The organism is Streptomyces sp. NPDC101227 (assembly GCF_044767545.1).
Lineage (GTDB): Bacteria > Actinomycetota > Actinomycetes > Streptomycetales > Streptomycetaceae > Streptomyces.
Map to the genome: position 1 here is coordinate 523612 of NZ_JBIWOD010000001.1, position 219870 is coordinate 743481.

At 69.0% G+C, this 219870-nt stretch carries 230 protein-coding genes and 3 pseudogenes (2 of these 233 cut by a window edge); 104 read left to right on the forward strand and 129 right to left on the reverse strand.

Annotated elements, in window-relative coordinates; translation table 11 throughout:
- Nucleotides 1-925, reverse strand: partial view of an amino acid permease gene (locus ACIRPT_RS02255; RefSeq protein ID WP_403820890.1) — the 5' portion only. The gene continues 488 nt to the left of window position 1, outside the view; only the first 925 of its 1413 coding nucleotides appear in the window; the start codon lies at nucleotides 923-925; the stop codon falls past the left edge of the window.
- A 1404-nt stretch (nucleotides 926-2329) separates the two neighbouring features.
- On the opposite strand from ACIRPT_RS02255, the gene ACIRPT_RS02260 reads away from it, so the two are divergent.
- The 5 genes from ACIRPT_RS02260 to ACIRPT_RS02280 all read left to right on the forward strand — a co-directional run bounded on the left by ACIRPT_RS02260 (nucleotide 2330) and on the right by ACIRPT_RS02280 (nucleotide 7498).
- Nucleotides 2330-3601, forward strand: coding sequence for a family 2 encapsulin nanocompartment cargo protein terpene cyclase (locus ACIRPT_RS02260; RefSeq protein ID WP_403820893.1), 1272 nt, complete (start codon nucleotides 2330-2332; stop codon nucleotides 3599-3601).
- Nucleotides 3602-3615: 14 nt separating this feature from the next.
- A complete protein-coding gene (locus ACIRPT_RS02265; protein WP_403498271.1) occupies nucleotides 3616-4500 on the forward strand; it encodes a geranyl diphosphate 2-C-methyltransferase in 885 nt (294 codons plus the stop codon).
- 182 nt (nucleotides 4501-4682) lie between these two features.
- Nucleotides 4683-4892, forward strand: a complete 210-nt coding sequence (locus ACIRPT_RS02270; RefSeq protein ID WP_403820896.1) for a ferredoxin — start codon at nucleotides 4683-4685, stop codon at nucleotides 4890-4892.
- Nucleotides 4882-6246: an NAD(P)/FAD-dependent oxidoreductase gene (locus ACIRPT_RS02275; protein WP_403820899.1), complete on the forward strand. Its 1365-nt coding sequence runs from the start codon at nucleotides 4882-4884 to the stop codon at nucleotides 6244-6246. Before ACIRPT_RS02270 ends, ACIRPT_RS02275 begins: the two co-directional genes overlap by 11 nt.
- Before the next feature lie 34 nt (nucleotides 6247-6280).
- On the forward strand, nucleotides 6281-7498 hold the full coding sequence (locus ACIRPT_RS02280) for a cytochrome P450 (protein WP_403820902.1): 1218 nt from the start codon (nucleotides 6281-6283) through the stop codon (nucleotides 7496-7498).
- A gap of 28 nt (nucleotides 7499-7526) precedes the next feature.
- Here ACIRPT_RS02280 and ACIRPT_RS02285 read toward each other — a convergent pair whose 3' ends face one another.
- On the reverse strand, nucleotides 7527-8273 hold the full coding sequence (locus ACIRPT_RS02285; protein ID WP_403820904.1) for a CAP domain-containing protein: 747 nt from the start codon (nucleotides 8271-8273) through the stop codon (nucleotides 7527-7529).
- A gap of 517 nt (nucleotides 8274-8790) precedes the next feature.
- On the opposite strand from ACIRPT_RS02285, the gene ACIRPT_RS02290 reads away from it, so the two are divergent.
- The gene (locus tag ACIRPT_RS02290) at nucleotides 8791-9672 is read left to right on the forward strand and encodes a carbon-nitrogen hydrolase family protein (RefSeq protein ID WP_403820907.1); all 882 of its coding nucleotides are present in this window, start codon (nucleotides 8791-8793) and stop codon (nucleotides 9670-9672) included.
- A 16-nt stretch (nucleotides 9673-9688) separates the two neighbouring features.
- Here ACIRPT_RS02290 and ACIRPT_RS02295 read toward each other — a convergent pair whose 3' ends face one another.
- The gene (locus ACIRPT_RS02295; RefSeq protein ID WP_403820910.1) at nucleotides 9689-10267 is read right to left on the reverse strand and encodes a TetR/AcrR family transcriptional regulator; all 579 of its coding nucleotides are present in this window, start codon (nucleotides 10265-10267) and stop codon (nucleotides 9689-9691) included.
- 376 nt (nucleotides 10268-10643) lie between these two features.
- On the opposite strand from ACIRPT_RS02295, the gene ACIRPT_RS02300 reads away from it, so the two are divergent.
- The 4 genes from ACIRPT_RS02300 to ACIRPT_RS02315 are packed head-to-tail and all read left to right on the forward strand — an operon-like array spanning nucleotide 10644 to nucleotide 15549.
- Complete coding sequence (locus tag ACIRPT_RS02300; protein ID WP_403820912.1) at nucleotides 10644-11219, forward strand: (2Fe-2S)-binding protein; 576 nt, start codon at nucleotides 10644-10646, stop codon at nucleotides 11217-11219.
- The gene (locus ACIRPT_RS02305) at nucleotides 11216-12208 is read left to right on the forward strand and encodes an FAD binding domain-containing protein (protein ID WP_403820915.1); all 993 of its coding nucleotides are present in this window, start codon (nucleotides 11216-11218) and stop codon (nucleotides 12206-12208) included. Before ACIRPT_RS02300 ends, ACIRPT_RS02305 begins: the two co-directional genes overlap by 4 nt.
- Complete coding sequence (locus ACIRPT_RS02310; protein ID WP_403820917.1) at nucleotides 12205-14331, forward strand: xanthine dehydrogenase family protein molybdopterin-binding subunit; 2127 nt, start codon at nucleotides 12205-12207, stop codon at nucleotides 14329-14331. The genes ACIRPT_RS02305 and ACIRPT_RS02310 overlap by 4 nt, the downstream gene beginning before the upstream one ends.
- A 60-nt stretch (nucleotides 14332-14391) precedes the next feature.
- The gene (locus tag ACIRPT_RS02315) at nucleotides 14392-15549 is read left to right on the forward strand and encodes an XdhC family protein (protein WP_403820919.1); all 1158 of its coding nucleotides are present in this window, start codon (nucleotides 14392-14394) and stop codon (nucleotides 15547-15549) included.
- Nucleotides 15550-15576: 27 nt separating this feature from the next.
- On the opposite strand, the gene ACIRPT_RS02320 is transcribed toward ACIRPT_RS02315, so the two are convergent.
- Complete coding sequence (locus tag ACIRPT_RS02320) at nucleotides 15577-17712, reverse strand: SpoIIE family protein phosphatase (RefSeq protein WP_403820921.1); 2136 nt, start codon at nucleotides 17710-17712, stop codon at nucleotides 15577-15579.
- Nucleotides 17713-18335: 623 nt separating this feature from the next.
- On the opposite strand from ACIRPT_RS02320, the gene ACIRPT_RS02325 reads away from it, so the two are divergent.
- The 3 genes from ACIRPT_RS02325 (at nucleotide 18336) to ACIRPT_RS02335 (ending at nucleotide 21050) form a co-directional block, all read left to right on the forward strand.
- A complete protein-coding gene (locus ACIRPT_RS02325) occupies nucleotides 18336-18683 on the forward strand; it encodes an Ig domain-containing protein (RefSeq protein WP_403820923.1) in 348 nt (115 codons plus the stop codon).
- A 109-nt stretch (nucleotides 18684-18792) separates the two neighbouring features.
- On the forward strand, nucleotides 18793-19317 hold the full coding sequence (locus ACIRPT_RS02330) for a DUF6328 family protein (protein WP_403820926.1): 525 nt from the start codon (nucleotides 18793-18795) through the stop codon (nucleotides 19315-19317).
- Nucleotides 19318-19424: 107 nt separating this feature from the next.
- A complete protein-coding gene (locus ACIRPT_RS02335; protein ID WP_403820929.1) occupies nucleotides 19425-21050 on the forward strand; it encodes a cytochrome bc complex cytochrome b subunit in 1626 nt (541 codons plus the stop codon).
- A 71-nt stretch (nucleotides 21051-21121) separates the two neighbouring features.
- Here ACIRPT_RS02335 and ACIRPT_RS02340 read toward each other — a convergent pair whose 3' ends face one another.
- From ACIRPT_RS02340 to ACIRPT_RS02350, 3 genes are all read right to left on the reverse strand, one after another.
- Nucleotides 21122-21514 carry a cytochrome c oxidase subunit 4 gene (locus tag ACIRPT_RS02340; protein WP_403498296.1) on the reverse strand — a complete coding sequence of 131 codons (393 nt, stop codon included), beginning with the start codon at nucleotides 21512-21514 and terminating at the stop codon, nucleotides 21122-21124.
- A gap of 4 nt (nucleotides 21515-21518) precedes the next feature.
- Nucleotides 21519-23261: a cytochrome c oxidase subunit I gene (gene ctaD, locus ACIRPT_RS02345; RefSeq protein ID WP_403820932.1), complete on the reverse strand. Its 1743-nt coding sequence runs from the start codon at nucleotides 23259-23261 to the stop codon at nucleotides 21519-21521.
- 168 nt (nucleotides 23262-23429) lie between these two features.
- Nucleotides 23430-23846 carry a DUF2795 domain-containing protein gene (locus ACIRPT_RS02350; protein ID WP_403498300.1) on the reverse strand — a complete coding sequence of 139 codons (417 nt, stop codon included), beginning with the start codon at nucleotides 23844-23846 and terminating at the stop codon, nucleotides 23430-23432.
- Between the two features lie 349 nt (nucleotides 23847-24195).
- Here ACIRPT_RS02350 and ACIRPT_RS02355 point away from each other — a divergent pair, with 349 nt between their 5' ends.
- The 5 genes from ACIRPT_RS02355 (at nucleotide 24196) to ACIRPT_RS02375 (ending at nucleotide 30266) form a co-directional block, all read left to right on the forward strand.
- Entirely contained in the window at nucleotides 24196-25419 is a 1224-nt protein-coding gene (locus tag ACIRPT_RS02355) for a cytochrome P450 (protein ID WP_403820936.1), read from the forward strand.
- Nucleotides 25420-25513: 94 nt separating this feature from the next.
- On the forward strand, nucleotides 25514-26773 hold the full coding sequence (locus ACIRPT_RS02360) for a cytochrome P450 (protein WP_403820939.1): 1260 nt from the start codon (nucleotides 25514-25516) through the stop codon (nucleotides 26771-26773).
- A gap of 487 nt (nucleotides 26774-27260) precedes the next feature.
- On the forward strand, nucleotides 27261-28340 hold the full coding sequence (locus tag ACIRPT_RS02365) for a sugar ABC transporter substrate-binding protein (RefSeq protein ID WP_403820941.1): 1080 nt from the start codon (nucleotides 27261-27263) through the stop codon (nucleotides 28338-28340).
- Between the two features lie 88 nt (nucleotides 28341-28428).
- Entirely contained in the window at nucleotides 28429-29214 is a 786-nt protein-coding gene (locus ACIRPT_RS02370; RefSeq protein ID WP_403820944.1) for an SDR family oxidoreductase, read from the forward strand.
- Nucleotides 29215-29363: 149 nt separating this feature from the next.
- Nucleotides 29364-30266, forward strand: a complete 903-nt coding sequence (locus tag ACIRPT_RS02375) for a DMT family transporter (RefSeq protein ID WP_403820947.1) — start codon at nucleotides 29364-29366, stop codon at nucleotides 30264-30266.
- 139 nt (nucleotides 30267-30405) lie between these two features.
- On the opposite strand, the gene ACIRPT_RS02380 is transcribed toward ACIRPT_RS02375, so the two are convergent.
- From ACIRPT_RS02380 to ACIRPT_RS02390, 3 genes are all read right to left on the reverse strand, one after another.
- Nucleotides 30406-32202 (reverse strand): M4 family metallopeptidase, encoded by a 1797-nt coding sequence (locus ACIRPT_RS02380; RefSeq protein ID WP_403820949.1) that lies wholly within the window; start codon nucleotides 32200-32202, stop codon nucleotides 30406-30408.
- A 339-nt stretch (nucleotides 32203-32541) separates the two neighbouring features.
- The gene (locus ACIRPT_RS02385; protein WP_403820952.1) at nucleotides 32542-33267 is read right to left on the reverse strand and encodes an HAD family hydrolase; all 726 of its coding nucleotides are present in this window, start codon (nucleotides 33265-33267) and stop codon (nucleotides 32542-32544) included.
- Between the two features lie 31 nt (nucleotides 33268-33298).
- A complete protein-coding gene (locus ACIRPT_RS02390; RefSeq protein WP_403820955.1) occupies nucleotides 33299-33778 on the reverse strand; it encodes an Lrp/AsnC family transcriptional regulator in 480 nt (159 codons plus the stop codon).
- 204 nt (nucleotides 33779-33982) lie between these two features.
- Between ACIRPT_RS02390 and ACIRPT_RS02395 the strand changes: the two genes are divergently transcribed.
- The 3 genes from ACIRPT_RS02395 to ACIRPT_RS02405 all read left to right on the forward strand — a co-directional run bounded on the left by ACIRPT_RS02395 (nucleotide 33983) and on the right by ACIRPT_RS02405 (nucleotide 38295).
- On the forward strand, nucleotides 33983-35311 hold the full coding sequence (locus tag ACIRPT_RS02395) for a DUF5685 family protein (protein WP_403820958.1): 1329 nt from the start codon (nucleotides 33983-33985) through the stop codon (nucleotides 35309-35311).
- A gap of 231 nt (nucleotides 35312-35542) precedes the next feature.
- The gene (locus ACIRPT_RS02400; protein WP_403821759.1) at nucleotides 35543-37045 is read left to right on the forward strand and encodes an FUSC family protein; all 1503 of its coding nucleotides are present in this window, start codon (nucleotides 35543-35545) and stop codon (nucleotides 37043-37045) included.
- A 131-nt stretch (nucleotides 37046-37176) separates the two neighbouring features.
- Complete coding sequence (locus ACIRPT_RS02405) at nucleotides 37177-38295, forward strand: lactonase family protein (protein ID WP_403820961.1); 1119 nt, start codon at nucleotides 37177-37179, stop codon at nucleotides 38293-38295.
- Here the strand turns inward: ACIRPT_RS02405 and ACIRPT_RS02410 are convergent.
- From ACIRPT_RS02410 to ACIRPT_RS02440, 7 genes are all read right to left on the reverse strand, one after another.
- Entirely contained in the window at nucleotides 38249-38590 is a 342-nt protein-coding gene (locus ACIRPT_RS02410; protein ID WP_403820963.1) for a nuclear transport factor 2 family protein, read from the reverse strand. The genes ACIRPT_RS02405 and ACIRPT_RS02410 overlap by 47 nt on opposite strands.
- Nucleotides 38591-39151: 561 nt before the next feature.
- Nucleotides 39152-40096 carry a sirohydrochlorin chelatase gene (locus ACIRPT_RS02415; RefSeq protein ID WP_403820966.1) on the reverse strand — a complete coding sequence of 315 codons (945 nt, stop codon included), beginning with the start codon at nucleotides 40094-40096 and terminating at the stop codon, nucleotides 39152-39154.
- A 98-nt stretch (nucleotides 40097-40194) separates the two neighbouring features.
- Nucleotides 40195-41199, reverse strand: a complete 1005-nt coding sequence (locus ACIRPT_RS02420; RefSeq protein ID WP_403820969.1) for an N-acetylglucosamine kinase — start codon at nucleotides 41197-41199, stop codon at nucleotides 40195-40197.
- Nucleotides 41192-42184 (reverse strand): phospholipid scramblase-related protein, encoded by a 993-nt coding sequence (locus ACIRPT_RS02425; protein WP_403820972.1) that lies wholly within the window; start codon nucleotides 42182-42184, stop codon nucleotides 41192-41194. The genes ACIRPT_RS02420 and ACIRPT_RS02425 overlap by 8 nt, the downstream gene beginning before the upstream one ends.
- A gap of 22 nt (nucleotides 42185-42206) precedes the next feature.
- Nucleotides 42207-42884 (reverse strand): uracil-DNA glycosylase, encoded by a 678-nt coding sequence (locus tag ACIRPT_RS02430; RefSeq protein WP_403820975.1) that lies wholly within the window; start codon nucleotides 42882-42884, stop codon nucleotides 42207-42209.
- A gap of 124 nt (nucleotides 42885-43008) precedes the next feature.
- Entirely contained in the window at nucleotides 43009-44094 is a 1086-nt protein-coding gene (locus ACIRPT_RS02435) for a WD40/YVTN/BNR-like repeat-containing protein (protein ID WP_403820978.1), read from the reverse strand.
- Nucleotides 44095-44185: 91 nt separating this feature from the next.
- Complete coding sequence (locus ACIRPT_RS02440; protein ID WP_403820980.1) at nucleotides 44186-45283, reverse strand: NADH:flavin oxidoreductase/NADH oxidase; 1098 nt, start codon at nucleotides 45281-45283, stop codon at nucleotides 44186-44188.
- A 136-nt stretch (nucleotides 45284-45419) separates the two neighbouring features.
- Here ACIRPT_RS02440 and ACIRPT_RS02445 point away from each other — a divergent pair, with 136 nt between their 5' ends.
- A complete protein-coding gene (locus ACIRPT_RS02445; protein ID WP_403820982.1) occupies nucleotides 45420-45791 on the forward strand; it encodes an ArsR/SmtB family transcription factor in 372 nt (123 codons plus the stop codon).
- A gap of 68 nt (nucleotides 45792-45859) precedes the next feature.
- Here ACIRPT_RS02445 and ACIRPT_RS02450 read toward each other — a convergent pair whose 3' ends face one another.
- Complete coding sequence (locus tag ACIRPT_RS02450; protein ID WP_403820984.1) at nucleotides 45860-47227, reverse strand: FAD-dependent oxidoreductase; 1368 nt, start codon at nucleotides 47225-47227, stop codon at nucleotides 45860-45862.
- A 194-nt stretch (nucleotides 47228-47421) separates the two neighbouring features.
- On the opposite strand from ACIRPT_RS02450, the gene ACIRPT_RS02455 reads away from it, so the two are divergent.
- On the forward strand, nucleotides 47422-48240 hold the full coding sequence (locus ACIRPT_RS02455; protein ID WP_403820987.1) for a DUF6214 family protein: 819 nt from the start codon (nucleotides 47422-47424) through the stop codon (nucleotides 48238-48240).
- On the opposite strand, the gene ACIRPT_RS02460 is transcribed toward ACIRPT_RS02455, so the two are convergent.
- The 3 genes from ACIRPT_RS02460 to ACIRPT_RS02470 all read right to left on the reverse strand — a co-directional run bounded on the left by ACIRPT_RS02460 (nucleotide 48225) and on the right by ACIRPT_RS02470 (nucleotide 50448).
- Complete coding sequence (locus tag ACIRPT_RS02460) at nucleotides 48225-48923, reverse strand: TetR/AcrR family transcriptional regulator (RefSeq protein WP_403820989.1); 699 nt, start codon at nucleotides 48921-48923, stop codon at nucleotides 48225-48227. The genes ACIRPT_RS02455 and ACIRPT_RS02460 overlap by 16 nt on opposite strands.
- Before the next feature lie 193 nt (nucleotides 48924-49116).
- Nucleotides 49117-50250: a tyrosine-type recombinase/integrase gene (locus tag ACIRPT_RS02465; RefSeq protein WP_403820992.1), complete on the reverse strand. Its 1134-nt coding sequence runs from the start codon at nucleotides 50248-50250 to the stop codon at nucleotides 49117-49119.
- A gap of 15 nt (nucleotides 50251-50265) precedes the next feature.
- Nucleotides 50266-50448 carry a helix-turn-helix transcriptional regulator gene (locus ACIRPT_RS02470; protein ID WP_403820995.1) on the reverse strand — a complete coding sequence of 61 codons (183 nt, stop codon included), beginning with the start codon at nucleotides 50446-50448 and terminating at the stop codon, nucleotides 50266-50268.
- An 855-nt stretch (nucleotides 50449-51303) separates the two neighbouring features.
- Here ACIRPT_RS02470 and ACIRPT_RS02475 point away from each other — a divergent pair.
- Genes ACIRPT_RS02475 through ACIRPT_RS02485 form a run of 3 tightly spaced genes read left to right on the forward strand, consistent with a single transcriptional unit; the run spans nucleotide 51304 to nucleotide 52682 of the window.
- On the forward strand, nucleotides 51304-51711 hold the full coding sequence (locus tag ACIRPT_RS02475) for a helix-turn-helix domain-containing protein (protein WP_403498344.1): 408 nt from the start codon (nucleotides 51304-51306) through the stop codon (nucleotides 51709-51711).
- 58 nt (nucleotides 51712-51769) lie between these two features.
- Nucleotides 51770-52300: a PAS domain-containing protein gene (locus ACIRPT_RS02480; protein ID WP_403820999.1), complete on the forward strand. Its 531-nt coding sequence runs from the start codon at nucleotides 51770-51772 to the stop codon at nucleotides 52298-52300.
- A gap of 22 nt (nucleotides 52301-52322) precedes the next feature.
- On the forward strand, nucleotides 52323-52682 hold the full coding sequence (locus ACIRPT_RS02485; RefSeq protein ID WP_403821002.1) for a hypothetical protein: 360 nt from the start codon (nucleotides 52323-52325) through the stop codon (nucleotides 52680-52682).
- A gap of 64 nt (nucleotides 52683-52746) precedes the next feature.
- Here the strand turns inward: ACIRPT_RS02485 and ACIRPT_RS02490 are convergent, their stop codons facing one another.
- Together ACIRPT_RS02490 and ACIRPT_RS02495 are read right to left on the reverse strand one after the other, a co-directional pair.
- Entirely contained in the window at nucleotides 52747-52941 is a 195-nt protein-coding gene (locus ACIRPT_RS02490; protein ID WP_403498349.1) for a DUF397 domain-containing protein, read from the reverse strand.
- Entirely contained in the window at nucleotides 52938-53762 is an 825-nt protein-coding gene (locus ACIRPT_RS02495; protein ID WP_403498351.1) for a Scr1 family TA system antitoxin-like transcriptional regulator, read from the reverse strand. The genes ACIRPT_RS02490 and ACIRPT_RS02495 overlap by 4 nt, the downstream gene beginning before the upstream one ends.
- 1044 nt (nucleotides 53763-54806) lie before the next feature.
- Between ACIRPT_RS02495 and ACIRPT_RS02500 the strand changes: the two genes are divergently transcribed.
- From ACIRPT_RS02500 to ACIRPT_RS02525, 6 genes are all read left to right on the forward strand, one after another.
- Nucleotides 54807-55070: a hypothetical protein gene (locus ACIRPT_RS02500; RefSeq protein WP_403821006.1), complete on the forward strand. Its 264-nt coding sequence runs from the start codon at nucleotides 54807-54809 to the stop codon at nucleotides 55068-55070.
- Between the two features lie 14 nt (nucleotides 55071-55084).
- On the forward strand, nucleotides 55085-55300 hold the full coding sequence (locus tag ACIRPT_RS02505) for a hypothetical protein (protein ID WP_403821009.1): 216 nt from the start codon (nucleotides 55085-55087) through the stop codon (nucleotides 55298-55300).
- Between the two features lie 90 nt (nucleotides 55301-55390).
- A complete protein-coding gene (locus tag ACIRPT_RS02510) occupies nucleotides 55391-55513 on the forward strand; it encodes a hypothetical protein (RefSeq protein WP_403821012.1) in 123 nt (40 codons plus the stop codon).
- An 82-nt stretch (nucleotides 55514-55595) separates the two neighbouring features.
- The gene (locus tag ACIRPT_RS02515; RefSeq protein ID WP_403821015.1) at nucleotides 55596-56429 is read left to right on the forward strand and encodes a protein kinase; all 834 of its coding nucleotides are present in this window, start codon (nucleotides 55596-55598) and stop codon (nucleotides 56427-56429) included.
- A gap of 227 nt (nucleotides 56430-56656) precedes the next feature.
- Nucleotides 56657-57184 carry a hypothetical protein gene (locus tag ACIRPT_RS02520; protein WP_403821018.1) on the forward strand — a complete coding sequence of 176 codons (528 nt, stop codon included), beginning with the start codon at nucleotides 56657-56659 and terminating at the stop codon, nucleotides 57182-57184.
- A gap of 82 nt (nucleotides 57185-57266) precedes the next feature.
- Nucleotides 57267-57716 (forward strand): SRPBCC family protein, encoded by a 450-nt coding sequence (locus ACIRPT_RS02525; protein ID WP_403821021.1) that lies wholly within the window; start codon nucleotides 57267-57269, stop codon nucleotides 57714-57716.
- Nucleotides 57717-57789: 73 nt separating this feature from the next.
- Here ACIRPT_RS02525 and ACIRPT_RS02530 read toward each other — a convergent pair whose 3' ends face one another.
- From ACIRPT_RS02530 to ACIRPT_RS02555, 6 genes are all read right to left on the reverse strand, one after another.
- Nucleotides 57790-57987 (reverse strand): hypothetical protein, encoded by a 198-nt coding sequence (locus tag ACIRPT_RS02530; RefSeq protein ID WP_403821024.1) that lies wholly within the window; start codon nucleotides 57985-57987, stop codon nucleotides 57790-57792.
- A 14-nt stretch (nucleotides 57988-58001) separates the two neighbouring features.
- Complete coding sequence (locus tag ACIRPT_RS02535; RefSeq protein WP_403821027.1) at nucleotides 58002-59078, reverse strand: peptidoglycan DD-metalloendopeptidase family protein; 1077 nt, start codon at nucleotides 59076-59078, stop codon at nucleotides 58002-58004.
- 115 nt (nucleotides 59079-59193) lie between these two features.
- Nucleotides 59194-59949 (reverse strand): peptidoglycan-binding protein, encoded by a 756-nt coding sequence (locus tag ACIRPT_RS02540; protein WP_403821030.1) that lies wholly within the window; start codon nucleotides 59947-59949, stop codon nucleotides 59194-59196.
- Nucleotides 59950-59955: 6 nt separating this feature from the next.
- Complete coding sequence (locus ACIRPT_RS02545; protein WP_403498366.1) at nucleotides 59956-60165, reverse strand: hypothetical protein; 210 nt, start codon at nucleotides 60163-60165, stop codon at nucleotides 59956-59958.
- A gap of 9 nt (nucleotides 60166-60174) precedes the next feature.
- Nucleotides 60175-60717 carry a hypothetical protein gene (locus tag ACIRPT_RS02550; RefSeq protein WP_403821034.1) on the reverse strand — a complete coding sequence of 181 codons (543 nt, stop codon included), beginning with the start codon at nucleotides 60715-60717 and terminating at the stop codon, nucleotides 60175-60177.
- Between the two features lie 12 nt (nucleotides 60718-60729).
- Nucleotides 60730-61287: a hypothetical protein gene (locus tag ACIRPT_RS02555; protein ID WP_403821037.1), complete on the reverse strand. Its 558-nt coding sequence runs from the start codon at nucleotides 61285-61287 to the stop codon at nucleotides 60730-60732.
- A gap of 264 nt (nucleotides 61288-61551) precedes the next feature.
- Here ACIRPT_RS02555 and ACIRPT_RS02560 point away from each other — a divergent pair, with 264 nt between their 5' ends.
- On the forward strand, nucleotides 61552-61875 hold the full coding sequence (locus ACIRPT_RS02560; protein WP_403821040.1) for a hypothetical protein: 324 nt from the start codon (nucleotides 61552-61554) through the stop codon (nucleotides 61873-61875).
- 62 nt (nucleotides 61876-61937) lie between these two features.
- On the opposite strand, the gene ACIRPT_RS02565 is transcribed toward ACIRPT_RS02560, so the two are convergent.
- The 19 genes from ACIRPT_RS02565 to ACIRPT_RS02655 all read right to left on the reverse strand — a co-directional run bounded on the left by ACIRPT_RS02565 (nucleotide 61938) and on the right by ACIRPT_RS02655 (nucleotide 79354).
- Nucleotides 61938-62486: a hypothetical protein gene (locus ACIRPT_RS02565; RefSeq protein ID WP_403821043.1), complete on the reverse strand. Its 549-nt coding sequence runs from the start codon at nucleotides 62484-62486 to the stop codon at nucleotides 61938-61940.
- A gap of 8 nt (nucleotides 62487-62494) precedes the next feature.
- On the reverse strand, nucleotides 62495-63076 hold the full coding sequence (locus tag ACIRPT_RS02570; protein WP_403821046.1) for a hypothetical protein: 582 nt from the start codon (nucleotides 63074-63076) through the stop codon (nucleotides 62495-62497).
- A 10-nt stretch (nucleotides 63077-63086) separates the two neighbouring features.
- Nucleotides 63087-63608 (reverse strand): hypothetical protein, encoded by a 522-nt coding sequence (locus tag ACIRPT_RS02575; protein ID WP_403821049.1) that lies wholly within the window; start codon nucleotides 63606-63608, stop codon nucleotides 63087-63089.
- Nucleotides 63609-63635: 27 nt separating this feature from the next.
- A complete protein-coding gene (locus ACIRPT_RS02580) occupies nucleotides 63636-64157 on the reverse strand; it encodes a hypothetical protein (protein WP_403821052.1) in 522 nt (173 codons plus the stop codon).
- A 21-nt stretch (nucleotides 64158-64178) separates the two neighbouring features.
- Nucleotides 64179-64304, reverse strand: coding sequence for a hypothetical protein (locus tag ACIRPT_RS02585; RefSeq protein ID WP_403821055.1), 126 nt, complete (start codon nucleotides 64302-64304; stop codon nucleotides 64179-64181).
- A 185-nt stretch (nucleotides 64305-64489) separates the two neighbouring features.
- Nucleotides 64490-66427, reverse strand: a complete 1938-nt coding sequence (locus ACIRPT_RS02590) for a carbohydrate binding domain-containing protein (protein WP_403821058.1) — start codon at nucleotides 66425-66427, stop codon at nucleotides 64490-64492.
- A gap of 1 nt (nucleotide 66428) precedes the next feature.
- Entirely contained in the window at nucleotides 66429-69371 is a 2943-nt protein-coding gene (locus ACIRPT_RS02595) for a transglycosylase SLT domain-containing protein (protein ID WP_403821061.1), read from the reverse strand.
- Between the two features lie 271 nt (nucleotides 69372-69642).
- Nucleotides 69643-70041: a hypothetical protein gene (locus ACIRPT_RS02600; RefSeq protein WP_403821064.1), complete on the reverse strand. Its 399-nt coding sequence runs from the start codon at nucleotides 70039-70041 to the stop codon at nucleotides 69643-69645.
- Between the two features lie 84 nt (nucleotides 70042-70125).
- On the reverse strand, nucleotides 70126-70617 hold the full coding sequence (locus tag ACIRPT_RS02605; protein WP_403821068.1) for a hypothetical protein: 492 nt from the start codon (nucleotides 70615-70617) through the stop codon (nucleotides 70126-70128).
- A gap of 3 nt (nucleotides 70618-70620) precedes the next feature.
- Nucleotides 70621-71037 carry a hypothetical protein gene (locus ACIRPT_RS02610; RefSeq protein ID WP_403821071.1) on the reverse strand — a complete coding sequence of 139 codons (417 nt, stop codon included), beginning with the start codon at nucleotides 71035-71037 and terminating at the stop codon, nucleotides 70621-70623.
- Nucleotides 71038-71264: 227 nt separating this feature from the next.
- Entirely contained in the window at nucleotides 71265-71603 is a 339-nt protein-coding gene (locus tag ACIRPT_RS02615) for a hypothetical protein (protein ID WP_403821074.1), read from the reverse strand.
- Between the two features lie 16 nt (nucleotides 71604-71619).
- The gene (locus tag ACIRPT_RS02620; RefSeq protein ID WP_403821077.1) at nucleotides 71620-72042 is read right to left on the reverse strand and encodes a hypothetical protein; all 423 of its coding nucleotides are present in this window, start codon (nucleotides 72040-72042) and stop codon (nucleotides 71620-71622) included.
- A complete protein-coding gene (locus ACIRPT_RS02625; RefSeq protein ID WP_403821762.1) occupies nucleotides 72042-72644 on the reverse strand; it encodes a phage head-tail connector protein in 603 nt (200 codons plus the stop codon). Before ACIRPT_RS02625 ends, ACIRPT_RS02620 begins: the two co-directional genes overlap by 1 nt.
- 361 nt (nucleotides 72645-73005) lie before the next feature.
- A complete protein-coding gene (locus ACIRPT_RS02630) occupies nucleotides 73006-73386 on the reverse strand; it encodes a hypothetical protein (protein ID WP_403821080.1) in 381 nt (126 codons plus the stop codon).
- A gap of 34 nt (nucleotides 73387-73420) precedes the next feature.
- The gene (locus tag ACIRPT_RS02635) at nucleotides 73421-74638 is read right to left on the reverse strand and encodes a phage major capsid protein (protein ID WP_403821083.1); all 1218 of its coding nucleotides are present in this window, start codon (nucleotides 74636-74638) and stop codon (nucleotides 73421-73423) included.
- Between the two features lie 4 nt (nucleotides 74639-74642).
- Nucleotides 74643-75407, reverse strand: a complete 765-nt coding sequence (locus ACIRPT_RS02640; protein ID WP_403821086.1) for an HK97 family phage prohead protease — start codon at nucleotides 75405-75407, stop codon at nucleotides 74643-74645.
- Entirely contained in the window at nucleotides 75400-76845 is a 1446-nt protein-coding gene (locus tag ACIRPT_RS02645; RefSeq protein WP_403821089.1) for a phage portal protein, read from the reverse strand. Before ACIRPT_RS02645 ends, ACIRPT_RS02640 begins: the two co-directional genes overlap by 8 nt.
- A gap of 14 nt (nucleotides 76846-76859) precedes the next feature.
- A complete protein-coding gene (locus tag ACIRPT_RS02650) occupies nucleotides 76860-78368 on the reverse strand; it encodes a terminase (protein ID WP_403821092.1) in 1509 nt (502 codons plus the stop codon).
- 215 nt (nucleotides 78369-78583) lie between these two features.
- Nucleotides 78584-79354 (reverse strand): hypothetical protein, encoded by a 771-nt coding sequence (locus ACIRPT_RS02655; RefSeq protein WP_403821095.1) that lies wholly within the window; start codon nucleotides 79352-79354, stop codon nucleotides 78584-78586.
- A 433-nt stretch (nucleotides 79355-79787) separates the two neighbouring features.
- Between ACIRPT_RS02655 and ACIRPT_RS02660 the strand changes: the two genes are divergently transcribed.
- Nucleotides 79788-80072, forward strand: a complete 285-nt coding sequence (locus tag ACIRPT_RS02660) for a hypothetical protein (protein WP_403821098.1) — start codon at nucleotides 79788-79790, stop codon at nucleotides 80070-80072.
- A gap of 168 nt (nucleotides 80073-80240) precedes the next feature.
- Here the strand turns inward: ACIRPT_RS02660 and ACIRPT_RS02665 are convergent, their stop codons facing one another.
- The 4 genes from ACIRPT_RS02665 to ACIRPT_RS02680 form a co-directional block, all read right to left on the reverse strand.
- Entirely contained in the window at nucleotides 80241-80735 is a 495-nt protein-coding gene (locus tag ACIRPT_RS02665; protein WP_403821101.1) for a hypothetical protein, read from the reverse strand.
- 9 nt (nucleotides 80736-80744) lie between these two features.
- The gene (locus tag ACIRPT_RS02670) at nucleotides 80745-81494 is read right to left on the reverse strand and encodes a hypothetical protein (protein WP_403821104.1); all 750 of its coding nucleotides are present in this window, start codon (nucleotides 81492-81494) and stop codon (nucleotides 80745-80747) included.
- Nucleotides 81495-81571: 77 nt separating this feature from the next.
- Nucleotides 81572-82114, reverse strand: coding sequence for a hypothetical protein (locus ACIRPT_RS02675; protein ID WP_403821107.1), 543 nt, complete (start codon nucleotides 82112-82114; stop codon nucleotides 81572-81574).
- Nucleotides 82115-82297: 183 nt separating this feature from the next.
- Complete coding sequence (locus ACIRPT_RS02680; protein ID WP_403821110.1) at nucleotides 82298-82786, reverse strand: hypothetical protein; 489 nt, start codon at nucleotides 82784-82786, stop codon at nucleotides 82298-82300.
- Between the two features lie 540 nt (nucleotides 82787-83326).
- Here ACIRPT_RS02680 and ACIRPT_RS02685 point away from each other — a divergent pair.
- Nucleotides 83327-83635 (forward strand): hypothetical protein, encoded by a 309-nt coding sequence (locus ACIRPT_RS02685; protein ID WP_403821113.1) that lies wholly within the window; start codon nucleotides 83327-83329, stop codon nucleotides 83633-83635.
- A 193-nt stretch (nucleotides 83636-83828) separates the two neighbouring features.
- Here ACIRPT_RS02685 and ACIRPT_RS02690 read toward each other — a convergent pair whose 3' ends face one another.
- A complete protein-coding gene (locus ACIRPT_RS02690; protein ID WP_403821116.1) occupies nucleotides 83829-84131 on the reverse strand; it encodes an HNH endonuclease in 303 nt (100 codons plus the stop codon).
- An 81-nt stretch (nucleotides 84132-84212) separates the two neighbouring features.
- On the opposite strand from ACIRPT_RS02690, the gene ACIRPT_RS02695 reads away from it, so the two are divergent.
- Nucleotides 84213-84758, forward strand: coding sequence for a GNAT family N-acetyltransferase (locus ACIRPT_RS02695; protein WP_403821119.1), 546 nt, complete (start codon nucleotides 84213-84215; stop codon nucleotides 84756-84758).
- 105 nt (nucleotides 84759-84863) lie between these two features.
- Here ACIRPT_RS02695 and ACIRPT_RS02700 read toward each other — a convergent pair whose 3' ends face one another.
- From ACIRPT_RS02700 to ACIRPT_RS02790, 19 genes are all read right to left on the reverse strand, one after another.
- Nucleotides 84864-85484, reverse strand: coding sequence for a hypothetical protein (locus tag ACIRPT_RS02700; protein WP_403821122.1), 621 nt, complete (start codon nucleotides 85482-85484; stop codon nucleotides 84864-84866).
- Nucleotides 85481-85822 carry a hypothetical protein gene (locus tag ACIRPT_RS02705; protein WP_403821125.1) on the reverse strand — a complete coding sequence of 114 codons (342 nt, stop codon included), beginning with the start codon at nucleotides 85820-85822 and terminating at the stop codon, nucleotides 85481-85483. The genes ACIRPT_RS02700 and ACIRPT_RS02705 overlap by 4 nt, the downstream gene beginning before the upstream one ends.
- Nucleotides 85823-86265: 443 nt before the next feature.
- Nucleotides 86266-86958: a hypothetical protein gene (locus ACIRPT_RS02710; protein ID WP_403821128.1), complete on the reverse strand. Its 693-nt coding sequence runs from the start codon at nucleotides 86956-86958 to the stop codon at nucleotides 86266-86268.
- Between the two features lie 177 nt (nucleotides 86959-87135).
- The gene (locus tag ACIRPT_RS02715; RefSeq protein WP_403821131.1) at nucleotides 87136-88359 is read right to left on the reverse strand and encodes an AAA family ATPase; all 1224 of its coding nucleotides are present in this window, start codon (nucleotides 88357-88359) and stop codon (nucleotides 87136-87138) included.
- A gap of 10 nt (nucleotides 88360-88369) precedes the next feature.
- On the reverse strand, nucleotides 88370-88564 hold the full coding sequence (locus ACIRPT_RS02720) for a hypothetical protein (RefSeq protein WP_403821134.1): 195 nt from the start codon (nucleotides 88562-88564) through the stop codon (nucleotides 88370-88372).
- Complete coding sequence (locus ACIRPT_RS02725; protein ID WP_403821137.1) at nucleotides 88557-88766, reverse strand: hypothetical protein; 210 nt, start codon at nucleotides 88764-88766, stop codon at nucleotides 88557-88559. Before ACIRPT_RS02725 ends, ACIRPT_RS02720 begins: the two co-directional genes overlap by 8 nt.
- Entirely contained in the window at nucleotides 88763-88996 is a 234-nt protein-coding gene (locus ACIRPT_RS02730; protein ID WP_403821140.1) for a hypothetical protein, read from the reverse strand. The genes ACIRPT_RS02725 and ACIRPT_RS02730 overlap by 4 nt, the downstream gene beginning before the upstream one ends.
- 5 nt (nucleotides 88997-89001) lie before the next feature.
- The gene (locus tag ACIRPT_RS02735; protein ID WP_403821143.1) at nucleotides 89002-89232 is read right to left on the reverse strand and encodes a hypothetical protein; all 231 of its coding nucleotides are present in this window, start codon (nucleotides 89230-89232) and stop codon (nucleotides 89002-89004) included.
- Complete coding sequence (locus tag ACIRPT_RS02740) at nucleotides 89229-89987, reverse strand: WhiB family transcriptional regulator (protein WP_403821146.1); 759 nt, start codon at nucleotides 89985-89987, stop codon at nucleotides 89229-89231. The genes ACIRPT_RS02735 and ACIRPT_RS02740 overlap by 4 nt, the downstream gene beginning before the upstream one ends.
- Nucleotides 89984-90178 (reverse strand): hypothetical protein, encoded by a 195-nt coding sequence (locus ACIRPT_RS02745; protein ID WP_403821149.1) that lies wholly within the window; start codon nucleotides 90176-90178, stop codon nucleotides 89984-89986. Before ACIRPT_RS02745 ends, ACIRPT_RS02740 begins: the two co-directional genes overlap by 4 nt.
- 208 nt (nucleotides 90179-90386) lie before the next feature.
- On the reverse strand, nucleotides 90387-90593 hold the full coding sequence (locus tag ACIRPT_RS02750) for a hypothetical protein (RefSeq protein ID WP_403821152.1): 207 nt from the start codon (nucleotides 90591-90593) through the stop codon (nucleotides 90387-90389).
- Nucleotides 90590-90826, reverse strand: a complete 237-nt coding sequence (locus ACIRPT_RS02755; RefSeq protein WP_403821155.1) for a DUF3310 domain-containing protein — start codon at nucleotides 90824-90826, stop codon at nucleotides 90590-90592. The genes ACIRPT_RS02750 and ACIRPT_RS02755 overlap by 4 nt, the downstream gene beginning before the upstream one ends.
- Nucleotides 90823-91869: a hypothetical protein gene (locus tag ACIRPT_RS02760; protein WP_403821158.1), complete on the reverse strand. Its 1047-nt coding sequence runs from the start codon at nucleotides 91867-91869 to the stop codon at nucleotides 90823-90825. The genes ACIRPT_RS02755 and ACIRPT_RS02760 overlap by 4 nt, the downstream gene beginning before the upstream one ends.
- Nucleotides 91866-92132 carry a hypothetical protein gene (locus ACIRPT_RS02765; protein WP_403821161.1) on the reverse strand — a complete coding sequence of 89 codons (267 nt, stop codon included), beginning with the start codon at nucleotides 92130-92132 and terminating at the stop codon, nucleotides 91866-91868. Before ACIRPT_RS02765 ends, ACIRPT_RS02760 begins: the two co-directional genes overlap by 4 nt.
- A 14-nt stretch (nucleotides 92133-92146) precedes the next feature.
- On the reverse strand, nucleotides 92147-92398 hold the full coding sequence (locus ACIRPT_RS02770) for a hypothetical protein (protein ID WP_403821164.1): 252 nt from the start codon (nucleotides 92396-92398) through the stop codon (nucleotides 92147-92149).
- A complete protein-coding gene (locus ACIRPT_RS02775; protein ID WP_403821167.1) occupies nucleotides 92395-93201 on the reverse strand; it encodes a bifunctional DNA primase/polymerase in 807 nt (268 codons plus the stop codon). The genes ACIRPT_RS02770 and ACIRPT_RS02775 overlap by 4 nt, the downstream gene beginning before the upstream one ends.
- Before the next feature lie 102 nt (nucleotides 93202-93303).
- The gene (locus ACIRPT_RS02780; RefSeq protein WP_403498442.1) at nucleotides 93304-93471 is read right to left on the reverse strand and encodes a hypothetical protein; all 168 of its coding nucleotides are present in this window, start codon (nucleotides 93469-93471) and stop codon (nucleotides 93304-93306) included.
- A 214-nt stretch (nucleotides 93472-93685) separates the two neighbouring features.
- Nucleotides 93686-94327, reverse strand: a complete 642-nt coding sequence (locus ACIRPT_RS02785) for a hypothetical protein (protein WP_403821171.1) — start codon at nucleotides 94325-94327, stop codon at nucleotides 93686-93688.
- On the reverse strand, nucleotides 94324-95118 hold the full coding sequence (locus tag ACIRPT_RS02790; protein ID WP_403821174.1) for a hypothetical protein: 795 nt from the start codon (nucleotides 95116-95118) through the stop codon (nucleotides 94324-94326). The genes ACIRPT_RS02785 and ACIRPT_RS02790 overlap by 4 nt, the downstream gene beginning before the upstream one ends.
- Between ACIRPT_RS02790 and ACIRPT_RS02795 the strand changes: the two genes are divergently transcribed.
- Complete coding sequence (locus ACIRPT_RS02795) at nucleotides 95117-95395, forward strand: hypothetical protein (RefSeq protein ID WP_403821177.1); 279 nt, start codon at nucleotides 95117-95119, stop codon at nucleotides 95393-95395. The genes ACIRPT_RS02790 and ACIRPT_RS02795 overlap by 2 nt on opposite strands.
- Here ACIRPT_RS02795 and ACIRPT_RS02800 read toward each other — a convergent pair whose 3' ends face one another.
- The 5 genes from ACIRPT_RS02800 to ACIRPT_RS02820 form a co-directional block, all read right to left on the reverse strand.
- Entirely contained in the window at nucleotides 95396-95836 is a 441-nt protein-coding gene (locus ACIRPT_RS02800) for an endonuclease VII domain-containing protein (RefSeq protein WP_403821180.1), read from the reverse strand.
- A complete protein-coding gene (locus ACIRPT_RS02805; protein WP_403498452.1) occupies nucleotides 95797-96027 on the reverse strand; it encodes a hypothetical protein in 231 nt (76 codons plus the stop codon). Before ACIRPT_RS02805 ends, ACIRPT_RS02800 begins: the two co-directional genes overlap by 40 nt.
- Nucleotides 96024-96176: a hypothetical protein gene (locus tag ACIRPT_RS02810; protein ID WP_403498454.1), complete on the reverse strand. Its 153-nt coding sequence runs from the start codon at nucleotides 96174-96176 to the stop codon at nucleotides 96024-96026. The genes ACIRPT_RS02805 and ACIRPT_RS02810 overlap by 4 nt, the downstream gene beginning before the upstream one ends.
- 442 nt (nucleotides 96177-96618) lie before the next feature.
- Complete coding sequence (locus tag ACIRPT_RS02815) at nucleotides 96619-97032, reverse strand: hypothetical protein (protein WP_403821765.1); 414 nt, start codon at nucleotides 97030-97032, stop codon at nucleotides 96619-96621.
- A gap of 322 nt (nucleotides 97033-97354) precedes the next feature.
- Nucleotides 97355-98929, reverse strand: a complete 1575-nt coding sequence (locus ACIRPT_RS02820) for an APC family permease (RefSeq protein ID WP_403821185.1) — start codon at nucleotides 98927-98929, stop codon at nucleotides 97355-97357.
- Nucleotides 98930-99262: 333 nt separating this feature from the next.
- Between ACIRPT_RS02820 and ACIRPT_RS02825 the strand changes: the two are divergent.
- A pseudogene (locus ACIRPT_RS02825) lies at nucleotides 99263-99780 on the forward strand (lytic polysaccharide monooxygenase auxiliary activity family 9 protein).
- A gap of 230 nt (nucleotides 99781-100010) precedes the next feature.
- A complete protein-coding gene (locus ACIRPT_RS02830; protein WP_403821768.1) occupies nucleotides 100011-100958 on the forward strand; it encodes a hypothetical protein in 948 nt (315 codons plus the stop codon).
- Nucleotides 100959-101153: 195 nt separating this feature from the next.
- Here the strand turns inward: ACIRPT_RS02830 and ACIRPT_RS02835 are convergent, their stop codons facing one another.
- On the reverse strand, nucleotides 101154-101561 hold the full coding sequence (locus ACIRPT_RS02835) for a DUF779 domain-containing protein (RefSeq protein WP_403821188.1): 408 nt from the start codon (nucleotides 101559-101561) through the stop codon (nucleotides 101154-101156).
- A 333-nt stretch (nucleotides 101562-101894) separates the two neighbouring features.
- On the opposite strand from ACIRPT_RS02835, the gene ACIRPT_RS02840 reads away from it, so the two are divergent.
- From ACIRPT_RS02840 to ACIRPT_RS02850, 3 genes are all read left to right on the forward strand, one after another.
- Nucleotides 101895-102452 carry a PadR family transcriptional regulator gene (locus ACIRPT_RS02840; protein WP_403821191.1) on the forward strand — a complete coding sequence of 186 codons (558 nt, stop codon included), beginning with the start codon at nucleotides 101895-101897 and terminating at the stop codon, nucleotides 102450-102452.
- Between the two features lie 132 nt (nucleotides 102453-102584).
- A complete protein-coding gene (locus tag ACIRPT_RS02845; protein WP_403821771.1) occupies nucleotides 102585-104306 on the forward strand; it encodes an acyl-CoA dehydrogenase family protein in 1722 nt (573 codons plus the stop codon).
- Between the two features lie 276 nt (nucleotides 104307-104582).
- A complete protein-coding gene (locus ACIRPT_RS02850; RefSeq protein WP_403821194.1) occupies nucleotides 104583-105014 on the forward strand; it encodes a TIGR03668 family PPOX class F420-dependent oxidoreductase in 432 nt (143 codons plus the stop codon).
- Between the two features lie 81 nt (nucleotides 105015-105095).
- Here ACIRPT_RS02850 and ACIRPT_RS02855 read toward each other — a convergent pair whose 3' ends face one another.
- Entirely contained in the window at nucleotides 105096-107201 is a 2106-nt protein-coding gene (locus ACIRPT_RS02855; protein WP_403821197.1) for a trehalose-6-phosphate synthase, read from the reverse strand.
- A 187-nt stretch (nucleotides 107202-107388) separates the two neighbouring features.
- Nucleotides 107389-108405 carry a carbohydrate kinase family protein gene (locus ACIRPT_RS02860; protein WP_403821200.1) on the reverse strand — a complete coding sequence of 339 codons (1017 nt, stop codon included), beginning with the start codon at nucleotides 108403-108405 and terminating at the stop codon, nucleotides 107389-107391.
- Nucleotides 108406-108687: 282 nt separating this feature from the next.
- Here ACIRPT_RS02860 and ACIRPT_RS02865 point away from each other — a divergent pair, with 282 nt between their 5' ends.
- The 3 genes from ACIRPT_RS02865 to ACIRPT_RS02875 all read left to right on the forward strand — a co-directional run bounded on the left by ACIRPT_RS02865 (nucleotide 108688) and on the right by ACIRPT_RS02875 (nucleotide 110943).
- Nucleotides 108688-109185 carry an FBP domain-containing protein gene (locus tag ACIRPT_RS02865; RefSeq protein ID WP_403821203.1) on the forward strand — a complete coding sequence of 166 codons (498 nt, stop codon included), beginning with the start codon at nucleotides 108688-108690 and terminating at the stop codon, nucleotides 109183-109185.
- Between the two features lie 170 nt (nucleotides 109186-109355).
- Nucleotides 109356-110222 (forward strand): dienelactone hydrolase family protein, encoded by an 867-nt coding sequence (locus tag ACIRPT_RS02870; RefSeq protein WP_403821206.1) that lies wholly within the window; start codon nucleotides 109356-109358, stop codon nucleotides 110220-110222.
- A gap of 157 nt (nucleotides 110223-110379) precedes the next feature.
- Nucleotides 110380-110943, forward strand: a complete 564-nt coding sequence (locus ACIRPT_RS02875) for an isochorismatase family protein (RefSeq protein ID WP_403821209.1) — start codon at nucleotides 110380-110382, stop codon at nucleotides 110941-110943.
- An 80-nt stretch (nucleotides 110944-111023) separates the two neighbouring features.
- Here ACIRPT_RS02875 and ACIRPT_RS02880 read toward each other — a convergent pair whose 3' ends face one another.
- From ACIRPT_RS02880 to ACIRPT_RS02890, 3 genes are read right to left on the reverse strand one after another with little or no spacing between them, the layout of a single operon-like run.
- On the reverse strand, nucleotides 111024-111689 hold the full coding sequence (locus ACIRPT_RS02880; protein ID WP_403821212.1) for a response regulator: 666 nt from the start codon (nucleotides 111687-111689) through the stop codon (nucleotides 111024-111026).
- Nucleotides 111686-112858 carry a sensor histidine kinase gene (locus tag ACIRPT_RS02885; protein WP_403821215.1) on the reverse strand — a complete coding sequence of 391 codons (1173 nt, stop codon included), beginning with the start codon at nucleotides 112856-112858 and terminating at the stop codon, nucleotides 111686-111688. Before ACIRPT_RS02885 ends, ACIRPT_RS02880 begins: the two co-directional genes overlap by 4 nt.
- A gap of 56 nt (nucleotides 112859-112914) precedes the next feature.
- Complete coding sequence (locus tag ACIRPT_RS02890) at nucleotides 112915-113490, reverse strand: hypothetical protein (RefSeq protein WP_403821218.1); 576 nt, start codon at nucleotides 113488-113490, stop codon at nucleotides 112915-112917.
- A gap of 116 nt (nucleotides 113491-113606) precedes the next feature.
- On the opposite strand from ACIRPT_RS02890, the gene ACIRPT_RS02895 reads away from it, so the two are divergent.
- The 9 genes from ACIRPT_RS02895 to ACIRPT_RS02935 all read left to right on the forward strand — a co-directional run bounded on the left by ACIRPT_RS02895 (nucleotide 113607) and on the right by ACIRPT_RS02935 (nucleotide 124450).
- Entirely contained in the window at nucleotides 113607-114221 is a 615-nt protein-coding gene (locus ACIRPT_RS02895) for an acyl-CoA thioesterase (RefSeq protein WP_403821221.1), read from the forward strand.
- A gap of 45 nt (nucleotides 114222-114266) precedes the next feature.
- Complete coding sequence (locus ACIRPT_RS02900; RefSeq protein ID WP_403821224.1) at nucleotides 114267-115796, forward strand: acyl-CoA dehydrogenase family protein; 1530 nt, start codon at nucleotides 114267-114269, stop codon at nucleotides 115794-115796.
- Nucleotides 115793-116737: a DMT family transporter gene (locus ACIRPT_RS02905; RefSeq protein ID WP_403821227.1), complete on the forward strand. Its 945-nt coding sequence runs from the start codon at nucleotides 115793-115795 to the stop codon at nucleotides 116735-116737. Before ACIRPT_RS02900 ends, ACIRPT_RS02905 begins: the two co-directional genes overlap by 4 nt.
- A 728-nt stretch (nucleotides 116738-117465) precedes the next feature.
- Nucleotides 117466-119271 carry a M28 family metallopeptidase gene (locus ACIRPT_RS02910; protein ID WP_403821230.1) on the forward strand — a complete coding sequence of 602 codons (1806 nt, stop codon included), beginning with the start codon at nucleotides 117466-117468 and terminating at the stop codon, nucleotides 119269-119271.
- A 34-nt stretch (nucleotides 119272-119305) separates the two neighbouring features.
- Nucleotides 119306-121348, forward strand: a complete 2043-nt coding sequence (locus tag ACIRPT_RS02915; protein ID WP_403821233.1) for a M36 family metallopeptidase — start codon at nucleotides 119306-119308, stop codon at nucleotides 121346-121348.
- A gap of 414 nt (nucleotides 121349-121762) precedes the next feature.
- Nucleotides 121763-121897 (forward strand): lasso RiPP family leader peptide-containing protein, encoded by a 135-nt coding sequence (locus tag ACIRPT_RS02920; protein WP_169314248.1) that lies wholly within the window; start codon nucleotides 121763-121765, stop codon nucleotides 121895-121897.
- A gap of 33 nt (nucleotides 121898-121930) precedes the next feature.
- Nucleotides 121931-123766, forward strand: a complete 1836-nt coding sequence (locus ACIRPT_RS02925) for a lasso peptide isopeptide bond-forming cyclase (protein WP_403821236.1) — start codon at nucleotides 121931-121933, stop codon at nucleotides 123764-123766.
- The gene (locus ACIRPT_RS02930; protein WP_403498489.1) at nucleotides 123750-124001 is read left to right on the forward strand and encodes a lasso peptide biosynthesis PqqD family chaperone; all 252 of its coding nucleotides are present in this window, start codon (nucleotides 123750-123752) and stop codon (nucleotides 123999-124001) included. Before ACIRPT_RS02925 ends, ACIRPT_RS02930 begins: the two co-directional genes overlap by 17 nt.
- Nucleotides 123998-124450, forward strand: coding sequence for a lasso peptide biosynthesis B2 protein (locus ACIRPT_RS02935; protein ID WP_403821239.1), 453 nt, complete (start codon nucleotides 123998-124000; stop codon nucleotides 124448-124450). The genes ACIRPT_RS02930 and ACIRPT_RS02935 overlap by 4 nt, the downstream gene beginning before the upstream one ends.
- A 94-nt stretch (nucleotides 124451-124544) precedes the next feature.
- Here ACIRPT_RS02935 and ACIRPT_RS02940 read toward each other — a convergent pair whose 3' ends face one another.
- Nucleotides 124545-125369 (reverse strand): SGNH/GDSL hydrolase family protein, encoded by an 825-nt coding sequence (locus ACIRPT_RS02940; protein ID WP_403821242.1) that lies wholly within the window; start codon nucleotides 125367-125369, stop codon nucleotides 124545-124547.
- Nucleotides 125356-125925: a PadR family transcriptional regulator gene (locus ACIRPT_RS02945; protein WP_403821244.1), complete on the reverse strand. Its 570-nt coding sequence runs from the start codon at nucleotides 125923-125925 to the stop codon at nucleotides 125356-125358. Before ACIRPT_RS02945 ends, ACIRPT_RS02940 begins: the two co-directional genes overlap by 14 nt.
- A 397-nt stretch (nucleotides 125926-126322) precedes the next feature.
- Between ACIRPT_RS02945 and ACIRPT_RS02950 the strand changes: the two genes are divergently transcribed.
- From ACIRPT_RS02950 to ACIRPT_RS02970, 5 genes are all read left to right on the forward strand, one after another.
- Nucleotides 126323-127408 carry a hypothetical protein gene (locus ACIRPT_RS02950; RefSeq protein WP_403821247.1) on the forward strand — a complete coding sequence of 362 codons (1086 nt, stop codon included), beginning with the start codon at nucleotides 126323-126325 and terminating at the stop codon, nucleotides 127406-127408.
- A gap of 195 nt (nucleotides 127409-127603) precedes the next feature.
- Nucleotides 127604-128692 (forward strand): hypothetical protein, encoded by a 1089-nt coding sequence (locus tag ACIRPT_RS02955; RefSeq protein WP_403821250.1) that lies wholly within the window; start codon nucleotides 127604-127606, stop codon nucleotides 128690-128692.
- 22 nt (nucleotides 128693-128714) lie between these two features.
- Nucleotides 128715-129443: a hypothetical protein gene (locus tag ACIRPT_RS02960; protein WP_403498500.1), complete on the forward strand. Its 729-nt coding sequence runs from the start codon at nucleotides 128715-128717 to the stop codon at nucleotides 129441-129443.
- A gap of 62 nt (nucleotides 129444-129505) precedes the next feature.
- On the forward strand, nucleotides 129506-130222 hold the full coding sequence (locus ACIRPT_RS02965; protein ID WP_403821253.1) for a hypothetical protein: 717 nt from the start codon (nucleotides 129506-129508) through the stop codon (nucleotides 130220-130222).
- Nucleotides 130223-130314: 92 nt separating this feature from the next.
- On the forward strand, nucleotides 130315-131418 hold the full coding sequence (locus ACIRPT_RS02970) for a M14 family metallopeptidase (protein WP_403821256.1): 1104 nt from the start codon (nucleotides 130315-130317) through the stop codon (nucleotides 131416-131418).
- Nucleotides 131419-131726: 308 nt separating this feature from the next.
- Here ACIRPT_RS02970 and ACIRPT_RS02975 read toward each other — a convergent pair whose 3' ends face one another.
- Nucleotides 131727-132971: an ATP-grasp domain-containing protein gene (locus ACIRPT_RS02975; RefSeq protein ID WP_403821258.1), complete on the reverse strand. Its 1245-nt coding sequence runs from the start codon at nucleotides 132969-132971 to the stop codon at nucleotides 131727-131729.
- A 71-nt stretch (nucleotides 132972-133042) separates the two neighbouring features.
- Nucleotides 133043-134401: an MDR family MFS transporter gene (locus ACIRPT_RS02980; RefSeq protein ID WP_403821260.1), complete on the reverse strand. Its 1359-nt coding sequence runs from the start codon at nucleotides 134399-134401 to the stop codon at nucleotides 133043-133045.
- Between the two features lie 457 nt (nucleotides 134402-134858).
- Here ACIRPT_RS02980 and ACIRPT_RS02985 point away from each other — a divergent pair, with 457 nt between their 5' ends.
- From ACIRPT_RS02985 to ACIRPT_RS03010, 6 genes are all read left to right on the forward strand, one after another.
- Complete coding sequence (locus ACIRPT_RS02985; RefSeq protein ID WP_403821262.1) at nucleotides 134859-136166, forward strand: hydroxyacid-oxoacid transhydrogenase; 1308 nt, start codon at nucleotides 134859-134861, stop codon at nucleotides 136164-136166.
- Nucleotides 136167-136215: 49 nt separating this feature from the next.
- Nucleotides 136216-137673, forward strand: coding sequence for an aldehyde dehydrogenase family protein (locus ACIRPT_RS02990; protein WP_403821265.1), 1458 nt, complete (start codon nucleotides 136216-136218; stop codon nucleotides 137671-137673).
- A 179-nt stretch (nucleotides 137674-137852) separates the two neighbouring features.
- Nucleotides 137853-138254 (forward strand): LuxR C-terminal-related transcriptional regulator, encoded by a 402-nt coding sequence (locus ACIRPT_RS02995; protein WP_403498511.1) that lies wholly within the window; start codon nucleotides 137853-137855, stop codon nucleotides 138252-138254.
- A 146-nt stretch (nucleotides 138255-138400) separates the two neighbouring features.
- On the forward strand, nucleotides 138401-139375 hold the full coding sequence (locus ACIRPT_RS03000; RefSeq protein WP_403498512.1) for a GlxA family transcriptional regulator: 975 nt from the start codon (nucleotides 138401-138403) through the stop codon (nucleotides 139373-139375).
- 31 nt (nucleotides 139376-139406) lie between these two features.
- Nucleotides 139407-140456, forward strand: coding sequence for an aspartate-semialdehyde dehydrogenase (locus ACIRPT_RS03005; protein ID WP_403821270.1), 1050 nt, complete (start codon nucleotides 139407-139409; stop codon nucleotides 140454-140456).
- Nucleotides 140453-141652 (forward strand): aspartate kinase, encoded by a 1200-nt coding sequence (locus ACIRPT_RS03010; protein WP_403821273.1) that lies wholly within the window; start codon nucleotides 140453-140455, stop codon nucleotides 141650-141652. Before ACIRPT_RS03005 ends, ACIRPT_RS03010 begins: the two co-directional genes overlap by 4 nt.
- A gap of 933 nt (nucleotides 141653-142585) precedes the next feature.
- On the opposite strand, the gene ACIRPT_RS03015 is transcribed toward ACIRPT_RS03010, so the two are convergent.
- Complete coding sequence (locus ACIRPT_RS03015; RefSeq protein ID WP_403821275.1) at nucleotides 142586-143077, reverse strand: bacterial transcriptional activator domain-containing protein; 492 nt, start codon at nucleotides 143075-143077, stop codon at nucleotides 142586-142588.
- A 489-nt stretch (nucleotides 143078-143566) separates the two neighbouring features.
- On the opposite strand from ACIRPT_RS03015, the gene ACIRPT_RS03020 reads away from it, so the two are divergent.
- The 7 genes from ACIRPT_RS03020 (at nucleotide 143567) to ACIRPT_RS03050 (ending at nucleotide 148958) form a co-directional block, all read left to right on the forward strand.
- Nucleotides 143567-146080: a S8 family serine peptidase gene (locus ACIRPT_RS03020; protein ID WP_403821278.1), complete on the forward strand. Its 2514-nt coding sequence runs from the start codon at nucleotides 143567-143569 to the stop codon at nucleotides 146078-146080.
- 42 nt (nucleotides 146081-146122) lie between these two features.
- The gene (locus ACIRPT_RS03025) at nucleotides 146123-146305 is read left to right on the forward strand and encodes a hypothetical protein (RefSeq protein WP_403821281.1); all 183 of its coding nucleotides are present in this window, start codon (nucleotides 146123-146125) and stop codon (nucleotides 146303-146305) included.
- A 159-nt stretch (nucleotides 146306-146464) separates the two neighbouring features.
- A complete protein-coding gene (locus tag ACIRPT_RS03030; protein WP_403821284.1) occupies nucleotides 146465-146647 on the forward strand; it encodes a hypothetical protein in 183 nt (60 codons plus the stop codon).
- A gap of 95 nt (nucleotides 146648-146742) precedes the next feature.
- Nucleotides 146743-146925: a hypothetical protein gene (locus ACIRPT_RS03035; RefSeq protein ID WP_403821287.1), complete on the forward strand. Its 183-nt coding sequence runs from the start codon at nucleotides 146743-146745 to the stop codon at nucleotides 146923-146925.
- 127 nt (nucleotides 146926-147052) lie between these two features.
- Complete coding sequence (locus ACIRPT_RS03040) at nucleotides 147053-147235, forward strand: hypothetical protein (protein WP_403821290.1); 183 nt, start codon at nucleotides 147053-147055, stop codon at nucleotides 147233-147235.
- Nucleotides 147236-147314: 79 nt separating this feature from the next.
- Nucleotides 147315-147545: a hypothetical protein gene (locus tag ACIRPT_RS03045; protein ID WP_403821293.1), complete on the forward strand. Its 231-nt coding sequence runs from the start codon at nucleotides 147315-147317 to the stop codon at nucleotides 147543-147545.
- An 87-nt stretch (nucleotides 147546-147632) separates the two neighbouring features.
- Nucleotides 147633-148958 carry a hemopexin repeat-containing protein gene (locus tag ACIRPT_RS03050; protein ID WP_403821296.1) on the forward strand — a complete coding sequence of 442 codons (1326 nt, stop codon included), beginning with the start codon at nucleotides 147633-147635 and terminating at the stop codon, nucleotides 148956-148958.
- 435 nt (nucleotides 148959-149393) lie between these two features.
- Here the strand turns inward: ACIRPT_RS03050 and ACIRPT_RS03055 are convergent, their stop codons facing one another.
- The 4 genes from ACIRPT_RS03055 to ACIRPT_RS03070 form a co-directional block, all read right to left on the reverse strand.
- Complete coding sequence (locus ACIRPT_RS03055) at nucleotides 149394-150917, reverse strand: aldehyde dehydrogenase family protein (protein WP_403821298.1); 1524 nt, start codon at nucleotides 150915-150917, stop codon at nucleotides 149394-149396.
- A 135-nt stretch (nucleotides 150918-151052) separates the two neighbouring features.
- Entirely contained in the window at nucleotides 151053-152321 is a 1269-nt protein-coding gene (locus ACIRPT_RS03060) for a GAF domain-containing protein (RefSeq protein ID WP_403821301.1), read from the reverse strand.
- A 75-nt stretch (nucleotides 152322-152396) separates the two neighbouring features.
- On the reverse strand, nucleotides 152397-153416 hold the full coding sequence (locus ACIRPT_RS03065) for a DUF6114 domain-containing protein (protein ID WP_403821303.1): 1020 nt from the start codon (nucleotides 153414-153416) through the stop codon (nucleotides 152397-152399).
- Nucleotides 153407-153916: a DUF6230 family protein gene (locus tag ACIRPT_RS03070; protein ID WP_403821774.1), complete on the reverse strand. Its 510-nt coding sequence runs from the start codon at nucleotides 153914-153916 to the stop codon at nucleotides 153407-153409. Before ACIRPT_RS03070 ends, ACIRPT_RS03065 begins: the two co-directional genes overlap by 10 nt.
- A 316-nt stretch (nucleotides 153917-154232) precedes the next feature.
- Here ACIRPT_RS03070 and ACIRPT_RS03075 point away from each other — a divergent pair, with 316 nt between their 5' ends.
- Nucleotides 154233-154889, forward strand: coding sequence for a TetR/AcrR family transcriptional regulator (locus ACIRPT_RS03075; protein ID WP_403821306.1), 657 nt, complete (start codon nucleotides 154233-154235; stop codon nucleotides 154887-154889).
- Nucleotides 154890-154995: 106 nt separating this feature from the next.
- Here ACIRPT_RS03075 and ACIRPT_RS03080 read toward each other — a convergent pair whose 3' ends face one another.
- Nucleotides 154996-156255: a glycoside hydrolase family 18 protein gene (locus ACIRPT_RS03080; protein ID WP_403821309.1), complete on the reverse strand. Its 1260-nt coding sequence runs from the start codon at nucleotides 156253-156255 to the stop codon at nucleotides 154996-154998.
- A 405-nt stretch (nucleotides 156256-156660) separates the two neighbouring features.
- Here ACIRPT_RS03080 and ACIRPT_RS03085 point away from each other — a divergent pair, with 405 nt between their 5' ends.
- Nucleotides 156661-157869, forward strand: coding sequence for an acyl-CoA dehydrogenase family protein (locus ACIRPT_RS03085; protein ID WP_403821777.1), 1209 nt, complete (start codon nucleotides 156661-156663; stop codon nucleotides 157867-157869).
- Between the two features lie 308 nt (nucleotides 157870-158177).
- Here the strand turns inward: ACIRPT_RS03085 and ACIRPT_RS03090 are convergent, their stop codons facing one another.
- Nucleotides 158178-158747, reverse strand: coding sequence for a leucine-rich repeat domain-containing protein (locus ACIRPT_RS03090; RefSeq protein WP_403821312.1), 570 nt, complete (start codon nucleotides 158745-158747; stop codon nucleotides 158178-158180).
- Between the two features lie 139 nt (nucleotides 158748-158886).
- Between ACIRPT_RS03090 and ACIRPT_RS03095 the strand changes: the two genes are divergently transcribed.
- Together ACIRPT_RS03095 and ACIRPT_RS03100 are read left to right on the forward strand one after the other, a co-directional pair.
- Nucleotides 158887-160020, forward strand: a complete 1134-nt coding sequence (locus ACIRPT_RS03095; RefSeq protein WP_403821315.1) for a hypothetical protein — start codon at nucleotides 158887-158889, stop codon at nucleotides 160018-160020.
- Entirely contained in the window at nucleotides 160017-161114 is a 1098-nt protein-coding gene (locus ACIRPT_RS03100) for a phosphotransferase family protein (protein ID WP_403821318.1), read from the forward strand. Before ACIRPT_RS03095 ends, ACIRPT_RS03100 begins: the two co-directional genes overlap by 4 nt.
- Before the next feature lie 7 nt (nucleotides 161115-161121).
- On the opposite strand, the gene ACIRPT_RS03105 is transcribed toward ACIRPT_RS03100, so the two are convergent.
- On the reverse strand, nucleotides 161122-161547 hold the full coding sequence (locus ACIRPT_RS03105; protein WP_403498538.1) for a hypothetical protein: 426 nt from the start codon (nucleotides 161545-161547) through the stop codon (nucleotides 161122-161124).
- A gap of 210 nt (nucleotides 161548-161757) precedes the next feature.
- On the opposite strand from ACIRPT_RS03105, the gene ACIRPT_RS03110 reads away from it, so the two are divergent.
- The 5 genes from ACIRPT_RS03110 to fxsA all read left to right on the forward strand — a co-directional run bounded on the left by ACIRPT_RS03110 (nucleotide 161758) and on the right by fxsA (nucleotide 167616).
- Complete coding sequence (locus ACIRPT_RS03110) at nucleotides 161758-162198, forward strand: Lrp/AsnC family transcriptional regulator (protein ID WP_026248099.1); 441 nt, start codon at nucleotides 161758-161760, stop codon at nucleotides 162196-162198.
- Nucleotides 162199-162259: 61 nt separating this feature from the next.
- Nucleotides 162260-163909: an amidohydrolase gene (locus tag ACIRPT_RS03115; protein ID WP_403821322.1), complete on the forward strand. Its 1650-nt coding sequence runs from the start codon at nucleotides 162260-162262 to the stop codon at nucleotides 163907-163909.
- Between the two features lie 602 nt (nucleotides 163910-164511).
- A complete protein-coding gene (gene lnt / locus ACIRPT_RS03120) occupies nucleotides 164512-166185 on the forward strand; it encodes an apolipoprotein N-acyltransferase (protein WP_403821325.1) in 1674 nt (557 codons plus the stop codon).
- Entirely contained in the window at nucleotides 166182-166940 is a 759-nt protein-coding gene (locus ACIRPT_RS03125) for a polyprenol monophosphomannose synthase (protein ID WP_403821328.1), read from the forward strand. The genes lnt and ACIRPT_RS03125 overlap by 4 nt, the downstream gene beginning before the upstream one ends.
- A gap of 76 nt (nucleotides 166941-167016) precedes the next feature.
- A complete protein-coding gene (gene fxsA, locus ACIRPT_RS03130) occupies nucleotides 167017-167616 on the forward strand; it encodes an FxsA family membrane protein (RefSeq protein ID WP_403821331.1) in 600 nt (199 codons plus the stop codon).
- Between the two features lie 94 nt (nucleotides 167617-167710).
- Here fxsA and ACIRPT_RS03135 read toward each other — a convergent pair whose 3' ends face one another.
- Both ACIRPT_RS03135 and ACIRPT_RS03140 read right to left on the reverse strand, forming a co-directional pair.
- Nucleotides 167711-168088, reverse strand: coding sequence for an RNA polymerase-binding protein RbpA (locus ACIRPT_RS03135; protein WP_026170122.1), 378 nt, complete (start codon nucleotides 168086-168088; stop codon nucleotides 167711-167713).
- Nucleotides 168089-168338: 250 nt separating this feature from the next.
- Complete coding sequence (locus tag ACIRPT_RS03140) at nucleotides 168339-169709, reverse strand: MFS transporter (protein ID WP_403821335.1); 1371 nt, start codon at nucleotides 169707-169709, stop codon at nucleotides 168339-168341.
- A gap of 668 nt (nucleotides 169710-170377) precedes the next feature.
- Here ACIRPT_RS03140 and ACIRPT_RS03145 point away from each other — a divergent pair.
- The 4 genes and pseudogenes from ACIRPT_RS03145 to ACIRPT_RS03160 all read left to right on the forward strand — a co-directional run.
- Nucleotides 170378-170557 (forward strand): annotated as a pseudogene (locus tag ACIRPT_RS03145) (DUF6919 domain-containing protein); the annotation flags it as partial.
- A 41-nt stretch (nucleotides 170558-170598) separates the two neighbouring features.
- Nucleotides 170599-170940 (forward strand): annotated as a pseudogene (locus tag ACIRPT_RS03150) (DUF6919 domain-containing protein); the annotation flags it as partial.
- 108 nt (nucleotides 170941-171048) lie between these two features.
- On the forward strand, nucleotides 171049-171627 hold the full coding sequence (locus ACIRPT_RS03155) for a hypothetical protein (protein WP_403821339.1): 579 nt from the start codon (nucleotides 171049-171051) through the stop codon (nucleotides 171625-171627).
- A 146-nt stretch (nucleotides 171628-171773) separates the two neighbouring features.
- Entirely contained in the window at nucleotides 171774-171962 is a 189-nt protein-coding gene (locus ACIRPT_RS03160; protein WP_403821342.1) for a hypothetical protein, read from the forward strand.
- 154 nt (nucleotides 171963-172116) lie between these two features.
- On the opposite strand, the gene ACIRPT_RS03165 is transcribed toward ACIRPT_RS03160, so the two are convergent.
- From ACIRPT_RS03165 to ACIRPT_RS03185, 5 genes are all read right to left on the reverse strand, one after another.
- Complete coding sequence (locus tag ACIRPT_RS03165; protein ID WP_403821345.1) at nucleotides 172117-172332, reverse strand: hypothetical protein; 216 nt, start codon at nucleotides 172330-172332, stop codon at nucleotides 172117-172119.
- A gap of 443 nt (nucleotides 172333-172775) precedes the next feature.
- On the reverse strand, nucleotides 172776-173306 hold the full coding sequence (locus tag ACIRPT_RS03170; RefSeq protein WP_403821347.1) for a hypothetical protein: 531 nt from the start codon (nucleotides 173304-173306) through the stop codon (nucleotides 172776-172778).
- 758 nt (nucleotides 173307-174064) lie between these two features.
- A complete protein-coding gene (locus ACIRPT_RS03175; protein ID WP_403821349.1) occupies nucleotides 174065-174379 on the reverse strand; it encodes a hypothetical protein in 315 nt (104 codons plus the stop codon).
- Between the two features lie 171 nt (nucleotides 174380-174550).
- Complete coding sequence (locus ACIRPT_RS03180; protein WP_403821352.1) at nucleotides 174551-175351, reverse strand: glycerophosphodiester phosphodiesterase family protein; 801 nt, start codon at nucleotides 175349-175351, stop codon at nucleotides 174551-174553.
- Entirely contained in the window at nucleotides 175348-176007 is a 660-nt protein-coding gene (locus ACIRPT_RS03185; protein ID WP_403821355.1) for a YitT family protein, read from the reverse strand. The genes ACIRPT_RS03180 and ACIRPT_RS03185 overlap by 4 nt, the downstream gene beginning before the upstream one ends.
- A 215-nt stretch (nucleotides 176008-176222) precedes the next feature.
- Here ACIRPT_RS03185 and ACIRPT_RS03190 point away from each other — a divergent pair, with 215 nt between their 5' ends.
- Nucleotides 176223-177728, forward strand: coding sequence for a PLP-dependent aminotransferase family protein (locus ACIRPT_RS03190; RefSeq protein WP_403821358.1), 1506 nt, complete (start codon nucleotides 176223-176225; stop codon nucleotides 177726-177728).
- Nucleotides 177729-177751: 23 nt separating this feature from the next.
- Here the strand turns inward: ACIRPT_RS03190 and ACIRPT_RS03195 are convergent, their stop codons facing one another.
- Both ACIRPT_RS03195 and ACIRPT_RS03200 read right to left on the reverse strand, forming a co-directional pair.
- On the reverse strand, nucleotides 177752-179443 hold the full coding sequence (locus ACIRPT_RS03195) for a hypothetical protein (protein WP_403821361.1): 1692 nt from the start codon (nucleotides 179441-179443) through the stop codon (nucleotides 177752-177754).
- A gap of 72 nt (nucleotides 179444-179515) precedes the next feature.
- Nucleotides 179516-179710: a hypothetical protein gene (locus ACIRPT_RS03200; protein ID WP_400059771.1), complete on the reverse strand. Its 195-nt coding sequence runs from the start codon at nucleotides 179708-179710 to the stop codon at nucleotides 179516-179518.
- 213 nt (nucleotides 179711-179923) lie between these two features.
- On the opposite strand from ACIRPT_RS03200, the gene ACIRPT_RS03205 reads away from it, so the two are divergent.
- Nucleotides 179924-180358 (forward strand): YchJ family protein, encoded by a 435-nt coding sequence (locus tag ACIRPT_RS03205; protein ID WP_403821364.1) that lies wholly within the window; start codon nucleotides 179924-179926, stop codon nucleotides 180356-180358.
- A gap of 36 nt (nucleotides 180359-180394) precedes the next feature.
- Here the strand turns inward: ACIRPT_RS03205 and ACIRPT_RS03210 are convergent, their stop codons facing one another.
- Nucleotides 180395-180778 (reverse strand): RNA-binding S4 domain-containing protein, encoded by a 384-nt coding sequence (locus ACIRPT_RS03210; RefSeq protein ID WP_403821367.1) that lies wholly within the window; start codon nucleotides 180776-180778, stop codon nucleotides 180395-180397.
- A 58-nt stretch (nucleotides 180779-180836) separates the two neighbouring features.
- Nucleotides 180837-181961, reverse strand: a complete 1125-nt coding sequence (locus tag ACIRPT_RS03215) for a Ku protein (protein ID WP_403821370.1) — start codon at nucleotides 181959-181961, stop codon at nucleotides 180837-180839.
- 40 nt (nucleotides 181962-182001) lie between these two features.
- On the opposite strand from ACIRPT_RS03215, the gene ligD reads away from it, so the two are divergent.
- The 3 genes from ligD (at nucleotide 182002) to ACIRPT_RS03230 (ending at nucleotide 184637) form a co-directional block, all read left to right on the forward strand.
- Entirely contained in the window at nucleotides 182002-182898 is an 897-nt protein-coding gene (ligD, locus tag ACIRPT_RS03220) for a non-homologous end-joining DNA ligase (protein WP_403821374.1), read from the forward strand.
- Between the two features lie 324 nt (nucleotides 182899-183222).
- Nucleotides 183223-184077 (forward strand): endonuclease I family protein, encoded by an 855-nt coding sequence (locus ACIRPT_RS03225; RefSeq protein WP_403821377.1) that lies wholly within the window; start codon nucleotides 183223-183225, stop codon nucleotides 184075-184077.
- A 350-nt stretch (nucleotides 184078-184427) separates the two neighbouring features.
- The gene (locus ACIRPT_RS03230) at nucleotides 184428-184637 is read left to right on the forward strand and encodes a cold-shock protein (protein WP_403821380.1); all 210 of its coding nucleotides are present in this window, start codon (nucleotides 184428-184430) and stop codon (nucleotides 184635-184637) included.
- Between the two features lie 75 nt (nucleotides 184638-184712).
- Here the strand turns inward: ACIRPT_RS03230 and ACIRPT_RS03235 are convergent, their stop codons facing one another.
- On the reverse strand, nucleotides 184713-184907 hold the full coding sequence (locus tag ACIRPT_RS03235) for an antitoxin (protein WP_403821383.1): 195 nt from the start codon (nucleotides 184905-184907) through the stop codon (nucleotides 184713-184715).
- 193 nt (nucleotides 184908-185100) lie between these two features.
- On the opposite strand from ACIRPT_RS03235, the gene ACIRPT_RS03240 reads away from it, so the two are divergent.
- Nucleotides 185101-185385 (forward strand): hypothetical protein, encoded by a 285-nt coding sequence (locus ACIRPT_RS03240; protein ID WP_403821386.1) that lies wholly within the window; start codon nucleotides 185101-185103, stop codon nucleotides 185383-185385.
- Between the two features lie 3 nt (nucleotides 185386-185388).
- Here ACIRPT_RS03240 and ACIRPT_RS03245 read toward each other — a convergent pair whose 3' ends face one another.
- From ACIRPT_RS03245 to ACIRPT_RS03265, 5 genes are all read right to left on the reverse strand, one after another.
- A complete protein-coding gene (locus ACIRPT_RS03245) occupies nucleotides 185389-188430 on the reverse strand; it encodes an alpha-mannosidase (RefSeq protein ID WP_403821389.1) in 3042 nt (1013 codons plus the stop codon).
- 209 nt (nucleotides 188431-188639) lie between these two features.
- Nucleotides 188640-189908 carry a glycosyl hydrolase gene (locus ACIRPT_RS03250; RefSeq protein ID WP_403821392.1) on the reverse strand — a complete coding sequence of 423 codons (1269 nt, stop codon included), beginning with the start codon at nucleotides 189906-189908 and terminating at the stop codon, nucleotides 188640-188642.
- A 46-nt stretch (nucleotides 189909-189954) separates the two neighbouring features.
- Nucleotides 189955-190803, reverse strand: coding sequence for a carbohydrate ABC transporter permease (locus ACIRPT_RS03255; protein WP_403821395.1), 849 nt, complete (start codon nucleotides 190801-190803; stop codon nucleotides 189955-189957).
- Entirely contained in the window at nucleotides 190800-191714 is a 915-nt protein-coding gene (locus tag ACIRPT_RS03260) for a carbohydrate ABC transporter permease (RefSeq protein ID WP_403821398.1), read from the reverse strand. The genes ACIRPT_RS03255 and ACIRPT_RS03260 overlap by 4 nt, the downstream gene beginning before the upstream one ends.
- Nucleotides 191687-192979, reverse strand: coding sequence for an extracellular solute-binding protein (locus ACIRPT_RS03265; protein ID WP_403821780.1), 1293 nt, complete (start codon nucleotides 192977-192979; stop codon nucleotides 191687-191689). Before ACIRPT_RS03265 ends, ACIRPT_RS03260 begins: the two co-directional genes overlap by 28 nt.
- 227 nt (nucleotides 192980-193206) lie before the next feature.
- Between ACIRPT_RS03265 and ACIRPT_RS03270 the strand changes: the two genes are divergently transcribed.
- On the forward strand, nucleotides 193207-194292 hold the full coding sequence (locus ACIRPT_RS03270; RefSeq protein ID WP_403821401.1) for a LacI family DNA-binding transcriptional regulator: 1086 nt from the start codon (nucleotides 193207-193209) through the stop codon (nucleotides 194290-194292).
- Nucleotides 194293-194357: 65 nt separating this feature from the next.
- Here the strand turns inward: ACIRPT_RS03270 and ACIRPT_RS03275 are convergent, their stop codons facing one another.
- The 3 genes from ACIRPT_RS03275 to ACIRPT_RS03285 form a co-directional block, all read right to left on the reverse strand.
- A complete protein-coding gene (locus ACIRPT_RS03275; RefSeq protein WP_403821404.1) occupies nucleotides 194358-194816 on the reverse strand; it encodes a spore-associated protein A in 459 nt (152 codons plus the stop codon).
- A gap of 178 nt (nucleotides 194817-194994) precedes the next feature.
- Nucleotides 194995-195852: a lysozyme gene (locus ACIRPT_RS03280; protein ID WP_403821407.1), complete on the reverse strand. Its 858-nt coding sequence runs from the start codon at nucleotides 195850-195852 to the stop codon at nucleotides 194995-194997.
- Between the two features lie 312 nt (nucleotides 195853-196164).
- Entirely contained in the window at nucleotides 196165-196836 is a 672-nt protein-coding gene (locus tag ACIRPT_RS03285) for a transglycosylase SLT domain-containing protein (RefSeq protein WP_403821409.1), read from the reverse strand.
- A 692-nt stretch (nucleotides 196837-197528) separates the two neighbouring features.
- Here ACIRPT_RS03285 and ACIRPT_RS03290 point away from each other — a divergent pair.
- Nucleotides 197529-197840: a hypothetical protein gene (locus ACIRPT_RS03290; protein ID WP_403498578.1), complete on the forward strand. Its 312-nt coding sequence runs from the start codon at nucleotides 197529-197531 to the stop codon at nucleotides 197838-197840.
- 107 nt (nucleotides 197841-197947) lie between these two features.
- Here ACIRPT_RS03290 and ACIRPT_RS03295 read toward each other — a convergent pair whose 3' ends face one another.
- The 7 genes from ACIRPT_RS03295 to ACIRPT_RS03325 all read right to left on the reverse strand — a co-directional run bounded on the left by ACIRPT_RS03295 (nucleotide 197948) and on the right by ACIRPT_RS03325 (nucleotide 203412).
- Nucleotides 197948-198499: a transglycosylase SLT domain-containing protein gene (locus ACIRPT_RS03295; RefSeq protein WP_403821412.1), complete on the reverse strand. Its 552-nt coding sequence runs from the start codon at nucleotides 198497-198499 to the stop codon at nucleotides 197948-197950.
- A 435-nt stretch (nucleotides 198500-198934) separates the two neighbouring features.
- Nucleotides 198935-199783, reverse strand: a complete 849-nt coding sequence (locus ACIRPT_RS03300; RefSeq protein WP_403821415.1) for an SRPBCC family protein — start codon at nucleotides 199781-199783, stop codon at nucleotides 198935-198937.
- Entirely contained in the window at nucleotides 199780-200094 is a 315-nt protein-coding gene (locus ACIRPT_RS03305) for an ArsR/SmtB family transcription factor (RefSeq protein WP_403821418.1), read from the reverse strand. Before ACIRPT_RS03305 ends, ACIRPT_RS03300 begins: the two co-directional genes overlap by 4 nt.
- Nucleotides 200095-200202: 108 nt before the next feature.
- Complete coding sequence (locus tag ACIRPT_RS03310; RefSeq protein ID WP_403821421.1) at nucleotides 200203-201102, reverse strand: alpha/beta fold hydrolase; 900 nt, start codon at nucleotides 201100-201102, stop codon at nucleotides 200203-200205.
- Between the two features lie 104 nt (nucleotides 201103-201206).
- Nucleotides 201207-202448, reverse strand: coding sequence for a beta-ketoacyl-[acyl-carrier-protein] synthase family protein (locus ACIRPT_RS03315; RefSeq protein WP_403821424.1), 1242 nt, complete (start codon nucleotides 202446-202448; stop codon nucleotides 201207-201209).
- The gene (locus ACIRPT_RS03320; RefSeq protein ID WP_403498586.1) at nucleotides 202445-202678 is read right to left on the reverse strand and encodes an acyl carrier protein; all 234 of its coding nucleotides are present in this window, start codon (nucleotides 202676-202678) and stop codon (nucleotides 202445-202447) included. Before ACIRPT_RS03320 ends, ACIRPT_RS03315 begins: the two co-directional genes overlap by 4 nt.
- Before the next feature lie 281 nt (nucleotides 202679-202959).
- Nucleotides 202960-203412: a MarR family winged helix-turn-helix transcriptional regulator gene (locus ACIRPT_RS03325; protein WP_403821427.1), complete on the reverse strand. Its 453-nt coding sequence runs from the start codon at nucleotides 203410-203412 to the stop codon at nucleotides 202960-202962.
- A gap of 131 nt (nucleotides 203413-203543) precedes the next feature.
- On the opposite strand from ACIRPT_RS03325, the gene ACIRPT_RS03330 reads away from it, so the two are divergent.
- Nucleotides 203544-203954, forward strand: coding sequence for an organic hydroperoxide resistance protein (locus ACIRPT_RS03330; protein ID WP_403498589.1), 411 nt, complete (start codon nucleotides 203544-203546; stop codon nucleotides 203952-203954).
- Between the two features lie 136 nt (nucleotides 203955-204090).
- Here ACIRPT_RS03330 and ACIRPT_RS03335 read toward each other — a convergent pair whose 3' ends face one another.
- Nucleotides 204091-205758, reverse strand: a complete 1668-nt coding sequence (locus tag ACIRPT_RS03335) for an amidohydrolase (RefSeq protein WP_403821783.1) — start codon at nucleotides 205756-205758, stop codon at nucleotides 204091-204093.
- A 128-nt stretch (nucleotides 205759-205886) separates the two neighbouring features.
- Nucleotides 205887-207434 carry an APC family permease gene (locus ACIRPT_RS03340; protein ID WP_403821430.1) on the reverse strand — a complete coding sequence of 516 codons (1548 nt, stop codon included), beginning with the start codon at nucleotides 207432-207434 and terminating at the stop codon, nucleotides 205887-205889.
- A 165-nt stretch (nucleotides 207435-207599) separates the two neighbouring features.
- On the opposite strand from ACIRPT_RS03340, the gene ACIRPT_RS03345 reads away from it, so the two are divergent.
- The gene (locus tag ACIRPT_RS03345) at nucleotides 207600-208322 is read left to right on the forward strand and encodes a helix-turn-helix domain-containing protein (protein ID WP_403821433.1); all 723 of its coding nucleotides are present in this window, start codon (nucleotides 207600-207602) and stop codon (nucleotides 208320-208322) included.
- A 222-nt stretch (nucleotides 208323-208544) separates the two neighbouring features.
- A complete protein-coding gene (locus tag ACIRPT_RS03350) occupies nucleotides 208545-209798 on the forward strand; it encodes a PP2C family protein-serine/threonine phosphatase (protein WP_403821436.1) in 1254 nt (417 codons plus the stop codon).
- Here ACIRPT_RS03350 and ACIRPT_RS03355 read toward each other — a convergent pair.
- A complete protein-coding gene (locus ACIRPT_RS03355; protein WP_403821439.1) occupies nucleotides 209792-210307 on the reverse strand; it encodes a hypothetical protein in 516 nt (171 codons plus the stop codon). The genes ACIRPT_RS03350 and ACIRPT_RS03355 overlap by 7 nt on opposite strands.
- 395 nt (nucleotides 210308-210702) lie before the next feature.
- Between ACIRPT_RS03355 and ACIRPT_RS03360 the strand changes: the two genes are divergently transcribed.
- The 3 genes from ACIRPT_RS03360 (at nucleotide 210703) to ACIRPT_RS03370 (ending at nucleotide 212399) form a co-directional block, all read left to right on the forward strand.
- Nucleotides 210703-210939 carry a DUF6400 family protein gene (locus ACIRPT_RS03360; RefSeq protein ID WP_403498598.1) on the forward strand — a complete coding sequence of 79 codons (237 nt, stop codon included), beginning with the start codon at nucleotides 210703-210705 and terminating at the stop codon, nucleotides 210937-210939.
- Nucleotides 210940-210941: 2 nt separating this feature from the next.
- The gene (locus ACIRPT_RS03365) at nucleotides 210942-211178 is read left to right on the forward strand and encodes a hypothetical protein (RefSeq protein WP_403821786.1); all 237 of its coding nucleotides are present in this window, start codon (nucleotides 210942-210944) and stop codon (nucleotides 211176-211178) included.
- A gap of 351 nt (nucleotides 211179-211529) precedes the next feature.
- Nucleotides 211530-212399 carry a hypothetical protein gene (locus ACIRPT_RS03370; RefSeq protein ID WP_403821443.1) on the forward strand — a complete coding sequence of 290 codons (870 nt, stop codon included), beginning with the start codon at nucleotides 211530-211532 and terminating at the stop codon, nucleotides 212397-212399.
- Between the two features lie 218 nt (nucleotides 212400-212617).
- Here ACIRPT_RS03370 and ACIRPT_RS03375 read toward each other — a convergent pair whose 3' ends face one another.
- Nucleotides 212618-213511, reverse strand: coding sequence for a hypothetical protein (locus ACIRPT_RS03375; protein ID WP_403821446.1), 894 nt, complete (start codon nucleotides 213509-213511; stop codon nucleotides 212618-212620).
- 376 nt (nucleotides 213512-213887) lie between these two features.
- Here ACIRPT_RS03375 and ACIRPT_RS03380 point away from each other — a divergent pair, with 376 nt between their 5' ends.
- The 4 genes from ACIRPT_RS03380 (at nucleotide 213888) to ACIRPT_RS03395 (ending at nucleotide 217182) form a co-directional block, all read left to right on the forward strand.
- On the forward strand, nucleotides 213888-214679 hold the full coding sequence (locus ACIRPT_RS03380; RefSeq protein WP_403821449.1) for a hypothetical protein: 792 nt from the start codon (nucleotides 213888-213890) through the stop codon (nucleotides 214677-214679).
- 154 nt (nucleotides 214680-214833) lie between these two features.
- On the forward strand, nucleotides 214834-215790 hold the full coding sequence (locus ACIRPT_RS03385; RefSeq protein ID WP_403821452.1) for an SDR family oxidoreductase: 957 nt from the start codon (nucleotides 214834-214836) through the stop codon (nucleotides 215788-215790).
- A gap of 150 nt (nucleotides 215791-215940) precedes the next feature.
- The gene (locus tag ACIRPT_RS03390) at nucleotides 215941-216633 is read left to right on the forward strand and encodes a pyridoxamine 5'-phosphate oxidase family protein (protein WP_403821455.1); all 693 of its coding nucleotides are present in this window, start codon (nucleotides 215941-215943) and stop codon (nucleotides 216631-216633) included.
- Nucleotides 216634-216720: 87 nt separating this feature from the next.
- Nucleotides 216721-217182, forward strand: coding sequence for a hypothetical protein (locus ACIRPT_RS03395; protein WP_403821458.1), 462 nt, complete (start codon nucleotides 216721-216723; stop codon nucleotides 217180-217182).
- Here the strand turns inward: ACIRPT_RS03395 and ACIRPT_RS03400 are convergent.
- Nucleotides 217127-217579, reverse strand: coding sequence for a hypothetical protein (locus tag ACIRPT_RS03400; RefSeq protein ID WP_403821461.1), 453 nt, complete (start codon nucleotides 217577-217579; stop codon nucleotides 217127-217129). The two genes, ACIRPT_RS03395 and ACIRPT_RS03400, sit on opposite strands and share 56 nt — an antisense overlap.
- Before the next feature lie 135 nt (nucleotides 217580-217714).
- Nucleotides 217715-218023, reverse strand: coding sequence for a hypothetical protein (locus ACIRPT_RS03405; RefSeq protein WP_403498612.1), 309 nt, complete (start codon nucleotides 218021-218023; stop codon nucleotides 217715-217717).
- Nucleotides 218024-218289: 266 nt separating this feature from the next.
- Here ACIRPT_RS03405 and ACIRPT_RS03410 point away from each other — a divergent pair, with 266 nt between their 5' ends.
- Nucleotides 218290-218793: a hypothetical protein gene (locus ACIRPT_RS03410; RefSeq protein WP_403821464.1), complete on the forward strand. Its 504-nt coding sequence runs from the start codon at nucleotides 218290-218292 to the stop codon at nucleotides 218791-218793.
- Between the two features lie 380 nt (nucleotides 218794-219173).
- On the opposite strand, the gene ACIRPT_RS03415 is transcribed toward ACIRPT_RS03410, so the two are convergent.
- Nucleotides 219174-219870, reverse strand: the 3' portion of a protein-coding gene (locus tag ACIRPT_RS03415) for an undecaprenyl-diphosphate phosphatase (RefSeq protein WP_403821467.1). It continues 176 nt past the right edge of the window; only the last 697 of its 873 coding nucleotides appear in the window; the start codon falls outside the window, past its right edge; it ends in the stop codon at nucleotides 219174-219176.

Below are 219870 nucleotides of genomic sequence, written 5' to 3' on the forward strand. Positions count from 1 at the left end.
GCAGCGCCACCAGCACCACTATCTGCATGATCGTGCCGGCTGCCGGGATGCCGAGGCTGTCGAGCACGGTGACGTACGGGCCATCCGTGGCGATCTTCGGGTTGTTCCACGGCACCAGGCTGACGACCACAGCCATGGAACCGATGTAGAAGACGGCGATACGCCAGACCGCGGTACGGACGGCACGGGCCACGTTCCGGCTCGGCCGGTCGGACTCCGCCGCCGCGATGGTGACCGTCTCAAGACCGGCGAACCCGGAAATGGTCGTCAGCAGCCCGGCGGCGAGCCCGGCGGCGCCGGTCGGGAAGAAGCCGCCGTGGCCGGTGAGATGCCTCGTACCGGGTGCGCTGCCGAACACCCCGAGAATGCCGAGCACGCCCAGCACCAGAAACGCGATGATCGTGGTGACCTTGATCGCCGAGAACCAGAACTCGAATTCGCCGAAGTTCTTGACCGCGGTCAGATTGCTGGCGCAGAAGAACAACGTGAAGATCGCCACCCAGCCGTAGGCGGGGATGAACGGGACCCAGTTGTGCATGATCGCCCCCGCCGCGGTGGCCTCGGCGGCCACGCCGGCGCAGAGCATCAGCCAGTACATCCAGCCCGAGGTGCTCCCTGCCCAGGAGCCGATTTCCTCCTCGGCATGGACCGAGAACGAGCCGGTGGAGGGCCGCGCCGCGGACATCTCACCGAGCATCCGCATGATCAGCATGACCAGCGCGCCGGTACCCATGAAGAGGAGGACGATGGCCGGCCCGGCCGCGGCGATGCCGACCCCGGAGCCTACGAAGAGCCCCGCGCCGATGACCCCGCCGAGCGCGATCATCGACAGATGGCGCTGCTTGAGGCCGTGCGACAACACGGACTCGTTGTTCTGCACGGCCTCCGGGGAGCCCTGGGGTGACCGGGTGGTTGTTGGACTCATGGTCGTGCCTGTTCATTTTGAGACGTTCGTAAGCCGCACGAGTCTGCGGGGACGCGTGACACGTATGAGGTGAACGCCCACTATTCGGAACGTTCGCTCACGAGTGGTGAAGGAGCTGACACGCATGGAGATGTCATCTCTTGTGGCGGTGGCTGCTCGTTGAGCACTGCATGTCGGCTCAGGCGGAGCGGCTGGTGCCGGATGAGCTGTGGGCGCTGCTTCGCCGGGTGGTGCCACCGTTCGAGATGAAGCGCCCGCAGGGCGTGGGCCGGTGACGGGCCGTGCGAGCAGTTGTGTTCCTCCGGCCAGGCGGGCAGTTCCTCGACCGATCACGTCGCCCCGAGCCTGTAAAGACGAAGTCCGGCCCCGTCAACTGCTCTGCGGAGCGTGGCCGGAGTGCCGCCTCGGATACGGCGTCCGGAGTGACAGGGGCAGGGCGGTGATGGCGGTGAGGGCGGTGTTGCCGGTGGTCGACGGCATTTCGGTCCGCCCGCGAATGGTGGTCCCGAATTTGGAGCCGGATACGGCCCGACGCTGTGCGTCGGCCTTTCCGTGTTTCTCGCTCGTGGTCCGGCCGCCCAGCCCAGGCCCCTCGCCGGTGGCCGCGCATGACCTCGTGCTTGATGGGCCATCAAATGATGGTGCAGGTGGTGAAGATGAGGTGGGGGGCGGTGTCGGAGCCGTCCGTGCCCCAAACGCACTCTCGGTCAGATAGTCCGAATGCCGTCGGTTGTTCAGATAAACCCGACGCGAAGCAAGATCACTGTATCGAAGTAACTCCAATGGGCCTACAGGGCGAGCCGGGCGTACCGGCCGTTACTGTTCCCGGTATCCGGAAGATTCCCGGAGATTCGGCCCCTTTCCCCTTTCCTCTTTCCCCTTTCATTGGTTGGCCCCGCGTACGCCGATCGTCACCCTCGCGAAGGAGAGCTCGCCCGATGACCGCTGAGACCAGCCCGGAAGCGCAGCTGGAGCCGCCTCGGCAGTCCAGTCTGAGCACTGCGGCCGGCCGCAACTTTGCGATCCCCCGCACGAGCCGAAGAACCAGACCGAGGAGCGGCTCGGACTCCTCGTCGAGGCGCCGCGCGAGCGCCGGGAACACGAGCTGAACCCCAGGACGATCGCGGCAACCGGGCGTGAGCTCAACGCCGCAGGAGCACGAGCCGGGCCTGCCGGTGCGCTTCACGGCAGCAGCGGGCAGGCGATCCATTCGTCCCCCGTCACCATCTACCACTCCGCCGCCGTCCTGGTGCCCGACGCGCTCGACGTGGTGGAGAACGTGCAGATCTCCCGCAGGCGCGACCGGAGGCCCCGTCCGAGGGCCACGACGGCCCGGACCCTCCCGAGCCGGGCGAGCACGCCCGGGATCCGGGACAGCCCACCCACCTCACCAAGGAGCCACGGATGCCCGACCCCGGGAATTCCCACGTCCGGCCCGCCTTGCCAGGCCCGCCCTCCGTCCCCGTCCCCGGCCCCGCCGCACGGGCCGTTCCCGTGGAGGCGTCCGTACCCGACGACGTGCCGGATGGCGGCCCGATCGCTGGGCATCTGGGGGAGGGCGCCGCCGCGTTGAGCCGGCAGGCCAACCCCGCTCTGGAACGGATCCTGCGTGGACCCAGTGGTCTGGGCACGGCGGGCCTGCAGCTGGCCTGGCGCGAAGAGCCTCCGGTGTCTCCCGAGCCTGCGGCGCCGGCGGAGGGCACGCCGATCCCGGGCCTCTACTACCACCCGGTGCCGGAGCCCGACCCGGTGCGGGTGGCGGAGGTCAGCCGCAGGATCAAGGCATGGGCGGTGGACGAGGCCCAGGTGTACCCCCCGGAATGGGAGGACCAGTTCGACGGCTTCTCCACCGGCCGCTACATGGTCGCCTGCCATCCGGACGCTCCCACCATCGAACACGTGATGATCGCCGCGCGGCTGATGGTCGCCGAGAACGCGGTCGACGATTGCTACTGCGAGGACCACGGCGGCTCACCCATCGGACTCGGCAGCCGCATCCTGCTGGCGCACACCGCTCTCGACCCGCTGCACACGACGAAGGAGTACGCGCCGGCGTGGGTCGAGTCGCTCGAGTCGGACGCCCCTCGGCGGGCCTACCGCTCCGCCATGGAGTACTTCCTCCAGCTGGCCACCCCCTCCCAGGCGGACCGGTTCCGGCACGACATGGCCCGGCTGCACCTGGGGTACCTCGCGGAGGCCGCCTGGGCCGAGACGGAGCACATGCCCGAGGTGTGGGAGTACCTGGCGATGCGCCAGTTCAACAACTTCCGCCCCTGCCCCACCCTCACCGACTCGGTCGGCGGCTACGAACTGCCGACGGACCTGCACGCCCGCCCCGACATGCAGCGCGTCATCGCGCTCGCGAGCAACGCCACCACCATCGTCAACGACCTCTACTCGTACACCAAGGAACTCAAGAGCCCCGGCCGGCACCTGAACCTGCCCGTGGTGATCGCCGAACGTGAGGGCATCTCCGACCAGGAGGCCTATCTGAAGGCGGTCGAGGTCCACAACGACCTCATGCACGACTTCGAAGCCGAATCCGCCGCACTGGCCGCCGACTGCCCCGTCACGAGCGTGCTGCGCTTCCTGCGGGGAGTGGCCGTGTGGCTCGACGGCAACCACTACTGGCACCAGACCAACACCTATCGGTACAGCCTGCCTGATTTCTGGTAAGGAAGGACTTAATTGTGACCAGCACCGAGCTCACCACCGTCAACGGCATTTCCGCGTTCGTCCCCGCCCCGGCGTCGCCCTACCAGGGTGACATCGCCCGCTACTGGGACCAGGAGGCCAGGCCCGTGAACCTGCGCCTCGGCGACGTCGACGGCCTTTACCACCACCACTACGGCATCGGCGACGTCGACCACGCCGCCCTCGGGGACGCCGATGACAGCGCGTACGAGAAGCGGCTGATCGCCGAGCTCCACCGCCTGGAGTCGGCGCAGGCCGAAGTCCTCCTGGACCACCTCGGCTCCATCGGGCGTGACGACACGCTCATGGACGCCGGCTGCGGCCGGGGCGGTTCGATGGTGATGGCCCACCAGCGATTCGGCTGCAAGGTCCAGGGCGTCACCCTGTCGGCCAAGCAGGCCGACTTCGCCAACCAGCGCGCCCACGAACTCGGCATCGGGGACCACGTCCACGCCCGCGTGTGCAACATGCTCGACACGCCCTTCGACACGGGGCAGGCCGCGGCCTCGTGGAACAACGAGTCGAGCATGTACGTCGACCTGCAGGACCTCTTCGCCGAGCACTCCCGCGTCCTCGAGGTCGGCGGCCGCTACGTGACCATCACCGGCTGCTGGAACCCGCGTTACGGCCAGCCCTCGAAGTGGGTCTCCCAGATCAACGCGCACTTCGAGTGCAACATCCACTCCCGCCGCGAGTACCTGCGCGCCATGGCCGACAACCGCCTCGTACCGCAGACGGTCATCGACCTGACCCCTGCGACGCTGCCCTACTGGGAGCTGCGCGCCACCTCCTCGCTGGTCACCGGCATCGAGGAGGCGTTCATCAACTCGTACAAGGACGGCTCCTTCCAGTACGTCCTGATCGCGGCCGACCGCGTCTGACCGACGCCGACCGCCGACCGGAGGGCCGGGCCCGTCAACCGACGGGCCCGGCCCTCCGTCCCGTTCGCCGTCCCGATCCCCGTGAGCACTCCGACGGACCAGCACCGCCTGCGCCGCGCCGTGATCGGTAATAGGAAGGAGGCGACGGGGCGTGGCGAGGGGAGATCGGAGGAGCGGCCGGGGTGAATGTCGTCGTCGACCTCAATCGCTGCCAGGGCTATGCGCAGTGCGCGTTCCTCGCTCCGCGGGTGTTCGCGATGCACGGCGAGGAGGCCCTGTTGTACAGCCCGGTCGTCCCGGAGAACCAGCAGGAACGTGTACGCCGGGCCGCGGCGGCATGCCCCGTGCAGGCCATCGTCGTCGGCGAGGAGGCGGGCCCCGGTGAGCGGTGAACCGCGCGACGGCCGGATCGTCATCGTGGGCGCCTCGCTTGCCGGGCTGCGGGCCGCGGAGACGCTGCGTGCGGAGGGCTTCGCCGGCTCGCTGACGCTGATCGGGGAGGAAGCCCGGCCCCCGTACGACCGGCCGCCGCTGTCCAAGCAGGTGCTGCTCGGCAAGGTGCCCGCTGACCGCACCGGGCTGCCGCAGCGCCGCGATGTGCACGCCGAATGGCGGCTCGGCGTGCGTGCCACCGGGGTCGATCCGGCCGGGAAGCGGGTCCTTCTCGCCGACGGGTCGCAGGTGCCGTACGACCGGCTGCTGATCGCCACCGGCACCCGTGCCCGGCCCTGGCCGAATCAGGACGAGGCCGCCCTGGACGGGGTGTTCACCCTGCGGACGGGCGAGGATGCGGGCCGTCTTGCCGAGCGTCTAGACGCCGGGCCGCGGCGGGTGCTGATCATCGGCGCCGGCTTCACCGGCTCGGAGATCGCCTCCGCCTGCCGCGAGCGCGGCCTTGAGGTGACGGTCGCGGAGCGCGGCCCGGCGCCGCTCGTCGGCGCCCTCGGCGGGACGCTCGGCGCGCTCGCCGCGAGGCTGCAGCGGGCGCACGGCGTCGACCTGCGCTGCGGAGTGACGGTCACCGCCCTGGAGGGCAACGGGCGACTGACCGGCGCGCGGTTCTCCGACGGCACGCGCCTCGACGCGGATGTCGCCGTGGTCGCCCTGGGCGCCGTCCGCAACACCGAGTGGCTGGCCGAATCGGAGCTCGCGGCGGGCCCGCGCGGGGTGACCTGCGACGCGGGGTGCCGCGCCTTCGACATGTACGGGATCGTCACCGACGATGTCTTCGCCGCCGGTGACGTGGCCCGCTTCCCGCATCCGCTCTTCGAGTACCAGCTGCTGTCCCTGGAGCACTGGGGCAACGCGGTCGCCCAGGCCGAGGTGGCCGCGCACAACATGGTCAGCCCCGGGCCGCGCCGCCGCCCGCATCTGTCCGTGCCGTCCTTCTGGTCCAGCCAGTTCGGCCTCAACATCAAGTCCGTGGGCGTGCCCACCTTCTCCGACGAGGTGGTCATCGCCCAGGGCTCGCTCCGGGCGGCCAGGCTGGTGGCCGTCTACGGCTACCAGGGGCGGGTCACCGCGGCGGTGAGCGTCAACATGGCCAGGTCACTGGAGTACTACCGGCGCCTGATCGAGACGGCGGCGCCCTTCCCGCCCGCGCCGGGAGCCGCCGACCAGGCCGAGTCCGCGGTCCCCGTCCCCTCCGACGTACCGGACCCGCACCTGCTTTCGCACGGCCCGACCGTCGCCCTCACCGGTCATCTGCCGGACCGGCGCCTGACGCTGGTGCGACCGGCCCGCTGAGACACCGTCACTCCAGAGCGAGGAGCGCCCGGCCATGGCTGCGGACACCCTGTTCCACCGGATCACCGACTACGCCAACCGCGCCGACCCCTATCCGCTCTACGCCGAGCTGAGAGCGGAGCGGGTGGCGCGGCAGGAGGACGGCAGCTACCTGGTCGGGACGTACCACGAGATCGAGGAGCTGCTCCACGATCCGCGGATCAGCTCGGACCGCCGTAACCGCAGCGTCCCGGACGAGACGCTCGGTGGCGAGGAAGGCCTGGCGCCGTCCTTCATCGGGCTCGACGACCCCGAGCACCACCGGCTCCGCGGCCTCGCGATGCGCTCCTTCGGCCCGCCGCACACCCCGGGCCGCATCGACGCGCTCCAGGACGAGATCGCCGGGATCGTGACGGACCTGATCGCGGGCTTCCGGGGGAGGGACCGCATCGACATCGTCGACGACTTCGCCTACCCGCTCCCCGTCACCGTGATCTGCCGGCTCCTGGGCGTACCGACCGAGGACGAACCGCAGTTCCGCGGGTGGTCCGACACGATCGTCGCCGGCTTCGACCCCACTCCCGGGGACGATCCGGTGGAGCGTCAGCGCGCGGGCGCCGAGGCCCGCAAAGCGATGGGACTGTACCTGGGAGGGCTCGCCGAGAAGCGGCGCGCCAAACCGGCCGACGACATGCTCTCCGCGTTCGTCAGCGGCGACGGCACGGACGGGCAGCTGACACCGCTGGAGATCATGACCACCTCGGTCCTGCTGCTGATCGCCGGGCACGAGACCACCGTCAACCTGATCACCAACGGCGTCCTCACCCTGCTGCGCCACCCCGACCAGCTGGACCGGCTGCGCGGCGACCCCACGCTGATGCCCGTGGCGGTGGAGGAGCTGCTGCGCTACGAGCCGCCGGTCCAGCTGCTGCCGCAGCGCACCCCGCTGGCCGACATCGAGGTCGCGGGCGTCACCGTCCCCAAGGGCGCGCCCCTCATCCTGATGCTCGCCTCCGGCAACCGTGATCCCGAGCGCTTCCGCGACCCCGACCGCTTCGACCCGGCCCGCGAGGACAACCAGCACCTGGGATTCGGCAGCGGCATCCACAGCTGCTTCGGCGCACCCCTCGCCCGTCTGGAGACCCAGATCGCGCTGACCGGGCTGCTCCGGCACCTGGGCAATCCCCGCCTGACCGAGGATCCCCCTCCGTACCGGCGCAGCCCGGTCCTGCGCGGTCCCCGTCATCTGGTCATCGAGGTCGACCAGGGGTAGCGGTTTCCGCGAGCGGTGAACCGGCCGGTCAGCGCGCCGTTCCGAAGTCCTGCGTCCAGTAGTCATTGGGCTGCGCGAGGCCGACGCCGATTTCCTTGAAGGAGCAGTCGAGGATGTTGCGCTTGTGGCCGGGGCTCTCCATCCAGCCCTTCATCACGCTCTCGGGAGTGGAATAGCCATAGGCGATGTTCTCGCCGTAGGAGCTCCAGCTGTATCCGGCCCGGGTGATCCGCTCGCCCGGATCCGAACCGTCGGAGCCGGTGTGGGACATATTGCTGTGGTCCGCCATGTCCTTGCTGTGCGCCTGCGCGGCCTTGGTCAGTTCGGCATTCAGGGTCAGCGGTGAGCATCCGGCCTTGCTGCGCTCGCTGTTGACGAGTTCCAGAATGCGGGTCGCGAACGTGGAAGCCGGTGCGGCGGTTTTCGAGGCAGAGGGCGATGCAGCTGGGGAGGGGGCGAAACTCTTCGCGGGTGCCGGGCTCTTCGAGGGGGCGGAACTCTTCACGGGGGCCGGGCTCTTCGAGGGGGCGGGGGCCTTCGGCTTCGGCTTCGGCTTCTGCTTTGCCGTCGCGGTCGGCTCCGGGCTCCAGGTGCTCTTCCCCGACCAGTGGTGGTGCCGGGCGGCCGCGCCCTGCCGCCGGGCGTGGCCCTGGCCGGCCTCGTCCCCCTGTCCGTTCCAGCACGCCATGGCGACGGAGGGCACGGCGACGGCGCCTATGGCAAGGGCGGCGACGGTTATTTTCCGGTGCTGCCGCTTTCTGCGGTGCTTCGTCATGCGTGACCTCACTGAGCTGCGGGGATGCCGTGGGGTCGTCATTCTTGGGACCGCTTCGGCACGGGGCAAGAACGATGAGTACTAAGTCGCATCGTAGATGCCAACGGCTCTTGTCAGGGGTGTACGGGCGTGCTGCCGGGAATATGGATCTTTTGTGAATCGCTGTTGCTCCGTCAGAAATCCCTCTGTGCCGGATGGGCGGGGAACGGTGCAGTGGCGGGTGAATGCGAGCCCAGCACCCGCGGGCTATTTCTCAATCAAGACGGACAAATCCCTTTTGCCGCCGGAGGTTTATCTACTATCCACCTTAGTTGTCGTCGAGTCCTCCTGTGGTGGATGTCACAGGAGTGTGCATGGCCTCCTCGGGGAAAGGCGTCGCGCCGGTATGCGCTCGCGGGTCAGGTGCACTTCTGTGACGATTGCTGCGGTGCTCCTGTTGGCCGCTGTTACCGCGATCGCTCACCGGGGGCCTGCGGCTCGCGGCCCCGGTCACCGTTACCGAGGACGGAGCCCGCCCATGCACACTCTCGCCATCGCCGCCCTCCAGACCGCACCGGTGGCGCACGACCCGGAAGCGAGCTGGCAGCGCTTCGCCGGCCAGGTCTGGGCCACCCACGCGCTGTTCCCCCACGTCCAGCTCCTCCTCGTCCCCGAGCTGCTGCTCGCCGCCGAGAGCCCGCTGCTGCAGTCGACCGCCGACTGGATGGAGCGGGCCGCCGTCCCGGTCCCGGGCCCGCTCACCGACCGGATCTGCGCCCTCGCCACGGAGACCGGCCTCTGGCTGGTCCCGGGCAGCCTCTTCGAGCGGGCCGACGACGGCAACGTCTACAACACCGCCCTCGCCGTCTCCCCGGCCGGCGAGATCGTCGCGCGCTACCGCAAGATCTTCCCCTGGCAGCCCTACGAAAAGGCCACCCCCGGCAACGAGTTCGTGGTCTTCGACATACCCGGCACCGGCCGGGTCGGCCTGGCCATCTGCTACGACGGTTCCTTCCCGGAAACGGTGCGCCAGCTCGCCTGGCTCGGAGCCGAGATCGTCATCCAGCCCACCCTGACCACGACCCGCGACCGTGAGATGGAGCTGGTGTGCGCCCGCGCCAACGCCTGGACCAACCAGCTCTACGTCGTCAACGTCAATGCCGCGGACCCGGCAGGCGTCGGCGTCAGCGTCATCGTCGACCCCGAGGGCATCGTCCGCCAGCAGGCCGGCACCGGCGAGGAGATCCTCGTCGACGTACTGGATCTGGACAGCGTGGCCCGCGTCCGCCGCTACGGCTCCGCCGGGATCAACCGGCCCTGGGATCAACTCGCCCGCTACGGAGAGGGGATAGCGCTCCCGATGTACGGCGGCACCTTCCGCACGCCGAGCTGGGCCACGGACGGGAGCGAGCGGAGCTGAGCGGCGGCCGCGGCGCTCAGGGGCCGGGGGCGCCGGCGCGCAGGCCGTCCATGACGAGGTCCAGGAGGCGTCCGGTGCGCGTCTCCCACTCCCCGTGCGGGTCGATCTGCCAGAGGCCCGCGATGGCGAGCATGAAGTCGTCGGGGGTCACTCCCGGGCGGATGGTGCCGGCCTCCTCGTTCGCCTTCAGGAGCAGCGCGACGGCCGAGGTCAGCGGGCCGCGGCCCCATTTGGCCAGGCTGCCGTGGGTGATGGTGGCCTTGCGCATCGCGTCGGCGAGGCCGGCCTTGGCCATGGCGTACCGGGCGAGGCGGTCCATCCACTCCCGCAGGGCCCGGTCGGGCGCGCGGGTCTCCAGCAGCTGGGCCGCGGCGTCGGAGACCTGCCGGACCTCGTGGCAGTAGACCTCCAGGACCAGCGACTCGCGGTTGGGGAAGTGGCGGTAGAACGTCCCCTGGCCGACGCCCGCCTTCCTCGCGATCGTGCTCAGCGGGGCATCGGCCGAGTCCGTCAGCTCCGCCAGGGCCACTTCCAGGATGCGCTCGCGATTCCGTTGCGCGTCCGAGCGCAGTGGCGCGTCTTTCCTCTGCTGCACTCGTCCTCCTTCCGGACATCGCGGCCCGCTTTCCGGGGGTCAGGGCCGGCCCGATGTTGCTAACCGGACAACTGTCCGGTAGGTTCACGCTAACGGACAGTTGTCCGCTTAGGCTCACCATAGCGGCAGATGCGGCCGGTGGGGACCGCCGGTGGCCACCGCAACCGGCATCTCACCCACCGCATACGCCGTCGGCGCCCAAGCTGACGCCCTCACGCACAGCGCCACCTCTTTCCGATCCCGCTGCCGGGATCGTCCCGCTCGGCCGCGCGCCCGCGCGTGACAGACCTCGCTCGACTTCCCGGTGCGACCACACCGGCATCCGGCTTGCGCCCCGCCGCCCGCCGCGCACCACATACGCGAAAGAAGGCTGATCATGGCCCTATCGACGTCCAGCGCCATCACCTTGCACATCAACGGCGAGAAGCACACGCTGCCCGTCGACCACCGCACCACCCTGCTCGACGCGCTCCGCGAGCGTCTCGATCTGACCGGCACCAAAAAGGGCTGCGACCAAGGCCAGTGCGGCGCCTGCACGGTGCTGCTCGACGGCCGCCGAACCGTCTCCTGCCTCCAGCTCGCGGTGGCCGCCGAGGGGCGTGAGATCACCACCATCGAGGGCGTCGCGGACGGCGACCAGCTGCACCCGGTGCAGCAGGCATTCCTCGATCTCGACGGATACCAGTGCGGTTATTGCACACCGGGGCAGATCTGTTCGGCCATTGCGGTGATCGAGGAGCACGCGGCGGGCTGGCCGAGCGCCGCCACCGCCGATGTGCGGCCCGACGCGGGAGTGCCGCCGCTGACCGCGGACGAGATCCGGGAGCGGATGAGCGGCAACCTGTGCCGCTGTGGCGCGTATGTGTCGATCGTGCAGGCCGTCGCGCGGGCGGCGCAGGCCGAGCCCGCGCAGGAGAAGGCTGGGGAGAACACCGAGGTGAACGCGGCATGAGGGAATTCGGCTATCAGCGAGTGTTCGACGTTCCCGGCGCGGTCGCCCTGCTGGGCGCCGACCCCGAGGCGCGCTTTCTCGGCGGCGGCACGAATCTCGTCGACCTGATGAAGGCCGGGGTGGAGCGGCCGGCGCTGCTCATCGACGTGCGGGAACTCCCCCTGGACCGGATCGAGACCACCGGCGACGGCGGGCTGCGCATCGGCGCCACGGTCAGCAACAGCGATCTCGCCGCCCATCCCGAAGTACGGCGCCGCTACCCGGCGTTGGCGCAGGCAGTCCTCGCCGGCGCATCGGGTCAGCTGCGCAATATGGCCACGGTCGGCGGAAATCTGCTCCAGCGCACGCGCTGTGGCTACTTCGCCGACCTGACCAAGCCGTGCAACAAGCGCGAACCCGGCAGCGGCTGCCCCGCCATCGAGGGCGAGCACCACAACCACGCGATCCTCGGCGCCTCCGAGCACTGTGTGGCCACCCACCCCTCGGACATGGGGGTGGCGCTGGCCGCCTTCGACGCCGTCGTCACGTACGAAACGGCGGACGGGGCGGGCGAGTTGCCGCTTGCGGAGTTCTATCTGCCGGTGGGCGACACCCCGCACCTGGAGACCGCGCTGCCGCCCGGCGCGCTGATCACCGGCATCACCCTGCCGCCGGCCCCGGTCGCCGCCACCTCCCGCTACCGCAAGGTGCGCGAGCGCGCCTCGTACGCCTTCGCCATCGGCTCGATCGCCGCCGCCCTCGACGTCCGGGACGGCGTCGTGCGCGAGGTACGCCTCGCCTTCGGGGCGGTCGCCTCCCGGCCGTGGCGGGCCCGGGAAGCCGAGCGGGTGCTGACCGGGGGACCGGCGAGCGCCGAGGCGTTCGCCGCCGCCGCGGACGCCGAACTGGCGGCCGCCGAGGCGCTGCCCCACAACGGATACAAGGTGGCGCTGATGCGCAACCTCGTCATAGCAATGCTGACCGAGCTCACCGAGGAGGCCGCCCGATGACCACGGCGACAACGGGAACCGCCCCCGTGACGGGGGCCGTCGGCACGGCGCACACCCGTATCGAGGGGCTGGCCAAGGTCACCGGCGCGGCCCGCTACGCCGGCGAGATCCCCTTCGCCGACCTCGCCCACGGCTGGCTGGTGCTGTCCACCATCGCCCGCGGCCGGATCCGCTCCGTGGAGTCCGCCCCCGTACTGGAGATGCCCGGCGTCCTCGCCGTACTGCACCACGGCAACGCACCGCGCGTCGACGGGGACTACCAGGGCCTGCTGGGGCGCCCCGACCCGATCGTCGAGGTCTTCCAGCACGACCGGGTGCCGTTCGTCGGCTGGCCGGTGGCGCTGATCGTCGCCGAGACGTCCGAGCAGGCCAGGGAGGCCGCCGAGGCGCTGGTGGTCCACTACGACCAGGAGCCGCACGACGTCGCGTTCGCCGCCGGACGCCCCGGAACGTACGTACCGGAGGCCGACGGCATGCGCGTGGAGAAGGGTGCCCTGGAGGCCGAACTCGCCGCGTCCGCCCATGTCGTGGACGCCGAGTACACCACGCCCGAAGAGCACCACTGCGCGATGGAACCGCACGCCGCGATGGCGCGCTGGGACAGCGGCCGCCTCGAAGTCGTCGACTCCAACCAGGGCAGCACCTGGGTCGCGGACGAACTGGCGAAGCTGTTCTCCCTCGACCCGGCCTCGGTGCGGGTGCGCTCCGAACACGTCGGCGGCGCCTTCGGGGCCAAGGGCCTGCGGGTGCACCAGATCCTCGCCGTGATGGCGGCGACCGTCCTCCACCGCCCCGTCCGGGTCGTACTGACCCGCCGTCAGACGTTCTCGCTGGTCGGCTACCGCAGCCCCACGGCGCAGCGCGTCCGGCTCGGGGCCGACGCCGACGGGCGGCTGCGCGCCCTCGACCACCAGGCGCAGAGCCTCACCTCGACCGTCCATGAATTCGTCGAGCAGAGCGCCGGGTTCGCGCGCCCCCTGTACGACGCCGACGCGCACCACACCGTCAACCGCGTCGTCCGCCTCGACGTGCCCACGCCGACCTTCGTGCGCGCGCCCGGTGAGGCGCCCGGCTCGTTCGCCCTCGAGTCCGCGCTCGACGAGCTCGCCGAGAAGTGCGGCATCGACCCGATCGCGCTGCGGGCACGCAACGAACCCGATGTGGGGCCCGTCTCCGGGCTGCCGTTCAGCAGCCGCAACCTGCCGGCCTGCTTCGAGGAGGGCGCCCGCAGGTTCGGCTGGGCGGAGCGGGACCCGCGTCCCGGCCTGCGCCGCGAAGGGCGCTGGCTGCTCGGGACCGGGGTCGCCACGGCCACCTTCCCGGTGCTCGTCGGCCCGGCCACGGCTGCCGTGACGGCGGAGGCCGACGGCACGTTCACCGTGCGGATCACCGCCGCGGACGTCGGCACGGGGGCGCGGACCGCGCTCACCCTGATCGCCGCGGACGCCCTCGAAGTGGCACCGGAACGCGTCCATGTCCGCATCGCCGACAGCGACTTCGGCCCGGCGATGATCGCCGGCGGCTCGATGGGCACCCGCTCCTGGGGCTGGGCGGTCACGGCCGCCGTGCGCGATCTGCGGGAGCAGCTGGCCCTGGGCGGCGACATTCCGCCGCAGGGAATCACCGCGCGGTCGGACACCACCCCGCTCCTCGGCACGCTGACGAAGAAGGAACGGCACTCCTACGGGGCGCAGTTCGCCGAGGTCGCCGTCGACGTCACCAGCGGCGAGGTCCGCGTGCGGCGGATGCTCGGCATCTTCGCCACGGGCCGGATCATCAACCCGCTCACCGCCCGGAGCCAGTTCATCGGCGGCATGATCTGGGGCCTTTCCATGGCGCTGCACGAGGAGGCGATCCGGGACCAGGCGTCGGGCGCCCATGTCGGCGCGGACCTCGCGGGCTATCACTTCGCCGCGAACGCCGACGTACCGCTCATCGAGGCGGACTGGGTGGACGACCCGGACGAGGACGACCCGGTCGGCATCAAGGGGATCGGCGAGATCGGGATCGTGGGAGCCGCGGCGGCGATCGCCAACGCGGTCTGGCACGCGACCGGCGTACGCCACCGGAACCTGCCGATCCGGCCCGACCGCGTCCTTCTGGCGGGCGGCGCGGCCGGCTGAGCCCGCCAGTCCGCCCTGCCGCCGCGGCACCGCCGGCCCACGAACGAGGAGGAGACCAAGATGCTGGACATCGCCGATGAACTGCACCGATGGGTCGAGCAGGGCCGGGACTTCGCCGTCGCCACCGTCGTGGCCGTCGGCGGCAGCGCCCCGCGCAGCCCCGGCGCCGCCCTCGCCGTCGACAGCGAGGGCACGGCCATCGGCTCGGTCTCCGGCGGCTGCGTGGAAGGCGCGGTGTACGAGCTGTGCGCCCAGGCGCTCCAGGACGGGACAACGGTCCTCGAACGCTTCGGCTACAGCGCCGAGGACGCCTTCGCCGTGGGTCTGACCTGCGGCGGGGTCATCGAGGTCCTGGTCACGCCGATGCGCGCGGACGCACCGGGCCGCAAGGCGTTCGCGGCGGCGCTGGCGGCCGCCGCCCGCGGCGCCGCGGCCGCCCTCGTCCGGGTGGCCCGCGGCCCGGCCGAACTGCTCGGCAGGGCGCTGCTCGTCCACCCCGACGGCACGTACGAAGGCGGACTCGGCGGGCACCGGGAGCTGGATCGCACGGCGGCGGGCGAGTCCCGCGCCATGCTGGACGCGGGGCGCACGGGCACGTTCGACATCTCCGCGGACGGCTCGCGCTGCGAGGCCGCGCTGACGCTGTTCGTCGAGTCGAGCGTGCCGCCGCCCCGCATGATCATTTTCGGGGCGGTCGACTTCACGGCGGCGCTGGCGCGTACGGGCAAGTTCCTCGGTTACCACGTGACCGTGTGCGACGCCCGCCCCGTCTTCGCCACGCGGGCCCGCTTTCCCGAGGCCGACGACATCGTCGTCGAATGGCCGCACCGCTACCTCCAGCGCACCGAGACCGACGGCCGCACGGTCCTGTGCGTGCTCACCCATGACGCCAAGTTCGACATCCCCCTGTTGGAGGCGGCGCTGCGGCTGCCGGTCGCGTTCATCGGCGCCATGGGCTCGCGCCGCACCCACGCGGACCGCAACCGCAGACTCCGCGAAGCCGGCGTCACCGAACGCGAACTGGCCCGGCTCCGCTCGCCGATCGGCCTCGACCTCGGCGCCCGTACGCCCGAAGAGACCGCCCTGTCCATCGCGGCGGAGATCGTCGCGGCGCGGCAGGGCGGTACCGGCCTGCCGCTGACCGGCTCGCGGACACCGATCCACCGCGACCCGGGCCCGCGCGGCACCGGCGTAGCCGGGCCGGATGCGGCGGCCTGACCCGCCCGCGCCGCGGCGCTGACGATGTCAGCCCGGCGCGATCGGCCCGGTGGGCCGGGTCGGCTCCGCGGCCAGGAGCATCAGCGCCACATCGTCCTGCCGGTCCGCCTCCGCGTGGCGGTTCTTCAGCAGGGCGTCGGCGAGGCGGTCCGGCCCCAGGTGCAGCGCCTCGTCAAGGCGCCTGGCGAGGTTGGCGACGGAACGGTCGAGGTCGACGCCCGGCGTTTCGACCAGGCCATCGGTGTAGAGCGCCAGCACCGAATCCGCGGGCAGCTCGATCTCCGTGGCGGAGTAGCGGGCGTCGGGATCGATGCCCAGAAGCAGACCCGGTGGGACGTTCACCACGGTGGTGGGCCGGCCCGCGCGACGCAGCAGAGGGGGCGGATGGCCGGCGCTGGCGAGGCATGCCCGTCGTGTGCGGACGTCTATATGGACGTACAGACAGCTGGTGAACAGGTCCGGGTCCAGATCGGTCAGCAGCCGGTTCGTACGGGCCAGGACCTCGCCGGGGGAGGCACCGGCGGACGCATGGGCGTGCACGGCCGTACGGGCCTGCCCCATGAGGGCGGCGGCCGCCGCGTTGTGACCCTGCACATCCCCGATGACCGCGGCGACACTGCCCTCGTCGAGGCGGATCAGGTCGTAGAAGTCGCCGCCGATGTCCATCCCGCGGGTGGACGGCAGATAGCGGGCGGCGACGGCGAGACCGGGTACGGCGGGCAGCCGGTGCGGCAGCAGACCGGCCTGTAGGTCATGGGCGAGCTGCTGCTTGGTGTCGTACAGCCGGGCACGGTCCAGCGCCTGGGCGATCAGCCCGGCCAGCGACGTCAGGACCTGCCGCTCCTCGGGGCTGAAGATGCGGGGGCGGGTGTACGCGAGGATGCAGCAGCCGACCGGGCGGCCGGAGACGATCAGCGGCAGTACGGCCCGCGCCGCCTTGCCCGTCAGGCGCGGCAGGCCGGGGTAGAGCCGTTCGATCTCCTCCGGGGTGGAGTGGAAGCGGGGCTCCCCGGTGGCGAGGGCGTGCACGGCGGGGCTGTTGGCCGCGCTGAGGGCGACCCCTTCGAACGCTGCGACGGCCTCGGCGGTGTACCCCCGGTGGCCCAGGGTCCGCAGCCGTCCGCCCTCCGCCGCGTACATGATCACGCCCTGGGCGCCGAAGGCCGGCACGATCTGGTCGGCCACGAGGTCGACGACGTCCCGCGCCCCCACGGCCTCCGTCAGCGCGGCCGCCAGATGCAGGACGTGATAGATGTGCCCGGCCCGCACGGGCATGACCTCGCCCTCCGCGGGGGTGGGCGCCATGGTGCCGGGATCCCTGTCCGAGGGACTGATCCATACGCTCAGGCCCCGGCCGTCCGGGAAGAGGCGGAAGGTGAGCCACCGGTTCGGCGGGCGGCAAGCGGTGAAGGACATCGGCCGCCGGCCGATCACCGCGGCGCGGTAGCGGTCCTCGAAAACCGGATTGCGCAGCCACGGCAGACTCTCCCAGGGGCGCGCTCCGACCAGACGGCTCTCCTCCTCGCCGAGCAGGTCCGCCGCACCCGTCGTGACCATGGTGATGCGTCCGTCGAGGTCGAGCGCGCAGCAGCCGCCGGGCAGCCGCTCCACGTAGTCGACCGCCGCCAGTGCCTCCTCGGGGCCCACGCTCCGCGCGGGTGGTGGCATCAGTACGCGCGGTCCACCGGTCGCCGGCGGGCCGCCTCCCGCCCGCGGCCTCTCGTCCAGCACCGCCGCCAGGTGCCGGCAGCCCTCCGCCACCGCCTCGCGCTCGTCCGCCGAGAGCTGCGGCGCATGACCGGCCGGCCACAGCAGCAGCAAGGCGCCCCGGCACCCGGCCCCCTCGCCGACCGGCGCCGCCGCCAGCGCGAAGTCGTAGGGCACGGCCACCGCCGTACGGGGGAAGTCACGCGCCAGCTGCTGATGGCCGGCGGTCCACACCAGGCGTTGCCGGCGCGCCGCAACGGCCACCGGGATCGGGGCCGCCAGGGCGACACGGCCCCAGGGCTCCAGGAGCGGCGCCGGCAGGCCGCTCATGGCCGTCAGCTGGAGCACGGGCTCGTCGGCCGCCAGAACATAGAGCCCGCAGGCGGAGGCCCCGGCCCCCAGCACCGCCCGGAGCAATGCCCGGTCCACGGGATCGGAGTCGGCCCCGCCGCTCATCTCGCACCTTCACACAGCTGCCGTCGGGACATCGAGACCACTGCGACCTGCCACTTCGCGACCCGCCGCGGCGCCGTACCGAGCCCCGTACCGAGACCGGCACCGAGCCCCGTACCGCGACCGGCCGGCACAGAGGAAAACGATCCGCTCCTCACGTCATGACGCTTCACCTGGGACAGTGCCGACGGTACGCCGTTGACCGGATGGCGGCACTCGATGACGAGCGCGCGCGGTGCGGGGGAGCGCGGGCATCTGAGGACGGTGGGCGTCTGTGGCCGGTGCGGCCCCGCCCGTGTCCGGCGGATCGTTACCGACCGGCCGGGACCGCGGGGTCCCCGGGTAGCGCCGGGTGCCGTATGGGGCTGAAGTGGTAGGCGCGGGGCACGGCCGGTGAGCACCGTGCGCCGTAGCCGACGGCTGTGGGACGTCGAGGCGCCTGTCGCCGCGCGCCCTGGCACCCCGCGGCTCGTCACCCCTCCGCCTGTCACCCCACCGCAGGAACTCCCCGGAAACGAGGCGGTCATACGCGGGAGCGCCGCGGCGCCGTGCTTACGATCACCGGCATCCCCGGGAAGGAATCCGGGCGCCGTGCCATCAACAAGATCTTTCAGCCAGGAGGCGGTATGCGGGCGAAAGCGGGCTCGGACCACACGCTGACCATTCAGCCGGCCGGCGGAACGGGGCAGCACGCCCGTCCCCATCAGACCTTTGCGCAGCCGCTGAAGGTCCGGCTGGTCGACAGCCGGACCGGGAACCCGGTGTCCGATGCCCCGGTGACGTTCTCCTGGGAGGCCATGACCCAGCAGGCCCTTTTCGAAGGCGACCGAACCAATGTCACCGCGCCCACCGACGCCCAGGGATACGCGCAGACGCCGCCGCTCGTGGCGGGCGACGCGGCGGGCACCGTCACCTTTCTCGTCACTGCCGAGGGCGCCGTCTCGGAGGAGTTCGAGGTGACGGTCGACGGCTGAGCCGGTTCCCGGGCCCATCCGTCCGGGTAGCCGTCGCGTGCGGGATGGCATCGCGTGACGGGCCGGGACCGCGGCGCGCGAAAGGCACGGACTGTCGCCGGGAGGTCGTATGGAGCCGGATCCGCATTCCCACCCGCATCCGGATCGTGATTCGCCGCATCGTGTACATGGCCGGCATGAGTCCGACGAAGAGCGGGCCGACCGCCGCTGGACCGACATTCTGCAGGAGGTCCGGGTCACGCAGACCGGAGTGCAAATTCTGTTCGGATTCCTCCTCACCGTCGTCTTTACGCCGAGGTTTGCCACTCTCAGCGCGACCGACAAGAGCATCTATGTGGTCACGGTCCTCCTCGGTGCCGCCACAACGGGCGCCCTGATCGGCCCGGTGACCTTCCATCGGTTCGTGACCGGCCGCCATATCAAGCCGGAAATGGTGATCTGGGCATCGCGGCTGACCATCGTGGGGATCGTTCTCCTTCTGGCCACCGTCACCTCCGCGATCCTGCTCATTCTGCGCATTGCCATGAACGACGACGTCGTGCCGTGGATCGTCGCCGGGCTCGTGGCATGGTTCGCGCTGTGCTGGTTTGTGCTCCCCGCCTGGGCCCGGCACCACTACGGGACCAGGAAATGACAACCAGACGCGTGATGCGTCCGCTTGAGCGCTCCCGATAACGGTTAGTCATCCGCAAGGCCGAGGCGGCGGCCGGCGGCTGCCGCGATGACGAGGGAGCACTGTGCATGCCTTTCCGCAAGCGTGAAGAAAGCCTTCGATCGAGGGCTGGGCGAGCGGCCGAACGCGGATTTCACCGCCTTGATGAACGGCTTCCGGCGGCCGACGCGGGGAAGCTGCTGCGCAAGGCGTTCCCGGACCACTGGGCGTTCTTCCTCGGCGAACTGGCGCTGTACAGCCTGCTGGTGCTCGTGCTCACGGGTGTGTTCCTGACGCTCTTCTTCGACCCGGTCATGGCGGAGAGCACCTATCACGGCTCGTACGGCCCGCTGCACGGCACCCGCATGACCCAGGCCTATGCCTCCACGCTGCGGCTGAGCTTCGATGTGCGGGGCGGGCTGCTGATCCGGCAGATCCACCATTGGGCGGCACTGACGTTTGTGGCGTCCGTCGGCGTGCATATGCTGCGTATCTTCTTCACCGGCGCCTTTCGCCGGCCGCGCGAAGGCAACTGGATGATCGGAGTGACGCTTTTTCTGCTCGCGCTGCTGGAGGGCTTCTGCGGCTACTCGCTCCCCGATGACCTGCTCTCCGGCACCGGCCTGCGCACCGCGGACACCATCATCGGATCCATTCCGATCGTGGGCACGTATCTGTCGTTCTTCGCCTTCGGCGGTGAATATCCCGGACAGCAGATCATTCCGCGCCTCTACACGGTCCACATTCTGCTGGTTCCCGGGATTCTGATCGCCATGGTGACGGCCCATCTCATCCTCGTGGTCTTCCTCAAACACACGCAGTGGCGCGGGCCGGGCAGAACGAACAGCAACGTCATGGGGCAGCCGATGATCCCGCAGTGGCTCGCCAAGTCGACCGGGCTGTTCCTCATCGTCTTCGGATGCACGGCAGTGCTCGGCGCGGTGGCCCAGATCAACCCCATCTGGAATTACGGCCCGTTCCGTGCGGACCAGGTGTCCACGGATGCTCAACCCGACTGGTACGTAGGGTTCCTTGAGGGGGCGATGCGCATGATGCCGCCGTGGGAAACCCATCTGTGGGGCCACACCATCATGTGGAATGTGTTCCTGCCCGCCGTGGTCCTGCCCGGGGTGCTGTTCATGGCGCTGTACGCGTACCCCTTCTTCGAACGGTGGGTGACCGGCGACCGCGGTGAACACCATCTGTGCGACCGACCGCGTGAACGCCACACCCGCACCGGGCTGGGGGTGGCCGCCATCGTCGGCTATGCGGTGCTTTTGCTGGCCGGTGGCAACGACGTCATCGCGTTCGGCTTCGAGCTGTCGGTCAACGCCCTGACCTGGATCTTCCGGGCGGCGGTCGTGGTCGGGCCGCCGCTGGCGTTCTTCCTCACCAAGTGGATCTGTCTGGCGCTGCAGCGGCGGGAGCGTGAGCGACTGATCGAGGGCGACGAAACGGGCCTGGTGAGCCAGTCGATCTACGGCGACCTGTCCGAGGGGCGTCGGGCGATGGCCTCCCGGGAGCGGCACACGCTCCTCGCACGGTCGGACCCGGACCCCCTGGAATTCGGCCCCGCCGGGGCGGCGGGACTTTCCCGGCAGGACCGGCTGCGGGCCGCGCTGAGCCGGTGGTACTACCGCGACCAGGTGGAGATGCCGGCGACGCCGGAGCAGCGCGAGAAGATCGCCGCGCTGAACGCACAGCCGCACGACTGAGTACCGATGGCGGAATTACGGTGAGTGATGTGTGATTGCCGGTTGGCGATCGACGAGTGCGTATGCATGCGTCAGCCGTCGCGCTCCCCGAACTGGAACACAAAGCCGAACACGCCGGAGCCCAGCAGCCCCACGCCGATCAGGAACAGCCATGCCCCGTAGACCACGCCGAGCGCAGCGACGGTGAAGCCCACGGCGGTGAGCAGCGGGTATCCGCTGTGCGGCGGAAAGAAGTCCAGGGGACCGGAGCGCTGTTGCACCTCGGCGTCCTTGTGGTCTTCGGGACGGGTGCCGCGTCTGCGGTGCTGCATGAAAAAGAAGAAGCAGACGAGCGACGACATGATGAAAGCGAAGATCAGCGCGGCCGTTCCCGCCGGTTCCCGGTCCGACCACCACGCATAGCCGAACGAGGTCACGGCGAAGAAGAGGGCGACGCCGCCGAACAGATAGGTCTCGATTTTCACCGGCTCACTCGCTCAGGGTGTCGGGGGTGGGCGTATCGCCCGCACCCGGGCCGCCGGTCAGGGCCGGGCCGGCGGCTCCCAACCCCACCTCGGGATGGTGCAGGTCGAATGCCGGGGAGTCGGAGCGCACCCGCGGCAGGGTGTGAAAGTTATGGCGCGGTGGCGGGCAGGAGGTCGCCCATTCGAGAGACCGGCCAAATCCCCAGGGGTCGTCCATCTCCACCTTGGGTGCATATTTGCGGGTGCGCCAGACGTTGAACAGGAACGGCAGCGTCGAGGCCCCCAGGAGGAAGGAGCTGGCCGAGGAAATGGTGTTCAACATGGTGAAACCGTCGGCGGTCAGATAGTTCGCGTATCGGCGGGGCATACCCATCTCGCCCAGCCAGTGCTGCACCAGGAACGTGCCCTGGAACCCGATGAACAGGGTCCAGAAATGAACCTTCCCCAGTCTCTCGTCGAGCATCTTCCCGGTCCACTTCGGCCACCAGAAATAAAACCCGCCGAACATCGCGAACGCCACCGTGCCGAACAGCACGTAATGCAGATGCGCCACGATGAAATAGCTGTCGGTGACGTGAAAATCCAGCGGGGGAGAGGCGATGAGCACCCCGCTCAGCCCGCCCAGCAGGAACGACACCAGAAACCCGATACTCCACAGCATGGGCGTCTCGAACGAGAGACTGCCACCCCACATGGTTCCGATCCAGTTGAAAAATTTCACTCCGGTCGGCACTGCGATGAGAAAGGACATCACGGAGAAGAAGGGCAGCAGCACGGCCCCGGTGGCGAACATGTGGTGCGCCCAGACCGAAGCGGAGAGCATCGTGATGGCGATGGTCGCGCCGACCATGCCGACGTATCCGAAGACGGGTTTCCGGCTGAATACCGGAATGATTTCGGTGATGACGCCGAAGAACGGAAGCGCCACGATATATACCTCGGGGTGCCCGAAGAACCAGAACATGTGCTGCCACAGCAGCGCACCCCCATACGCGGCGTCGAAGACATGCGCGCCGAACTTTCGGTCCGCTTCCAGGACGAGCAGCGCGGCGGTCAGCACGGGAAATGCCAGCAGGGCGAGAATGGACGTGAAGAGTACGTTCCAGGTGAAGATCGGCATGCGGAACATCGTCATGCCGGGAGCGCGTAGGCACACGATGGTGGCGATGAAGTTCACCGCACCCAAAATCGTGCTCAGTCCGGCGACCACCAGGCCCATGGTCCACAGATCCGCCCCCTTGCCGGGGGAGAACACCGGCCCGTTCAGGGGCGCATAGGCAAACCAGCCGAACGAAGCGGCCCCGCCGGGGACCAGAAACCCGGAAACCACCATGGTGCCACCGAGCAGAAAAACCCAGTAGGTAAACGCATTCAGCCGCGGGAAAGCCACGTCCGGCGAGCCGATCTGGAGGGGCATCACCGCATTGGCGAAGCCTGCGAACATCGGCGTCGCGAACAGCAGCATCATGACGGTGCCATGAACGGTGAAAAGCTGATTGTACTGTTCGTTCGATACGATCTGGAGGCCCGGACGCATCAGCTCCGCCCGCATCAACATGGCCAGCATCCCGCCCAGCAGGAAGAATGCGAAAGCGGTCACCATGTACATGTTGCCGATGACCTTGTGGTCGGTGGTGGTCATCCAGCGCAAAACCACCCGGCCGGGAATGGATCGGTCTTTGTGCTCCTCCCCGCTTGGGGAGTCCCGTGGCAGAGCCCGCCGCAAGTCCCGCTGAATCCGTGCCATCGGCGCTCCCGTTCGTCAGCAGAGAGGGCAGGTGATAATCGTACTCAAATGCCCTGCCAGGTGCGCTTACCTCATACCACGCCGACGCGCGGAAAGCTCATTCTTGACGGCATTCAGCGGACGTTCGGTAACCCGTTCAGGAAATAGGCTCGGAAAATGCATCCGCGATCAGTCGCGGCGGTCTTCCGTGCCGAGCCCCAGGGACTCCGCAATGCTCTGCACATTCCCGTACCGCTCCCCTTCCGGGAGCTTCTCGGCCAGGGAGATCAACCGGTCCGGTGCGTTGTCCCGCACGAGCTTCTCGACGATGGCGAGCCGATCGGCCGGATACATGCTCCGGCCGAGGTGCTGCGCGAGTTCGGAGCGCACGGCGACGTCCTCTTGCGACATTCCGTGCGGCGGCCCGCCCCGGAACGCGATGCCAGGCGCCTGAGCCGTCTCGGGCTGGTCCTCGCCGGCCGGCTGGAGTTCTCGCTCCTCGGCCGTGCGCAGGGAACGATCCCTGGTCAGTTCCGCGCGCAGCTCCTTCTTCATGACGTCGTCCCGCGCGGGGCCCGTCTTGTCCGTACCGTGTTGCATGGCCACGTGCCGCCTCCAGAGTTGCCGACAACACCCCCTCATCCATCGCACGCCCAGAAGGCGGAGATCGCATCTTGGTACGGGGGGTGGGGTTCCGGGGGCGTGGGGGCGGCCGAGGGGCGCCGCGGCCCGGTCTGCCCTTCGCCGAGGCCGGCCACGGACGGCGCCAGGGTGCGGCACGGGCGCGTCGTCGTGGACGCCAGGCTGGAGTTCGCCGCGCAGGCCGCCGGTAGCAATCCTTCGCAATGGACCAACTGAAGATCCACTGCACCCTATGGTGCTGTCCTATGCAAGGGGCCGGGGGCAAGGGGACGCGCAACCGGTAACGCCAGTCGCTGCTCAGGGAGTTGTTGTTTTGCCTCACAGCCTCGCACGGCCCGTCCTGTCCATTGCCCCGCGGGAGCGCGACGTCGGCAAGGCGAACGACGCCCTGCTCGCCGAGGGACCGATCGTGCCGGTCACTGTCCCCGGTGAGGTGCCGGTCTGGGTGGTGACCCGGTATGAGCCGGCCCGCAGGCTGCTGCTGGACGGCCGGCTGTCCCACTCGATCGAGCACTGGGGCGCCTGGCGGCGCGGTGAGGTCTCCGCGAGCTGGCCCGCCCTGCTGTTCCTGGCCGGGCGGAACATGCTCACGGCCGATCCGCCGGATCACTCACGACTGCGCGCCCTGCTGGGCCAGGCGTTCAAGGCCCGCCCCATCGAGGCGTTGCGTCCCCGGATAGCGGAGATAACCGCCGGTCTGCTGGACGAGCTGGCAGCGCTGCCGCCCGGGCAAACGGTCGACCTCAAGGCGCAGTTCGCCGTCCCGCTCCCGATGACGATCTTCCGGGAGATGTTCGGCATCGCCGACCCCCACACGGCCCGCCGCTTCCAGGAGCTCACGGAGGCGGGCGTCGACACCACCGCCCCGCCCGAACAACTGGCGGCGATGCACGAGGAGTTCCAGCGACTGCTCGGCGCTCTCATCGACGAGAAGCGGAGTTCACCGGGAGAAGACCTCACCAGCGCACTGGTCGCCGCCCGCAACCAGGAGCACGGCCCGCTCAGCGATGAGGAGCTGCTCAGCACGTTGCTGCTGATGGTGGCCAGTGGGCACGAGACAACGGCCACTTTGCTGGTCAACGCGGTCCGGCAGCTGTGCTCCCACCCGGATCAGCTCGCCGCGGTGCGCAGTGATCACCGGAAATGGCCGGCCGTGGTCGAGGAATCGCTGCGCCACCGTCCTCCGGTCAAGGAGCTCTTCTTCCGGTTCGCGCTGGAAGACATCGCCGTCGAAGGGGTCACCGTCCGGGCCGGAGAGCCGGTGATGATCGCGATCGGTGCGCTCGCCCGCGATCGGCAGCTGCACGATGAAGCCGAAGCGTTCGACATCGACCGCCCCCGGCAGGCCCACCTGGCGTTCGGGCACGGCATCCACCACTGCATCGGCGCCCCGCTGGCCCGAGCGGAGGGTGAGATCGCGCTCGCCGCGCTCTTCGACCGCTTTCCCTCGCTGGCCCTGGCCGAGGACATCGAGCCGGAACCCGCGTCGACGTTCTTCGTCGACACTACGCACTCCCTGATGATCTCCCTGACCTGACCTGACCTGACCTGACCTGGCTCGATCGGTCTGACTCGATCTGGCCTGGCCTGACCTGACCTGACTTGACCCGTGACACGAGGAAAAAGCTCACATGGCATACGTCCCACCCGGCGCTCCCGCACCACCGATAACGCCGCAACACGGCCTCGAGCCCGTCCCCCTCTACGGTGACGACTTCGCAGCCCACCCGCATGCGACCTACGACCGGCTGCGCACGTACGGGGCGCTGGCCCCCGTCGAGATCGCGCCGCGAGTGCACGCGATGCTGGTGACGGAATACCGGGCCGCACTCGATGTGCTCCAGAACCGGGAAGGCGTCTGGACGAAGGATTCGCGCAGCTGGGCGCAGACCATCGCCCCTGATTCCCCGGTCTTTCCGATGCTGGCCGACCGCCCGAATCCGCTGCACCGCGACGGCGAGGAGCACAACCGTTACCGTCAGGTCATAGCTGACGGATTCAACAGGATCGAGCCGCATGTGATGCGGCGTCAGGTGCACGAGCTGGCCGACAGTCTCATCCACCGATTCGGCGGGACGGGAACGGCCGACCTCATCGAAGAATATGCGGCGCAGTTACCGCTGCTGCTGTTCAACCGCCTCGTCGGGCTCCCGGACGAGTCCAGCAGCCGGCTGATCACCGCGCTGGCCGGTGTGATGGAGGCCAGCGCCGACGCCGCGGCGGCAGCGGCCGCCTACGATGCCTTCCTGGCTGAGCTGACGGAGTCCAAGAAGCGCAACCCGGGCCAGGACCTGACCTCCTGGTTCCTGGAGCACCCGAAGGGTCTGAGTGACGCGGAGGTCGCTCATCAGATCGCCCTGGCGATCGGTGCCGGATACGAGCCGACCGCCCACCTCATCGGTAACGCCCTGGCGCGGATGCTCTCCGACGACCGCTACTACAAAACCTTGACCAACGGCTCCCTCACCCCCACCGACGCCATCCGGGACGTCTTTCACCATGAGCCGCCATTGGCCAACTATGCCTGGCACTACCCCAAGCGGGACCTCCTCTTCCACGGAACGTGGCTGCGCGCCGGCCAGCTGGTGCTGATCTCCTTCGCCGCGGCCAACACCCAATTCGGCCAGGCGCAGCCAGGATCTTCGGGAGGCGGCGCCCATCTGTCCTGGAGCGCCGGGCCGCACGCCTGTCCCGTCCCCCGGCACGCGCTGTTGATCGCCACCACGGCCATCGAGAGACTCACCGCCCTGCTCTCCGACGTCCGTTTGACGGTCCCCTACGCAGACCTGGAATGGCGGCACGGGCCCTTCGTGCGTGGTCTGGCACACCTTCCCGTGGCCTTCACGCCGCTGAATGCCTCCGGTTCCACGCCTTGGCGGAACGCGGGTTGACGGTGCCGACGGCCGAGGGGCTTGGCGTGTCCTGGCCGACGGGCCGGAAGTCAGTGGGCAGGCCGTAGCGGGACGGCGTGCGCGTCGCTCGCAGCGGTCCGGCGACCGGAGGCGTCGGCGCGTACCGACTGGGGCCGGGCGTGGCCTGGGGCTTCCTGATGCGACCGAACGGGATATACCGCTCGAAGCGGACCGCCTGCGGTCGCTCATCCGTAGGCGCGTATGTCAGCATTGATCCGGAGCAATAGGGCGCAGTGCGGCATTTGCCCAAACAGGATGAATTGGTCGGCTCCGTGGAGAAGATTCGCGAAATACGGCACACTTACGGGACGGCGTAAGGGCGGCCGCGCCGCGTGTCTTCGGATTGTCAACGCACGGCTCGCTTTCGCATCGTTCCTGCTTCGATTCTTGACGATGTGGGTGGCGGTGACGTTCACTTTCAGCCGTTCCGGGCCGGTCAGGGCGGCCCCTTGCGGAGGTACCTGAAATGAATGCAGCACTGCGTCGTATAATCACCGGTGCAATGACAATGTCGCTCGCCGTGCCATTGGCGGCCTGCGGAAGCGGGGGCGACACGGGTACCCAGGAGGAGTCCATAGGGCTGCTCCTGCCGGAGAACAAAGCGGCCCGCTACGAGTCATTCGACCGCCGCATCATCTCGAGCCGGATATCCACGCTCTGCCTCGAATGCAAAGTGGACTACCGCAATGCCGGCTCCCAAGTGGGCGTCCAGAAGGCGCAGTTCGAGGCCCTCGTGAAGAAGGGCGTCAAGGTCATCATTCTGGACCCGGTCGACGCCCAGGCCGCCAAGAGCTGGGTGGATGCGGCGGCCAAGAAGGGCGTCAAGGTCATCGCGTACGACCGGCTCGCCGAGGGCGATGTCGCGGCCTATGTCTCCTACGACAACGAGAAGATCGGCCAGCTGCAGGGCAAGGCGCTCCTCGCCGCCCTCGGGTCCCAGGCGGCGAGTGCCGATGTCGTCATGCTGAACGGCTCGCCGACCGATCCGAATGCCCCGTACTTCAAGAAGGGCGCCCACGAAGTTCTCGACGGCAAGGTCCATAAGATCGTCTACGAGAAGGACATTCCCGAGTGGTCGGCGACGGAGGCCGGGAAGAAGCTGAGCGAGGTCATCAAGGACCGCGGTCCGGCCGGTTTCGACGCCGTCTACTCGGCCAATGACGGGATGGCCGGCGGAGCCGCCGAAGCGCTGAAGTCGGCCGGTCTCAAGAATGTGCCGCTCGGTGGTCAGGACGCCGAACTCCCCGCTCTGCAGCGCCTGGTGAGCGGTACGCAGTCGTTCACCATTTACAAGCAGGTCAGGCCGGAGGCCGAAACCGCCGCGGAGATCGCCTTCCGCCTGCTGCGGGGCAAGAGCATCAAGTCCTTCACCTCGACGACGGCCGACAGCAAGAGCAAGTCCGGCATCCCGGCCAAGCTCTTCAACGCGCAGGTCGTCACCCGGAAGAATCTGGAGGACACCGTGATCCGCGACGGAGCCGTCCCGACCGACTGGATTTGCACGAAGGACCTCGCCTCCGCCTGCAAGTCGCTCGGGCTGAACTGACGCGGCAGAGAGGCCGTCGGGCCGCGCAGGTGGCCCATGGGGCGAGATTCGGGGCGTACGGGCCGATCACCGGAGGTATACGTACGCCATGAATGCCACGGAGTCGAACCACACCCCGGCCGACGGCCCGGACAAGCCGCTGGCGGGCGGCGTCGCCCTGGTCACCGGCGCCTCCAGCGGGATCGGCGAGGCGGCGGCGCTGTCGCTCGCCCGGCTGGGGTGTTCCCTGGTGCTGGTCGCGCGCCGCACCGACCGGCTGACGGAGCTGGGCGACGCGATCGGCACGCAGGGCGCGTCGGCGCTGCCGCTGACCGCCGACCTGGGTGTTCCCGCGCAGGCGCGGCGGGTGGTCGAGGAAGCGGTGCGCCACTTCGGCCGGCTGGACGTGGTGGTGAACAACGCGGGATACGGAGCGCGCGCCGCCGTGGAGGAGAGCGACCTCGACGACTGGGAACGGATGGTCGATCTCAATCTCAAGGCCGTGTTGCATCTGTCGCACGCCGCGCTGCCGCATCTGCTGCGCGCGGCGGAGGACGGCCCGCGCGGCGTCGCCGACCTGGTGACCGTCAGCTCGGTCGCCGGGCGGCTGGCCCGTAAGAACAACAGCGTCTATTCGGCCACCAAGCACGCGGTGTGCTCGTTCAGCGAGTCCCTGCGCCAGGAGGTGACCGGGCGCGGCGTACGGGTCGGGCTGGTCGAGCCGGGGATGACGACGACGGAGATGACGATCGGCGGCGAGTCGGCGTTCGGGATGCCGCAGCGGAGCTGGCTGCGGGCGGAGGACGTCGCCCGCTCCATCAGCTTCATGATCACTCAGCCGCCGCATGTGGCCATCAACGAGATCATGGTGCGGCCGACCGCCCAGGAACACTGACCGACGGCCCCGCGCGCCTGAGCACCGGCCGGCCGCAGCCGCGCACCAGGAACACCGGCCGACCGCACCCGCACGCCCGCCAGGCGCCCCGTCCCCCCTCCGGTTAGCGTCGGAACGGGGGGCGCGGTGAGGAGGTGGTGGCGGGCGCCATGTGGCCGGCAGTCCTGTTCGCGCTGCTCGCGGCGGCCAGCAATGCGCTGGCCACGGTGTTGCAGCGGCGCGCGGCCCGTACGGTGCCGCTGGCGCCGGGGCTGCGGCTGGGCCTGCTGGTGGATCTGCTGCACCGCGCGGTGTGGCTCTGCGGGATGCTCGCGGTCGTCGCCGCTGCCGCTTTCCAGGCGACCGCGCTGTCGCTGGGAGCACTGTCGGTGGTGCAGCCGCTGTTCGTACTGGAGCTGCCGCTCGCGCTGCTCATCGGGCGCGTACTCCTCGGCGGGCGGGTCTCGCGCCGCGGCCGGTGGGGTGTGGCGCTGCTGGTGGTCGGGCTGGGCGCCGCGCTCGCGGCGGCCGCGCCGACCGTCGGCACCACCCATGCGCCGCTCGACCGCTGGATCGGCGCGCTGGTGGCCTGCGGCGCGGTGATCGTCGTGGCCGTCGGCGTGGCGCTGCGCCGGCCGGCGGGCGCGGTACGGGCGGCCGCCTTCGGAGCGTCGACCGCCGTCGCCTATGCGCTGACCGCCGCCCTGATGAAGGACGCGACACACGCCTGGCAGACCGGCGGCCCCGGCGAGTTCTTCCTGGCCTGGCAGACCTATGGGTTCGCCGTCGTGGGTGTGCTGGCGCTGTTCCTCATGGAGAACGCCATGCAGTCCGGCCCGCTGACCGCCTCCCAGCCGGTGCTCACCCTCGGGGACGCGCTGGTCAGCCTGTCTTTGGGCGTCACCCTCTTCGACGAGCGCGTGCGGACCGGCTGGTGGCTGCTCCCGGAGGCGCTGGGTGTCGCGCTGGTGCTGTGGGGCGCCGTGCTGCTCTCCCGCGTCGCGCTGATCCAGGACGTGGTGAGCGGGCAGGACGCCGGGGCCGCGCCCGATGTCAGCGATGCGCGCCGGTGAGCGCGACGGTCATCGTTGTTCGTCAATGAGTCCGCCGGTTTTCCGCCGGACCGTGGGTTCCCTGTCCTGGTGCCGCCGTGGCAGGTAACTCACGGTGCCCCCGCCGAGGAGGACGGGGGCACCGGTGGCCGGATCGCGGTCAGTGCTTGGCGGCAGGCGCGTTGGCGGCCGTGACGTTCACGGCGGCCCACGACTTGTTCACCGTCTTGTACTCGGTGCTGTTGGCCCCGTAGAGGTCCTTCGCGGCCTTGAGGGTCGCCGTCCGGGCGTCGTGGAAGTCGGTCGTGGAGACCATGTACCGGGTCAGCGCCCGGTAGTAGATCGCCGTCGCCTTGGTCCGGCCGATGCCGGTCACGGTGGAGCCGTCGAAGGTCGCGGAGTCGTACGCGACGCCGCCGATCACCTTCTTGCCGCTGCCCTCGGCCAGCAGGTAGTAGGCGTGGGAGGAGACGCCGGAGCCGGCGTGCACCTCGGTGTCGTAGGACTCCTTCGACCAGTAGTCGACGGTGCCCTCGAGCTTGTCGAGGGACGGCTTGTCCAGCCGGCGCAGGAACTTCTGCTGGAGGCCGAGCTTCTCGCCCATCAGGTAATTGGGCGGGTTCTTCGGGTTGTTGGCGGAGAACTCCACCGAGCTGCCGAAGATGTCCGCCAGCGACTCGTTGAGGGCGCCCGGCTCGCCGAACTGGTTGCCCTCCTCGTCGACGCGGGTGGGCTGGAGGCCCGCGGTCGCGTCCACGACGCCGTGGGTGAGCTCGTGACCGGTGACGTCCAGGACGACCAGCGGCTTGGTGAAGGTCTTGCCGTCACCGTCGCCGTAGAGCATGCAGCCGCAGTCGGAGGACCAGAAGGCGTTGCCGACGTTCTTGCCGAAGTGCACCAGGGCGTGGGCGCCGCGGCCGTCGTTCTTGATGCCCTTGCGCCCGAAGGTCTTCTTGTAGAAGTCCAGGGTGCTCGTTATGCCGTACTGGGCGTCGACGGCGGCGGTGGCGCGGTTGGTGGTCGTGCCGTTGCCCCAGCGGTTGGTGGTGCTGGTGAACGCCTTGCCGTCGGCGAACTTCTCCAGTTCCTTGCCGCCCGCGTCGCGGGTCTCGGTCTTGCCGCGGGTGGAATCCTTCAGCGTGAAGGCGTTCTTCGCGGTCTGGGTGGTGGAGAGCGGCACCTTGCCGACGAAGAGGGACGAGCCGGTACCGGCGGCCGCGCCCGGGTAGGCCTTGGCGGCCTTGCCCGTGGTGGCCGGGGCGGCGGTGCCGGTCAGCCCGGTCGTGGGGCTGAGCCTCTCGCCCCGCTTGCGCAGCTTCTTCTGGACGGCGGGCGACAGGAAGGAGTCGTTGGCCGGGATGTTGCTGAGCACGGATCCCGTGGCGGCGTCGACGACGACCGTACGGACGCCACCGGCCTCGTCGGCGCGGCTGTCGCTCACCTCCACCTGGTAGGCCAGCGCGGTGCGGTCCGCGCGGGCGTCCACGACCAGCTCGGCCGTACCGGCCCGGCCCTGCGCCGCGGCGGCGGCCTTCGTCTCGGCCTGCCCGGCCGACAGCTTCGGGCTGGTGGACGCCACCTCGACGCCCCGCCGGGACGCCCGGGTCACGTCCAGATAGGCCGACTTGGCGTCCAGGTGGACGACGAGGTCACCGCCGAGCACCGGCAGGCCGCGGTGGGTGCGCACGAAGCGGACGTGCTGTTTGCCGTCCGGGTCGACCAGCAGGTCCGTGGCCTGCAGTTGGTCCTTCTTGCCGACGCCGGTGGCGGCGGCGTGGGCGTACGCGGCGGCGCGGGCCGCGTCCACGACGGCCGCATGCGAGGGGGAAGCGGCGGGAGCTGAGCCCTTGGTGACCGAGGGGGTGGCAGCGGCGGTGCCTGCCACGCCTGCCGTGACGGTCGCGGCCGTCGTCACGGCGACGGCTATCGCCAGGCTGCGTATGTGGGGTCTACGCACTGATGTGGGTCCTTTGTGCACAGGGGGGCGGCCGGCTCACCAACCGCCCCTACGCGCGGCGCTGTTGCGCGCCGCGGGGATCGGGAGACCCCGCGCACACCCTGCGTGTTCTGGCATGGGCATGTAAAGCCCGAAGTATGCTTTTCGACCGGGTTAAATCGAAATTTGACAATTGATCAGCCTTTAGTAGCCGCAAGGTGACCAACTGTGTTCCCGGTGCTGGTGGGGGAGACCGCGTCGGAGGCCCGGGGGTTGCTCCACCTCCCTTGAGACGTACGTCTCACCGCCGGGAGTCACCGCCTGTTACCGAGTGCCGCGGCGGGCCCGCCGCCCGGACCGCTATGACCGCGCGGACCGCCCGAGCCAGTCGTACGCGGCCGCCGCCGTGAACTCCGCCTGGCCGCCCCTGAACAGCAGCGCGGCGCGCGCGAACGCCGGGTCGTCGGCGGTGTCCGCCAGGTAGGGAACTGCCATGCACCGCATCCCCGCCCGGTGTGCCGCCACCGCGCCGGGCGGCGCGTCCTCGAGCACCACACACGTTCCGGGCGGCACGCCCATCCGGCGCGCGGCCTCCAGGAACACATCGGGCTCCGGCTTGCCGCGCGCCACCTCCTCCGCCGACACCGCCGTGGTCAGCAGCGCATCCAGCCCCGTACCGGCGAGCACCGCCTCGATCGCGGCCCGCGACGAGCCGGAGGCCACCGCCATCGGATGCCCGGCCGCGTGCAGCCGCGCCACGAACTCCCGCATCTGCGGGAACACCTCGGTGTGCGTGCGCGCCAGCTCCAGATAGAGCCGGTTCTTGGCCGCCAACAGCTCCTCGACCGGGGCGTCGAGGGCGAACTCCCGGCTGAGGATCTCCAGCGTTTCGCGCGTCCCGATGCCGATGAAGCGGGCGTGGTGCTCCCAGCCGAAGTCCGTCACCCCGTAGCCGGCCAGCAGCCGCCGCCCCGCCTCGTAGTAGTTCGGTTCGCTGTCGACCAGTGTGCCGTCGAGGTCAAAGATCACCGGAGTGAGCGCGGCGGGAGCGGCGGGCGGCGGCCGGTGGCCGGGGAAGTCGCTCATGCCGTTCAGCATGCCGAGCCCGCCGTGTCGTTCACCGTGACGCCGCCGCGCCGCCCACCGACTCGACCAGCGGCAGCATGCGGTGCGGCACCCGCTCCCGCAGCGCCATCTCCGTACGGGTGCGGACCACGCCGGGGATGCTGATCAGCCGCTGGACCACATCCTCCAGATGCGCCGCGTCCCGGGCCACCACCCGGGTCAGCAGATCCCCGCCGCCGGTCGTCGAGAACGCCTCGATGATCTGCGGCACCTGCGCCAGCGCGGCGGCCACTTCCTCCAGATGCCCCTGTGTCACCTCGATGTGCACGAAGGCCAGTACGGGGTGCCCGAGCGCCGCGGGCGACAGCCGGGGACCGTACGCCGTGATCACCCCGTCCCGCTCCATCCGGTCCAGCCGCGCCTGCACGGTCCCGCGCGCCACCCCGAGCACCCGGGCGTACTCCCGCACGCTGGTGCGCGGCTGCTCCAGGAGCAGCCGGAGAATCTTGGCGTCCAGGGCGTCGACGGGCATGGTCGGACGGGATCCTCACGGTCGCGGGGCGGCGGTCCTCTGGACTGTACCAATGGCGCCGCGGCCAGCGATCTGACGACATGTCAGTCACGCGGAACCGGCGCGAGGGGTGTGTGCAGGTCAGCTGGTGCGCCCGGTAGATTTTCGTCCGGCTGCCGACCTACCTCGGCCCATGCCGACGTTGTCTTACGGGGGGTTTCCACATTGTTCGGAATTGTCAGGCCCTGTTCCCATCGCCTGTCCGAGGGGCTCAAGGCGGAGTGGATGGCGCATCTGTGTGGCCTCTGCCTCGCGCTGCGGGCCGATCACGGGCAGTTCGCCCGGGTCGTCACGAACTATGACGGGCTGATCGTGTCCGTACTGACGGACGCTCAGACCGGCACGGCGGACGCCGCTCGCCGTACCGCCGGGCCCTGCCCGCTGCGCGGCATGCGCACCGCCTCGGTGGCGAAGGGGGAGGGCGCGCGGCTGGCGGCCTCGGTCTCCCTCGTCCTCGCCTCGGCGAAGATACGCGACCACGTCGCCGACCGGAACGGACTGCTGCGCCGCCGCCCGGTGGCCGCCGCGGCGCGCAAGGTCGCCGCGGGCTGGGACCGGGCCGGGGCGCGCACCGGTGCCACGCTCGGCTTCGACACCGCCCTGCTCGTCGACGCGGTCGACCGCCAGGTGGGCATAGAGCAGCTGGCCGGACCCGGCACCCCGCTGACGGTCATCACCGAACCGACCGAGACCGCCACCGCCGCGGCCTTCGCGCACACCGCCGTCCTCGCGGGCCGGCCGGGCAACGCCGCGCCGCTGGCCGAGGCCGGCCGGCTCTTCGGGCGGCTGGCGCACCTCCTCGACGCCGTGGAGGACCGCGCCACCGACGCCGCCGAAGGCGCCTGGAACCCGCTCACCGCCACCGGCGCCACCACCGCGCAGGCCCGCCGGCTGTGCGACGACGCCGTGCACGGCATCCGCCTCGCGCTGCGCGATGTGGAGTTCGCCGACTCCGCCCTGGTGCATGTGCTGCTGGCGCACGAACTGCGGCGCTCGGTCGACCGCGCCTTCGGGACGGCCACCTGCGCCCACCAGGGGCACGGGGCGCCGGGCCAGGGGCAGCCTCCCCAGTACGGCGGGCACCCGCAGTACGGGCAGGCGCCGGCCGGCGGCCCCTACGTCCAGGGGCAGCAGCTGAACGGTCCCCAGGCCCCGTACATCGACGGCCCGGTGCCGCCGGGCGGTACCGGCGGCGGCCATGGGGGGCACGGAGGCGGCTCGGGCGGCGGGGAGGGCGGGACGCCGCAGTTCCCGCACCAGCCGAAGAAGCCCCGCGGCTTCCTCGCCGGATGCGCGGCCTTCATCGGGCTGTGCTGCACCTGCCAGATGTGCTGCGCCAACCACTACGAGGGGCCCTGGTCGCGGAAGAAGCGCGAGGGGTGCTGCTCGGACTGTGACTGCTGTGACTGCGGCGATTGCGGCGGCTGCGACTGCTGCGGCGACGGCAGTGGCTGCGATTGCTGTGACTGCTGCAGCTGCTGCGACTGCGGCTAGGGGAGCCGTCAACATCCCGCCCGGCGGCCGCGTGCCGGACGCCGGTGGTCCGTTGGCCTACAGTCGGCGCACCGTAGTGGTGCGCCGCTGTGCCAATGGCCCAGGGATTCCGACGCCTGTTGAGCCAAGTGGCGTCCGGATGGTGTGATCTTCCCGTCGATGGCGCTGCGGATTCCGCGGCGCCTTTTTCATGGAGAAGCGCCAAGGAGCGGTCACGCCGTGCTGAAGAGGATGTTCGTCGCCCCGGACCCGGGACGGCTGCGGCTGCGCAGCGCGGCCCGAGCGGTTCTCGGCATCGCACCGGCCGTGACGCTCTCGGGCCTCGCCGGGCATTCCCTCCTCGCGGCCATCGCGGGCGGCCTCGCGGCGCTGCTCGCGCTCTTCACCGTCACCGACGCCACGGTCCGCGGCCAGGCCGTCACCACCGCATGGCTGCCGGCCGTGGGCTTCCCCGTGCTGGCGCTGGCGACGCTGCTGCACGACCACCCCCTGGCGCGTGACGCCGCGTTCCTCGCCGTCGTGGGCGCCGGGGTGTACGCGCGCCGCTGGGGCCCGCGCGGCCATGCCCTGGGGATCTTCGCGTTCATGATGTTCTTCATGGCGCAGTTCCTGCGTGCGGTACCGGCCCACCTGCCCGAGCTCTGCGGTGCCGTCGCGCTCGCCCTGGTCGTCTCCTCGGCGGTCCGCTTCGGCGCCTGGTGCTACGAGCGGAGCCACCGGCTCCCGCCGGCCCCCGCGCCGCCGGCCGGCCGCGGGCTCGCCCGTACGACCACCCGCCAGGCGGTCCAGACGACGGCCGCCTGCGCCTTCGCGCTGGGCATCGGCCAGATCCTGTCCGCGGACCGCTGGTACTGGGCCGTGGTCACCGCCTGGTGGATCTTCGTCAACACCTCCTCGCGCGGCGAGACCCTCGTCCGCGGCTTCCGCCGCATCCTGGGCACCCTCGCCGGCATCGCGGCCGGACTGCTGATCGCCGTCCCGCTGCACGGCGCCCCCGTCCCCACCGCCGCCCTCGTCGCCGTCTGCGTCTTCGGCATCTTCTACACCGCGGGCCCGTCCTACAGCTGGATGATGTTCTTCGTGACCGTCATGGCGGGTCTGCTCTACGGCCTGCTCGGTGTGCTGCACCCCGGTCTGCTCGCGCTGCGCTTCGAGCAGACCGCCGTCGGCGCGATCGGGGCGGCACTGGCCGTGGCGCTCGTGCTGCCGGTCACCACGCATGCCGCCACCGACGGCTGGATCCAGCGCGCCGTGCACTGTGTGCGGGACTGCACGGCCGTCTCCGCCCGCCGACTGGCCGGCGACGACGAGGCCGACCCCTCGCCGTACGTCGCCGAACTGGAGCTGCTGCTCGCCCGGGCGCGGCTCTCGCTCGCCCCTCTGCTGCATCCGCTCAACCCGCTCCGCCACCGGAAGGCGCGCGCCCGCCAGGTCATGACGTACCTGGACGACTGCGCCGCCCAGGTCAGGGGCCTGGCCGAGGTCGCCGCCGACCCGGCCGCCTCGCACGACGCCCGGCTGACCGCCGCCTGCCAACGGGTCGAGACGGTCGTGGGCGCCCTGTTCGCGCCGGGTGCGGAGCCCGCCGTCGCGCCCGCCGCGCCGGCCCCGGCCCCGCACCACCACCCCGGCGCCGAACGCGCACTGGCCCATCTGCACGGACTGGAACACGCCCTCACCGCCCTCGCCCAGCCCGTCCGCAGCTCCCCGCGCGCCCCGTTCGCGGCCTCCTGAGGACGCGCCGGGCCACGACCGCCACGGGTGGGTATCGGCCATCCGCCCACGCGCCGCGCCCCGGCTGTTAGCGTCGCCCGGGAACCTCTCAAGGGCGGGCGCGTGGCGGCCGGCGGACGAAGGGCGGACCCATGGGGACGACGGACAACGGCCTGCGGGCATACATCGGTTCCTTCACGACCGCCGGCGGCCTCGGCATCACCACGGCGGACGTCGACCCGGCGACCGGCGCGCTCGTCCCTCGGCACTCCACCGATGCCGTCCCCAACCCCTCCTACCTGACCGCCGGCCCCGACGGGCGGCACCTCTACGCGGTCAGCGAGCTCCCCGAAGGAGCGGCGGCGGCCTTCGCCCTCACTCCACAGGGCCCCGAACCGCTCGGGCCGCCGGTCCCGGTGGGCGGCGCCGACCCCACCCACCTCACCCTGGCCGCCGGCCACCTCATCACCGCCAACTACAGCTCCGGCAGCGTCAGTTCGCTCCCCGTACGGGCCGACGGCACCCTGGGCGACCGCGCCGCGGTGCTCCCCCACCAGGGCAGCGGCCCCCGCGACGACCGCCAGGAAGGCCCGCACGCCCACGCCGTGCTGCCCGACCCCAGCGGCCGCTGGCTGCTCAGCGTCGATCTCGGTACGGACTCGGTGCGGGTATGCGCCTTCGAGGGCGCGGACGGGGCGCTGGCCGTGCGGGACGAGGTGGCGCTGCGCCCCGGCAGCGGACCGCGCCATCTCGCCTTCCACCCACGAGGCGACCGCGCCTACGTCATCAATGAACTCGACCCGACGGTCACGCTCTGCCGCTGGGACGCCGACCGGGGAAGCCTCACGCCACTGGGCGAGACCCGCCTGCTCCCGGACGGCTCTGCCGCGGAAGATTCCGTCACGGGCGCGACCTTCCCCTCCGAACTGGTCGTCTCCCCGGACGGCCGGTTCGCCTGGGCCGCCAACCGGGGCCACGACAGCATCTCCGTACTGGCCCTCGACGCGTCCGGGGACGCCGCGACGCTCCGTACGACCGTCCCCTGCGGCGGGCACTGGCCCCGCGACCTGGCACTGCACCCGAACGGGCGGCATCTCTACGCCGCCAACGAACGCTCCGGCGACGTCACATGGTTCACCCTCGACCCGAACACCGGCGTTCCCGCCAGGTCCGGATCCGTCGATGCCCCGGCTGCCTCCTGCGTGCTCTTCGTCCGGCCCGCGGTCAGCCCCGCGGGAAGCGCCCGCCGAAATACACCTGGGTCTCGGTGACCCGGCCCTCCCGCACCGTCATCACCTCGACGTTCCGATGGCGTTCGCCGGTCGTGAGCTCGTACTCGTACCGGACGAAGACCTGGTCGTCGCCGGCGGGCACGGCATCCAGGATCTCCTGGGAGCGCAGCCGGTGCGCCGTCGGGAAGCAGCGGTCGAAGAACGCGGCCTTGTCGATGTGGTCATCGAGGGGGCTGGTGAAGACGAAGTCCTCGGCGAGCAGCCGGTCCATGGCCGCGCGGTCCTGCGCGAGATAGCTCGCGAAACAGGCGCGGACGACATCGGCGTTCGACATGGCGCTTCCTTTCGGGGCGGTCTCGCGCGACAGCCCGAAGCCGGGGTTTCCGGCGCAGCCCGGTTTCGCGCTCCCCGCACCGTAGCCGCCGGACCGGCGGGAAGGCCCCTGACGGGGCCGTCAGCGGCCGCGCGCCGCCCCGGCCGCCCATACCGCACCCGGCGTCACCGCAGGGCAGCTGAGGGGCATCTGCGCCGCTCGCCGCCCTGCCCCGCACGGAGCCACGCGAAGGGCCGCCCCGCGCACTGCGCGAGGCGGCCCTCGAAGGTCTGCCCTTGGGACGGGTCCTAGGCCGTGTCCGCAAACTCCCGCCTGGCTCGCGACGCTCCCCAGCTAACGCTGGGGGCACCCCACGCGGCGTTGTCGGCACACCCGCAGAGAACCTCCCCCACGCCTTAAGGGCGCGGGGGACCCCCATTGCGGGCGCACCTGCGCCTTGCGGTGCAGCTCGGCATCCGGAGATCGCATCGAAGAGCCGAGACGGAGCGAGCGAAGCGAGTGCAGTGCACCAGACGCCGCGAGCCCGCCCTACGGGCAACAACGGGAGTTTGCGGACACGACCTAGCGGACCGGTGCGCCCTGCTGGAGCGTGATCCCCACCGTCGCGGCATAGTTCGACAGCACCAGCCGGCCCACCGCGCCGTACGCGCCGAGCGCCTCCGCCGCCGCGCACTCCGCCTCCGCCGCGGCCGCCCCCAGCAGGCCGTCGGCGAGCTCGGGGCCGATCAGGTACGGGGCCAGCGCCAGCTGCTGCGAACCGGAGTTGCGCAGTTGCTCCGCCGTACGGGCGATGGCGCCCTCCTCGTCCAGTCCGGCCGCCAGCACCGGCACGGCCAGCCGCGCCGAGAGCAGCATGCCGGTGATCCCGGCGGCCTGCACGGCCTCCTCGCCGCCCACGGTGGCCAGGATGATGCCGTCCGCGGCGGTGGCGACGGTGAACAGGCGGGCGCGGTCGGCGCGGGCCAGACCGGCCTCGGAGAGCCGGACGTGCAGCGCTTCGGCGAGCAGCGGGTGCGGGCCGAGGACATCGGTCAGATCGGCGCCGGAGCCGCTGTTCATGATGGCTTGGCGTATCCGGCGCAGCAGCGAACTGTCCGGACCCGCCAGCAGCGGCACGACGACCGCGGCGGGCTGGTCGGCCGGCCCGTCGTGGCCGATCCGCTCCTTCTGCTCGGCGCCGGCCTGGGCCAGGACGGCCTCCAGCGCCGGGAACTCCGCGTCGCCGCCGTCGACATAGCCGATCCGGGCGTCGAGGCCGGGCAGCTCCGAGCGGGCGATGCTGGAAACCTCTTCCGCCAGGCTGCGGGAGGCGGGGGTGGGGATGCCGGGCACCGCCAGCACCAGGGCGGGTGCGCCCTCGGGTGCGGCGAGCGGCTCCGGCTTGCGGTGGCGGCCGGATTGCCGTGCGCGCGGCATTCGTACGGGCAGGCCGGGTGCGGCCCCCGGGCTCGGGGATTCGGCGTCAAAATAGGGCGAGCCAGGTGCGGGCCCAGTGGGGGAACTCATGGCGCCGCATGCTAACGCCTCGGACCCCTCCCGCGCGGAGGGAGGGTTCGACGACGAGGTATCCGTCCCGATTTATCCCGCGCGTCATGGTGGCTGCATCACCCCATAGGGCGTGTGATCTGCAACAACTTCGGGTCGACGGGGAGTTTCAGGCGGTCTTCCGACAGCGCCGCGGCGATGGCCAGAGCGCCGTCCAGGGGGCTGCCGCCGGCCGTCTCGCGGCGGGCGTGCGGAAGCCGTCCGGCGAGTGCCGTACGCACCGGGGCCAGCAGTGGCTCGCCCATCCGGAACAGGCCGCCGGTCAGCGCCACCACGGGGTGGCCGCCCGGTGGGCAGACCGCGGCCGCGGCATCGGCGATATGGCGCGCGGCGTCCGCCAGGATGCCGGCGGCCACCGGGTCGGCGTCGGCGGCGCAGCGGGCCACCTCCGGCGCGAACGAGGCCAGTACGGCGGGACGGTCCGGGCGTGGATAGAGCGCACCGGGCAGCCCGGTGACCGGCCCGAACTCCGCCTCCGCGCACGCCAGAAGAGCGCGCGAGCCGCCCGGCCGGCCGTCGTGCGCGCGCATCGCCGCCTCCAGTCCGGCGCGGCCGATCCAGGCGCCACCGCCGCAGTCGCCCAGCAGATGGCCCCAGCCGTCGGCGCGGCGCCAGCCGCCCGCCGCCGTCAGGTCCGTTCCCATCGCGATCATGCCGGTGCCCGCGGCGACCACGGCGCCCGGCCGCTGGCCCAGCGCCCCGGCGTACGCGGTGACCGCGTCGGCCGCCAGCGCCAGGTGGTGCGCCCCGAACGCCTCGGTCAGCGCGGCGGGCAGCCGGGCGCGCAGATCGTCGCCCAGCGTGGCCATCCCCGCCGCGCCCACACAGATCGCGGCGAGGCCGTCCGCGCCCGCCTCGTCCAGCAACTCCTGGGCGACGGGCACCAGTTGGGAGAGCAAATGGGTCGCGTCGATGCCGACGGCGCCGGTGCGGACCGGTTCCTGCGAGGCGCGGGCGGCCGGCGGATGGAGCGGGTGTCCGACCTCGGCGAGGGCGATCCGCAGTCCCGAGCCGCCCGAGTCGACTCCGAGGACGTACGGGCCGCGCCGAGGCGGCTCAGCCAAGGCCGCGGGCGTCCTGCTTGAGTGCGGTGTCGACGGTCAGTGCCGTGGCGACGACCAGGCTCAGCAGGGGGTCGGGGAGTTGGCGGTGGATCTGCAGGACGTAGTTGTCCGCGGTGGTGAACATCGTCTTGGCCAGCCCTTCCCAGGTCTTGGTGATCCGGGCGACCTCGGTGTCGGTGTGGTCCACGATGGCGAAGTTCCAGGCGCGCCAGTTCTCGGCCTTGATGGCGCCGATCTGCTGGCCGTTGACCATGATCGAGAAGTTGATCTTCCCGATGGCGTTCTGCTGCACGATCTCGCCGACCGGCTGCCCGTCCGGCCGCTGCACCAGCACCTTGGACTTGATGATCTTCGCGGGCCGGGTCAGCATCAGCTGCGGCTGTCCGTACGCGTCGCGGATCTCCAGCTTGTGGGTCATGTACTGATCGAGGCTGGAGACGACCCGCAGCACCTTCTTGGCCGTGCTCTGGCCCACCTGGACGACCGTGCCGAGGGTGTTGCCGTGCTGGTCGAAGACGCCGTATTCGTTGGTGACCTCGATCAGCTTGGCCTTCTGGTTGACCACCAGCACCGGCTCCGTGAACAGGCCCCCGCCGCCGGGCCCGGCGGGCGCCGCGCAGGCCTGCGGTCCGCCCGGATACGGGGCCTGGCCCGGCTGCTGCTGCGACGGCGCGTACTGCTGGGGCATCGGCTGCGCGGCGGGCTGCTGGGGGGCGGCCTGCTGCGGGGTGTGCGCGGGCTGCTGGGGCGCCTGCTTCTGGAGGGTCCCCGGCGGTGCGGTCCGGGCCGTCGGCTGGGCTTGCTGCGCGGGCTGCGGTGGCGCCGGATGCGGTGTCTGAGCCTGGGCCTGGGTCTGGGCCGGTGGCTGTGGCTGGTGTCCCGGGTGGGTGTGCCCGGTCCACTGGGAGCCGTCCCACCAGCGCAGTTGCTGGGGGGCGCCCTGCGGGTCGGCATACCAACCCGCAGGGATGTTCGCGTTCGTCATGCGGGAACGATATCGCCCGGCATCACGGCAGCCTCCAGTCCACCGGCTGCGCCCCCTGCCGCGCCAGAAGATCATTCACCCGGCTGAAGGGCCGCGAGCCGAAGAAGCCCCGGTCGGCGGACATGGGGGAGGGGTGCGCCGATTCGACGGCCGGCAGATCGCCGAGCAGCGGCCGCAGATTGCGCGCATCGCGGCCCCACAGCACCGACACCAGCGGGGCGCCGCGCGCCACCAGCGCGCGGATCGCCTGCTCGGTGATCGCCTCCCAGCCCTTGCCGCGGTGCGCGGCGGGCTTGCGGGGCGCCGTCGTCAGGGCCCTGTTCAGCAGCAGTACGCCCTGTTCGGTCCAGGGCGTGAGGTCACCGTTGGACGGCCGGGGCAGGCCGAGGTCGGAGTGCAGCTCGCGGAAGATGTTCTCCAGGCTCCCCGGCAGCGGGCGCACTTCCGGCGCCACGGAGAAGCTCAGCCCGACCGCATGCCCCGGCGTGGGGTAGGGGTCCTGGCCGACGATGAGAACCCGCACCTCCTCGAAGGGCTGTTGGAAGGCGCGCAGCACATTGCTGCCGGCCGGAAGGTACGTACGTCCCGCGGCGATCTCCGCCCGCAGGAAGTCGCCCATCGCGGCGATCTGTCCGGCGACGGGCTCAAGTGCCTTGGCCCAGCCCGGTTCGACGATGTCATGAAGAGGTCGTGCAGCCACGCGATCACCCTACTGGCCGAACACCGCTCCCCTTCAATCCCTGGCCGATCCATGGCCAATGCCCGGCCGGCTCCGCGGCCGGTCCCCGGCCAAGCTGCCTACCGCGCCTCCGGGACGCCCGCGCTCATCCCACGGCGGCCGCCCGTACACACAGCACATCCGGCAGATGGGCGGCGAGCTGCCGCCAGCTGTCGCCGTCGTCCGCGCTCGCGTACACCTCGCCGTTGCGGTTGCCGAAGTAGACGCCCGCGGGATCGGCGTCGTCGACGCAGAGCGCGTCCCTGAGCACCGTGCCGTAGTGGTCCTCCTGGGGCAGTCCGGAGCTCAGCGGCTCCCAGCTGCCGCCGGCGTCGGCCGTGCGGTAGACCCGGCAGCGGTGGTCGGCCGGCACCCGGTCGATATCGGCGGTGATGGGGAAGAGATAGGCGACATCGCCCGTGCGCGGATGCGCGGCCACCGCGAAGCCGAAGTCGGAGGGCAGCCCGCCGCCGATGTCGGTCCACTTGGCCCCCGCGTCATCGCTGCGATAGACGCCCCAGTGGTTCTGCAGATAGAGCCGGTCGCGGTCCACCGGGTCCTGTGCGATTTTGTGGACGCACTGGCCGAATTCGGGGTGCTGGTCCGGCAGGAAGACCGCCTTGACGCCGTTGTTCGACGGCGCCCAGCTCGCGCCGCCGTCGAGCGTGCGGAACACCCCGGCCGTCGAGACCGCGACCGTCACCGCGGCGGCGTCCCGCGGGTCGGTGATCACCGTATGGACGGCCAGCCCGCCCCCGCCCGGCACCCAGCTCTCCCGGCTGGGGTGGTCCCACAGCGGCCGCACCAGCTCGAACGTCTCCCCGCCGTCCTCCGACCGGAACAGCCCGCCGGGCTCCGTGCCGGCGTACACCACGTCGGGGGCGGCGGGACCGGCCGGATGCAGCTGCCACACCCGCTCCAGCGAAGTCCCGGTGTACGGCGGGTACTTGACCGCCGGGCGCGGCGGCTCCCGCCAGCTCTCGCCCAGGTCGTCGGAGTGGAACACCGAGGGACCCCAGTGTGCGCTGTCGGCTCCGGCCAGCAGTCTGGGTGTTCCGCGCCGGGTGTCGATCCCGAGGGAGTACACCGCCTGCGCGGCAAAATACGGGCCGCTCAACTCCCACTCGCCGTGCCGCCGTCGGCCGAGGAAGAGGCCTTTGCGGGTGCCCACCGCGAGGAGTACGTCAGTCATGTCGAAGCACCTCCGAAACGCCGTTGTCTCAGGTAGTGGTCAGTGTGCACCCGACCACTGACAACGGCGTTCCGGAACGTATCCGTGCAGGTCAGACGGCCCGGTGGTACTGCTGCGGAGTGGCCACCTCGCCGCCCAGCTCGCGGGCCGCGTGACGCACGAAGGACGGGTTGCGCAGCAGCTCGCGGCCGAGCAGCACCACATCCGCCTGGCCGTCCGCGACGATCTTCTCGGCCTGCCGCGCCTCGGTGATCAGCCCCACGGTGCCGACCGGCAGCGCGGTCTCGCGCTTCACCCGCTCGGCGAACGGCACCTGGTACCCCGGCCCGGCGGCGATCCGGGCCCGCGGCGCATTGCCGCCCGTGGAGGTGTCCAGCAGATCCACCCCGTGCGCCAGCAGATCGGTGGCGAAGCGCACCGTCTCGTCGGCGGTCCAGCCCTCGCGCTCGTCTTCCTCGTTCTCGGTCAGCCAGTCGGTCGCCGAAATACGGAACAGCAGGGGCAGCTCCGCGGGCCACACGGCGCGCACCGCGTCCACCACCTCGAGGGCGAAGCGGGTCCGGTTCTCGTACGAGCCGCCGTATTCGTCGGTGCGGTGGTTGGTGTGCGGCGACAGGAACTGGCCGATCAGATAGCCGTGCGCGCCGTGCACCTCGACGACCTGGAAGCCGGCGTCCCGCGCCCGCCGCGCGGCGTCCGCGAACTGCCCGACGATCTCCTTTATGCGCGCGACGTCGAGCTCGTCGGGGGCCGGGTCTCCCTCGTCGAACGGCAGCGGGCTCGGCGCGAGCGTGGTCCAGCCGCCCGCCTCGGCCGTCAGCGGGCCGCCGCCGCGCCAGGTGGTGTCGGTGGACGCCTTGCGGCCGGCATGGGCGAGCTGGATTCCGGGGACGGTGCCCTGCTCCTTGAGGAAGGTGGTGATCCGGCGCAGCGCCGCCACCTGGCGGTCGTTCCAGATCCCCAGGTCGTACGGGCTGATCCGGCCCTCCGGGCTGACGGCCGTGGCCTCGGTGAGGATCAGTCCGGTGCCGCCGGCCGCCCGCGCCGCGTAGTGGGCGAAGTGCCAGTCGTTCGCGACGCCCGTGTCGGGCCCGGTGGCCGCCGCGGAGTACTGGCACATCGGCGCCATCCAGAGGCGGTTGGCAATGGTCAGGGACCGCAGGGTGATGGGCTGGAACAGCGTGCTCACGGCATTCTCCGGGGTCGGTTCGGGAGTGCTTCGGCTTGATGTTCGTACGATAGTCATCGTAGTACGGAGGATGTCAAACTACGATAGCTCTCGTACAATGGAGCCTCCGCCGACCAGCCGCACCCCAGGAGCCGTCATGACGACCGATGCGACGTCCAAGGGCGCCCCGGCCGGCTCGCGGTCGCTGGAGCACCCGGCGCGCGAGGACATCCGGCTCGCCGATGTCCTGCACGCCCTCGCCGACCCGATGCGGCTGCGGATCGTGTGCGCACTGGCCGCCGCCGAAGGTGAGCTGACCTGCGCCGACATCGAGCTGCCGGTCACCAAGTCGACCTGCACCCACCACTACCGGGTGCTGCGCGAGCACGGTGTCATCCAGCAGATCTACCGGGGCACCGCCAAGATGAACGGGCTGCGCCGGGCCGACCTGGACGCGGTCTTCCCCGGTCTGATCGACGGCGTACTGCGCGCGGCGGAACTCCAGGCCCGGCGCCTCGGCGACGGCTGACCCGCTCCCTCAAGGCATTCCCGTACGGGCTCTCGTGCGGTCCCGTACGGACTCCCTGCCGGCCGGGCTCACCCGGCCGCGCGCGCCGCGTCCAACAGTCCTTCCCAGTCCGGCAGTTTGACGGTCCCGCGACCCAGCCGGTGACCCCACTCCGCCTCCGCGGCTTCGATGGCCAGCCAGCCCTGCCAGGGGACCGGCGGCTGCCCCGCACGCGCCAGCGCCGCCGCCGGGTCGTCCGTCGTCTCGCGTTCCGCCAGCGCGGCCGCGTCCGCCAGCAACGACGCCGTGGTCTCCTTCGCGCACGGGCGGTTGGTGCCGATCACCCCGGTCGGGCCGCGTTTGATCCAGCCCGCCACATAGACACCGGGGCACGGCACGCCGTCCCGCAGCACCCGCCCCGCCAGATGCGGCACCGTCCCGCGCGTCTCGTCGAACGGCAGCCCCGCCTGCGGCGTCCCCCGGTAGCCGACCGAGCGCAGCACCAACTGCGCCTCGATGTCCTCGAATTCGCCGGTCCCGGTGACCCCGCCCCGCCCGTCCGGCGCCGTCCGCTCGAACCGGACCGCGCGCACCCCTCCGTCAGCGTCGCCGGCGATCTCGGCCGGCCGCAGGAAGAACCGCAGATGGATCCGCCGGGCGGGCACCGACCCGACCGCCCCCTTGGTGGCCGGCCGCTCCGCCCAGCCGCGCAGCACTTCGACGTTCCGCCGCCCCACGGCCGGCAGGCCGCTCGGATCGCCATACGCCGGGTCCAGCGCCAGCTCCTCGGGCCGTACGAGCACCTCCGTACCCGGCAGCGACCCCAGTTCCCGTAGCTCCTTGGTGGTGAACTTGGCCTGCGAGGGGCCGCGTCGGCCCACCATCCAGACGTCCTCGACGCGGCTGTCGGCGAGCGCGCCGAGCGCCCCCTGGGGCATGTCGGTGGTGGCCAGCTCCGCGGCGCCGCGGGCCAGGATCCGGGCCACATCGACCGCCACATTGCCCACCCCGATGACGACGGCGGAGCGGGCCGCGAGGGCGAAACGGGCGGCCGCGGCGTCCGGATGCGCGCTGTACCAGGAGACGAAATCGGTCGCGGAGTGGCTGCCGGGGAGGTCCTCGCCCGGGATGCCGAGGTGACGGTCGGTGGCGGCCCCCACGCAGAACACCACCGCGTGAAAGATCTCGTGCAGCTCCGGCAGTCCCAGCCCCGGGGTGCCCACCTCCACATTCCCCAGGAAATGCACCCGTGGGTGCTCCAGCACCGTACGCAGGTTCCCCTGCAGCGACTTGATCTTCTCGTGGTCCGGCGCGACGCCGTAGCGGACCAGGCCGTACGGGCACGGCAGCCGGTCCAGGACATAGACCTCGATGTCCGGTACGGCCTGCTGCTCGACCAGGGATTGTGCGGTGTACACGCCGCTCGGTCCTGATCCGATGACTGCGACACGAAGCACGGGTGGCCCCTTCCGCGGAGTACCCCCAGGATCGCACTGGCGTGCCCGCGACGGGAGATGAGCTATCGGGGTTGCTCCCGGTGCGATGAGCGTGCCGCGCCACTGAGGGTGATGAACAGGGAGCTACGTTTTTCCCTGTGTCGGAAAGCGACTTTTATACCGTTAATAGCCGATATAAAGCTCAGGACGTGGCCGTGGAGTGGCCCGCTTGGGAACTCCAGGGGTGCGGCTCGGCCGCGCCCGTTCCCGAGCCCACCACCCTCGGTGACCTGGGCGGACCGCTGGGGCTCGAGGACCCGCCGCCCCGGCTCGATCCGCTGGGCCCCTGGTTCAGCGCCCGGCTGACCTTCGCCAGCGGCGCCCGGATCGAGGTCCTGGTGACGGTCTCCGACGACGGCCTCACCGTCGAGGACATGCGGGCGGATCCGCCCCTGACGCTCGACGGGATGGCCACTCTGGCGCGCTGGATCGACGGCCCCCTGGACGAAGCCTGCCGGCTGGCGACGGGACGGCCGCGCAAGGGGCGGCAGGCGCTGGAGCTGTACCCGGAACCGGGGTCCGCCCCGGGAGTGGATCCCGATGCGGTGGGGGACGAGGTGATCGCGGCCCGGCGCGCGGAGGAGGCCGAGGCCGCTCCGGTGGACGCCGTCGTCCGCGGTGACGGCGTGCTCTGCGGTCCGGGGACCGGTCCCGGGGACGCCGAGCGTACGGCCGCGGCCGCGCTCGCCGCACCCGCGGCGGCCGTGTACGAGCGCACCCCCAAGCCCGCCGGTTCCACCGAGTCCGCCCGGTCCACCCGGCCCGCCGCCGCCCCGCCCGCCGTCCTCACCCGGTCGCGCACCACCGAGCGCCGCAAGCTCGCCGCGGACGCCTACCGGGCGGCGCAGCGGGACGGCCAGGACCCGGTGCTGGCCGTCATGAACGCCACCGGCCGCAACCGCCGCAGGGCGCTGCGCCTGATTGCCGGAGCCCGCGACGAAGGATTCCTGACGCCCCGTCACAACAAGCGCTGAACGGCGCCCAAGTTCACGCCCCGGCCCGCTCCGCCGCGTACGGGCCCCGCGCCGTTCCCGCCTGGCTTCCCCGGCGGCTGCTTCTGCGGCGGCGTCCCCAGCTCCCACGCCAGGCCGTACCGCTGGAACAGTTCGGCACGCATCACCGCCTGCGAAATCGGGGCCCCCGGCAGCAGCATCGGCACCACGGAACCCATCAACTGCGCCCGCAGCAGCGGATAGTCGGCGTCGGGATCCGGCGATCCGTAGGCGACGACCACCCCGCGCAGCAACTGCGCCAGCCGCTGCTGCTCGGGGCACTGGATGAATCCCTCGGCCGTCAGAATTCCGGCCATATGGGTCCGCATCAGCAGGGGATGGTCACTCGCCAGCCCGAGGATCGCGTCGATGGCGCGTGCCAGCAGCTCACCCCCGGCGTCCGGCCCGCTCGGCTGCGGCTCCCGCTCCAGCGCCGCCTGCAGCGTCAGCTGCATCAGACGGTGCACGGCCGACTGCAGCAGCTGCCGCTTGCCGGGGAAGTAGTACGAGATCAGGCCGCGGGCCGCCCCCGCGCGCTGGGCGATATCGCCGAGCGTCGTCGCCTCGAAACCGCGCTCGCCGACCAGCTCGACGGTCGCCTGGAGCAGCCGCTCCCGGGAGCGCCGCCGCAAGGCTTCATTGACCGATGCGCTCCGGGGGGACATGCTGTACTCCTGCGTTGACTGGCTGGGAGCCAGTATACTCGGCAGGCGCCGGATATCTGCCGGTCTGAGCAGGGCATCCGGGCAGGCTGCCTGATTCGGGCGACGCGGGGGATCGTCCGAATCGGGCGCTTTATGCCCTCTTACCTGGGGCTTTACCTAGGTAGCCGGGGCATCGTGCACATATCGTGCACATTCAGGGGCACTCCCCGAGGAAGTCTTCGACAGCCTCGCGAGTGCCCTGATCTTCGTCCGGGAACAGGTGCGCGTACGTGGCCATGGCGACCTCGACAGTGTCACCGAGACGCGCGGCCACGGTCTTCGGCCCGGCCTGGTGCGCGATGAGCACACTCGCGTAGGTGTGCCGCAACGTGTGCATCCCGGTCCTCTTCGGCAGCCCCGCCTTCTTCACGGCCTCCGGCCACAGAACCTTGGCGAACACGGGGCCCTTGGCGAACAACGTGTCGTCGGGATCACCGGGGTAGTCCGTCTTGTGGAGTTTCAGCGCCTTCACCACCGTCGCGCTCACAGGAACGGTCCGGTACGAGTGATCCGTCTTGGGCGGGCACACGCGCCCCTTCTGAAGCTGCTGTTCGACGACCACCTTGCCGTTGGTCAGATCGACGTGCCGCCACTCCAGCCCGAACAGCTCCCCGATCCTGAGACCAGATCCGACGGCCAGAATGATGAGCGCCCGATACTGCGCCGGAACAGCAGCGGCCAACGCCTTCACTTGCTGGGCGCTGAGAGGCTGCACCTCGGTGTGAGGTACCGGCACGAGCTTCACCCCATGGCAAGGATTGCGGGGCATGATCCCGTCTCGGACGGCGGCATTGAAGACCGCACGCACCGTCTTGAATATCGACCTGGCGGTCGACGGATGCAGACCGCGATCCTTGACGAGGCCGACACCCCACGTCTGCAACTCGGATGTCCGAATCGACCCGATGAGACGGCGCCCGAACGCCGGGTAGGCGTGCACGCGAAGCCGCGACTCGACCGTGGCAGCAGAACGGAATCGGTGAGGCTGCGCCGCACGCCACTTCTCCGCTGCCTCGCGGAACGTGATGTCGCGCTCTTCGGGGGACACCCACGTTCGCATGTCCAGCTCGACGGTTAGCGCAGCGGCGCGCTTCTCAGCTTTCGGCTTGGACGCAAAATTCTCCGCCCGCTGTTTGCCGTTGGGGTCGCGATAGCGGACCTGCCAACGGCTGCCTACCCCGTGACCGGAAGCCGCGACCAAGCGCGTGGATTTGGTGGAGTGCTGCTGGCAGGCGGGGTCGGACCCGCTGGGGTCAGTCTTGTGCCAGCGATCTATGACTTGAGCCATGGCAGGCTCGGCTTTCTACGTGGTGTCAATGGCTCTTTCTGCGAGCCATTTCTCAACTTCTGACCACTTGTAGCGGCAGTACTTGCCACCGACTTTGTGCCAGACGGGGCCCTGACCCAGATATCGCCACTGGGTCAAGGTCTTGACGGTCACGCCCAAGTACTCAGCGACTTGGCCCGGCGTGGCCAGCGGGGTCATGCAGCACTTCCCATGGCGATCACTTTGCTTCGGTCTTGGTGACACGGACACGGCGGCACACCCTTTAGGGATGCACCGCCGAGACCGGATCACCTCACTTCTTGCACCCTGTCTGCGCGGCCTCTTCAGCGGCGCATTCCTGTGCGAATTCGGGGCGGAAGCTTTCCATGCGATCACTTGCCTAGGTCGGGTGCGGTGTGGGTCCGAGGAGAGTTGCCGCTCGGGTTCCTCTCGGGTGGGCCGGCTGCCTTGGCGGCGTAGAGCAGTGGCCTCGCGGCCCGCCGTGCTCCTCACGTGCGGGTCACTCCTCGGCTTCGGGTGAGTGGTGGACCGCCGGGGATCGAACCCGGGTACCCGCGAATGGCGGTAGAGCCCCCACCAGGGGGCGGCCCTTGTATGTCTTGGTGGTGCGCGTGGACCCTCACGCGTTGCCACCAGGGGGCGCGCTACTACTCCGCACTGCCGTTTTCTTGGGGAGGGTCGGTGCCCTGTCGGTGGTGGCGACCGTCGCTGCGGCGCCGGATGAGGGGGTTCCACGTGTCCCCGGTTCGCGATTGAACTTGTCCGTTTCGCTGGACTCTGTCCTGTTCGCGCACTTCAAGATTCTGTCGAACTTGCACCTGTGTCAAGTGCTCACCGGTAGAAAGTTCAAGATTTTTTAGAAGCCTCCGTCAACTTGCACGCCGATCCACTTGAGGCTATACGCGCCTGTAAGAAATTTTCGCCATGAGGGTTGACTCAGGGCAAAGCGGACATACGGTTGTGCATACGGGGCAAGAGAGGTGAAGGGAGGAATCACTGGATAGCTACGCTCTAAGTAGCTCCACTACTACACGGAGTAAAGAAGGGGTAGCTGTGCCCAGCAAAGGCCGCCCGCGCGGCGCAAGCTTTGCCCATTGGCTGAAGGTGACCATGCTCAATGCCGACGTGAAGGCGAAAGATCTGGCCGTGCACGTCGGCGTGTCCGAAGGGGCTATGAGCAAGTGGGTGTCCGGGAAGAGCCGACCCCGTCCGGACGACGTAATAAAAATCGCCGACTACTTCGATGTCGATCGACTCAGGCTCTTGGTAACTGCCGGCCGAGTTCCCCACGAAACGGGCATCGATCCCTTGCCCATGCCGCCCGAAACCATGCGGCGGTCGCGGGCACGGGAGGACCTCCTCAAGTCGCCATGGCTTACCGAAGAAGAACGCGAGCGCATGCTCGAAGTCTTCGATCGAATGGCACCCAACGACGATCGGACGGCACCGAATGAAACTTAAGGAAGAGAGACGCAGACAGCTCACTCGGGTAACTGCCCACGCGGCGTGGGGTATCGCGGTGGTGCTGACCGTCCTCCGGACCACCGACGTGCTTCCAATGCAGGCCGGAAGTCTGATCGTCCTCGTCATCGGCGTGGCCATCGCGGCCAGCCTGGCACTGAGTCGCATGCGACTCTCAGACACCATCATCACGGTCTTCGAAGCGGGCCTCAAAGCAGCGACGGTCTTGCAGGCCAACGCGTCCGCCCCGTCCGTGGCGGTCGTGGAGGTGGACTACAACGGCAAGATCGTCCAGTGCGAGCATGCCGAGGTCATCCACTGGACCTACGGAGCCCTGCATGGGCGCCCTCTCGAAGACCTCATTCCGGACCGCTATCTACGCGGCCACCGCGAAGGATTCGAGCGGTTCAGGGAAGCCGGAGACACCCACGTAGCGGGCGCCACGCTGCATGTCCCCGTCCTCGGCCAGGACGGACAAGAACACTCGATGCGCCTGTCGGTCGCCCGCATCGGCGAGGCGTTTGTAGGGACGCTGTCGCCGAACAGCGAGGTCACCAACTACGACCCCGACGCCTGGGTGCTGAAGTAAAGAGACAGCAAGGAGCAAGACCATGAGCAAGCAATTTCCGACCTGGGGCCAGGTCCCCGTGCGTCCGCCCACTGCTGAACCGGAGCCCAAGCCGACCGCTGCGAAGCAGAAGCCGCGTCGCGTGTTCATGTGGGTCTTCCTGGCCGTGCAGGTGCTGTTTCTCATCTGGATCATCGCGGGCGCCGCCAGCGGCGGAGGCAGCGACAACAGCATCTGCCAGGGCCTCACAGGCTCCGCCTATCACGACTGCGTCGACGCCGGCACCAATGGCGCCCAGCTCGGCACCGCGATCGGCGTCGGACTCATAGTCGCGTTCTGGGCAGCGGTGGACTTCATCATGGTCACTGTCTGGGCCGTCGTCCGGCTCGCCCGACGCCGATAGCCCAAATCAACAAGCGCGCCCCCTAGCCGAGTGGCTTAGGGGGCGTCTCTCGTGCGCGCGCCTATCAGACGGCCGACTCCTTGGCGAAGTTCGTAAACGCCGACCAGGCCGCAGGGTTGACGGCGAGAACCGGGCCGCGGCCGTCGTGCTTGGTGTCCCGCACTCGGACGGTGGCAGGGTCGTTGTCGGCGACCTCGATGCAGTTGTCGGGGTTAGCCGAGCTGTAGCTGCTCTTGTGCCAGTTCGGCTGGTCGCTCATCGGTACTTCTCCTCCAGAACCCTACAGATCAGGTCTGCTGACGCGTCGTGGCTGATCGCGTTGCCGTGCAGGCGATCGTAGAGCACCGTGTATGGGATCGCGTCCTCTCCTTCATGCAGGCTACCGCCGCGCATGCCCTCCAGATAAGCGAGTTGTTCGCCACTCGGCATGCCCAGTACGGTCAGCGATCCACCCAGTGCGGCGGGCACGGTCCCCTCGTAGGGAAGCACCTGGATGTGGATGTGCTGGCTGGTGCCAGCTTCCAAGAGGAACTCAAGCTGTTCCCGCATGACCTGCTTACTGCCGATGACGTGGTGCAGCGCGGACTCGTCCAGAATCGCCCACATCCACGGTGGCTTCTCGCGGCGCAGTATCTCCTGTCGATCCAATCGGTCCTGGACGACCTCGTCCAAGTCACGAGAGTGAAAGATGCGTTGGCCCGAGGCCAGCATGGCTCGGGCATACCCCGGAGTCTGAAGCAGTCCCGGAACAACCTGCGAATACTCGTGGATCTTTGCAGCCTTGGCCTGCCGAGCCAGGAACACTTCGGCCCAGCTCGCGAACGTGGAGCGCCCGAGGAGGGGGAGCAGCTCCATGAGTGCGCCATTGGCCTCCAGGATGTCGTCCAGGCGCTGGCACAGCTCTGCGTTCGGCGGATCGGTGGCCAGCTCCACCTGGGCGATCCGGGTAGTCGAGGTGAAGACCTTGCCGCCCAGGGTCTCTTGGGACCAGCCCTTGGCTTTACGCAGCTCACGGACCTTCGAACCGAGCAATTCCGCGACGCCTGCTGTGGGGTCCAGATCCTTGGCTGGTCGTCCCATGCCTCCCCCTGGGGTTTATCAATCGTCCCGAATTGAAATTGCCACTCCTTGTGAGCGGCCGGTGACGCGGCAAGTGTAGAGGTCACCGGGGGAGTTGAACGCCCGCAGGGAGATGAAGGTGACGTACCGAGTTGGCGCGTACGTATGGGACGCGAATCGGGATCGGGTCGGTGAAGTGATGGACGAGCGATGGGGACAGGTGCAGCTGCGGCCCGTCGGCGGTGGTACGGAGTGGTCGGCTGAGCCCGGTGCTCTGCGGTTGGCCACCCGCCGGGAGAAGACCGAGGCTGGCATCAAGGTATGAGCCGCATCCTCGTCCGCTGTTCACTGTGCGCCGCGTTGAACCGGGGGCGCAGCAGAGCTTGGAACGCTGACGACCCCGAGCTGGCTGATTGCTTCACGGCGGCGTTGCAGCAGCACCATGCCGACGCCCATGGCAGGGGGAGCCCTGAACGGCCTCCGTTGGTCGCTGGTCGCAACGGCGTCATCTACGTGCCCCTCGGCGGAGACGTGCCCCCTTGCCCGGACTCGTGCCTCATCTGCCAGGGCAAGGGACGCGCTTTGGTGAAGGAGGCCGCTTATGCGTAGCCATCGCCAAGGCCGGCGTCGGCGGCGCCGCCGTTGCCCGGCGCGGGCGTCGTTGCTCGACTTGTTCGATCCCGATCGGTCGATGTTGCTCTTCTGCCTGCACCGGCGGATTCCTGTGTTGCCCATGAAGAAGGCGTGGGTGCGCTGCGATCTCCGTTACGGCCACAAGGGCCATCACGAAGCTGAAGCCGCCCAGGTGTGGTGGAGGACGAAGGGACCGCGAAACGCCCGGCCCGGTCACACGACAACCCCCGTGAATGTGATTTAGGGCCGGGGAGCCCACACCGCCGGCCGGGACCGCGGGCGTGTGTGGAAGGGGTCGCCTGGGCGTAACCCACCCGCGTCCAGGCGACCCGCAAATACCGAAGTACGAGACCCGGGCCCCCGCAAGGGGGGCCGACCCGGACCAACCAACCGAGTGGAAAGTTACCGGCCGTGGCGAAGATGCTGAAGCTGATGAGGCGCCTTCGAGCGCTTCTCGACGTGGAAATCTTGTCCTTCGAAAGCTACTCCGTACAGCAGGACGGCAAGACCGAACACGCCTACCTGAAGCTGTCGTCCATGGGCGTCCAGGCGGAGGCGTTGGGCAAGAGCGGCTGGGCTGCCCTCAAGCAGCTCCGCGGTGAACTCCCCTCTCAGCTGCGCCACGTCCTCTACACGCTGCTCGCCGTGTCGACGCTCGGGTTCGTCCTGACGGTCGGCTGTAGCGGCCCGCACTGAAAGAGGACCCAACGATGGTGCGACGCACAGCAGAAGAGGTAGCTCAGGCGAAGGCGGCGGCGCTCGCCGCCAAGGACACGATCATCAAGCTCTACGTCGAGCGTCAGCAGTCCATGCACCAGATCGCCGACGCCTACCACATCCACCACACCTGGCTGAAGAAGTGGTTCAACGCCTGGGGAGTGACCACCGGCAGCCAGAGGTCCGTACAGGCCCCCGCTCGGCAGTGACGAACTGCCGAGTCGGGTAGCAAGAAGCAGCAAGTGCACGACGGACCGGGGAACGTCCCCAGTCCTGATGACTTGAGGAGGCATAGGCCCTTGACTCTCAAGGAAGCACTGAAGCGAGCAGCGACCGTTCGTGGTGGGGAGGACGAGGACGACGGCCAGGGCGGCAATCCGCCTACCGGCGACTCCGACGACGGCCGCGACTACTACAGCTGACCGCCAGTAGTCTCGCGTGACCTGTGGGGCCGGTCCTCTGGCACAGAGGGTCGGCCCCGCCCTGTTGAAAGGACCGGAAGAGATGCCCAGCCACGGACCGTTCGCACTTCCCGACCACGTCCAAGGCAGCCTCGCGCCACTGAACAAGCGGCTGGTGGTGAACCGGCGGGGGTCCACCGTCTGGGACGTACGTACTCCCGCCGGGCGCCTCGCCGTCAAGCTGGGCTACCCCAGCCGCACACACCACTGGACGGCGCTGGCCCCAGCCCGAGAAGCCACGATCCTTCGGCAACTGATTCCCGGGGAAGACGTCCCGTTCGGAGAGTGGGAACAGGGGACATGGAGCGCCCAGCCATGGCGTGACGGCGTATCTCTTTTCGACCTCTGGGAGCCTGGCCGGCACTCAAGCCACCCCTCGGCGCCCAAACTTGAGGAAGCGCTTTCCTGCGCGGCTGCGCTGGCCAGTCTCCACGAGGCCGGGTGGGCACACGGCGACGTACAGCCCAACCACTTCATCATCGCGCCTACCGGTACCTCTCTTATCGACGTGGCGCTCGCACGTGGCGGGGAGGTCCCCGAGATTTACGACTTCCAGTACCGAGGCTGCCTGGTTCACTACGAAGCCCCGGAGATCTCGCAGAGCATCCTGCAAACCGGCACCGCCGTACCGACGCGAGAAGCCGATGTGTACGCGATGGGCGCATCGTGGTTCATCTCCGCCACCGGCTGGCGCCACGTCGACTACCCGGACGACGCAGAGCGCAAAGACCAGAGACAAGCCATCGTGGACAAGCCACACCGACCAATCAACGTACCGGGCGCGCTGGGCAAGCTCATCGAACACATGATGAGCCGCAACCCCGACGACAGGCCGACCAGTAAGGCAATCTGCCAACAGCTCCGCAACGCGCTGTAGGCCGCGTCCGACAGGCAAGAGTCCTCAACTGCCTGAGGGGGGCCGTTCCAGCGAATCTGCCGCAGACACTCACCAACCGCCATGGCTGAATGGCCGACGATGGGAGACTTAAGCGGTTCAAACCCAGAGAACGAAGGCAGCGCATCTTGGCCGTAACCGCAGAACCGCGCAAATCCTCTGCCCCTCGCCTGGCCTGGTTGGTCAATGATGTCCTTGGCTCGGGCCCTATGCTGATCATGGCCGCCTTCGCCACCGCCTTGCATGCCGCTCCCGGACTCAGGGGAATGGCTTGGGGGGCTATCGTCTCACTGTTGTGCAGCATTCTTCCTTTCGCATTCGTCTACCGGGGCGTGCGGCGGGGCCGCTATGTCAATCGCACCGTGCCCTGCCGCAAGCAGCGATTGCTGCCTATGTGCATCGGGCTCGGTGGTATGGCTGCGGCATTCGCTCTTCTGGTCGCAATTCCGAGCGCGCCGCGTGAACTGCTCGCACTTGTTCTCATTCTGCTCGTGGGGCTGGTCGCAACCCTAGGTATCACCCTGAGGTGGATGATTTCCGTCAACACAGTCATCGCAGGCGGCACGTGCACTGTCCTGTACTTCGTTTATGGCCCTGCATTGCTGCTCGTCACTCCATTGGTGGCCGTCACCGCTTGGTCCCGTCTGGCTCTGGAACACCACACGCGTTCTCAGCTAATCGCCGGAGCTACGTTGGGGACGTTCGTTGCCGTGGCCGTTTTCACTCTGCTGCACTGAACCGCTTAGGCTTAGTAGAGCGGCCTGACCCTCCTCAACCTGCTATGAATGCCTTAAGTGATCGCGAAACGAGGAGGCAGTCATGCCTGACACCGAGGAATCCATCGAGATGAATGTCCCCGCAGAGAAGGCGTACAAGCTGTTCGCCAACCCTGAGGAAATCCGTCATTTCATTCCTAAGATCAAGCGTGCGAAGAAGGTATCGGACACGCGTGCGCGCCTCTCCTACGGGTTCAGTGAGGGCGCTGGTGAACTCGACATGGATTTGGTGGAGGCTCAACCGCACGAGCGCGTTGAGTGGAAGTACGCACACAACGGCTTCACGATGAGGTCAGTGACGGAGTTTCAGTCGCTGGACAGCGATCGCTGCCGCGTGGTGCAGCGGTACACGTTCACCGCGCCTGCCCCGAGCCCCACAACGTTGATGAGTGCTCCGGCGGGTGCGATCGACCAGCTAGCACTGCATGCACTGTCGGGTCGCGCGCCGATCACGCTGCGGCGCGCGAAGGAGTATGCCGAGTCCGTCGCCTGAGAACTGACTGCGTCGACGAAAGCAAAATGCGCCCCCATCCTGTGAGCCAGGATGGGGGCGCATCTCGTTGGGTTCAGCCGGTCATCGAGGGGTATTCCTCGGAGCCGACGCGCTTGACGAACAGGGCGTACACAGCACGAGCCGCAGCCTGCCCGCCGGCCAGCGCCGCGGCGGCAGTGAAGCCCTTCTCATCCATGATGAAGAGCGAGCCGAATGCGACGACGGCCACGACGAGGGCCTCTTCGAAGAGGCGCCTGACGAATGGTGACATTGCTTTCTCCTTGCTTAGACCGTGACCCCGTGCTTGCGCAGCCAGTCGGCAGGGTCAACAAAGCTCCCAGCCGCGAACTGCGGCCGGACGCGTATCTCGAAATGGAGGTGGGGGCTGCTGGACGTCCCGGTGCTGCCCACGTAGCCGATCGTTTCGCCCGCCTTCACGGCCTGGCCGACCCGCACGCTCTTCGCTGAGAGGTGCGCGTAGAGGCTGTACGTCCCGTCGGCGTTCTTGATCTGCACGTTGATGCCGTACGCGCGGGACGGGTCAGCGTTCACCACCACGCCGTGCGTTGCCGCCCGCACCTTCGTGCCCTGCGGAGCGGTGATGTCGATGCCGGTGTGATAGCCCAGCGTGTACCCCGGCCGCCGGTTGCCGTATGGCTGGGTGATCGGGGCGTCGACGGGCATCACATAGTCCGCCGAAGCCTCGACCGGCTTGGGGGGCGCCGGTATGGTGGGCTTCTTGCTCGTCCAGGGGAGGTTGAGCACCTGCCCTGGGAAGATCAGGTCAGGGTTCTTGATGCGGTCCCTGTTTGCCTCGTACAGCGGCTTCCAGTTGTCCTTGGCTGCGTTGCCAGTGTGCAGCTTGGTGATCCCGTAGAGGGTGTCCCCGGGGCGGACTGTGTGCTTCCCGGCCTTCGGCTTACCCGCCCAGCTCGGGGGACTGTGCGGCTTCCTCGGGGCGGGAACGGGCGGAGATGATGGCTCGGGCTGCCCCAGCAGGATGGAAGGTGTCGGTCCGCCGTCGAACATGGACGCGCTGAGACCCTGCCCCTTGCACACCCATGCCGCCGGCCCCTGAATGGCGAGCAGGGCCTCGCTGGCCAAGATGGTCTGCTTCTTCGTCGGGACCTGGTCCCGGGGCATGCCCTGATAGAGGGTCTGTGCCCAGGTCGATGTGTCGTAGCTGTGCTCGTTGAGGTACTGGAGTGCGGCGCGCCAGCTGGCGTTCTGAAACTGAAGGCCACCGACGCTGAGGCCGTCGCCGGAGTAGTTGATTGACCAGTCGTTGCCGGACTCGCACTGGGCTATGGCGTCCCACTGGTCCTGTGTCGCGGCATAAGAAGTGCCGCCGACCGCCGCCACGAGCGGGAGCGTAAGGCCCGCGGTCGCGGCAGCAGCGGCGGCTGCTCTGATGCCTGGGGTTTCCTTTGGCCTACGGTGCTTGCCCCGCGCCATTGGAACCATCTCTTTTCTTATCTCATGCTGGGACCTGCAACTTGTCCCAGCTCGTCTTGCCGGGGGTGCCGTCGGCGTCGGATCCGGAGAAGCCGAGCTTCCGCTGCCAAGCCGCATAGGAAGCCTGGTCAGCGTCGGACCAAATCGGGCCGGGGCCGATCTCGTACCGGCCGCAGCGCTCGGCGACCAGACGCTTGCCCAAGGCCGTGACGACGGGACTGTTGCGGCCTTCCCTGAAGAAACTTGCACCCGGGAAAGGCACGTACTTGGGTGCAGGCGCCGGTGCCGGCGCGGGGGCAGGCTTGGGCGTCGGGTTGACGTACACCGGGCGACCGAACCCGGCAATGACCTCAGCGGTCCGGGAGAACCGGCCGCAGACGTTGCCGTAGTTGCCTTCGATGGTGTGCACCACGCTGCCGTTGACGGACTCAACGATGCCCACATGGTCAATGCCAGCGATGGACGAGCCGCCCGACCAGTCGAAGAAGATGACGTCGCCCCGGCAAATCCCGGAGTTCGCCACACCACTCGTCATCGCGTGCCACGCCCCGCGGTCCTTGAACTTCTGGGCGTGTTCCACGGTGTACGCGTGCTTCGTGCCGAAACACACCGCGTCGTAGTTACCCGAGTGCGCCGCCCAGTACGTCACGGCCTGGTCACACCACGGCTGACCGTCGAGGCCGTACCAGGCGGTTATGTAGTTCGTGTTGTCGCCGTTGTGCTCTCCAACTCCTAGAGTCTTAACGGCGGCTGCAATCATGTCTTCAACACCGCTCATTGCGGGTTACCTTCCTGCATAAAGGGTGAATATCGTGACGGCAGCCGACAGCAGGGCGCCGAATGCGGAGACAGGCAGGGCGTATTTCCAGCGCTCCAGAGCACGCAATCGGCTCTCGTGGTCTTCGCCCCGTGATTTGTTCACGTCGATGAGGCCGTCGAGTTTGACTTCCATCCGGGCAACAATGACCCGCAGGCTCTCTTCGTTCTCTTCCACGAGCCCTCCTCAGTAAGGAATCACGACCATTCGGCGTCGTGAGAATGTGCCCGTGTTGCCGCCCACGGCGTACTTGGCGGTGAACGTGTTCTCGCCCGCGTTCAGGGTGTCGACGTACCAGAACTGCGAAACCTGCACCGCATAGCCTGCGTTGTTCATCCAACGGATCGAGTTCACGTTGGTGTCGGCTGCGATGCTCGTGTTCCCGGTCACCGTGATGGACATGAACGCCGAGAAGCCTGCCGTGTCGTTCTCCAGCTGGCATCCGTAGATGACCAGGGCTTCTGTGCCGGTCTCGATCGTGATGCTCGGACCTAGGCCGTCAGGCAGGTCGGTGTATGAGGTCGACGTGGTCTGCGACGACGCCAAAGACGTCGCCTTCTTGTACTGCCGCATAGCCAACTGGTTCGGGTCAGTTGATACGAAGTAGTTGCCCAGTGGGGTGAAGTTTGCGGCGGCGCACTGCTTCAGGTTGTCCCGGATCTGCTGATTCAGATCCGATGCAGTCAACACGGTGGACGAAGTGAACGTCTTGGGCGCGGTCCAAGCCATCGCGAACTCCCCTCAGTCCAGCGGCATAACGGATATGCGACGACGCCCGAAGCTGCACCCGCCAGCGGTACTCCTGTACTTCAGCGTGAACGTGTTCTGGCCGGGGGATAGTGCGCCAAAATGCGTGACGTGGTGGGTTCCGCAGAACTCATCCGATGGGCGCCCTTGGTAAATCAGGGCGTACGAGTCGTCGGGCTCGATCGTGTTCCCGGTCGTGTTTCCGTCGGCGTCCTGCGAAGCGGGTGAAATGTGCACCGACACATACCCGGCGGCGCCGTCGGCTGTGAGGCTGGAGAATCCAGCGCCGAAGAACACCAGAACAGAAGAGCCGGTCTCCAACGTCACCTGCGGCCCGACCGTAGCGAGGTCCGACCACTGGGACTCGTTCAGGGACTCCACTGTCAGGACGGTTCCCTTGCCCGACAGGCGTGGAACGAGACTGCTGGCCCCGTTGGACATGAAGGATTGGCTCGCCTCGCTGGCCAGCGCGGGCATGGTTTGCATGAGGTTGTCGCGCAGATGCGTGTTCAGCTGTGAGGCGGTGAGCGCCGTGCCGTCCACGAATGTCATGGGTGCAGTCCACGCCATCCAGTGCTCCTTAACCTTTTCTCGTAACTCCAAATGAGCCTGCGTTTCGAGCTCGTCGTGGAGGCCGTCACCGGCAACGCCGTGAGCTTCTGCTTTCAGTGAGTTAGCCCGTTTGCCAGGCGACTGGAGCCGTGTGAGCCTGGTGGCTGTAACCCCCTACCGCAGTCCGGACCGGTTCCGACTATGCCTGGACTACACGGGCCGGCTGCGGAAGTGTGTTCACGGACCAACGGGAAGGAGTACCTCATGGCTGAGACTTCAGCCAAGGGAAACTACGAGTACCTGGAAGGCGTCTCCGACGGGGTACGGAGGGTGTCCGACACCCTCGGGAAGTACCTGAGGACCGCGCAGGTATCCGACAAGACCAAGGTCGCAAAGCTGGAGTGGGCAATTACGAAGGTGGAGAAAGCGGAGGGGACCGACGTGGCCGCGGAAACCTTCATCGAATCCATCGGAAAGGGCCTTCAGAGCCCCGGTGAGTTCGTGAAGGACAACGCGAGTGGGCCGATCTCCGATGACGCTGCCGACATCAGGCCGTCCTCTAGTGGCGGCTGGCGCCCCAAGCTGTAGTGCGCGATGCGCCGACTCCCTGCACGTCTACCGTGTAGGGGGTCGGTTCGTTGCTGAGGGAATTAGTACGGGAAGACCGCGATGCGGCGCGTGGAAAACGTTCCGGTACCGCCATTCAGGATTCGGTACTTGAGGGTGAAGGTGGTCGAGCCGGGGGTCATGCCGGTCACCCATAGGTGATGCATGAACTGGGCGGGATAGGCCGAGTAGTTCTGGAGCTTCCTGTACGCGGCGTACGAGTCGTCCGCCGAGCCGGCACTCGCTCCCGACCATGTGATGGAGCACTGAGTGATGCTCGTCGTGGTGGACGCCTGCATGTGGCAGCCCCACAGGATCAGGCACTGCGGGCCGGTCGTCACAGTCACTGAAGTGTTGATGCCGTCGGCGAGGTTGCCGTAGGTCGTGGCCGTGGTCGTTGAGGACGCCGTGGTTTCCGCGTGCGCGGCCTGCCGTTCCGCGATGGCATTTGCCCCGGTGGCGACGAAGTACCCGCCGCCGCCCGTCGCCTTGGCGGCCTCGGTTTCCAGCATGTTGTCTCGGAGGTGGGTATTGAGTTGCGCCGCTGTCAGAACCTGATTGGGCGTCCACGTCAGAGGGGCGGTCCAAGCCATGTCTCCTCCTACAGCGGCCAGACGATGATCGAACGCTGATTGAAGAAGCCCGTCCCGCCGGACGCCCGGTACTGCATGGTGAACGTGTTGGTGCCGGCCGTCAGACCTGTCAGGAACCGGTACATCGAGCGGCGCGGCATGTTGTCTGCGGCGACCCCAGAAGCGGCGATTCCGTCGTTCTCCAACGCCCACTCGTCCGAGGCCGCGATGGTCGAAGCTCCGGACACCTTGAACGAGGCAGCGGTGTAGGCGTTCGCTGTGTCGCTCCCCATCGAGGCGGAGATCATCACGATGGCTTGGGTGCCCGTCGTGAGCGTCACACCAGGGCCGTACGTCCGCAGGCTCGTGTAGCTGGACGATGTTGTGCTCTGCTCGTCCCAGTTCGCGTCATCAGACTTCATGCGGCGGGCCGCTATCGCGTTGGTGCCAGTCCCCACGAAGTACCACGTCCCGAATCCCTCGGGATCGCTCTGCGTGGAAGGCGCCAACCCTGCCTCCGTGAGAAGCAGGTTGTCCCGGACCGTGGCGTTGAAGTTCGCGGCACTCAATTGCCCATTCAGGGTCGCCGTATAAGGCGCAGTCCATGCCATTTGACACCCCTCAGAACGGTATGACCATCAAATGGCGATTCGAGAACGTAGCGGTGCCGGTCGACGTCCTGTATTTCGCGGTGAACACGTTCGATCCGGCGGTGAGGTTCGTGAACAGCTTCGCCATGCCCATATGGACGGTGTTGCTGGCCGGCACGCCATCCATCCACGTGCCCCAGTCATCGTTGGCCGCGATGGTCGTAGCGGAGGACACGTCCACCGACATGAAGCAGGCCGCATCAGTCGTGTTGCTGGACATCGCGGCCCCGAACATGACCAGCGCCGACGTGCCGGTAGTGATGGTGACGGCCGGGCCCGTGGTCGTCAGGTTGGTGTACGACGTCGAAGTGGTCGTCTGCGCGGTCGTCACGTTCGCCGCCGCGGGGATCCGACGCACGATCGTGTTCGCCGCACTGGATACGAACCAGTCCCCGGCAGCCGCGGCCGTCCCGGTCATCGTCGCGTTCAGGTTGTCCCGCACGTGCGTGTTCCACTGGGTGCTCGTGAAGACCGTGTTCGCTACCGCGGTCATAGGCGCAGTCCAAGCCATGCCGTCACCTCACAGCGGAAGAACGATCAGTTCACGGCGGGCGAATGTGCCCGTGCCGCTGACCACCCGGTACTTGAGGGTGAACGTGTGCGAGCCCGGGTTCAGATCGGCCAGCCGCCACGACATGCTGTGCCGCCAAGAATTTGCCGCAGAGACCCCGTCGTGCATGATCCGGATCGCGTCCGACGCATCCCCGGCTGTGGCGCCGGAGTACGCGAAGCTCACGCTCGCCAGCGTGTTGGCGGTGCCGTGCGACACCTCGCAGTTGATGAACACCAACGCGTTCTGCCCGCAGTTCACCGTGACCTGTGGCCCCACTGTGGCGAGGTCGGCGTAGCTCGTCGACGTGGTGGTCTGCGACGTGCTGATGAACGCGGTACCCGGAGCCCTGGCCGCGAGGCTGTTCACGTCGTCGGTGACGAAGTACTGCCCGGCCGCCGACGCCTTGGCCGGCGCGCACTCATTCAGGTTGTCGCGGATGTACCGGTTGAACTGCACATCCGAGAACGTGGCGCCATCGAGGGCGGTCATAGGGGCGTTCCACGCCATGGCCTACCCCCCGTTCTCGTGCGCCTCGTCCAGGAGCTGCTTCACCGTCTGGCCGTGTGGCAGGTTGGCGCGCATGGCGAACTCGTGCCCCTCCGGGTACCAGTTCCGGTTCTTCGGGAAGCGCCGCATCAGCAGTACCTCCCATATGTCGGAAGCGTTAGCGGGCCATTCGACATCGGAGATAGCCAGGCATTCGGCGCAGTGGAATGACGCTTCGCCCTTGCTTAGCGCCTTGGCGCAACCACAGCCGGTGGGGCAGTCTGCCACCCACCGGCCGTGATTGATGTATGCACGAGCGCGGGTCGTGATCATCTTCAGTACCCCAATAGTCCCGTATCTAGCTGACTTGTGCCCAGGATGAACAGGGCGGAATTGTCGGTGTAGCCGTCGATGGCGAAAGATCCTTGGTCGAATCCGGCTCCGGCCGTACCGAACTTGAATACTGTGCCGTTCTGCCCTTGGACCTTTTCGCAGCCGAATACTACGCGGTGGTCGTGCCCGACATCGCCGATGTTGTGCTGGATCTGTTCGATGTAGAAGTCACTGTTGAGGGCGGTCTCGTTCTCAATGATGGTGATCCGGTCCGACAGTCCCCGCCCGAGTATCTGGGCGGTGCGCGTGGCGTTTGCGTTTACCAGGCTTATCGTGACGATCGGCAGACGTTCCGACCGGAGACTGAGAATGGTTGCCGCGATCCCTTGAGCGTCGTTCAGGCCGGCCCATTGAAGGTTCAGGTCATCGAGCGAGTGAATCCCGTGCTCATTGATCGAAGTCTGATCCTGCACGTGTACTTGATACGACCGGCCTGCCGCGACTGGAACCGCTCGAAACGACAGTCCCTTGATGACGGCCGCCGCGGTGCACGTGATGAAGATGGACAACGACTGGCCGGACGAGCGGCTGATGGAGATGGACACCGTACCGGCGAGCAGGGTGTAGTCCGTGCCGGCCACCGGGGTGATGGCGCTGTAGAACGGGTTGTCCGTCTGAACCTTGATCTCGCGCGTTTCGCCGGTTGCGAGGGAAATGACGTCGTCGCTCGTCCAGACCTTGCCGAACTCGCCCGGATCCCGCTCCGTCACATCGACGGTGATGTCATTGACCAGGTCCCGCCAGCCGATGTCGTAGGTCATGGGCTCCGAGAACAGGGGCTCGGACCCCGTGCCCCGGAACGTGGCCTGCGACGTCTTGGACGGCGACCGGATGAACCGGTGATGCCGTGATCGGAAGACGAAGTTCCCTGCCTCGCTGACGTACGCGAACGCCGGCGGGCCCTCGGTCGACACGAGCTTGTTCACCGCGTCCAGGGCGTTCGAGCCCTCTTCCCACCACCACCGCACCGTGGACGCGCCCGGGTCGAGGTCCCGCTTCGTGGCGGGCCAGCCGATCGCGTCCAGAACTTTCCCGATCGCCTCGCCCGTCTGGAGCGAGTCGAACAGCTCGGTGGAGATCTGTGCGTCAGCGAGCTTCTGGAGCACGTCCAGAGCGGACACCGTCAGCGACTTCTTGTCCCGCGACGGGTCGAGGGTGAAGTCGTCCAGGTAGCCGCGGAACAGGTCGTAGGCGTGGCCATTGTGCGTTGCCCGCACCAGGACGGGACGGCCGGGGCGGACCTTGCCGTACAGCGGGGACGAGGAGTAATCCGGGCTGTAGTCCTTCGACATGTTGTTCAGCTCGAACTGGATCTCACCCGGCTTGATGGCCGACAGTGACCTGGCCTGGTCCCGGCCGTACGAGAACGACAAGGGCGTCCGCAGCCCCAGGACCCGGCCGGATACGTCCTCTCCGGCGCTGGTGACCATGGCCTGGTCCAGATAGACGAGGTCGCCGTTGGCAGGTGTGCCGTTTACGTTCACGTCCACGATGTGACTGGACCCGGTGGCCGTGAAAGCAACCGAAATCTGTTCCCATGCATTGTTGGTCGTGCTGTTCGAGGAGTTCGCGACGCCTTGAACGCTGATGCGTACCGCCGCGTCGCCAGTAGGGACGTACACCCACGCCGAATATGTGTAAGACGTTCCCGACGTCAGGCCCGTGATGGTCTTCTGCACCTTCGGGCTTGAAACGTTGTTCCACGTCACCAAGAGACACTGGTCTCCCAGGTGGGATTGAGCGGTGGAAAGCGCCGCCGTGGTGGTACCGGCCGATCCATTCACCGCCCAATCATCCGTAGAGGTTTCGAAGTTGCCGACATCCAACCCGCCGTCATTGTCCCAATCGACGTAGATCGAATAGGTTGGAATCGCAACCATGTCAAAACCTCTTTCTGCGCTTCGCTTCCGCCACAGCCTCAATGACCATTTCGCGGAACTCGCGCTCCGATTTGGCGTACACCGGGGCGTTGAACTGCACGGTGACGCCACCGCCCCCGCCCAGGTGATGGCCGACAGGTTCGGGCCGGCCTGTGCCGTTGAAGGCCAGCGAAAGCCCCTCGGGCAGGTAGCCACCGGAGTCGTAAGAGCCGAACGGGATCATCGGCGCACCTACGAGACCACCGCCCGCGTATCCGCCCGGAGCGGCCATACGAGCGGCCCAGCCAGCGCCGTAACGGTGCATGGCGTAGTTGATGGCCGCGTAGATGTTCGCCAGCGGGTTGAACATGCCCAGAGACCGGAACGGGCCGGCGTACGCGTTGAACGTCGGACCGATCGTCTGGAGCAGACCACCGGACGGCGTGCCCGCCTTGGCGTTGGAGTCCCAGTTGTTGACGATGTTCGGGTTGCCGCCGGACTCCTTCGCGATGGCCTTGAGGACCAGGGGCGCGAACGAGGCAGGCTGACCGAGCAGAGACAGGGCCTTCAGGACCACCGGCAGCCAGCGCTGGACGCCCGAGCCGCCGATGTTCGAGCCCATCCCGAACAGGCCCATCTTGTCGAACAGGAACTTGCCGACTGCCTTGGTCAGGAACTTCGGGACGGCCATCACAATGGACTTCATGGCTTCGCCGCCGGGGGCCTTCGCAGCGAGACCGCCGACGAGCCCCATGAGCTTGCCCGCGATCTTGTTGAACGCTCCCTGCGAGAAGTCGCCCAGTGCCTTGAAGAACTTGTCCGACAGACCACCCGTCAGGAAGCTAAGCCCCTTCTTAATGATCCCGCCGACCTTCGACGCCGTGCCGAACACGCCTGCAATGGCGTCCTCCGTCAGGCTGCCGACGTCGCCACCGTCCGCGAACCCGCCGAGCGTGCCCGTGTTGATGGCGTGCATGAACCCGGTGCCGTACTTCCGGACCGAGGACGCCCGCATGACGTACTCGCCATCGGACAGCATCGCGGGAATCGAGTCGGACGTCCCCGAACCCGGCCCCCGGATGTGACCACCGGAAGCGAACCCGGCTACGTGCAGGGTCGGGATCTTGCCGCCGCCCAGCTTGGACAGCACCCAGTTGATGGCCTTGATCGCACCGCCATTGATGACGGTGTTGATCAGGAAGCTGATGGGCTTCTTGAACAGCGTACGGAGACCGTCCCACGCCTTGCCGATGGCAGACACGGCAGACTTGAACGTTGCCAGCAGCGCCGAAGCGAACGTCTTGGCAGCCGACTTGAGGGCGTTCCAGATCGAGGACGCGATCCGGGAAACAGAGTTCCACGCCGCACGCCACGCCGAACCGAGGGCGTTCATACCGCCCCGGAAGGCCGCCCGCAGCGCGTTCAAAAATGCCCCTGCGGCTCGCCGGACGGCGTTCCAGACGGCTTGCACTGTCCGGCTGGTGAGGTTCCACGCGGCCCGCCACGCCGCACTGATGGCGTTCAAGGACGTGCGGAACGTCGACTTCATGGCGTTCCAGAACGCCGACGCCGCCCGTCGGATGGCATTGACGACCGCAACGAACGCGTTTTTTACCGCGTTCCACACCGTCTTCCAGTGGGTGAGCAGCAGCAGCAACCAGCCGACCGGCCCGAGGAACGCCACCAGCCACGCCCACTTGCCGTGAAGGAAGTTGACGACGGCATTGAACGCTACCTTGATCGCGTTCCATACGACATTCCACGTGTTCTGGAAGAACCTGGTCTTAGTGGCAACCCAGACAATCGCAGCCACAAGGGCACCGATAGCAACGATGATGACACCGATCGGGTTGGCCGTAAGAGCCACGTTCAGCAACCACTGAGCGGCCGTCCACACCAAGATCGCGCCCCGGACCGCGAGGATCGCGACGCGCTGAGCGACGAGCGCCACCGTCTGCGCGACCGTCCGCCCGCGGAGTATGGACAGGGTCGTAGCGAAGATCGCGGCATGTACGGCCGCAGCGGTCATCGCGACACGCCAGGCGATGAATGCGTACGTGATGGCCTGGATGGCCGGCGGCGGCAGGACTGCGACGATCCGCAGGAATCCCGTAGCGACGACTAGCGAAAGCGGCGCCATGGAACGCATGGCGTTCGCCACGTTGATCAGGGCCGCGCCCAGAGCTTTGAAGAACTGGGCAACCTGCGGGCCCATCGACCGGACGCTGCTCAGGAAGCGGGTGACGCCTCCACCCTCAGCCCACTTTCGCATCGCCACCGTGAGACGGGTGAACGATTGCGTGAGCTGGAGGCCAAGGGGCGCAAACACCCGGAAGATGATCCCGCCGACTGCGGCCAGGTTGCGGCCTGCCGTGCCGAGCTGCTTCACGGCCGGCACGCCGTACTTGACGACGGTGGCAACGAAGCGGTCCATGCCTGCGTCAGAGAGCCACTTGCGGACCGCTTGGCCGAGCTTGACGACCGAGGGGCCCAGGGCGTTCACGACAGGCTGCAACTTGCCTATGGCCACGCGGGCGCCAGCCATCATGTCGATCATCGGCTGGAGACTGAACTTCCGGTTCGTGATGACGAAGTTCAACCACACCCTTTGCAGGCCCTCCACCTGCGAGTGGAACGCCCGGCCGGCCGAACCCATCTTCTTCCACTCGCGGACGGCAGTGGTCGCCATAGCGACGAACAGGCCACCGGCAGCGCCCGCAGCCACACCCACAGCCGCGACACCGGCAGCGGCGCCCACCGAGGCCGTACCGATGGTCCCCATGGCCGGGGCGACGAGCGCCGCACCGGCCGCGAGGTTCTTCATGGCCTGACCGTTTTCCGCCACAGAACGGTTCGTGCGGCGAAGCTGGTTGTCCAGCTGGTTGATGTCACGGCGGGCGCGCATCACGCCGTCACCGTGCCACCGGGAAAAGATCGTGAAGCCGAGGGATGTGGTAGTCGCCATCTGGGGTGTCACTCCTCGTCTTCATCGGCCTTCGGTCGGAGAAGTAGGCCGGGGCGTCCAAGTGGGCGAGGTGTCGGTGCCGGGTTCTTCTCGAAATTGGCACCGGAGATGTAGGCAACGAGCTGGGTCAACTCGTGAATCTGAGCCAGAACTTCGTTGCGCCACGAGTCGTCAATGGGACCGAAGGCGTTCTCGTAGGCCGCCCACTCCGCAAGCTCCCATGAGGAATGCCGGGCCAGGACTTCCCGGACCGGCATCCCCATGGCCAGTGCTAGGCGGAAGTAGAGGGCGCGTCCCGGCCGTCGCCGAAACCCTCGGCCAGCTCCTCGATGTCCGCCTCGGTGAAGCCATTGAGTTCCTGTGCCTTCTGGAACACGCGATCCAGGGCGGTGGCGGACTTGCGGCCCAGATCCGGCACGTCGTAGGCCGAGAAAAGGCGCTCCCCGGCTTCGTTCACAGCGCACAGGGCGACCAGGCGGGCGCGCATGTTCGCGAGATTCTGCTGTGGCTGGCCCTTCTTGTTGATGGTCACCGAATCGGCCTCGAACTTGTCGCGCTCCTCGCCCATGAGCGTTCGAACGAGCACCTCGCCGCCCCACTCGGGAACCTCAACGGGTTCGGTCTTGAGGTCGTCAGCCTTGAGTATCTGGTCCTTGGACAGCAGTGCCATGCGGGTAACTCCTTAAGCGTGGCGGGTTTGCGGGTATTTCAAGGGGCGGCCGGAGGACCCGCACGCACTCCGACCGCCCCGGTCTCATGACGCGCCGCCGGCTCGGGCGACCCTGTTAGCGGCCTCATCCATGACCTGTTTCACGTCACGCTTGATGTCGTCGCCGCCCTCGCGCATGGTCTCCATGAACCAAGGCCCGTACGTGTGCTGAGAAACCCACTTGTTTCGGTTCCCGAACACCGGGTGCCTCCAGCCCCGAGGGCTGTCCAATCCGCGCGGAATGGCAGCTTCATCGGGGTTGGTCATGCTCGTCGTGATTTTCACGGCAGGATTCCGGCCGACAGCCGCGCGAATACCCACGCCCCGGGCTACGCGAGCCCGCAGGCCCGTGTGTCCTCTGCCGCGGGTTGGGATAGCGCGGACGCGGTCCTTTGCCCGCTGAGCAAGAGGGCGGGCCGCCTGGCGCAACTCCTTGCGGAGTTCTTTGGGCAGGGACGCATCCATGTCCCGCAGCGCCATGACGACCCGCCGGAACTCCTCGCCGACAACGAGCCGGATGTGCTCGCCCTCGGCCATGGGTCAGGAGGTGGCGCGGGCTATGCCGACGCGCTGGCAGTTGAAGTCGACCGAGGTGTCGGACAGGTCGCCGACCTTGCCGGCCAGCGGCTCGTAGGAGAGCAGCACGCAGGTGGCGGAGTACTCCGGGTTGGTGGCGGAGATCGCGGAAGACGTCGGGCGCACCTTCACGGTGAACTCGGTCTCGTTGTTGTAGAGCGGCCACAGCGTTGCGTCCACCGAAGCGGCCGCAAAGTCCTGCTGGAAGGAGATGGTGATCTTCTCCTTCTTCAGGCCCGCCACGACCTCACGTCCTGATCCGGAGAACGACGTGGTGTCCACGTCGTCCTTCTCCAGGTGAACGGTCGCCGAGGACACGTGGTCGGAAAAGTCGATTCCATTGACCTCGACGCGGCAGTTCTTGAGCACGAACTTAGCCATTAGCTATTCTCCCTTGCTTCCGGCCTCGCCCTTGCTGGCCGTGGACTTTTCTACGGGCCGGATGTGCCCGGCTTCGATGAGGGCCTGAGTAGACCCTTGGTCTGCGTCCAGAACAACAACGCCGTTCGTGGGGACGCCGTGCACGTCATACGGCCCTATCACCAGGTACTCGCGAGGCGACGGGCCTGGCCTCGGGGGCTGCACTCCCGGCAGCGCACGCTCGGGCATCACTGAATCTTCATGTAGGCGACAGTGACGTTGGTCTGCGCCGAAGTCGTGATGGTCACCACGCCGGTGGAGTCCTGCCAGATTGGGTGGATCGGAATCCACAGTTCACCGGTGGTCGCGGCCAGGGTGTACTGCGGGTCGGGGTTTGCCTGCCCGTAGTTGTTGTTGCCCGGAACGACAACGGTGATGGTTCGAGTGGCAGCGTTCGTGTTCCGGTAGACCACGAAGTACTGTCCCTCAGCGCCGGGCCCCTGGAACGTGTCCGAAGCGGAGGCAGCGGTGAAGGACGGCAGAGCCGCCGTGGAGTAGCTCATGACCGTAGGGGCGATAAGCGCCATGACAGTCCTTCCTTTCCTACGCCGTGCCCGGCGTGTAGACGCACACGCGCAGAATCGCGCCTATGTGATGGATTGAGGCGCTCTCGTACGAGCCGCCATAGCCGCGGACCCCCGACACAAACGCATCCACGCCCGAGAGCCCGAGATCTGAATTGCTGAACAGGGCCTGGCGGATCGAACTCGCCCCCGCCCCGGTGATGTACGAGTCCAACGCTTCCTGTGACCGGCGGGAATCAGCGGATGAGACGAGCACGTACAGATCGAACGTCCACTCGTCCATTCCGCGGGCGAATGCGCCCGTGAAATCGCCCGTCACAGGCTGAATCACGAACGCGGGAAGGTTCGTCACATCCGGCACGGTGTCGTAGCCGCGGATGCCGGAGACGTTCGCTTCGATCGTTGCCTTCAGGGCGTCCCTGATCGCGGCAAGGGACGCCATCACGCCACCCGCGTTGCCGTACGGCGGTACGGGGCGAGCATCGTCACGACCCGCCGGTTGTCCTGGATACGGACCACGCCGAACTCACCCATGCCGGCCACGCCGAAGGGAGCGTCCTTGAGCTTGAAGGTCTCTTCAGCGAGGGCGAGACAGGATTCTTTGATGGGCGCCGGAACGGCAGCCCACCCCCAACGAGCCGTGACCCGCAGCGAAGCACGGGACAGGTTCGGGAAGCGGACGGTATCTACGGCTCGGATCTTCCAGTACGGCCACCCCGACAGGCCATCGCGAACACCGTTCAATGGTTCGAGCTGGTATTCAGAGTTCACCCAGGTCGTATCGAACAGCCCGTCGTCGTCGGTGTCCGTCTCGACGATCAGCCCGGTTGTGGTGTGGAAGTCGTCCACGAGGGCAAGGTTCGATGCGGTTGGGTTGTAGACGCGGGAGGAGGCCGCGCCTGCGTCGTTGAACTGGCGCCGGCAGTACTTCTCGATACCGCGTGAGGCGGCAGCGAGTGCGTTGGTCAGTGCCGTGTCGTCGTTGGTGTCGGTGATGCCGAACCGCGCTTTCAGTTCGGCGAGGGTCGCGTACGTATCGCCCATTGCCACGGTTCAGCACCCCTGCTTTCAGGCATGAAAAAAGCCCCACGCTGGGGGCTGAAAGAGCTTCGCCTTCTACTTGTTTTCGCTCGGTCGCCGGTTCTTGCTACCGGGCGGACGACCGACGCGCTTGATGGCCCCCAGCCTGAGGGCTTCTTCTCTCGGTACCTCATCACCGGGGATCCAGTGGAGGAACGCGCCCCGAGGGTCCGCCCACCCCACCACCTGAGAACCGTCCGCGGTCAGGTACCAGTGCCGATCAATGATCACTTTGTCTTGCATGCCGTTGCTCCGTGCGGGTCGAGTGGCGGGGGCGCCCGCGGCGCTGGCGGGACTTTAAAGCGTCCAGCTACCCCCATCAGGTTCAGCCGAGCTGCACTGTCTCAAGCAGAACGGTGAACTTCCCGGCCGTCAGGTCTGCCGTGGCGATGGTCGCGACCACGCTGCGCGAAGCAGAGGTCTTGACCGGCGACAGCAGAGCCTTGACGGCCTGAGCGTTCAGGGCCGGGGCGGTGGACAGCGTTGCAGCCGCCCGCAGGTCCGCCGTGCCTTCCAGCTTCAGAGCGACAGTCGCAGCGCCGCCGCTGGTGACAGCCGTCGTCACATCCACGGTCGCACCGACGACAACAGTGCCGGACGGGATGGCCGGCCCCCGCAGGGTGATGTCACCCTGAGCGCCACCATCCACCGCGAAGTCGTACTCGAACCGCACGTACCTGCGCGACACACCTTCGAGGAATCCCATGATTTTCCCTCCTTCCTAAAGGGCAGAGGACTGATCAGAGGCCAGTCACGGTGCAGAGCGCCGCCGGACGGTAGACGACCAGGGCGGCGCGCATGTCCGCACGGATGGCCTGCTTACCCTCGATGAAGTACGTCGAGTGGCTGTTGGAGACCTGCACGTCGATACCGCGGCGAACCGCGAGCTCCGTGTAGTTCTGGAAGTCACCGACCAGTGCCGTGCCCTGGGTGATGACCTCGTTCACGACGACGGGCAGACCCCAGAGCCGCTCGATGCCGGACTCCGACGGGTTCCCCCAGATGTACACGCCGTCCGCGGTACGCAGGAGACGAATACCCTGCCAGTCGGTCGAGTGGATCATGACGGCGCCGGGGGTGGCGCGGCCGGTGACCCGAACCTTCGTCATGGCCTTGTAGATGGCGTCCGGAGTCGGGTCCGCGCCCTTCGCCTGGGTCTGGATGCCCGAGACGTTCAGGAAGCCCTTCAGGTTCGGAGCGGTGCCGTCTCCCACGAGGATCTGAGAGTCGAGACGCTGACGCAGCATGAACGGCAGACGGTTGTTGACGTAGGCGCGGGCGCCGGCCTCGTCCTCCAGCTGCTCGTCGGTGACGGGCAGGTAGACAGCGATCTTCCGGACAGAGCTGGAGCGCTCGGTCAGCGCCAGCGCGGCCTGCGGGAATGTACCGGCTTCCGCGATTTCCGTCGCGGCGTTCGTGAAGGTCGTCTCCTCCATGTACACGACGGCCTGCTGAGCGGTGGAACCCAGCGGAACGACGTCGGTGACCTGGATCGGGCGAGTCGCCAGGTCGACGACACGGCCAGTCCGGGTCGTCTCCGGGGTCCAGCCCGCACCGCCGCCGCCACCGGTCTCGAACAGCGCCTTCATCTCGATGTCGAGGTGAGCGGCGGGGCCGACCGGGCCGGAGCGGCCCTTGAACGCCAGGGACTGGGTGAACGAGTCGCCGAGGCTCTTGAACTCGCGTTCCTTGACCTCAGCCTGCGGCGCCGGCGCCTCGTACTGAGAGGCGTTGCGCGCGGCCTTCTGGACCTGCTCCAGGCCCTCGACCTCGTGGGCCAGAGCTTCGATCTCTTCGTTCTTGGTGCGAATCCAACCAACCTTGTTGGTGTTGTCGCCGTCGATGCTCTTCACCTGGGCGAGGTCCATCGTCGGACCGGCCTCCGCGAAGACATCGGCGAGGCTCTTACGGGCAGCGTTCAGCTTGCCCTGAGCTTCCTTGAGTGCCGGGAAGTCCATGGTGTTACTCCTTGGGGAGGTTTGCGGCGATGGAACGCAGCCACTCGCGCTGAAGTTCAGCGGCCGTGCCGTCGTTCTCATCTGCGTTGGTTTCTTCGGTGGAGTCGGGCGTCAGCACCTCTTCGAGCTGCTTCAGTTCCGCCCTGATGCGCTCCACCAGAGCCGAGGACTCTTCACCGAGGCCCCGCCCCTTTGCCTGCCGCATCGCCACGACTTCAGCGGCCCGGACGCCGAAGGCCACGACGGAAGCCAAGACTTCCTCGCCCTCTTCGGAGAATGTGCGCGGCTTTACGGGCGCCGCGTGGCCCTTGACGGAAAGCGTCTGAGTGCCGATCCCCGCCCCGAGAAGAACGGGTGACACCTCGTGCACCTTCACAGTCTTGATGAACCGGACGCTCTCGCCCTTGAACTCGCCGCGCTCGGAGTCCGTGATGTCGAAGCCGTACGACCACTCCTGGAGACCGGCTTCCGAGAGAGCCTTCACCGTCTCGAACGTGTCCCGGCCGTGCGTGGTGTTCAGGAAGAACTGGCCCTTCATGACGACGCGGTCACCGTCGACGCGGATGGTGCCCTTGCCGACGGGCAGGGCGCCGTCCCACGAAGCGTGATTGAAGGCACTGATGCGCACGGGTGCGCCGTCCTGGAAGGCGCCCTTGAGCGTCACGTCGCCGTCGTGGTCCTTCACGTCGAAGGTGGAGAACACGGCCTCCACTTCGCCCTTGTCGGCGTTCTTGATCTCGACGCTCGCGAGCGCCTTGGTGTTAGTCACTGCTGCCGCCCTTCGGAGCGTCTGGTGTTTGAGGCTGGTCGGTCGCAGGTGCGGCAGCGGCATGGCCGCTGTCGGCGCCAGGCTCCTGCATCTGCACCGAGACAAGGCCGGTGTGGCGACCACGGAGGCGGCTGATGTCATCGTTGAGAATGGAGTCGACCACGGCGTCTGGTTCCCAGCCGGACTTGATGCCGGAATCGATCGCGTTCATGTTCACGCGATTGATCTCCGCGCGGTCCATGGAATCCTCGCGCAAAAATGCAATGTCACGGTCGTCGTACCAAAGCGATGCGCCCGCGGGCGGGGTAACCAGGTTCTGGAAACTCGCGGCCATCATCCGCCACAGCGGGCGGAGTGTTCCGTCAGCCATTCTCCGTCGCTGCGCCGAGAAGTTACCGGAGTTAAGCGCCGAGCCCTGAAGCCCCTCGGAGAACCCGACCCATGATGCGGGTACGCCTGCCGCCGCAGCGATCCGGGCCTCGCCCTTACCGACAGTCTGGTTGAACTCCATTTGCCGAAAATCGTGCGTGAGCGGCGTGACGTCGGCCCCGCCCATCAAGAACAGAGTTTTGTACGCATTCCACGAGCCCTGGTGGTTCGACCGGAACTTGTCCACGAATTCATCGAAGGCGTCCTCGGACGTGTCCTTGTCGAACTTCATGACCATGTTCGGGACGGCCGCGTTGTCGAAGAACGACCGCTTGTGTGTGGTCGCCGAGTTGTCTGCCTCTATCTCCCGGATTACCGGGGTGATCCACGACATGCCCCGGAAACGGGCCACCGGGTCGGGGATGGGAGCGAAGTGCGCCACCTCGTCCGGCGTCAGCAGAACCGGCTCCGACGTGGGCGTACCGCTTCCGCTCTGTATCAAGCCCTGGGAACGAGGCTGGTACAGGATGCCCACCACGTAGGCGTCCAGGGCCCAGGGGTCACCGGAGTGCGAGCCGATGACGAGGTTGACCCAGTCGGGGCGCATGCGGACCAGGCGGATGCCGGGGCCGCGAGCTGCGTGACCGAACCGGCCGGCGTCGTCAGCCTTCGTCCAGAACGAGTTGCCAGCAAGGTCAGAGTCCTGAAGGACACGCGACAGCAGCTCGCCGGTGGTCCCGCCCGGCCAGGGCGTCTCCAGCAGCGTAAGTTCCTTGCTTCCGAACAGGTCCTCGGGGCGGCCGTTGACGTACTTCCGCCACTGGAAGCGGGCTTCGGAGAAGACCATCTGGCGGGCCAGGATGCACGAGAAGATCGGGCCGTTCCGTTTGTACGCTCCCTGAACGTATCCCTCGAAGTCGTTCTCGATCATTTCGCGGTCGGCCAGGGACGGCGCCCAAATGGTGGAGTTGAGGGCAGGCGCTTGCGCCCAGAAAGGGGGTTCGCTGAATGATTTCGTCTCGTCGACCTTCGACCCGAGACGCATACGTATCTTTTCCCAGAAGCCCATTCAGACCACCCCCTTCATCCCCATGCCATTCGTGGGCGCGCCTTCGGCTTCACCGTGACTTTTGCGTGGCCCCAGGTTGCCAGCGTCACCGCAACCAGCGGGGAAATGTCCACCGCAGCATTGCGTTTGTCCCATGCCCATAGGTCGGCCATTTCCCTTCGCTCAGCTCCGGCAACGGCCGTAGTCAATGGCACCTGATTTGTGTGCACGAGGCTCGGAGTGTTTCCACGGCGAGGCACGATCGCCCCGTAGAACGCGCCGCAGCCCTGCGCAAATTCACGCATCGTCGGAGTGAGGACTTTGACGCCCAGGGCCTCAAGCTCATCAACGAACATTCCCGCCTGGCTGCCCTTGTCGACAACGACAGCGGCAGGGCGCCACTTCTTCCAGAGTTCGTGCACCCGAGGGACGACCCAACGCGTGCCGGGCCGGTGGTCGAGCTTGATGCCGTCGCCGGTGATCTCGACGTGAACCATGCCCTCGCCGTTGGAGCCGGCGACCGCTATGCAGGCGTAGCGGCGGTCCGGGGTCACGTCCACGGCGAAGACCAGGGGCGTTGCCGGCTCCGAGACCTCGTCCACGCGGTCCAGCCAGGACTCCTCGTCGATGACCCGCCACGACTCGCCCTCCACGGGCCAGTCGCCGACGCCGAGGCGCTCGCACAGAAACGTTTCTGCGGCCATGGAGGCGCGTTCGCCCTCGATGTGCTCGGCAGAGATACGAATCCCGAGCCCCGGGTTCGCCTTGCCGTAGGACTCGACCGAGTCCACGGGGTCGTGCTCCTGGCAGTCCGCCGGACAGAAGTCCGTGCAGCCGTCAATGGACCACTCCAGGTAGCACAGTCGAGGGTTCGTCCCAGCCAAAGCCGCGTTCCGGATCCGGCCGAGCTGAACGGACTCCTTGGTGCCGGCCGACCCGGTCAGCCAGAGCTGCGGGTTCGGCCTGGCGGACAGTGTCGGGCGCAGCGCCGCGTCCTGCTCGGGGGAGTAGTACATCGCCTCATCGACGATCACCCGGTCCCCGCTCAGCCCTCGGCCGCCGCCCTTGGTCCGCGTCTTGAACCGCAGGCGCCGCTTCCGCTTGGGGAACCCCCGGAAGACCTCGATGCCCTCCTCGCCATGCGAGCGGACCACGCGGGTAACGAACCGCTCAAGGTCCGGGGTCTGCTCGATCAGCGTCATGATGCGGTTGAACGCCTCAAGACTGGTGTCGAACAGGTGGGCGGAGTGGATCGTCATTTCCCCATCGAGGAGAAACAGGTCAGCCAGCTCTACGGCCTCAAGGATGGATCCCTTGCCGTTCTGCCGGGACACCACCAGGCCGACTTCCGAGGCCGCCCAGGTGCCATCGGCCCGTTCGCCGAGCGCTTCGTTGAGAACCAGCTGCTGCCACGGGTCAAGCGTGAGGCCCGCCGACCGTGCCAGTTCTACGACCTCCTTGCCGGCGCTGCTTACGCGCGGGGGACTCCACAGAATCCGCGGCTCCTGATGCCCGACGGGATGCCCGCCTCGCGGTGAGTTCATCAAGGGCGGACACCTCCTCTTCCATCGGGATGGCCTCCAGGGCTTCCATGACCTTCATGAGGCGCAAGGTGAGAGCGGCAATGCCGGAGGCTTCACCTTTCGGGCCGCCGCAGTACTTGCACATTCCGCTGTCCAACTTCGCCGCGAGCTGGTCCCGAATGGCCTCCAGGGCAACCCGCTGGTCCCCGGAGGCGATGGCCTCACGCAGGCTCATGTCAGTCATGTGGCAGCTCTCCTCTCTTGAGACGGCCCGGACGCATCCTCAAACCGCCACGCGGGACCGAGACCCACCCCTCGGCCCCGTGAGCTGTCGCAGATACAAGGGCCACTCCGGCCGGGGCGTTCGTCTTCGCGCTGAAACAGTCGGCCGCCGAGGCCGCACCGGAAGCGACCCCCACGCCCACCAACGCCGAAACCCTCGGGGCCGGCACCGCAGCAGCAGCCGAGGCAGACTCGGCGGTCACGTCGATGGACACCATGGCGTTGAACGCCGCGGCACCGGCCGCGATCTGCTCGGCCTCCGCCACCACGTCGAAAGTGACCGTGGCGTCATAGGCCATCGCGGAACTAGTACCGGTCCCGGGGTGTACGCCCAGCGCGGTGGACGGGTCCTGCGCCGCTGCACTAACAGCAGCGTTACCACCACCGGCGTTAGTCGCGGTGGCCGTCGAAACGGTCGCGTTGAACGCCGTAGCCGAAGCAGCCGAGACGCCCGCATTGACCGCGACAGCCGCCGTCGCCTGGTTGGCTGCACCGGTGGCCGCCGCCGTGCCGGGAGAAGCCGTGATGGCCGTTGAGGCGCTGTAAGCGGGGCCCGAGGCCGACGCAGGACCCGGCTGTACGCCATCCGCCGCCGTGGCGTCGAACGCTGAGCTGGTGGCTGCCGCCGCGCCCGCCGTCGGCTTCACCGACACCGTGGCGTCGTACGCCGACGCACCATCCGGCGCATTCCCGGCGTCCGGGTTCACGGCCGCGGCAGTGGACACCGTCGGGTCGTACGCGGTAGCCGTGCAGGAAGCGGTACCTGCCTGTGCGCCGGCCGAGGCGCGCGGGCTCCACCCGAACGCCCCGGAGAACGCCACACCGGCAGTCGGCTTCACCGAGACCGTTGCCCCGAAGGCCAGAGCCGAGGCGCCAGCGTTCGCCGCGCTCGACGAGACCGAGGCGGTAGGCGTCGGGGCCGTAGCGGACGCTGCGGCCGCCGTTGGCCGGGCGTTCGAGGACTCCGTAAGAGTCGGCTGGAAAGCCGTCCCTGTGGCTGACGCGACCCCGGGCTGAGCCCCTACGGCGGGAGTCGGCGCGTACGACGAAGCCGTACCCGCGGCAACGCCCGCGTTCGGCTTCCCCGAGACCTGCGGCTGGTACGCCGTGCCGGTGGCCGCCGCCCCGGTCGGCTGTGCCCCGTGCGCCGTGGAAGTAGTGAACGCCGACGCGGTGCCCGAGGACACCCCGGCGTTCGGCCGGATGGACACCGAGGCGTTGAAAGCCGACGCCGATGCGGCAGCGTTCCCGGCCGGTGGGCTGGACGTTTCCGTGAGCGTCGGTGCGTACGCCGTGCCGGTGGCCGTAGCTGCTCCCGGCTGCGCACCCAATGACGCCACAGGGGCTGGTGCCGTCGCGGTACCCGAGGACACCCCGGCGTTCGGCTTGACCGAGACCGACGCGTTGAACGCGGTAGCCGTCGCCGACGAGACGCCCGGCTGAGCACCGGCCGCCGCTGTGGCGATGGTCGCCACAGCAGATGAGGGGGCGACATCAGCAGCGGCGTTCGTCGCCTGAGCGACACGTGAGACCGGGTGTATGGGGCGGTAGGCGGATGCCGGGCGCCCGCGACCAATCCTCGCCATCGGTCAGCCCCCTACACCCCCGCGCTCACTCTTCCCAGATCAGGTAGCAGGACATGTTCACCGCCGTCGAGGTGGTGACCCTGATCCGCAGCGAAGTACCCGAGCCGATCTCAGGTTCGCGCCCGAGGGGGAACTGCTGCTTGAACTGCTGGTTCCACTCGTGCTGGTACGCCAGGAGACGCGACGAGGTGACCGTGCCTTCGGCGGTCGACGTGAAACCGGACGCGGACGTGCCGGCCACCGCGAGGGACGCCGAGCCGCTGCTGTCGTTGTACGTACGGATGCCGGAACCGATGCTGGTCACCGTCGCGAACACCGTGCCCGTCTCGATCAACTCGACCTTCACCACCGCAGTAGGGACCACATCGAACGAGTAACCCCACTCGATGAGCCGCGCTTTGCTGGATCCGGTCTTGAGCTGAAGCATCGTCTTCAGCGACGTGCCGGTGGTGACTGCGGTGGGGGCCGCAGTAAGGGCCGACGTGTCGCCGTTCCACATGATGTAGCAAGGCGCAGCCATGCCGTCTCCTTACCAGTTCGCGGCCCGGCCTACGGCCTGCATGATGATCGTGCGCCCGTAGTAGGGCAGAAACTCGACGATGGCCGTTGACCCGGATCCCTTGGCCGTCCCACCGGTGGTGGGGCCGAGCGTGAGCGACGCGCCCGGACTGGCCACGTTGTTGCTCGTGTACTTGAACGACGCGTGACTGGTTCCGTCCGTCGTATTGTTGTAGGTGTCCAGGTTGGTCGTGTTGGCGTCGTGGACACCGATAGTCGGCGCAACGGACAGCCAACTCATGTTCGTGACGCCCAGTACGCAGCTTCCGACCGTGCGGGGAGTGATGGCGGTGCTGAAGTCCGAGGCGCCACTCGACGTGGACGTGTTGAACGTGGCGGTAGCCGTAGCGCCCGTGATCTGCCCAGGACGGACACCGGTCAGCTGGACAACGTCGATGTACTTGCTGCCGGTCAAGTTCGTGTAGGCGCATCGAACCGTGATGCTGCCCGGGGAGACCGCGAAGTAGCGCCATGCCACCACTGCGGTGCCCTTACCGCTGGTGGCGGTGTCCGAGATGCTGAGCTTCGTCCAGTTGGTTGCGTTGGCGTCGGATGAGTCCGTGACCGTGATCACGGGCGCTGCCGAGGTGCCGAATCCGCCGCAGCAGAGCGCGACCAACAGGACGCCATCTGGAGGGGTGAACGAGGCGGTTGCCTGTGGAGTCGTCGACCCGGTCACCTTGATGGTTGCCGGGCCGCCGCCCGCATCGACAATCGCCATGCCGACCCCTTAGAGGTCATCTCATTTGGATACGTGTTGGCCCCGCACACGCCATCGTGTGCGGGGCCAACACATGTCTAGTCGTGGGTGCAGGGGATGACGAAGTCGTCGTAGGAGCGGTTGACGTCGATCATGGAGTCATCGTCCCTGTAATAGGGGCCCCGCTGCTGATAGGTCACGTCAAGGCGGTGGGCGCCGCAGCGGTCCAAAGTGAAAGCGTCCGTGTAGTTGTGGCCGCTGCGGGACGTCTGGACCCAGTGGTTCGTGCCTTCGCCGCTGTAGCCGGACTCGTACAGGGCGGTGAACTTGGTGGTGGCTTCGATGTCGGCCTGGTACACGGGGGCGGCGCTGTACCAGGCACCGCCCCAATAGTACGTGGTCTTATCAGTCTCGACCCGTACATACTGCCTGTCGGCGCCTTCGCGAACGTCGACGCAGGTGCGGAAATCGGTGAAGGTGTACCCGCCGCGGCCGTAGACGTCCTCCCAGGGCGTGCAGTAGGTGCCGAACTGGGCGTGCCACCCGCCGACGGCCGACGCGGTCGCGGGGGCGACCAGGACGGACGCCGCCAGGGTAGCGGTTGCGGCGGTGGCGATAGCCAGCCGTTTGATCTTCTTCATGGCGACTCCTCCGTGCGGTGACTCTGCCGCCACGGATGCGCGGCGACAGCATCTTCGCGAGAAGAGGTCGTGTCAGGATATTCCCCGAAGAGGTGGTTTGGTTGCGCTTCGGCCGGTCCGTCGCGGCCTTCAGCTGCATCGCATGCACCCTTATCTGTTGCCCTCACCAATTGAGATGACCCTTTAGCCGGTGATCTGGAAGAGCCCCGAGGCGTTCCACACGATGGTGAACGTGCCCGACGTGACCGACTGCGCCCCACCGAAGTAGTTGAAGCAAACGCCCTGGTCAGCGACCGTCCCACCCGAAATGGTGTCGTCGTACACGAAGCAGCCGTACGCGTTCGTGATGGTCACGGTGCCCCCACCAGCCAAGTCGTTGGCATCGAACATCACGCCGTTCGTGATGCTGGAGAACGCCCCCGACGCGATGGCACGGCCACCCGACACCCAGTTCGTCGCGTCCGTAACCTCGTTGCCAGTCGTCCACGTGCCGGTGTTGAAGCCGGTCGATCCGACGGCCGCGTTGCGGTCCGGAGTGACGGAGTTGTTGAACAACGCCGCCTTCACCGTGTCCGTGTCGAGACCCGTGTAACCCGTGGCCGGCGTCGTCGTGCCCTGGCACAGCGGGGAGTAGAGGAACTGGCCGAAAGCCCGGCTGTCTGTCCAAGCCATTACGCTACCGATCCTTTCGAAGTTGCACAGGGCGCGAACACAGCCAAATCCGTGCCGTCGTCCCGAGTGGTTTCCACCGCCATCACAGGACGGCCATCGCCGTCCGTCGTCACGATTTCGCTGCCTACGTAGTCCTCGCGCTCGTGCGCCTCAACCTTGCAGCGCGTACCCGCCGGAACCATGGGAGCGGTGAGTCCTTTAAGTCCCCGGCAGGCATGGAAACGCGTGTGGGCGCGCGCTTCATGCGTGACTTGGGTCAGCTCGCAGTTCGGGCATTCCCAACGCTGCTCCGGCTGAAGTATGGGGATGCGAGTCATACACGGCCTCCCAAATTGCGGACAGCTGATGGGTCTGTGCTGCTGCTGTTACACGACGTAAGCTGATTTTTGTGACGTGGGTCACAAAGAGGTGGAGGTGCTGAGAGGAGCGAACACAATGCGAAAACGCCTTATCAGAGCAGGTGTCGTTTTCGGCGCCGCGCTCTCTGCCTTGGCCATCGGAGGTGCCACTGCCGCCCCACAAGCACCCGCGACGCACCAGGTGACGACCCGGGTGCACCACTGCCACAACAACCACTGCCACGACCACACCGCCGTCAACCAGCACCCGATGCGGGACGGGACCAGCGGGGGACTTATCCGCAACCCCCATCGCCCCGGAGCCGTCAACCAGCACCCGATGCGGGACGGGACCAGCGGCGGGCTCATCCGCAACCCTCATCTCCCCGCAGCCGCGCTCTACACCGGCCTGTGCCTTGCCCAGTTGAAGGCCCACAACCCCAATGCAGGTGTTACTTGCTCTAAAGCAGCCATCGCTGACAATGACCTCATCAATTACCGGAACCCGTAGGCTGCCCACACATGAGCGCCTCAGGCGTGGCCCCGTGATCGATCAGCTTTTTCTCCAGAGAGAGAAAAGGTTTCGAGGGCGGGGTCTTCCGGGGGTCCTCATATGAGCGCGACCCCCCACCCCCCTATCCGTCGACGTGAGACTCCCCAACGTGCGACGTGAAGGGATCCCTTACACCGCGCGAAGAGATTCCTTACCACCGCCGGGAGTTCCTCGGCGGAGGACCTGGAGCACGGTTGCCGCGTGCGCTGTTGCATGTGCGGTGCGCCTCGCGGATGTTGTTAAGGTCCAGCGGGTCTCCGCCCAGGCTGAGTGGTGTCACGTGGTCGATAGTCCATGCGTACGGATGGTTGATAGGCAACGACATCTCTATGCCTTGGCCACACAACCAGCACACATGAGTTCCTTCGCTGCGGACGAGTGCCTTGAGTCTGGTCAGTGGTCTGCCTGATCTACCGCGTCGGCAGTTGAGTGCAGCATCATCATCGTTGATCACGCATCACCACCTTCTACGTACTCCTGCTGCTGTGCAGTCTCTTTCGGAGCACTCTCACGGGCGTGCGATAGGTTGCCCGCCATGACTGAACTCGGACCCGTCACCTGGCCACCTGCCCCGATAAGAACCGAACGGCTCGTGCTCCGCGAATCCGAGGCCCGGGACCGTGCGGCGTTCATCGACCTGTTCGCCTCGCCGGAGGTGGGCACCTACATCGGTGGCGCTCGACCACGCGATGAACTGGAACGCGCTGTGCCTGAGTTACCCGGGCGGCGCCCTGGCCTGTTCGTGATCGACCTCGACGGAGCGATGATCGGCATGATCACGCTCGATCCGCGCGGCGCAGAGCATCCGGGGCACGTCCGCCCGGAAGCCGGCGAGGCCGCGCTCGGCTACCTGTTCCTGCCGGAGGCGTGGGGACGCGGGTACGCCGCCGAGGCGTGCGCAGCGGCACTCGGCTGGTTCGCCGACGCGCTTCCCGGCGAGCCGGTGGTGCTCTGCACCCAGACCGCCAACGACCGCGCGATGCGCCTCGCGGCGAAACTGGGTTTCACCGAGGTGGAGCGGTTCGAGGAGTACGGCGCCGAGCAGTGGTTCGGCGTGTGGTCTTCGAAAGATGCGGCCTAGCTGGCCCCAAACAAAAAGGCCCCAGTCCGTATGGACCAGGGCCTTCCGTATAGGTAGGGGATGTAGACACACTTCTCCCGCAATCAAAAGGATTGTACCCGTAAATCATGCGGCGTCAAACAGCATCGACACCCACTCTTCTTTTGGATACACCTGCCCGCAAGGTGGCGTCTCGGAAGTGCCGCTGCACCACACATCTGAGCTTGCGTCGTCCGCCACTTTGAGCACGCCGCCGCATGCACCACAAACGGTTTCGGCGAGGGTCCGGGATGGTATCTCGTAGCCCAATTGGATTCGTGCAGTCTTGGTCAGCCGCTTCAGCGTCCATGTCACATCACGAACGTCGGACTCCGGCATCGACTGGGCCAGGCCGACGAGGCTGCGCAGTTCGTAAGCGACGGGCAGGCCAGCGCCGGTAGCTGCCGCGTTCCAGTCGGCACGCGCCTTACGTGCCACCGCTCGTATCTCGCGTATGAGGTCGAGGAAGATCAGCGATCCAGGAGGGCGGGAGCCTGGTTTGCCGCCGCTGCCACCGCCGCCTTTGCCGGTGGTGAAGACATCACGAGAAGCGGCGCACCGGAGTTCTATGAGAAGGGGCGGATGCCATCGGCTCTCCGCCCTCTTCTCCGTCGCATCACCGACAACGATGCGATACTCGATCCGCTCCGCCCAACCTTTTACCAGAACGTCTATGACGCGAGCCAGCTCCGCGACGTCGTCCTTCATACCGTGAACCCGAACGGCAGACGTTGCACCGGTATCACGATGGTGTCGTCGTCGGCGAAAGATACGTGCGCCTGGCCGTTGGGCGGTGTGGGCATGTCGCGTACCACTGGGCGCTCGTGCGGCGTGTGGAAGTCCCGAGCGTGGGTGCTGGCGTCCAGGAACGCTATCTCCCAGTGGTCGCTAGCTCTTCCCGACCTCTCACTATCGGGCGCGTGGCAGGATTCCACGTTGCAAGCCCAGACCCATTTCCCGAAGGTCTTGCCTTTGAACACGGTGACCTTGGTTGTGTATCTCATGGGCGGCTGGACCTCCTCTTCATTCTCTTGCAGTTTGGGCATTTGGTGGAGTTGCCGGGCTTCACGGCTGATTCCCAGCTGTGGTCACAGTGTCGACAGGCCAGAGTGACGTAATCCGGTTCCGCGATTGTTGGGTCTTCTCCGGCGATGATGGCCCGCTGCATTTGCGCTCTGTCGATGTTGTGCAAGAGATCCATTGCGAATTGGGTGGCGTCGCGGGGCGTCATCCACTGCGTCTCTACGCTGATGTGAACATTGCCGTTGTGTGCGCCCACGCTTTTACGTCTGGTGTCCATCAGTCACCTACCACGATGGGATTGTCGCCGCAGACGAGGCACTCGTTGAAACCGATGCCTGGGCCCACGATCCAGGATCCACATCGCGCCGCTTCGTGGTCTTGGACGAGTTCGAGCATGGGGCGTACGGTCAGGTCGGTATGGGGCGGGAATATGAGCGGCCTTTGTTCGAGCCACTCGATGGCGTCTCTAGTCATCGTTCATTTCCGGCAGTTCTAGGTTTTCGATGGTGCGGTTCCAGGCGGGGATGCCTTTGCGGGAGAGCTGGACCAGCGTTTGCCATTCCGCGTTTCTGATGAGGACGCTCTCGGCGTTTCCGCATGATTCGTGGCGCGCCCAGTGGACGGTGCTGCCGTGGGTGATTGCGGTGTGGGGTTGCCCTGGGGTGATGCGCCGGCCGCAGGCGTCGCAGGTGAGGCGCTCGGGTTCAGAAGGGCGGGGGTTCGCAGTGTCGGCAGGACGTCGGTTGGTGTTCGTCTTGCGCCCCTGTGGCGGTTTGGCGAGGGCAGTTGGCTGGCGGGGTCCAGCCTTGGGCCTGCCATGCGTCACAGGGGCTTGTGGAGGGGTGACGGGGACCAGCTCGACCGTTTGTGCGTTGATGCCTGCCGCGCAGGCGTGGTCGGCGTGGATGTCGTTGCGCCCCTCCGTCCAGGGTGGTGAGGATCTGGAGCGCCTGGAAAGTCGCCAGGGGCGTCCGGAGAGCTCTTTTCGGTCGTAGACCCCGCGTCCGGTCTGTAGGGCGCTTACGTAGCCGTCCAGGGTGGTTATTGGGGCGATGTCTGCCATGACTTTGAATCCGTCGGATTGGCACGCCCAGACGTAGGTGTCGCAGCGGGGGCATTTGGCGATCTTGATGTCGGTGTTTCTGAGGTGGTCGGCCACGGCCATCACGCTCCGTATAACTTTTCCTCAGTTGGAACACAGTGGGGGCGGCAGGGGGGATGTTCCAACCAGTACCAACTAGAGAAATTAATTACTTACTGTTATTTCTCTAGGGGCCTCTCCAGTTGGAACAAGTTGGAACAGCCCTGGCCCTGCCCCGACTGTGTTCCGACTGGGCTATTCCTCAGTTGGAACACGTTGTTCCGGCAAGCTCCAACAGGAGGAACGGGGATAACCGGACATTCGAGACACGATCTTCAGCCGCTTCGCAGCGCGCTTAATCGTGTGCTCCTTGTAACCCTCTTTGGCCGCTTCCCGAATCACCTGGGCGCGAGGAGCACCCGGCGACATCTCCAGATACGACCGCAGCCACTCGCAGCAGTCGGCCACATCGGAGTGCGAAACCGTCTGCACGCCCTCCGCGAAGATGTCGTTCACGTTCCGATCGGTGGGGTCACCCCACACGATCTTGGGCGCGGCAATGGACCACTGCGAATGAGGATCCCAATACACCTCTTCGCGGATCTCGTATGTGTACGACTCCAGGTCACCCGGCCCGTAGTTGTTTTTGCACTGCGACAGGATGACGGTGGGCGTCTCGGCATCCGGATCCCGCATGACGCCGAGCGCGGCCCTGGCGACATTGCCGATTTCGGAGCTGCCCATGATGGCCTCAAGAAGGTCCGCGCCGCCGCCCTTGCGGGTGTGCGCGTTGCCGACAACGGCCACGTTGAACCGGTCGGCGAACAGACGCAGACGCTCGTACGATGCCCGGACCTCTGGGCTGTTCCGGTCCTTGTCCATCATGTTGGACGACAGCGGGTCCAGGAATACGGCGACGCTGTCGGTGGCCTTGACGATTTCCCCGAGGCGCGCACAGTCGATCGGCAGGACGAGCCGCCCATTTGCGCCATCGGGCATTTCGATGTCGACGCGGTGGACGCGGTCAAGGTCTGCCCCGGCGACTCGCATGCGGGGCACCACGGTCTTTTCGTAGGAGTCTTCGTTGGCGACGAAGATGACGTCCCTGGGGTGCCCGTAGAATTCTCCTTTCATGGTGCCGGTGGTTATCCACGCGGTCATGGTGCAGAGAACTAGGGATTTACCGATTCCACCGCGGCCGGCGACGAGGCTGATTTCACCCATGGGGATGCGGTGGCGCCATAGCCAGTAGGTGGGGCGGTCGCCGATGTCGCTGAGTCTGGTGCTGCCCCACCGCTGTTCTTGCTTTTCGGCTTGCTCGGCTTGTTCTTGGCCTTTGCGGCGGGCGAGGTGCCGGACTTTTTCGTACCGGGCGAGGTCCAGCACCTGTTGCGTTTCGGTGTCCTGGGCTATTCGGTAGACGACCTCTTCGGCGTGTTCGTCGAGGGGAACGGTGGCCAACAGTTCGTCGATGTCCACGCGTGTCCTTTCACTTTTCTACCCACAGGTGGGCTTCCCCGGAGGTGGTCTTTTGGAAGGTCCAGCCCTTGGCCTCGTACCGTTTGACGGCTTCGCTGTCGAGCTGGACGCATTCCTTGAATTTGCCGTTGGGGTCGTATGCCTTGTACCAGCGGCGGACGCTGACCTTGCTGAGGGGCGAGTAGCCGGGCCCGTAGTCACCCATGGCCGCCTCCGGTGCTCTGGTGCCACTGCTCCAGGTGTCGTATCCGGGCGCGGAGGTCGCCGATGGCCTTGGACTGTTCCATGACGATGCTGGTGAGCAGGTCCACGGCGGTGTCGTGGCTTGCCAGCATCGTGGAGACGAGTTCGCTGTGTTTGAGGGTCGCTTCGAGGGCCTCGGCGGCTATGGCGTGGTCGTCGTTCATGCCGCGGCCCCCTCAATGCGGGCGATGCGGGCGAGGGCGGTCTCGATGCGGTGCAGGGGGACGACTTCCCAGCCGGTGAAGCGGATGCGTCCGTCGATGGGAACCATGAGCTTGCCGGTGTCGGTCCAGAACGCGCCGTCTTCGGCGACGTAGCGTTCGGCGACTTGCTGGCTGGCGGTCTGGGACTTGCTGAAGCCGAGCGGCTTGGCGTTGAAGGTGGTCAGGAACATGCGGTTCACTTCCTTGTGCGGTGTTCCACGTCGGCGACTTCGAATTCGTGGAGGTCCCACCCGGTGGCGTAGAGGCGGGCCGCGAACTGCATGAAGCGGCCTATGGATTCGTGGGTGAGGAAACCGGTTTTGCTGTCGACGCTGACCCAGACCGATTCGATCCGTTGTGTGCGGCTGTTGCTGACGGCGACCTTGAACGCTTCGACGTCGTCCAGGTTGGGGCCGGGAACGATCACTCTTTCCCCCAGATTTCACGCTTGACGCGGTAGACGCTGTTGATGTGGCATCCGGCGTCGTGGGCGACTTCCTGCGACGTGTAGCCCTCGTCGAGGAGCTTGAGGATGATGCGCGTCATGTGGGAGCGGCCCCGTGGGTTCGCGAGTTGCATGGCTCGGCGCTCCTCCGGGGTCCGCTCGATCCCGGCGTCCTTGGCGATGCGGCGCACGGTGGTGCGGGGCACCCCGAGGTCACGCTCGATGGTCCGCAGGCTCATGCCGGCCGAGTACATGTCGACCACTTCTTGCCGGGTCTCTGAGCTGACCCGGTCGACCTTCTTCTTGTCGGCCACGGCGGGCCTGGGCGTGCGGGGCGGCTGGATGTTCGGGTCGGGGCTGCCGTGCTTGCGTGCCCTGCCGATACGTTTCCGCTGGTCGGGCGTCGCCCCGCCGAAGTAGCCGTACGGTTCCTCGATGTAGGTGTCGAGGCAGAGCTGCTTGACGGGGCAGCCCCCGCAGATCCGGGCGGCTTTGTGCCACTGCGCGGCGTCGAAGAACAGGTTCTTGTCCTTCTCGTCACGGCAGGCTGCCTCCGCTACCCAGCGGCCGGCTTCGAACTCTGCGCTCTCCACCTTGGATATGCGGGTGTCGTAGGGGGACCTGCGCCGGTAGTTGTCGCGGGCCCGGCGGCATTCGCGGCATGACTTGGACCCGTCGGCCCGGTGGATGGTGTTGTCTTCGGCCATGAGGTGGAGGCCGTTGCGGCACAGTGTCACTTCAGCAGCTCCTCCGCTTTCATGGCGGCCACGGTGATGGTCTGCGCGAGGTGGTAGGCGTCGGCCGCGTGGAGCACGAAGGTGGTGGCCTCGTCCTCGGCGTCTGCTTGTCCGACGCTCATGACGACGAGGCCGTCTTCAGCCCATACGAAGAGGTCTGCGTTTACGTGGTCGTAGTCGGGTTCGGGCATGGCGGGGCCTTACTCGTTTGGGGGCGGTGCGGGGGAGTGCCGGAACCCTGGGCAGAGGCCAGGTTTGGCGGGGATGAAGTCGGGTTTGCCCTCGTGCCACATGTAGGTCTGGTGGCTGGCGATGAGGCGGAGTTTCGGGGTGAGGGGTACGAGGCGCCCGCAGTGGGGGCAGACCCCCTCTTCTTCGGGTGTCTCGCCGTTCATCGCGTCACTGGCGGGGGTCGCCTTCATCGGCGAGGGGGGTCTGCTTCGCGTTTTGGTCGCGATTGGCGAGCAGCGTGAACTGCTCGTCGAGCATGTACCAGGGGCCGGGCCGGTAGGTCTGGAACAGGTGGACCATCCGGTTCAGCGCCTGCATGGGGAAGACGGTGACGCCGTTCTTGGTGACGAGGTAGCACCGGGTGTTGTCGTTCATTGTTCGTGTTCTTTCTCGATGGCCTTCTGGATGTAGTGCTGGGCTTTCCGGAGGTCATCGAGTGCGGGGCCCTTTTTTCCTGCGCGGAGCACGTACTTGATGACGTTGCCGAGGTAGAAGTCCAGGCCGAATGCGTCAATGACGTCCCAGGGCTGGAGGCCCATGTCTGTCATGTAGTGGGCGGGTCCCTGCTCGTGGGCTCCCACGGTGGGGCGGGGGCTGTGGTCGCTCATGATTCCTCTTTGAGGTCAACGCCGTACGATGCTGTAACCCGCCCTGCATTCGGATCCACGAACAGCAACCACTGTGAAGGTTCCGATTGTGCGGCGAGCGATTCGGAGGCGTAGGTGTTCGTGCTCTCCGTCGACCCGTTCACCCAGACAGATCTCTGATTCAGGGGAATACGCGCCAACTGGTGGTAGTGCCCCATGAATACGTCCCGGAACTTTTCCGGGATCCCGCCCGATCCCCATCCGTTCACCTTCTTGCCGAGGCCGTACCAGGGGAATCCCGAGTGTCCGCGGATCTGGTCGCCGTGGATCAACATGGCCGTGTAGTTGCCGAGTTGCATGACCTGGTACCAGTTGCGTTCGCCCTGCGGGTCGGCCATGTGGAGCTGGAACCGGGGTTCGTCGCGGAGCAGCATCGCGAGAATTCGGTAGAGCATGCGGTCCGCGTTGTCCATCGGCCCGAACTGGCCCCGGCGGCCTATTCGCCCGTGGTTGCCGTCCACCGCGTAGACAGTGACTGTCTCGAAGTGCGCAAGCAGGTACCGCACAAAGTCCGCGAGTAGGGCGGGCGTTGTGTTGAAGAGTTGGTCATAGAGCGTGCTGTCTATGAGCCACTGTTGCCCCGGGAAGATATCGACGCCTTCAACCATGTCACCAAGCATTGGTATGACGCAGTGGCGGACAGGGTGATGGAGGCGCTGTGTTTCGGCAAGACCCACGATTTTCTGTGCGTATCGCATGACACGCTCACGCGCGACCGTGGAGTTGTAGTCCGGTGTGAGCTTTCCGGTTTGAAGATCGGAGAGCAGCGCAACGGCGTACTCCTCTTCCGCGGGTTCGTTGGCGGAACGTTTCTGCGTTGCTACGGGCGCGATCTGGATACGGCCTACGGCGTCCTGGACGGCCGCCTCGACGGCTGCCAGGTAGTCGGCGTGCTTGTGCTTCGTCTCGTGCAACTGCCTCGCGAGCCTGTCTCGTTCGGCTTTGACGCGGACGAGTTCGTTGGAGGCATCCGCGTCTTCCGCAAGGCGGTCCCAGTCGTTCATGCCGGCCCCCGGTCGATGCCGCACTTGCAGTCGCCCCGGCGGTGCCGATTGATGGTGTGGGCGCTGGGTGCGATGTCGCCGACCCGTGCGCGGAGGGCCCGGTAGATGCCGGAGCTGGTCAGCTTCGAGTTGCTCATGACGTTCACGACCGCGGTGCGGGCGTCGGAGTCCAGGCCGTCAACGAAGACCTTCACCGTGCACTCCGGGCCACGGTTGAAGGTCTCGCGTTCCACTTCGGAGACGAAGTCATCCCACTTGCTCACGTGTGGCTCCCTGTTCAGTTGGGACGTGCGGTTGTTGTCTTGCTGTCGGCGGGCAGTCGTTCGGCGACGACACGCGCCTTTTCTTCGACGGCCCCCCTCGCCGAGGCGAGGTTCGCTTGTTCGAGCTTGATGAGTTCGGTGTACTCATCAATGACGGCCTGGTATCCGGCGATTCGCTTCTCGATCTCTTCGAGTTGCGCCAGCGGCGCGGCCATTTCGCGGGCTGCGACGATGAATGCTTCGGCGTCGGGCGTGGGAGTGGTCATGGTCCCTCTTTCAGCTGCTGCAACCGGCATGCGGACCGGATCGTTTGACGCACTTCCCTTTCCCCTAGGCCGCTCGCTGTGGCTGGGGATAGCAGCACGTCCAAGACGGTGGATTCGGGGGCGCCGTCAGAGACCATTGACCGCGCTGCCCACAGCAGCGCGTTATTGCGGTTTCCTTCGGATGCCGTGCTGACGGTTGTCACCAGCCCATGCCAGGCCGCTTCCCCGGGTGGCCTCACTGGCGGCCTCGGGGGGCGTGGCGGAGGGGGTTTCTCCCGTACGAGTTCGACCAGCCACGGGGGCGCGTCGATGATAGGTACGGGGTTCTCTACTTCGTAGCGGCCTTTGTCTGTTCCGGAACCTGCGGCGAGGACGTAGCCGCCTCGCTGGCCGCCGTTGGATCGGATGTCGACGTGGGTGGAGATGCTGCCCTGCGACGCCTGCATGTGCGGGGGCCACCAGTAGTAGAGGTGGGCGCCACCGCCACCGGTTCGCACGGTGTACGTCTCGAACGCCTTCCACCAGTCGTGGCCGGCATAGCGGGACGCCAGTTGCGTGTACTGGTCCCACCCGTCGCCGTCCTCCTTCAGGTCGCAGTCGACGACCAGGAGCCCGGACGGTTTGCACGCGAGGCCGATGTTCGATGCGGGGCGTGCCGCCCACCAACGGGCTATCTGCGTGATGTCGTTGGTGGCTGCTTGGGACCAGCGGAGCCGCTTGTCGAACTTCTCGCCGGGCGGTAGGGGGAAGATGTACCAGCCGCGTTGCGCGCAGTGGAGCGCGTCACCGACGAGGTTGCTCATCCCGGGTCCGGTTCCGCGTGCGGACAAGGTGCAAGGTGATGGACCCGTAGGCGACGACTGCGGCGATGGACAGGGCCACGGCCAGCCACTCGTTGAGAGGCATCACGAACCTCCCTGGTTGACGTTGTCGCCGCAGAGGAATTCGGCGACGGCGAGGATGGTCACGGCCGCGTTTTCGTCGTCGCCGATCTCGCCGACAACGGACCGTATGAGGCCGTTGGCCTCGCGGTAGGCGTCGGCCCGGTCGGCCCTGTACTCGGCTTCGGTCATCTCTGCGAGTTGCCCGCAGTGATGGCAAGGCTTCTTTCCCGGCATAACGGGACTCCTGTGGTGTGAAAGGGAAAGTCCGAATGCGAGGGAGGGGGGATCCCGGCGGCACCACTCGCCGGGCGACCCCTCCCCCCTCCCTCGGTGCGCGCACGTAACCCGCCTTCTGTGCGCCCCGCCGCCCCGAACACGATCAAGCGGCTTCCCGGTGCCCCCTCTACTGCTGGGGGAGGCTCTTGGCGATCATCTCGGCCGTGGCCTGGTCCAGGTTCGCGGTCTGGATTCCCCGGGACTCAAGGAAGCTCTTCAGGCGCGGGTCTATGCCTGCCGCTGCGGGGGCTGGCGGCTGCGGTGCGGGGGCTGCGGGGGCCGCGGCTGCCCATGCGCCGATGTCGCCCGGAGCGGTCTGGGCGAGCGGGTCTGGCGCGGTGTAGCTGGCGCTGTAGTTCTTCGGCGGCATGCCCCGGCCCTTCTTCGCGGCCAGGTCGTCGCCCGTGTACGTGAGCGCGAGGACTCCGCCCACTTCGAGCTTTCGGGTCCCGGCCGCCCGTACGGCGTCCCGCACGGCGTTCGCCTTGCGGTATTCCAGGTACAGGGCGCGTACGCCTTCGTCTTCTGGGTCCTGCGGGTCTCGCTCCTCGGTCTGGATGTTGACCTGGAGCATCTGCTTGGGTCTGCCGTCCGGCCAGAACAGCGGCTCGTTCGTGTCGAAGTCCCGCTTCTGGACGAGTACCGGTTCGGTGGTGATGGCGCCGGACCAGGTGATGGGGGGCGGGCCGTTGAAGGACGCGGACTTGGTGCCGCCTCCCATGAGCCAGTCGGACGGGTCGGGCGTGGGGCCGGGGGTCGGGTACGTCATTGGGTGTGTCCTTTGCAGCCTTTGGCGGTGTTCGTTTTGAAGGGGCAGAACCGGCAGTCGTCGGCCGTGGTGAACGCGTCGAATCGGCGTGGGTTGCCGTCACGGCCGAGGTGGTGTGCTCGGGCAGCGATGTCGTCGGCTCTGGCCAGAGCGGCCAGGGCAATCGACTTGTCGTACGGCTCGGTCCAGACGTGCAGGCCCTTGAGTGAGCTGGCCTCGCGCGGCCACGCGACGATGGCGACGTGCTCTACGTGCTCGCCGTCGCTGATGGCGGCATACGCGTAGGTGTGGACCTGGACGCGGTACGTGTTGGAGGGGCCGTCGAGCCTGAGCTTGCTGAGGGACGAGTTCCCCATGCATTTGTGGTCGGCGAACAGGAGCATCGTCCTGTCCAGGAGATCCCCGGTCCCTTTGGGCACGGTCGCGGAGGGCAGGGTCAGGGGCATCTCGGTGGCGTAGCGGCCGGTGCCGTGGTCGGCCCACCGGAACATGTCGGCGAGGCCGGCGTGGATGCAGGTCCCGACGAAGGCCGCCCACCCGTCGCCGCCGGGGTTGACGGGAGGCACCTGCATCAGTGACATGGCTATTCGCCGGTCACATGGGGTGCCGATCTCGGATGGGCCGAGATGGGCCTGCGCGGACCGGTTGTCGGCGCTCTCCCGGTTGTCGTAGGCGTAGAAGAGTTCCTTAACCCTGCCTGCGATTTCGGCGGCCAGCCCCTCCATTGCTGGGGCCGACCGCCGAGCGGGCTTGTCCGTGCTTGCCATGAGCCATTCGTTGGCTTCATCCATGCCCGAACCGTTCGTAGGCGTCGGCTATCACAGTGGCCATGGCCTTGATGTCGCCGGCGGGGTAGCCGCACTCTTCGAGAACCTGGGCGAGGACTTCCCGCCTGCGCCACTTGGCGTGAATGTCGGGATCCAGGTCAAGGAATTGATGGCGCTGCTCAGCCAACTGACCTTCGCGGTAGCTGCTCATGGTGTCGTTCCGTTCACGAGGTCCATCACCGTGCCGCAGAGAATGAAGAACGCAAGCACTGCGGCCACGGCAAGCACGGTGAATTTGTAGTTACTCGTCGGCTTGCGGTGTGAGCCTGCGCGCCGGGGGTGCGATGAGGTAGGCGACTGCCCTGGCGAAAAAGTCTTTGGAGTCTCTGCCGTGTCCGAGCATGTTGTTGCAGGGTCGGCAGAGCAGTCCTCGAACAGCTCCGGTCTGATGGTCATGGTCGACGCTCAATCTCCTGGTGGCCCCTGTGGCTCTTTGGCAGATGGCGCAGACGCCGCCCTGGAGTTCTTTGAGGCGGTCGTAGTCGCGGTGGCCGAGCCCGTAGACATTGGCTACGTGTGAGGCGTGTGCGGCTTCCTTGCGGCGTTTCTGTTCGGCTCGCCAATGGGTGGCGCAGCGTGGGCCGGGGTGAGGGGCCGGGCGGTGCTTCTTGCCCGTTTCGGCAGGGCAGTCTTTGCAGGGCTTCACGGCTCGATCCCTCGGTAGAGGTGGTCGACGAGCCATACGACGCCGCCGAGGAGTGCGGCTTGCCCTGCGGTGCGGATGAGCGGGTGTCTCTTCGCGCCCAGGGCGTATCGCATGTGTGCGGTCAGCGGGGCGTCGTACTCGGCGGTGCGGATCGCGGCCACCTCGGCGGCGACGAAGTAGGCCACCCAGCCCGCCCAGACGATCGACCATTTCGTTCGGGTGCTCATCTGCCTGCGAGCGCCTCGTAGCGCTCTCGGGCGGGGAGGTCTTCCGCGTGGTGTTCGGCGGCTCGGCGGGCCACTTCCTCTTCGGTGAGGGTCCGCTTGGCCTGCATGACGATCTTGAGTTCCTGGGTGTCCCAGTGGGGCAGCGTCATCGCGATCACCCTTTCCAGGGCATGAAGAACCCCCGTCACGGTGTGTGTGACGGGGGTGTCAGTGGGGGGGGCATCGTGCACATATCGTGCACATTTTTCGAGGATGAACCGGGATGCGACGAGACCCGCCGGGATGCGTTTTCGCAGGCCAGCGGGCCTTTAGCGCAGAAGGCGCAGGTCAGGAATCAGCTGCGGAGAGATGCGGGGGATCGTCCGAATCGGGCCGCTCCGGCGCCGCGCACGGCGCCTTCCTCCCGTTCCCGGGACGCGGGGAATCTCCAGAGAACATTCGGGGCGCATTCAGTGGGCCGCAGCGCGACATCGCGCGGTCTTCCACGACATCGCGCGGCCTTCCAGGAAGAAGCCGCCGCCCGCGACAGGCGTGCGGACGCGGTGCCGCACGGTCACCCGCGGCGCCGCATCCGCACGCCGTGTGAGGGCCTCAGCCCTCCTCCACGAGCGGCTGCGAGGAAGTGCACAGCGCCCAGATGACGAACGCGTCGAGCGCGATCACGACGATGGCCCACAGGGGGAAGTAGGGCAGCCAGATGAAGTTGAGGACCATGCTCAGGCCCGCCACGACCACGCCGACGACGCGTGCCCAGGTGGCGCCGGTGAACAGCGCGACGCCGGCGATGGCGACGACGATGCCGAGGATGAGATGAATCCAGCCCCACGCGGTGAGGTTGAACTGGAAGACGTAATGCGAGGTGCTGATGAATACCTTGTCCGTGGCGATGGCGGAGATTCCCTCGAAAATCGCCATGATGCCGCCGAATATCATCACCACCGCGGCGAAGAGCGTCCATCCCGCCGCGGCGGTACTACTTTCGGCGGTGCGGGGGGCGTTGCCCATGGGGGTCTCCCCGGCGTGAGTGGCCATGTCGGGCTCCTTTGCGCGAAAGTCGCCGCGGTCCGGGCCAGCCGACGCGCGGCCTCATGAACCAGACTGACACGTCGTCTACGGGTCAGCATCCGAGAGGGCATTGTGCGAGGTCAGGCGGGAGATGGAAGGAATTCCCGGGCCGCGCCGCGCCACTCCGTACGCGGTCAAACGACCGGGTGGGGAACGGCCGGAGAGGCTTTCCGGCCGACGGGGCCGATAACGGGCCGTGGACCGGCCGTACATGAATGCGTCGCCGGCGAAAGGGCGGCCCCGGCCGCCGCGTTGCCGGATGTCAGCTTCGCTTTTCCTCGTCCTTCTCCTGGGCCGAGACCGCAATGATTTCCTTACGGAAGAATGCGGGGCTGAGTACGCGGTATATCAGCATCAGCACGGCGCCGAGGATCAGCCCGCCGAGGCCCGTGACGAAGACGCCACCCAGCTGCCAGTGCGGCGGGAACGGCAGGGTCCACGAGGTGCTGCCGTAGTCCGGGGCGGCGTAGACGACACAGGCGTAGACGAAGAAGTACAGCAGCATCACGCCGCCCAGGCCCGGCATGATCCCCTTGGTCCACAGGGTGCGAGGGCTGCTCAGGAGCACCTTGCGGAAGTACCAGACGCAGGCGAAGCCGGTGAGCCCGTAGTAGAAGGCAATCATCAGGCCGACCGATCCGATGGAGTCCGCCAGTAGGTTCTCGCTCACCCGCGACAGCAGCACGAAGAAGACGATGGAGGCCAGGCCCATGCCGACGGTGGACCACGTCGGGGTCAGGAAGCGGGGGTGGATGCGGGCGAAGTTCGCGGGCAGGGCCTTGAACGTGGCCATCGAGAGCGTGGTGCGGGCCGTGGGCAGGATGGTCGTCTGGGTGGACGCCGCGGCGGAGGTCAGCACCATCAGGATCAGCAGCTTGGTCAGGGCCTGGCCGCCGGCGCCGCTGCCGAAGATCTCGTTGCCGAGGTGGGACAGCACATCCGAGGAATTCTCCGGATTGGCCAGCCCGATGCCGGTCGTCTTCACACCGGCGAAGCTCTGCGCCGACGTGGTGACCAGGAGATAGACGCAGAGCAGGATGACCGTGGAGGCGACCGCGGCGCGTCCCGGGGTGCGGGTACGGTCCGCGGTCTCCTCGTTGACCGATACGCAGCTGTCCCAGCCCCAGTAGATGAACACGGTGGTGAGGATGCCCGTGGTGAAGGCGTCCAGGGACCTGATCTGTGTGGGGTCGAACCACGACCAGGCGATGTGCAGCGACGAGCCGGGCGCCGTGCCCGAGTAGACCTTCACCAGCGCCGTCACCGCGAGCACCAGCAGCATCGCCACCTCGACGGTCAGCAGGACCTTCTGCAGGTTGGCCGAGACCTCGATGCCTATGTAGCAGATCCACGTCATCAGGGCGATCCACACCACCCCGGCCACCATGGTCCACAGCGTGCTCTTCGCCAGCCCCGCGGCGCCGACCAGCTCGAACCCGTACTGGCCGGCGATCTGCGCCAGATTCGCCATGACGATGATGTCCGCGGCGACGATGCCCCAGCCGCCCAGCCAGCCGGTGTGCGGCCCGAACGCCCGTGAGGCCCAGGTGAACGTCGTGCCGCAGTCCGGGTCGACCTGGTTGAGCCCCTTGTAGCCGTAGGCGATCAAGAGCATGGGGAGGAAGGCCAGGACGATGATGATCGGCGACTGGATACCGACGATACCGACGATGACGCCGAGGGTGGCGGCCAGGCTGTAGGCGGGGGCGGTGGACGCCAGACCGATCACGGTGCTGGCGAACAGTCCCAGTGCGCCGCCTTTGAGGCCCTTGTCCGTACCGGCCGAGGGCGCTCCGCCGGAGGGGCCCGCAGGGGGCGGGGCAGCAGACGACGTCATGGCCTCCTCCGCTCGCAGAACAACTCGCAGAACAAGGGGCACGTCGGAACGAGCGGCGCGTCAACCCGAAATTCTCCTCCCTTCGCAAGGGGCTTTCAACAGGAGTGGCTTCGGCGGGGGAGTCGCGGGAGGGCGGTGACGGGCCGAGCGAGGGGCGTGCAGCGACGAAGGCGCGCGCGGGGCGCGGGGCGATCCGCGGCGGCGGTCGGCGCGGCCCCGCCCGGACTCTTGACCGTACGCGGTCAGAGAGTAAAGTCTAGACCAATTGGAGCACCCTCGCGTCATCCCCCTCACACCCCCCACTCAACGAGCGCGAAAGGGTTGACAGTTGACATGAATCGGAAGAGAAGGCTGGCCCTCGCCATCGGCGCCGCAATCGCTCCGTTCCTCGTCGTCACCATGCCGGCCGCGCCGGCCAGTGCGCACGGCTATGTGTCCACTCCGCCCAGCAGGCAGGCGCAATGCGCCGCCGGCACCATCGAATGCGGCCCGATCAAATGGGAGCCGCAGAGTGTCGAAGGCCCCAAGGGGCTGACCAGTTGCAGCGGCGGCAACAGCCAGTTCGCCGATCTCGACGACGACTCCAAGGGGTGGCAGGTCACCCCGGTCGGCAGCTCCCAGACCTTCACCTGGAAGCTGACGGCGCGTCACTCCACCAGCACTTGGCAGTACTTCGTCGGCGGGCAGAAGGTCGCCGAATTCAACGACGCGGTGCGCAGCCGCCGGCGACGGTCACCCACACCGTGAACTTCGGCGGCATCACCGGCAAGCAGAAGATCCTCGCGGTCTGGAACATCGCCGATACCGCGAACGCCTTCTACGCCTGCATCGACGTCAACATCGGCGGCTAGCGTCCGAGCGGCGCAGGCCCGAAGTCCCGCCGCCCCGGCCCGCGTACGGCCGCCGGGGCGGCGGGAGGGGACCCGCCACAGGCGTACGCGGGCGCATGCGGCGCCCGTACCGCCTCCGTGCCACGTCCGTACCGTCTCCCAGCAGGAGGAGCATGCCCGGTGCGGCAGACGCACCCGTTACGATCGGCCCCATCATGGCCGTCGTTCGTGGCCGCTGCCGGGAGGAAGAGATGGGACTGTTCCGCCGAGGACCGAAACGGGATTCCCGCGACCTCGCACGCGATGCCGAGTTCACCTTCTTCTCCGAGCGCGAGGGCGGCTTCTTCAGATCGCAGGTGCGGCAGGCCTTCGCCGAACTGGGCCTGGAAGTCACCGCGTACGCAGGGGTGGTCACCGACTCCGCAGGCCGTCAGTTCGGTCTCGGCAACCTCGCCGCCGTCTGCCACCGCGACCGGCGCGGTGAGCGCAGCTGGCCCGCGCTGATCCGCGACCACGTCGGCAAGGTCCTGCGCACCATGGACGGTCCCCAGCCGCTGGAGATCCTCTCCGAGGCGGAGATCCGGGCCTGCCTCTACCCCCGCATCGTGGCCCAGGAGACGCTGCCCGCCTCGGACTCCTTCCGGTACGGCCGCGAGCACGCCCCAGGGCTGCGGGAGGTGCTGGCCCTCGATCTGCCCGAGGCGGTGCAGACGCTGAGCGAGGACTCGCTGGCCGATCTCGGAGACGTGGCCGAGCTGCGGATCCGGGCGATGAACAACCTGCGCGCGCTGCCGGTGGAGGGGCACGAGACGGTGCGCCGCGGCGACGGGTCGGCGTTCGAGGTGCTGCTCGGCGACTCGTTCTTCACCGCGAGCCGGGTGCTGGTGCTCGACGAGCTGGTGGAGCGGCTCCTGGGCACGGAGCTCACCCCGGACGGTGCGCTGGTCGCGATGCCCTTCCGTCACCAGCTGGCCTTCCACCCCATCCAGGACGCTCAGGTCATCCCCGCCCTCCAGGCCATGGCGCAGTTCGCGGCGGCCGGGCACGAGGACGCGGCGGGCGCCATCAGCCCCAAGGTGTTCTGGTGGCGCCGGGGCGTGCTGACCCCGCTGAGCGAGCCGCACGGCGACGGGCTGCGGGTGGTCGTGGACGTGGACTTCCAGGACATGCTGGAGCGGCTGGTGCAGGACGAGGCGTGAGCCGTCCGGAATCCCGTAGGGCAGGGGCAGGGGCAGGGGTCGCGGTAGCCGGTCGGTAGCCGCAGTCGTCCCGCGGCCGTATCGAATCCGTAAGAAAAGCCTCCGGTCCGGGAACCTCCGCCGGCTCCCGCCCGTTTTTACTGGTGAGGTCCCGCGTTCTCCCCCGTGCGCGGGGCCTCACCACGTCGGCCGCCCTCACTCCCCGAGCATGGCCCGCTCCTCCTCGGTGAACAGCCGCGACCGGATCAGAAAGCGGACGCCCTCCGGCGCCTCCAGCGAGAAACCGCTGCCCCGCCCCGGGACGACGTCCACGGTCAGATGGGTATGCCGCCAGCGCGCGAACTGGTCCGCCGACATCCAGAACCCCACCCGCTCCGGCACGCCCTCCACGGCCAGCCGCGCCAGCAGCACATCCGACGCACCGGTACGGAACTCCCCGGCCGGGTAGCACATGGGGGCACTGCCGTCGCAGCAGCCGCCGGACTGGTGGAACATCAGCGGCCCGTGCTGAGCGCGCAGCAGCCGCAGCAGCTCCACGGCCGCCGCGGTGAGCCCGATCCGCGCCGCCTCCTCTGCCGTCCCGGCCGTCAGCTCCTCGGCCATCAGCACCCCCTCGGCGTCGTCGCCGACCGGTCGACCGGCAGTTCCTGCATCCCGTCGTGGCACATCCGCCAACCCCTCCTGACCAGCCAAAACGAACGCATGCCGCGGCCCGTGACGGCGGTGCACCGGTCCGGAACCGGTCCGGATCGCGGTCACCGAGACCGTATGGCGGCGGTGCGTCAGTCAACCCGTTGCCAGGTTGCACGATGGTTGCACGCAGCGCCGAACGCCCCCGCCGCGTCCCGCCGGGCGCCCCGCCCGCCCGGGTGAGCCGTGTCTCACCCGGGCCGTGCGGCTTGTCTATGCAACGAGTTGCATAGAAGGATTCGAGGTATGGCGCTCGAACACGCGATCCTCGTCTCCCTGCTGGAGAAGCCGGGCTCCGGCTATGAGCTGTCCCGGCGGTTCGAGCGGTCCATCGGATACTTCTGGACCGCCAGCCATCAGCAGATCTACCGCGTCCTCAAGCGCATGGAGAGCGACGGCTGGATCGACGTCCACGAGGTGCCGCAGCAGGCCCGGCCGGACAAGAAGGAGTACTCCGTCGCCGCCCTCGGCCATGCCGCCCTGTCCCAGTGGCTGCACGAGCCGATCGAACCCGAGAGCATCCGGCACGACCTCGCCGTGAAGATCCGCGGAGCGGCCTTCGACGACCCGGCCGCACTGATCCAGGAGGTCGAGCGGCACCACCAGGCGCACACCGACCGGCTCGCGCACTACCTCGCGGGGGAGCGGCGCGACTTCACCGGTCCCGATGCGCCCGCAACGCCCGACGCCGGGCGCGAGCTGCAACACGTGGTGCTGCGCGGCGGAATCGCCTACGAGCGAATGACGATCGCCTGGCTCGACGACGTACTCACCACCCTCCACCGGCTCGGTCCCGGGCGCTGAAACCGGCGCCCCCGCACCACCCGCCCGGCCCGACCGCCCCGACGACCCGGACCACTCGGTTCACCGCCACCGACCGCAAGTTCCGCAAGCCCACACCCTCAACCCCAGCCGGAAAGGCGAATACCCATGGCCCTGTCCGACCCGCTGCTGTTCAACCCGCGCACCTACGACCCGGCGCACTTCGACCCCGAGACCCGCAGGCTGCTGCGCGCCACCGTCGACTGGTTCGAGGAGCGCGGCAAGCGCAAGCTGATAGAGGACTACCGCTCCCGTGCCTGGCTGGCGGACTTCCTCGCGTTCTCCGCGAAGGAAGGGCTGTTCGCGGCCTTCCTCACGCCGTCCTCCGCCGCCGACGGGCAGCCGGACAAGCGCTGGGACACCGCCCGGATCGCCGCCCTGAACGAGATCTTCGGCTTCTACGGGCTCGACTACTGGTACGCGTGGCAGGTCACCATCCTCGGCCTCGGCCCCGTCTGGCAGAGCGACAACGCCGCCGCCCGCACCCGCGCGGCCGAACTCCTCTCCCAGGGCGAGGTGTTCGCCTTCGGCCTGTCCGAGAAGGCCCATGGCGCCGACATCTACTCCACCGACATGCTGCTGGAGCCCGACGGCAACGGCGGCTTCCGGGCCAGCGGCTCCAAGTACTACATCGGCAACGGCAACGCCGCCGGGCTGGTCTCCGTCTTCGGCCGCCGCACCGACGTCGAGGGCCCGGACGGCTATGTCTTCTTCGCCGCCGACAGCCGCCACCCCGCGTACCACCTCGTCAAGAACGTCGTCGACTCCTCCAAGTACGTCAGCGAGTTCCGCCTCGACGACTACCCGGTCGCCCCCGACGACATCCTGCACACCGGCCGCGCCGCCTTCGACGCCGCCCTCAACACCGTCAACGTCGGCAAGTTCAACCTCTGCACCGGCGCCATCGGCATCTGCGAGCACGCGATGTACGAGGCCGTCACCCATGCGCAGAACCGCATCCTCTACGGCCGGCCCGTCACCGCCTTCCCGCATGTGCGCCGCGAGCTGACCGACGCCTATGTCCGCCTCGTCGGGATGAAGCTGTTCAGCGACCGCGCCGTCGACTACTTCCGCTCCGCGGGCCCCGACGACCGCCGTTACCTGCTCTTCAACCCGATGACGAAGATGAAGGTGACCACCGAGGGCGAGAAGGTCATCGACCTGATGTGGGACGTCATCGCCGCCAAGGGCTTTGAGAAGGACACCTACTTCGCGCAGGCCGCCACCGAGATCCGGGGCCTGCCGAAGCTGGAGGGCACGGTCCACGTCAACCTCGCCCTGATCCTCAAGTTCATGGGCAACCACCTGCTGAACCCGGCCGAGTACGAGCCCGTGCCGTCCCGCCTCGACGCGGCCGACGACGCGTTCCTCTTCCGGCAGGGACCGGCCCGCGGCCTGGGTGCCATCCGCTTCCACGACTGGCGGCCCGCCTACGACGGCTACGCCCATGTGTCGAACGTCGGTCGCTTCCGGGAGCAGGCGGACGCCCTGTGCGAGTTCGTCACCACCGCCGCCCCCGGCGAGGAGCAGAGCCGCGACCTCGACCTTCTGCTCGCCGTCGGCCAGCTGTTCGCGCTGGTCGTGCACGGCCAGCTGATCCTGGAGCAGGCCCGACTGACCGGCCTTGACGAGGACGTGCTCGACGAGCTGTTCGCCGTGCTCGTACGCGACTTCTCCGCGCACGCCGTCGAACTGCACGGCAAGGACTCCGCCACCGCCGAACAGCAGCGCTGGGCGCTGGGCGCGGTCCGGCGCCCCGTCGTCGACGAGGCCCGCTCGACGCGCGTCTGGGAGCGTGTCGAGGCACTGGCCGGGGCGTACGAGATGGCCCCGTAAGCCGGAGCACGCCGGTCGGCGATCCGCACGACGGACCGGCGGGCCCGGCCGACATTCACGCATGTCGGCCGGGCCCGCCGCCTTGCGCCCCCTTTGGGGATCGCCCGGTCGGCCGCACTGACTGTTGCGCCGGGCCCCTGCGGGGTACCTCGCCATGGATCGCGGACCGTGACCCTGGCGCCGCGGACCCGGAACCGAAGGAGCCGCCGTGAAGTTCGGTGTACCGGCCTTCGTCGCACCGGTGGCCCGGCGGGACCCGGCCGCCACGGGCCCGGCATGCCGGGGATGACGAGCGGGCAGGCCCGGGAGCGCTTCGCCCGGGCCCGGATCGCCCGCCTCGCGACCACCGACGCCGCCGGCCGCCCGCACCTGGTCCCCATGGTGTTCGCCCTGACCGGCGACACGGTGACCTTCGCCGTCGACCACAAGCCGAAGCGGTCGGCGCGGCTGAAGCGGCTGGCCAACATCCGCGCCCACCCCGAGGTCTGCCTCCTCGTCGACGGCTACGACGAGGACTGGGACCGCCTGTGGTGGGCACGCGCGGACGGCACGGCCGTCGTGCTGCCACCGGCCGACGGCTCGCCCGTGTCCGCGCGGTACGTACGCCTGCTGACCGGAAAGTACCGACAGCAGTACGCGGACCGCCCGCCCCAAGGGCCCGTGGTGGAAATCGCGGTGGCCCGTTGGTCCGGCTGGCACGCCACCTGAGGGCGGGTGACCGGGGCGGGACGGGGATGCCGGGCCGGCGGTCCGTACGGGGAGTCACCGGCGCCGGCACCGGGCGTTGCCTCAGGCGTCCCGGATGGCGGCGATGATCCGGCGGGCCCACTGGGCGGGGGTGTGGTCGTCCAGGAGACCGGCGAGTTGGGTGAGGTGCTCTCTGCGTCGGCCCGGGGGCGTGTTCAGCGCGCGGTCGAGGGTGTCGACCAGATCGCGGCGGGAATGCGGGTCCGTGAGGAAGGCCGCGGGGGCGAACTGCGAGGCGGCTCCGGTGTGGCGGGAGAGGATCAGCATTCCGGAGAGGCCGACGGCAGCCTGGGCGGCGATGAATTCCTTGGCCGTGAGATTCATGCCGTCCGCGAGTGACGTCACCCAGAACACATCGGCTGCGAGGTAGTGGTCCACCACCTCGGCGAAGGGCAGGGCCGCGGGAATGTAGTCGACGGGTTCCCAATCGGCCGTGCGCCAGGTCCGGTTCAGTTCGGTGACGGCGCGTTCGAGGCGGGTGCGGGTGGTGTCGTAGGCGCGGATTCCCGGTTCGGGCGGCGGGCAGACGAGACGGAAGCGCAACCGGCCGCGCAGATCCGGCCGTCGGGAGAGCAGGGTGGAGAGCGCCTGCACCTTTTGCAGGGGGGCCTTGGCGTAGTCGAGGCGTTCCACCGAAAGGACCAGAGCGGAGCCGTGCGCACGACGGCGGGGCGGGCGGGCGCGGGCCAGCGTCTCGACCGTCCGGCGGTCGATGGGCAGCGGATGCACTCCCACGCGAGGCGAGCGGGGGACCCCGGTGAGCGCCTGCCGGAAGTGGTCGGCGAAGCCGGCGGTGTGGAAGCCCGCCCAGTCCAGGCAGGCCAGGGAGGTTCGGAGCTGTTCCGCGGTGGGGATGCGGGCGAACACCTCCGGCGCGGGGAAGGGGGTGTGGTGGAACAGGCCGAGGCGCAGGTCGGGCCGTGCGGCGCGCAGGATGCCGGGGACCAGCCAGAGGTTGTAGTCGTGGAGCCAGACGGTGGCGCCATGGGCCGCGTGGGCGCTGATGTGATCGGCGAACGCGGCGTTGACCCACTCGTAGTCGGCCCAGGACGAGGCGGCGTGCCGGATGAGGCCGGGCCGGGACATCAGGGCGGGCCAGAGCGTCTCCTTGCACGCGCGGTGGAAGTAGCCCCTCCAGTGAGCGGGCGTCACCGGCAGAAAGGCCAGCGGGAGGCCGGTGCGGTGAGGGCCCGGCCGGCCTCCGGAGAAGTCGCCGACCAGGGCGGCCGCCCAGATGGCGTCAAGGCCGTCGCCGCCCGCGTGGAACAGGCCCTGCAGCGTGGGCAGGATCCCGTTGGGACTGACCGGCTGCTGCCATGATCCGTCGGCCCAGTGCACCGGCGGCCGGTGGTAGCCGATCACGGTGGGGAAGGTGGGTTCCACCCAGCCCAGGTGCTCCAGGGCGGACAGGATCGCGCCCGCGCCCTGCCGGCCCGGCCGGTGCACGGGGGAGCGGGGCGGCAGTCGCTCGCGGAGGGCGGGCTCGGCGTTGCCCACGATCACGCCGTGCGCGCCCAGCTCGAACAGCGACAGGTCATTGAGGGAGTCGCCCGCCACCAGGATGGACGCCATGGGCCATTGCAGCTTGCCCGCCAGTAAGGACAGTGCGTTGCCCTTGCTCGCCGACGAGGGCAGTACGTCGAAGTAGCGGCCGGCGGAGTAGGTCCAGCCGCAGCCCAACTCGTCCACCGCAGTGGTGATCTCCGGAGACAGCAGCTCGGGGTCGAGATAGAACGAGCAGCGTCCGTCCTGGGCCACACCGTCCTGGTGGACGAGCTCGGGAAAGCGCGCCAGGGCCGTCCGGACGCCCTCCTGCCCGGGCCATCCGCTTCGCAGCTGGTTCTGCAGGACGTCGAGGCGGCTCATGTCCGTGGCATCGATGACGCTCGCACCGACGTCCCCGATGATCCACCGGGGCCGCGGGACGAGCGGATCGCACGCGAGGATCTCCTCGACGGAGGACAGCCCGCGGCCGGTCGCGAACACCAGGGTGATCTCCGGGTGGCGGTCCAGCGCCTCCCGCAGCCGCCGGCGGTCGCCACGGTCCCCGCCCAGCAGGGTTCCGTCCAAGTCGGTCACCAGCACCCTGACACCGTCCACCGGCGCGGGCTCGCGCGCCGCCTGCTCGCCCGTCAGCAGTCCAGCCATGCCTCGCCCCTGTCGTCGTCGGAATGCCTACGAAGTCGTCTCGCCGGCGGACTGCCCGCGGAGCCGGAGCCGGAGCCGGAGCCGCCTGGCCGTTGCTGCACGCGCGCAGTCGACATGCCTCCGGTGCGCGCACGCAGCCGTCGCGCCGTCGAAGCGCGCACTTCGCCGTCGCGGACATGCGTACGGATCACGCCGGGAGGCGCGCCACCCACCGCTCCAGACCCGCCGCATCCAGGGCGGCGCTGGAGCCCGTGCCGGTGACCGACGCCGTACCGCAGGCGACGCCCGCGGCCAGGCACTCGGCGAGCGCCGCGCCCTCCAGCCGGCGGTGCAGAAACCCCACGTTGAAGCAGTCACCGGCTCCCGTGGTGTCCGCGACCTCCACCGGAAGGGAACGCTGCGCGATCCGTACGCCGTTCTCCGCCGCGACGGCGCCCCTGTCGCCCTGCTTGACGACCACCGTGGAGACCAGGCCCGCCAGTACCTCCATGGCCTCGCCAACGGTGTCCGCCCCGGTCATCCGCAGCGCCTCCGCGCTGTTGGGGGCGAACACATCGACCTGGCCGAGCACCTTCTGCACCGCGGGCATATCGACGCTTCCGGGGTAGTCCTGACAGTCCATGAACACCGTCGCCCCCAGGCGCGCCGCGATATCCAGCGCCTCGGAAATGTCCGGGCCGTATTGCAGAAACGGCAGCATCAGGGCCGTCGGCCGGTACGTTTCGATCAGTTCGCCAAGAGGACGGGCGTCAACCGGATCCTCGTAGGCGATCATCGCCCGGTCGTCCGGGCGGGACAGCGCGACCGTGACGTTGCGCACCGGGCGCGGGTGGTGCCGAAAGCCCTGCTCGTTCAGGTCCTCTGCGCGTGCCACCGCGAGGACCTCTTGGCTGAAGACATCATTGCCGAAGTCCGCGGCCCACACCGCGGCCCGACCCAGCCGCCGCAACCCCATGGCCAAGGTGAACGCCCCGCCGGGCACCATGCCGAACCCCTGGGCCCACACCTCGTTGCCGAACGCCACCGGACCCGCCAGCCCCCGGAACACCAAGTCAACCGAATACGCCCCGACCACGAGCACCCGGTCACCGGCCGTGGCGCCACTCACCTGCTCGGCCCGAACGCCGGACTCTTCCCGCCCGCCCGCACGCACCTTCTCCGCATCCACCGCTCCCGCCTGACGATGCGACCCGCTCTCGTCCATCAGCGGCCCCACACACAAGCCCGGGATCGCCGCCGTCCCCGAAGAGCGGCAGCCGACCGGCCGGAGACGGGTGCTCCGGAGACCGGGGAGCCGCAATGCCGATGCATCATGGCGGGACTGTAGGCAAACACGCAGTGAACGTGATCGGTAACTCACGGGTATGTCCGAAAATGAATGCCGACGGACCACGTTCCGTCCGCGACGCCCCTCACCGCGGGCACGCCGGGAGCGGCACAAAAATCCCGCGACGCAGGGCAAAGAGGGGTGTTAGCTTCCGCAATCATGGAACCCATCGGCGAAAAAGACCTGCGTGCCTCCTTCGTGAACTGCTCGAAGGGCGAGGCGCGCCGGCTCAGTGTGCCGCGGGACCTGCCCGAACTCCCCTGGGCGGACCTGGACTTCCTGGGCTGGCGCGACCCGGGAGCACCCGATCGCGGCTATCTCGTCACCGAGTACGCGGGCGATCTCGTCGGCGTCACGCTCCGCACCCCGCAGAGCTCCCACAGGAGCTTCACCAGGACCACCGCCTGCGCGATGTGCCTGACCGGTCACCCGGGATCGGGGGTCTCGCTGCTCGCCGCGCCCAGGGCCGGCACCCCCGGCCGCCAGGGCAACACTGTCGGCGCCTACTTCTGCTCCGACCTGGCGTGCTCTCTCTACCTCCGGGGAAAGAAGCAGACCGGACTGCTGCGTTATGAGGAGACGCTCACTCTGGACGAGCGCGTCACCCGTACGCTCACCAATCTGCACGTCTTCCTGGACAAGGTCCTCGCACCCTGACCGAAGCGGTCGATTTGCCGGTCCGCAGTCCCTGGTCCGCGGTCCCCGGAAATACCTACGGGTAACCTCGCGTTGAACCGCCGGACGAGGGCGAGGCGCCCCGCTCCACGGCGACGGAGCAGCCCCCGGCGGCAACCCACCCGGCGAGCGACCCAGAACGGTGGCAATCCATGGCAGACCACGATCTGACCGGCTTCGACCGCAGCACCTTCACCCACGACGGCATCACCCACCGGATTCTGCGGCGCGGCACCGGACCCGCCGTCATCGTGCTGGCGGAGATACCGGGCATCACGCCCAAGGTGCTGGAGTTCGCGGAACGCGTCGCCGCGATCGGCTGCACCGCCGTGCTCCCGGTGCTCTTCGGTACGCCCGGCCGCGAGGCCGACCCGGCGGCCACCGGACGGCTGAAGTTCGGGCGCTACATGGCCTCATCGATCTGGAAAGTGTGCGTGAGCCGGGAATTCACCGTGCTGGCCACCGGGAAAACGTCCCCCGTGGTGACCTGGCTGCGGGCCCTGGCCGCGTACGAGCACGAGCGCTGCGGCGGCCCCGGCGTCGGGGCCGTCGGCATGTGTCTCACCGGCGGCTTCGCCCTGGCCATGGCCGCCGATGAGCGCCTCCTCGCCCCCGTCCTCTCCCAGCCGTCCCTACCGCTGGCCCTCACCAAGAGCCGCGCCGACGGCATCGATATCTCCGCCGAAGACCTCGCCGCCGTCCGCGGCCGCTGCGAACGTGACGGCCTTCGGGTCATGGGGCTGCGGTTCCGCGGCGACCGGTTGGTTCCGGGCGACCGATTCGCCTTCCTGCGCCGCGAACTCGGTGAGGCGTTCACCGCCGTCGAACTGGACGACTCCGCCGCGAATCCCGATGCGGCGCTGGCGCCGCACTCCGTGCTGACCAGCCACCTCATCGACGAACCCGGCCAGCCGACCCGCGCGGCGCTGGACGAGGTGCTGGACCTCTTCCGCACCCGCTTGCTCGATCAGCGCGACGCCCCGGCCGCGAAGACGCCGACCACTCCAGGAGCGGAGTGACCCCAGGGGCTCAGCGCGACCAGGCCGTTGTCAGTGGCCGGGGCTACCGTGCAAGGGACAACGGCTCCACACGACCCACGCCACACGACCGACTCAACACGGCGAGCTCAACACGGCGAATTCGGCATGACGAACTCGGCATGACCAAGGGGAGACCATGACCACACTCACGGACCGGCCGAACACCGCACTTCTCGTCGTCGACGTGCAGAGCGGCGTCGTCGAGGGGGCTCACGAGCGCGACGCGGTCGTCGCAAACATCGGCGGCCTTGTGGAGAGGGCGCGGGGGGCCGACGTCCCGGTCGTCTGGGTCCGTCACTCCGACGAGGGTCTCCAGAAGGGGAGCGACGACTGGCGGATCGTCTCCGAGCTGACTCCGGGCGACGCCGAGCCGCTCATCGAGAAGAGCTACGGCGACTCCTTCGAGGACACCGCCCTGGAGGCCGTGCTGTCGGGCCTGGGGATCGGGCGACTGGTCGTCGTCGGCGCAGAGACCGACGCATGCATCCGCTCCACGCTCCATGGCGCGTTCGTCAGGGGATACGACGCGATACTCGTCAGTGACGCCCACACGACGGGGGACAAGACGGCATGGGGCGCGCCGCCGCCGGACCAGGTCATCGCGCACACGAACCTCTACTGGACCTACCAGACGGCGCCGGGACGTACGGCCGGGACGATCGAGACCAAGGACGTCGCCTTCGACGGCAGCAAGTCCTGAGGCGCCGCAGTGGCCCGGTGCGGCGGCACACCAAATCGGCGCGCCCGTAGGCAAGTTGGCCAGGCGTCGCCGCCGGCTGTTCAGTTCGTTCGGCGTCCGGGGACCACCAGACCGGTTTCGTAGGCGGCGATCACGGCCTGGACCCGGTCGCGGAGTCCGAGCTTGGTGAGGACGTTGCTGACATGCGTCTTCACGGTGTGCTCGCTCACCACCAGCGCCGTGGCGATCTCCGCATTGGACAGGCCGCCGCCGAGCAGCCGCATCGTCTCGCGCTCGCGGGCGGTGAGGACGTCCAGGCGTTCGGTCCGCGGCGGCGGCACGGCGGCGCCCGAGGTGAAGGCGGCGATCAGGGTGCGGGTGACGGCGGGGGCGAGCAGCGAGTCGCCCGCCGCGACCACGCGGACCGCGTGCACGAGGTCGTCCCGGCGTACGTCCTTGAGCAGGAAGCCGCTCGCGCCCGCGCACAGGGCGTCGAAGAGATAGTCGTCCAGCCCCCAGGTGGTCAGCATGATCACCCGGCAGTCCGTTTCGCCGCAGATGATCCGGGCCGCCTCGATCCCGTCCATCCCCGGCATCCGGATGTCGAGCAGAACGACGTCGGGGCGGTGGGCGCGGGCGGCGCCGACCGCCTCGAACCCGTCCCCGCTCTCCGCGACCACCTCGATGCCGGGCTGCGCCGCCAGGATCATGGCGAACCCGGCGCGTACCAGCTCCTGATCGTCGGCCACCACCACGCGGATCGTCATGCCATCACCCCTGCTTCCGGCGCGGCCAGGGGCAGCCGCGCCCACACTTCGAATCCCGGGAGGCGGTCCTCCCGGGGGCCCGCCGTCGCGGTCCCGCCGCAGGCGGCGGCCCGCTCGCGGAGGCCGATCAGGCCGTTCCCGCCGGACGGAAGGTTCTTTCCCGCGCCGCGGCCGTCGTCGACGACGCGTATCTCCAGCCCGTCGTCACGCCAGCGCAGGCGTATCTCGGCGCGGTCCGCGCCCGCGTGCTTGACGACGTTGGTCAGCGCCTCCTGCACGATCCGGTACGCCGCGGCACCGCAGTCGGCGGGCACCGGACGTGGCTCGCCGTCGGCGGTGCAGGACACCTCCAGACCCGCCCCTTCGACCTGGCGGGCGAGCGCGGGCAGGTCGTGGATCGTCGGCTGCGGGTCGCGCGGGCCGTCCTCGTCCTTGAGGACGGCCAGCATCCGGCGCAGCTGGTCCAGGGCGTCGCGGCCGGTGCCGGCGATCGCGCCGAACGCGGCCGCGGCGCGCGCCGGTTCCGTGTCCAGCGCGACCGGCCCGGCCTCGGCCTGGACGACCATCAGGCTGATCGAATGGGCCAGCACGTCGTGCATGTCCCGGGCGATCCGGGCGCGTTCGCGTTCGGCGGCGCGCTCCTCGTCCATCCGGCGTTCGCGTTCGAGGCGGGCGGCGCGTTCGGCCAGTACGGCCGCCTCGGCGCGGGAGCCGGCGGAGGCCCGGCCGAGCGCGTAGGCGGCGACGTACAGGACGACGCCGCGCGTCGCGGTGTCCGGCGAGCCGACCGTGGCGATGCCGCCCACGCACATCGCCAGGAACACCGGTATCCGCACCCGGGGCGGGGAGACGGACGCCATCCCGTACAACGCGATGAGGGTTCCGTACCAGAGCGGCTGGGGAGCGACCGGGGCGGCGAGGTCGTAGAGGCTGGAGAAGGTGGCGCAGACCAGCAGGACCGTCGCCGGCGCGCGCCGCCGCACCGCCAGGGGAAGCGATGCCCCGACCGCCACGAAGTACCCCCACCAGTGCCAGGGACGTCCGCTGTCGCTGTGCTTGAACAACAGGGGCGCCATCTGCGCGACGGTGGTGACGACGGCGAGCGTGACCTCCGACCACGGCGAACCCGCCAGGCGGCGGAGCGAGGGGGGTATCGGCAGCGCGGGCACGGGGAGGGATTCTTCCACGGGGGAGTGCCGGGGGTGTGCGACGGCCCGACGGACCCTCAGCTGTGTGCGGTGGCAGGCGGGGTGCCACGGCCGGGGAACGGCGCGAGTCCGGCGCACAGCAACAGACCCACGGCCGGCAGGGCGTCCAGTCCCAGGAGGGAGACCAGCACGGCGAGCACCACCGCCACCGTCCGCCATACAGGAACGGCCCGGACCACCGCGAGCCGGCAGAACATGACGAGCAGTCCGACGAAGAGCAGCACGGGTCCCACGGCGTAGACGACGAGGCTCACCCCGGGGACGCTCTGGACGTCGGCGAACATTCCCCGCATGGCCGCGTGGTCCGCCGCGAGCGCACCGACGACGAGATCGACGGAGATCTGCGCCATGGTGCAGACGGCACCGACGAGGCCAATGGCGGCCGTTGCCGTGGCGAATGGGCCGCGGCCCGCCAGCCGCCGCAGTTCCAGGAACACCGGCACGAACAGGATCAATGCGGCGAGGAAGGCGAGGTGACCGGCCGTCCAGGCCGGGCCGGGACCGCGCTCGCCGTCCATGCCGTCCAGGGCGCGGAGGCCCGCGTAGGCGGTGACGAGGACTGGGGCGGTGGTGAAGGCGACGGATTTGTTCATGCCGTGGATCCTTGCCGCGGTGGCACCACCCGGACATCGCCGACGTGACCCATCTTCGCCTCCCCCGGAGGAGGGAGGAGCGGCCGGTCGGGGGTGCCTTCGCGTACGGTGCGGCGATGCCCGACCCGGCGCATCCTGGCGCGCAATTCACGGTCGCTTTCGACGAGACGCTCAACACGGCAGTGGATAAACCGAACCGGTTGACCGGTTGGTTTTGTGCGACGGTAACGCCCCGCCGTATTCGTGTCACACGTCACACCCAGGCGAGTCTTGGTGTGCCACCCGGCGGAAGGTTAACGATGAGACACTGTCAACAACTCGAACTACTGAACCATTTAGGGGGCAGAAAAGTGAAGGTGACGATTTCGCCGCGCTTCTCCGAAGTCGACGTGCTTGGCCATGTCACGAACTCCGCAGTGCCGATCTGGTTCGAGCACGGTCGGATGCCAATTTTCCGGCTGTTCAGCAAGGAACCGAACATGCGCGATCTCGCGCTCATCCTGCGCCGCTACGAGATCGACTTCACCCGACAGATTTTCGCATCCGTCGACGTCACCATCGAGACGAAGGTGACGAAGGTCGGCAACACCTCGATCGCCATCGAACAGATCGCCACACAGGATGGCGCCGAAGTCGCCCGCGGTACCTGCATCATGGTCCATTTTGATTACGAAAGGGAAGCCACCACCAGCATCCCGGACCACCTGCGAGCCGAACTGAGCGCGCTGTAGAACCATTTCCCTTCCTCGGCTGAGATTGGAGCCAGTATCTTGAGCGTGTCGCGCAACCCATTGGTCGACCTTGATTCGCCCGACTTCCTTGACCAATTCCGGAGCAGTATCGACGAGTTCGACAGCGCCCGACTACCGCATGAGCCGCTGTCCAGGGAAAGCCTTCGGAAGCTGGTCGACTTAGGCATCTACTTACCGGCGATCCCTCGCGAGTACGGCGGCCGGGAAAGCCATCAGGAGATGTGCGAGGTCATCGAGATCATGTCCGAGCGCAATCTGCCGATGGGCATGTACACGATGATCGTGACTGTCCTCTTCCTCCGCAACGTGGCGGCCGGCGGCGATGACGCGCTGAAGGAAGAGGTCTTCGACGACTTCGCCAACAACCCCGTCATCGGTGGTCTCGCCTTCACTGAACCGGGGAGCGGTTCGAACCTCGCACGCATGGAGACCACGTACCACGACGACGGGGACACGTACCGGATCACCGGAACCAAGCACTGGCAGGCGTTCAGCGAGCAGGCGGACTGGTGGATAATCTGCGCCAAGCATCCTGAGCGCAAGGAATTCGCGTACTTCGCCCACAAGCGATCGGACGGCGGATTCGTGACCACCGAGGTCTACGACAGCCTGGGGCTGAAGAACCTCGGATACGGACTCAACACCCTGGACCTGCGCGTCCCCCGCCATTACAGGCTCACCAAGACCCGGGAGGGCCTGGGCGATGCCGCCGAGATCCTGTGCGCGTCCCGGTTCAGCAAGGCCGCCATGGCCAGTGGATTCCTGCGTCGACTGAGCACGGAGTCGCTGCGTCAGGTCAGCGGCAGAAAGATCGGTGACGGCACACTGCACGACATCGACTACGTGCGGTACAAGGTCAATCGCATCAAGCAGAACTATGTCGTGTGCAATGCGCTGTACCGGCAGTTGATGCTGACGGAGAACTACTACACGGACCTGGAAAACAGCATGTTCGCCTCACTGGCGACCAAGGTGCTGGCCTCCGAACTCATGCTGGAATCGGCTATCGACTACCAGCAACTGTGCGGCGGCGAAGGGTACCGAAAGGGTGCGCCGGACAACATCGCCGCGTACGCCCTGCTCGACGCGCGCGTCTACACCGTCTTCGACGGCACGAACGACCTGCTGTGCCAGCATCTGGCCAATCTGTTCCTGCGCCGGTTCCAGCAGTCCGGGCTCCGGTCGCCGCTGGAGTTCATCGGCCGGTTCGGATATCTGGAGGACGCGTTCTCCGACCTCACCGACATCAATCTCAGTCCTATCGCTGACGCGCCGTCGCAGGACAGGACCGTGATCCTGGGACGCATCCTGTCCAGAATTTACGGAATCAGCGCACTGCAGAAATCGTCCCGATCGGCTGCGCCCAGCGCGCGGCTCGCCGTGGACGACGCCGACTACCCGAAGGCGATCGCGGTACTGAAGAACGAGATCGTCGGCCTGGTGAACGAGTGCGAGCTGGCCGCCCGACTCGTCGGCACGCAGACGGCGCCGGGGGCGATGCGTCCGCACGGCACCACGGTCACTTTCGACTCCAAGGTGGGAATGCGCCAGTGACCGGCGAGACCAAGAAACTCAAGGTTTCGCTCATCGCGTTGACGTTCGTCATCCTCTACGGATCAGGATTTGTGGGCGGCCGATATGGCCTGCCCTATGCGGAGCCTTTCTACTACCTGGCCATCCGGTTCGGCGCGACCGCGGTTATCTTGTTCGCCCTGATCCTGTGTCTGAGGGTCAGCTGGCCGCGGTCGGGCTATGTCCACCTCATCCTCAGCGGCATCCTGCTGCAAGGTGTGTTCTCCGTCGGGGTGTTCTACGCGCTCTACCACGGCATGACACCCGCGGTTTCGGCACTCATCATCGCGCTGCAGCCCATTCTGGTGTGGCTGATGGTCTCCGTCGTGACCGCGAGAAAGGTCCGGCCGCTGTCGGTGCTGGCCCTGATCGGTGGGGTCATCGGTGTCGCCATCACGGTGTACCGGGGCCTGGAATCGTCATCCGGGCTCACCCCGACCAATATCGCCTTCGGATTCCTCGGCCTGGTAGGACTGTCCGCCGGACAGTTCTATTACCAGATGAAGAACCCCGGCGCCCATCTGCTGATCAATGGATTCGTTCAGTCCGGCTCGTCGGCCGTCGTCATGCTCGTCGGCGGACTCATCTTCGAGAAGGGCATCATCCACTGGACACCGAAGCTGCTGCTGTCGGAACTGTGGATGTCGGTCGGCGTCTCGATCGGTGCGCTCAGCCTGCTCTTCGTCCTGATGCGTTCGGAGAGCGCGGACCGGGTGGCGTCGTACTTCTACGGCGTACCGATCGCCGCGGGGCTGATCGCCTGGCCCGTACTGAGCCAGCGCCCGACAGTGTCGGAGATCATCGGGTTCGCGGTCATCATGGTCTCGATCACGGTCTTCAACCGCAGCAGCAGACCACCCGGCGCCAAGGACGCGCCCGCGGTGCCGGCCGACGACCCCGTGCCGGCGACGGACCGCCCCTGAGCGGGCCGGGGACCGGCGACGGCGGCTGACGCTCCGTTGCCGGTCCCTGCCGCTTGGAGCGGCGCCGTTCTCGTAGATGGAAAGGTGTCGCGAAAAGGGAATCATGTCGCAGGCCGGTAACTTCATCGTCGGGAAAGAATCGAGAAGAGCGGCGCGCGCGACTACCTCCACCCATCAATGGGAGAATCCTCAGTCATTCGAAAAGAGGGAATTCGCGCATCCGGATTCCTCCGGCCGCCAAAAATCCGGCTCCATCCCACTTCCCGCTTCCCCTCGATATTCCGGCGACCACCGGGAGGAGACGGCCGTACGGCCGGAGCTCCCGCCGCGCCGACGAGATCATCGTCGCCGCAGATGAACACCTCACCCCGCAAGCCGAGTTCGCCCACTTCCGTCACCGTGTGCAGATCGCTACTGCGCGCACAGGGAACGGAGCTCTGCCCGGGATGCGAGAACGCATCACCCCGCAGACAATGGAAATAGCGGGATCTTCGTGACGGCACGCATGAGCCGCGACCCGCTGTGCACGCCCCGCGGGTAAGGGGGCTTCGGTTCGGGGCATCCGCGGAGCCCGGTCTGAGGGCGCGCTCTTTTCCGGAGGCGTCGAGATGGCTGTACTTTTCTTCGATATCGGTGACACGCTCGCGGACGCGAGCATCGGAGCTGATGGATCGTTGACTCTCCGCCCGCGGCCCCGCGTGTTCGAAGTTCTCGATGCGCTCTCGGGCATGCGGAAAGGCATTATTTCGAACCCGGGCACCGGGGAGGCCGCGCGCGCCCGTGCGGTGGCGGCGCTGAACGCGGCCTTCGCGGGCCGGTTCACCGAGGACGGTCTCCTTCACTGGGGTGCGAAGACCGCTCGGGGGATCTTCGACGACGCGGTGGCGAGTGCGGGCGTCGGGGCCGACGACTGCGTATTCGTGGGGGAAGACCCCGATGAGCGCGCGTTCGCCCGCGAGGCCGGAATGCGCGCTGCCGCCCACCCGGTTTTCACCCTCGCCGCCGTCGAGGGCCGTCCTGTGTTCTGGGCGAGAATCGAGCTGCCGGAGGGCCGGAGTCCGACCGATCTCGAGGTGATCGCGAACGCCGGTGAAATCGTTCCGGTCCATGTGGCCTCCGGCCACCTGGTCCTCGTCATGGCGACCGCGCGGGGTGTGGAGGCACTCGAGCAGGGCGGGTTCGCGGCCGACCTCAGAGGTCAGGTGGAGGAGACGTTCGCCTTTCTGGTGCGCGACGACCGTCCGGTTTCCCTCCCGCAGGCTTTCGCGGACACCTCGGGGGCATCCAGGGCAACGGCTGAGGCGCGAATGCGCGCCGCGGCCGCGTTCGCCTTCGTCTCGAACGCGTTCGACGGGCAGGGGCCGCCGGTCGTCCCTCTCGGTCCGGCTCCGGGCGGCGTCTACGTCGCCGCCGCGGCCGGCACCCCCATCGAAGATCTGCACATCGCGGAGGCGAAACCCGGGCACACCGAGCGCCTGCTCCCCGACCCGGCCCTGCTCTCCCGGCCGGGGGAGGCCCAAGCCGTCGGCTTCGCCGAGGAGTTCGCCGACGGCGGACCCACTGCGGAGACGATCGCCGCGGTACGCGAGGCCATCACGCCCGCGTCCCTGCGCGGCCACATCGCCCGTGTTTCCGGCGCCGCCCCGCTGGTCGAGGGTGAGTCGTTGAAGGTCCGCAGCCGTGACGCGTCGAGCGCCGACAACGCTCTCGTTGTCAGCGCGCTCGTTCGCCGGCTCCATGACCTCGGCCTTGTCGTCAGACGCCATGAGTTCTCGTGGCGGGGACACAGGCTCTCCAACGTCGAGGCGGAGTTCCGCGTCGCGGCAGCGGACTCGGCCGTGCTCGTCACGGCACATCTCGATTCGACCGCGGCCAGGGGAGAGTTCTTCGACAGCGGCGGGCTGCCGCGCGCCTATGACCCCGCCATCGACCCGGCACCCGGGGCCGACGATGACGGCAGCGGTATCGCGGCGGTCATGGCGGCGGCCGAATGCCTGAGCGCGATGGTCGCCGACGGCAGGGCACCGACGCGGACGGTGCGCTTCGTCCTCTTCAACGCCGAGGAGCAGGGCCTCGTCGGCAGCAAGGCCTACGCCCGTGCCGCGGCATCGGCTGGAGACAAGATCGCCGGCGTGCTCCAGATGGACATGATCGCGGGCTTCCAGGGCGGACCGCGCACGATGGAAATCCATACGGGTTCGTCCGTTCCCGGCCCGGTCGTGGGCGCATCCGACGCGCTCGGGGGTCTCGTCACACGGGCTGCCCCGGCGGTCGCATCCGGCTTCTCGCTCCAAGTGCTCGCGGGCTCCGCCGACCCGGCCGCGGGGCGGAGCGATCACGCGAGCTTCCACGAACGCGGTTGGGCGGCCGCCGCCATCTGCGAGAACTTCTTCGACGACACCGCGCCCGCGACCGGCACCCGGCAGTACCACAAGCCGGGCGACACCCTCTTCGACGAGGACCACGACACGGACTACGCCGCCGCGATCGCCCGAACGGTCGCGGCGGCGGCGCTCACTCTCGCGGGCCTCTGAAGCCCTATAAGGAGCACGCCACAAGGAGCACGCCATGAGCGTACTGATCGACAAGCGGAACACTGACTACGACCGTTTGGCCAGCGTCGCCCGAGCCGACGCCTTCCTCGACGACACCGAGCGGGTGGCGGCAGAGGTCGACCACACCCTCGTGGCCGACCGCAGCAAAGTGAACCGCTTCACCGGGCATTTGACGGAGCTACGGGTGGCCGGTGCTCCCGCCTTCGGCGCCAGGGGCCAGGCGACGGCGGCCACTCCCGACACCGGCTATATCGCCCAGGCCAAGGACTACGTCGCTTCGGTCGCGGAGGCGATCGGATTCGCGGCCGGCGAGCCAGTGGAGTTCGCGGCCGACCCGAACGTCACGACGACGAGTGAGGGCATGCGTGTCGTGAGCCTGCAGCAGATGCTCAACGGCATTGAGGTATGGGCGATGGCGCCGAAAGTGTGGCTGTTCCAGGACGGCACGGTCGACCGGGTCATCGGGGACACGGTGAGCGCGCCGGCGGACCTGCCGACCAAGCCCGTGGTCCCGGCCGAGGTGGCCCTGCGCGTGGCGGCTGCGAAGGCCGCTGAGCCGAGGACGCTCCGGGGCGCCTTCGGCGACGACGAACTCCCGCGTCTCGACGTTTCGGACGGCTTCGAGCGCCTGTCGCACCAGCCGCTCAACGACCAGCCGATGACGTTCAGCAAGGGACCGTTCGAGGAGGCCATCCCGGCCCGGCTCGTCTACCTCTACATGGGCGATGACTACCGTCTCACCTGGATGTTCACCCTCTCGCGAGAGAATCTGGCCGCGCAGTACCACGCGTTCGTCGAGGCCGACGCCCGGGCCAAGGACACGAACGCGCCGGAGATCCTCTACTTCTACGACACGGTCAGCCACGCGATCGCGGGACATGTCTTCCAGCGCAACCCGGGCGAGAGCACCTTGGACAAGGTCCCGTTCCCGCTGCCGACGACCGGCTATCCGACGCAGGTGCCGAGCGGGTTGCCCACGGGGTTCCCGCTGGCCTGGGCAGAGCGGCACAACGGGAAGGTGTCGACCGAGGGCAACAACGTACGTGCCCTCAACGGGACCACGCGCCGGCCCTTCGAGGTCGGTGTCGATGCGGCGGGCAACGGCGATTTCAACCCCGCGAAGGACTCCCCCGAGCAGTTCGTCACCAACATCTTCTACTTCTGCAACTACATGCACGACTACTTCATGATGCTCGGCTTCACGGAGGATCAGGGCAACTTCCAGACCACGAACGTGACGGGCCTGGGAATGGGAGCCGACCCCGTCCGGGCCTTTGCGCACCCGGGACCGGTGTCCGGGACGGCCAACATGGCCACCCGGGCTGACGGCCTGGAAGCCGTGATGAACATGGGGCTGGTCAGCGGTACCGGGCGCCACACGGCCGACGACGGGGACGTCGTCTTCCACGAGTTCTGCCACGGGGTGTCGAACCGGCTCGTCGGCGGACTGTTCGACGCGAACGGTCTCCGTGAGGAGCAGTCGGTCGCGATGGGCGAGGGCTGGGGAGACTACTTCGCGCTCACCACCAGGAACTTCTCGAGCCCCCAGGAACGCGTCGTCCTCGGTAACTGGGTGGTCAACCGATCGCAAGGCATCCGGCAACGGCCCTACGACTCGGAGTATCCCGGCACCTTCGGCGACATCGGCAAGGGCGCGGGAGAGGTCTCCGGCGCGGGCAACCGCGATCTGACCTACCAGGAAGTCCATGACGTCGGCGAGATCTGGTGCGCCTCGCTCATGGAGGTGACACGCAAGGTCGCCGCCGCGCTCAACGACAAGGAGCGGGGCTACCGGGTGACATGGCAGGCGGTCGTCGACGGCATGAAGCTCACGCCGAAGAATCCGTCGTTCCTCGTGGCGCGCGACGCGATCCTGCGAGCCTTCAGGGCGATGAAGGGCGGGCGGCTGACCACCACCGAGTACACGGCGGTCCGGCACGCCGCCTGGGAAGCCTTCGCGAGGTTCGAGATGGGCTTTGACGCCTTCTGCCCGAACGCGACCTTCACGGGCTGCCAGGGTGGCACGGCGATGCCCCCGGCCGGGCACGAGGACTGACGGGCCGGCGAGCGCCGGCGGGCGGCGCGCAGGGGGCCGGATCGAGCCGCTGATGCCGGCCGATCCGGCCCGCGGAGGCGGTGAGCAATACCCGCACGATCCTGACGCCCCTGCCCCAGGCGCGCTGGAACATACCCTCACTATCAGCCCCGGCACACTCACGGTGTTCGTGTGGAGCAGACGAACACCGTGAGTGCTTCTCATGCGGGCGGCGCACAGCGCGGCTCCCTCAGGTCAGTTCACTCACCGAGTGGCTCAATCTCCCTTCCTGCCAGCGGCATTGCGCCGGAACGTAACCGTCCGGATCGGGCACCACTGGCAAGATCGTAAAAAAGTTCGATCAAGTCCCCTGTCTGGGTGTTAGCTTGTAGCCGGTAGCCGGATGACTACCGGTTTATCCCTAAGGAGGCTGTTATGGAAGAGCAGACCGAGCTGTCGAACGTAGAGCCCTACGCGCCCCCGATGCTCGTCGAGGTCGGCGAGTTCAGCGAGGACACGCTGGGCTTCATCGGCTGGGGCAAGGACATCTTCGGCCACTACGGCGGCTGATCGTCGACAGCTGACTCTCAGGAGCAAGCAGAGATGACCGGTGCAGGGTTCGTGGTCCTGCCGGACACGGCGTCCGCGGCCGAGGCTCGCGCGGTGGTGCCCTGGGCGGCTCCGCGGGTGTACTCGCATGCGTCAGGGCGCCCATGGCTGGTGGGACGGTGGTCACCCGGCGAAATCCAGGTTGCCACCGCGGGCCCGGTACGAGTGGCGGTGATCGGGGTCTGTCCGGTCACCGCCACGCGGTTGTCCCAACTCACCGCGCGCATAAGGACGCTGACCGATGTGGACGCCCTGGCGGCAGAGCTTCCGGGCTCCTGCCACGTGGTCGCCTCGGTCGACGGGCAGCTGCGTGTCCAGGGCAGCCTGACCGGCCTGCGCCGGGTGTTCCACACCCGGATGAACGGCACGACGGTGGCCGCGGACCGGGCCGACGTACTGGACGCGATGACCGGCGCCGGAATCGATGAACGTGCCCTGGCAGTCCGGCTGGCGTGCGGAGGGCTCGTCCCGTCGCCGCTCAGCGATCTGCCCCTGTGGAACGGCATCTCCCCGCTGGCTCCCGACCACTGCCTGGTCTGGGACCGTGAAAGCGCCCGGGACGTGCGCTGGTGGCAGCCACCGGCCGCCGAACTGCCGCTGGCGGCCGGGGCACAGACCGTACGGGAGGCGCTCGCCTCCGCCCTGGAGGACCGCGGACCGGCCGAGGGCCGGCTGAGCACGGACCTGTCCGGCGGCATGGACTCCACCTCCTTGTGCTTCCTCGCCGCCCGCAACGCCCCGGACCTCTTGACGTTCCGCTGGGGCGAGGCCGAGGCGGGCAACGACGACGCCGCCTTCGCCGCCCACTCCATCGGCTCCCTCGACCGGGCCGAGCATCTGGTGGTGCCCCCCGCCGAACTCCCCGCGCTGTTCGCCGACGCGGACGCGCTGATCGACGCCGAAGAGCCCTACCCCTTCGTCCGTACCGCCGCGCGCACACGGCACACCGCGCAGCTGCTCGCCGACCGCGGATCGCGCCGCCATCTCGCCGGTCACGGCGGCGACGAACTCTTCACCCCGTTCCCCGGCTACCTGCACCAGCTGCTCCGCCGCCGTCCGATGACCGCGATCCGGCACGTCCGCGGATACGCCGCGCTCAAGCGCTGGCCGCTGCTGCACACCCTGGGCGCGCTGGTACGCCCCGGTGACGAGGCGGCGTGGTGGCGGGCGCAGGCCGAGCACCTCACCGACCCGCCGCTGCACAAGCGCCGCCCCAGCCTGGGCTGGGGCCTGTGGCCCTTGCGCGCCCCGTCCTGGGTCACCGGCACGGCCGTCGACGAGGCCCGGCGCGCGCTACGGCAGGCCGCGGGCACCGCACAGCCGCTCTCCCGCGACCTGGGCCAGCACCAGTCGCTGCTGGCCGTGCGCACCAGCACCCCCTGGTACCGCATGCTGGCCCGCCCGTTCGCCGATGCCGGCGTCCAGCTCGACTCGCCGTTCTTCGACGACCGCGTCGTCGAAGCCGTACTGCGGGTCCGCGTCCACGAGCACTCCGGCCCCTGGCGCTACAAGCCGCTGCTGGCCGAGGCGATGCGCGGCATCGTTCCCGAAACGGTGCTGGGCCGCTCCACCAAGGGCGAGTTCAGCGAGGAAGCCAGCTCCGGTCTGCGCCGCAACCTGCCCGCGATCCTCGACCTGTTCGCCGACTCCGCACTGGCCGCCCACGGCCTGATCGACCCCGGCGAACTGCGCACCCGCCTGCTCGCCCCGCAGGCGGACAACGCCATGGGCATCGCCCTGGAACCCCTGATCGGCTGCGAAACGTGGCTGCGCGCCGCCACCCGACCCACCCCTGCTTGGAGGTTCGACGACCATGCGTCTGCATCCTGACGTGGTCTCCACCGACACCGACGACGGCACCGTGCTGCTCAACGAACGCACCGGACGGTACTGGCAGCTCAACGCCACCGGAGCTCATGTGCTGCGGCAACTCCTCGACGGCCACAGCCCCGACGACATCGCGGCCGGCGTCGCGACCCGGCACCGGATAGACCGGTCCCGGGCAGATCAGGACGTCACCACCGTGATCGACCAGCTCCGTACCGCGGAGCTGGTGATCGCGTGAGCATGCCCGTCGCGCTGGCCGAGCGCCGCCGACTGCCCCTGCACCGCCGCCTGGTGCCCCTGCTGGCGGTCGGCATCGCCCGCCTGCTCGCCAAGGCCAAACCCGCCCGGCTGCGCACCGTCCTCGAATTCGCCCGCCGCGGCGCCGCCCCGGCCACGGCCGACCAGGCCCTCGCGGCCCGCGAAGCGGTCGTCTCGGTCAGCCTGCGCTGCGCCGGCCAGGGCTGTCTGCAACGCTCCATCGCCACCGCCCTGCTCTGCCGCACCCGCGGCGTCTGGCCCACCTGGTGCACGGGCGTACGCACCCATCCCTTCGCCGCCCACGCCTGGGTGGAAGCCGACGACCACCCCATCGGCGAACCCCACCCCAAGGGCCACTTCAGACCGCTGATCTCCATTCCCCCGCTGCGCCGGGACGAGGCGAAGGCAGGGGCCGGGGCGGGCGGCTGAGCCCGTCCTCATGTGGCCGAGGCCCGGCGGTGCCGTAGCGGCTGACGCCGTACCGCCCTCGTGCGCGCGTCGGGACCCTACGCCGGCGCCGGCCCTACGACGGTCCCCGTTGTCCTTGGCCGATGTCTGCCGGAGAGCCGGGCGCAGCGGTCACCGGCAGGAGCCGGGGGCGCTTTGCGGTGCGGCCGTCGCCGGAGGACCGGCCGCGCAGACGTCGTACGAGCCACGGGCCGAGGAACGCGGCCACCCAGCGCAGCTCGGCCGCCGCCGCTTGCCGGCCGGTGCGGACCGCCTGCGGTGGCAGAGGGAGCGTCCAGGCGTCGTCGCTTCCGGGGAGGCCGATGGCGTGGGCGACGGCCGCGGCGATCCGCTCATGCCCGAGGGGACTGGCATGGAGCCGGTCCGCGGTCCACAGCCGTGGGTCGGTCGTGACGGCGTGCGCGGCGGTTTCGGCGACCGTGACGTGGTGCCGGGCGGCCGCGGCGCGGATGCGGGCGTTGAGGTCGACCACGCGCGACCTGAGGGGGCGGGCAAGGGGAGCGATCTTGCCCACGTCGGGGAAGGTAAGGGTGACGACGTGGGCTCCGCCGGCCGTGAGCGCGGCGAACATCTCCTCCAGGTGCCCGGCCACCACCGCGGTGTCCGACCGGGGCCGGAGCAGGTCATTGACTCCGGCGACGACGGTGACCAGGTCGGGGCGCAGGGCCAGGGCGGGCCCCAGCTGTTCGGCGCGGACCTCGCCGGCGAGACGTCCCCGTACGCCGAGATTGGCGTACCGGAGCGAGGGGTTGGCGGCCGCGAGGCGCTCGGCGAGCCGGTCCGCGAAACCGCGCAGGCCCGTGGTGTCGTCGCCGTCCCCGAGCCCTTCGGTCTGGCTGTCGCCCAGGGCGACGTAGCGCAGGTATTCACCGTTCGGCATGCGTCACCTGCCGTGCCCGCAGGACGGCGGCGATGCGCAGGCACCAGTCGCGGTGGCCCTGCTCGAAGGCCAGGCCGCGCAGACAGGTCAGGTACGGCCCGATCCGTTCGCCCTCGCGCAGGAAGTCCTCCTCGTCCGCATCGCCACGCATCCGCAGCAGCAGCTTGCCGAGGAGTTCGATCTTGGCCTCGGCCGCGGTCGCGCGCTCTTCGAGCTGTTCGATCACCGGCGCGGTGCCGATCCGGTCGGCGGCCTGCACCTTGACGAGCAGGTCGTCGCGGATGAACGAGGGCTTCGACGCGGCCGCCGCGAACGCTTCCAGCTCGGCGATACCGGCGTCGGTGACCCGGAACAGGCGCTTGTTGGGCCGGGTCTCCTGGACCACCTGCCGGCCCGTGACCAGCCCTTCCTTCTCCAGCTTGGCCAGCTCGGCGTACAGCTGCTGGGGAAGCGCGTGCCAGAAGTTCGCGACGCCGACGTCGAAAGCCTTCGCCAGCTGGTATCCGCTGTACTCGCAGTCCAGCAACGCCGCCAGCACAGCATGTCGCAGAGCCATCGAGGCCACCTCTTCCCTTTGTCCTCCGTGCGTGCGGCATCATACCCAGTCTCAGTCAAGAAAATGACTAATCACATTCTTGAGTATGGGAGGGGAAGGGGGAGGGAGTATGGAGACGGTCGCCCGCGGTGGCCGGCAGGGCGGCGGGCGGGAGCCCTCCGGGCAACAGGGGTGCGGTCCGCGGCGGGAGTTCGGGCCTCACCCGGGCAACTGGCCGCCGCCGAGCTGCTCATGGCCGTCGGCGCACTTGCGGTCCGGACCGCCCGGCGACCGTGGCGATATGGCGGCACAGTGAAACCAGGGCTCTCGGAACAGCGTGCAGGGACCATTGTCCTATAGCGGAACCACTTAGCGATCCGTCAAAGTAATGACCACGGCGAGGAAATACGCAGAGGCCATGACGGGAGTGAACGTGACCGAACAGATAAAAATTGATCCCGGCCGTTTCAGTCAGTTCGGTGAAGCCACCGGAAGCAGCTTCTGCCTGATCACGAATTCCGAGCTGGTAAATCAGATCGATGTCATCAAGACAGCCTCCTACCGGGAATTCCTCACCATCACGCTGGACCAGGGTGACGATTTCACGGAAATCCTCGAGAAGAGGATCCCGGAACCCGCTCACGTGCTGGTGGTGTCCCCGCACAGGTTCTTCGAATCACCGGATCCCGATCTGGTGGGGCAGCGGAAGATCATGGGCATGGCGTGCAACTCGACGCCCACCGGCCTCGAGGAGATCCGGCACTTCCTCGGCGTGATGGAGCGGACCTCGGCGGCCGACCAGGCCGCGTTCTCCGACACGTTCTTCGAACTGGCCGAGGACTCGGAGCACCTGGTCTACGCGGACCCGGTGCACGGCACCCGCGCCACCCTCGACCACCTGCACGAGGGCCTGGTGTGGAACCAGCAGGCCGGGCCGCTGGACTGGGGCGACCAGCAGATCGTCCCGTCCGGTGAGATCAGCGTGCTGCCGGTCGAGATCAGGGAGTTCGACGAGGCCCTGAAGCTGCCGCTGGAGGGCGAGATCACGCTGCGCGGCTACCCGATCCTGCACAACGGCACGCCCTCCTTCTCCCGGACCGACCAGGCCCGCATCCACTCCCAGCTCTGGGCGATGCGCGACAACGCGATCAAGGCCACCGTCGAGGACGGCAGGATCACGCGCCTGGAGGCGCTGGACGCCGGAGCGGCGCCGGCCGTGGCGATGCTGGAGCAGATGTTCGCCGTGGACTCCCGCTACCGGATCGTGTGGGAGATAGGCCACGCCCTCAACACCACGCACGACATCCTCCCCGGGAACCACGCCATGAACGAGGTGTACGGCGGTACGGAAGGCTGCCTGCACTTCGGCCTCGGACTCACGCCGTACACCCAGTACCACCTGGACATCATCGTGCCGGACACCCGCGTTCTGACCAGCGGCGGCGCCGCGATGATCGGCCACCCGGACCGCCCCACCGTCGAGCGGGTCGTTCCCGCCGCATAGCGGAGGACAACCGCCCGACGAGCAGGGGTGAATGCAAGGACATAAAACAGACAGGAGGTGACTCGCCATGAAGAAGATCAAGGTGCAGAAGAACCGTAACTACCTGGGCACGCTCCTGGGCTGAGTACCGACCCGCGGCGGGGCATTCCATGCCCCGCCGTGGGGTTCTCATTGTCTTTTCTAGGGAGTGCACCCGTGCCACCGCTGGAATTCACGACAAGCGACTTCGGTCAGTTCGGCGAGCCGGTCGAGACTTTCTGTCTGATCACGAGTGAACAGCACGGCGAGCCGCTTTCCGTGCTTCCCGGTGACGGATGTTCCCGCGTGCTCCACCTGACGCTCCCGCCCGGCACGCGCCTCGGCGAGCTGATCGCGCGGTGCGTCCCCGCGGACGCGCACGTGCTGGCGGTCTGCCCCGGGCGGTTCCTCGACTCGCCGACCCCGCAGGAGCTGGGCGGGCGCAAGCTGGCCGTGCTGCCGGCCGGGTCCACGCCGCTGAACGACGAGCACCTCCGCTACTTCCTCCAAACCGCCGCCCGCACCGATGTCGTCCAGCACGCGCGGGTGGCCGAGGAGTTCTTCGACCTGGTGGCGGAGAGCGACCGGCTGACGATCGTCGACGACGCTTCCGGCACCGAGGCCGAGTTCGACCACACGCTCGGCGAGTGCGTCTGGAACCAGCAGGCGGGCGTCCTGGAAGCGGGCGACCAGCAGATCTTCCCGTCGGGGAAGCTGAGCGTCACCGCCGCGGAAATCACCACGTTCGAACCGGACGCCCGGCTGCTCGGCCTCAACGGGGACCTGACCCTTCGCGGATGGCCCATCGTCCACCGCCACCAGGACCCGGCCGACGGCCCTGACCAGCAACGGCTGTTCGAAGCGCTCTCGCCGCTCGTCGCCAACGCCGTGACGCTGCACATCGCCGCCGGAAGCATCGAGGGCGTCACCCCGCAGACGGCGGCGGCGACGCCGGCCGCCGTGGAGCTGGAGAAGCTCCTCACCGACGACCCGCGCTACCGCGTCATCTGGGAACTCGGCTTCGGAATCAACACCACCACAGAGGTCATTCCGGCGAACTGCGGCCCCAACGAGGTGTACGGCGCGACCGGCGGCGTCGTGAACCTCGGACTGGGGATCACGCCGGCCACGCGCTTCGCCCTGGCCTTCCTCTGCCCCCGCAGCTCACTGGTGACATCGGACGGAACGGCCGTCCTCGGCGCCCGCAAGGCGGTACGCCGCGGCCGGATGCAGCGCGTCTCCAGCCCGAGCTGCGGCTGCCACTGACCCCAAGGAGGGGAAGCACGCCATGACGATCAACCCCGAGCTCCGCAAGAAGGTCGACGCGATCCTCGACACCTTCATCAAGGACTTCTACGAGACGGTTCCCTACGCTCAGCACCAGAAGAACTCCGCCGAGCTGAACCTCGACTACTACAAGCGCCACAACATCGAGACGATCCTGCGACTGCGCCGCAAGCGGACCGTGGACGCGCTGGCCATCAAGTACTTCACCAAGGTGGACCCGGTACAGGCCAAGGCGTGGGCGCACTACACCGACGACGAGATGCTGCACGACAGCCTGTTCGCCGCCGACCTCGCCAAGGTCGGCGTCACCAAGGACCAGATCTACTCCACGGAGCCGCTGCTTTCCACCAAGCTGCTCACCGGATACCTCCAGTACGGCATGGAGTTCGAGGACAGCCCGCTGGCGCTGATCACCAGCGTGTACTTCGTGGAGTACGTCACCACCCGCACCCAGCCCGATTGGCTGGACAACCTGGGCAACGTCCTCGGCGAGGACAACGTCAAGGGTGCCCGCGCCCACGTCAACACCGACCTCGACGACGACCACGATGACTTCGTGTGGCGGGTGCTGTCCACGCTGATCAAGTCGGAGGCCGACGAGCAGAAGGTCACCGAGCACCTCAACCACATCTACTGGCTGTGGAAGCTGTACTTCGTGGAGCTGCACCAGCTCACCGTGGTCGGCAAGAGCGACGCGCAGATTCCGCTGCCCACCGCGGCCGAGGTCTGAGCGGGGGCACGGCGGTGTCTGACGACCGTGCCAGGCGGCCGGACGGGCGGCGGGGAGTAGAGGTGCTGACCCTGCCACCCGGCCGGGAGCTGCCGACCGAGACCGAGAAGCGGATCGTGGACGGCCTGGTCCTCGCCATGCCCGGGCTGCGCACCCGCCAGCTCTTCACGCTCCGCCGCGACATGCTGACCGAGGCCGATTACGTCGTCGTCGGGGTGGACCGGGAGCGCGACCGGGTCGTCTCGCTGCTCACCTCCCGGTGGGCCGAGATCCCGTCGGGACGGACCTGTCTGCACATCATGATCCAGTTCGTCGGCGACGCGTACCGCAACGGCATGGTCTTCAAGGAGAGCTGGGCGGCGCACTTCGCCCAACTGCTGGCCGAGGGGCATCCGTTCCCCGAGGTCATCGCGCTCAAGACGTACAACCCCGTGGTGCACTGCGCGATGTCGGCGTTCAGCGGCCATCCGGAGATCTTCATGTACCCGGACCTCGCGGGCCAGGACGACAGCCGGGCGGCCCTGGCGGCCGAGGTGGCCGAGGCGCTCGCACCGGGGGCGGCCTTCGACCCGGTGAGCGGAGTCGTCCCGGGCATCGGCCGTCCGCTCGACCTCTACCGGGAGAGGCCGCTGAGTCATGTGCCGACGGCCAACCGGTACTTCGCCGAGCACACCGAGCGAGGCGACCGGGTGCTGTGCCTGCTGCACGTGCCCACGCAGGCGGGGGCGCACTCGATCCTGACGGCCCTGGGGGTGCCGCTGCCCTCCGCGCAGCATTGAACCCCCCGGCCGATCGGGCCCGGCGCCCCCTAGGTGGCTCCGGGCCCGTCGGCCGTCCCCACCCACCAGGAACTCCAGGAACGCGAGGCAGCATGTCAGACGAGTCTCCCCTCGACTTTCCCGTCGACTACTCCCGGGCACGCGCGGACTTCCTGGGGGCGGCGGAGGCGGCAAACGCACACCTGAGGACCTTCGTCCTGCCCGGACACCGCGGACCCGACGGCGGCAAACTCTGCGTCGACACCGCCTATCTGGGGCCGCCCGACCCGACGAAGCTCCTGGTGACGGTGTCCGGGACACACGGCATCGAGGGCTTTTGCGGTTCGGCCTGCCAGACCCGGATCCTGCTCCGGGAGGGCGTCGCGAAGGCCGCCGCCGGGCCCGCGACCGGCGTGCTGCTCGTGCACGGCCTCAACCCGTACGGCTTCGCCTATCTGCGGCGCGTCAACGAGGCCAACGTCGACCTCAACCGCAACTTCGTCGACCACCGGACTCCGCCGCACAACGACGCCTACGACGCCGTGCACGACACGTTGGTGCCGCCCGGCGGCGCCGAGTTCGCCCCCGGCGAGCTGGTCGCGAACCTCACCGCGCTGCGCGGCCGGCTCGGCCCGCAACGCCTTCAGGAAGCCGTGACCCGGGGCCAGTACCGCCACCCCGACGGCCTGTTCTACGGCGGGCACGCACCGACCTGGTCCCGGCGGGTGTTCGAGACGGTGGTGGCCGAGCAGATCGCGGGCGCGGCCCACGTCGGCTACATCGACCTGCACACCGGCCTCGGCGAACGCGGCGTCGGCGAGCCCATCTTCCGCGGCGGCCGCGACGCCGACGCCCACCAGAGGGCCCGCCGCTGGTACGGCGACGCGCTCACCGCCTCGGAAGAGGGCACTTCCTCCTCCACGCCGATCGTCGGCAACACGGCGACTGCCGTGGCGGACGGCCTCGGAGCCGACAGCCGACTGACCGCGATCACCCTGGAGTTCGGCACCCTGCCGGGCCCCGAGGTGCTGCTGGCGCTGTGCGCCGACGCCTGGCTGCACCGGCACCACCCGCCGGCCGACGCCGTCTGCTCCGACCTCAAGCGACTGATCCGCGACGCCTTCTGCCCCGACGACGCCGACTGGCGCGGGCGGGTCCTCCAGCGGGCGCGGGAGGTCTTCGACCAGGCCCTCGTCGGTCTCGCCGACGACAAGTAGGGGCAGCTGCCGTAGCTGCCGTACCTGAAGTACGCCCATCCCGCGAAGCGCGTCTCCGGCGTGGCCACCACCGACAGCCTCGGCTTTCCCGTCTCCCACAGCGACTGGCAGTGGGGGCGGGCGGAGCCGAGGCTGTCCTGCGGAGCGATCACGTCGCGTATCCCCATGAGCGCTTCAGCCCGTCACGGGCTCCGGGCGGCCACGCCTTGTGAACCACCTGCGGCGGCCTCCGGGGAGCGGTGCTTCCCGGAGGCCGCCGTGCCGGCATTCCACCGACCGCGAGGCCGACCGCCACCTGGGGTCGGCGCTTACCGAACGAGCGGATCGATCACCACCTTGGCCTCGATCTCCCGCACCCGCTTGGTGTCCTGATCGAGGACGTCCTGGTCAGGGGTGGAGAGCAGCACCCAGCCGAGAGTGGTGAAGAGGTCTTCGGTCTTGGGTACCCGGGAGCCGTTGGGGTAGCGGCAGCCCAGCTTCTGGAACGAGGCCAGCTCACGCATCGCGTCGAGCACCTCCGCATTGCTCATCGTGCCGCTGTTCGCTGCGGAGAGCCACGCCACCCGGGTGGGCTGCGCGATCTCGAATCCGGGGACGAAGGCGGAGTCCAGATGGTGCCGCACGGCGCGGTCGATCTGAGAATCTCCGGTCGCGAGCCGCGTGGCCTGCTGCGCGCAGCCCCCGTCGAGGCGCGCCGCGATTTCGATCAGCCGGGGACCGCGGTCCGTCAGCATGATCTCGGTGTGGGTGCATCCCGTACGCACGCCGACCGCCTGGGCGACCTCGCGTGTATACGCTCCCAGAATGCCGACCAGCGGATCATCGGGATGTAGATAGTCCTCCGCATCGTAAACTCCGATGCGGTTCCCCCTGGTTGACTTGCTGTACTGGACCACGGCCACCAGACCGAGTTCCCCGTTGACGGAATAGGTGTCGACGACGAACTCGGTTCCCGAGGCGAACTCCTGAATCAGAATGCTGTCGTTGGTCAGGTCGAACATGTTGACGGAGCCCAGCAACTGCCGGAAGGGGAGCCGCCAGTCCTCGCCGGCCTCCACCTTGTGCACCCCGTCCGTGCCTCCGCTGCACCGGGGCTTGAGTACCAGTGCCTGTCCCTCCAGGCCGGTCTCCCGCAGCCAGTCGGCCGCCTCTTCCTCGGTCGCGGCAGCGAACGTGCGAAGGTGGGGAATGCCCGCCTTCGCCACGGCCTGGACCATGGGCCACTTGTCCCGGCGTGCCGCGGAGAGCTCGGGCACATTCCCCGTACCGGGTACCAGCTCTTCGATCAGCGCGTCCACGAGCCTGACCGCATGCTCATTGCCCGGGATGATGGCGACCGGGTCATAGCCGCGCACGATTCGGGAGAGCTTCGCGAAGTCGCCGTCGTGGAAGTGCGTGGCGAAGAAGGCATCCGGTTTCCAGCCGTGGAGATAGGATTTGAGTGGTGCCGGATTGCTCAGCACGGCCACCGGTTCGACCCCCCGGGCCCTGAAGGCGTTCGCGTACTCGGCGGCTTCGGAATAGGGATCGACCAGGACTACATGGCGTGGCATCTCTTTGCTTCCCCTTCGGAGATTGTTCCCGCTGCTTGCCCGATATTTCGTGGTGCGGATGCGCCGCAGCCCTAAGTTCCCGTACGGATTTCCGCATCGGCAGTTCCGGCATCGCCCATCTCGCCCCCCTTGTCCTCGTCCGCCCCCTTGGCCTCCTCCGACGCGTTGTCCTTGTCCGCCGCGGAGGCCGGACGCACCCCGCCCCACGCGGCGGCTCCGGCGAGCAGGCCGACCACCCCGCAGCCGAGCCACAGCCCTTCCTGGAAGCGATTCCAGATCATCACTCCGATGAACGGGCCGATCGCGCTACCGAGTCCGTACAGCGCGTTCGAGGCCCCCAGATAGCGTCCCCGCAGCCCGGGCGGGCCGGCCTGCGCGGGATAGGCGAAGAACAGGGACGGATAGCCGATGATCTCGCCGAGAGACCAGAGCAGGGTGGCGATCACCAGCGCGGCCAACCCCCAGGGCAAGGCGTACAGGCTCATGCCGATGCCGGTCAGCAGTACACCGATGATCACGGCCGTCCGGATCGGCCAGCGCTGCACCACCTTGGCGACGAGGAGTTCACAGGTGATGACGAGAAGGCCATTCAGCGCGATCATCGCCGCATAGACCTCGATTCCCATGCCGAGGTGCTGCACGGTCAGTGGCAGAGCCGAGATGTGCTGGATATAGATCACGGAACTGACGAACATCGCCAGCAGGAACATCAGATACCGGCGGTCGGCCAGTACCGCCAGATACGAGGCCTTGGGCGCCCCCTCCCTGCCGTCGCTCGCGCCGTCGTCCGCCGGCCCAGTGGTGTCCGATACCGTGCGGTGCGGCAGGGTGGTTGCGGCTACCGCGGAGAAGATCACCACGGCCAGGGCCTCGCCCCAGAACAGGAAATCCCACGAGATCTTGACGAGCGCTGCGCCCAGCAGGGGCGCGGCCGTCGTGCCGAGGTTGATCGCCAACCGGCCCATGGCGAAGATCATGACGTGGCGTTCGGTCGGAGTCAGGTAACTGATCATGCTGGTGGAGGCGGGCTGGTACGCCACGCTCGCCGCACCGCTGACGGCGATGACCGTGAGGATGGCCCAGTAGCTGTCCAGATAGAGAACGCAGGGGAGCAGCACCGCTGAGCCCAGCAAGGTGGACACGATCGTCAGCCGTGGTCCGAGCTTGTCGGACATCCAGCCCCCGACCAGCGTCCCGAGCACAGCTCCCGCGCCGTACACGCCGAGCGCCGCACCTGCCTGGGCATCGGAGAAGCCGCGCTGGGTCAGGTACAGCACCATGAAGACCTGAACGAAGCCGCCAAGCCGATTGATCATGGTGCCGGCCAGCAGGGACTTCACCGCTGCCGGGGACTCGCGCCAGACCTGCCGCACTCCCGCGTGCTGCTTCCCGGCCCCGTCTGACGCTTTCGTCGCGTTGTTCTGTGCCATGCAACTCACTCTGCGGAAGGAGCTGCGACAGCAACAGTGTCAGCACTGACGAGGATCATCGAATTACTGCCATCGCAGTACCGCGCGCCTGGTTGGCGCGGGGGAGTGAGACCACGGTGGGCAGCCGCTCACTGTCGCGAACACCCCTGCCGCGGGCCGGTTGGGCCGGGCGACAGCGTGGGCATCGAGCACTTCAGGAACGGAATGGACCGAGGAGGAGCGCCTGCGACCATGGGCACGCCACCGGCCGGCTCCGGCGATCGCCGGCCCTCGAAAGATCCGGTTCTCGGACCAGACCAATCCAGCCATAGGACTCCAGACCTATGGCGTGACCGAAATCGACTTCCTAGTATGACCCTCACCCAAGTCGGCTGAGTCATCCAACTATGCGTCGTCGTTTGCCATATTGTCCCTCGGCCGGATTTCCAAGTTCAGCGAATGAAGGCGGGGTCGGGCTGTGGAGTCGTTCGGTTGGGGCGGAAATGCGCCGGAGCAGGAACGAATAATCAGCTGGCAGGCTCCACCGCTGAAATTCGGTGTCGGCGCCACCCGGGAGATCGGTCACGAATTACGCAAGGCCGGTATGAACTCGGTGCTGTTGGTGACCGACCCGGTCCTGGCCGGTCTTGGTCTGCCCGCCCGTGTTGCCAAGCAGATCGAGCAGGAGGGGATCTCGGTCGCGTTGTTCGATCGAGCCCTGGTGGAGCCCACCGACGAGAGCTGCGCCGAGGCGGCCCGTGAACTGGCAGCACTCCAGGTGGACGGTTACGTCGGTCTTGGCGGCGGCAGCTCGATCGACACCGCCAAGATGCTGAACCTGCTGCTCAGTTACCCCGGCCGCCCGGTACGCGACTACCTGAACGCGCCGATCGGCGCCGGAGCCCCGATCCCGGGCCCGCTCAAGCCGCTGATCGCGGTGCCCACCACGGCCGGCAGCGGCAGCGAGTGCACCGCCATGGTCGCCCTCGGTGTCACGGACCTGAACGTGAAGACGGGGATCAGCGACTCGCGGCTGCTGCCCTCCCTGGCGCTGGTCGACCCGGCGAACACCCTGACGCTGCCCCCGGCGGTCACCGCCTCTTCGGGCTACGACGTCCTGACGCACGCCTGCGAGTCGTACACGGCACGCGCCTACGACCGGCGCCCCCCGTACCTCAGGCCCGAGGACCGGCCGCTGTACATCGGTGCCAATCCGATCAGCGACATCTGGGCGGAGCAGGCACTGGAACTGGTGGGCCGCTACCTCAGGCGGGCCGTGCTCAACCCCGCCGATCTGGAAGCCCGTACGGGAATGAGCCGGGCGGCGAGCTTCGCGGGAATGGGATTCGGCAATGCCGGTACCCACATTCCACATGCCTGCGCCTATCCCATAGCCGGGCTGGTGCGCGACTATCGGCCGGACGGATACGAAGTCGACCACGCCATGGTGCCGCACGGAGCCGCAGTCGTCTCCACCGCGGCGGCGGCCTTCGAGTTCACCTACCCGACGTCTCCGGAACGCCACCTGCGCGCCGCGGAGTTGCTCGGCGCGAACCTCAACGGCGTGACCACGGCCAACGGGTCGAACGTGCTTCCCGCCACGTTGCTGAGCCTGGTGGCGGACACCGGAGGACCCGCCGGGCTGGGGGACTTCGGCTACAGCACCAAGGACCTCCCCGAACTCGTCGAGGGCGCGCTCAAGCAGCAGCGGCTGCTGGTGTGCTGTCCACGTGACGTCGCATCACGCGATCTCGAAAGGGTCATCGCCGGCTCGATGACCTGCTGACGGCGAAGCAACATCCAACCCCCCACACGTCAAGGAGCTGGATTTGCCCGTGAGTGAAGCAGCACTACCCGAGCACACGGCTGTCATTGCGGGGAAGGGCGTGTCCACCGGGCGGTGGATCGACGTTCTCGATCCGTCGAATGCCCGCCCCTTCGCACGCGTCGCCCGCTGCGGCCCGGCCGAGGTCCAGTCGGCCGTGGAAGCGGCCCGGCACGCCTACGAAACGGTCTGGCGGTTCACGACGCCGGTGGAGCGCTCCCGGTTCTGCCGTCGCATCGCCGAGGCCCTGCGCGGCAGGCGCGAGGAACTGGCCCGGCTGGAGACCCTCGACACCGGCAAGCCGTTCAGCCAGTCGCTGACGGACGCCGACGTCGCCGCCCGGTACTTCGACTTCTACGCCAACGCCATAGAAGCCCTCGGTGGTGAAACGATCCAGCAGCAGCCGGATCGACTGGCCTTCACCTTGCGCGAAGCCTTCGGCGTGTGCGGGCACATCATCCCGTGGAACTACCCGCTGCAGATCGCCGCCAGGACCGTGGCCCCGGCCGTCGCCGCGGGAAACTGCTGTGTCCTCAAACCTGCCGAGGACGCGCCGCTGACCTCGCTCCGCCTGGCCGACATCGTCGAAGAGGCGGGACTCCCGGCGGGCGTGCTGAACGTCGTGCCGGGCTACGGCGGGGAAGCGGGCGCCGCGCTCGCCGCGCACCCCGACGTGGACCGCCTCGCGTTCACCGGTTCGCGGGAGGTCGGCGAGGCCGTCATGGCCGCGGCCGCGCGCAACATCGTGCCGGTCACGCTGGAACTGGGCGGAAAGTCACCGCACCTGGTGCTCCCCGACTACGACGCCGCGCGGGCGGTGCCGCAGATCGTGGAGGCGATCACGGAGCACGCGGGGCAGAACTGCAGTGCCGGAAGCCGCTTGCTCGTCCACCGGTCCGTTCACGACGAGCTGGTGGCCGCCCTCGCCGAAAGGTTCCGCTCGCTGCGCATCGGCCCGGGGATCGACGATCCCGACATGGGTCCGCTCATCTCCGCGAAGCAGCGCGACAGGGTTCTCGGCTACCTAGAGGCGGGCCGACGGGACGCCGAGGTCGTCGTCGGCGGTGGCGTGCCCGAAGGGGAGGCGTACGCCGAGGGCTTCTACGTGGAGCCCACCCTCCTCGACCGGGTGACCCCGCAACACCGGGTCTTCAACGAGGAGATATTCGGCCCGGTCCTCTGCGTATCGGTCTTCGACTCGCTGGACGAGGCGGTCGCACTCGCGGAACACACCACGTACGGACTGGCCGCCGGGATCTGGACGTCCGACGTGACCAAGGCCCACTGGCTCGCCGGGCGGCTCCGGGTGGGACAGGTGTTCGTGAACAACTACAGCGCGGCCGGGGGAGTCGAGTTGCCGTTCGGTGGCTACCGGCGCTCGGGAATCGGAGTGGAGAAGGGGCTGGAGGCGCTGCGTGAATACACGCGGTGCAAGACGGTGGCGATCCATGCGGGGCTTCCTTCCTGACCCGGTGCCCCGACCCGCCCGCACCGTCCTCCGGGCCCTACGGAGAAGCCCGAGCCCTACGGAGAAGTCCGAGCCTTACGAAGAACCCCCAGCCCTACGGAGAAGCGCGTTTAGGCCCATTCATATCGGTGGAGGGAGTTCATCGAATGTCACGTGTTGCGCGAGGGTCCGTCGCGGAGTTGACCGAGCAGCGGTGTTGCGAGTTCTGCGGGGCGCCGACGCGGCCCGGGCCGGCCCTGGCCGAAGCCGTCGCCAACGTGCACAAGGCGCTGGGCGAGGCGCAGGACGCGCTCGAAGCCCAGGAGCAACTGATCCAGGACTTACGGGCGGCCGCGAAACCGCCCCTCTCCGAGGAGGGCCTCGCGGCCCGCGCGGCCCTCGACCTCCTGACGGCCCGTGAGCGCCAGATTCTGGTGCTCATCTCCCAAGGGAATTCGAATCGTCGCGTCGCCAAGGCGCTCGGAATTTCCGAGAAGACGGTGAAGAACCATTTGTCCGCGGTCTTCACAAAGGCGGGTGTATCCGATCGCACGCAAGCCGTGGTATTGGGAATTCGCGGCGGGATCGTCTCCCTCGGTTAGCCCTTCGGTGATGCGTCACCTCCCATGAGAGCGAGTAAATGACCCTGCACCGATTCAGGTCCATGCTGAGAGTATGAGGCGCGATTCGGCCACGGAACAGTATGGGGACTGTCAGAACACCACAGATTACTGCCACATTGGGTCCCATGCTGAAGAACGTAGCGGCGGTCCTGCTGGAGAACGTCCATCCATTCGAGTTGGGTGTCATATGCGAAGTGTTCGGGATCGATCGCCGGCAAGAGGGCCTGCCCGCGTACGACTTCGCGCTCGTCGCCGCGGAATCCTCATCGGTGCGGGCGGTGCCGGGATTCACCATCAGCACGCCCTACGGGCTCGACAGGCTGGAGGACGCCGATCTGATCGCCATCCCGGTCGGAGACGACTTCCACACCAGGGACTTCCCGCCCGCCCTCCTGGAGGCGCTGCGCCAGGCGGTCGCCCGCGGGGCCCGGGTGGTGAGCGTGTGTGTCGGCGCCTTCGTCCTGGGTGCCGCCGGCCTGCTCGACGGACGACGCTGCACCACGCACTGGCGGTACGCCGACGCGCTCGCCGAGCGCTACCCGAAGGCCCAGGTCGAACCGGAGGTGCTCTACGTCGACGAGGACCCGATCCTCACCTCGGCCGGTACCTCCGCGGGGATCGATGCCTGCCTCCATCTGGTGCGCAAACTTCAGGGCAGCGACGTCGCCAACGCCATCGCCAGGCGCATGGTGGTGCCCCCGCACCGGGAGGGCGGCCAGGCCCAGTACATCGAGCGACCGGTTGCCCACTACGGGGAGGACGGCGTGCGCGCGGTGCTGGTCTGGGCCGAGGAGCACCTGGACCAGGAGATGAGCGTCGAGCAGCTGTCGGCGCGGGCCTGTATGTCGCCGCGCACCTTTGCGCGGCGCTTCCGGACGGAGACGGGGACCACCCCCTACCGCTGGCTGCTGGCCCAGCGGTTGCTGAGCGCCCAGCGGCTGCTCGAGAACACCGACGAGACGATGGAGGTGATCGCGGCCCGTACGGGATTCGCCAACGCGGCGGCCCTGCGGTACCAGTTCGTGCGCTCCCTCGATACCACCCCCAACGCATACCGGCGTGCCTTCCGGGGCCGCTTATCCGACACCACCACGCACTGAGCCCCGCACGGGGCCCAACAGGAGGACAGGAATGTTACGCATCGCGGTAGTGGGCGCCACCGGAGCGGTGGGCCGGGAGTGCCTGGCCCTGCTCGACGGCGGAATCGTGCCGGTGGAACAGGTCGTGCCCGTCGGGTCGGCGCGCAGCGTCGGCCGGGATCTGGGCACCGAACTGCAGCTGTCGCTGCCCATGACGAAGGTGGTGACCCTCGACGACCTGGACCCCCGGGGTCTGGATGTCGCCATCTTCTCCGCGGGTGCGGAGGTGAGCTCCCGGGAGGCGGAACGGCTGACCTCGGCCGGGGTCCTGGTCGTGGACAACAGTTCCGCCTTCCGGATGCGCCCCGACGTCCCCCTCGTCGTACCGCAGGTCAACCCCGGCGTGCTCGACGACCGCCCGGGGGTGAACCTCGTGGCCAACCCCAACTGCTCGACCATCCAGCTGGTGCGCGCCCTGAGCCCGTTGCACGAGCTGGCGGGACTGGAGAGCGTCGTGGTGGCGACCTACCAGGCGGCGTCCGGCGGAGGGGTGCGCGGCCTGCGGGAGCTGACGGAGGAATCCAGGGCCATCCTGGACGACCCCCGCACGCAGGGTGCCGCCGGCGGGCGCTTCGGGCAGCCGCTGTCCTTCAACCTCGTTCCCGAGATAGGGCTCCAGGACGACACCGGGCTCACCCATGAGGAACGCAAGCTGGTCCGCGAACCACGCAAGATCCTCGGCCTGCCGGACCTGCGGGTGAGCGCCACCGCGGTGCGGGTGCCGGTCTTCGACTGCCACTCCGAGGCCGTGCACGTCCGGCTGCGCGAGCCGGTCACGGCCGAGTCCGTCGAGGCGGCCCTGGCCGCGACACCCGGTCTCCGGGCCTATGGCCGGTCGCAAAGCCCCTCGTACCCCATGCCCCGTACCGTCTTCGCCTGCCGCGAGGACCGTGCCCTGGTGCACGTCGGCCGCATACGCGTCGATCCGGAGGACGACAGGGCGGCGGCGCTCTGGGTGGTCGCCGACAACCTGTGGGTGGGGGCGGCGCTCAACGCGCTGCAGATCGTGGAACTCGCCACGAAGAACGGGTGGCTCGGATGACGGACCGCCGCTCGGCGGAGCGCCGTCCGCTGGTGCTGAAGTTCGGTGGCTCCGCCTTCGCCGACCTCGACGGCTACCACCGGGTGGCCCGGTACACCGTGCGCCGGGTCACCGAGGAGAAGCGCCCGCTGGTCGTCGTGGTGAGCGCGATGTCCGGGACGACGGGCAAGCTCCAGCAAACCTTGAACGCCCTGGTCGACGACCCGCCCGCGCACGCCGCCGCGATGCTCCTGACCACCGGCGAGACGGTGAGCGTCGCCCTGCTGGCCGCTGCGCTCGACGCCGAGGGCGTGCGGGCGTGCCCCCTCCCCGCGGCGGGTACCGGGCTCCTCGCCGAGGGGCCCGGCGACCGGGCGAGACTGATCTCAGCCGACCCCGGGGCGCCGGCCGCGGCGCTGGCCGACTGTCCGGTCGTGGTCGTCCCCGGTGGCCAGGCGGTCGACGCGGCCGGGCGGGCCGTCATGCTGGGCCGCAACAGCTCGGACCTCTCGGCGGTGGCGGTGGCCGCGGCGCTCGGCGCCGACACCTGCGAACTCTTCTCCGACGTGCCCGGAGTGTGCACCGCCGACCCCTATCTCGTCCCGGAGGCCCGTACGCTCTCCCGGATCAGCTACGAGGGACTGCGCCGGATGTCCCGGAACGGAGCCAAGGTCGTCCACGAGGGCGCCGTGGACTGGGCGGAGCGCGGCGGGGTGCGGCTGCTGTGCCGTCCCTTCCCCTGGTGCGAGGGCCCGGACGGCGGGACCGCCGTGGGTACGGGCCCGGAAGTGTCCGCGGTGGTCGTGCACAAGGGCAGCGACGTGTGGTGCTTCCGGTCCGGCCGGGAACGCCGGGCGGCGGGGGGACGACTCCGGGCCGAGGGCCTGGCGATCGCGGAGTTCGACACCGCGGGCGAGGCATGCCTGACGGTGCCGACCGGAGCGCGGGGCGCGGCCCGGCACCTGCGGGCCGCGCGCCGCCTCGACGACCTGTGCCTGGTCACCACGCTGTGGGCGGACGGCAGAACCGAACACACCGCCGTGCCGCGCGCCGAGGCCGCGGCCGAAGCCCGCCGCCGCCACGCGCTGCTGTACCCGGACCCCGGCCACCCCCCTCGCCGTCCCGGCCCCCCGCCGGCCAAGGCCCGCTCCCCGCACAGCGGCGTCCTGGTCGGCCCGGCCCGGCCGCTGCCCACCGAGAGCGGGCCGCTGGACTGACCCGGGCCGGGACCGCTGCCATGCACGGCGGCGTCGCGACGGCGGGTGATCTCCGCTTCGATGTCCTCACGCGCATTCCGGACTCGGCTTCGAGTGGATCGAGCGAAAGGCGCCTGACGGGCGAGAGCCCAGGGGGCGCCTTTTCCGTGCCTCTGGAAGAAGCCGAGCTTCTTCGGGAAGTATGAGACCGGCAGGTTCTTCGTCTGTTGGTGTTACAGCGCTCGTGGCGGCGCTGACCTCGACCGCATGCGCTACGGGCTGCTCCGGATGACGCGCGCCGTCGGCGTTGCTTCCCCTGGCCGACGGCGGTCCGACCGCGTGCTGTGCCGACGGGGCAGGTTCGCCAATTATGTTGATCCGTACGGGATGTGTCGCCGTGGCAGAGGCGGTCCGGCTCGCGCGGTGCGGGGCTGCGCGGCGTCGCCGACTGGCCGCGGAGCGTTGCCCGGCGCGCAGGGGTCGGGAGTGGAGATCGGTATTCCCCGTGCAGGATTCGAAGAGCGCTCCCTCGGCCCCTCGGGGGAAAGGCGGCGTGGTAACGGGTGCTGCCGGCGTCCAGCCGGCGCCGCCACGCCGGCCATGTCGCCCTCGCCGTAGGCCGCCTCCCGGAAGGAATTGACGCCCCCCGGCCGCCCCCACTGCGGGCGGGCCCTTGCCCCGCACATCACACTGCGGGTCGCCGGCGAACCGGGCGCGCGGACGGCGGCGTTACCGGCCACCGCTATCGCTGCCGGCGTCGACGGCTGGGCCCGTGTCCACGATGGCTGGGCAACGACAAAGGTGCGTCGGCCTGCTGATGAGGGCGGTACCGGGTGTGCCGGTCGAGGTTTTCGTGGAGGCTGCATGGATGCCTGAGGCAGTCATGTATCCGTCGACGGGGCCCGGACTCCGGCGTCGGGCGTATCAATGCCCGTAATGCGCAAGGAAGTCCACCTACGTCGCGATCAATTCCTCCACCAGTCGGGTCATCTGCTGGGAAGGGGCGACCTCGAGTTCCTGCCGCAGCAGCTCGCGGTAGGTGCGGTACCGCTTGAGCGCGCAGGCTAGGTTGCCCTCGGCGATATGGATCTCCACGACGATGCGGTGGGCGGTCTCCCGGATCGGGTCGATGGAAATGGCGGTCAGCGCAGTCTGGAGCGCGGGCAGGTACTGCCCGGCGGTCTGGAGCTGCTGGGCGAGGCTTTCCAGGGCGTGCAGCCGCACCTGGTCCCAGCGCTCATGGTCCAGCATCAGCCAGTCGTCGGACCAGCCCGGAAGCAGCTCCCGGTTCAGCTCACCCACGAGTGCGTCGCAGTCGGCCGGCAGGGGGCTCAGCCCGGCGATAACCTGCTGAGCCGTCTTCCGCATCTCGTTCAGGTCGACTTCGACCGCGGGCGAGAGCCACAGGCGTTGACCGACGCTGTCGATGACGGTCTCGGTTCCCATCCGCCTGACGTGACACAGGGCCGACCGCAGATTAGCCGCCGCCCGGCTGGGGGTGCAGTCGGGCCAGAGCTGGTCGGCGGCCGCCCCTCGGTACACACCGTGCTTCTGCAGGGCAAGGAGGGCCAACAGGCGCTGGGCTCCCAGGGGGAGGGGGATACGGCGTCCGGCGTATGCGAACTCGAAAACTTTAAGTAATTCCAGGTACGCATCGTTCGAATTCACAAGCTCCACTGTGCGACCCGTGGCTGCATCACGCATCCGGATATGACGGCGGCATCGCGTTCACCAACTGGTTGAGCACCGTTCGACCATTCTCGTGAGCCGGTTTCGCCGGGCACACCACGGCGGTCTGACCGGCCGGTCAACGGCTCGGAAACGTATGAGAGACGTGTGCCGGACGATCCGGGGACGCCCGCTGGATGAGCCGGCTGGAGCCTCGTTCGTGAACGGCACCCGTGCACCTGAGCCTTTGGCGGAGAGGGGGGCCGGATGGAGCCCCGATCGGTTCTGCAGAATTTGCCGGCACGTGGAGAAGAGCTCGTCGGTGACCCGCGCGTATGCATTGCGGTGCTGGACGGTCCGGTGGATCTGTCCCATCCGTGCTTCGCGGGCGCCGATCTCACCAGGCTCGACACCCTCGTCGAGGAACCTGCCGGGCGCGGGCCGATGTCGCTGCACGGCACACACGTCACCAGCCTGTTGTTCGGCCGTCCCGGCAGTGCCGTCTTCGGCATGGCGCCACGCTGCCGGGGACTGCTGCTCCCGGTGTTCCGCGACGCGCAAAAGGGGCGCGTACCGCAGCTGGACCTGGCCAGGGCGATCGAGCGGGCGGTCCAGGAGGGCGCCCACATCATCAACATCAGCGGTGGCGAGCGCACCCCGGACGCGCAAGCGGACAGTCTGCTCGAACGGGCGCTGCGGCGGTGCGACGACAACGGAGTCCTCGTCGTCTCGGCCGTCGGCAACGACGGATGCGACTGCCTTCAAGTGCCGGCGGCGGTGTCGTCAGTGCTGGCGGTCGGTGCGCTGGGGCGTGACGGCGAACCGCTCAAGATCAACAACTGGGGCGATGCCTACCGTACCAACGGTGTGCTGGCTCCCGGTCAGGACATCGAAGGTGCCGCGCCCGGCGGCGGCCGCGCGGCGCTGACCGGCAGCAGCTTCGCCACTCCGGTGATATCCGGGGTGGCCGCGCTGCTTGTGGCCGCTCAGCTGCGGGCGGGAGGCAGCGCGGACCCGAGGGCGGCGGCCGACGCCATCCTCGAGACCGCCACGCTGGCACCGTGCGCCCCGGAGGACGCACCCGAGTGCCGGCGCCGCCTGGTCGGCACCCTGAACGCCGCGCGGGCCCATGACCTCATCACGGGGCACGGCGACTCGGCCGTGACGCCAACCGACGTGACGGTGATCCCGTCCGGGGCCACGCCGCACCAGGTGCACCGGCCGCAGCTCCTCGCCCCCGAACAGGGAGTCAGCGCCGCCTGTGCCGGTGCACTCCCTTCGCTCGGAGCGGCCTCCGTGCAGCCGCCCCACTCGGAAAAGACAGAGGGAGTCAGTGCCATGGACACCGATCACACCGATCGCACAGACGCCGCTGCCTACGAGGCAGCCGGGACCACTGAGGAGCAGGAGGCGGCGGAGCCCCCGCCACAGCCTCCCGACCCGACGACGGCCGGCGCCGCCGAAGGCGCCGACTCGTCCGCTCCAGGAGCCGGGCCCGCAGGTGAACTCCCTGCAACCCAGACGTCCCCTGCGGAGGCGTCCCACGCGGAAGCGATGGAAGGAGTCAACGCCATGGACACGAGTGGCGTGGGTATCCCTGCACACGAGGCGGCAGGGACCACAGTTCAGGAAGCACCGGCCGCGACGCCGGTACCTGTGTCGGAACCGGCACCCGTTGGCGGCGGACCAGTGGCCGGAGTGCGCCCCTCCTGCGGCGGTGACGCCCAGTGCTCGTGCAGCGGAGAGGCCGCCGCGCGCCCCCTCGTCTACGCGATCGGCACGATCGGATTCGACTTCCAGACCGAGGCGCGCAGGGACACCTTCCGCCAGGCGATGGTCCCCACGACGGAAGAGAAGCAGGTTGCGGGCAAGACGGTCTACCACCAGGTCAGCGTCTACAGCCCGGAGGACCTGAGCGCGTACCTGGCGGTGAATCCTTGGGAGAGCGACAAGCTGGTCTGGACGCTGGAACTGGACCGTACGCCGATCTACGCGCTGGAGGCCGAGGTGCCCGCCGGCATGACCTGGGGCGGACCGGTGCCGCAGCCCGAGCACCAGCATGGGGCCAAGAAGGCGGCCCAGGGCACTGCGATGGAGGCACCGAAGGAAGCGGATGTCCTCGATCAGTTCTACCCGCCGGTGTCGATGATCTACAAGATCTTCCGTGAGGCGATCGTGGGGCAGGTCAGGAAGGAAGAGGACCGGGACTACATCTCCCGGGTGTCCATTCCCGGAGTGCTTACTGACCGGACGGTACGGCTCTTCTCCGGACAGGTCGTCCCCGTGGTCGAGGTCAAGAGCCGCGGCATCGCGACCTGGAACGAGACCGTGCTGGTGAAGTCCGTCATGAACGCGGTCACCACGACCACCCATGCCTCCAAGCAGGCGGCTCCTGCCAATCCCGACGATCTCGAGAAGACGATCCGTGCGCTGCTGGACAAGATCTACTACCAGTTCCGCAACCTCGGACAGAGCTCCGCAGAGCGGGCTATGAACTATGCCGGCACCAACGCCTTCCAGTTCGCCGGCACCATCTCGGACGGCCTGCTGTCCGCCCAGCACGTCCCCGGGTCCAGCCACAACTTCTACGCACTGGAATCGGTGCGGGTCTCCAAGAGCCCGTACTGCCGCATCGGCTCGGACTGCCAGGACGTGATCGTCACCTTCATGGACCCGGAGGACGACCGGCGGGCCAAGGTCAACTACCTGTTCACGATCGACGTGAGTGACCTGCCCCCCGTCAGCCTGGCGCCGACGCACTCGTTCCTGGGCGACATCTGAACCGTCCTCCGGCAGCGGAGAACGACAAGGAGAGAGCAGATCATGAACAACGACGACCAGCAGCCGAAGATGACCCTGCCGATCCAGGCGCCGCCGGTCCAGCGGGACGACCGGAGCGCGCAGGCAGCGACCCCCGGCGACAACGGTATCGAGGCCGCGCGCTGCGCCGACTTGACCGGGCTCGCCCGGCAGATGTGCTTCGCGCGCGGCGGCCTGTCGCTCTGAGACGCGATCGCTGTGACGCACTACCACGATGATCGATCAACGGTTCACGAGGTCACGATCACCGGACCACCGCCGCGGCGGCAACAGCCCCGCAGGTGGGAGAAGCGTGCCGGCCTCACCACTCCGCCGGCATGACACCACAAGGAAAGGCGAGACGAGATGATTGACCGGATCGAACGAGAGGCGGACAGGCCGCAGAAGCCTGCCTCGCCGGAGATGCCGCGGCAGGCGCCGCCCATCGACCGCACCGGAACCGCGATGCCGGGCGTCACCGGGGACACCCCGGGCGTCGAGGCGGACGGCTTCCTCACGGACTGGCTCGCCAGCAAACTCCCGATCTGAACGGGGCCTGCGTCGGTGACCGCGGTTCGTCCCGGCCACCGACGCCATGACATCCGTCGCTGCCGCCACGACGGCACGCGGAAGGGAAAGCCACCATGTCTGACCAGACCGAACGAGAGACGGACCGGCCCACCAGGACCGCGCCGTTGGAGATGCCGCGGCAGGCGCCGCCCATCGACCGCACCGGAACCGCGATGCCGGGCGTCACCGGGGACAACCCGGGCGTCGAGGCGGACGGCTTCCTCACCAAGCTGCTCGCCAGTGTCCTCCCGATCTGATTTGTCACCGCACCGCTGACCACGATCCGACCTGGTCACGGCGCCATGACGCACACCGCCGTCATGTCCCGTGCCGTCATATGACACGGGACGGCCGGGGCCATGACGGCACGAGGGAAGGAAGGCCATGAAGACCGACCGCACCGAACACGACGTGGACCGGACCGCCAGGCCCCCCACGCTGGAGATGCCGCGGCAGGCGCCGCCCATCGACCGCACCGGAACCGCATCCGCAGGTGCCTACGGCGATGCCGCCGGCGTCGAGGCGGACAACGTCCTCGAATCCATCATGAAGTTCCTCCAGGGCTGAGGGATACGGCGCCGGTCGCGGCGGCTCGCCCCCCCGGTGACCGGCGCAGACCCGGTACGACGACGATGGGAGGTCGACTATGCAACTCATCTTGCCGGTCCAAGGCGCGATCGACCGCTCCAAACCCTATGAGCCGTTTCTGGTGATGCGCCCGTTCGTGGAGGACGACGGGACGCTGAGCCTGATGCGGGGACAGGTGGGCGGTTACTACGGCCACGACGTCGGAGACCCGAGCCCGCTCCTGTGCCACGACACCCGTGACACGGAGGGCCAACTGGTCCCGGGCAGCACGTGGGGAGGCTGGCTCTGATCCGCAGACCGGAACCGGTGCCGCAACGGTGCTTGCGGCACCGGACCCGCTGTGCCGAACGCCTCTCAAGGGAAGGGAGTGAGTGCCATGACGGCTCTCAGGACCGCGATCGCCTGGCCGAACGACAAGGTGTACCTCTTTTTCGACGACGACACGTATCACCGCTACGACGCGATCACCGGAAGCTTCGAGCAGGGCTCGTTGGACGTGCGAGCGGAATGGGGACTCGCCGGCTCCCCCGAGGCCTTCGTGTGGTGGGGAGCGGGCACGGCCTACGCCCTCACCGGGGAGACCTACGTACGCTACGACCAGGTCGCCCGGCGCGTCGATCCGCAGTGCGCGCCCCCCAATCCGCCCTTCTCCTTTGCGGACGACTGGGCGGGACTGCCCGACGGCTCGGACGGGGGCACGAACTGGCAGGTGGGCATCGACGCCGCGATGAACTGGGGCACGGGCAAGCTGTTCCTGTTCAAGGGCGCCGAGTATGTGCGTTATGACATCACGGAAGACCAGGTCGACGACGGCTATCCGCTCCCCGTCGCCGACCACTGGCCGGAGGTGTTCAGCCGTGACCTGGATGCCGCGGTCTACCCGGGAGGGCGCTTCGCGTACTTCTTCCGTGGCGACGACTACCAGCGCTATGACGTGGATGCCGACACCGTGGTCGACAGCGGCACGCTGTCCTCGGGCTTCCGCCTCGCCCCGACGCCGTCCGGCGCGCTCGTTCCGGCTCGCCTTCTCACCCTCCCCCAGGCCAACCGGCAGATGGCTGATCTGATCCGGCGCGGCAAACTCACCCTGAAGAGCCCTGCCTTCGTGGACGGGCCGTCGGGAATCACCTCACCCACCCCCGCTCAGCGTGTGACCGTCGGGCCGCCGACCCTTGACGGCATCCGGTACACGAACGCGCTCAACCCGGCGGCAAACTTCTTCGACAACGTCGACCAGCGCATGCTGTTGGCCCTTTACCGCCTGACACGCTGGATCAACTCGTCCCGCCCCGATGTGACAGAGCTCTTCCACCTGGGCATCGGCCATGGCTCCGGCCCGTCGAACGACTGCCACAACCAAGGCCGTGCGCTTGATCTGTCGGCCATCGGCGGGACGCTCGACGGGACCTCGTTCAACAAATCGATCAAGGCGGACTGGGGGCAGCTTCCGGCGCCCGCGGGTGGCGGTGCCGTGCGCATCAGCCCCTCTCACGACGCTCTGGCCTACGGCCTGTTCACGACCGCGTTCCGGTTCGCCACGTACGAGTGCGAGGCCAATGGCATCGGCAGCGCCAACAAGTGGCCGATGCCCCGCCTCGGCGGCAGCGGCTTTGTCATCTACCCCGATTACGGCGGTGACCCCGCGCTCCGGGCAGCCCACCAGGACCACGTTCACATGCAGGTCGGCCCTACACGGATCTGATGGGCGAACCACGGATACCGCGACCTCAGTGGTACCTGCGGGTGGCGGCCGACGAGAACGGTGGCGGCGGCCCGTATGCCCGCGATGACGCCCCGGCGTTGACGACGAGAGTGCCCACCGCAGCCGGTGTAGGCAGTGCACCAGGCCTGTTGAACGGTTCGGCGTGGCGCCGGACGGGCGGCTGCTCCGGAAGATGGCGGGCACCTATGCGGAGCCTTCGGCGTACGGCACGACGTGGGTGAGGGAGAACGTCCTGACCCGGACGGCGCCGAGCAGGCCGGAGCATCGAGGTTCTCTTCCGCCGCTACGCCAGGTTCCTGGACGGCGTCCGGGAGCGGCCCAACCGCCTCACGGAGCAGTCCATGGCGGAGTGAGCGGACGAATGAGAGGCGCCTGACGGGCGAAAGCCCAGGTCAGACGCCTCGTTTCAGGCGTCTAGAAGAAGCCCAGCTTCTTCGCCGAATAGCTCACCAGCAGGTTCTTCGTCTGCTGGTAGTGATCCAGCATCATCTTGTGGTTCTCCCGGCCGATGCCGGACTGCTTGTAGCCGCCGAAGGCCGCATGCGCGGGATAGGCGTGGTAGCAGTTGGTCCACACCCGGCCGGCCTGGATGGCGCGCCCGGCGCGGTAGGCGGTGGAGCCGTCCCGGGTCCAGACGCCCGCGCCCAGCCCGTACAGCGTGTCGTTGGCGATGCCGATGGCGTCGTCGAAGTCGGAGAACGGGGCGACCGCGACCACCGGGCCGAAGATCTCCTCCTGGAAGACCCGCATGTCGTTGTTGCCTTCGAAGATGGTCGGGCGGACGTAGTAGCCGCCTTCCAGCTCGCCGCCCAGCTCGGCCCGGGACCCGCCGGTCAGGACGCGGGCGCCCTCCTTCTGGCCGATGTCCAGATAGGAGAGGATCTTCTCCAGCTGGTCGTTGGAGGCCTGCGCTCCGATCATGGTGTCGGTGTCCAGCGGATGGCCCTGGACGATCTTCTCCGTACGGGCCACACCCGCGGCCAGGAAGTCCCGGTAGTGCCCGCGCTGGATCAGCGCCCGGGACGGGCAGGTGCACACCTCGCCCTGGTTGAGGGCGAACATGGTGAAGCCCTCGAGGGCCTTGTCCTGGAAGTCGTCCACCAGGACGGAGACATCGTCGAAGAAGATGTTGGGGCTCTTGCCGCCGAGTTCGAGGGTCACCGGCCGCAGATGCTCTGAGGCGTACTGCATGATCAGGCGGCCGGTGGTGGTCTCGCCGGTGAACGCGACCTTGGCCACCCGCGGGCTGGAGGCCAGCGGCTTGCCCGCCTCCACGCCGAAGCCGTTGACGATGTTGACCACGCCGGGAGGCAGCAGATCCGCGATGAGGGACATGAAGAAGTGCACCGAGGCGGGGGTCTGTTCGGCGGGCTTCAGGACCACCGCGTTGCCGGCGGCCAGTGCCGGGGCGAGCTTCCATGTCGCCATCAGGATCGGGAAGTTCCACGGGATGATCTGGGCGACGACGCCGAGCGGCTCGTGGAAGTGGTACGCGACGGTGTCCTCGTCGATCTCCGACAGGGTGCCTTCCTGGGCGCGTACGGCGCCCGCGAAGTAGCGGAAGTGATCGATGGCGAGCGGGATATCGGCCGCCAGGGACTCCCGTACGGGCTTGCCGTTCTCCCAGCTCTCGGCGACAGCCAGGGCCTCCAGATTCGCCTCCATCCGGTCGGCGATCTTGTTGAGGACGGCGGCGCGTTCGGCGGCGGGGGTTCGGGCCCAGCCGGGCGCCGCCGCGTGTGCGGCGTCCAGGGCACGCTCCACGTCCTCCGCCGTACCGCGCGCGACCTCGGTGAACGGCTGTCCGTTGACCGGCGTCGGGTTCTCGAAGTACCGCCCCAGCGCGGGCGCCACGAACTCGCCGCCGATCCAGTGGTCGTAGCGGCTCCGGTAGCTCATGACGGCATCGGCGGAACCCGGGCTGGCGTAACGGGCCATGGGGCGGCCTCCCAATCGCTCTCGACGCGGTGCCCGCCGCTCCCGGGCGACGGGCGTTGCGCGCACGGTAGGGCGGCGGAGGTTGCGGGAACGTTGCGCGGCGGGCGGGCCCCGGCCAGGCGGCAGGGGGGTGCCTTACGGCGTGGGGGAGCCGCCCGGCAGCCCGTACGCCGCGCGCAGCCGGCCGGCCGTGGCGAGCGGGGCGCTGCGCGCCGGGGAGCGTTCCGGCAGGGCGTCCACCAGGGCCTCCCAGATCTCCAGGTCGTCCTCGCCCCACGGCGTCCCCGTCCACCGGCGCAGCTGGTCGGGCTCGCGGGCGCCGAGCAGGGCGCGGCGCAGCCGGTCCTCGAGGGAGGCGCGCAGCCGTCGTACGCCGGGCGCCTCCGACAACGGGAGCAGCGGCCCGCGGTAGGTGTCCAGCGCGGCCGTGAGGTCCCCGGCGGCCAACTCCGCCTCGGCGGCGGCGAGATCGCTCTCCACCGGCCGGGTCAGTCGGTACGGCCGCGACGCGAGCAGCGGGCCGACCAGCTGCCGCAGTCGGGACAGTTCGGCCCGCAGCGTGACCGGGCGCATCTCGCGCTCGCCGTAGAGGAGCACGGAGAGCTGCTCGCCCGTCAGGCCCGCGGGATGCTCGGTGAGCAGCACCATGATCTCGCTGTGCCGGCGCCCCAGCCGCAGCCGTGAACCGTCCATGGTCAAGAGCGCCTCATCGCGGCCCAGCGCGGCCAGGCATATCGTCAACTCCGTTACTGCGCAGGCGAGATGGGATTCGGCGGCGCGGGCGGTGGCCTGCACCAGGGCCAGGCTGTGCGGGCTCGCCAGATGATCCCCGCCGGTGATGTCCACGGCGCCCAGCAGCCGGCCGGTCCGGGGATCGTGCAGCGGCGCCGCGGCGCAGGTCCAGGGCTGCACCCGCCGGTTGTAGTGCTCCGCCGCGAAGATCTGTACGGCGTGATCGGCGGCGAGCGCGGTGCCGGGCGCGTTGGTGCCCGCGTGCCGTTCGTCCCAGCGGGACCCGACGACGAAGTTCATCCGCTCCGCCTGACGCCGTACCCCGGCGTGGCCCTCGATCCACAGCATCCGTCCCTGCGGATCGCAGACCGCCATCAGATGCGCGCCGTCCTGCGCGATGGTGCCCAGCAATTCGCGGAAGACGGGCATCGCGCGGGCGAGCGGATGCCGGTCCCGGTAGGCGCGCAGCGCGGGCTCGTCCAGCTCGATGGGCGCGGCGCCGTCCGATGCGGCCCGCGCCAGGGCCGAGCGGCGCCAGGAGTCCGCGACCACGCGACGCACGGGCGGTGCCACCGTCCCGCCGGCCAGGAACGCCTCATGCGCCCGCCGCACCGTACGGGTGTGCGCCGCCGGGTCGGCGCCCGACTCCAGCGCCAGCCAAGGGTTGACCACCTGTCACCTCTTCGTCACGGATCCGGCCCCCGCACGCCGATGGTGCTCGTACCGGGCGGCGCCGTAAACCCCGCGTCAGGTACGGGGGCCGATCCGGTCGCCGGCCCCTAGCCGCAGCCCGTCCGCGACGATCAGATCCGAGGTGACCAGCGCCTGCTCGGCCTCCACATCGGTCATGAAGACGAAGGGCGGCACGACCGGCGGGACCGGGAGGGTGTCGGGGGTGAACGTGAGACAGAGCAAGCCCTCCAGGCAGCCGCTGAACTTGGTGAGATAGAGGGTGACGTCACCGCTGAGGCTCAATGTGTCGGCGTTCAGGCCGAGTTGGGGACCTTCGCCGTCGCGGGTGACGAGGTGGTAGTCGGTGAGCGAGGCGGCCTTCATCTTCAGGACCATCGCTTTGAGAGGGCCGTCGGCCGTCGGCACTTCGGTGACCCCCGCCAGGGTGAAGCCCCGCGGCGCGAACATGGTCGTCCGCACGGTCGGCGGGTTCGGGGGCGCCGGGACGGCGGAGGCGTCGGCCCGCTGCGCCGGGCCCCCGATGGCCGCGAGCAGCGCGAGGGGCAGGCCGACGGCGAGGGCCTTGCCGCCGGTGCCGCCGCGGGCGGGGGAGGCGGCCGTACGCTCCGCGGGCCCGGCGCCGTCGGGCGCATCCCGAGCCGGGGCCCGTACCGGGGTATCTGCCGGGGCCCGGGCCGGCGTCCACCCGAACCCCATCGCGCCGCCCGCGATGCCCAGGCCCATGCCCACCAGGAATCCGCCGAGATTGGTCGCGGCGAAGGAGAGCACCGAAAGAATCAGCGCATTGATGCTCACGTAGTGGTGGGCCGCCGGTGCGCACCACAGGAAGACGCCCGCCACCATCAACGCCAGCCCGATGCCGAGCGCGGCCAGCCCGCCCAGCCCCAGGCTCACCAGCACGGTCAGCGGCGACAGCGGCACCAGCAGCAGTTCGGCCCCGCCGAGCACCAGCAGCAGCCCGGCCCAGAACGGCCGGGTCCGCCGCCACCGCCGCAGCGCCGCCCGCCGTTCGGGCCAGGGCAGCGTCCGCTCGAGCCGGGCGCCCCACCGGGCCCGGCGCGCGCTCAGAAACACTTGTCGCCGTCCAGGCTCACGCTCACCCGCAGCCCCTTGAGGCGGAAGTTGCCGCCGGTGGCGGACCAGGCGTGCGACTTGACCCCGGCGACCTCGATGTCCCCGGCCTGCAGCCCGAACTTGCCCTTCGGGCCCTTGACCCCCGGTACGGCGTCGAGCGAGCCGGCGTCGCGGCCGATCTGCGCCGTACCGAAGCGGGCGTCGCCCACCAGGTCCTCGCCGTCGATGACCAGGCTGTCGGCGGTGACCGCACCGGCCCTGCCGCCCGCCGTCAGCTTGAACACCACCGTGCCCACCGGCGTCTTGACCTGTGCCGACTGGCAGATGTCGGCGAGCGTGGCCTTGCCGATGCCGAGCAGTGCGACGGGGTGTCCCTTGCCGTCGGCGTCGCGGTCGGTCTGCACGTACGACGACAGGCCGCTGCTGGTCAACTTTCCCGAGGAGACCTGGAAGTTGGTGCCCGAAACGGCGAAGGACGCGGCCAGCGCGCCCTGGGCCATGACCGTCGCCAGCGCGCCCACGGCGAGCACGGTGGGAAGCGCCACCACGGCGGTCTTCTTCCAGGAGGTTCGCCCCTCGGGCGATGTACGGATCGTAGAGCTCACTGCGTCCTCCCCGGGGCAGTGGTCGATTGCGCGAGGGAAGTGCTCGATACGCCGCCGGAGGAGACCGGCGGAAGATCGTTGAGAGGCCCATTGAGCGACTCGATGAGCGTCTCATCGAGAGAGCCATGGAGAACGTCCGATGGTTCTGACGTTCTGTCATACTGCGAAAACTTTTGGCAGTTGGAGACTCAGTGGGAGATTAGGGCGAGTTTTGAATAATAGTCAACAGCGCGGACAGGACGGTTCCCCCGGTGCCCGCGGCACCGAGCGTTCCCGGGCGCGTCGCGCCGAACTCATCGCCACCGGACGCAAGTTGTTCGCCGACACCTCGTACGACGCGCTGTCCATGGACGACATCGCGCGCGAGGCCGGCGTGGCCAAGGGCCTGATCTACTACTACTTCACCAACAAGCGCGGCTATTACCTCGCGATCATCGAGGACGCGGTGGCCCAGCTGGTCGAGCGGGCGGGCAGCACCCATGACCTCCCGCCCGTCGAACGGGTCCAGCGCACCATCGACGGCTATCTGCGCTACGCCCAGCACCACCAGGCCGCCTACCGGGCCATCGTCGCCGGAGGCGTCGGCTTCGACGCGGAGGTGCTGGCGATCCGCGACACCGTACGCGCCCGGCTGCTCGGCACCATCGCCCGCGGCGCCTGGGGCCGGGACGACATTCCGCCGCTCGCCCGCACGGCGCTGACCGGCTGGCTCTCCAGCGTCGAGGGCGTCACCCTCGACTGGATCGCGGCCCAGGAGATACCCCGCGAGACGGTGGCCGACCTCCTGGTGCGGAGCCTGGGCGACACCCTCCGGCTGATCGAGGAGTACGAGCCGGCCTGCCCGGCGCCGCCCCGGCCGCCCGTCTGACCTGCCCCCTCGGGCGGCGGGGAACGCACGAGGCGGCCCGGCGGCCCGGCGGCACGGGAAGGGGCGGGAGGCCCTTGGCCTCCCGCCCCGTCCCGTGCTTCGCCAGCTACTTGATCGCCTTGATCAGCTCGCCATTGGCGGTGTCGCCGCTCAGCTCCCAGAAGAACGTGCCGCCCAGGCCCTGCGCGTTCTTGAAGGCCATCTTCGAGCCGATGGTCTCCGGGGTGTCGTAACTCCACCACTGGTCGCCGCACTTGGCGTAGGCGGTGCCGCCGACCTTGCCGGTGGCCGGGCAGCGGCCCTTGAGGACCTTGTAGTCGTCGATGCCCGCCTCGTACTTGCCCGGGGCCGCTCCCGTGGCCGTGCCGCCCGGGGCGTCCTGGGTGACACCGGACCAGCCGCGGCCGTAGAAGCCGATGCCCAGCAGCAGCTTGTTCGCCGGGACCCCGAGACCCTTGAGCTTGGTGAGGGTGTCGGTGGTGTTGAACCCGGCCTTGGGGATGCCGTTGTACGACGTGAGCGGGGAGTGGGGGGCCGTGGGGCCCTTGGCGTCCCACGCGCCGAAGTAGTCGTACGTCATCGGGTTGTACCAGTCGACGTACTGGGCCGCGCCGGCGTAGTCGGCCGCGTCCATCTTGCCGCCGTTCGAGGCGTCCGCGGTGATCGCCGCGGTCACCAGATTGCTCTGCCCGAACTTCTCCCGCAGCGCCTTCATGACCTTGGTGAAGGCGTCCTTGCCGCTGGTGTCGCAGGTCAGACCGCAGGCGTTGGGGTACTCCCAGTCGATGTCGATGCCGTCGAAGACGTCCGCCCAGCGCTTGTCCTCGACCATGTCGTAGCAGGACTGCGCGAAGGCGGCCGGATTCTTGGCGGCCTCGCCGAAGCCGCCCGACCAGGTCCAGCCGCCGAACGACCAGATCACCTTGAGGTTCGGGTGCAGCTTCTTGAGCTTGCGCAGCTGGTTGAAGTTGCCGCGCAGCGCACCGTCGTCCCAGGTGTCCGCCTTGCCGTCCACGCTCTGGTCCGCGGTGTAGGCCTTGTCGTAGTCGGCGTAGGAGTCGCCGATCGCGCACTTGCCGCCCTGGACGTTGCCGAAGGCGTAGTTGATATGGGTCAGCTTCGCCGCCGACCCGGACGTCTCGATGTTCTTGACGTGGTAATTGCGGTCGTAGACACCCCAGTTGGTGAAGTATCCGACGACCTTGCTGCCCGCGGCCGCCGCGGGCTTCGCCTTGGTCACGGGGGTGGTGGCCGGGCCGGCGGAGGCCGACCCGACGAGCAGCGTGCCGGCCAGCGCCGCCGTACACAGCGCGGTGGCGGCGGCGATCAGCCTGCGCGGCGATCGCTTCCGGTGCGGTCTGAGCATGTCTTCTCCTCGGAGGGGGGCGAGGTGGAGCCTGACCTGCGTGCCGAAGGCATGAACGCGAATCGGCGCTCATCGTTAATTGGCATGAACGCGTGGAACGTTGGGGGAGAAGGTAGAAGGACTAGACCAGTACGGTCAATGGTTCGGACCAATTTCGTGGCCGAGTGACAGCCGGGCGGCGCCCGGGAGACGGCCGACGGACCGCCGGCCGGACCGGCCGCATCCGGGGATGATCAACCCGTGACGTGAGGCCGCCGATCGGGCATACTCCTAGCGCCACAGCTGCAGGTCATCGCCTTCCGAGACCCGGACGGCGATCATTGGCTGGGCATGACGAAATCCGGCGGCGCCGCCTCACCCCGCGCGCACGTCGCCGCAGCGCCCGACAGGGAGGAGAGCGCCGCCATGACCGAGTACGGCCCCCGGCCGGTGGACCGCAAGCTGCCCACCGAAGAAGCCCGCGATCTGCTGACGCTCGTACGCGAGCTCATCGAGCGGGAGATCAGGCCGGTCGCCGCCGAGGAAGAGGCCGCCGGCCGCTTCCCGCGGGAGACCTTCACCCTGCTCTCCGAGTCCGGACTGCTGTCACTGCCGTACACCGAGGAGTTCGGCGGCGGCGACCAGCCCTACGAGGTCTACCTCCAGGTCCTCGAAGAACTCGCGGCCGCCCGGCTCACCGTCGGCCTCGGCGTCAGCGTCCACACCCTCGCCTGCCACGCCCTCGCCGGCTTCGGCACGAAGGAACAGCGCGCCGAACACCTCCCGGCCATGCTCGGCGGCGGTCTGCTCGGCGCGTACTGCCTCTCCGAACCCGCCTCCGGCTCCGACGCCGCCTCGCTGACCACCCGCGCCGACCGCAAGGGCGGTGGGGGCACCTCCCGCTCGAGCGGAGCCGGGAGTGGGGGATGGGTCATCAACGGCACCAAGGCGTGGATCACCCACGGCGGAGTGGCCGACTTCTACACCGTCCTCGCCCGCACCGGCGGCAGCGGCGCCCGCGGCATCACCGCCTTCCTCGTCCCCGGCGACGCCGAAGGCCTCAGCGCCGCGCCGCCCGAGCGCAAGATGGGCATGAAGGGCTCCCCGACGGCCCAGCTGCACTTCGACGACGTCCACATCCCCGACTCCCGCCGCCTCGGCGACGAGGGCCAGGGCTTCGCGATCGCCCTCTCCGCCCTCGACTCCGGCCGCCTCGGCATCGCGGCCTGCGCCATCGGCGTCGCCCAGGCGGCGCTGGACGAGGCGCTCGGCTACGTCGCCGAACGCCGCCAGTTCGGCCGTCCCATCGGCGACTTCCAGGGCCTGCGCTTCATGCTGGCCGATATGGCCACCCAGGTGGAGGCCGGCCGGGCGCTGTACCTGGCCGCCGCCCGGCTGCGCGACGCCGGACAGCCGTTCTCCAAGGAGGCGGCGATGGCCAAGCTCTTCTGCACGGACACCGCGATGCGGGTGACCACGGACGCCGTACAGCTCCTCGGCGGCTACGGCTACACCCTCGACTTCCCGGCCGAGCGCTATATGCGCGAGGCCAAGGTGCTGCAGATCGTCGAGGGCACGAACCAGATCCAGCGGATGGTGATCGCCCGGCATCTGGCGGGGCCGGAAACGCGCTGAGCGGCCGCGGGGGGCCGGGCGCTGCACCGTGCCCGGTGCCCCTCGCCGTCGAGGTGGTAGGTGATCCCGGGCTGCGCTGCGGTGCCGGGTTCCGCGGAAGGTGCGGGCGGGGGCGAGGGTGTTCATCGGCAGTCGCAGCTCCTCGAGGCCGGTGAGGTCCCACAGGCCGGCGGGGAGCTCCGCGTGGTAGTCGCCGGTCGTGACGTACAGGCTCCATAGATCGGGCGTCCGCAGCGAGCGGAGGCCGCCGATGCCATCGGGTAGTTCCACGGCCCGGAAATCGGCCGGCTCCAGCTCCTCCAGGCGGCTCAGCCCCCACATCTCTTCCGGGATGGTGAGGGGGTTTTCGGCCGTGCCGTCGCTGCCAGGCTCAGCTTCACCAGTGCTTGCAGCCGGCCGATCTCCGGTGGGATCACCCGAAGATCCGCACTCGGCAGGACCAGCACTTCCAGGTCGCTCAACTGGCTGATTTCCGGCGGAAGTTCCTTCGCCCGGGCGCCCTCGCGGGTCAGTCTGCGCAGCCGGCGGAGACCGCCGATCTCCGGCGGTAAATGGGTCAACTCATTGACGCATGTGTCTAGTTCGCGAAGCTCGCCCAGCAGGCCGATCTCCGGAGGCAAGGCGGTGATCGGGGCGCAGAGTGTCTTCAGGGATTCCAGCCGGGTCAGCCGACCGATGCCCGCCGGAGTCTCGTCCAGATACTCGGAGTGGATGCTGAGCTCCCGCAGCCGCTCGAACCGCCACAGCTCGTCGGGCAGCGCACGCAGACCCTCCGCGTCGATGTCGATCACCTCCGCGTCGGGATCGGTGCGCGAGAGCTGTCGTACCACCTTCTCGAACTCGTTCTGATTCCACTCGGACCATTCGGACCGCTCCATGCCCCTCGAGCTAGCCGGGCCGCCTCATCACCACCCCCACTTTTCGCCGGGGTATGGCAGCCCGTGCCGACCTGACGTACCGTCAACTCCCGCCGTCCCGGACGGCTCCCGGCCGACCGTGCGCCCAGGAGGAACCCTCGTGCCCGACCGCCCGATCGCGCTCGACGAATACCCGATCCACCAGGTCCCGCTGTCCATGCGGCATGTCGCCACCGGCGATCGCAACGCCTACGACCGGTGCATCTTTCACGTCATGGACCACTCCGGCCGCGCCCTGCTCATCGCCGGCCTCGGCGTCTACCCCAACACCGGGGTCATCGACGCCTACGCCACCCTGCGCCTCGGCGACCGGCTGTATGCCGTACGGGCCTCCGACGCGCTCGGCGACGACCGGCTCGCGCTCAGCGTCGGACCGCTCACCATCACCGTCGAGAAGCCCCTCGCCCGACTGCGGCTGACCTGTGACGCCGACCCCGACGACCCCGACGGGCTCTCCTACGACCTCACCTGGTCCGCGGCCTTTCCCGCCACCTGGGAGCCGCACCACACCCAGTACCGGGGCGACCGGCTGACCCTCGAAGGGCGGCGGTTCGTCCAGGCCGGCACCTGCACCGGGAGCATCCGGGTGGCGGGGGAGGAGCTGACGGTCACCGAGGGGGAGTGGACCGGCACCCGCGACCGCAGCTGGGGCGTGCGCCCGATCCCCGGGGAGGACGGCGGGCGGGCCGGCGAGGAGATGCGGCCCGAGGGCTTCCACTGGGTCTGGTGCCCGGTCCGCTTCGACGACCGCTTCGTCATGGTCATCGTCCAGGAGGACGCCGACGGCCATCGCACGCTGAACGAGGCCCTGTTGGTCCGCAACGGCGAACGGGATGTCCAACTCGGCTGGCCGGGCACCGACATCCGCTACCGCCCCGGCACCCGCCACCCCGAACGCGCGGTCCTGCACCTAACCGACCCGTCCCGCAAACCCCTCGAACTCACCGCGGAGATCCTCACCTCCTCACCCCTGGCCGTCGGCGCCGGCTACCCGCCGGCCGACGACTGGCAGCACGGGACCTGGCGCGGCCGCGGCTGGAGCGACCGCCGCAGCTACGACCTCTCCGACCCCGCCGCGCACCCCCTCGCCGCGTATGGCGTCACCGATCACGCGGCCCGGTTCACCCTCGACGACCGGACCGGCTACGGCATCTTCGAGCACGGCAGTTTCGGACGGCACGACCCGAGCGGCTTCACCGGCTATGACTCCGTGGCGAAGGAGCCAGGACAGTGACCACGTCCCCACGCCCCCGCACCACCACCCGCGACCCCGAAGCCCTCACCCGGCGCCTCACCGCCTGGCTCGGCACCCGGCTCCCCGGCGCCCGCGCCACCGGCGCCACCGTCCCCGACTCCAACGGCATGTCCAGCGAGACCCTCCTGTTCGACATCGACCACCCCGACGCGCCGTTCCGTTCCTGCGCGCTGCGGCTCGCCGCCGACCCCGCCGCGTACACGATCTTCCCGCGCTACGACATGGCCCAGCAGTACCGCACCATGCAACTGGTCGCCGACCGCACCGACCTCCCCGTGCCCCGCACCCTCTGGCTGGAGGAGGACCCCGGACACCTCGGTGCCCCCTTCTTCGTCATGGAGCGTGCCGCGGGCCGTGTGCCACCGGACGTCATGCCCTATACCTACGCCGGGAATTGGCTGTACGACGCCACGGACGAGGAACGGGAACGCCTCGAATCCGAGAGCGTTTCGGTTCTCGCCCGGCTGCACGACCAGGCGCCGCCGGCGGCGGCCGCATTCCTGGGGGCGGGGGAGAACCCGGCAACGGCGCTGCACCGTCACGTCGAGAACCAGCGTGCCTATTACGCATGGGTGGTTGCGGGGCGCCCGCATTCCCCGGTGATCGATCGGGGCTTCGAATGGCTCACCGAGCACTGGCCCAAGCATCCGGGTGAGACCGTCCTGACCTGGGGAGACGCCAGGATCGGCAATATCGTCTACGACGATTCCTTCGCGCCGGCCGCCGTTCTGGACTGGGAAATGGCCGCCCTTGGGCCGCGCGAACTCGACCTGGGCTGGATGGTGTATCTCCACCGCTTCTTCCAGGACCTCTCGGAGAGCAGCGGGGAAGTCGGACTGCCCCAATTCCTGCGCCGCGACCGAATCGAGGAGCGCTATGCCCGGCTCACCGGGCACACACCCCGAGATATGGAATTCCACACCCTTTATGCGGCCCTGCGGCAGGCCATCGTGATGCTGCGGGTGGCGTATCGCCAGGTGCATTTCGGTGAGGTGCCGGTGCCGGACGACGCCGATGCGCTGATCCTGCACCGGGACACCCTGGAAGCGATGATCGCCGGTCGTTACTGGTGAGCGGGGCTCAGGCCCCGCGGCGCATCTGCGGTACCCGGGCCTGCCACGTGCCCTGCCCGACGACGTGCGAGAACGGCTGGCGCCGCCAGTCGAGGCTCTCCGGGAGCGTCAGCAGCACGGCCGCGTCCCGCTCCTGAGCGTCCATCGTGTCGTCGGTCTCCGGCGCCTCGGCCACCGGGCGGCCGGAGCCCTGGCACACCGTCAGGCCGAACGGGTTCCACGGCGAGGGGCACAGGGCGTGCTCCGGAAGCGTGTCCTCGTCCGCCAGCAGTGCAATCGGCTGCCCGCAATCCGGGCAGGTCACGCGGTAGATGTCAAAGGTCTCGAAGGCTTCGTACGTACCGTCGTCGCCGGAGAAACCGAGACTGTCGCCCTCCTGAGCGCCGACGTTCGGCGCGGCGGATTCCTGCTTGAGGCGTCGCATGATGTCCATCCCCCTCGGGTGGGCCCACTCGGACCGCTGACTTCCTGTAACGGGCGGTCCCGGCCACCACCAGCAATTCCCTTCATGCCGCGCGCATAATCACCGCCGCCCGACATACACCGGACCACGGGTGTGGCATTCCTCACACGGGCCGGTGCAGGGGTGTCCACGATCCGGCGCGCGCTGCGCATCCGCGCCCGCGCACAGTAGGTTGAACGGGTGGAGGAGTTGGACCGACAAATCGTGGATCTGCTCGTCAAGGACGGGCGGATGAGCTACACCGACCTGGGCAAGGCCACCGGCCTGTCCACCTCGGCGGTGCACCAGCGCGTGCGCCGTCTAGAGCAGCGCGGTGTCATCCGGGGCTATGCCGCCATCGTGGACCCCGAAGCCGTGGGCCTGCCGCTCACCGCCTTCATCTCGGTCAAACCCTTCGACCCCAGCGCCCCCGACGACATCGCCGACCGGCTCGCGGAGGTCCCCGAGCTGGAGGCCTGCCACAGCGTCGCGGGCGACGAGAACTACATCCTCAAGGTCCGGGTCGCCACCCCGCTGGAGCTGGAGCACCTGCTCACCCGGATCCGCTCCCTGGCGGGCGTCTCGACCCGCACGACGGTCGTGCTCTCCACTCCGTACGAGGCCCGGCCGCCACGCATCTGACCTGGCGGCGTTTCCACCCCCGCGCGCGGCGCACCCGCGCGAAGGGGCCAAACTGTCCGGTATGAGCGAGCGCACCCCGGACCCGGCCCGGCAGTCCCCTTCCCGCACCGTCCTTCTGCGCGGCGGTGAGGTGCACAGTCCCGCGGACCCGTTCGCCACCGCCATGGTCGTGGAGGGCGACCGCATCGCCTGGGTGGGGGAGGAGGGCGCGGCCGATTCGTTCGCCGACGGCGTCGACGAGGTCGTACGGCTCGACGGTGCGCTGGTCACCCCGGCGTTCACGGACGCACACGTGCACACCACGGCGACCGGCCTCGCGCTCACCGGACTCGACCTGACCGGCGCCGCCACGCTCCCCGACGCGCTGGCCCGGATCCGCGACCACGCGGCCGCGCGCCCGGCGGACAAGATCCTCCTCGGCCACGGCTGGGACGCCAGCGCCTGGCCCGAGGGGCGCCCGCCCTCCCGTGCGGAACTGGACGCGGCGACCGGCGGCCGTCCCCTCTATGTCACCCGCGTCGACGTGCACTCCGCGGTGGTCACGACGGCGCTGCTGGACCTGGTCCCCGGGATCCGCGAGCGGGCCGGCTTCCGTGCGGACGCCCCGCTGACCGGCGATGCCCACCACGCCGCACGGCGGGCCGCGTATGCCGCCGTCACGCCCGCCCAGCGCGCCGACGCCCAGGCCGCGGCGCTCGCCCGCGCGGCCTCCCTCGGCATCGGCAGCGTCCATGAGTGCGCGGGCCCGGAGATCTCCGGCGAGGACGACTTCACCGCGCTGCTCGCGCTGGCCGCGGAGGGAAACGGCCCGCGGGTGGTCGGCTACTGGGCCGAGCTGGTCGCATCCGCAAAGGAGGCCGGGCGGATCCGTGAACTCGGGGCCGTCGGAGCGGCCGGGGACCTGTTCGTCGACGGATCGCTCGGTTCGCACACCGCCCATCTGCACGCCCCGTACGCGGACGCCGAGCACTCCGGCGTCGCGCAGCTCGACGCCGAGGCCGTCGCCGCCCACGTCGCCACCTGCACCCGAGCCGGACTCCAGGCGGGATTCCACGCCATCGGCGACGCGGCGCTGACCACCGTCGTCGACGGCGTACGGGCCGCCGCCGACCGCGTCGGCCTGGACCGGATCCGCGCCGCCCGGCACCGCGTCGAGCACGCCGAGATGCTCACCGACCGCACCGTCGCCGGCTTCGCCGACCTCGCGCTGACCGCCTCCGTCCAGCCCGCCTTCGACGCGGCCTGGGGTGGCGAGGACGGCATGTACGCCACCCGCCTCGGCGCCGACCGCGCCCGCACCCTCAACCCCTACGCCGCCCTGCTCAAGGCCGGTGTCCCGCTGGCCCTCGGCTCCGACAGCCCGGTCACCCCGCTCGACCCCTGGGGCACCCTGCGCGCCGCCGTCTTCCACCGCACCCGCGCCCACGGCATCTCCGCCCGCGCCGCGTTCGCCGCCCACACCCGCGGCGGCTGGCGCGCCATCGGCCGGGACGACGCGGGCGTCCTGGTGCCCGGTGCGCCCGCCGACTACGCGGTCTGGCGCACCGGCGAACTGCTCGTCCAGGCCCCCGACGAACGGGTACAGCGCTGGTCCACCGACCCCCGCTCGGGTACCCCAGGACTGCCCGATCTGACCCCCGGCGGCGACCTGCCGGTATGCCTGACCACGGTCGTCGGCGGTCGTACCGTCTTCGGGCGGCCGATCGAGTGACATCGGGCGGTCAGGTGTCGCCGAAGGGTGCGCGTGCGGCTGCTTGCCCCACCTGGGGAAGCTCGGCGGTGACCTGGGACGACGCGAAAACCACGCAGGCGGGGCACCTGTTGACAGCGGGCGGTCGGCGGCCGGTAGGTTCGGCCGAGTCCACCACAGGACGTCCGAACGGGAGACCTCCGCGCCGTTGTCGAACGCAGCTGGGCCATGGGGCGGGGCGCCACACCGGCGCACCGCCACTGGGAGCCAGGTCCAGCGTCAGCGGCACGGCGCGGCGGAAAGTCTCAGCTGGATGGGAGTCCCTCCCTGCTCGTCAAGGGCTTGGGGGAAGGTGCGACCCGGGTGGGGCCCGGACGCTCAGTAGACAACGGCTTTCGGTCGACCCGCAGCCAGCGGGTCCCAGGTCGGCCCGAAGGGCACCGGGCCCCTATCCGCACCTCCCGTTTCCCGTGCGCCTGCGTCATCTTGCGCACCTGGCACCCGCTACGGCGGCTTCCCGATGTACGGTCAGCTCATTCCCCCGAGCTCTTGACGGGGACCCCCACCCACGCTCCTGGTGAGCAGGGCGGGACCCCCACCCGACCTGCAGGAAGGCCGCGACCGTGCCATCGGTCTCCGACACCACCGAAGAAGCCGCGAGCGGCGCCTCGCCCGACGGCACGGTGCCGCCCGCCGAGACGGGGGTGACCGACGTGCCGCGCCGCCCCGGCCGGGCCCGCCGGATCGCCGCGCTGGCCCGCCGCGAGGCGCTGCGTACCCTCCTCGCGGCCGTCTGCGGCATCGCGCTCGGCCTCGCCTTCCCGCCGTACGACCTGTGGCCGCTGTCCCTGGTGGGCGTGGCCGCGTTCTCGCTGCTGACCCGCGGCCGGACCGTACGGCAGGGCGCCTGGACGGGCTTCGTCTTCGGGCTGCCGTTCTTCGTGATCCTGCTCAAGTGGCTGCATGTGGTCGGCTGGGACGCGGTGATCGGACTGTCCGTCGCCGAGGCGCTGTTCCTGATGCTGTTGGGCGCGACGCTGGCCGGCACCTCGCGGCTGCGGGCCTGGCCGCTGTGGGCGGCCTGCCTGTGGGTCGCCGAGGAATGGGCCCGCGACCGGATGCCGTTCGGCGGCTTTCCGTGGGGGCGGCTGGCGTTCGCCAACACCGGGTCCCCGTTCACCCCGCTCGCCGCGCTCGGCGGCGCCCCGCTGGTGACGTTCGCCGTCGCGCTGGTCGGCACGCTGCTGGCCGCGTGCGCCGCCGCCCTGTGGGGCCTGCGCGGCTCCGGCTCGTTGCGCAAGGCCGTTCCGGCTCTTGAGGCCTTCGGGCTCGCGGCCGCCGTCACCGTCGCGGGCGCGGCCGTACCGGTCCCGACGAAGGCCGACGACAGCGTCGACATCGCCGTCGTCCAGGGCAACGTCCAGCAGCCGGGCATGGACTTCCTGGGCCGTCCCATGAAGATCCTCGACAACCACGCCACGGCCACCGAGAAGCTCGCCGCCGACATCAAGGCGGGCAAGGCCAAGAAGCCGGACCTGGTCATCTGGCCGGAGAACTCCTCCGACCTCGACCCCTTCCAGTACCCGCAGGCCTACGACCGGATCAACGAGGCCGTGCAGGCCATCGGCGTGCCGGTGCTCGTCGGCGCCCTGGTCGACCACCCCACCAAGAAGGGCTACGTCTTCAACGAGGGCATCGTCTGGGACCCGAAGACGGGGCCGGGAGCCTCGTACACCAAGCAGCACCCGGTGCCGTTCGGCGAGTACGTGCCGTTCCGGGAACAGGTGAGCAAGATCATTACGCGCTTCCAGCGGGTGCCCCGCGACTTCTACCCCGGTGACCACACCGGCGTACTGAACGTCGGCCCCGCCAAGCTCGGCGATGTCATCTGCTTCGAGGTCGCCTACGACGAGATCGTCCACGACACCGTCGACGCCGGCGCCCGCGCCCTGGTCATCCAGACCAACAACGCCACCTACGGCCGCACCGGCCAGCCCGAGCAGCAGCTGGCCATGTCCAAGCTCCGCGCCGTCGAACACGGCCGGGCCGTCGTCACCGCCGCCACCAGCGGGATCAGCGCGGTCGTGGCCCCGGACGGCACGGTCACCCATCAGATTCCCGAATTCACCCAGGGCGTGGTGTCCGCGCGGATCCCGCTGCGCGACGAAACGACGCTCGCCGACCGCGTCGGTGCGGCACCCGAGTGGGCGCTCGCTATCGTGGGTCTTCTGTCCTGTGCCGCCGCGGTTGTCGTCGGCCGGCGCGGGCGTTCGAAGATCGAGAAGGGGCAGCAGTGACAGACGGCGGTCAGCGGCGGTACGGTCCGCTCGGCACCACGTTGGTGATCATTCCGACGTACAACGAGGCGGAGAACATCAAGCCGATCGTCTCGCGGGTGCGGTCCGCCGTCCCCGAGGCGCACGTCCTGGTCGCGGACGACAACTCACCCGACGGCACCGGAAAGCTCGCCGATGAGCTCGCCGCCGAGGACGACCACGTCCACGTCCTGCACCGCAAGGGCAAGGAAGGGCTCGGCGCCGCCTACCTCGCGGGCTTCCGGTGGGGCACGGACAACGGCTACGGCGTCCTGGTCGAGATGGACGCCGACGGTTCCCACCGGCCCGAGGAGCTGCCGCGGCTGCTCACCGCCCTCAAAGGCGCCGACCTCGTACTCGGCTCGCGCTGGGTGCCAGGCGGACGGGTGGTGAACTGGCCCAAGAGCCGCGAGTTCCTCTCCCGCGGCGCCAGCGCCTACTCCCGCGCCCTCCTGGACGTGCCGATCCGCGATGTGACCGGCGGCTTCCGTGCCTTCCGGGTGGAGACGCTCAAGGGGCTCGGGCTGGAGGAGGTGGCCTCGGCGGGCTACTGCTTCCAGGTCGACCTCGCGCGCCGTGCGGTGCGGGCCGGCTTCCATGTCGTCGAGGTGCCGATCACCTTCGTCGACCGGGAGCACGGGGACAGCAAGATGAGCCGCGACATCATGGTCGAGGCGCTCTGGAGGATCACCGCCTGGGGCGTCGACACCAAGCTGAACAAGATCCGCCGCCGCTGACCCACCGCAGGTCCGGGCCGTCTCCCGGCAGCCCCCTCGCCATCGGTGCGGCCCTTGGGCCAGGCACACTTGAGGCATGACGTTCGCAGCCGTACCACCGCCCGACCCCCGCCCGCCCCAGCGCTCGCGCGCCCGCCGGTTCCTTCCGCTGGGCATCGCCGCCTGGGTGGTGCTCGAGGTCTGGCTGCTGATCGTCGTCGCGGATGCCACGAGCGGGCTGACGGTCTTCCTGCTGCTGGTCGCGGGCATCCTGGCCGGCGCGCTGGTGATTAAGCGGGCGGGCCGCCGGGCCTGGCGCAAACTCACCGAGACCCTGCAGGCCGCCGATCCCACGGCGCCCAGGGAATCCACTTCTTCGGGCAGCGGGGCCTCGGGCAGCGGGGCGTCGGGCAACGGCAATACCCTGCCGATGATCGGCGGGCTGCTGCTGATGGTGCCGGGGCTGGTGTCCGATGCCGTGGCGCTGCTGTGCCTCTTTCCGCCGACCGGCAAGCTGATCGCGCGCCGTGCGGAGAAGCTGCTGTCCCGGAGGTCGGGCTACGCCGCGGGGTCGTTCGGCGATGCGTTCCAGCAGGCCCGTATCCACCGGCCGGACGGCAAGGTCGTCCAGGGCGAGGTCATCCGTGATGACGAGCCCCCGGCCCCGCCCCGCCAGGACCCGCCGCTGACCGGCTGAGAGCCGGAGCCGGAGACGAGCAAGGGCCGGGGCCACTGCGTGATGCAGTGACCCCGGCCCTCGTGCTGCGTACTTCTCTGGCGCAGTCCGGTTGTCAGGCGGACTTGCGGTTGCTGTCGCGCGGATGCACGGCAATGTTCATGGTTCCGGAGCGCAGGACGGCCAGCCGCTCGGCCAGCACCTCCTCCAGCTCCTCGCGGGTCCGCCGCTCCATGAGCATGTCCCAATGCGTACGCGCGGGCTTACCCTTCTTCTCCTCGGGGCCATCGCCGTCCACCAGAAGAGAGGGTGCACCGCATACCTTGCACTCCCACTCCGGCGGAATCTCGGCCTCAACCGAGAACGGCATCTCAAATCGATGGCCGTTCTGGCATGCGTACTCCACCGCCTGGCGCGGGGCCAGGTCGATGCCGCGGTCGGTCTCGTAGCTGGTCACCACGAGTCGCGTGCCGCGGAGAGCTCGCTCACTCATGAATCGTGCCTCCCGGGCTTGTCGCCCACAGGACAGGTGTCGCTGTCGTCGTCATCCGGTCAACGTCCGGTCGGCGGTGAAGATTCCCGTAATCTGCGTCGCCCGTCGTGCCGCCCCTTGTTGTACCCACCAGCGCCCGGTTTGTCACATCTGGCAGCAGATGTCACCCAACGCTTTCCCGATTTGAGCGCGCAGTAACGGTCCGCCTGGTGAGCCAAAGGCGTACACTACCGGCCCGCGCCCCCCGAACCTAAATCCGGTCCGGGACAGAGTTGCCCGCCGCCGCGATCGCCCGCCGCACCGGCACCCTCGCCAGCAGGACAAATCCGACCGCGAAGAAGGCCACCAGGGACACGATCGCATCCCGGTAGCTCCCGGTCAGCTGGTAGGTCATCCCGAACACCAGCGGCCCCAGCCAGCTCACGCCCCGGTCGCTCATCTCGTACGCGGAGAAGTATTCGGCCTCCTTGCCGCGCGGAATGAGATGTGAGAACAGCGACCGGGAGAGCGCCTGGCTGCCGCCCAGGACCAGTCCGATCGCCGCCGCCAGCGCAAAGAACCAGACAGGTTCCTTCGCCGGCAGGAAGAATCCCGCCGCCAGCGTCAGGGCCCAGGCCGCCAGCGAGCCCAGAATGGTGCGCTGGGCGCCGTACCGCCGCGCCATCCGCCCCATCAGCATCGCGCCCGCCGCCGCCAGGATCTGCACCAGCAATACCGCGATGATCAGCGTCGTCTGGTCCAGCCCCAGCTCCTCGGAGCCGTAGACGGACGCCTGGCTGATCACCGTCTGCACTCCGTCGTTGTAGACGAGATACGCGAGAAGAAAGGCGAGCGTGAGGGGGTGGCGACGCATCTCGCGCAGGGTCTCGCGCAGCTGCCGCCAGCCCTGGCCGAGCGCCGCGCCACCGGGCCCGTCGGCCACGGCACTCCGCGCCGCCCGCCGGTCGCGCAGCCGGCGCAGCGGGATCAGCGAGAACGCGCCCCACCACAGTCCCGCCGAGGCCAGACAGATCCGTACGGCGGTGCCCTCGGACACCCCGAAGGAGTCGTGCCCGGCATACAGCGCCAGATCGACGATCAGGACCAGCGCGCCCGCCGCGTAGCCGAACGCCCAGCCCCGGGAGGACACCGCGTCCCGCTCGTCCGGCTCGGCTATCTGCGGCAGGAAGGAGTTGTAGAGCATCATCGACACGACGAAGGAGACGTTCGCGATGATCAGCAGCGCCCCGCCGAGCAGATAGCGGTCGCCGGCCAGGAAGAACATCCCGGCCGTCGCCGCCGCCCCCGTATACGCACAGCAGCCCAGCAGCGGCTTCTTGCGGCCGGTCCGGTCGACCAGCGCCCCGGCAACCGGCATCGCCAGCACCGACAGCAGCAGGGACGCGGAAACCGAGTACGCGAAGAAGGAGCCCGCGCGTACCGGAATGCCCAGGGGGTGGACGAAGCCGTCCGGGCCCGCGGCGGCCCTGGCCACCGAGGTCAGATACGGCCCGAGGAACACCGTCAGGACGCTGGTCGAGTAAACGCTGTTCGCCCAGTCGTACCAGTACCAGCCGCGCTGTTCCCGGCGTCTGGCCGCCGTCCCCTCATCGACGCCCCCGATCACGGCTTGTGTGCTCACCGCGCCCACCCCCGTCCACCCGTCCCCGTCGCCGCGGCGGACCGACGGTGGGCGGTCAGACCCAGGAGCCCCGCTCGGTCAGCACCGTCCGCAGCGTCTCGATGTGATCGATTGAACGACTCTCACCGCTGCGCGCCCGTAAGCTGCGGGAACACCCCCAGCGAAGATCAACTGGGAGACTCTTGGGAGAGCTGCCATTCCTCAAGAACCTTACGGGCCATCTCGACTGACGTCTCGTCTCCCATGATTTTCTCCCACCGACGCCCGGATCAGCGTCGAGCCGCTCGACCTGGCTGATGTGATCCACGGCCCCGTGGACGCCCCCACCCCGCAGCTCCAGCCGTACCGGACGACGATCGCCGCACTCCTGCACCGGGCCCACGTCCGGCTCCTGGGCGGAGGCTGGTGCGCTGGCCGGTTGCGCGACGAGCAGGGTGCCCGCTGCCTGATCGGCGTCATTCGCGCAGTGGCCGGCAGCCGGCGAGAGGCAGACGACGCGTGCGTCGTTCTCCTCGACATCATCCGCGCCGAGTTCGACCCGAACGCCGAAACCATCGCCTCCTGGAACGACCGGCGCGCGACGGTCGCATGCCCGCCCGCATCCTCGGCCACGCCGCCGCCAGCGCCGGCGCCCGAGGCATCTAACGACCCTTGCCGAAAGGAACGCTGTGGCTCCCAAGCCGTGGAAGACCACCCGCACCGTTGCCGACCTAGGGCAGGCGATGGCCGACTGGCTCGAAGGGCGCACTCGCACCTGGCCCGGCTACGGCGCTCCCCACCCCGACGACGAGACCCGACACCTGATCCCCATCCTCGTCGCCGCCAACCGGGCCGGCTACGTCACCACCAACTCCCAGCCCGGACTGCCCCCTCCTGCGGCTACGGCGGCCGCATGTGGCGACAGCGCGCCGCTGTCGACGGCTGGATCACCGACGCCCGGCTCATCGTCCGAATTCGTTCCGAAGCAACCCGAGTGGGGCTCGCCGTCATCGCCAACCGGCCAGGGGAACGCAGCCACCCCGGGATCCCCGTCACCGAAGCCGGTGGCGAAGAAATGGCCGGGTTCGGCAGGTCGCCCGGCCACCGACGCCTTATCGCAAGCGAGTGGCGTGGTGTCGGCCGTCAGGCGCTCCGGGAGCTCCGAGACGCCACGCACCTCACGCTTATCGACACCGAATGGGGCCGAGACAACCGGCTCTGGCCCGCGCTCACTCGAGCCACGAGCTGCTGACCCCGGGGGGAGGCGTAAGCAACGGAAGCGTCACGAGACAGGGGAAAGGGTCCATCCAACCTTCAACTAGTGGATAGCATCCTGCTCCCACACGTCCCAGGGGGGATCATGAATTACCAGCAATACCCCACCCAGCCCGGACAACAGCCCCAGCCCGGTATGTACCCGCCGCCGCAGCCGAAGAAGATGGGCACTGGCGCCAAGGTCGGCATCGGGTGCGGAGGCGCATTCGCAGCCCTCCTCGTCATCGGGATCATCGGCGCCGTAGTCGGCGGGGGAGCCGGGGAGCCGGCGAAGGTCGACAAGGTAGCCGCGGCACCCAAGCACGCGTCCAAGGGCAACGCCAAGCAGGCCGAGGACAAGCCGAAGACGGAGTCGAAGCCGAGGGCCAAGCCCGCCGCGCCCAAGTCGGCCGTCGATAAGTTCAAGGCGTTCGTCGCTAAGAACGGCACCGCCACCGAAAAAGCCGCCGCCCAGCACATCACCAAAGTCCAAGGCGCCGACGAGCAGAACGACATCCTCGACTCTGTCGATATCTACACCGACTACACCGGCGGCATCATGGGCCCCCACGCCGCCGACGGCAAACTCATCGCCAGCGCGTTCGCCGACTGGAAGAACTCCAAGAACGGCCTCGTCACCATCTACGACAAGGCCGGCGAGATCCTCTCCAACGGCAACTTCTGAGCCGGCGGGACTGAGAGGTTCCCAGTAAGTAGTTGCCCAGAAACCCAAAGATGTCCTAGTCCCCTCAAGACAGCGGAACTATGCCTGAAAGCCTACGAAAGCCCCCGGCCGACACCGGGTGCTTTCCGCAACCCTGGGGAGGCGCAATGCACCCGGCCGAGCTTTACCCCGACGACCTCGTATACGTCGACGACGCCGAACGCGAGACCGGAGTGCCTCGAGCGACCATCCGCCAATGGGCAGCCCGCGGCAAAATCCGCCGCTACCCCGGCAACGGCCGGCCTTCAGGGCTCGGGCACGCACAGCGCACCATGTACGCCCTCCCCGAAATATGACAACAGGCCGCCACCTACCAGGCCATGCCGAAGTGCGCCCCCAAGGCTGCGTAACCACCGACAGGGCCCGCACACCCCCAGGCGGACGCCGGGCCTGCTGCCCGGCCCGAGGCGGCGCCCGCCGAGCAGCAGGCCAACAGCCGTGAGGAGGCCGTCAGTCCTTTGGCCGGCGCCACGGTCTCCCCTCGCCTCCAGGCCGCAGCGTCACGTCCGGATCCGGGCCGGTCCGCCGCTGACGAGCAGTCGCCACGATCGTGCCCAGCATCACCGCGCCAGCCATCACAGCCAGCACATCCCAGTCCTGAGCCAAGCTGACCAGCACCACCGCCAGCGCCGCGACGAATACACCAGCAGCCGCATCTGTCCGCATATCCCCACCCCCTACCGGTGGCCACAGCGTAGAGACGGAGGCGCCCCGTGCACAGGCGAACATGCTGGCGAGTGTGCTCCGTTGCCGGCTGCCCCGAGTCCACCGACCCGGGCGGGCGCTGCGAAGGGCACCGGCAAGAGGCCGAGCAGCGACGCGGCAGCTCCCGGCAGCGCGGCTACGGCCGCGAACACCAGCAGCGGTTCCGGCCCGGCGTCCTCGCCCGCTATCCCGTGTGCGCCCTGTGCCGTAAGGCACCGAGCCGGCACGCCGACCACTACCCGCTCAGCCGGCGCGAGCTCGTCGCGGGCGGCCTTGACCCCGACGCCCTGAAGTATGGACGTGGCTTGTGTCAGGCATGTCATGCCAGGGAGACCGCGCAGCACCAGCCGGGTGGTGGGAATCAATCGGCGAGCTGGTGACCGGACTGCTGTTGGGAGCCTGGCTCACGCGGCGACGGGCTCCACGCTGGGAGCCCGGTCCAGCAGCTCCAGGCGCTTGATCATTCGTCGTACAGCCAGCAACGGGATCACGCCGAACACGCCGAACGACATGTCGAGGACCGTCCACCCAAAGGGGATTCCCCGGATCGGGCCACAGATGAGCGCGAGCGGGATGATCCCGGCGCAGGCGATCATGCCGAACTCGATGACCCAGATGTTGCGTATGGGGTCGCGGTACGGCCCGTAGAAAGCGACTGCGATGACGAGGTGGGCGAACGCCAGCCAGTCGGTGCCGTAGAGCACGAAGGGGTACTGCATGTTGGTGGAGTCGAGGCCGTCGCGGACGCGCTGAATCCATTCCATGAGCCCGGGAAAGGTGTCGCCAATGGGTGCCGCCCAGGATGTGAGCGCGTCGTGGATGAGGTGCACTTCGGTGGCGAGAGGAAAGGCTGTGAGTCCGCTCAGCACCAGACAGACGATGAAGACGACCAGCCACACGCGTATGCGCCGTAGTAGCGCTCTTCGCTCGTTCATGCGCGCAGCGTACTCCCGGCTTTACCGGCGCTTTACGAGACCCCGGCGAATCTGCGCGCGACGGTGCGCGAGACCATTCTGGGCCCTCCGGCCAGGGCAACCGATGGTGGCCCCGTGTGATGTCTCGGCCGGCCCATCGTGGGGGCCCCTCTGGTGATCACCGCCAGACCGCCGGGGAGGGCTATCCGGGGCGCGGCAGGTTCACAACTTTCATGATCACTGTCCTGGCTACGTGCTGTGATCGTTGAATGGACCCCAATGTCCTTAGCTCTCCACCGAGTTCAGGCGGCGCCCGCGTCTGTCAGGGGTGCGGTTCACCACTGGTGATCAGTTCCCGGGAACGCAACCCACGGAAGTGGTGCAGTCGTCGATGCCAGGTGTGGGTGCTTCGTCATCCTGGCCGGGTGCGGCCGGCAGTGGGCGCCTGTCTGAGCTGCGGGGTCAGCCTCGAAGGATGGCTGGCGGGCGCCCAATTCTGTGGGAGGCGCTGTGGTGAAGTCGCCGGGGGAACCCGGTTGGCGGCTCCGCTGCTGAGCGTGTGTGTGAACGCGGCGGTGGCAAAAGACTGGAGCGGCACCCGCTTGGTGTCACCCAAGCGGTAGGCGAACGGAGCTCGAGCGGCTGGTTCGGCAGCAGGCCCCACGGTCGGATAAGCCGCGTTGGGGGCGACCTGAGCCTCGGTGGCGCCTTGCCCCTTCAAGATCTCCCGGCAAACGATCAAGATCACCTGTCAGGGGGCAGCCCGTACCGTGGTGGCATCACATCCGCGTTGCTGCTGCCCCGCCCGGCCCGGACAGCGCCCGTCGCGGGGTGCTGGCGTTCTGGAGCCGGATCGTCCAGCGGTCCACCGGGAGGATGAGATCCGCGGTCTCAACTGCCTGGCCGGCCGCGCCGGGCCTGGTGCGCACGAGCCGATAGGCGAGAGTGTCGATGGTCAACCCGAGTGCATGTGCCGGTTCCGCGCCGAGCGCGATGACGCCGAGCTCCACGACGTAGCTGCTGTGTGGTCGGCGTCGACCGCGCCACCAGCTGCCGACGAGCATCGGCGATCGGCCGAAGTCGGCCCGGATCACCGAACCCACCTCCCAAGTGGGTGATCCGGGGTCGGCTCTTCACGTCGGGGGGGGTGGGAGATGGGAGAAGAGTGGGAGATGATCATGACAGGGAGGCGGACGATTCTGCGTGAAGCTACGCGAATATGAGAGTTTCTCGCTGACCCCAAACGACTGAGAACCCCGAAATCTCTAGGTCCAGGAGCCCCGCTCGGTCAGCACCGTCCGCAGCGTCTCTATGTGATCGGTCATGATGCCATCCACGCCAAGGTCCAACAGCGCCGCCATCCGTTTCGCGTCATTGATCGTCCAGACATGGACCTGCATGCCCAGCGCATGCGCCGCCCGCAGGAACAGCGGGTCGACGACGGGGATGCCGGACTGCCGCTCGGGGACCTGCACACATACCGCGTTGCGCCGCACCGCCGCGCCCAGCAGCCGGTCCAGCGGCAGCACGCCGCGCCCGTACGAGCGCATCCGCAGCCCGGCCACGCCGCGGGTGCCGAGCGACGTCGCCAGCCGCGGGCCGGCCAGCCGCTGCGCGCGGGCGACCCGGGCCTCGGAGAAGGAGCCCACGCACACCCGGTCCCAGGCGTTGGTGCGGCGCAGCAGGTCCAGCAGCGGCGCGAGGGCGGCCTCCGCCTTGAGGTCGACGTTCCAGCGGGCCCCCGGGAATTCCTCCAGCAGCTCCTCGAACAGCGGCAGCGGCTCCCGGCCGCCGACCCGGGCCCGCTGCACCGCCCGCCAGGGAAGCGCCCCGATCTCGCCGCGGGTGTCGGTGACGCGGTCGAGGGTCGCGTCGTGGAAGGCGACGAGCTCGCCGTCCGAGGTGGCGTGGACGTCGGTCTCCAGATAGCGGTAGCCGAGGTCGACCGCGCGCCGGAACGCGGCGGCGGTGTTCTCCAGGCCGTCCGCCGCCCCGCCCCGGTGGGCGAAGGGGAGCGGGGCGGGGTGGTCGAGATAGGCGTGGCGGATGCGTATCGCTGAGGTCACTTTTGCAGTATTGCGCGCCCGGGTGAAGCGCCTCCGCGGGCCACCACCGGAGACGGCTGCTCGGGCAGTCCCTTGATCGCGAAGCGCCGGAGGAAGAACTGCGCCAGCGGCCCGATGGCCAGGGCGTAGACCACGGTGCCGGCACCGATGGAGCCGCCGAGCGCGAAGCCCGCCGCCAGGACGGTCACCTCGATGCAGGTCCGCACCAGCCGCACCGGGCGGCCGGTCCGCAGATGCAGTCCGGTCATCAGGCCGTCGCGGGGGCCGGGGCCGAAGCGGGCGGAGATGTAGAGGCCGGTCGCGGCGCCGTTGAGGACGACGGCGAAGGCCAGCAGCGGAATACGGGCGCCGAGCGAGGGGAGCTCGGGCACCAGCGTCAGCGTCGCGTCCATCACCAGCCCGAGGATCACCACGTTCGACACCGTTCCCAGGCCCGGACGCTGGCGCAGCGGAATCCACAGCAGCAGGATCAGCGCGCCGGAGACGATGGTGACGGTACCGATCGTCAGTCCCGTATGCCGGGAAATGCCCTGGTTCAGCACGCTCCATGGCTCCAGGCCCAGGTCGGCGCGCAGCATCAGCCCCATGCTCACGCCGTACAGCACCAGCCCCGCGTAGAGCTGGACCAGCCGCCGCGGCAGCAGCGCCCGCGGCATGCGGGCTCCCTCGCTGTCGGGTGCCCCCGTGCTGGGTGCCTCCGTGCCGGATGTCCCGGTATCGGATGGCTCGGTGCAGGATTCCCTGGTGCCGGAATCCCCGGTGATGGACATGACGCTTCCCCCTCCTGGCAGAATTGGACTGGCGCATGACACGATGTGGCAGGTATGGATTCCGGAAGTAGAGCCAATTCGGCAAAGGTGGACTGATTTCCATGGCTCAGTGGACTTCGGCGGTGGGCGCGCCCCAACTCGCCCGGCTGCTCCGGTCGCAGGCCCCCCGGGACGCCGAACTCACCGCCAACGGGCGCAAGTTGCCCGCCTACCGCACCCTCGCCGACGGCGTGCGCCTGCTCGTACTGGAGGGGCGGGTACCGGTCGCCGCCCGGCTCCCCGCCGAGCGGGAACTGGCCGCCGCCTTCGGGGTCAGCCGCACCACCGTCGCCGCCGCCTACGAGGCGCTGCGCGCCGAAGGGTTCCTGGAGTCCCGCCGCGGCTCCGGCAGTTGGACCGCCGTCCCGGCCGGCAACCCCCTGCCCACCCGCGGCCTGGAACCCCTGCCGCCGGAGGCCACCGGCTCCATGATCGACCTCGGCTGCGCCGCCCTCCCGGCGCCCGAGCCCTGGCTGACCCGCGGCGTCCAGGGTGCCATGGCCGACCTCCCGCTCTACGCCCACACCCACGGCGACTACCCGGCCGGCCTGCCGGTCCTGCGCCAGGCCCTCGCCGACCGCTACACCGCCCGCGGCATCCCCACCATGCCCGAGCAGATCATGGTGACGACCGGCGCGATGGGCGCCGTCGCCGCGATCTGCCGCCTGTGTACGAGCCCCGGCGAGCGGGTGGCCGTCGACTCTCCCTCGTACGCCAACATCCTCCAGCTGATGCGGGACGCCGGCGCCCGGCTCGTCCCCGTCGCCCTGGCGGAGCGGCTGGCCGGCTGGGACATCCCCGCCTGGCGCCAGGTGATGCGCGACGCGGCCCCCCGCATGGCCTACGTCGTCGCCGACTTCCACAACCCCACCGGCACCCTCGCCACCGACGACCAGCGCCGCCGCCTCGTCGACGCCGCGCGATCGGCCGGCACGCTGCTCGTCGTCGACGAGACCATGGCCGAACTCCACCTGGACGAGGACCCCGAACCACCGCGCCCGGTCTGCGCCTTCGACCCAGCGGGCAGCGCCGTGATCACCGTGGGCTCGGCCAGCAAGGCGTTCTGGGCCGGCATGCGGATCGGCTGGGTGCGCGCCGCGCCCGACATCATCCGCAGCCTGGTCGCCGCCCGCGCCTACTCCGACCTCGGCTCACCCGTCCTCGAACAGCTCGCCATCGCCTCGCTGCTGGAAGGCGGCGGCTGGGAGGACGCCGTCGAGATCCGCCGGCGGCAGGCCCGCGAGAACCGCGAGGCGATCGTCACCGCGGTACGCCGGCACCTGCCCGACTGGGAGTTCACGGTCCCGCACGGCGGCCTGACCCTGTGGGCCCGTACGGGCGGGCTGTCCGGTTCCCGCATCGCCGAGGCGGGGGAGCGGCTGGGGGTCCGCGTCCCGTCCGGCCCGCGGTTCGGGGTCGACGGCGCCTTCGAGGGCTTTGTGCGGCTGCCGTTCACGGTCAGTGGCGCGGTGGCCGAGGAGGCCGCCGTACGGCTGGCGGGCGCCGCGCGGCTGGTGGCCACGGGCGCCCCGATCGCCTCCGACGCGCGCCACGCCTTCGTCGCCTGACGGGACATCAGACGGAAGGGGGCTCAGCCCTCCAGGTGCGCGGCCTCGGACCCGTTGACGGCGATGGATCCGCCGTCGACGGTCGTCACCCGCGGGCCCCCGCCCAGGGGCCCGGCGCCCAGCGGCCCGGCGCCCAGCGGCCCGGCGTTCCGCGGCCCGGCCTCGGCCGCGGAGGGCCCGGACTTGGCGAACGACGTCGCCGCGGCCATCGGGACGGTCCGCTCGGGCAGCAGCGCCATGACCGCCAGCCGGTCCGCCTCGCTGGTCCCCTCGTCGAACGGGTCGGGCGTGGCCGGCACCTGGAGCCGCAGCACCGGCCCGCCGCCGAGCCGGGCATAGCCGCGGCCGGGCGGCACATAGGCGGTCGGCGTGGTGTGCGGCGGCGCCCCGAGCACCGCCCGCACCACCTCCGCCGTCGCCGGACCCAGGACCACCCGCGCCCTGGTGTAGGTCCGTACGGCATCGCTCAGCAACTCGGCGCTCTGGTACTGATCGGCCACCACGACGGTGACATTGGCCGCCCCGCCGTGCCGCAGCGGCACCTGGAGCAGCCGCTGGGGATCGTCCCGGCCCTCCGCGGCCGCGAGATGGGCCAGCGTCGTCGGACGGTCCGCGATGACCCACAGCGGCCGGCGGGTGTCCTCCGGCGCGGAATGGCCCGCCTGTCGCGCACGGTTCGACGAGATCAGCCGCCGCTCGGTCTCGTGCGCGGCCCATTCCAGCGTCGCCAGCGCCCCCGCGAGCCCGCTCTCCACCCCCAGCACGCCGCAGCGCCCGGCCAGGCACGCGAACTCCCCGGTGCCGCTGCCGTCGATGACCAGCACATCGCCGTCGACCAGCGCCTGCAGCGCGATGGACCGCAACAGCGTCGTGCCGCCCGTCCCCGGCTGCCCCAGGACCAGCAGATGCGGTTCGGTGGACCGCTGACCGGTGCGCCACAGCACCGGCGGCGCATCCTCCGGCTCCCCGCCCTGGACGACCGGCAGGGTCCGGTGCACGGCATCCGGGTCGGTGAACCCGAGGACCGTCTCGCCCGGCGAGGTGACGAAGCGCTGCGCCGCGATATCCGTGGGCAGCGCGTCGAGAACGCTCAGTACCAGCTGATTGGCCGCCTCGTCCCAAGCGAAGTGATACTCCCGGCCGCGGCCGGACTTGGCGTGCAGCACCTGCTCGATACGGGCCCGGCACGAGTCCTCGCCGTCGGTGAAATACGCCGGGTACTTCAGCTGCAGGCGCTCCAGCCGACCGTCGTCGTCGAAGCTGAACTCGGTGAAGGCCTGATCCCAGTCGCCGCCGTGGGTGTAGAGGGGACTGGGATCACCGTCGGCCGAGAAATACGGCACCAGCGCCTCGTAGAGCGCCTGCAGTCGCTCCGCCTCGGACTCGCTGGGGCCGCTTTCCGACGATCCGGGTTCCCGGCCCGCCCAGGCCGCCGCCCCCATCACCGAGAGGGCCGCGAGCAGCGGTCCGTACGGCACGACCGCCACGGCCAGTACACACGCGGCAACGAAGAAGAACAGTGGACCCCGGCGATCCTTGGGCGTCGCATCCCAGCGCTGTCTGCCGAGGGCGGCCAGTCGACGCAGTCCACGGCTGATGGTGATCAGCGGATGGAACACATCGGTGGCGCTGTCGGCGGCGGTGCGCGCGATTTCTCTGCTGCGCGCAAGGGAAGCGCTGTCGGTCAGGATGCGGGGCAGGGGGCGCCGGGCCACATCTGTCTCCTGTTGTTCGTGCGGTGGTCGTGACGGCTCGGCGTGGGCGGCGAGCCGGGGCGGTGAGGCGGGCTAGATCTTCAGCCCTCCCAGGAGGCTCGCGAGGCTGGCACCGCCGGCCTTGATGCTGGGCGCGATGGCGGAGCCCGCGAGGTAGAACCCGAAGAGCGCGCAGACCAGGGCGTGGGACAACTTGAGGCCGTCTTTGCGGAAGAAGAGGAAGACGATGACGCCGAGCAGGATGACGCCTGAAATGGACAGAATCATGGGGGTTCTCTCCTGGGTGGTGGGGACGATCACCATGAGTTCTTCCAACCTCACAGCAAGTATCAAGCCATCAAAAGCTGCGAATGGGTGATTTATCGTTGAAACCCCCCAGACGGGCCCCTCCTGTAGGGCGCGTCGCCTGGAACTGTGCTTCGCGTGTCGCGCCCCGATCCCGCCACCCGGCGCCCCCGCGTCCTCCGGCACAATCGGGGGGTGTCGAAGAAGAAGCCGCTGAAGAAGCCGCACCGCCCGGCCGCCGTGACCCCCGCCTCGCCCTGCCCCTGCGGACGCGAGGCGACCTACGCCGACTGCTGCGGCGCGTGCCATGCGGGGCGCGCCGCCGCCCCCACCGCGGAGCGGCTGATGCGCTCGCGCTACAGCGCCTTCGTCGTCGGTGACGCCGGATATCTGCTGCGTACCTGGCACCCGACGACCCGGCCGGCGGGCCTGGAATTCGTCTCGGGGCAGCGGTGGACCGGCCTGGAGATCCTCGGCGCCACCGGCGGCAGCGCCTTCCACGCCGAGGGCACGGTGGAGTTCCGCGCGCACTACACGCTGCAGGGGCACGCCGAGAACCAGCACGAGAACAGCCGCTTCGTCCGCGAGAACGGCCTGTGGTTCTACGTGGACGCCCTGCCGTCCGCCTGACCCCGGCCCACCGGTGCGCCGCCCACTAGGTCGGACCTACCGCCCGCGCAACATCAACTGCTCGATCTCGCGGCGGTCGCGCTTGGTGGGGCGTCCCGCACCGCGGTCGCGGACGGGGGCGACGGGGGCCTCCTCGCGCGGCGGGGGCGGCGGGCTGTTGTCGATGAAGCACTCCGCGGCGACGGGCGGGCCCACCCGCTTGCGCACCAGCTTCGAGACGACCACGATCCGCTCCCGGCCCGCGTGGCGCAGCCGCACCTCGTCGCCGTTGCGTACGCCGTGCGCAGGCTTCACCCGGTCGCCGTTGACGCGTACGTGCCCCGCACGGCAGGCCGCGGTGGCCTGCGAACGCGTCTTGATCAGCCGTACCGACCAGATCCAGCTGTCGATACGGGTGGTGGTCCCCTCGTCTGAAGCCATGACACGACTCTAGGCCGAGTGGGGGCGGGTGTGCGGGAATTAAGCGGGCGGGCGGAAATCAAGCGGATGCCTTCTTGCCCGTCCGCTTCGCCGGGGCCTTCTTGGCGGCGGACTTGGCGCCGGCCTTGGCGCTGGTCCCGGTGCCGGTCCTGGCGGCGCTTGCCGACGAGCGCGCGGCGGCCTTGCCGGTGGCCTTCTTGGCCGTCGCCGACTCCTTGGCCGTCGCCGTCTTCTTCGCGGGGGCCTTCTTCGCGGTCGTCTTCTGTCCGGCGGCCTTCTTGGCGGGTGCCTTCTTCGTCGCGGCCCTGGCCGTGCCGCCGGTCTTCTCCGCCGGCGCCTGGCCCGCCTTCCCGGCCGTCTTCCGTCCCCGCAGCGGCGTGACCGACGCGGACCGCCCGGACTCCGTGCCCCCCTGGGCCGCCGCGACGCTCTTCTCCAGCGCGGCCATCAGATCGATGACCTGGCCGCCGGCGCCCGAGGTGTCGGGCGCGACCGGCACCCCGCCCGCCAGCTTCTGGGCGGCCAGCTGCTCGACGGCCTCGCGGTAGTCGTCGTGGAGTTCGTCGGGGTCCAGTTCGCCCAGGGTGTCCATGAGCGTCTCGGCGAGCGTGAGCTCGTTCTCGCGGATCTTGACATCGGCCTGCGGTCCCAGCCCGGTCGCCGGCCGGATCTGGTCGGGCCACAGCAGCGAATGCATCACGATGGCCCCGTCGTGCGCCCGCAGCATCACCAGCGACTCCCGCCCGCGCATCGCCACCTTGCCGATCGCGACCTTGTGCTGGTGCTCCAGGGCCTCCCGCAGCACCGCGTACGGCTTGGTGGCGGAGGATCCGTTCGGGCCCAGATAGTAGGCCTTGTCCATCTGGAGGGGGTCGATCTCGGCGGCGTCGACGAACGCCAGGATCGCCAGCGTCTTGGCGGTCGGCATCGGCAGCCGGGCCAGGTCCTCGTCGGTGATCTGGACGATCGCGTCGTCATCCGGCGCCTGGTACCCCTTGCCGACCTCTTCGTTCGGCACCTCTTCCCCGTCCAGCTCACAGATCTTGCGGTACCGGATCTGCGCCCCGTCCTTGGCGTGAATGCGGGCGAACGAGACCGACGAGGTGCGGTCCGTCGCGCTGTACGTCTTCACGGGGATGGTGACCAGGCCAAATGAAATGGACCCATTCCAGATGGAACGCATGTTTCATCCCTTAAATCCGGATCTGTGGGATTCTCATCGTATGTCGCCGATCACCGTCGTGGAGGGGCGGCGCCTCTCGCTGACCAACCTGGACAAGGTCATCTATCCCGAGACCGGCACGACCAAGGGCGAGGTGGTGCACTACTGCACCGTCACCGCCGACCCGCTCCTCGCGCACCTCCACGACCGGCCGCTCTCCTTTCTGCGCTACCCCGACGGGCCGGACGGCCAGCGCTTCTTCACCAAGAACGTGCCACCCGGGACGCCCTCCTGGGTGGAGACCTGCGAGGTCCCGCACACGACCTCCGGGCCCACCCGCCAGGTCCTGCTGCAGGACCTCTCCTCGCTGGTCTGGGCCGCCAACCTGGTCGTCGAACTGCACGCGCCCCAATGGACCAGCGGTGCGCCGGGCCGCGCCGACCGGCTCGTCCTCGACCTCGACCCCGGCGACCCGGCCACCATCGTGGAATGCTGCGCCGCGGCCGCCTGGCTGCGCGACCGGCTGGCCGCCGACGGCCTCAACGTCCACGCCAAGACGAGCGGTTCCAAGGGCCTGCACCTCCTCGTGCCCATCGAACCCACCCCCTCGGAACGGACCACGGCCTACGCGAAGCGCCTCGCGGTCGAGGCGCAGGCGGCCCTCCCGGACCTCGTCGTGCACAAGATGACCAAGGCGCTGCGCCCCGGCAAGGTCTTCATCGACTTCTCCCAGAACGCCGCCGCCAAGACCACCGCGGTCGCCTACACGCTGCGCGCCCGCGCGACCCCCACCGTCTCCACCCCCGTCACCTGGGACGAGATCGCCGCCTGCGCCGACCCCGGCCAACTCGCCTTCCTCTTCGACGACATCGCGCCCCGCCTCGCCCGTCACGGCGACCTGCTCGCCCCGCTCCTCGACCCCGACCGCGCCCGACCGCTCCCGAGCGGCCGTCCGTGACGGTGTCGCGCGTCTGCCCCCCGGCTCATCCGCGTGACACACCATCACGGAAAGTGTTCACGAGTATTTCTGACGGACTTTCGGTGACCTTTTGACGGCGTTTCCTGACGGCGAATGAACAATTCACCGGCTTGGCGCCTTTGGTGCGCCATGGGACCAGTTGCCTGTTCGCCACCGGGTAACCACATAACTCTCGCCCCGTGTTCACACTGTGGTGAATGCCGCGATGGAAAGCTTCTTGAGGCCGTATACCCAACGGCCGGCGCCGGTCGTGCCCCCACGTTTCACGGCTCGGTGCCACATTTCGGGGAGAGGACACCATCCGTGGACAACACCCGCTTGACGCGTCGCGCCCGAATCGCGCTGACCGTGGCCGCCGGAACCGCACTGGCGGCGCTGGCCGTCCAGATCCCGTCCACCGCCACGGCCGGTACGGCGACCGGCTCGGCGCCCGGTGCGGCGGCGCAGGGCAGATCCGTCGCCGCGTACGACGACACGTACTACAAGGACGCGATAGGAAAGACCGGTCAGGAACTCAAGAATTCGCTGCACCAGATCATCAGCAGCACCCAGACCGGGAAACTGTCCTATTCGCAGGTCTGGGACGCGCTCAAGGAAACCGACCAGGACCCGGCCAACAGCGCCAACGTCATTCTGCTGTATACCGGCCGGTCCGAGAGCAAGAACTCCAGCGGCGGTAATCCGGACGACTGGAACCGCGAGCACGTCTGGGCGAAATCCCATGGTGATTTCGGTACGGCCACCGGACCCGGCACCGACATTCACCACCTCCGCCCGGCGGACGTGTCCGTCAACAGCACCCGCGGCAATAAGGACTTCGACAACGGCGGCACGGAGGTCGGGGAGGCGCCGGGCAATTACACCGACGGCGATTCCTTCGAGCCCCGTGACGCCGACAAGGGCGATGTGGCGCGGATGATCCTCTACATGGCCGTCCGCTACGACGGCGGCGACGGGTTCCCCGACCTCGAGCCCAACGACAAGGTGGACAACGGCTCCGCGCCGAACATCGGGCGGATCTCCGTCCTCAAGAAGTGGAGCGACCAGGACCCGCCGTCCTCCTTCGAACAGCACCGCAACCAGGTGATATTCGACAAGTACCAGCACAACCGGAACCCGTTCATCGACCACCCCGAGTGGGTCGACCAGATCTGGTAGCCGCCACCCGTCCGCGACCCCGGCCGCCGCACCGTACGGCCCAGGCCCACCGGTGCCCGGCCGGGGTCGCCGGCAGTCGAGGAGGCCCGTATGCCGGCGGCCGGCCGTGCCGGTCCGGATATCCCGGGCGGACATTCCTGACCCCATTGGGGCGGGCATTGCGGGCGGATGGGCGCCGCTCGGTGTAGCGTCCTGATCAGCTGTCGTGGTTCCGAAGTGCCGGACGCCCGTGTCGCATTCACGGGCGTTCTTGCTGTGTGCAGTGCGTCTCCGGACCAGGGCGATCACCTCCGGGTTCCGCAGGTCGCGGAAGCCGATTCAAGCCCGTTTTGACGAAGGAGACAGGGTTTATGGCCAGCGGCACCGTGAAGTGGTTCAACTCCGAAAAGGGTTTCGGATTCATCGCGCAGGACGGCGGCGGCGCCGACGTATTCGCGCACTATTCGAACATCGATGCCCAGGGCTTTCGTGAGCTCCAGGAAGGCCAGAAGGTGACCTTCGAGGTCACCCAGGGCAACAAGGGCCCCCAGGCGGAGAAGATCCGCCTGACCGCGGTCTGATCCCGCCCATGGCCAGGGCGCCCGTCCCGTACCGGGAGCGGGCGCCCTGGCTTGCCGGGGCTCCTCCCGTGGTCGTCAGGTCCGCGGCGGCTGGTCCTGGTCCCCCGGCCTGCCGTACTGCTCCCTGAGCTTGTCCTGGGCGGCGTCGACCTGCCCCCGGTACTTGCCCTCGGTCTTGGTGTCGACGAAGTCCCCGGCCTTGTCGATGCCCTTGTCGGCCTGCGATTCATGGCCCTTGAGCATCTGCTTGATCTTGTCCAACATGGACATGGGACACCTTCCTCAGCACGATCCCCCACGCCTCCAGCATCGCCCCCCGCCGCGCGGTCTGCATCCGCGCCACCGGAACCGCGCGAGCCCGCCGCCGTCACCCGTTCGGGTCAGTCCGTCCCCGGCATGTGACGCGACAGCCCATCGGCCCGCTCGACGAGCACGGCGCCGCGGTCCGGCCGAGAATGCAGCGGTGAGCGATGAACAGTGCACTGCCGACGACGACGCGCCCCGCCGCATGCCGTCCCGCGAGCAACGACGGCTCGCGCGGAGGGCGCTGGCCGGCCGGGCGCGGGACGCGGACGACCTGTCGCTGCTGATGGACATGCTGGGCCTGGACCCGGCCGGCGACCCCTGCCATGACGCGGCCCACGAGCGGCCGGCGGACCACGAGCGCGACTCGGGGCGCGAGCGGCGGCACGACGCCCGCCGCGACACCTGCGCCGACGCGCGCTCGCGGTCGGCCGAACCCGGCTGACGCTCAGCGCCCGCCCGCGCGGACCAGCCGCAAGGTGACGATCTGGAACGGCCGCAGCGCCATGCGGACCCGGTTCCCTTCGCGCTCCAGCGCCGGGCCGTCGTCCGTCGGGCGTTCCAGAAGGTCCGTGGCGAGCGCGTCACTCAGCGCGAAGCCGGTCGTGAGGGTGGCCCTGGCCCGTCCGCCGTGGGCCTCGTGGAGGCGGACGATCACATCTCCGCTCGCGTCGTCGGCGAGCTTGACGGCCGTGACGACCGTGGCGTCGTTGTCGACCGTGACCAGGGGCGGTACGGGGCCCGAGCTGGCGATGCGCCGTTCGGGGAGGTTGATGCGGTGGCCTTCGCGCACGGCGTCGGCGAGGGTCGCCCCGGGGGCGAGCGCGTAGCGGAAGCGGTGCAGGCCCTGGTCGGTCTCCGGGTCGGGGAAGCGCGGGGCGCGCAGCAGGGAGAGCCGTACGGTCGTGGTCGTGCCGGGGGCGTCGCCGTCCCGGACGGTGCGGGTGACGTCATGCCCGTAGAGGCAGTCGTTGACCAGCGCCACGCCCCAGCCCGGCTCCTCGGCGTGAACAAACCGGTGCGCACAGGCCTCGAACTTGGCCGCCTCCCAGCTGGTGTTGGTGTGGGTGGGCCGGTACAGATGCCCGAACTGGGTTTCCGCCGCGTACCGCTCGGCATGCAGGTCCAGCGGGAAGGCGGCCTTGAGGAACTTCTCCGTCTCGTGCCAGTCGACCTCGGTGGCGATGTCGAGGCGCCGCTGACCGCGTGCCAGGGTCAGTTCCTGTACGACACGCGAGGCGCCGAAGGAGCGGGCGACGCGGACCGTCGCCGCCTCCGGCCCCACCGCGCCCAGCGTCACCTCGTCCGCCTGGGTGAGATCGGTGACGACATTGCGGTAGAAGGAGTCCACGTCCCAGGCGTCCCACATGTTCGGGAAGTCGGGGTGGATCTGGAGGAGGTTGGCGACGCTGCCGGGCGCGAGGGCTTCGCGGCCAGAGGCCACGTCGTGGACCGATCCGACCAGCCCGCGGCCGTCGACCCCGATGCGCAACAGCCCGTTGTCGAGGGTGAATCCGCCGTCGGGCCGGGTCTCGGCACGCACCTGCGGCCCCTCGTCAGCCGCGACGCCGATGGCCCCGGCGGCGACCCCGCCGCGGGCGTGCGGCGCCGAGTTCACCGTCAGGCCGTCGCTCCCCTCGCCGGCCAGCGCGGCCAGCGCCGCCGCGATGATGCCGTCGAGCTCGGCGGCCACCGCGGCGTAGGTCCGCTCCGCCTCGCGGTGCACCCAGGCGATGGACGATCCCGGCAGGATGTCATGGAACTGGTGCAGCAGCACCGTTTTCCAGATGCGGTCCAACTCCTCGTAGGGATAGGGGTGTTGCGTCAGTACGGCAGCCGTCGCCGACCAGAGTTCGGCCTCCCGCAGCAGATGTTCGCTGCGCCGGTTGCCGCGCTTGGTCCTCGCCTGGCTGGTGAGCGTCCCCCGGTGCAGCTCCAGGTACAGCTCACCCACCCATACCGGCGCATGGGGGTATTCCGCCTCCGCCTTCGCGAAGAAGTCCGCGGGCTTCTCCCACCGCACCGTGGCGGAGCCGTCCAAGTCCCGAAGCCTGCGGGCCTTGGCGATCATCTCGCGCGTCGTGCCGCCACCGCCGTCGCCCCAGCCGGTCGGCGCGAGCGAGTGCCGCGCCACGCCCTTGTCCTTGAAGTTCCGGGCCGCATGGGCGATTTCGCCGCCCGCCATCTGGCAGTTGTAGGTGTCCACCGGCGGGAAGTGGGTGAAGATCCGGGTGCCGTCGATGCCCTCCCAGCGGAAGGTGTGATGTGGAAAGGCATTGATCTGACTCCAGGAGATCTTCTGCGTCAGCAGCCATTTCGAGCCCGCCGCCTTGATGATCTGGGGCAGCCCCGCGGCGAAGCCGAAGGTGTCCGGCAGCCATGCCTCGTCGTTCTCGACGCCGAACTCCTCCAGGAAGAACCGCTTCCCGTGTACGAACTGACGGGCCATCGCCTCCGACCCCGGCATATTGGTGTCCGACTCCACCCACATCCCGCCCGCCGGTACGAACCGCCCCTCCGCCACCGCCTTCTTGACCCTGGCGTAAACCTCCGGGCGGTGCTCCTTGATCCAGGCGTACTGCTGCGCCTGTGACATGGCGAAGACGAACTCCGGCTCGTCCTCCAGCAGCGCCGTCATATTCGACGCCGTACGCGCCACCTTCCGCACGGTCTCCCGCAGCGGCCACAGCCACGCCGAGTCGATATGCGCATGCCCCACCGCGCTGATCCGGTGCGCGGACGCCGCCGCGGGCGCCGCCAGTACCTCGCGCAGCGCCGAACGCGCCCGCCCCGCCGACCCGTTGACGTCCTGCAGATCCACCAGGTCCAGCGCCCGGCCCACCGCCCGCAGCACCTCCCAGCGCCGGGGGCTGTCCACCGCCAGCTCCGGCATCAGCTCGCCGAGCACTTCCAGATCCTGGATCAGCTCCCATACCGCGGTGTCGAACACCGCCAGATCCAGCCGCGCCAGCCGGTACAGGGGCTCGCCGCCCGCCGTCTCCGGGTCGCCCAGCGGGGTGGGCCGGAAGGGCGGGACGCCGAGGATCACCGGATTGGACGCCGCCTCCAGATGCCACTCGACACGCTCCCCGCCCCGCACCGGCGCGCCCACCCGCACCCACTGATTGCGCGGATTGAGGGCCTTCACCGGGCCGCCGTCGGGGGTGTGAACGAGCGCTTCGCACTGAAAGCCCGGCATCCGCTCGTCGAACCCGAGGTCGAGCACCGCCTCCACGGTGCGCCCGGCCCACTCCCGCGGCACCCGCCCCCGCACCTTGAACCAGGTCGTCGCCCAGGGCGCACCCCAGGCATCGCCCACGGCCACCGGGGCGTGCTTCGCGGCCAGCCCCTCCGCCACGGGCACGGGGCCACCCGGCGCGACCCAGGCAGACACCTCCAAGGGGACCGATTCCGGGTACAGGGCGGGCCGGATGCGCTCGTTCAGCACGCGCGTGAGACGGGCTTCGACCAGGGCGCGATCGTCATGCATGGGGCGGCTCCGAGGAGAGAGTCGGGGAGGAGAGGGCAGAGCGGGGGCTACCAGGGGTACGTGGACCGGACGGCGGTCGGGAACAGGCGGCGGGACAGCGGGAACGGGTGCTGGGGCATGGCGGCGGGCGCTCCTCCGGCGAGGTCCTCTGGATGGTCCTGCGACTCTCCGGTCGGTCTCGGGTGGCCTCCGGTGCGGGGACGGGCTGCTCAGCCGGCGTCGTCGGCCGTGCACACCTCCGTGATCCCGCGAGACACCAAATGGGCTTCGTCACCGGCCAGTTCGGCCAGTACGAGAGAGGGCCGCGCGCCTTGCGCGGTGAGCCTCATCCAGGCTTCGAAGACGGCACCACCGGGTGCGCACACCGAGCGGAACGGCGCGGCCGCCGCCCCGCCGACATCGACGACCAGCGCCGTGCTCCGGACCCCGGGGCGGTGCGCCCTGCCGCGCCACTCCTCGACCAGCGCGGCGATCGCCTTCCCCGCGGGCTTGACCGTACGGTCGGTGCGCAGCAGCCCGAGCCCGTACTCCAGCTCGGGGAAGTCCGCCAGCGACCGCGCGACGTCATGCGAGCACCACCAGGTGACGCCCCACAGATCCGGGCAGTCCAGCGCGTTGCGGACGGTGGCCTCGGTGAAGCGCGCCGCCCGGTCCTCGGGGATGTGCGGGGCGGGGGCGCCGACCTCCTGGAGCCATACGGGGCGGTGCGGGTCGGTGGCCCAGGCCTTGGACAGCTCGACCAGATACGCGGCGTGCTGCTCGGTGGCGGTGCCGGCCGGGCCGTGGCGCTGCGCGGTGCCGTTGAACACCCACGAGTGCACGGCGGTCGCGGCGCCGAGCCGGGCGGCCTGGGCGGGCGTGAACGGATGCCCGTCCCGGTACCAGGCGGCGTCGTACGCGGCATGCAGATGCATCCGGCCCGGCGCGCCCCGCTCGCATGCCGCCAGCATCCGCTCGAGCCAGGCCGTGGCCTGGGCGCCGGTGATGCGGTCCGGGTCCGGGTGCGGTCCGTCGGAGAACTGGTTGATCTCGTTGCCGAGCGTCATGCCGAGGAAATGGGGCCGGTCGGCGAGGGCGGCCGCGAGCGTCCGCAGATACTCCTCCTGGCCGGCCAGTACCTCGGGGTCGGTGAAGAGATTGCGGCGGTGCCAGGTCCGCGTCCAGGCGGGCAGGAAGTCGAAGCTGGAGAGGTGGCCCTGGAGGCCGTCGACGCTGATGTCCAGGCCGCGCTCCGCGGCGGCGTCCGCCAGCTGGACGAGCTGCTCCACGGCGCGCGGCCGGATCAGCGTGCGGTTGGGCTGGAAGAGCGGCCAGAGCGGAAAGACCCGGATATGGTCCAGGCCGAGGCCGGCGAGGGAGTCGAGATCGGCGCGCACGGCATCCAGGTCGAAGTCCAGCCAGTGGTGGAACCACCCCTGGGAGGGCGTGTAGTTGGCGCCGAAGCGCACCTGGCGGGTCTGCGGCACGGGCATGGGCATCCTGCGCTTCCTGTGAGTACGGCAGCGGGGGAGTGCGGGGACGGGGTCAGCCCTTGACGGCCCCCTCGCCGACACCGCGGAAGAAATAACGCTGGAGACAGGCGAACATCACGATCAGCGGGAGGACGGCGATGACGGTGCCCGCCGCGACCAGCCGCTGATTGTCCGCGAACGTGCCGTGCAGAAAGTTCAGACCGATGGTCAGGGTGAACTTCGACTGGTCGCTGAGCACGATCAGCGGCCACAGGAAGTCGTCCCAGGCACCCATGAAGGCAAAGATCGCGACGACGGCGAGGGTTCCCCTGACCGACGGCAGCGCTATCCGTACGAACCGCTGCCAGGCATTGGCGCCGTCGACGAACGCGGCCTCCTCGACCTCGTACGGCAGCCCCGCGAACGCATTGCGCATCAGCAGCACGTTCATCGCACCGACACAGCCGGGCAGCACCACACCGGTCAAGGTGTTGTTGAGCCCCAGTTCCCGCATCGTCACGAACTGGGCGATCATGATGCTCTCGACCGGCACCAGCATCGCCATGATGAAGACGACCAGTGCCACCCCGCGGCCCCGGAAGCGCAGCCTGGCCAGCGCATAGCCCGCCAGCGCCGCGCCCACGCAATTGGTGAGCACATTCGCGGCGGCGACCTTGAGGGAGTTCAGCGCGAAGTCCCAGACCGGGATGATGTCCGCGACGCCGGAGTAGTTGCCGAGGGTGGGCCGTTGCGGAATCAGGCTCGGGGGATAGCGGTAGATGTCCTCGCCGGGGCCTTTGAGGGAGGTGGACAGCTGCCAGAGGAACGGTCCGACCGTCAGCGCGAGCACGGCCAGCAGCAGCGCGTAGCGCAGCGCCAACTGCCAGGCCGGCAGCCGTCGTTCACCGGGCTCCCGCGTCATGCCTCGTCCCCCCGGCGGTTGGCGCGCAGCACCAGCAGCATCAGGCCGAGCGTGATGACGAAGACCACGACGGACAGCGCCGAGGCATAGCCGACCCGGCCGCTGAGGCCCGTGCCGGCCTGCTGGACGAGCATCACCAGCGTGGTGTCCTCGCCGCCGGGGCCGCCGGTCGGACCGGCCATCAGATAGACCTCGGAGAACACCTTGAACGCACCCACCGAGGACAGCGCCGCCACCAGCACCATCGTCGACCGCACCGCGGGCACGGTCACGGTCAGGAAGCGGCGCACCGCGCCCGCGCCGTCGACCGCGCAGGCCTCATGCAGCTCGCGCGGAACGTTGGCCAGCGCCGCCAGATAAATGATCATGTAGTAGCCGAGACCCTTCCACACGGTCACCGCCATCGCGCTGAGCAGCAGCAGCCAGGGATCGCTGAGAAACCCGACCCTGCCGAAGCCCAGGGCCTCCAGCAGCGCATTGATCAGCCCGCGGTCGTCCAGCAGCCACACCCAGATCAGCCCGACCACGACGACGGAGGCCACCACCGGGGTGTAGAACGCGGCCCGGAAGAACGCGATCCCGGGAAGGTGCCGCCGTACGAGCATGGCCAGCAGCAGCGGCAGGACCACCAGCAGCGGGACGACCCCCAGGACGTACAGCACGCTGTTGCGCAGCCCCGTCCAGAACATCGCGTCATGGATCAGCTCCCGGTAATTGGCGCCGCCGACGAAGTGCCCCTCGGTGAGCGTGCGCGCATCGGTGAACGAATGCGTCACCGTGCTCAGAAACGGATAGAGACCGAACGCTCCGACAATCAGCAGCCCGGGAGCCAGGAACAGCCAGGGAGAGGCCGGACCGTGCGTCTTCACGGGGCGCCTCCGCCTCAGCCGGTCTTCAGCAGGCGATTGCATTCGGCGACCGCCCCGTCCAGCGCCGCCCGCGGCGACTGCTTGCCCTGCACCGCCCGGGCGACCGCATTGCGCAGCACCGTCTTCATCTGATCGCTGAGCAGCACCGGCGTGTAATTCACCGCGGTCTTGAGCGATGCGGCCGAGGCCACCCGCACCCGGGTCGCGTCGGTGCCGTCCTCCTTGGTGAAGTAGGGGTCGTCCAGCGAACCCTTGGTGCTCGGAAAGATCGTGACCTTCTTGGCGAAGGCCATCTGATTCTTCTTGTCCGTGACGAAGTGCGCGAACGCGACGGCCGCCGGCTTCACCCCGCTCTGCGCATTCACCATCAGGCCCTGTACGTACATATTGGCCTTACCGGTGTTGTTGACCGTGTCCGTGATCCCGATGTGCCGGTAGAGGCTCGGCGCCTCCTTTTTGAACTTCTGGAGATCGAGCGCACCGCCCGGATTCATGGCCACCGACTCCTGCTGGAATTTCCGCCCGGCGGACTCGGCGTTCGCGGTGAGCGCCTGCGAATCCAGCGCCCCGGCCGCATACAGCTCCTTGTAGTGTTTCAGCAGCTCGACGCCCTTGGGCTCGTTGAAGGTGAACTCCGTACCCTGTGCATTCATCAGTCGTACGCCATAACGCCCGAAATCCTCGACGGCCGGCGTACCCGCGAGCATCGCCGTCTTCCGGCCGCTTTTCTTTGCCATCGATACGGCGTCCCGGAAGAGCTCACCGTATGTCTTCGGCGGCTTCTCCGGATCCAGCCCGGCCCGCCGGAAGAGCTCCTTGTTGTAGAACATCGGCCCGGTGTTGAGATACCAGGGGAAGGCGTAAACCCCCGGCATCCCCGGCATCTCCTGACTCCGCCACGCCCCGTCGAGATACTCCCCGCGATACTTCCCGGCGGCCTTCTGCAGGTCCAGCGCGAGACCGGCCTTGGCCAGCGGATACGCGAGATCGGGCGATACGTTCACCACATCCGGCAGCGTACCGCCCGCCGCGTCGGCGCTGAGTTTCTCCGCATATCCTTCGGCCGGCTGATCGATCCACTTCACCTTGGCGTCCGGGTACTTCTTCTCGAAGTCCGCGATCACGCCCTCGAAGTAATCCTTGAAATTTGCCTTGAGATTCCAGGTCTGAAAAGTGACCTGTCCCTCGACCTTCCCGGAAACATTCTCGGATCCGCCGGATCCTCCTCCGGCACCACATCCGGTCAGTGCAAGCGCCGCTGTGATCACGGCCGCTCCGACAACTGCCGTTCGACGGGAGATACGCATGGCTGTCCGACCCCTTCGCTCCGACTTTCCCGGACGGGGAATGCTGCGCAAGAGACACTCTCGGGTAACGGGTAACGCCGCGGCAGACCGTACTAATGCGATTTAGTGAGTGTCAATACCTGGGTACGGACCGGCCGCTGAACCGGCTGAGACCGGCCGATTGACAGGCCCTTCTCCGCTGCTCAGACTGACCGTACTAATGCGGTTCAGTTCGGAGGGGGCCCGCCATGACATCGTCCGGTGAGGCCGCCCGCCGCAAACCGGCACGCCGACCGACGATCAAGGACATCGCCCGCCGGGCCGGGGTGTCGGAGAGCGCCGTCTCCTTCGCGCTCAACGACCGGCCGGGCGTCTCCCAGGACACCCGCGCCCGGGTGCGGCAGGTGGCGCAGGAGCTGGGCTGGCAGGCCAACAGCGCCGCCCGCGCGCTGTCCGGCGACCGCGCCGGCTGCGCGGGACTGGTCCTCGCCCGCCCCGCCCGGACCCTCGGCGTGGAATCCTTCTTCCTCCAGCTCGTCTCCGGCATCCAGGAAGTGCTCTCGGCGCAAAGGACCGCGCTGCTCTTCCAGGTGGTGGCGGACCTCGACGCCGAATGCGCGCTCTACCGCCGCTGGTGGGCCGAGCGCCGGGTGGACGGCGTCCTCGTCGTCGACCCGCGCACCCAGGACCCGCGGCCGCGGCTGCTCGCCTCGCTCGGCCTGCCCGCGGTCGTCGTCGGCGGCCTCGCAGCCCCGGGACCGGCCGTCCCGGAAGCGGCCGCCGGGCACCCCCAGGTCTCCACCGTGTGGGCCGACGACTCCAAGGCCATGGCCCGCGTCCTCGACCACCTCCACGGCCTCGGTCACCGCCGCATCGCGCATGTGGCCGGCCTGCCGGGGCTGGCCCATACCGAGCGCCGGATCCGCTCGCTGCGTGCCGAAGCCGCCCTCCGGGGCCTCGACGAAGATCACGTCCGCTCGGTGACCACCGACTACTCCGACGCCGAAGGAGCCGAGGCGACCCGCCGCATCCTCGACGCGGCCGAGCCCCCCACCGCGATCATCTATGACAACGATGTGATGGCCGTGGCCGGCGCCTCGGTCGCCGCCGAGCGCAAGATCCCCGTACCGGACGCGCTGTCGATCGTGGCCTGGGACGACTCCGCGCTGTGCCGCGTCACCCATCCCCGCCTGACCGCGCTCGTACGCGACACCCCGGGCTTCGGCAGGCTCGCCGCCCGGGAACTCCTCGCCGTCCTCGACGGCGGGCCGCCGCGCACCGTGCAGGGCGAACTGCCGCACCTGGAAGCGCGGGAGAGCACCGGCACACCGTGACCGCGCCTGCGGAAACGAAGGGGGAGCGGGCCGCCGTGGCCCGCTCCCCCCATAGCGACACTCACTCAGTGATGCGTCACGACCCCCGCCGCCATCCGGCCGCAGTTGGAGCCGGAGACGCTGACGCTGACGGACTCGATCGTGCCGCCCCAGTCGACGCACAGTCCCTTCGCCGCCAGGTACACCGGGCCGGCGTAGGAGGTGTAAAGGCCGCTGTCGTAAACCGGGTCGGAACTTCCGTCGCTCGCTGCGAGATAGGTGTACATGTACACGGGCTTACCGGGACTGTTCCGAACCGTCACGACACAGTTCTTTCCGGTCTTCGCGCTGTAGGTGAGGTACACGGTCCCCTTGCCGGTGACCGGCACGGAATTCACGACGTTGTAGCCGCTTCCGCAAGCCCCGTTGTACGAGGCGGCAGTTGCGGCCGCCGGGGCGGCCGATGCGGTGGTGGCCGTTGCCATTGTGGCCAGCCCCGCCACGGCCATTACCGCTGATCCTGCGATGACACGAGAACGCTTCATGGGAATACCCCCGTCGGGTGTATGCGCTGCGTGGTCATTTCGCAGGGTTGGACACCGGACGTACCGGGATGGTTGTACCGCAACTCACCGAACTTCGAATCAACTTGGGCACAACGGCCGGTCCCCGACGCCGAACGAGGCGCCGGGGACCGGCCGTTGTCGCACGTGAGCTGCGGGATCAGCCGCCGTTCGCGAGCACCTTGAGGCGGGCGACGGAGCCGTTGAATCGGTTACGGTCGCCGACCCCCGGGCCCGAGGAGGTGTGCTGCCAGATGCTGTGGAACTTCCAGCCGGCCGGCAGCGTGCCGACCGAGCCGGCGTAGCGCGGGATCCACAGCGGGTTGCTGTTCCCGAACTGCGCGGAGTTGCCGGTGCACCGCTTCCACCAGTTGGTGGAGGTGTAGATCACCGCATCGCGCCCGGTCTTCGCCCGGTAGGCCTTCACGAAGTCCGCGATCCAGCTGACCATCTCCGGGTGGCTCTTGCCGTAACAGGTCGATCCGTACGGGTTGTACTCCATGTCGAGCGCACCCGGCAGCGTCTTCCCGTCCTTGGACCAGGCGCCGCCATGGGCCGCGAAATAATTCGCCTGGGCCGCACCGGTGGAATGGTCCGGCAGCGCGAAGTGGTACGCCCCGTGGATGAGGCGGGCGTCGAAGGCACCCTTGTACTGCTGCAGAAAGAACGGGTTGCGGTAGCTGATGCCCTCCGTGGCCTTGACGTAGGCGAATTTCACGCCGGCCTCGCGCTGCGCCGACCATCCGACGTTGCCGTTGTGGCTGGAGACATCCACGCCGACCACGGTGGGACGCGTCGACCGCGGCTCCGAGCCCCCGGCCCGGTCGCCTCCCTCGTGGGCGGCGATGGTCGAGCCCATCCAGTCCTGCTCCGGGTGCGCGGGTCTCTTTCCCGCATCCGACGCCCCAGCGGTACCGGGCAGCGCGAGGGGCAGCACGAGCACGGAGAAGAGAGAGACGAAAGTTCCGGCCGCGATATGGCGTGTGCGGCGGGCCGGACCGGATCTGCGCAAGGGCATCGCGTGCCTCCGAAGTCCTTCGGTTGGGTCAGTTCGGCAAAATGCGAGCAGAATTCTGCCGATAAGAAGACTCATACGCTGAACTGACCGCAGCTATGAGCCGACCGGCCATCCATACGCCGACCGGCCGGAGCATCTCACCCGACCAGCCGTCATATCCCATGCGAAGCGGGCCCCGGCAACTGCCGGAGCCCGCTTCGCTACGCAGCGGCGAACGCGCCATTCCGCCGCTTCGCACTGCCTACGCCGACCACCCTGTCGGCTTGTTCACGATGTCTCGCGTCGTACTCATCGCCGGTTGCTGCCGGAGACTCAGTAGGCGGAGTTGACGTTGTCGATGGAGCCGTAACGGTCAGCCGCGTAGTTGGCGGCGGCCGTGATGTTGGCGACCGGGTCGGTGAGGTTATTGGCCGTGCCCGCGACGTGGTAGGTGTCGAAGGTGGGCTGGATCACCTGCAGCAGACCCTTCGAGGGAATGCCGTTGATGGCGTTGATGTCCCAGTCGTTGACGGCGTTCGGGTTGCCGCTGGACTCCCGCATGATGTTGCGGTGCAGGCCCTCGTAGGAGCCGGGTATGCCCTTGGCCTTCATGATGTCCAGGGACTGGCGGATCCAGCCGTCCAGGTTGTTCGCGTAGCGCGTGGGCTCGGCCTTGCGCTCGGTGGAGCGGTTGGCGGCCTGCTTCGCGGTGTGCGCCTGCTTCGGTGCTTCCTTGACCTTGAGCTGCGCGGCCACGGACTCGAGCGCGGGGTGCTCGGCCTTGGGGGCGTCACCCTTCGCGTGCACCGCGGCCGGCATGCCGTTCGCGCTGACCGGCTTCACCGCGGCCGGGGCGTGCGCGGAGGCGGCCTGCGCGGTGCCGGGCTCGGCGGTGACGGCCAGGGCCGTGGTGGCGCCGGCGGCGACCAGGACGGCGGTGGCGACCTTGTGGGTGCGGGTGATGCGGGTCAGGCGGGCGGTGCGGGGCAGGGTGAAGCTAGGCATGCGATGTGACCTCTTCCAGGTACTGGGGACGGGGAGGCGGCCTTCTACGGCGCGTAGAGAGTCCGGGAGTTATTCGCCGCGATTGCCCTTAGGGGCGGAATTCGCTGACTCGTTCCCGGCGCAAATCCATAGTTAGCGACCGGCCCAGCCGCTGGCAATGACCGCTTGTACTACGCGCCTTCGTGAGAAGTGCGGCAATACCCGAAGCCGGGTTCATTTCCCGCCCGACGGCCAGGTTTTCACCCACTAGCCGAGGTCGTACGTGACGTACGCCCTGTGCCCGGCATCACCTGGCAGAGCCCCGAAATCGCTTCCCCAGTCGCGACAAAGTTGCCTGGCTCACATGCGAATTGGGCTTTCCCGGAACCCGCCGTCCGCCCGGATGAGGGGAGCGGAATCCGGATTATTTCGAGATGGCCTTGCGCAGCATTCTCCGAATGTGGCGCAAGGCACCTTTGAAGGGCCCCGGTGCGCGGGAAATGCGTATCGCGGGGCGGCAATCGGTGCGGTACATCACCGTGCTCCGGGACGGCCGTCGGACTAGCCCGTCAGGGAGTTCCATTACGGCGAAGCGGCGGTGTTGATGGTCCGTTCGCGGCATCGATCGGACTGTCGTGTGGCCGCGGGGCCGGGTGTGCCGGATGGTGAGTCGCAAGCAGTAGTCCCCCACTCACTCATCGTAGGGAAACACCATGCTTCGTCGTGTCTCCACCGTCCTCGCCGGCGCCCTTGTGGCGGGCGTCATCGCCACCGGGGGCGCCGCCGCGGCGCCCGCCCCCGAGCACGGTCAGCGCATGCACCAGAGCCAGGGTCAGCACAAGCGTGTCGGCAGCGACCACCGCCGCACCCGTGTCGAGGTCCGCATCGAAGGCGCCCGCCGCGACGGTGGCAAGCGCAAGAACCGTCAGGAGCGCGAGGACGAGCGGGAGGGCCTGTTCCTCGTCGGCCGCCTGCTGCACGCCCTGCTCGGTGGTCACTTCCTCTACGGTCACGGCGGGCTCTGACCTCTGGCCGGCGACAGAAAACGGCAGTGGCCCTGCCCGCGCGATGCGGGCAGGGCCACTGCCGTTGCTGGTGCCGTGCCGTGCCGGTCCGGCGCTGTGCCGGTGGCTCAGTAGGCGGAGTTCACCTTGTCGATCGAGCCGTACTTGTCGGCCGCGTAGTTGGCGGCGGCCGTGATGTTGGCGACCGGGTCGGTCAGGTTCTTGGCGGTACCCGCGACGTGGTACGAGTCGAAGGTGGGCTGGATCACCTGCAGCAGACCCTTGGACGGGACGCCGTTGGCGGCGTTGACGTCATAGCCGTTGACGGCGTTCGGGTTGCCGCTGGACTCCCGCATGATGTTGCGGTGCAGGCCCTCGTAGGAGCCGGGTATGCCCTTGGCCTTCATGATGTCCAGGGACTGGCGGATCCAGCCGTCCAGGTTGTTGCCGTACTGCTGGTTGCCCTTGGGGGCGGCGGCCTGCTTGGCGGTGTGCGCCTGCTTGGCGACGGCGGTGACCTGCAGGTGGCCGGCGGCAGCCACATGGCCGGCCGGCGTCGCGGCCTGGCTCGGCGACGCGAGCGCCACGGCTGCGGCGCAGCTCGCGGTGGCCACCAGCGCAGCGGAGAACTTGCGGGTGCGGCCGATGCGGGCGGTGCGGGGCAGGGTGGTGCTGGGCATACGAAGTGACCTCTTCCAGGGGGGCGGGGGTGGTGCCTTCGGTGGCTCGTGCGCTCCGAGGGTCTGTGCCGCGCTCGCCGCTGGGGCTGAGATCGTCGGCTCGTTCTCGGTGCTGCCGGAAACAATGTTTAGCGAGCGCCCTGGATGGTGGCAATGATGTCGAGTACTACCGATCCTCGTGAGTTGCTGTGAAATGTCCGATGTAAAGGCCGCGCTTGGCGCCCTGTGCCGGATGCGCGTCGACTAGCGGGACTCGTAAGTGACGTACGCCCTGTGCCCGGCATCACCCGGCGGGCACTGATTTCCGACTCTCGGGGGCCCGCAAAGTTGCCTGGCTCACACGTCCGATGGGTGATTCGTGGGGGATTTTCCCGAAACGCGACGGCGCCCCCTGCGCGCCGCGGCGTAGGGGGCGTGACGCGCGCCGCTCGGCGGTCAGTCCTCCAGCAGCCGGGCGGCCAGATGCTCGATCCGGGAGTGCCAGGCGGCCAGCGCCGTTGCGGTGTCGAAGCCCCGCGGCCCGGTCTGGGTGAGGACGAGCCGGGGGCCGTGGCCGGTGCCGCGCCGCAGCTCCCAGCGGACGGTGCCCTCCGGGTGCCAGCGGTAGGCGAGCACCTCGGACGCCCGGACCTCGGTGACCGGCCCGCCCGGAACCTTCTCCGCGGTGAAGCCCTCGGGAGCGGGCTCGCCCGGCGCCGGCTCGTCGCCCCCGGTCAGTGCGGCCCAGACGGCGTCGGCGGGCCGTACGAGCTGGCGCTCGAAGCGGATCCGGGGGCCGTCCGCGGTGTCCTCGACGGTGCCCTGGCCCAGATCGAACTGCTCGAGATACGCCTCGTGCAGCGCACCCGAATCGGGATACACGGCGGTCGATTCGCCGTCGAGCAGCTGCGACAGCGCGCTGATGCACAGATGCCAGCCGGAGGCGAAGCTCGCGCCGCCGAAGCGGTCGCCGAAGGTGTGCACCAGGGTCAGCAGCGAACCGTCGCCGTCGGAGGTGATCTCCCAGCTCAGATGGTCCTCGCCCCAGGTGAACGCGAAGAGGCGGGGCGCGTCGGCATCGGTGACCGTGCCGGTCATGGCGACGCCGCTCACCCCGGGCATCGAGAAGGTCATCGCCCCGCCGGGCCTGAGCTCCACCGTGACCTCGGAGGGGAACCACTGCTCGATCTGCGCCGGGTCCGTGATCGCGGCCCAGACCTTCTCGGGCGGATGGGCCAGCCGGCGTTCCATCCGCAGCGCGGTGCGGCCGTCGGCGGTGCGAAGGGTGTCGGAGTGGGGGTTCATCGGGGGTCCTCCATGGCGTCGAGATGCCGTTCGAGAGCATCGAGGCTCCCGGTCCACAGATGCCGGTAGTGAGCGAGCCAGGCGTCGAGCTCCGCGAGCGGCTCGGGCCGCAGCTCGTACCAGCGGCGCTGGGCGTCCTGCCGGACCTGAACGAGCCCGGCCTCGCGCAGCACCCGCAGATGCTTGGAGGTGCCGGGCTGGCTCAGCCCCGTCCGCTCCGTCAGCTCACCGACCAGATGCGGTCGCTCCAGGAGCAGATCGAGGATCCTGCGCCGGCTCGGCTCCGCGAGTACGTCGAACGGTATGGGCATGCGTCACAGTATTGCCTGTGAGTTATATAACCACAAGGGAATGTAAATCTCCGCTGGTCAGGACGCTCATCAGCTCCGGGCTCCCCGAGTCGCGCGGCACCCTGGCTGCTACGCGTACGCCGGATCCCCCACCGTCATCTCCTCCCGCTCCGCCGGAACGAGACACGGCGCCGAGTGCAGCGGCGCGTCGGTGAAGAAGCGCGCGGCCAGGTCCGCGACGTCCTGCGGGCGCTCCAGCACCACCCAGTGGTCGGCGTCGGGAATCATCAGGAAGCGGCTGCCGAGGATGCCGGCCGCGAAGTCGCGCTGCCGGGCCGGGGCGGTGACCGTGTCGTGCTCCCCGCTGAAGACGAGCGTCGGTACGCCGGCCAGGCCGGAGGAGAAATCCGGGCGGTCCATCAGCGCGCGGCGCAGCGCATCGACGGCGTGCGGTGAGTGCCGGGCCGCGTGCAGCATGGAGCGTCGGACGTAGCGATAGGCCAGCCGCCGCTTGGTGACGTGCCGGCGCTCGTCAAGGCACATCAGGCCCTCGGTGACCAGCGTGGCGAAGGACTCCGCATCGCCGCGCGCGAGATGGTCGGCGGCCTGCCGCCAGTGGTCGAGCTGCGCGGTGGTGATGTGCGCAGGTACGCCGCCGAGCGCCAGCCGCGCGATCCGGCGCGGGAAGCGCTGGGCGCATGCGTAGGCGAGGCCGGCGCCGTAGGAGAAGCCGAAGAGATTGATCTGCGGGACGTCCAGGTCGTCGATGACGCGCTCGATCGCTGCGCACACGATGTTGATGCTCGGCCCCGGGGGCAGCGCATCGGCGCTGCCCATACCGGGCAGGTCGGCGGTCACCACGTCCGCCACCGGCCCCACCCGGTCCTCCATCTGCGGCCAGCCGAACATCCCCTGCAACGCGCCGCCCAGCACCATGACGGGCTCGGTGGCCCTCTCCGGCTGCCGGAGGACCCGGTATGAATAGGACACCCCGCTCACCGACAAAGCGCGGATCGTTTCCTCGGCCATGACTGATTCCTTCTCGGGAAGACGGACGGGAACGGGCCGCGCCGATGCGGCGCGGCCGTTCCCGTCGGTCACTGTCGGTGGGGTGCGGATGACTGACAACCGCGCTAACCGCGCGTCAGCACGAGTGCGGCGTTGTGCCCGCCGAAGCCGAGCGAGGTCTTGACCGCGCAGTCGAATCTCGCAGGCCGGGCCTCCTTGCGCACGATCTCGATCGGGATCCGCGGGTCCGGTACGTCGAGATTGGCGGTCGGCGGCACCAGCTGATGCTCCAGCGCGAGCACGGTGAGCGCCGTCTCGATGCCACCGGCGGCGCCCAGCGTGTGCCCGGTCATCGCCTTGGTGGACGTGACGAGGGGGTGATCGCCCAGTACCCGCCCCAGCATGGTCGCCTCGATGAGGTCGTTGACGACCGTCGATGTGCCGTGCGCATTGACATACCCGACGTCGCCGGCCGCCACGTCCGCGTCGGCCAGCGCCGTGCGCAGCGCCCGTTCGATGCCCGCTCCGTCGGGGTCGGGGGCGACCGCCGCGTACGCGTCGCTGGACGCGCCGTAGCCGCGGACGTGGGCGCGGACGGTGGCACCACGGGCGCGGGCGTGCTCGGGCCGCTCCAGTACGAGCAGGCCGGCGCCCTCGCCGACGACGAAGCCGTCGCGTTCCGCGTCGAACGGCCGGCAGGCCGCGGCCGGGTTCTCCCGCCGGACGGAGACCGCCTTCATCTGGCAGGCGCTGGCGATCAGCAGCCGGGAGACGGTCGACTCGGCGCCGCCCGCGATGGCGATATCGCAGACCCCGGCGCGCAGCAGCTGGTGCGCGGTGCCCAGGGCGACGGTCCCGGAGGAGCAGGCGGTCGCCACGCCGAAGCTGGGGCCGTGCACCTTGAGGTCCGTGCAGACGCTGCTGGCCGCGCTGTTGATGACGGTCAGCGGGGCGAGCTTGGGGGAGACCCGCCGGGCACCGCGCTCCGACATCGCGACATGCTGCTCGTCATAGAACGGCAGCCCGCCGTGCGCGGAGCCGATGACCACCGCGATCCGGCTGCTGTCCCAGGTCCCCGGGTCCAGACCGGCATCCGCGACCGCCTCCCGTGCGGCGATCACCGCGAGCTGCGAGAAGCGGTCCATCAGTCGCTGGGTGGCCACGCCGAGCACCGCGGCCGGGTCCAGATCCGCGATCGTGTACATGAAGTCGCAGGGCAGGTCGACCAGTTCCTCCTGCCGGGTCACTCCGCTCGGCACGGTGTCCTGGGTGACGGAGTGCCAGGTGGCCTTCGTCCCCACACCCGCCGCGGTCACCAGTCCCAGTCCCGTTACCGCCGCGGAGAACGGCTGCTGCGGGGCCGTCACGCGGCGACTTTGCCGTCGACGGCCATCACCAGCGCACCCACGGTGTCCCGTGAGGACAGCGCCACCTCGTCGAGGTCGACGCCCAGCCGGTCCTCGATGAGCACGCGGAGCTCCTCCAGCGCCAGTGAGTCCATCTTCAGATCGCGCAGCGAAATCTCGTGGCTGATGCTGGCCCTGGCGACCCCGAATCGTTGGACCAGCAGGTCGTTGACAACTTCTGCCGCATTCACGTGGCGCTCCTCCGCTGTTCGTAGGCGTGCTGCCAACCGCGTCCTGGCGGGTGCTCGCCGGCGGCTCCGGCTGGTTTGGCCATCTTTATACGCCTTGGTCCCAAAGACCCCCCAACCTCGGTAGCTCAATGGAGTGATGAGCGGATCGAGGGGGTGCGAGGAAGGGTGCGCGGCGGCGCGGACGGCGTCTGACTGCCCTAACGGCGCGTGCCGGCGGAGGGTACGGGGCGAAGCCCGCCGGGCCCGGCCGCGCCGGGCCCAACCCGCCCCTGTGTCACCCGTCAGGCCTCGTCGAGCGACTCCGTGACCCGCCCCAACAGGCCCCGCAGCGTACGGAGTTCCTCGAGCGTCAGGCCGGTCGCGGCCAGTATGCGGCGGGGGACCGGCAGGGCCTGGGTGCGCAGGTCGTCGCCCGTCGCCGTCAGATGGATGGTGACCGACCGCTCGTCCTCGGCGCTGCGCTCGCGGCGTACCAGGCCAGCGGTCTCCAGTCGCTTGAGGAGCGGGGAGAGGGTGCCGGAGTCGAGCCGCAGTCGCTCGCCGATGGACTTGACGGGCTGCGGGCCGTGCTCCCAGAGGACCAGCATCGCCAGGTACTGGGGGTAGGTCAGGCCGAGGTCTTTGAGGGCGTCCCGGTAGACGCCGCCGAACGCGCGCGAGGCGGCATGCAGCTGGAAGCAGACCTGGTGGTCGAGGCGGAGCAGTTCGGAGTCGGGTACCGGGAGCGTGGTCATGGGTTCAGGTTAGCTCGCCGGCCATTTAGTTGCACACAACTTAGTTGCGCACAACTTAAACGTGTGCAATCGTTGGAGCCATCGGGCGGCCGGAGAGCGGCCGCCGGCCCATGAAACCCAGGGAGAATCCGATGGACGCGCTGTACACCGCTGTCGCCACCGCCAATGGACGCGAGGGCCGGGCCGTCAGCTCCGACGGGCAGATCGACCTCGCGCTCGCCATGCCGCCGGCGCTCGGGGGCAGTGGCGCGGGCACCAACCCCGAGCAGCTCTTCGCGGCCGGGTACGCGGCCTGCTTCGCCAGCGCGATGAGCAATGTCGGGCGCCAGATGAAGATCGACACCAAGGACGTCTCGGTGACCGCCGAGGTCTCCATCGGCAAGGACGACACCGGCTTCGGCCTCGGCGTGATCATGCGGGTGGAGCTGCCGGACGCGCTCGCCGGCGAGACCGGACGTCAGCTGGTCGAGGCGACCCACCAGTACTGCCCGTACTCCAAGGCCACCCGCGGCAACATCGAGGTCGAGCTCGTCATCGAGTAGGGCGGCCGGACCGCCGGACCGCCGGGCCGGCCGGTCCGGCCCGGCGGCCGCGCGACGACCGCCCGGCCGCCCGTGCCCTCGCGCGCCCGCGCGGCTCGACGCCGTACGCACGGGGCGGGTCCGCCGGGGCGGCCCCTCAGGCATCGCCGGCCGCGTACACCCGCCGCCCGCCCACGAACGTCTGCAGGACCCGGGTCTCGGCGATGGCCTCGCCCGGACCGTCGAAGGGATCGCGGTCCAGGACCACCAGATCCGCCAGCTTGCCGGGCTGGATGGTGCCGGTGTCGTCGAGGTGGTTGGCGTAGGCGCTGCCCGCCGTGTACGCGGCGAGGGCCGAGCCGAGGTCGATCCGCTGCTCCGGCAGGAACACCGGCGTCGACGCCGGGGCCTCCGGCTCCCGGCGGTTGACCGCGACATGCAGGGCGGCGATCGGATCGGGGGAGCTGACCGGCCAGTCGCTGCCCGCCGCGAGGGTCGCGCCGGAGCGGAGCAGATCGCCGAACGGGTACTGCCAGGAAGCACGTTGGGCGCCCAGGAAGGGAATGGTCAGCTCGTCCATCTGCGGCTCGTGGGCCGCCCACAGGGCCTGGATGTTCGCGGTCGCCCCGAGCCTGCGGAAGCGCGGCACATCATCGGGGTGCACGACCTGGAGGTGGGCGAGGTGGGGCCGGGTGTCCCGCCACCCGTTCGTCGTCCGGGCGGCCTCGACGGCGTCCAGGGCCTCCCGGACGGCGCGGTCGCCGAGCGCGTGGAAGTGGACCTGGAACCCTTCGGCGTCCAGCTCGGTGACGTACGCCCGCAGCGCCTCGGGGTCGATGAACGAGATCCCGCTGTTGTCGGAGGCGCATCCGCACGCGGTCAGATACGGGCCGAGCATGGCCGCCGTGTGGTTCTCCGCGATCCCGTCCTGCATGATCTTCACGCTGGTCGCCCGCAGCCGTCCACCGCTCAACTTCTCCCGGAGCGCGAGCAGTTCGGGAATCTGCTCGGCCCCGCGCGCCCGGTCCCACCACAGGGCGCCGGTCACCCGCGCGGTCAGCTTCCCCGCGTCGCGGGCCGCCAGATAGGCGGGGCTGGCGTCGGGCACTCCGGGGCCGCGGCCCAGCATCGCGTCCTGCCACGCGGTCACGCCGTACCCGTGGAGGAGACGCTGCGCCCGGAGCAGCCCTTCGGTCCGTTCGGCGAGGGTCGGCTCGGGGACCAGGTCGCCGACCAGCCGCATGGCACCCTCCTGCAGCATGCCGGTCGGCTCGCCGGCGGCGTCGCGCTCGATGCGCCCGTCGGCCGGGTCGGGCGTACGGGCGGTGAGCCCGGCCAGTTCCAGGGCACGGGAGTTGGCCCAGCCGCCGTGGTGATCGCGGTTGACCAGGAACACCGGGCGGTTCGGAACGATGGCGTCCAGGAAATCCCGGGTCGGCATGCCACCGGGAAACGCCTCGAGCGACCAGCCGCCTCCGGTGATCCACGGCGCTTCGGGATGCGCGGTGGCGTAGGAGTGGATCAGCTCGCGATACGCCTCGGCGGTGCCCGCCGAGCTGAGATCGCACTGGCCCAACTCCAGCCCGCCGCCCACCGGATGCACATGCGCGTCCTGGAACCCCGGGATGAGCAGCTTGCCCCGCAGGTCGACGACCTCCGTACCGGGCCCGATCAGGTCGCGTATCCCGTCCTTCTCCCCGTCGTGCCCGACGGCGACGATACGGTCCCCGCGCACGGCCACCGCGCTCGCCCGACTTCGTGCGGGGTCGACGGTGTGCACGGGGCCGGAGAGGAAGACAAGGTCGGCAGGGGTGGTGGTGTCCATGGTGGCCATGGGGGAGCTGCTCCTGTGGCGTTGGGGGTTGGGGAGGGAGAGGAGAAGGAGAGGGGCGTGGAGGGCGGGCCATTACGCACCCGGACGGGCGGCAGGTCAGCGGGCGGACGGAAGGATGATCATCCCTCGGAGGGATCGGGCAGCCGGGCGCCCGCCCCGTCCATCGGCAGCGTGATCGCATCGGCGTCCGTCCCGCGGCCGGTACGGAAATACGGGGCGTGGCGTACCCACTTGGCCCACGCGGCGACGGCGAGACCCGCCAGCACGAAGAGCGCGGGCAGCAACAGCATGAACCAGCCGTTGTCCGGGCTCGCCTCGAAGTGGTCGCTCATCGTCGCGTAGTCCCAGATGAGGTAGCCGCCGAGCCCGAACAGCGCCAGCGCGCTGGCCGCCGGCACGACCACGTCCCGCAGCGCGCTGCCCGGCCCCGCCCGCAGGCTCGAGCGGAAGCGCACCGCACAGGCGAGCGCGGTGAGTCCGTAATAGAGGGCCACCGTCAGGCCGATCGAGTTGACCGCGGTGAGGATCATGTCGCTGAGCTTGGGGACGCCGACCGCGAGTACGGCGAGCAGCGCGGCGAAGGCCATGATCAGGAGCGTGCCCACGGCGGGCGAGCCGTACCGCGGATGCACCCGCTGCCACACCGGGCCCAGCGTCCGGTCCCGCGCCATGGCCAGCGCGCCCCGGGCGGTGGGGATGACGCTGGACTGGAGCGAGGCGAACGCGGAGCACATCAGGGCGGCCAGCGGCAGGGACGCCCAGGGCTCCGGTGCCAGCCGGGTGCCGAGGAAGGTGAGCGCCTGCGGTCCGTTGCGGATCAGTTCGTCGGTGTTCATCACCCGCTGAAAGGCGAACGCTCCGAGGATGAACAGGCCGAGCATCGCCACCAGCGCGATCAGGCCGCCGCGTGCGGCGTCGGACGCGCTGCGCGTCTCCTCGTTCACGCTGAACGCGGCATCCCACCCCCAGTAGATGAAGACCGCGATCACCATTCCCTGGGCGAGGGCCTGCGGCGAGCCGATCTCGAAGGGGTTCAGCCAGGAGAGCGAGAACGGCTGGTCGCCGACGACCAGCGCGTAGCCGCAGAAGCCCAGCAGCACCACGTACTCGAAGATCAGCAGCCCCAGCTGCATCCGGGTCGCGGAGCGGACACCCGTGATGGCGGTGACCGTGACGGCGACCAGCGCCACCAGCCCGACCGCGGTGCTGATGCCCGTGGAGGACGGGTCCATCCGCAGCCCCAGCACGCTGTGCACGCCGAGCTTGTTCAGGAACTGCAGCACGACGGAGCCGGTGACCGCGCCCGTGTACGCCATGAAGATCACATTGCCGACCAGTACCACCCACCCGGTCAGAAAGCCGGGCCAGGGGCCGATGGACCGGCCCACCCAGGTGTAGCCGCTGCCGCAGTTCGGCTCGGTGCGGTTGAGGCGGGCGTACGACAGCGCGATGCCGAGGATCGGGAGGAACGCGAGCAGGAGAAGGGCGGGGGTCTGGCGGCCCGCGTACGCGGCCAGCGTGCCCATCCCGATGCCGATGCTCGTGGTCGCTGCCGTACTCGACGCGGCTATCGCCACCCCGTCCTTCACGCCCAGCGAGCGGCGCATCGTCGCCGGTCCGGGGTCCTGTGGCGACTGCTGCGCCTGCTGCACTTCGGAGGGGGGCATGGCACACGCTCCTTGGGCGGGTGGGCCGGGCCGGTTCCGGCGGGGCCGTGTGTCCGCCGATGAAACAGCCCGTTCATCCTTGTGTCAACGGTGTTGACGTAACCTGGTGATTAACTGGCGCAGGTCAGTGCCGAGGCGGCGACGGGCGAAGCGGAGGGGATCGGCGTGACGGAGAGCGAGCGCGTTCCGGCCGAGCGCAAACGGCGCCGGCCGACGAGTTCGGGTGTGGTGCTGTCCGCCGACCTCATCGTCGACACGGCGCGCCAACTCATCGACGCGGAGGGCGCGGGGGCCTTCACCGTACGGAAACTGGGCGCGGCCCTCGGCGCCGACCCCTCCGCCGTCTACCGCTACTTCCGCAACACCGAGGACCTCCTGCTGGCGCTGGCCGACCGGCTGATCGGCGAGTCCATGGCCGGCTTCGCGTCCAGCGGCGACTGGGCCGCCGACCTGCGGGACTTCGGTCTGCGCGCCTACCGCTCGGCGCTGCGCCACCCGCAGATCGCGGTGTTCAGTACGGTCCGCGTCACGGGCCGCCCGCACGAACAACGCGCCGTCGACACCGGCATCGGCCTGCTCCTGGAGGCGGGCTTCGACGAGGCCACCGCCGTACGCCACTACCACGCCCTCGTCGACACCGTCCTCGGGCACGCGGCCCTGGACGCCGCGTTCCTGCGCCTCGCCCCCGCCCAACGCGCCGCGGACGAGGAGGCCTGGCAGGCGGCGTACGCCGGGCTGCCCGAGGACGCGTACCCGAGTCTGCAGCGCGTACGGGACCACCTTCCGCTCATGTCGGGCACGGCGGTCGAGGCGGCGCTGGATCTGCTGATCGCGGCGCTGCGGGCTTCGTCGTCGGGGGCGTCGGGGGCGTCGGGGGCGTCGCGGTAGGGCGATGCGGGGCGCGGGGCTTTCGCCAACTCCATCTGCAGCACGAGGAGTTGATGCGATACCTCCCGCATGGGCCGCGCGCGGTCCCGATCGCCGGCCCGGGTCGCGCTACCCGGTTCGCTTGCCGTGCGCGAGCGCTACGCGGGAGTGACACGTGGAATATGGAAAATGGAATAACGCACCGAACCGGGCATTTCCCTCGCTCGGGTGCAACCATGGTGCATGCCCTTTCGATGGCTGGTGCATATGCCCGAGCGACTGCCGCGACGGCGAAATCTGAGCCCGGTCCTGACCCTGATCCCGATCGGCCTCATCGTCGCGGTCGTGGTGATCGACGTGCTGTCGCCGCCCAACGTCCATCTCGGGCCGTTGCTCGTCGCGGCCCCCGCCATCACGGCGGCATTCTCCGGGCCCTTTCTCACCGCCGCGATCGGCGCGCTGGCGGTCGCGGCCCAGGTGGGCATCGGTGTGGCACGGGGCGTCCTGCTGACCGAGAACCTCCAGGCCCAGATCGCCGCGCTGGTGGTCGTCTCCGCGCTGGTCGTCGTCTTCACCGTCGTACGGGACCGCAATGAGCGGCGGCTCAGCCAGAGCCGTTCGGTGGCCGGCGTCGCCCAGCAGGTGCTGCTGCGGCCGCTGCCCCGGCGCAGCGGCGCGCTGGAGATCGCCTCGCTCTACCTGCCCGCCGAGGAAGAGGCGGAGATGGGGGGCGATCTGTTCGCGGCGGCGCGTACCGCGCGGAGCACCCGGCTGATCATCGGCGATGTGCGCGGCAAGGGATTGCCGGCGTACGGCAACGCCGCCCTCATCCTGGGGGCCTTCCGCGCGGCCGCCCATCGCCAGGCCACCCTGCCGAAGCTCGCCGTCCACCTCGACGGCGCGGTCAGCTGGGACAGCGGCCAGTGGCGCGCCGATCCGGGCCCGGGAGGCGCGGCGGGGGAGCGGGGGGAGAGCGCGTACGACGCCACCGACGCCGACCCGGGCGCCGACGCCGACCCGGGCACCGATACCAACACGGACACCGACCCCGACACCGACGAGACCTTCGCGACCGTCTCGCTCTTCGACATCCCCGACCAGTGGCCCGTACTGCGCACCATCACCTGCGGCCACCCACCCGCCCTACTGCTGCGCGACGGCGAGACCATCACGTTGCATGCCCAGCGGACCTCTCTGCCCATCGGGCTCGGCACGCTGGCCGGAGATCTTGATTATGAAGTGGAGACCTTTCCCTTCGAGCCCGGTGATCTGTTGCTGCTGTACACGGACGGGGTGACCGAGGCCCGTGACAGCCGAGGGGCGTTCTATCCGCTCGTCGAGCGCGCCGCCGCCTGGAGCGGGAGCACTCCGCAGCAGCTGCTGCGGTGTCTGCGCGAGGAGCTGCTGACGCATACGGACGGCCGGCTGGGCGACGACGCCGCCGCGGTCGCCGTGCGGCGGCTGCCCAGCCATCCGCCGCACGCCAGGGCCTACTGACGCCGGTCCGCCAGGCAACCACCACAGTTGTAGTACGTCACGTCCCAGTGGTCGCCCTCCTTGTAGTAGACGTTCCCGCTGCCGGACCTCCACTTGGAGCCGCCGATGGAGGCGAAGGTGGCGGTGATGTAGTGGGTCAGGCAGGAGGAGAGGCTGAAGTCGACCTTGTAGCCGTTCCAGTGGCTGTAGGTCCCGCCGGCGTGGCCGGTCTCGGTGCCGCCGGTGAGGTTGATCGCACAGCCGCTGGCGCCCTTGAGCGTGATCACGCCGTCCACGGTGGCGGAGTTGATCTCGTCGAACGAGGTGCAGGTGGCGTTGTTGCGGTCCGCGCAGCCGCCACTGGAGGACCAGCTGATACCGGCCGCGCGGAACTTGCCGGTGGCCTGCGCATGGCTGAGCTTGGCGAGCGCGGCGGGGGCGGCGGCGTACGTGGTGGCGGCGCCACCCACCAGGGCCACTGCCGCGAGCATGACAATGCCGGTGCCGGTCGCGGCCGTACGTCGGAGCATGGGTACCTCCTGAAGGAAGGGCAACGCTCCGAGCGTGGCCCGACCGGCCGAGGTCGTCAACTGTGCTTCGCCGGGAGGGTGTTGTGGCCTTCGGAGGCCGCTCGATGTCACCCGCTGCCACCCGAAGCCGTGCGCCCGACGCTGTTGGGTGCACGGCGGTCGCGTTGACGGTGATGAGATGCGTCACTCCCGCCCGCACCCGCAAATTCCGGACATAACACCATGAAGGGCAAGGTCGATATGCCCGATATCTCACTCGATAAGGCATTCATTCCCGCCTTGCCGTGATGGGCGCCTTGCCGCGAAACCCCACGAACCCCACCTGACGCTTCCTCAATCCCATTCCCCTTGGTAAACACGTCCGAATCATCCCCAAGTGGCATGGGACGCGCACCATGATCGACCGCAACACCTCGGACCAGCACATATTCGCGTTCGACCTCGCCGAGCACGAGACGCGGCGCCGGACCGAAGTCCTCGCGGCGCTGGGCGACACCTGGAACCCCATCGAGGTGATGGAGGCCGAGGCGGAGGCCCAGCGGCTCCTCTACTCCGGCCTGGACGCCGAGCAGCAGGCCACCTACGACATGCTGGTCGCCGCGAACGTCCTGCCGCCCTCCGGGCAGGCATGAGCATGCTGCCGCTCGACCCCACCGCCGATATCGGCCGCCGGGCCTGGGTGCCGTGCCCCCGGTGCGAGGACGACCGGGACTGCGCCGTCTGCCTCGACGGCCGGACCTGCGCCGACCACTGGCGCTACCTCCTGTCGAACAAGGGCAGCTTGCTGCACCTCCAGTGCCCCAACTGCACCCACCTGTGGGCCTGGCAGTCGGCCTTCGGAGCGGGCGACCGCGGTCGCCCCGCCCCCTGACCCGCTGCCGCTGACTGACCTCGCCGGACGGCGGTCCGTCGGATGGCCCCGCAAGGAACGCCGCCCGGCGTTCGTCGTCCGCCGGCGCGGTGGACTGCGGCTCGTCCCGCCACAGCAGCCGCAGGGCTGGTCCGGGCAGACCTCCCGCGAAGGGGCGGTCACCGAAATCGCAGATTCCGGTGCCGCTCAGCGCTTCGTACTCACCGGCGGCGAGCCCCGTGCGGCTCGCCCTGCCGACCTCGCCGGCCCACTCCGGGAAGACGCGCCGGCCACGATGCGATCGAGGAACGCCGCCCACTATGTGCGCGTTGGTGGACATCCCCGAAGATCGTGGCGCGGTAGCGTGCGCGCATGGAGCTGCGCGCACGATCGCTTTGGCTGTTGACCGAACCGCTGCACGCCCTCACCTACTTCGACGAGGAGTGCCGCGGCCTGGGCAAAGCCCTTGGCCTCAAGGGCTTCTGGATGGGCTACTTCGCCGCCCGCACCGCGCCGCTGGGCGCCGTGGAGCCGGCGCTCGCCACCGCCGTGCTGGGGGTCTTCGCGCCCGGCATGATCGCCCGTGCGCTGCCCGCGGCCTGGGGGATCGTCGGCCCGGCGCATGTGCTCGAGGAGCGCGCCCGCCGCGCCGCCGACGCCCTGCGCAGGATCCATCCCGGCCTGGACGAGACGGCCGCCGAGCTGTCGGGACCGCTCCTGACGATCGTGGGGGAGGCCCCCACCGTCGCGCGGCCGCTCTTCGCCGCGAATCGCGCGCTGTGCGACCACGCCGACCCGGTCGAGCGCCTGTGGCAACTGAGCACCGCAGTACGCGAGTTCAGGGGCGACGCACACCTCGCCGTACTCGCCGACGAAGGACTCGACGGCTGCGAGGCCCTGGTCCTCGCCGTCGCCTCCGGCCGCGTGCCCAAGGACACCATGCGGCAGGACCGCGGCTGGACCGAAGAGGAGTGGGCGGCCGCCGCCGACCGGCTGCGCTCCCGCGGTCTGGTGGACGAACACGGCGAGGCGACCGACCGCGGCCGGCAGGAGCGGACCCGCATCGAGGCGGAGACCGACCGCCTGGCGGCCCGCCTGCTCGGCCCGCTCTCCAGGCCGGAGACCGACCGGCTCCTGGGCGGGCTGGAAGACGTCGTACGCCGCATCCTGGCCGCGCAGGTGCTGCCCTTCCCCAATCCGATCGGCCTGCCCCATCCCGCCGAGAGCGAGTCCTGGGGCTAGGCGACTGACCCACAGCGTTGCCGAAAGAGCCCCAATAGCCTCAGCTGTCAGACCGCTCCGGTAGCTCAGCTGTCAGGCCGCTCCGGCGCCTTGCGACCGAGGGCGCCCCGCCTGCCGACGTGGGACTGCGCGTGCTGCGGGATGTGTACGAGTCGGTTGGCTGGGCTGCGCTATCTCGGCGGGTGGACCCGCCGAGCGCGCAGTCTCCCGTCACCGGCTCATATGCGGGCGCCCCCACGGCCGTTGAACCTCTGCTCGAGATCCATCGTGTCGGACGCGGGCGGCGCCTTGACCGTGACCGGCTTGTTGACGTCGAAGAAGTGGACGGTGAGGTCCAGCGGTCCCCGGACCGTCCGCGCGCGCTCGCGGAACTTCACCGTACGGTCGTCGGGCCCGACCCACAGGTCGAGCTTCAGTGTGCGCACGCCAAGAGCCTTGAACCGCTCGATCGTCCTCTGGCGGCGCTCCGCGCCCAAGGCACCCTTGGAGTTCGCCCGCTTCAGCAGCTTTTCCACCGCGACGGTGCCGACGTAGTGCGTCGCCTTCACGCCGTCGACGGTCTCCTCGCCGACCTTCTTGACGTCACCGGACTGCGCCAGCAATGACGCCTGCGCCGCCGGGTCCTGGTCGGCCTGCTGCCGCATTCCCCCGAAGCCGCCCGCACCGCCGGCGCCCTTCCCCTTCATCCGGAACTTCAGCCAATGCTTGCCGTGCATGGCGGCGGCCGCGCGCTCGCCCCCACCGACGTACATCGTGTCGCCGATGAGCCGCACCGAGAACTCGCCCTCCTTCTCGCCGCCGGACGCCGTCATCCGCATGTCCATGGCCCGCGGGCGGAGGCTCAAGGACACCTTGCCCTTGACGGTCCCCTGATCGCCGACCTTGCCGTCGATGCGGTACGACACCGAGTTGAGCTTGGCGCCCTTGTCGACGGCCTTGCGCACCGCGGCTACCGGCGCGGCATTGAACGTCTCCGGCTTGGCCGACCGGTCGCGCGACCCACCGCCGGGCGACGTACACGCCGCCGTGCCGCACAGCATCACGCCGGCGAGCAGGGCCCCCGCGGTACGGACCGAAGAACGGGAAAGTGCGAGCGAAGAACGATGAGCCATGGCCCCCCCAAGAAGTGCGGACATGAAGCGCGGCGCATGAACCGTGGCTCAGGAACCGCGGATCGGCGACCACTCGAATGCCTGTCTGACGGAGACAGTAACCCACCCCACTGACACTCGGCCGTGCGCACCTTCGCGGCCGGGCTGACAGAGGCGCAGCTCAGGTGCTGCGTCACGCGTATACGGCGCTCTTGGCGAACGGTCAAGGCCCCTGCAAGGATATTTTCAGTTGGTGTGTGGATGCGTGCTTTGGGGTGCTTTGCAAGACAAGATCGGATCACCTGCGGAGGTGCGGCGTTGTCAGGGTATGGAGCCTAGAGAGTTGTGGGACCGCAACGCCGTACTCGCGGAAGCGTTTTGTCTTCGGGATGAGGGAGTGCGCGAGGCCCAGGCCAGGCTGGACGAGGCGCAGGCCGACCGGTCGCGGGTCCTGGCGGCATTTGCGGTGACCGTGGGCAGCACGGGTGCGGTGGCGGGCCTGTTCGGCCTGAACGAGCGGGAAGTGCGGATCGCCCGGCGCACGGTGGGCAAGGATGATGCCCGCGCGGTCGCCGAGCAGCTGCTCGCCGCGGCTCCCACCGCGGTGGCCCGGGACCCCGAGGCCATGGGATCCGAGGCCGATTCCGCTGCCCCGCACTCTTCCGACGCCGGCGCGTCCCCTTCCGGAACCCGCCCGACCGCCACGCCTCGCGAGAGCCGGGAGAGTCCGGGGGCGACGCCGGAGCCCTCATGGTCGGCCGCCCTGGACGCCGTACTGGTCGGCAGCTGGCAGACCGGCGTGGATCTGCGGGAACTGGCCAATGAATTCGGCCTCGATTTCAGCCGACTGCTCGCCCGTGCCCAGCAGTTGGCGGCTCAGGGACGGTTCCACCAGCACGGCGGCGAGACCCAGGTGGGGCGCCACCGACGTGGCCATGGCGATCTGCACGAGGCCGAGTGCACCATCCCGGCACAGCAGACCGCGGCCTGGAACGCCGCCGCTTCCGGCAACGCAATGGGATCCGCCTGGCACCCCGGAACGACGCAAATGGCCGACACCGTGGCGGATATGGCCGCCCTCGCCCCCGACTGGGACAGCGCCCTCGCCCCGTGGGGGACCATCACGCAGCCCCACGAGGAACCCGAGCCGGCCCACCAGCCCTGGACCCAATACCACCTCAGCTCCTGACCCGTCCCTTTCTTGCTACGTACCCCGCCCCGCCTCGGTGACCGACCGGCGGGGCTTTGTCGGCCCTGCGGGCGAAGGCCCGTAGCCCCCGGCGGAGCGAGAGGGCGCGGGAGACAGGGGAGACCCGGGGAAGGGGAGAGGAGGAGATGGAGCGATGGAGGGAAGGGAAACCGTGGCGGACAACGGAGCTCCCGCGGGACCGCTGGACGGGAGAGTGGCACTGGTGGCCGGCGCCACGCGCGGCGCCGGGCGCGCGATCGCGGTGGAACTGGCCCGAGCGGGCGCCGCCGTTTACGCCACCGGACGCAGCAGCCGGACGGCCGGCCGCTCGGAGATCGACCGGCCGGAGACCATCGAGGAAACCGGCGAACTCATGGCCGCCACCGGGGGTACCGGCACGGCTCTCCGGGTGGACCACCTCGACGGCGATCAGGTGCGGGACCTCGTCCAGCGCATCGACCGTGACCACGGCCGCCTCGATGTGCTGGTCAACGACATCTTCGGCGGCGATGCCTACGCCCAGTTCGGCACCACGCTGTGGGAGCACGGCCTCCCCGGGGGCCTGCGGATGCTGCGGATGGGCATCGACACCCACGCGATCACCAGCCATTACGCGCTGCCGCTGCTCATCCGTCGCCCAGGCGGACTGGTGATCGAGATGACCGACGGCACGGCGGAGTACAACGCGGCCTACCGCCACCATGAAGGCTTCTTCTACGACCTGGTCAAGGCCGCCGTCCAGCGCATGACCCTCGCGCAGAGCCATGAACTCGCCCCGTACCGCTGCGCGGCCGTCGCCGTGACCCCCGGCTGGCTGCGCTCGGAGAAGATGCTGGAGGCATTCGGCGTGACCGAGGAGAACTGGCGGGACGCGACGACCCGAGTGCCGCACTTCTGCATCTCGGAATCCCCGACGTACGTCGCCCGCGCGGTGACCGCGCTCGCCGCCGATCCGGACGTCGCCCGCTGGACGGGAAACGTCGTCTCCAGTGGTCAGCTCGCCCCTCTCTACGGCTTCACGGACAAGGACGGCACCCAGCCGGACTGCTGGCGCTATCTCGTGGAGGTCCAGGACGCGGGCCTTCCCGCCGACGACAGCGGCTATCGCTGAGGGCGACGGAGCGGGACAGAGGGAAGGCGCCTGCTGCGGAATTCGTAACGACTGAAGGCCCGGTCAACGAATTTAGTGGAATCGATCGCCCCTGTGATGTGGAATCGGTACGATCCCTCTTCGTCGACCACCACACCCAAGGAACCGCCCATGACCACCCCGGCCCCCGACCGGCCCCTGTCGCCAACGGAACGCACCCGCCACCGCCGCCTGCGTGAGCAAGGCAGCCCGGACCGGCGCGAGCTGGATGCCGTACTCGCGGAAGGGTTCGTGTGTCATCTCGGGGTGACGGTGGACGGCACCGTGATGGTCGTCCCCACCGTCTACGGCTCGGACGGCGGCACGCTCTACCTGCACGGCTCGGTGGCGAGCCGGAGCCTCGTCGCGTCACCGGGGGCGACGGTCTGTGTGACGGTCACCCACGTCGACGGGCTCGTCCTGGCCCGCTCCGTCTTCGAGCACGGCGTCAACTACCGCAGCGCGATGATCTACGGGGTTCCCCGGCTGGTCACCGACGAGGACGAGAAGCTCGCCGGGCTGCGGTGCCTCACCGAGCAGTCGGCACCGGGCCAGTGGGACTACGCCCGGCGCCCCAGCCGCAAGGAACTGGCCGCCACCGCACTGCTCGCCCTCTCCCTCGACGAGGCGTCGGTGAAGATACGCACCGGCCCGCCGGAGGACGGGGAGGGCCCGGATGCCGAACTGGGGGTGTGGGCCGGGGTTCTGCCCCTGCACACCACATGGGGTGCCCTCCAGCCGGACCCCCATCTGCCCTCCGCCATCGCCGCGCCGCCGCATCTCGCGGGGCGCGCGGGCACCGCCACACGGCGATCGGTGCGCTGACGGCCCAGGCATCGGCCCGCGGCCGTACAACCTTCCGTGGCGATGGACGGTCTCCCTCTCGCTGAATGATCGCCTCCGGGAGAAACCATGCGCCGCGCCGCCGCCACTGTCGTCCTGACCACCGTCTGTTTCGCGCTCGCGGCCTGCACCGCGGAGCCATCCGGCCCTGGCCGCGCATCGAGGCCCGCAGCCCCCACGCCCGCAGCCCCCACGTCCGCGGCGCCGATGCCCGCCGTCCCGCCGCGCGCCACCGCGGAGCCCCTCGGCCCCGAGGAGAAATTCACCCTCCGCGGCGGCAACGGCCAGGCGAGCGCGCCCGTTCCGCATCTGGTGGGCGAGGGGCTGCGCGACGCCCGCGAGGCAGCGCGAGCCGCGGGCTTCCGGTCGGTCCACACGCACGACATGCTCGGCCGGGACCGCACACCGGCCGCCGACCGGAACTGGAAGGTCTGCACGCAGACCCCCGGGGTGCTCGGGCGGGCCAACACCGCCATCACCATCGATCTCGGCGTGGTGAAGCGCGACGAAGGCTGCTTCGACGACGTCTGAGAGCTACCGAGAGCGACCGGAGAACGATCGGGAAACCATGCGGGAACCATCGGGAGAGCTGGCTGCGCACCATCGAGCCGGCCCCGAGCGACAACACCCGGCGGGCCCGTTCAAACCCGGCTGCCGACCGCCGCCGACGGCCTGGTGCGCAGCGCCCCCCGGTCGACAGCAGCGTGGCACCCAGGATCAGGACGAGTGCGGAAACGACCACGGAGATCAGGACCGACGGCGGGCCGGCGGGCAGGGCCCGGTCGAGAACCGCGCGGCTCACGGGAATCAACGTCGCGGCCGCGACCAGCGTGCCGAGCGCGATGCCGGCCGGCGCGCTCAGCAGCGCCTCCACCGTCATCATCCGCAGGACCTGGGCACGAGTGGCGCCGAGAGCCTCGACCGGCACCGCAGCATCAACGGCACGGCCCCCGTGGTTGACTAACCGCGCGCGCCCATCCGCCGCCGATGCCCGCCGAGACAACCACCCGCCGGCGCTCCGTCCGCGGCCGGCGACGCATCTGCCTGGTGCAGTTCGAGCTGTCTACTCCACCGCATACAGCAGCTTGTACTCAGCACCATCCGCCTTGAAGTGCAGACTGCGCTCACCCGGCGTATCCGTAATCCACTGCCTCCCGAGCTTGTCGCCCTCACCCGGGTCGTCGTCCTCCCCGAGAGAGACGGCGATCGTCCCCGTGAAGTCGCAGTCGTACTTGACGGTGTACATCCGGTCTCCCCGCACCGTCCCGTTCCACACAGTGCCGCGATTCTGGACAACAAGCCTCGGCTCGTCGGAGCCGCTCCAGTCCTCAGTCGTGACGCGCTTGAGCTTCTCCAGATACAGCTTGGCCATACCGTCCCCTGTGCAGGATCCTTCTCGACACTGCACATCCTGCCGAGCCTCAGTAAACGATCACTAAACGAATGGCCCCGGCGCTCGACGCAGAGGTGATGCCCCGGCCGGGGCAGGCGAGGCCTCCTGCCAGGACGCCCAAGCGGCCACCGCTTCCTCCGTCATGAAAGACGTCGGGCGGCATCGTCGGCGGTACAACGACCTTGCCCACCGCGCCCATCGATGTCCGATAGCGTCCCGCCAAGCACTACATTCCGGGGGGACATGTGGACGAGGGGAAGGCAGCGCTTTACGCCGCCGTCATCAGCTTCGCGGCCGCCATCATCGGCGCCGCCGTCGGCGGATGGGCCAGCTGGCGAGCAGCGCGGCACAGCGCCGACGCGGCTGTGCGAGCGGCCGTCGAGCAGGTTGCTGGGCAAGCAGACAATGAACGAAGGCATTGGGTGCGACAAGAACGCCGTACCGCCTACGCATCAGTGATCGATGCATACATGACCTTTACGAGGACCGCGGCGACCCTCAGGGCCGGGCTCGGCGAGGACGACCCTTTGGCGGTGTACGAGCGGCTGGCCGAACTCGGCATGGCGTGCAAAAGGCTCGCCCTCTTCGGGCCCGAATCCGTTGAAGATGCGGCATTAGAACTGAAGGGGCGTGCCGACCGAATAGTCACCCAGCGCTCCGAAGCCGGAGTGAGTGCGAGTGCAGGTGTCGCCTTGAGCGCCTTCCTCGCCGCGTGCAAAGAGGCCTTGTCAGTGAATGACGAAGACTGACAATTGGCAGAGCTGAGTCCCACCCACTCGGACGGGACTCACCGCACGAACCTTCACACCGCCACGGCTTCCTCCTGCAGGCATCGCGCCGGAGACCGCCGGCAGCGCGACGACCGTGCCCACCGCCTCCGACAAGCAAACAGGAAGGCCCTCCGCGCGTTGAGGGTCCGTGGCGTACCGGGCCGCCGCGTGGGGCGCTCCCGTGTCCGCCGGCCCCGGGTTGCCGTCCACCTCGCAAGTGGGTGACCCGGGGCCGGCCTTCTGTGGCTAAGCGGGAGACAAGTGGGAGGCGATCACGGAAATCGCCCCCGAAATCCTGCGAGTGTCTGCGGGGATTCGCGTGTTCGGGCTAGCGCGAACACGCTGTGAAAGAGCCGCCCTCACCCCGCCGTTTCCCCCGCATGTGGCGCCAGTACCCCGGCCCCGACCAGGGCGAAGAGCGCGATGCCCAGCAGGATCCGGTAGATGACGAACGGCATGAAGGACTTGTTGGAGATGAACTTCATGAACCAGGCGATGACGGCGTAGCCGACGACGAAGGCGATGACCGTCGCGAAGAGGGTGGGGCCCCAGGCGGTGTGGCCCTCGCCGGCGTCCTTCAACTCGAAGACGCCCGAGGCGAGTACGGCCGGGATGGCCAGCAGGAAGGAGTAACGCGCGGCGGATTCACGGGTGTAGCCCATCAGGAGGCCGCCGCTGATGGTCGCACCGGAGCGGGAGACGCCGGGGATCAGCGCCATCGCCTGGCAAACGCCGTACAGCAGGCCGTCCTTGACGGAGAGATCGGCGAGGTCCTTGCGCTGCTTGGCGGCGCGGTGCCGGCCGCCGGCCTCGTCGCGGGCGGCCAGCCGGTCGGCGATGCCGAGCACGACGCCCATCACGATCAGAGTGGTGGCGATCAGCCGCAGATCGCGGAACGGGCCCTCGATGGCGTCCTTGAGCACGAGGCCCAGTACGCCGATCGGGATGGAGCCGACGATCACCAGCCAGCCCATCTGGGCATCGTGGTCGTGCCGCAGCTCCCGGTTGAAGAGCGAGCGCGCCCACGTCGAGATGATCCGGGCGATGTCCTTGCGG

What these genes read in the sequence shown, in the direction of transcription:
- ACIRPT_RS02260 (WP_403820893.1), top strand. Translation starts at nt 2,330, where the DNA reads ATGCCCGACCCCGGGAATTCCCACGTCCGGCCCGCCTTGCCAGGCCCG.
- ACIRPT_RS02280 (WP_403820902.1), top strand. Translation starts at nt 6,281, where the DNA reads ATGGCTGCGGACACCCTGTTCCACCGGATCACCGACTACGCCAACCGC.
- ACIRPT_RS02285 (WP_403820904.1), bottom strand. Translation starts at nt 8,273, where the DNA reads ATGACGAAGCACCGCAGAAAGCGGCAGCACCGGAAAATAACCGTCGCC.
- ACIRPT_RS02290 (WP_403820907.1), top strand. Translation starts at nt 8,791, where the DNA reads ATGCACACTCTCGCCATCGCCGCCCTCCAGACCGCACCGGTGGCGCAC.
- ACIRPT_RS02300 (WP_403820912.1), top strand. Translation starts at nt 10,644, where the DNA reads ATGGCCCTATCGACGTCCAGCGCCATCACCTTGCACATCAACGGCGAG.
- ACIRPT_RS02305 (WP_403820915.1), top strand. Translation starts at nt 11,216, where the DNA reads ATGAGGGAATTCGGCTATCAGCGAGTGTTCGACGTTCCCGGCGCGGTC.
- ACIRPT_RS02310 (WP_403820917.1), top strand. Translation starts at nt 12,205, where the DNA reads ATGACCACGGCGACAACGGGAACCGCCCCCGTGACGGGGGCCGTCGGC.
- ACIRPT_RS02315 (WP_403820919.1), top strand. Translation starts at nt 14,392, where the DNA reads ATGCTGGACATCGCCGATGAACTGCACCGATGGGTCGAGCAGGGCCGG.
- ACIRPT_RS02320 (WP_403820921.1), bottom strand. Translation starts at nt 17,712, where the DNA reads ATGAGCGGCGGGGCCGACTCCGATCCCGTGGACCGGGCATTGCTCCGG.
- ACIRPT_RS02325 (WP_403820923.1), top strand. Translation starts at nt 18,336, where the DNA reads ATGCGGGCGAAAGCGGGCTCGGACCACACGCTGACCATTCAGCCGGCC.
- ACIRPT_RS02330 (WP_403820926.1), top strand. Translation starts at nt 18,793, where the DNA reads ATGGAGCCGGATCCGCATTCCCACCCGCATCCGGATCGTGATTCGCCG.
- ACIRPT_RS02335 (WP_403820929.1), top strand. Translation starts at nt 19,425, where the DNA reads ATGCCTTTCCGCAAGCGTGAAGAAAGCCTTCGATCGAGGGCTGGGCGA.
- ctaD (WP_403820932.1), bottom strand. Translation starts at nt 23,261, where the DNA reads ATGGCACGGATTCAGCGGGACTTGCGGCGGGCTCTGCCACGGGACTCC.
- ACIRPT_RS02360 (WP_403820939.1), top strand. Translation starts at nt 25,514, where the DNA reads ATGGCATACGTCCCACCCGGCGCTCCCGCACCACCGATAACGCCGCAA.
- ACIRPT_RS02365 (WP_403820941.1), top strand. Translation starts at nt 27,261, where the DNA reads ATGAATGCAGCACTGCGTCGTATAATCACCGGTGCAATGACAATGTCG.
- ACIRPT_RS02370 (WP_403820944.1), top strand. Translation starts at nt 28,429, where the DNA reads ATGAATGCCACGGAGTCGAACCACACCCCGGCCGACGGCCCGGACAAG.
- ACIRPT_RS02375 (WP_403820947.1), top strand. Translation starts at nt 29,364, where the DNA reads ATGTGGCCGGCAGTCCTGTTCGCGCTGCTCGCGGCGGCCAGCAATGCG.
- ACIRPT_RS02385 (WP_403820952.1), bottom strand. Translation starts at nt 33,267, where the DNA reads ATGAGCGACTTCCCCGGCCACCGGCCGCCGCCCGCCGCTCCCGCCGCG.
- ACIRPT_RS02390 (WP_403820955.1), bottom strand. Translation starts at nt 33,778, where the DNA reads ATGCCCGTCGACGCCCTGGACGCCAAGATTCTCCGGCTGCTCCTGGAG.
- ACIRPT_RS02400 (WP_403821759.1), top strand. Translation starts at nt 35,543, where the DNA reads ATGTTCGTCGCCCCGGACCCGGGACGGCTGCGGCTGCGCAGCGCGGCC.
- ACIRPT_RS02405 (WP_403820961.1), top strand. Translation starts at nt 37,177, where the DNA reads ATGGGGACGACGGACAACGGCCTGCGGGCATACATCGGTTCCTTCACG.
- ACIRPT_RS02410 (WP_403820963.1), bottom strand. Translation starts at nt 38,590, where the DNA reads ATGTCGAACGCCGATGTCGTCCGCGCCTGTTTCGCGAGCTATCTCGCG.
- ACIRPT_RS02415 (WP_403820966.1), bottom strand. Translation starts at nt 40,096, where the DNA reads ATGAGTTCCCCCACTGGGCCCGCACCTGGCTCGCCCTATTTTGACGCC.
- ACIRPT_RS02425 (WP_403820972.1), bottom strand. Translation starts at nt 42,184, where the DNA reads ATGACGAACGCGAACATCCCTGCGGGTTGGTATGCCGACCCGCAGGGC.
- ACIRPT_RS02435 (WP_403820978.1), bottom strand. Translation starts at nt 44,094, where the DNA reads ATGACTGACGTACTCCTCGCGGTGGGCACCCGCAAAGGCCTCTTCCTC.
- ACIRPT_RS02445 (WP_403820982.1), top strand. Translation starts at nt 45,420, where the DNA reads ATGACGACCGATGCGACGTCCAAGGGCGCCCCGGCCGGCTCGCGGTCG.
- ACIRPT_RS02460 (WP_403820989.1), bottom strand. Translation starts at nt 48,923, where the DNA reads ATGTCCCCCCGGAGCGCATCGGTCAATGAAGCCTTGCGGCGGCGCTCC.
- ACIRPT_RS02465 (WP_403820992.1), bottom strand. Translation starts at nt 50,250, where the DNA reads ATGGCTCAAGTCATAGATCGCTGGCACAAGACTGACCCCAGCGGGTCC.
- ACIRPT_RS02470 (WP_403820995.1), bottom strand. Translation starts at nt 50,448, where the DNA reads ATGACCCCGCTGGCCACGCCGGGCCAAGTCGCTGAGTACTTGGGCGTG.
- ACIRPT_RS02485 (WP_403821002.1), top strand. Translation starts at nt 52,323, where the DNA reads ATGAGCAAGCAATTTCCGACCTGGGGCCAGGTCCCCGTGCGTCCGCCC.
- ACIRPT_RS02490 (WP_403498349.1), bottom strand. Translation starts at nt 52,941, where the DNA reads ATGAGCGACCAGCCGAACTGGCACAAGAGCAGCTACAGCTCGGCTAAC.
- ACIRPT_RS02495 (WP_403498351.1), bottom strand. Translation starts at nt 53,762, where the DNA reads ATGGGACGACCAGCCAAGGATCTGGACCCCACAGCAGGCGTCGCGGAA.
- ACIRPT_RS02500 (WP_403821006.1), top strand. Translation starts at nt 54,807, where the DNA reads ATGAGGCGCCTTCGAGCGCTTCTCGACGTGGAAATCTTGTCCTTCGAA.
- ACIRPT_RS02505 (WP_403821009.1), top strand. Translation starts at nt 55,085, where the DNA reads ATGGTGCGACGCACAGCAGAAGAGGTAGCTCAGGCGAAGGCGGCGGCG.
- ACIRPT_RS02515 (WP_403821015.1), top strand. Translation starts at nt 55,596, where the DNA reads ATGCCCAGCCACGGACCGTTCGCACTTCCCGACCACGTCCAAGGCAGC.
- ACIRPT_RS02520 (WP_403821018.1), top strand. Translation starts at nt 56,657, where the DNA reads ATGCTGATCATGGCCGCCTTCGCCACCGCCTTGCATGCCGCTCCCGGA.
- ACIRPT_RS02525 (WP_403821021.1), top strand. Translation starts at nt 57,267, where the DNA reads ATGCCTGACACCGAGGAATCCATCGAGATGAATGTCCCCGCAGAGAAG.
- ACIRPT_RS02530 (WP_403821024.1), bottom strand. Translation starts at nt 57,987, where the DNA reads ATGTCACCATTCGTCAGGCGCCTCTTCGAAGAGGCCCTCGTCGTGGCC.
- ACIRPT_RS02540 (WP_403821030.1), bottom strand. Translation starts at nt 59,949, where the DNA reads ATGAGCGGTGTTGAAGACATGATTGCAGCCGCCGTTAAGACTCTAGGA.
- ACIRPT_RS02550 (WP_403821034.1), bottom strand. Translation starts at nt 60,717, where the DNA reads ATGGCTTGGACCGCGCCCAAGACGTTCACTTCGTCCACCGTGTTGACT.
- ACIRPT_RS02555 (WP_403821037.1), bottom strand. Translation starts at nt 61,287, where the DNA reads ATGACATTCGTGGACGGCACGGCGCTCACCGCCTCACAGCTGAACACG.
- ACIRPT_RS02560 (WP_403821040.1), top strand. Translation starts at nt 61,552, where the DNA reads ATGGCTGAGACTTCAGCCAAGGGAAACTACGAGTACCTGGAAGGCGTC.
- ACIRPT_RS02565 (WP_403821043.1), bottom strand. Translation starts at nt 62,486, where the DNA reads ATGGCTTGGACCGCCCCTCTGACGTGGACGCCCAATCAGGTTCTGACA.
- ACIRPT_RS02570 (WP_403821046.1), bottom strand. Translation starts at nt 63,076, where the DNA reads ATGGCATGGACTGCGCCTTATACGGCGACCCTGAATGGGCAATTGAGT.
- ACIRPT_RS02575 (WP_403821049.1), bottom strand. Translation starts at nt 63,608, where the DNA reads ATGACCGCGGTAGCGAACACGGTCTTCACGAGCACCCAGTGGAACACG.
- ACIRPT_RS02580 (WP_403821052.1), bottom strand. Translation starts at nt 64,157, where the DNA reads ATGACCGCCCTCGATGGCGCCACGTTCTCGGATGTGCAGTTCAACCGG.
- ACIRPT_RS02585 (WP_403821055.1), bottom strand. Translation starts at nt 64,304, where the DNA reads ATGCGGCGCTTCCCGAAGAACCGGAACTGGTACCCGGAGGGGCACGAG.
- ACIRPT_RS02590 (WP_403821058.1), bottom strand. Translation starts at nt 66,427, where the DNA reads ATGGTTGCGATTCCAACCTATTCGATCTACGTCGATTGGGACAATGAC.
- ACIRPT_RS02595 (WP_403821061.1), bottom strand. Translation starts at nt 69,371, where the DNA reads ATGGCGACTACCACATCCCTCGGCTTCACGATCTTTTCCCGGTGGCAC.
- ACIRPT_RS02600 (WP_403821064.1), bottom strand. Translation starts at nt 70,041, where the DNA reads ATGGCACTGCTGTCCAAGGACCAGATACTCAAGGCTGACGACCTCAAG.
- ACIRPT_RS02605 (WP_403821068.1), bottom strand. Translation starts at nt 70,617, where the DNA reads ATGGCCGAGGGCGAGCACATCCGGCTCGTTGTCGGCGAGGAGTTCCGG.
- ACIRPT_RS02610 (WP_403821071.1), bottom strand. Translation starts at nt 71,037, where the DNA reads ATGGCTAAGTTCGTGCTCAAGAACTGCCGCGTCGAGGTCAATGGAATC.
- ACIRPT_RS02615 (WP_403821074.1), bottom strand. Translation starts at nt 71,603, where the DNA reads ATGGCGCTTATCGCCCCTACGGTCATGAGCTACTCCACGGCGGCTCTG.
- ACIRPT_RS02620 (WP_403821077.1), bottom strand. Translation starts at nt 72,042, where the DNA reads ATGGCGTCCCTTGCCGCGATCAGGGACGCCCTGAAGGCAACGATCGAA.
- ACIRPT_RS02625 (WP_403821762.1), bottom strand. Translation starts at nt 72,644, where the DNA reads ATGGGCGATACGTACGCGACCCTCGCCGAACTGAAAGCGCGGTTCGGC.
- ACIRPT_RS02630 (WP_403821080.1), bottom strand. Translation starts at nt 73,386, where the DNA reads ATGGGATTCCTCGAAGGTGTGTCGCGCAGGTACGTGCGGTTCGAGTAC.
- ACIRPT_RS02635 (WP_403821083.1), bottom strand. Translation starts at nt 74,638, where the DNA reads ATGGACTTCCCGGCACTCAAGGAAGCTCAGGGCAAGCTGAACGCTGCC.
- ACIRPT_RS02645 (WP_403821089.1), bottom strand. Translation starts at nt 76,845, where the DNA reads ATGGGCTTCTGGGAAAAGATACGTATGCGTCTCGGGTCGAAGGTCGAC.
- ACIRPT_RS02650 (WP_403821092.1), bottom strand. Translation starts at nt 78,368, where the DNA reads ATGAACTCACCGCGAGGCGGGCATCCCGTCGGGCATCAGGAGCCGCGG.
- ACIRPT_RS02665 (WP_403821101.1), bottom strand. Translation starts at nt 80,735, where the DNA reads ATGGCTGCGCCTTGCTACATCATGTGGAACGGCGACACGTCGGCCCTT.
- ACIRPT_RS02670 (WP_403821104.1), bottom strand. Translation starts at nt 81,494, where the DNA reads ATGGCGATTGTCGATGCGGGCGGCGGCCCGGCAACCATCAAGGTGACC.
- ACIRPT_RS02675 (WP_403821107.1), bottom strand. Translation starts at nt 82,114, where the DNA reads ATGAAGAAGATCAAACGGCTGGCTATCGCCACCGCCGCAACCGCTACC.
- ACIRPT_RS02680 (WP_403821110.1), bottom strand. Translation starts at nt 82,786, where the DNA reads ATGGCTTGGACAGACAGCCGGGCTTTCGGCCAGTTCCTCTACTCCCCG.
- ACIRPT_RS02695 (WP_403821119.1), top strand. Translation starts at nt 84,213, where the DNA reads ATGACTGAACTCGGACCCGTCACCTGGCCACCTGCCCCGATAAGAACC.
- ACIRPT_RS02700 (WP_403821122.1), bottom strand. Translation starts at nt 85,484, where the DNA reads ATGAAGGACGACGTCGCGGAGCTGGCTCGCGTCATAGACGTTCTGGTA.
- ACIRPT_RS02705 (WP_403821125.1), bottom strand. Translation starts at nt 85,822, where the DNA reads ATGCCCAAACTGCAAGAGAATGAAGAGGAGGTCCAGCCGCCCATGAGA.
- ACIRPT_RS02720 (WP_403821134.1), bottom strand. Translation starts at nt 88,564, where the DNA reads ATGGGTGACTACGGGCCCGGCTACTCGCCCCTCAGCAAGGTCAGCGTC.
- ACIRPT_RS02725 (WP_403821137.1), bottom strand. Translation starts at nt 88,766, where the DNA reads ATGAACGACGACCACGCCATAGCCGCCGAGGCCCTCGAAGCGACCCTC.
- ACIRPT_RS02730 (WP_403821140.1), bottom strand. Translation starts at nt 88,996, where the DNA reads ATGTTCCTGACCACCTTCAACGCCAAGCCGCTCGGCTTCAGCAAGTCC.
- ACIRPT_RS02745 (WP_403821149.1), bottom strand. Translation starts at nt 90,178, where the DNA reads ATGCCCGAACCCGACTACGACCACGTAAACGCAGACCTCTTCGTATGG.
- ACIRPT_RS02750 (WP_403821152.1), bottom strand. Translation starts at nt 90,593, where the DNA reads ATGAACGACAACACCCGGTGCTACCTCGTCACCAAGAACGGCGTCACC.
- ACIRPT_RS02755 (WP_403821155.1), bottom strand. Translation starts at nt 90,826, where the DNA reads ATGAGCGACCACAGCCCCCGCCCCACCGTGGGAGCCCACGAGCAGGGA.
- ACIRPT_RS02760 (WP_403821158.1), bottom strand. Translation starts at nt 91,869, where the DNA reads ATGAACGACTGGGACCGCCTTGCGGAAGACGCGGATGCCTCCAACGAA.
- ACIRPT_RS02770 (WP_403821164.1), bottom strand. Translation starts at nt 92,398, where the DNA reads ATGACCACTCCCACGCCCGACGCCGAAGCATTCATCGTCGCAGCCCGC.
- ACIRPT_RS02775 (WP_403821167.1), bottom strand. Translation starts at nt 93,201, where the DNA reads ATGAGCAACCTCGTCGGTGACGCGCTCCACTGCGCGCAACGCGGCTGG.
- ACIRPT_RS02780 (WP_403498442.1), bottom strand. Translation starts at nt 93,471, where the DNA reads ATGACCGAAGCCGAGTACAGGGCCGACCGGGCCGACGCCTACCGCGAG.
- ACIRPT_RS02785 (WP_403821171.1), bottom strand. Translation starts at nt 94,327, where the DNA reads ATGACGTACCCGACCCCCGGCCCCACGCCCGACCCGTCCGACTGGCTC.
- ACIRPT_RS02795 (WP_403821177.1), top strand. Translation starts at nt 95,117, where the DNA reads ATGCCCGAACCGTTCGTAGGCGTCGGCTATCACAGTGGCCATGGCCTT.
- ACIRPT_RS02790 (WP_403821174.1), bottom strand. Translation starts at nt 95,118, where the DNA reads ATGGATGAAGCCAACGAATGGCTCATGGCAAGCACGGACAAGCCCGCT.
- ACIRPT_RS02800 (WP_403821180.1), bottom strand. Translation starts at nt 95,836, where the DNA reads ATGGCTCGTCGACCACCTCTACCGAGGGATCGAGCCGTGAAGCCCTGC.
- ACIRPT_RS02805 (WP_403498452.1), bottom strand. Translation starts at nt 96,027, where the DNA reads ATGAGCACCCGAACGAAATGGTCGATCGTCTGGGCGGGCTGGGTGGCC.
- ACIRPT_RS02810 (WP_403498454.1), bottom strand. Translation starts at nt 96,176, where the DNA reads ATGACGCTGCCCCACTGGGACACCCAGGAACTCAAGATCGTCATGCAG.
- ACIRPT_RS02815 (WP_403821765.1), bottom strand. Translation starts at nt 97,032, where the DNA reads ATGGGCAACGCCCCCCGCACCGCCGAAAGTAGTACCGCCGCGGCGGGA.
- ACIRPT_RS02820 (WP_403821185.1), bottom strand. Translation starts at nt 98,929, where the DNA reads ATGACGTCGTCTGCTGCCCCGCCCCCTGCGGGCCCCTCCGGCGGAGCG.
- ACIRPT_RS02830 (WP_403821768.1), top strand. Translation starts at nt 100,011, where the DNA reads ATGGGACTGTTCCGCCGAGGACCGAAACGGGATTCCCGCGACCTCGCA.
- ACIRPT_RS02835 (WP_403821188.1), bottom strand. Translation starts at nt 101,561, where the DNA reads ATGGCCGAGGAGCTGACGGCCGGGACGGCAGAGGAGGCGGCGCGGATC.
- ACIRPT_RS02840 (WP_403821191.1), top strand. Translation starts at nt 101,895, where the DNA reads ATGGCGCTCGAACACGCGATCCTCGTCTCCCTGCTGGAGAAGCCGGGC.
- ACIRPT_RS02850 (WP_403821194.1), top strand. Translation starts at nt 104,583, where the DNA reads ATGCCGGGGATGACGAGCGGGCAGGCCCGGGAGCGCTTCGCCCGGGCC.
- ACIRPT_RS02855 (WP_403821197.1), bottom strand. Translation starts at nt 107,201, where the DNA reads ATGGCTGGACTGCTGACGGGCGAGCAGGCGGCGCGCGAGCCCGCGCCG.
- ACIRPT_RS02860 (WP_403821200.1), bottom strand. Translation starts at nt 108,405, where the DNA reads ATGGACGAGAGCGGGTCGCATCGTCAGGCGGGAGCGGTGGATGCGGAG.
- ACIRPT_RS02865 (WP_403821203.1), top strand. Translation starts at nt 108,688, where the DNA reads ATGGAACCCATCGGCGAAAAAGACCTGCGTGCCTCCTTCGTGAACTGC.
- ACIRPT_RS02870 (WP_403821206.1), top strand. Translation starts at nt 109,356, where the DNA reads ATGGCAGACCACGATCTGACCGGCTTCGACCGCAGCACCTTCACCCAC.
- ACIRPT_RS02875 (WP_403821209.1), top strand. Translation starts at nt 110,380, where the DNA reads ATGACCACACTCACGGACCGGCCGAACACCGCACTTCTCGTCGTCGAC.
- ACIRPT_RS02880 (WP_403821212.1), bottom strand. Translation starts at nt 111,689, where the DNA reads ATGACGATCCGCGTGGTGGTGGCCGACGATCAGGAGCTGGTACGCGCC.
- ACIRPT_RS02890 (WP_403821218.1), bottom strand. Translation starts at nt 113,490, where the DNA reads ATGAACAAATCCGTCGCCTTCACCACCGCCCCAGTCCTCGTCACCGCC.
- ACIRPT_RS02895 (WP_403821221.1), top strand. Translation starts at nt 113,607, where the DNA reads ATGCCCGACCCGGCGCATCCTGGCGCGCAATTCACGGTCGCTTTCGAC.
- ACIRPT_RS02910 (WP_403821230.1), top strand. Translation starts at nt 117,466, where the DNA reads ATGCGGAAAGGCATTATTTCGAACCCGGGCACCGGGGAGGCCGCGCGC.
- ACIRPT_RS02915 (WP_403821233.1), top strand. Translation starts at nt 119,306, where the DNA reads ATGAGCGTACTGATCGACAAGCGGAACACTGACTACGACCGTTTGGCC.
- ACIRPT_RS02920 (WP_169314248.1), top strand. Translation starts at nt 121,763, where the DNA reads ATGGAAGAGCAGACCGAGCTGTCGAACGTAGAGCCCTACGCGCCCCCG.
- ACIRPT_RS02925 (WP_403821236.1), top strand. Translation starts at nt 121,931, where the DNA reads ATGACCGGTGCAGGGTTCGTGGTCCTGCCGGACACGGCGTCCGCGGCC.
- ACIRPT_RS02930 (WP_403498489.1), top strand. Translation starts at nt 123,750, where the DNA reads ATGCGTCTGCATCCTGACGTGGTCTCCACCGACACCGACGACGGCACC.
- ACIRPT_RS02940 (WP_403821242.1), bottom strand. Translation starts at nt 125,369, where the DNA reads ATGCCGAACGGTGAATACCTGCGCTACGTCGCCCTGGGCGACAGCCAG.
- ACIRPT_RS02945 (WP_403821244.1), bottom strand. Translation starts at nt 125,925, where the DNA reads ATGGCTCTGCGACATGCTGTGCTGGCGGCGTTGCTGGACTGCGAGTAC.
- ACIRPT_RS02950 (WP_403821247.1), top strand. Translation starts at nt 126,323, where the DNA reads ATGACGGGAGTGAACGTGACCGAACAGATAAAAATTGATCCCGGCCGT.
- ACIRPT_RS02960 (WP_403498500.1), top strand. Translation starts at nt 128,715, where the DNA reads ATGACGATCAACCCCGAGCTCCGCAAGAAGGTCGACGCGATCCTCGAC.
- ACIRPT_RS02970 (WP_403821256.1), top strand. Translation starts at nt 130,315, where the DNA reads ATGTCAGACGAGTCTCCCCTCGACTTTCCCGTCGACTACTCCCGGGCA.
- ACIRPT_RS02975 (WP_403821258.1), bottom strand. Translation starts at nt 132,971, where the DNA reads ATGCCACGCCATGTAGTCCTGGTCGATCCCTATTCCGAAGCCGCCGAG.
- ACIRPT_RS02980 (WP_403821260.1), bottom strand. Translation starts at nt 134,401, where the DNA reads ATGGCACAGAACAACGCGACGAAAGCGTCAGACGGGGCCGGGAAGCAG.
- ACIRPT_RS03000 (WP_403498512.1), top strand. Translation starts at nt 138,401, where the DNA reads ATGCTGAAGAACGTAGCGGCGGTCCTGCTGGAGAACGTCCATCCATTC.
- ACIRPT_RS03005 (WP_403821270.1), top strand. Translation starts at nt 139,407, where the DNA reads ATGTTACGCATCGCGGTAGTGGGCGCCACCGGAGCGGTGGGCCGGGAG.
- ACIRPT_RS03010 (WP_403821273.1), top strand. Translation starts at nt 140,453, where the DNA reads ATGACGGACCGCCGCTCGGCGGAGCGCCGTCCGCTGGTGCTGAAGTTC.
- ACIRPT_RS03015 (WP_403821275.1), bottom strand. Translation starts at nt 143,077, where the DNA reads ATGGGAACCGAGACCGTCATCGACAGCGTCGGTCAACGCCTGTGGCTC.
- ACIRPT_RS03020 (WP_403821278.1), top strand. Translation starts at nt 143,567, where the DNA reads ATGGAGCCCCGATCGGTTCTGCAGAATTTGCCGGCACGTGGAGAAGAG.
- ACIRPT_RS03025 (WP_403821281.1), top strand. Translation starts at nt 146,123, where the DNA reads ATGAACAACGACGACCAGCAGCCGAAGATGACCCTGCCGATCCAGGCG.
- ACIRPT_RS03030 (WP_403821284.1), top strand. Translation starts at nt 146,465, where the DNA reads ATGATTGACCGGATCGAACGAGAGGCGGACAGGCCGCAGAAGCCTGCC.
- ACIRPT_RS03035 (WP_403821287.1), top strand. Translation starts at nt 146,743, where the DNA reads ATGTCTGACCAGACCGAACGAGAGACGGACCGGCCCACCAGGACCGCG.
- ACIRPT_RS03040 (WP_403821290.1), top strand. Translation starts at nt 147,053, where the DNA reads ATGAAGACCGACCGCACCGAACACGACGTGGACCGGACCGCCAGGCCC.
- ACIRPT_RS03045 (WP_403821293.1), top strand. Translation starts at nt 147,315, where the DNA reads ATGCAACTCATCTTGCCGGTCCAAGGCGCGATCGACCGCTCCAAACCC.
- ACIRPT_RS03050 (WP_403821296.1), top strand. Translation starts at nt 147,633, where the DNA reads ATGACGGCTCTCAGGACCGCGATCGCCTGGCCGAACGACAAGGTGTAC.
- ACIRPT_RS03055 (WP_403821298.1), bottom strand. Translation starts at nt 150,917, where the DNA reads ATGGCCCGTTACGCCAGCCCGGGTTCCGCCGATGCCGTCATGAGCTAC.
- ACIRPT_RS03070 (WP_403821774.1), bottom strand. Translation starts at nt 153,916, where the DNA reads ATGGCCCAGGGCGCGCTGGCCGCGTCCTTCGCCGTTTCGGGCACCAAC.
- ACIRPT_RS03080 (WP_403821309.1), bottom strand. Translation starts at nt 156,255, where the DNA reads ATGCTCAGACCGCACCGGAAGCGATCGCCGCGCAGGCTGATCGCCGCC.
- ACIRPT_RS03085 (WP_403821777.1), top strand. Translation starts at nt 156,661, where the DNA reads ATGACCGAGTACGGCCCCCGGCCGGTGGACCGCAAGCTGCCCACCGAA.
- ACIRPT_RS03090 (WP_403821312.1), bottom strand. Translation starts at nt 158,747, where the DNA reads ATGGAGCGGTCCGAATGGTCCGAGTGGAATCAGAACGAGTTCGAGAAG.
- ACIRPT_RS03105 (WP_403498538.1), bottom strand. Translation starts at nt 161,547, where the DNA reads ATGGACATCATGCGACGCCTCAAGCAGGAATCCGCCGCGCCGAACGTC.
- ACIRPT_RS03115 (WP_403821322.1), top strand. Translation starts at nt 162,260, where the DNA reads ATGAGCGAGCGCACCCCGGACCCGGCCCGGCAGTCCCCTTCCCGCACC.
- fxsA (WP_403821331.1), top strand. Translation starts at nt 167,017, where the DNA reads ATGACGTTCGCAGCCGTACCACCGCCCGACCCCCGCCCGCCCCAGCGC.
- ACIRPT_RS03135 (WP_026170122.1), bottom strand. Translation starts at nt 168,088, where the DNA reads ATGAGTGAGCGAGCTCTCCGCGGCACGCGACTCGTGGTGACCAGCTAC.
- ACIRPT_RS03155 (WP_403821339.1), top strand. Translation starts at nt 171,049, where the DNA reads ATGAATTACCAGCAATACCCCACCCAGCCCGGACAACAGCCCCAGCCC.
- ACIRPT_RS03160 (WP_403821342.1), top strand. Translation starts at nt 171,774, where the DNA reads ATGCACCCGGCCGAGCTTTACCCCGACGACCTCGTATACGTCGACGAC.
- ACIRPT_RS03165 (WP_403821345.1), bottom strand. Translation starts at nt 172,332, where the DNA reads ATGCGGACAGATGCGGCTGCTGGTGTATTCGTCGCGGCGCTGGCGGTG.
- ACIRPT_RS03170 (WP_403821347.1), bottom strand. Translation starts at nt 173,306, where the DNA reads ATGAACGAGCGAAGAGCGCTACTACGGCGCATACGCGTGTGGCTGGTC.
- ACIRPT_RS03185 (WP_403821355.1), bottom strand. Translation starts at nt 176,007, where the DNA reads ATGCCGCGGGCGCTGCTGCCGCGGCGGCTGGTCCAGCTCTACGCGGGG.
- ACIRPT_RS03190 (WP_403821358.1), top strand. Translation starts at nt 176,223, where the DNA reads ATGGCTCAGTGGACTTCGGCGGTGGGCGCGCCCCAACTCGCCCGGCTG.
- ACIRPT_RS03200 (WP_400059771.1), bottom strand. Translation starts at nt 179,710, where the DNA reads ATGATTCTGTCCATTTCAGGCGTCATCCTGCTCGGCGTCATCGTCTTC.
- ACIRPT_RS03210 (WP_403821367.1), bottom strand. Translation starts at nt 180,778, where the DNA reads ATGGCTTCAGACGAGGGGACCACCACCCGTATCGACAGCTGGATCTGG.
- ACIRPT_RS03215 (WP_403821370.1), bottom strand. Translation starts at nt 181,961, where the DNA reads ATGCGTTCCATCTGGAATGGGTCCATTTCATTTGGCCTGGTCACCATC.
- ligD (WP_403821374.1), top strand. Translation starts at nt 182,002, where the DNA reads ATGTCGCCGATCACCGTCGTGGAGGGGCGGCGCCTCTCGCTGACCAAC.
- ACIRPT_RS03230 (WP_403821380.1), top strand. Translation starts at nt 184,428, where the DNA reads ATGGCCAGCGGCACCGTGAAGTGGTTCAACTCCGAAAAGGGTTTCGGA.
- ACIRPT_RS03235 (WP_403821383.1), bottom strand. Translation starts at nt 184,907, where the DNA reads ATGTCCATGTTGGACAAGATCAAGCAGATGCTCAAGGGCCATGAATCG.
- ACIRPT_RS03245 (WP_403821389.1), bottom strand. Translation starts at nt 188,430, where the DNA reads ATGCATGACGATCGCGCCCTGGTCGAAGCCCGTCTCACGCGCGTGCTG.
- ACIRPT_RS03250 (WP_403821392.1), bottom strand. Translation starts at nt 189,908, where the DNA reads ATGCCCATGCCCGTGCCGCAGACCCGCCAGGTGCGCTTCGGCGCCAAC.
- ACIRPT_RS03255 (WP_403821395.1), bottom strand. Translation starts at nt 190,803, where the DNA reads ATGACGCGGGAGCCCGGTGAACGACGGCTGCCGGCCTGGCAGTTGGCG.
- ACIRPT_RS03260 (WP_403821398.1), bottom strand. Translation starts at nt 191,714, where the DNA reads ATGCAATCGCCTGCTGAAGACCGGCTGAGGCGGAGGCGCCCCGTGAAG.
- ACIRPT_RS03265 (WP_403821780.1), bottom strand. Translation starts at nt 192,979, where the DNA reads ATGCGTATCTCCCGTCGAACGGCAGTTGTCGGAGCGGCCGTGATCACA.
- ACIRPT_RS03270 (WP_403821401.1), top strand. Translation starts at nt 193,207, where the DNA reads ATGACATCGTCCGGTGAGGCCGCCCGCCGCAAACCGGCACGCCGACCG.
- ACIRPT_RS03275 (WP_403821404.1), bottom strand. Translation starts at nt 194,816, where the DNA reads ATGAAGCGTTCTCGTGTCATCGCAGGATCAGCGGTAATGGCCGTGGCG.
- ACIRPT_RS03280 (WP_403821407.1), bottom strand. Translation starts at nt 195,852, where the DNA reads ATGCCCTTGCGCAGATCCGGTCCGGCCCGCCGCACACGCCATATCGCG.
- ACIRPT_RS03285 (WP_403821409.1), bottom strand. Translation starts at nt 196,836, where the DNA reads ATGCCTAGCTTCACCCTGCCCCGCACCGCCCGCCTGACCCGCATCACC.
- ACIRPT_RS03290 (WP_403498578.1), top strand. Translation starts at nt 197,529, where the DNA reads ATGCTTCGTCGTGTCTCCACCGTCCTCGCCGGCGCCCTTGTGGCGGGC.
- ACIRPT_RS03295 (WP_403821412.1), bottom strand. Translation starts at nt 198,499, where the DNA reads ATGCCCAGCACCACCCTGCCCCGCACCGCCCGCATCGGCCGCACCCGC.
- ACIRPT_RS03300 (WP_403821415.1), bottom strand. Translation starts at nt 199,783, where the DNA reads ATGAACCCCCACTCCGACACCCTTCGCACCGCCGACGGCCGCACCGCG.
- ACIRPT_RS03305 (WP_403821418.1), bottom strand. Translation starts at nt 200,094, where the DNA reads ATGCCCATACCGTTCGACGTACTCGCGGAGCCGAGCCGGCGCAGGATC.
- ACIRPT_RS03310 (WP_403821421.1), bottom strand. Translation starts at nt 201,102, where the DNA reads ATGGCCGAGGAAACGATCCGCGCTTTGTCGGTGAGCGGGGTGTCCTAT.
- ACIRPT_RS03325 (WP_403821427.1), bottom strand. Translation starts at nt 203,412, where the DNA reads ATGACCACGCTCCCGGTACCCGACTCCGAACTGCTCCGCCTCGACCAC.
- ACIRPT_RS03330 (WP_403498589.1), top strand. Translation starts at nt 203,544, where the DNA reads ATGGACGCGCTGTACACCGCTGTCGCCACCGCCAATGGACGCGAGGGC.
- ACIRPT_RS03335 (WP_403821783.1), bottom strand. Translation starts at nt 205,758, where the DNA reads ATGGACACCACCACCCCTGCCGACCTTGTCTTCCTCTCCGGCCCCGTG.
- ACIRPT_RS03340 (WP_403821430.1), bottom strand. Translation starts at nt 207,434, where the DNA reads ATGCCCCCCTCCGAAGTGCAGCAGGCGCAGCAGTCGCCACAGGACCCC.
- ACIRPT_RS03350 (WP_403821436.1), top strand. Translation starts at nt 208,545, where the DNA reads ATGCCCTTTCGATGGCTGGTGCATATGCCCGAGCGACTGCCGCGACGG.
- ACIRPT_RS03355 (WP_403821439.1), bottom strand. Translation starts at nt 210,307, where the DNA reads ATGCTCCGACGTACGGCCGCGACCGGCACCGGCATTGTCATGCTCGCG.
- ACIRPT_RS03360 (WP_403498598.1), top strand. Translation starts at nt 210,703, where the DNA reads ATGATCGACCGCAACACCTCGGACCAGCACATATTCGCGTTCGACCTC.
- ACIRPT_RS03365 (WP_403821786.1), top strand. Translation starts at nt 210,942, where the DNA reads ATGCTGCCGCTCGACCCCACCGCCGATATCGGCCGCCGGGCCTGGGTG.
- ACIRPT_RS03370 (WP_403821443.1), top strand. Translation starts at nt 211,530, where the DNA reads ATGGAGCTGCGCGCACGATCGCTTTGGCTGTTGACCGAACCGCTGCAC.
- ACIRPT_RS03375 (WP_403821446.1), bottom strand. Translation starts at nt 213,511, where the DNA reads ATGGCTCATCGTTCTTCGCTCGCACTTTCCCGTTCTTCGGTCCGTACC.
- ACIRPT_RS03385 (WP_403821452.1), top strand. Translation starts at nt 214,834, where the DNA reads ATGGAGGGAAGGGAAACCGTGGCGGACAACGGAGCTCCCGCGGGACCG.
- ACIRPT_RS03390 (WP_403821455.1), top strand. Translation starts at nt 215,941, where the DNA reads ATGACCACCCCGGCCCCCGACCGGCCCCTGTCGCCAACGGAACGCACC.
- ACIRPT_RS03395 (WP_403821458.1), top strand. Translation starts at nt 216,721, where the DNA reads ATGCGCCGCGCCGCCGCCACTGTCGTCCTGACCACCGTCTGTTTCGCG.
- ACIRPT_RS03405 (WP_403498612.1), bottom strand. Translation starts at nt 218,023, where the DNA reads ATGGCCAAGCTGTATCTGGAGAAGCTCAAGCGCGTCACGACTGAGGAC.